The organism is Delftia sp. WY8 (assembly GCF_018437695.1).
GTDB lineage: Bacteria > Pseudomonadota > Gammaproteobacteria > Burkholderiales > Burkholderiaceae_C > Comamonas > Comamonas tsuruhatensis.
Window position 1 is genome coordinate 5487662 of the sequence record NZ_CP049795.1, and the last position, 229427, is coordinate 5717088.

Consider the following 229427-nt stretch of genomic DNA (forward strand, 5'->3'; position numbering starts at 1 on the left):
GAGGCCCGCCTGGCCCAGGCCGACCAACTGCCCCCGTCTGCCCAAGAGCAACGGGTGGAGATCTACCTGGAATCCGCCGGGGAACTGCAACTCATGGACGACCATCCTCTGGCCGAGGCGCGCGCCAAAGCACTTTACCAATCGGCCTGGGCGATGACGCAGTCCCGGGCACAGAGTGATCTGCAGCGTGCCCTTGCATTGAAAGGCATGGCCGACACGGCGGATACCGCCGAGCAGGCAACGAATTTGCGCCAGCAACTGGTGGCCGACCTGCAGGACGTGCCAGGCCCTGCACGCCGGGTGCTGGCCAGCGTGCAGGAAGTTCTTGCGTTCTGGGGACCGCCTGATCAGACCGTGGCGCAAAGGCTTGATCGGATGGTGCAAGCCGTGGAGATCCGCCGCGCCGACGCCGATGCGCCGGACGATTTCCTGCTGCTGCACGCGCGCATCAAGCTCGCCCGGTTGCTGGATGCCAGCGGCCACCCCGAAGCGGCGCAAGCCCAGTTGCAGGCCAATGTGATCGCGCTCCAGGCCGCGCTTCAGGCAGCGCCGCAAGCTGCACATGCCGTGACTGCGGATTCGGCTCAGCGCCGTGAATGGAAAATCTTCTCATTGATGCAGGCCGAAACCCTGCATGCCCGGTTCATGGCCGAGCACGGCCAGACTGGCGCTGCCGTGGCACTGGCCCGCCAAAGCGTGGAGCGCACCCCGCCGAAGAAGGCCGGCCACTACGCCTCCCAGGACAGCTGGATCGCCTGGCTCTGGATTGCCATAGGCATGGGTGATGCCGCTGAAGTGCGCCAGGCCCTGGCGCAACAGCTGCCTGCACCCCGTGCATATGCCGAAATCGGAATCGCCCAGGCCCGGCTGGCCGCCGCGCAACTGCTGAACGACGATGCCCTGCGCCTGCAGGCACTGGCCGCGCTGCAACCGCTGTCCCAGGCGCGCCACGTTGCGCTTTGCAGGCGCCCGCGCGTGGCGCGCGACCTTCATAGCGACTGGCAAAACCTGGAGCGCAGGCTCCAGCACGAGTCTGCGCAGGCCGCAGGACTGTGCCCCTGATAGGTATCGTCGGGGAGGGCGCGCGCATGCCGGCAGCGCAGGGCCAGCTATCCGCAGGCCCTGATGAAACCCTACCGAAAGAGAGAGCGCCGGGCCCTGCCCGCAGCATACGCAAATGCTTGATCTACTCGTCATTCACGCCACGCTGCCCGATGGCCGCCAGGACATGTCCATCGCCTGCCTCGCCACGACCTTCATGGCACCGGGCAGACCTTGAATCAGATTGATCTGATTTCATCTCGGATGAAAGGTGCCTATGATTGAAAATTTACCAAGGAAATGCGGCCTTGGAATTTTTTATTATCCGGAGGTATTCAAAATGAATATATTCGCAGGTGCTTTTTGCAGAATAAACAAGGCTGTCATGATATTTATTTTGGCAATGATGGCCACCTCCGCATGGTCCCAATGCGAAATTAAAGATACAAGTGATGGGGCAGGCTATTACAAGTATGTGTTCAGTAATTTCAATCCCCCAGAGTTCAATCCCACTGTGGCCAAGAACACGGTGATTTACTCAAAAGCCGCTGTGGCGGTACTGAGTAATGGGGTTGGCGATAGATTGATGAATTGTAAGCAACGGGTCATGGGCTATAGCGTAGGTAAATCTACACCAGTCAATAATATATACCCGACGACAGTCGAGGGTATTGGAATGAGGGTTTCGACTATACATGGTGCTGCGCCTGTAAGTACTTCGGAGCATTCCGATCACCCCGGATCTTTTGCATATCAACTTTCCGATGTCAAAGTTGAGTTGATCAAGACCGCAGATGGCGATATCACTGCAGGTGGCGTGCTGGACAGCGATTTCCTGTACGAACGCGCGACTGATGCATTTGGCCAGATTCTCGCTCAATACAGCTTTTCCTCGCCCGTCGTCCTCCGGCCCAGGGTGCCCACTTGTACCCCACAGGCGCCGGAGCCCGTGCGCATGGCCCAGACTGTCGCTCCAAAACTCACCTCAATCGGCTCAACCGGTGCTCCCCGCTCCTTCCTCATCTCGTTGTTGTGCAAGGGCGGCATCCCAGGTTCGTTGACCAACGCCTATGTCACGCTGACGGACGTGGAAAATCCTGCAAATATCGGGAATGTTTTGACCCTGTCCAAAACCTCGGTGGCAAAAGGTGTGGGTGTGCAGATCCGCAAGGATGACCAGATACTGGGCTTTGGCCCGGACTCCAATGCCGCCGGCAACAGGAATCAATGGTTTGCAGGGTCTGTTGCCTACGGGCAGGAGCGGTTGGATATCCCGCTGACGGCGCGCTATGTCAAGACCGAAGAGAACGTGACCATAGGCAGTGCCAATGCGGCGGCGACCTTCACCATCAGCTACCAGTAGTTCCCCCTGATCCCTTGCGCTTTCGGTCTGACCGCTGGCAGGCCATTCAGCGTGGTCAGGCAAGTCTGCGGGTGCGTGGCCATGCCCGCAGAATACGCAGATGCTTGATCTACTCGTCATTCACGCCACGCTGCCCGACGGCCGCCAGGACATGTCCATCGCCGTGCAGGGCGGGCGCATCGTCGAGGTCGCGGCCGGTCTTTCAGCGCCAGCCCACCAAGTGGTCGATGCGCAGCACCAGCTGGTCTCGCCGCCCTTCGTCGATCCGCATTTCCATATGGATGCCACGCTGAGCCACGGTCTGCCGCGCGTCAACCGCAGCGGCACGCTGCTGGAGGGCATAGCGCTGTGGGGCGAGCTCAAGCCGCTGCTCACGGCCGAGGCGCTGATCTCGCGCGCGCTGGAGTATTGCGACTGGGCGGCGGCCAAGGGGCTGCAGGCCATCCGCAGCCATGTGGATACCAGCGATGTCCGCCTGCTGGCCGTCGATGCGTTGCTGGAGGTCAAGCGCCAGGTGGCTCCCTATATCGACCTGCAGCTGGTGGCGTTTCCGCAGGACGGCGTGCTGCGCTCGCCTGGCGGCGTCGCCAACCTGCGGCGGGCGCTGGACAAGGGCGTGGACGTGGTGGGCGGCATTCCCCACTTCGAGCGCACCATGGCCGAGGGTGCCGACAGCGTCAGGCTGCTGTGCGAGCTGGCGGCCGAGCGCGGCCTGCTGGTGGACATGCACTGCGACGAGTCCGACGACCCGCTGTCGCGCCACATCGAAACCCTGGCCTTCGAGGCGCAGCGCCTGGGCCTGCAGGGCCGCGTCACGGGCTCGCACTGCACCTCCATGCACAGCATGGACAACTACTACGTGAGCAAGCTGCTGCCGCTGATCGCCGAAAGCGGCGTGGCCGTGATTGCCAATCCGCTGATCAACATCACGCTGCAGGGCCGCCAGGACAGCTATCCCAAGCGCCGCGGCATGACGCGCGTGCCCGAGCTGCTGGCCGCAGGCGTCAACGTGGCCTTCGGCCATGACTGCGTGATGGACCCGTGGTACGGCATGGGCTCGGGCGACATGCTGGAGGTCGCCCACATGGGCCTGCATGTGGCGCAGATGACCAGCCAGGACGGCATGCGCGACTGCTTCGACGCCGTGACCACGCGCGCGGCGCGTGTGATGCACCTGGACGGCTATGGCATCGAGGCCGGCTGCGATGCCAGCTTCGTGCTGCTGCAGGCGCGCGATGCGGCCGAGGCGATACGGCTGCGCGCCACGCGCCTGAAGGTGTTCCGCAAGGGCCGGTTGCTGGCCGAGGCGCCTGCTGCAACGGCTGCGCTGCATCTGCCGGGCCGCCCGGCAAGAATCGACTGGCGGCGCTGAACCGGCGCCGGCCTCAGGCGCCGGCCAGGCTGGCCTCGCGCACGATGGTCTGCAGGGCCACCAGGTCCCTGACCACCAGGCCCTGGGCTTCCACGCGAATGCAGGCGTCGCGCTCCATGCGCTTGAGCTCCTGGTTCACGCGCTGGCGCGAGGCGCCCAGCAACTGGGCCAGCTCCTCCTGCACCAGTTGCAGGCCTATGCGCAGCTCGCGCGGGTCGTCCAGCACCTGTGTGCCGTAGCTGCGCGACAGGTGCAGCAGCTGCTTGGCCAGGCGTGCGCGCAGGGGCAGGGTGTTGAGGTCCTCCACCAGTCCGTAGGTCTGGCGTATGCGGTGGGCCTGCAGGCGCAGCAGGGCGTCGTAGAACTCCACATGCGTGGCCAGGATGGCGTGAAAGCTCTCCTTGTCCACGCACAGCAGCGTGGTGTCGCCATGGGCATAGGCATCGCGCGTGCGCGGCTCGTCAAGAAAGGTGGACATGGCACCGAACCAGGCGCCCGGCTCCACATAGGCCAGCGTGGTCTGCCGACCCGACAGGCTGGTCGAGCTCATGCGCACGGCGCCCTGCGCACAGGCATACCACCTGTGCGGCACATCGCCGCGTGCATAGATCAGTGCCCCGTCCTTGAGCCGCCGGACCGTGGTCTGGCGCAGGATGTCATGGCGCAGCGAGGGCGAGAGGCTGCAGAACCACTGGCCGGAATTGATGGCCTCGCGCTCGGCGGGGGTGAGCATGGGCTCGTGGGTACTCGTTTGCAAACCGCTTGTCTCCAATCGGCCGCAATTTTAGGGCGTGCGGGCCTGCGGATAGGCGTGCAATTGCTCGCGCAGCAACTGCACGAAGCAGTCAGCCCTTTCGGTGGGCGCGTATTGGGGCGGCAGGGCCAGCACCACCTCCACCGCGCAGGCTGGCAGCAGTGGCAGCACACGCAGGTCGCGCGCGAACACCGAGGCCACGTAGGGGTTGACCACGCCCAGCCCCAGCCCTTGGGCGGCCAGGGTGCAGATGGTGGAGGAGTAGGTGGTCTCCATGGTGGAGCCGGCTTCTATTCCGTGTTCCTGCATGGTGTGGCGCAGTTGCAGGCAGATATCGTCATCGGCGTTGAGGGTCAGCAGCAACTGGCCTTGCAGGTCGCGCACGTGCAGCCGTGTGCGCGTGGCCAATGCATGGTCCGGGTGCATGACGCAGACGGCGCGGCTGCGGTGCAGCACGGTGGCGTCCAGCTCGGGCGTGCTCAGCGCCATGGTGCTGACCACCAGGTCGAAGTGGCCATGCAGCAGGCCCTCGCGCAAGGGCGTGGAGCCCAGGGTCTGCAGGCTGATGTGGGTGCCCGGGTAGCGCTGTGCAAAGCTGCGCACCACGGCCGGGATCACGCTCAGGCCCAGGGCCGGCGTGCAGCCTATGCGCAGCGTGCCGGCGCCGGACTGGCGCAGTGCGGCCAGGTCGCGCTCTATGCGCTCGCGCCCCAGGAAATGCTGCTGCACGGTGGCGAACAGTTCCACGGCCTCGGCCGTGGGGCGCAGGCGGCCCTTGTGCATGTCGAACAGCTTGAGCCCTGCGGCCGCCTGCATCTGGGCCAGCAGCCGGCTGACCGAAGGCTGCGTGGTGTGCAGCAGCCGCGCGGCGGCCGTGGTGGTGCCGGTCTGCATGACGGCGCGGAAGGCTTCGATCTCTCGGGCGCTCAGGGGTCTGGACATGGCGATTCGGTCCTGCTCGGGGTGGCTGGCAATGTATATCTTTTCTGTATAGAGGCCACGGAAAAATGCATTTTTCCAAAGATGCCCCGCTTTCTACACTGGCCTCATTGCATCGTTTGCCCAGGCGCGGCAGCGCCATCGAAAGGATTCCATGATCAAGACAAGCGCAGGCAGCAAAGCCGCCATGCTCGCTGTGGCCATCTCCGCCTCGTTGGCTGGCACGGCACCAGTCGCCGCCATCGCGCAGGATGGCTTTCCCCAGCCGGGGCGCCAGCTGCGCATCATCGTGCCGTTCACTGCAGGCGGCAGCTCCGACGTGCAGGCACGCATGCTGGCCGACCGCCTGAGCCGGCTCTGGGGCCAGCCGGTGGTGGTGGAAAACAAACCCGGCGCGGGCGGTCATCTGGGAGGCCGATATGTGGCCGATCAACCGGCCGACGGCTACACGCTGATGGTGGGCTCCATCGGCCTGCATGCCGCCTATGGCGTATACAGCAAGCTGGCCTATGACCCCGCAAAGGATCTGCGCGTGGTGACCGTGCTGGCCGAGATGCCGCATGTGGTGGTGGCCACGCCCAGCCTTGCCGCCAGCAACCTGGCCGAGCTGACGGCGCTGGCCAAAAAGGCGCCTGGCACGGTCAACTTCGGCTCGGCCGGCGTGGGCTCGTCGGTGCACATGATGGGTGAGCTGTACAAGCTGCAGGCGGGCGCGCCCATCGTGCACGTGCCTTATCGCGGCAGCTCGGCCGCGATCAACGACCTGCTGGGCGGCCAGATCCAGCTCATGTTCGAGAACCCGCCCACGGTGCTGTCGCACATACGCGGCGGCAAGCTCAAGGCGCTGGCCGTCACGGGCAGCCAGCGACTGCCGGCCCTGCCGGACGTGCCCACGGCGGCCGAGTCCGGGCTCAAGGACTTTGTGGCCACCTCCTGGACCACTGTGGCCGTCTCCTCCAAGGTGCCCGAGGCCATCGTCAAAAAGCTCAATGACGACATCCGAAAGGTCGTGGCCACACCCGAGTTCCGCAAGGGCCTGCAAGAGCAGGGCATGAGCGCCGTCGCCAACAGCCTGCCTGAGGCGCAATCCTTCGTTGCCCGCGAAAAGCAGCGCTGGGACCGCGTGATCGCCGAAGGCCACATCTCCGCCCAATGAAACGCTCCATGACTTCGAACACCCCCGCATCCTTCGTCCCCTGCCACCGCCTGGGCGATGGCCGCCAGCACCACTTCTTCGGCTACTACAACAAGTCCAGCTGGGACCGCAGCAATCGCCTGGTGCTGGCGCAGCAAACGCCGTGGATGGACCAGTACCTCACGCCCCAGGCGCGGGCGTCCATCGGCTACTTCGATACCGAAAACGGTGACCGCTTCCACGCCGTGGGCGAGACCGGCGCCTGGAACTGGCAGATGGGCAGCCAGCTGCAGTGGCTGGACGGGCTGGCGGGCCGCCAGCTGATCCACAACGACAGGACGGCAGATTCCGGGGGACGCTATCCGGGGTTCGGCTCCGTGGTCATCGATGTGGACAGCGGCGCGCGGCGCACCCTGCCCATGCCTGTGTATGTGGTGGCGCCCATCAGTGCCTGGGCGCTGTGCGTGGACTACCGTCGTCTGTACGTCACGCACGAAACCATTGGCTACAGCGAAGAGGGTGGTCCCTTCGCCTTGCCCCTGGCGCCCGAGGACGACGGCATCTGGCGCATGGAGGTCGCGACGGGCGAGGCAAGGCTGCTGGCCAGCTATGCGCGCCTCAAGGCATTTCATCACCGCACATCGATGGACAAGGCCATCCACTGGGTCAGCCATATCGAGGTCAACCCGTCTTCCTCGCGCATTCTTTTCCTGCACCGCTGGACCGAACGCGTCAAGGACGAAACCTGCTTTCTGCACCGCCTCATCACCATGGCGCCTGATGGGTCCGACATGCGCCTGCTCGAATGCTCGGACCATCCGCTGCCCCAGCTGGCCGACGACTTCGACCCGATGGCCGTGGGCACGTTCGACTACGAAAAGTCCGAATACCAGATCTCGCATCCGCTATGGCAGGACGACAGCCACATCATTGTGTGGGGCCCGCATGCCGGGGAGATCCACTATCACCTCTATGACGATGTGGAGGGCGGTGACGTGCAGGTGGTGGGCGCAGGCGTGCTGGTGGAGAACGGCCACATGAGCTTCTCGCCCGTGGACACGCGCTGGCTGCTCAGCGACACCTATCCCGACGACCGAACGCACGAGCGCTTCCTGTTCCTGTACGACATGCACACGGGCGAGCGCCACGACCTGGGCAGCTTCTACGCCTCTCCCGATCTCAGCAAGGAAAACCGCTGCGACCTGCACCCGCGCTGGAGCCGTGACGGGCGCCAGGTCTGCATCGACTCCGTGCACGAGCACCAGCGGCAGATGTATGTGCTGGATGTGTCGGGGATCGTGCAGGCCCCGAGATAGCTATTTGCGGGGCCTTGGAACCTCAGTGCCCCCAGCGCAGCACCAGCGGATCGAGCCGCCGCGCAATGTCCAGCAACTGGCGGCGCACCTCGGGGTGCATGGGCGGCCAGGGCGCGCGCGGCGCGTCGCAGGCGATCACGCCGCCGGCCTTCATCAGCGCCTTGGCGGCCAGGAAGCCGGCCTGGCGGTTTTCGTGGTTGATCAGGGGCAGCCAGCGCTGGTAGAGGGCGAATGCGGTGTCGGGGTCGCCGTTTCTGTGCGCTTCGATGATGGGGCGTATGCCGTCGGCAAAGCCGCCGCCCGTCATGGAGCCCGTGGCACCGGCTTGCAGGTCGGCCAGCAGGGTGATGGCTTCCTCGCCGTCCCAGGGGCCTTCGATGGCCTCGCCGCCCAGGGCGATGAGTTCGCGCAGCTTGCCGGCGGCGCCTGCGGTTTCCATCTTGAAGTAGCAGACCTGCTCGATCTCGCGGGCCATGCGCGCGAGGAAGGCGGGGGACAGCGGCGTGCCTGCGGCCGGCGCGTCCTGGACCATGATGGGAATGGCGATGGTATCGGACACGGCCTGGAAGAAGCCGTGGACCTGGGGCTCGCCGAAGCGGAAGGTGGCGCCGTGGTAGGGCGGCATGACCATCACCATGGCCGCGCCCATGTCCTGCGCGCGGCGGCTTCGCTCGGCGCACACGCGCGACGAGGTGTGCGTGGTGGTGACGATCACGGGCACGCGGCCCGCCACATGCTCCAGCGCCGTGCGCGTGAGGACCTCGCGCTCGTGATCGGCCAGCAGGAACTGCTCGGAGAAGTTGGCCAGGATGCACAGGCCGTCCACGCCCGAGTCGATCATGAAGTCCAGGCAGCGCCTCTGGCTGGCCAGGTCCAGCGTGCCGTCCTCGTGGAAGGTGGTGGGGACCACGGGGAAGATGCCGCTGTAGCGCGGCCGAGAAATTCCGGGCATGGCGTGCTCCCTCATTCGACGATGCGGAACTGGTCCAGGTACTCGGTCTTGAGCGTGAGGCCCAGGCCCGGCACATCGTCCCTGAGCTGCAGGAAGCCGTTCTCGGCCACGGGCTCGCCGTCGAAGATGTACCAGAACAGCTCGTTGCCCACCTCCACGTCGAAGATGGGGAAGTACTCGGCCATGGGCGAGGCCAGCGTGCTCATGGTCAGGTGGTAGTTGTGCATCTGGCCCGCATGCGGGATGACGGGCACGCTGAACGCCTCGCACAGCGCATTGATCTTGTGCGCGGCCGTGATGCCGCCCACGCGGTTGGTGTCGTACTGCACGACGCTGACGGCCTTTTTGTCGAGCAGCTGCTTGAAGCCGTAGAGGCTGAACTCGTGCTCGCCGCCCGAGATCGGAATGCTGGTGAGGCGGCTGAGTTCGGCGTAGCCGTCGATGTCGTCGGCGATCACGGGCTCCTCCAGCCAGCGCGGCTCGAACTTCTCCAGCTTGGGCAGCATGCGCCTGGCGTACTCCAGGTTCCAGCCCATGTAGCACTCCAGCATCAGGTCGCAGTCGTAGCCTATGACTTCGCGCACGGCCTCGACCGAGCGCAGGTTCTCGCGCACGCCTTCCTGCAGATGGGCCGGGCCGTAGCCGAAGCGCATCTTGAAGGCCTTGAAGCCCTGGTCCAGGAATTTTTGCGCCTCTTGCTGCATGGCCTTGAGGTCGGTGCGGTAGAGCTTGCTGTAGTAGCAGGGAATCCTTTCCTTGGTGCGCCCGCCCAGCAGCTTGAACACGGGCTTGTTCACGCTCTTGCCCAGGATGTCCCAGATGGCCAGGTCCACGGCCGAGATGGCGGCCATGGTCACGCCCTTGCGGCCCCAGGCGTGCGTGGCGCGGTACATGCGCTGCCACAGGTATTCGTAGTCCCATGGGTCGTGGCCGATGACCAGGGGCGCCAGGTACTCGTCGATGATGGCCTTGGCGATGCGCGGCGCCAGCGCCACGTTGCCCAGGCCGACGATGCCGTCGTCGGTCTCGATCTCCACCACCGTCCAGGAATGGAAGCGGAAGGTGGACATGGTCTCCTGCGGCGCATAGAGCAGGTCCATGGCGTTGGAGCAGAAGTTGCCCTGGGGCGGCACGGTCTTGCCTTGCCATTCGTAGACGCGGGCGCGGACGGATTTGATTTTCATGATGGTGAGGGCGGGGGAGTGAAGTCAGTCAGGACAGGCGCGCGGCGCCCATGCGGCAGGCGATCAGGAAGGCCTGCCAGGTGGCCTCCACGCTGGCCCGGCCCTGGCCCGCGATGTCATAGGCCGTGCCGTGGGCCGGCGTGGTGATGGGGATCGGCAGGCCGCCCTGCACGGTCACGCCGCGCGAGAAGCCCAGCAGCTTGATGGCGATCTGGCCCTGGTCGTGGTACATGGTCACGATGGCCTGGTACTCGCCGGCCTGGGCCTTCAGGAAGATGGTGTCGGCCGGGAAGGGGCCGTGGAACGGGTCGGGCGTGGGCCAGTCGCGGGCCTGCAGCGCGCGCACGGCCGGCGCGATGATGTCGATCTCCTCGCGCCCGCAGGTGCCGCCGTCGCCGTTGTGCGGGTTGAAGCCCGCAATCGCCACCTTGGGGGCCGCCATGCCGCTGGCCAGCAGCGCGCGGTAGATCAGCTCGGCCGCCTGGGCGATGCGCTCCTGGCTCAGATAGCCGGCCACGTCCCTGAGCGGCACATGGGACGAAATGCGCGAGGTCCACAGATCGCCCAGCGTGTTGAATTCGCAGAAATAGCCGCTCACACCCAGGTACTCGGCAAAGTGGTGCAGCTCGTCCTCATGGCGCAGGCCGCCCAGCTTCATGGCCTGCTTGTTGAGCGGCGCAAAGCAGATGGCGTCGATCTGGCCGGCCTGGGCCGCGTCCATGCACCGGTCCAGCACCTGCAGCACCGAGCGCCCGCCTGCGGCTTCGGCACGACCCGGGTGCACGGCATCGGGGGCCACCGTGTCCAGGGCCAGGAAGGCGGGCAGGGCGGTGTCGGTGCGGCCACGTGCATGGGCCATGCCGGCGATGGGTGTGGTGGCCACCTGCAGGCCCGCGATGCGCTGGCCCTGCTGCCACAGCCAGGGGTCGCCGGCCAGCACGATGTTGGCCTTTTGCATGGCCTCGGGCCGCGCCAGCAGGCGTGCGATCAGTTCGGCGCCTATGCCGGCGGGATCGCCCAGGGTCAGGGCGACGACGGGAAGTTCGGATGCGGGCATGTGCGGCTCAGTCGATCTTGATGTGGTTCTTGCGGATGATTTCGCCAAAGCGCTGGTACTCGGCGTTGTGCAAGGCAATGAACTCCGCCTGGCCCATGGGCTGCAGCTCGGCGCCCACGGCCTCCAGTCGCGTGCGCGTCTCGGGCAGGGCCAGCACCTTGTTGACTTCGTCGTGCACCCGGGCCTGCACGGCGCGGGGTGTGGCCGCTGGCATGTAGATGCCGTACCAGGCGCCTATCTCCACGCCCGGCAGGCCGGCCTCGGCCAGCGTCGGCACCTGGGGCAGCTGGGCGTTGCGGCGCGGTGACGTCACGCCCAGCGGGCGCAGCTTGCCGGCCTTGATCTGGCCGATCACCGAAGGCATGGTGTCGAAGCTCATCTGCACCTGGCCGCTGACCAGGTCCACCAGGGCGGCGGCGCTGCCCTTGTAGGGCACGTGGGTCAGTTCAATGCCGGCCGCGTCCTTGAACATCTCGGCCGCGATGTGCTGGGTGCTGCCCGTGCCGCTGCTGGCGAAGTTGATCCTGCCGGGCTCCTTGCGGGCCAGGGCGACCAGTTCCTGCACCGAGTTGGCGGGCAGGTTGTTTCCCACCACCAGCACATTGGGCACTGCGCCTACATAGGCCACAGGCACCAGGTCGCGGTTGCTGTCGTAGCCCAGCTTGAGCAGGTGCGGGGCAATGGCATGGGCCGTGACCACGCCCATCACCATGGTGTGCCCGTCCGTGGACTTGGCCGTCATGTCCACGGCCAGGGTGTTGGAGACGCCGGGGCGGTTTTCCACGATCACCGGCTGGCGCAGCAGCGGCGCGAGCCGGTCGGCCACGGCGCGTGCCATGGCATCCGTGCCGCCGCCCGGGGCCGAGCCCACCAGCATGCGCACGGGCCGCGCGGGCCAGTCGGGCGGGGTTGGCGGGGTTTGAGCGGTGGCGAGCGAGGGCAGCAGGGCGGCTGCGGCCAGCAGGATGCGGCGTTGCATGTCTTGTCTCCGGTGCTTTTGTTGTGGGTCCATGCTAGGCAGGCAATTGATTGCCGTAAACTGAAAATTGCTGATGAATGGATAACTCCAGGCAATCAATTCAAAGGGACTTCCATGGGCTCCATCGACCGCAGGGACAGCACGCCGCAACTGCTCAACCGCCTGCGCATGCGGCAGGTGGCGCTGATGCTGGCCATAGAGGAGCAGGGCACGCTGCGCGGCGCTGCAGCCCGGCTGGGCCTGAGCCAGCCGGCCGCCACCAAGATGCTGCATGAGCTGGAAGGCGCGCTGGGCCTGCCCCTGTTCGACCGTGTGGGGCGCGGCCTGCAGCTGAACGCGGCGGGCGAGCGCGTAACGGGCTACTTCCGCCATCTGCGCGGCGGCATGGAGGCGCTGAACCGCGAGCTGCAGGAACTGCGCGAAGGCAGCGCGGGGCGGCTGGCCGTGGGCAGCATCATGGCGGCGTCGCCGGGCCGCCTCACGCAGGCGCTGCTGGCGCTCAAGCGCCAGTGGCCGCTGCTGTCCATCGAGGTGGCCGTGGACACCAGCGACCGGCTGCTGGCGCAGTTGCAGGACGGGGTGCTGGAGGTGGTGGTGGGCCGTCCGGCCGGGCCGTCCGACGCGGATCACCGGTTTTGCTCGCTCGATGATGAGGCCCTGTCCATCATCGCGGGCTGCGGCCATCCGCTGGCGCGTGCCCGCAGCGTGAGCTTTGCGCAGTTGCAGGCCCATGGCTGGGTGCTGCAGCCGCCGGGCAGTCCCATGCGCGCGCTGATCGACCAGGAGTTCCAGGCCCACGGCCTGCCGCTGCCGCGCGGCCTGATCGAGACGGGCTCCATCCTCACCACCATGAACCTGGTGCGCAACTCCGATCTGGTGGCCGTGATACCGCAGGCCGTGGCCCGCGACCATGCCGAGCACGGCATGGTCCGCATCCTGCCCTACCGCATGCGCCGCAACCTGCAGTCCTACGGCAGCCTGGTGCGCCGCGACCGGCCGCTGAGCCAGGCGGCCGCCAGCTTTCTGGCGCTGCTGCACGGGCAGGAGCCGCCGCCGGCATCCGCGCCCTAGCCGATGTACCGCGCCAGATGCGGGCTGACCCGCTTGCAGTAGCTCTTGCAGACGCGGCGCAGCACCTGGGCAGTGTCGGTGACGCCGGGCGGCGGGCTCTTGGGGTACCAGGTGGTGATGCGAAAGGAGGGCGGCGTGGGCAGCTCCAGCTCCACCAGCTCCCCGCTTGCCAGCTGCGGCGCCACCAGCATGCCGTGCATGATGGCGACGCCCAGGCCCTCGCGCACCAGCGAGACCAGGGCCGCCAGCGAGGGCGATCCCGAGATGCGCAGATCGCTGGAGACCATGCCGCTTTGCACGGCCAGCTGCTGTGCCATGGCCACGGCCTGCTCGTAGGGGCCGGTGCCGCGCATCTGTGTCAGCAATTGCTTGCCCAGCGCCTTGTGCAGACCATCCTTCCTGGGCACCAGGCCCCGCCTGGCAATCCAGTGCACGGGCACTTCCAGCAGGTTCTCGACCACGGCGAACTGGGGGTCCACGCCGCAGCCGGTGCGCACGATCAGGTCCAGGTCGCGCCGCATCATCTGCTCCGACAGGTGGGTGCTCAGATCGACGGTCAGGTCCAGCTCGATGTGCGGCAGGCTGGCGCCCATCGCCTTGACGAATTCGGGCAGGAAGGTGTGTACCGCCGTCTCCAGCACGCCGACCCGCAGGCGGCAGCCGATGGCGTCGTCGGACCTGGCGGCACGCTCCAGGGTGCGTGCGGCTTCGATGACGGCCTCCGCATGCCGCAGCAAGCGGGCGCCGGCGTCGGTGATCTGCAGCGTCTTGCGGTCCCAGTGGAACAGGGTCACGCCAAGGTCCGACTCCAGCCCGCGTATGCGCATGGAGACGGCACCGGGGCTGGCGTGGACCAGTTCGGCCACGCGGCGCACGCTGCCGATGCGTGCCAGCAGCACAAAGGTTTCCAGAAAGCGGATGTTCATGGGTGTCTGCGCGGGCTGCAGTGGCTGTTCAGTTTTTCTGGGAGAGGCTGCGCACAATTCCTGAGTGGACCGGTGGCCTGCTGCTTTTTACATTGGGAGGCATCTCCACTCAATAGAGGCTCACCCATGACGCACTGGACCCATCCGACCGAGTTCCGACAGGAGGTGCGCGCCGGCCGCTTTCGCGAGCAGACGGCAGGGCAGTGCCCCGGCTACACCCAGGGCAACCTGGCGATATTGCCGCGCGAGTGCAGCGAGGAGTTCCTGCGGTTTGCTCGCCTCAACCCCAAGTCCTGCCCGCTGATCGGCGTGACCGAGCCCGGCAGCAGCCGCGTGCCCGAACTGGGCGATATCGATCTGAAGACCGACCTGCCCTCGTACTGGGTGTTTCGCGATGGTCACAGGGCCGAGCAGGTGAATGACCTCACGGAGCTGTGGCGCGACGACCTGGTGGGCTTTGTCATCGGCTGCTCCTACTCCTTCGAGGACGCGCTGCGCGAGGCGGGCGTGCCCGTGCGCCACATCGATGAAGGCCGGGGCGCGCCCATGTTCATCACCGACATTGCCAACGGCCAGGCGGGCCGGTTCGGTGGCCGGATGGTGGTCAGCATGCGGCCCATGACGGCCGCCCAGGCCATCCGTGCGATCCAGGTGACTTCGCGCTTTCCCAGCGTGCATGGGGCGCCCGTGCACCTGGGCGATCCCGCGCAGATAGGCATTGCCGACATCGACAGGCCGGACTTCGGCGAGCCCATGGCGCTCAGGCCGGGAGAGATTCCCGTGTTCTGGGCCTGCGGCGTGACGCCCCAGCAGGCCATACGCTCGGCGGCCCTGCCATTCGCCATCACGCACGAGCCGGGCCACATGCTGGTGACGGAGTTGCGCAACAGCCATCTGGCCGCGTTCTGACGGCCTGCCTGCCTGGCTTGGGGCCCGCTTCGGCGGGCCTTTTTCTTTGCGTCGCTGGCCGGCAAGGGGCCGCTCCTGTTCAGTTTTCGTGAACAGAGGGGGCGAAAACTTCTCGATGGACGCGGTCCAGGGGCACTTTTAGATTGGACGCCAGTGGTGGGCACCGGCGGAGGGCCGTGCTCCAGGCCACGGTTTTCCTGACTTCAACTTCGAGACAAACGGGTTCCGACACCATGCAAGAACGCTCCACTCCCCATGACAGGCGCTGGCAATTCTGGATAGACCGTGGCGGTACATTCACCGACATCGTGGGCAAGCGGCCCGATGGCAGCCTGGCCACGCACAAGCTGCTGTCGGAAAACCCCGAGCAGTACCGGGACGCGGCCGTGGCCGGCATCCGCCACCTGCTGGGCCTCAAGCCAGGCGAGCCGGTCACGCCGGACCTTGTGGAGTGCGTGAAGATGGGCACCACGGTGGCCACCAATGCGCTGCTGGAGCGCAAGGGCGAGCCCACGCTGCTGGTGACCACGCGGGGCTTTCGCGATGCGCTGCGCATCGCCTACCAGAACCGTCCGCGCCTGTTCGACCGCCATATCCAGTTGCCCGAACTGCTCTACAGCGAGGTGGTCGAGGCCGTGGAACGTGTGGATGCCCATGGGAAGGTGCTGCGCGAGCTGGACGGGCTGCACCTGCACACGGCGTTGGCCGCAGCCCATGCGCGCGGCCTGCGCAGCGTGGCCATCGTCTTCATGCATGGCTACCGCCATACGCGGCATGAGCAGATGGCGGCGCGCATTGCGCGGCAGTTGGGTTTCACGCAGGTCAGCACTTCGCACGAGACCAGTCCGCTGATGAAGTTCGTGAGCCGGGGCGATACCACGGTGGTCGATGCCTACCTGTCTCCCATCCTGCGCCGCTATGTGCAGCAGGTGGCTGCAGAGATGCCGGGAGTGCGGCTGTTCTTCATGCAGTCTTGCGGAGGGCTGTCCGATGCGGGCAGTTTTCAGGGCAAGGACGCCATCCTGAGCGGGCCGGCCGGAGGCATCGTGGGCATGGCGCGCACGGCGGGCCTGGCCGGGCACGACAGGGTCATCGGTTTCGACATGGGTGGCACATCCACCGACGTCAGCCACTATGCAGGCGCCTTCGAGCGCGAGTTCGAGACCCAGGTGGCCGGCGTGCGCATGCGCGCGCCGATGATGAGCATCCACACCGTGGCCGCCGGCGGCGGCTCGGTGCTGGCCTACGACGGTTCGCGGTTCCGCGTGGGACCCGAGAGCGCGGGTGCCCATCCCGGCCCGGCGAGCTATCGCCGCGGCGGCCCCCTGGCCGTGACCGATGCGAACGTGATGGTCGGCAAGGTCCAGCCGCGCTACTTTCCCAGCGTGTTCGGGCCTGCCGCCAACGAGCGACTGGACGGCGAGGCCGTGCGTGTCCGCTTCGAGGAACTGGCGCGGCAGACGGGGCGCACTCCCGAGGACGTGGCCGAGGGCTTCATCCGCATCGCCGTGCAGCAGATGGCCAACGCCATCAAGAAGATCAGCGTGGCGCGCGGCTATGACGTCACGCGCTATACGCTGCAGTGCTTCGGCGGCGCGGGCGGCCAGCATGCCTGCCTGGTGGCCGATGCGCTGGGCATGTCCCGCGTGTTCGTGCATCCGCTGGCCGGCGTGCTCAGCGCCTACGGCATGGGCCTGGCGGACCAGACCGTGATCCGCGAGCAGGCCATGGAGCTGGCGCTGACTGCCGAGGCCCTGCCGCTGATCGCCGAATGCCTGGATGCGCTGGGCACGGGCGCGCAGGCGGAGCTGGAGCGCCGGCAGGTCGGCGCAGGCCCTGTGCAGGTGCGGCACAACGTGCATGTGCGCTACGAGGGCTCCGATTCCGCCTTGGTCGTGCCCTTTGGCTCCCTGCCGGGCATTCAGTCGGCTTTCGAGTCGGCCTACCGCCAGCGTTTCGCCTTTCTGATGGCGGGCAAGGGCCTGGTGGTGGAAGCCGTGTCGGTCGAAGCCGTGATTGCGGGCGATGCGCCCAGCGAGCCGGTGCTGCCGGAGCATCCGCCGCGCGAGCATCCGCGCCGCGAAACCGTGCGCATGTACTCCGGCGGCGCCTGGCATGGCGCGGCCCTGGTGGTGCGCGAGGACCTGCGGCCCGGCGACGTCATTGCCGGCCCGGCCATCATCGCCGAGCGCAACGCCACCACCGTGATCGAGCCTGGCTGGTCGGCCAGGCTCACCGGGCTGGATCACCTGGTGCTGGACCGGGTGGTGCCGCGCAAGGTCGAGTACGCGGCCGGCACGACGGTGGACCCTGTGCTGCTGGAGGTCTTCAACAACCTGTTCATGAACATTGCCGAGCAGATGGGCCTGCAGTTGCAGAACACCGCCTATTCGGTGAACATCAAGGAGCGGCTGGATTTCAGCTGCGCGCTGTTCGATGCCCGGGGCCATCTCATCGCCAACGCGCCGCACATGCCCGTCCATCTGGGCTCCATGGGCGAAAGCATCCAGACGGTGATCCGCAGGAACGCCGGGCGCATGGCCCAGGGCGATGTCTACGTACTCAACGACCCCTACCAGGGTGGCACCCATCTGCCGGACATCACCGTCATCACGCCGGTCCATATCGCCGGCGAGGCATCTCCGACCTTCTACGTCGGCAGCCGGGGCCACCATGCCGATGTGGGCGGCATCACGCCGGGCTCCATGCCGCCGTTTTCCACGCGCATCGAGGAAGAGGGCGTGCAGATCGACAACTTCAAGCTGGTCGATCGCGGCGTGCTGCGCGCCCAGGAGATGGTCGAGCTGCTGCAAAGCGGCGAGTACCCGAGCCGCAACCCGCAGCAGAACCTGGCCGACCTGAAGGCCCAGATCGCGGCCAATGAAAAAGGCGTGCAGGAGCTGCACAAGATGGTGGCGCAGTTCGGCCTGCCCGTGGTGCAGGCCTATATGGGCCATGTGCAGGACAACGCCGAGGAGTCGGTGCGCCGCGTCATCACGCGGCTCAGGGACGGGCAGTTCACGCTGGAACTGGACAACGGCGCGCAGATCCGCGTGGCCGTCACCGTCGATACGGCCGAGCGCAGTGCCGTCATCGATTTCTCGGGCACCAGCGTCCAGCAGACCAACAACTTCAATGCGCCGCGCGCCGTGTGCATGGCGGCCGTGCTCTATGTGTTCCGCACGCTGGTGGACGACGACATCCCGCTCAACGCGGGCTGCCTCAAGCCTTTGAAAGTCATCATCCCCCAAGGCTGCATGCTCAACCCCAACCCGCCCGCTTCGGTGGTCGCGGGCAATGTGGAGACCTCCACCTGCATCACCAACGCGCTGTTCGGCGCGCTGGGCGTGATGGCGGGCAGCCAGCCCACCATGAACAACTTCACCTTCGGCAATGCGCACCACCAGTACTACGAAACCATTGCCGGCGGCAGCGGCGCGGGCGCGGTGCTGGACGCCGAGGGCCGGGTGGAGCGCGGCTTCAACGGCACCAGCGTCGTCCAGACGCACATGACCAATTCGCGCCTGACCGATCCGGAGGTGCTGGAGTTCCGCTTCCCCGTGATGCTGGACAGCTATGAAATCCGCGACGGCTCGGGCGGCGGCGGGCGCTGGCACGGCGGCAACGGCGGCGTGCGGCGCGTGCGCTTCCTGGAGCCCATGACGGCCAGCATCCTGTCCAACGGGCGCCTGAATCCGGCCTTCGGCATGGCAGGTGGCCAGCCGGGGCAGCCGGGCATCAACCGTGTGCTGCGTGCCGATGGCCAGGTGGAGGAACTGGACCACATCGGCGCCGTGCACATGCAGCCGGGCGACATCTTCGAAGTCTGCACGCCAGGGGGCGGCGGCTACGGAACGGCGGCCTGACACGCCGCCAGCAGGGGGCATGGCGCGGGCGGGGGAGGGCCGCCCGGCCAGGCCCGGATCACAACCGATGGAGTGCCATTGAATGCAAGACGCTTCGCGCAGCCGAAGTGCAAGGAGACAACAAATGACAAGCCTTGACAACGCAAGGACCCTGGCCGCAGAGCAGCCCCGGGGCCACTGGCTGGGCCAGCTCGAGCCCAAGGAAAAGCGGGCGCTGACGGCCTCGTTCGGCGGCTATGCCGTGGACGCCTTCGACTACTACACGCTGCCCCTGGTCACCCCGATCCTGCTGTCGCTGTGGGGCATGAGCAAGACCGAGGTCGGCCTGATCGGCACCTCGACGCTGGTGGCCTCGGCCATCGGCGGCTGGATGGCCGGCATCCTGGCGGACCGCTACGGGCGCGTGCGTGTGCTGCAGTGGACCATCCTCGTATTCGCTCTTTTCACCTTCGCCTGCGGCCTGGCGCAGACACCGGGCCAACTGCTGCTGGCCCGCACGCTGCAGGGCCTGGGCTTTGGCGGCGAGTGGGCCGTGGGCTCGGTGCTGATCGCCGAGACCATACGGCCGGCCTTCAGGGGCAAGGCGGTGGGCCTGGTGCAAAGCAGCTGGTCCATAGGCTGGGGCGCGGCCGTGCTGGTGTCCATGGCGCTGTTCTCGTTTCTGCCGCCCGAGATCTCATGGCGGGCCATGTTCCTGCTGGGCCTGCTGCCGGCCCTGCTGATCCTGTACATACGCCGCACCGTCAAGGACCCCGAGGTCTACCTGAAGACCCGTGCCGCCGTGGGCCGGGGCGAGCGCAGCGGGCACTTCCTGGACATCTTCAAGGGCGGCATGCTCAAGACCACGGTGCTGGCCAGCCTGATGTTCACCGGCATGCAGGGCGGCTACTACGCCATTGCCGTGTGGCTGCCCACCTTCCTGAAGAACGAGCGCCACCTGACAGTGCTGGGCTCGGGCGGCTACCAGTTCATGTTCATCTTCGGCGCCTTTGCAGGCTACCTGTGCGGTGCCTACGCCTCCGACCGGCTGGGCCGGCGCCTGGCCTTCACGCTGTTCGCCATCGGCGCCGGCAGCCTGGCCTATGCCTATACGCTGCTGCCCATCACCGATGCCTGGATGCTGGTGCTGGGCTTTCCGCTGGGCTTTTTCATGTCGGGCATCTTCAGCGGCGCCGGAGCCTTCCTGGCCGAGCTGTTCCCCAACGAACTGCGCGGCTCCGGCCAGGGCTTTTGCTACAACTTCGGCCGCGGCATCGGGGCCACCTTCCCCGCGCTGGTGGGTGTGTTCAGCGACCGGCTGGGCCTGTCGCTGGGCATGGCCATCGGCATCTGCGCCACGGCGGGCTACGTGATGGTGGTGTTGTTCGCCATGTGCCTGCCGGAGACGCGAGGCCGGGATCTGGCCGCGCAGTGAAGCGCTGGCCAGACCGGCCACGGCACGCTCAGTAGCTGCCCATGTAGTCGCGCTTGCCGACCTCGACACCGTTGTGGCGCAGCAGGGCATAGGCGGTGGTCACATGGAAGAAGAACTGCGGCAGGCCGTAGTGCAGCAGGTAGGCGCTGGCGGTCAGCTTCTTTTCCTTGGGCGTGCCGGGGCGCAGCACGATCTCGCGGGACTCGCTTTGCGCGAACTGCTCGGGTGCGAACGAGCCCACATGGTCCAGCGCCTTGGCGATCAGCGCCTGCAGTTCGGCAAAGCTGGTCTGCGTGTCGGGCCACGAAGGTACCTCGGCGCCGGCCAGGCGCGAGGCGATGCCCTTGGCGAAGTCCGCAGCAATCTGCACCTGGCGCACCAGCGGGAACATGTCGGGGAACAGGCGGGCCTGCAGCAGGGCGTCGGGATCGATGTTCTTCTGCGCGGCGTGTTCCTCGGCCTTTTTGAGCACGTCGGACAGGGCCTTCAGCATCTGCTGCAGGACGGGAATGGAGGCGGTGTACAGGGGGCTGGTCATTGCGGGCTCGCTAAGGATTGTGAAGGGCTGGCAATCGCATGCACCTGCATCCGTCGCCAGCCGGCACAGGCTAACAGCAACTGCTTTCACTTGCCGCCTGCGCTAGCATGCGCGCCATGCAAATCCCTGAAGCCGCTCCCTCGTTCGCGGGCCTTGGCCAGGCCGGATTCGGCGCCGCCATCTTCGACATGGACGGCCTGCTCATAGACTCCGAGCCCTTCTGGAAGCGTGCCGAGCGCGAGTCCTTTGCCGAGGTCGGCATCGACATCACGGCCGAGATGTCCCGCGTGACGGCGCCTATGACCACGGCGCAGGTCGCCGCGCACTGGTATGCCCACCGGCCCTGGCAGGGGCCCAGCCAGCGCGAGCTGGAGAGCCGCGTGGTCGCGCGCGTGGCGGCCCTGGTCAGCGCGCATGGGCAGGCCCTGCCCGGCGTGCGCGAAACACTGGGCGCCTGCCGCGCCCTGGGCTGGCGCGTGGCGCTGGCTTCGAACTCTCCTTTGTCTTTGTGCCACCACACCCTGGATGCGCTGGGCCTGCGGCCGGCGTTCGACGCCATCGTCTCGGCCGAGCAGGTGGTGCGCGGCAAGCCCGCGCCCGACATCTATTACTTCGCGGCGCAACGCCTGGGTGTGCCGGCCGGGCGCTGCCTGGTGTTCGAGGACTCGGTCTCGGGAACACATGCGGCGCGGCAGGCCGGCATGACCGTCATCGCCGTGCCGTCCGAGGACCAGTGCTTCGACGGGGCGCAGCCTGCGCCGAACTGGGTGGTGCCCACGCTGGTGGCGCTGCATGGGGCAGCGGGCCGGTAAGGCATCCGCAGCACCCGCATCGCATGGCGCGTGCCGGCCGCAAGGGTGTTGATGAGAACCATTCTCAGTACAATCGCCGCCCGTGCCGTTCTTCTTCGTCCTGTCCGTTTCCCATGCTGGCGTGCCTGCCTGCGTCCTGACCGCTGTGCCGGGAGCCTGCCCGTGAGCGCGCGCGTGCCTGGCGCGGACGATGATGCCGCCCCCTCCCTGCTGGCCCGCGTGTATGCACGCTGGCACCAGCCTCTGCGCCGCCTGCTGGGCCGGCAGATGCGCAACCGCGAGGATGCCGAGGATGCGGTGCAGGAGGTCTTCGTGCGCTATGCGGCCTCGGGCAAGGCCCTGCCGCCCGAGGAGCAGGAGCCCTATCTGCGCGTGATCGCCCGCCATGTATCGCACGATGCCTGGCGCCGCTCGGCGGGCGCGCCGGGGCGCGAATCGGTCTCGCTGGATGAACACATGGAACTGGCGCAGCAATTGCCGGCCGGCGAAGGCTCGGACCCCCTGCAGGCGGCGCACCACCGCGAGCGCCTGGGCCGGCTGGAGCAGGCCATGGCCGAGCTGCCCGAGCGCCGCCGCGAGGCCTTCGTGCTGCACAGCATCGACGGGCTCACGCAGACCGAGGTGGCGCAGCGCATGGGCATTACGCGCCGCATGGTGCACAACCATGTGACGCTGGCCATGGCCTATTGCGAGCTGCGCGTGCAGTACGGCAGCGCCGAAGACATGCGCCTGATGCAGGGCCTGCTGGCGCAGGCCGCGACGGACGGGGAGGGCCGGGAATGACGCTGACCCCGCAACGCCTGCAATTGCATGCCCGCGCCGCCGACTACTTCGCCCGCCGCCGCGAAGCCGACTGGACCGGCGCCGACGAGCGCGAACTCGACGCCTGGCTGGCCGCCGACCCGCAGCACCGCAGCATCTTCGAGAGCCTGGGGCGCACGGTGCTGGACCTGCAGCAGTTGCCCAGGCCGGCGCTGGCCTGCGACGCGGCTGCTGCGCCGCAAGCCAGGGCGAGCGGGCCGCGTGCGCAGACACAGGCCCACTTGCCCGCGCCGGCACGTCAGCGCACACGCCGCGGCCTGATGCCTGCATTGCTGTCGGTGGCTCTGGTCACGACGCTGGCCGTGGGCGGGGGCTGGTATGCCTGGGACAACCACGCAAGCCATGTGATCGAGATGGCCACCGGCCCCGGCGAGGTGCGCGAGGCTGAACTGCCCGATGGCACGCGGGTCACGCTGAATTTTTCCTCCAGGCTGCAGGTGCGCTACTACCCGCGCCGCCGCGAGACGGTGCTGGATCAGGGCGAGGCCTTCTTCCAGGTCGCCGCCGACCGCTCGCGGCCCTTCACCGTGGACAGCGGCGCCAGCCAGGTCCGCGTGGTGGGCACGGCCTTCAATGTGCGCGCCGGGCCGCCCGCGCTGGTGGTCAAGGTGCTGGAGGGCAAGGTGGAGCTGCGCCCCGACCGCCATGCGGCGGACGACCGGCGCCTGCTGCTGGGCGCGGGTGCCGGCATGTCCGTCGATGCCCGCGACGGCACGCAGCATCCGCTGGCGGCCGGCGCGGACACGGTGGGCGACTGGCGCAGCGGCCAGATGGTGTTCCAGCAGGCAACGCTGGCCGAGGTCGCTGCCGATCTGTCGCGCTACCTGGGCCAGCCCGTACGGGTGGATGGCGATGCGCGGCTGGCCGCGCTGTCCGTGTCCGGCGTGGCGCTGACGGGCAAGCCCGAGGTGTTTCTGCGCTCGCTGCCGCACTTGTTGCCGGTGCGTGTGCAGGCCGAAGCGCAGGGCGGCTGGCGGATCTCGGCGCATTGAGTGCATTGTCTATTTGTAAATTAATGTAAATAACCCGCTTTCTCGGTTCGTCCACGTTCCCACTTTGGCGCGGTAGCGGGTTTTACCTTCATGGAGGCCGGGTTTTCTCGCGCCTCCATGGTTGCCAGCCAGGCCGCTGCCCAGTGCACAGCTCAGCCAACAACCGCGACGGCCGCGCACGCGCGTGGCGGGTGGACGCTCAACTGTCTGCCTGCCACCCACCGCGCACACCGCGACAGCGGGCAATGGACACAGTGCAGCAGGAGCAGGGATGCAAGCAGGAAAAGAACACGGCAGCGCCGCCATGGGCGCGGGCATTTGGGGAGGAGAGTTTCAGCACAGGGGCAGGCCATGGCGGCGGGCAAGGATGCCGTCGCTGGTGGCCGCAGCCCTGGTTGCGCTGGCGCAGCCGGCGGTGCAGGCGCAGCAGCCATCGTCCGTGCAGGCGGGGCAGGCAGGGGAGCTGGCCTTCAGCATCGCGCCCCAGCCGCTGGCCGGCGCGCTGCGCCAGTTCACGCAGCAGGCCCAGCACCAGGTGCTGTTCGATCCGCAGATCGTTGCAGGCCGCACTTCGCCGGCCTTGCAGGGCCGCTTCACGCCGCGCCAGGCGCTGGACCGGCTGCTGGCCGGCACGGGCGTGACCGTGATCGACGCCGTACCGGGCGCCTACACGCTGAAGGCACCCGCCAGGGAGCCGTCGCCGGCAGCCGATGCTGCGCTGGGCACGGTGCTGGTCACGGCCCAGGCACACGCTGGCGATACCACGGAGGGTTCGGGCTCCTATGCGGCCTCGCGCGTGTCGCTGGGCAAGGGGCAGAGCGTGCGCGAGACGCCGCAGTCCATCTCCGTGGTCACACGCCAGCGCATCGAGGACCAGGGCCTGGTCTCCGTGGGCGACGTGATGCAGCAGACCACGGGCGTGACGGTGGACTACGCGGGCTCGGGCGGCCTGGGCGGCACGGCCAACAGCTTCTACGCGCGGGGCTTCCAGATCAGCAATGTCCAGATCGACGGAGCGGCGGTGGACGCCTTCAGCCAGGGCACCTTCGACCCCAACATGGCCATGTACGACAGCGTGCAGGTGATCCGCGGCGCGGACGGCCTGTACAGCGGCAATGGCGAGCCCGGCGGCTCCATCAACCTGGTGAGAAAGCGCCCCACGGCACAGCCGCAGGTGCTGGCCTCGGCCTCGGTGGGCAGCTGGAACCAGCGCCGTGCAGAACTTGATGTGGCGGGCCCCCTGGCTGCCGATGGCCGGGTGCGCGGCCGCGCCGTGCTGGCGCACAGCGACCGCGAGTTCTTCTATGACTACGCCGATGCGCGCAACACCTTGCTCTACGGCATCGTGGAAGCCGATCTCACGCCTGCGACCAAGCTGACCCTGGGCGGCAGCTACGACAAGTCGGCCAGCCTGCCCTGGCGCAGCGGCCTGCCGCGCGCGGCCAATGGCGACGATCTGCACCTGCCGCGCAGCACGGCGCTGATGGCCGGCTGGGGCCACTACGACAGAACCAACAAGGAACTGTTTGCGCAGCTGGAGCAACGGCTGCAAGGCGACTGGCGCGTCCGTGCCCATGCCAACTACGTCAAGGTCGACAGCGACAGCCGTCTGGCGGACATGTCCGGGGCGGTGGACCCCTCGACCGGCCTGGGCGCGGCGCTCAGCGGGTTCTCCAACGATTTCTATTCCACCAAGAAGGCGCTGGATGCCAACGTCAGCGGAACGTTCTCCTTGCTGGGGCGCAGGCACCGGCTGCTTTTGGGCGCGGACTGGGTCAAGATCCGCGACACGCAGGACACCTTTCTGTCCGAGGTGGACATGCCGGGGGGCATCAACGTGTTCGGCTTCGACCCGGGCGCCATTCCCCTGCCCAGCTTCGTCTGGAAGACGCGCAGCTTCGCGGGCTATGGCGCCACGCAGAAAGGCCTGTACGGCCGGCTCAACCTGAGCCTGACGGACCGCCTGACCGCCATCGTCGGCGCGCGCCGCGCCAGCTACGACACGCAGACGCCCTGGCTGCGCTTCGATCGGGCCGGCAATCTCACCAGCCGCATCGTGTCGTCCTATGGCGAGAGCGGCATCTTCACGCCCTACGGTGGCCTGGTCTACGACATCGACGACCGCTGGACGGCCTACGGCAGCGTCGCCGAGATCCACAAGTCCCAGGCCGACAAGCTGGGCGGGCCCTTTCCCGGCACGCCGCTGGACCCCATCAAGGGCCGCAATTTCGAGCTGGGCGCCAAGGGCGAGTTCAACGAGGGCCGGCTGATGGCCTCCATGGCCCTGTACCGCATAGAGCGCAATGGCGAGGCCGTGGCCGATCCCTCCTACCCCAACACCGACATCGGCGACGCGGGCCTGAACTGCTGCTGGCTGAGCAAGGGCAAGGTGGTCAGCCAGGGCGTGGAAGGCGAGATCTCGGGCGAGCTGGCGCGCGGCTGGCAGCTGTTTGCCGGCTACACCTTCAACCGCAACCACAACAAGACGCCGGGCATCGAAGGCATCTACCACTCCGTCACGCCCAAGCATCTGTTCAAGCTGTGGAGCACCTACCGCCTGCCCGGCGAGCTGTCGCAATGGACGATTGGCGGTGGCGCCAATATCCAGAGCGCGCATTTCGTGAGCGGCTCGGCCAATGCCTTCAATCCTGACACGGGCAAGTTCGACGGCGCGGCCGTGCCCTTCAAGTTCAGCCAGGGCGGCTATGCCGTGTGGAATGCCAGCGTGCAGTACCGCATCAACCGCAACTGGCAGGCCGTGCTCAACCTGAACAACCTGTTCGACAAGGTCTACTACCGCACGGTGGGCACCAGCGGCGGCAACAACTGGTATGGCGAGCCTCGCAATGTGATGCTGACGCTGCGCGGAACGTTCTGAGGCACCCCTGAGCGGCTGCGCCGCTTCCCCCTCTCTTCGGAGGGGGCGGACACCCTCTGGGCGTGGCGCCCAACGCCAGCAACCTGCTGGACAGGCGCTGCTACGTGCCTTCGTTCAACACGGTGTCGGGCAACAACTGATACGGCGCACCGCGCTCGCTGCTGCTGACGCTAAGCGCCGCGTATCTGGCGCGTGCTATGCGGCAGCGGCCGCCGCAACGCCGAACTCCTCGCTGTCCGCCTGGGCACCGTCGTCGAACACCAGGCGGCGCTCGGGCCAGCGCATGGCGGCAAGCTTGAAGCGCTGCTGCGGGTCCTCGCCCGCCAGGCGGGCATTCCAGCGGCCGCCGACCGAGTAGTCCACGCAGAACACATTGCCGCGCCGGCCGTGCCAGGACAGCGGGCCCGTCTGGCCGAACAGGTTCTCGGCCTGGGCACCATGGAAGGACGGGCCGCCGCGATTCAGGCGCCGCCAGTAGTGGCCCACGACCACGGCCTGGGCATCCTCATATTCGTTCCACCAGGCCACGCGCTCGACGAAGCGCCACTTGCCGCCCGCGTAGAAGGGGTTGCGGCATTCGCGCTCCACGCCCGAGGTCAGCACCTTCAGCGGATTGACCATGGCCTTGGCCAGCTCGCTTTCGCTGTGCGCGGGCAGGAAGGGCGGCAGCCAGTTGCGGTCTTCCAGGTCGTGCGGCCATTGCCGGCGCTCGGCGCGCATGCGTTCGGCCACCTTGTTGACCTGGGCCTGCTGGGCGGCCACGGCCTCGAAGTGGTCATAGGCGCTGCGCGCGCTGCCTGGCGGCAGCTCGCGCGCCATGGCGATCTGCTGCGGGCGCCAGGCCGCGTGGACCACGCGCAGGTCCTCGCGCTCCATGGCGATGGGCAGCCGCTCCAGCAAGGCCAGGGTGTCGGGGATATCGCACAGCGGCATGCGTGCGAACGGGGCGTACTTGGGTGTGTCGGAGGCCACGCGGCTGTCGAAGAACCAGCCGGAGCCGTCCTTGGCATCCTCGCGCAGCAGGTTGATTTCGTGGTTGCCGAGCACGGCCAGCGCATGGCCCGACTCCAGCATGGGCACCACGCGGGCCAGCACGCCCGGGCTGTCTGGACCCCGGTCGCAGAAGTCGCCCACGAAGACCAGGCGCCTGCCCTGGGGGTGGCGGCCCAGCACGTCGTAGCCCAGGTGCCCCAGCAGATGCTCCAGCGCTTCGGCTTCGCCATGGATGTCGCCGACGATGTCGAGCGGACCGGGGGGCAGGGGCTGGACGAGGCTCATGGCGGAAAGATGCAAAAGACGGCGCAGGCTTGGAAAACCGACATTATTTGCACAGACCCGCCGTGCCCGCCAGCCCCGTTTGCGACAGGACCGTGTCAGCGCCGTTGCAGGCGCACAAAGCTGTAGGGCAGGCCATTGGCTGCCACATGGCCGCTGCGCGAGACTTCCTGCCACTCGGGGCCCGGCGTGGGCGCGAAGGCGTCGCCTTCGTAGTCGCGTTCGATTTCAGTCACCTCGATGCTGTCGGCCAGCGGCAGGGCCTGGGCGTAGATCTGGGCACCGCCCATGACCCACACGTCGGCGGATGCCTGGCGGCCCAGCGCCAGGGCCTGCTCCAGGCTGGTGGCATGCAGCACGCCGGGGGCGGCTGGCTCGGGTGCCCAGTCCGCCTGGCGCGTGACCACGATGTTGGTGCGCCCGGGCAGCGGCCTGAAGCGGGCCGGCAGCGAGTCCCAGGTCTTGCGGCCCATGACCACGGCCGAGCCCTGGGTCAATTGCTTGAAGTGCGCCAGGTCCTCGGGCAGGTGCCAGGGCATGGCATTGTCCTTGCCGATGACGCCGTTGGCGGCGCGTGCGTAGATGAGATGGATGGCCATCGGGCGGGTCTTTCTGCTGCCTCAGACGGCCACGGGGGCCTTGATGGGCTCGTGGTGCTGGTAGCCGACGACCTCGAAGTCCTCGTACTCGTAGCCGAAGATGGAGTCGGGCCGGCGCTTGATCTGAAGCGTCGGGTAGGCGAAGGGCTGGCGCGCCAGCTGGGTCTCGACCTGGGTGAAGTGGTTGTTGTAGATGTGGCAGTCGCCACCGGTCCAGACGAAGTCGCCCACCTCCAGGTCGCATTGCTGGGCCAGCATGTGGGTCAGCAGCGCGTAGCTGGCGATGTTGAAGGGAACGCCCAAAAATATGTCCGCGCTGCGCTGGTATAGCTGGCAGCTGAGCTTGCCGTCGGCCACGTAGAACTGGAAGAAGGCGTGGCAGGGCATGAGCGCCATCTGCGGCAGGTCGGCCACGTTCCAGGCGCTGACGATGATGCGGCGGCTGTCCGGGTTGCTCTTGAGCTGCTTGACCACTTCGGCGATCTGGTCGATGTGGCCGCCGTCCGGCGTCGGCCAGTTGCGCCATTGCACGCCATAGACCGGGCCCAGGTCGCCGTCCTCGCGGGCCCATTCGTCCCAGATGGTGCAGCCGCGCTCCTGCAGCCAGCGCACATTGCTGTCGCCGCGCAGGAACCACAGCAGTTCCAGGATGATGGACTTGAGGTGCACCTTCTTGGTGGTGACCAGCGGAAAGCCTTCGGACAGGTCGAAGCGCATCTGGTGGCCGAACACGCTGCGCGTGCCCGTGCCGGTACGGTCGGTCTTGGACACGCCGTGCTCGTACACATGGCGCATGAAATCTTCGTACTGGGAGCGGGCTGGGCGGGGCGCAGGAGTCGTGTTCATCTTCCGGATTATCCCTTGATGAATACGGCGCCTTGTCCGACGGTATCCATGCCCCTTGAAACAAGGTCTGGCGCCCCGGGTGCGAAAATGCCCGCAGACTGGTGCCGGTGCATTGCCCAGGCTTTCGCACCGGCGTCACCGCTTTTTTCGCATCCGCTTTGACAAGGAGCTTGCGCATGTCTTCCATGCTCTCCCCCTGGCAGGCCGCCGTTGCATTGGGTGTCGCCATGCTGGCGCTGACAGCCTGCGATCCGCGTTCTCCCTCCGTCCCGACTCCCAAGGCCGCGCAGTCCGTCGCACTCGATGTGGCTGCACCAGCCCCGGAATTGGTGCTGGCGTTTCCCGCGCGCACGCGCATGCCCTCCACCGCCAAGGCGGGGGAGCCCGGCCTGGACAGCCTGGCCGAGTACGTGGGCAAGTATCCCTACGACGGCACCAACTACCTGGAGCAGGGCGTGCTGGCCGACCGGCTCAAGGCGCTGCTGGGCACCAGCTACCCGACCCTGCTGAGCAATATGCGTACCGTGGGCCCGCTGACCAAGGAAGGAGATGTCTGGAGCATCGTCGGCCTGCGCCCGCACCAGGGCGGCGAGGAAATGGGCGCCATCGTGATCGATCCCGCCCGCAATGCCCTGCGCGTGTGGCTGCTCACCGGCGGCAAACAGTCCGACTTCTCCGATGCGGCCGGCGCCGACATCGCCTGGCCCGAACAGGTCAACAAGACGATGGCCAATATCGAGGCCAAACCGGTTTCCTGACAAGGCAGGCACGTGCCGCTCCTGGCTCAGGACGGCGCGTGCAAACCCGGCGCTGCCCCAGAAGGGGCGGCGTTGCGCTCAGGAGGCTTGCCTTGGCAGGATGCAGCCCGGGTTCATCAGTCCCTGCGGGTCCAGCGCCTGCTTGATGGCGCGCATCATGCCCAGCGCCACGGGGGACTGGTACTTCTGCAGCTTGTCCACCTTGAGCGCACCCACGCCGTGCTCGGCCGAGAACGAGCCGCCGAATTCGGCCACGGCTTCATAGACGAGGTGGTTGACCAGGTGCTCTCGCTCGTTGAGGAAGGCCTTGGCGTCACCGCCCTCGGGCGCCTGCACGTTGTAGTGCAGGTTGCCGTCGCCCAGGTGGCCGAAGTTGACCAGGCGCACGCCAGGGATCTCGCGCTGCAGCACGGCATCGGTGTGCTCGACGAAGGCGGGGATGCGCGATGCGGCGATGGAGATGTCGTGCTTGATGTTAAGGCCTTCCTCGGCCTGGGCCAGCGGAATGCTTTCGCGGATGTGCCACAGCTCATGGGCCTGCGACAGGCTTTCGGCCACCACGGCGTCGAGCACGCAGCCGTCCTCGAAGGCCAGCTCCAGCAGCGCCTCGAAACGCTCGCGCGCATGCTGCTCGGACTCGCTGTCCGAATTCTCGACCAGCACGTAGTAGGGCGGCGCGCCGATCAGCCCGGCAAAGGGCACGCGCAGCTGGGGCATGTGCTTGATCACCAGCGACAGAGCGAACTGGCCCATGACCTCGAAGCCCGTCAGGCCCGCGCCCAGGTACTGGTGCGCCATGCCCAGCAGGCGCACGGCCGCTTCCATGGAGGGCACGGCGGCGAAGGCCGTGAGCTGTGCCGCAGGCTGGGGGAACAGCTTCATGGTGGCGGCGGTGATGATGCCCAGCGTGCCTTCGCTGCCGATGAACAGGTCGCGCAGGTCGTAGCCGGTGTTGTCCTTGCGCAGGCCCTTGAGGCCGTCCCAGATCTCGCCCTGCGGGGTGACCACTTCCAGGCCCAGGCACAGCTCGCGCGTGTTGCCGTAGCGCACCACCTGGGTGCCGCCCGCGTTCGTGCCCAGGTTGCCGCCAATGGTGCAGCTGCCTTCGGCGGCCAGCGACAGCGGGAACAGCAGGCCCTCTTTCTCGGCAAGCTCCTGCAGGCTTTGCAGGATGCAGCCGGCCTCGACGGTGAAGCTCAGGTTGTCGCGGTCGATGTTGCGCACGGCATTCATGCGCGTGAGGCTGAGCACGACCTGCGTGCCGCTGTCGTCCGGCGTGGAGCCCACCGACAGGCCGGTGTTTCCGCCCTGCGGGATGATGCTGGTGCCTGCGGCCGCGCATTCGCGCACCACGGCGGCCACCTCGGCCGTGCTGGCCGGGCGTACCACGGCCAGGGACTTGCCGCGCACGCGGCGGCGCCAATCCTGTTCGTAGGCCACAAGGTCGCCCTCGGTGAGGACATGGGCTTCGCCGACGATCTGGCGCAGGCGTTCAAGCAGTGCAGTCATGTTGCAACTTCTTTCAAAGACGTGAAGGCATGAAAACGGGGGGCTCAGCCGCCGGCCGCCTGGGCCGCGCGGCGCGCGCTGCGCTGGCGCCAGCGCACATGCAGGGCGCAGGCGGTGAACAGCATCAGGCACAGGAAAACTTCGAGCAGCGCCAGCCAGCGCCCGGGCGCGGGGTCGCTCCAGGCGCGCACCACGCCCTCGGTGAAATAGATCCACACCAGCAGGCTGACCCAGCGGTAGGTATACATGCGGTGCTTGAGCAGGCCGATCAGCGGAATCGCCAGCGGCAGGGCCTTGAGCACAAGCCAGGAGCCCCCGGGCCGCATGGGCGCCAGCCACAGTTCCCAGGCCAGGCTCAGCACGATCAGGCCCATGAGGCTGGAGACCGCCAGCCAGCGGGTGGCGGCGACATCGGCGCCGGGGCGAGAAATGGAATCAGTCATCGGGGTGGCATCATATCGGCCATGGTCTTGACCTTTGAACATGTGATTGCTTGGATGGCCGCGCCCGCTGCAGACATGCGCCTTGCGGCGGAGATGTGGCGATGAGCGGCGGCCCCGAAAAGGAGCCCGTCGATGGCCTGGAGGGTGGCTCCCTGGCGCTGCCCGTTCCTGCCCGGGAGCGCAGCCTGTCCCTGGCCGAGCCGCCCGAGCCTGCGGTGCCGAGATCGTGGCGCGAACGCTGGCGCTGCTTTCCATGGCGCAATACCGCACACACGCTGCGCGAACGCTTTCGCGAGGACCGGCTGGGCGTGACCGCCAGCAGCCTGACCTTCACCACGGTGCTGGCCCTGGTGCCGTTCTTCACGGTGGCGCTGGCGCTGTTCACGGCCTTTCCCATCTTCTCCCGCGTGCAGATCGTGCTGGAGCGCTGGCTGATCGACAGCCTGATCCCCGAGACCATCGCGCGCCAGGTGCTGGGCTATCTGACGCAGTTCGCCTCCAAGGCCAGCCAGCTGGGCATGGCGGGGTTTTCCATTCTGGTGATCACGGCGGTGGCGCTGATCCTCACCATTGACCGCACGCTCAACAACATCTGGCGCGTGCGCCAGTTGCGGCCGCTGGGCCAGCGCGTGCTGATCTACTGGGCGGCGATCACGCTGGGCCCCCTGGTGCTGGGCCTGAGCCTGGTGCTGTCGTCCTATGTGATGTCGGCCTCGCGCGGGCTGGTCAATGCGCTGCCCGAAGGCTTGCGCTTCATCTTCGATTCCATCGAGTACCTGGCGCTGGCCGCTGGCATGGCGGGCCTGTACCACTACGTGCCCAACACGGCGGTGCGCTGGCGCCATGCCTGGGTGGGCGGCCTGTTCGTGGCCACCTGCATGGAGCTGGCGAAGAAGGCGCTGGGCCTGTACCTGGCCTCGGTGCCTACCTATTCGGTCATCTACGGCACCTTCGCCACGCTGCCCATCCTGCTGATCTGGATCTACATGGCCTGGGTCATCGTGCTGCTGGGCGCCGTGGTCACGGCCTACCTGCCCATCGTGATGGCGGGCGTGCAGCGCATGCCGGGCCAGCAGGGCTGGCAGTTCGAGATGGCCGTGGAGATCCTGCAGTACCTCGCACAGGAGCGCGAGTCGCCCGCCAAGGGCTTGTACGCCAGCGATCTGGCGCGGCGCCTGCGTGTGGACTGGCAGCAGATCGATCCGGTGCTGCAGGCGCTGTCGGTGCTGGACTGGGTGGGCACGGTGCAGGCCCCCGGCACTGTGGCGGCCAGCGAAGGCCCCGAGCCCCGCTACATGCTGCTGGTGGAGCCCCATCGCACGCCGCTGCAGCCGCTGGTGCAGCGTCTGCTGCTGGCGCCGTCGCCGGCCGTGCAGCCGCTGTGGGATCGCACGGGGCTGGCAGGCATGACGCTGGCCGATCTGCTGGAGCAAAGGCCGCAGGCTCCGGTCTAGAGCGGGATGCGGCCCGTCAGGATGTCGCGCCACATCACCCAGTCGCCGCGAAAGCTGTAGAGCGGGCGCTTGAAGCTGGCGGGCCGGTTCTTCTCGAAGCCGAAATGCCCTATCCAGGCAAAGCCGTAGCCAAACAGCAGGCCGCCCAGCAGGAACCAGAAATTGCCGGTCAGGAACAGCGCGAACAGGCACAGCAGCGCCAGCGTGGAGCCCACGAAGTGCAGGCGCCGGCAGGTGCGGTTGCTGTGCTCCTGCAGGTAGAACGGATAGAACTCGGCAAAGCTCTTGAACTGGCGCGGGTCCACGGCAGCCTGTGCGGCGCCGGGCAGGGGAGCGGAAGCGTGTGACATGGCAGGCCTTCGCAAGCATGGGGTAGGGTCAACTTATACGCTGCTGCCTTGCCGCTCACCATCGGAGGAACCCGCGCGCCCAGGTTCGCAAAAGCTGCCCCGAGAGAGACAAAAGCTGCCGCATTCCGCCCTGCGCGTCGCCACGGTGTCGCCCTCTGGCGGCATGCGGGCGCATGATGTCTGCCGGGCCGGCGCTGACCGGCATGGAGTTTTTCGATGCCTTCCTCCTGCATGACCGACATCCCCGCATCCCTGAGCGAAACCCGCATTTCCACGCCCCAGGGCAGCATCTACGTCAGGCGCTGGCAGGCGCCGGCGGCCGGCGAAGAGTCCCTGGCCCGCGCGCCCATCGTGCTGCTGCACGACTCGCTGGGTTCGGTGGCGCTGTGGCGTGATTTCCCGCAGCAACTGGCCGAGGCCACGCGCCGCGATGTGCTGGCCTACGACCGGCTGGGCTTTGGCCAGTCCGACCCCTATCCGGGCACGCTGGGGCCGGGCTTTGTGGCCCGGGAGGCAGAGACCGTGTTTCCGGCAGTGCACCAGGGGCTGGGCCTTGGGGATTTCATCGTGCTGGGCCACAGCGTGGGCGGCGGCATGGCCGCCATGGTGGCGGCCCGATACGGCGCGCAGTGCAAGGCGGTGGTCACGGAGTCCGCCCAGGCCTTCGTGGAAGATCGCACCTTGCAGGGCATTCGTGCGGCCCAACAGGATTTCGCCCGGCCCGGCCAGCTGGCGCGCCTGGAGAAATACCACGGCGACAAGGCCGCCTGGGTGCTGTCTGCCTGGGTCGATACCTGGCTGTCGCAGCCATTTGCCGACTACCGGCTGGACGAGGCGCTGGAGCGCGTGCGCTGCCCGGTGCTGGCCATCCACGGCGAGCATGACGAGTTCGGCTCCCTGGTCCACCCCGAGCGCATCCGCGACCGGGCGCGCGGCCCTGTGGAGGTGGAGATCGTGGCCGGTGGCGGCCACGTCCCCCACCGCGAGCAGCCCGAGCGCATCGCCCAGCGCATCGCCCGCTTCCTGGCACGGGTCTGATCCCGGGTGGGCTTCAGTGGCCCGCCTGGGCGGACGCCGAGAGCTCCGGCGGAAACAGCTTCTTCTTGATCACGGCGTGCACGCCCCAGTTGCCGTCCACCACCTGCGTCACGGCGAAGTCCACGGCCACGGAGATCAGTGATACGGCCTCGTCCTCGTCCAGCCCGTGGGCCAGCATCAGATAGCGCCTTGCCTTGTGGAAGGCGTCACGCATGGCGCCTTCCAGCGATGACTTGCGATAGACCTGGGACTGCGCCTGGCTGCCCAGTTCGGCCAGGTGGTCGGTGAAGCTGAAGCCCTGTATCACCCACTCGGAGCCGGTCTCCAGGAAAGGGTGGTCCAGCTCTGCAAGGAAGCGGTTGTCCAGCGCGGCGCGCTTGTGCACCCGCAGCTCGAAGCTGCCGGTCAGCGAGCATTCGATGGCCGTGCCGCACAGTTCCGAGTCGCCTTGGGATGCATGCGGGTCTCCCACCGAAAACAGCGCGCCGGGCACCGATACGGGCAGGAAGAGCGTCGCGCCCTTGCCCGCGCGCCAATTGTCCAGGTTGCCGCCGAAGTAGCTCGGCGGTATGGAGTCGATCAGGCCGGCCTCTCGCGGTGCCACGGCCAGCATGCCGAAATGCGGACGCAGCGGCACGCGTGCCTTGTCCAGCACACCAAAGCGCCGGGTGATGCTGGCGGGGTCCACGGGCACGCCCGGGTAGTCGATGGTCGGATGGACCACGCCGAAGGGGTCGGTCTGCGGCGTCCAGCGGTAGTTGTAGACGGCGCGGGCCGTGGGCTCCTCGGGCAGTGCGTGGTCGATTTCGTAGATGGTGACCACTTCGCGCTGGCGGGGCTCCGTGATCTGGTCGCGGTAGTGAAAGCCCCACCAGGCGGCGGCGTTGCTGCCGAAGACACGGCCGTGGTGGGCGGGGCTGCAGCTGGGGCGTGGCTGCACGTCGAGGATGCGTATCTCCAGCAGGTCGCCAGGTTCGGCCTCATGCACATAGACGGGGCCGGTGCAGATGTGCACGCCGAAGCCCTCGCCCGCGCCGCGGCCGTAGATCGAGGCATCCATCGGGCCCGCGCCGCGCCGGTCCACGGCCTTCTGGGCTGCGGTCCAGTGGAACACGCTTTCGGCGCCCGGATCGCCTTCGATCATGCGTTCCCAGTCGTCCGAGGCATGCTGGGTCAGCGTCTCCATGGTCACCACGTCACCCGAGCGCACCGAAAGCACGGGCTTGAGTGAACGGCTCAGGTAGCCCCAGTGCACGGTCTTGTCGGAGACCGGAAGGTAGTAGTGCTGGGGCGACGCACCACCATTGTCTGCGTGCGCCGAGCGCTTGGGCACAAGGGCCAGCGCCTGGGCGTAGCGTGCATGGTCGCGCAGCAGGGCCTGGAACGGGCTGTGTGCCAGGCGCGCTGCGGCCGGTTCTGCACCCTGTGCAGCGCTCTCGGCGGGCGAGGGGCGTCCGCGCTGGCCGGGCGGCGCATCCTGCACGCGCGCCGGACTGGCGCGATAGGCCTTGGGGGACAGTCCATAGCGGGCCGTGAAGGCACGGCTGAAGTTGGCGGCATCGCCAAAGCCCCAGCGAAAGCACAGCTCGGCAATGGAGCAATGCTGCAGCGAGCGGTTGCTCAGATCCATGCGGCAGCGCTCCAGCCGGCGTTCGCGCAGGTAGGTGCTGAAGCTGGTGGCCGCTCCCTTGAACAGCTTTTGCAGATAGCGCGTGGACAGCCCCTCGGCTTCGGCGATGGCATCGATGGACAGCTCGGCATCGCCCAGCCGGGTTTCGATGGCGCGGCAGATGCGGCGCAGATGGCCAAGCTGCACGGCGCTGGGCGGCTCGGTCGCCTCGGCCTGCTCCTGGTCGGGATTGCCGGCGCGCGGTGTCAGGCAGGTGACCAGCATGTCGGTGAGCGTGGCCTCCACGGACAGCAGATCGTCCTGTGCCAGTGTGTCGATCTGCTCTGCCAGTGAGGCCGCCATTGCCATGCACATGGCCCCCACACCGCCTGTCCCGCCGATGTGCCTGGCCTCGGGCGGGCACGAGCGCAGCAGGCGCAGCAGAAAGCTCGAGGACTCCAGCCGCGCAAGCAGCAGGCGGCCGTCGCCGGGCAACTGCAGCTGCCAGTCCCGGTCTGACTCCAGCAGCAGCGCGGAGCCGGCCTTGAGCGGGAACGCGGCGTCCTCGACCACCGCATCGGCGCTGCCTTGCAGCAAGGCGCACAGCAGCAGGCCCGGGCCGCGCAGCCGCTTGGCCACGGCCCGCAGCGTCAGTGGCGAGGTGGCCAGCGTAATGAATACCGATCCCAGTGGCGAGCTGCGCAGCGCCAGGTGGGTGGCCGGTGGCGTGGGCGCTTCGCCATGGATGTCTGCCCTGGACAGCGCCTCATTGAGCGCAGCCTGCCGCAAGGCATCGGGAAATGCGTGGGTGGAAAAGCGTCTTGGATCGTCGTGCATCAGGGGCGAACTATGAACTGCCGCGTACTGCCTGTCCAAGCCCGGCGCACCGGATGGCAGCCGCGACAAGTTTTTGTGCGCGCAGGAACAACCGGCCTGGACATGCTCGCCTGGACACTGGCGCTGCCGGCACCGATCCACAACAGCAGGAGTATTTTCGATGACCATCCCCCACCAAGAACATATCTGCGGCCCGGGCTGCCAGCACGGTGCTTCGCCAGCCGATGAGACGCTGATCCGCGAGGAATTCCAGGTTGCACGCCGTTCCTTCCTGCGCGACGCCATGGTGGTCGGTGGCGGCGCGGTCTCGGCCGGCGCCATCAGCGGTGCGATGGCACCGTCCCGGGCCTTTGCCCAGGGTGCGCCTGGCGCCCGGGCCGGCCAGGGCATGGCCAGCCACTACTACATTCCCGCCTCTGCCAGCACCGTGCTCTGGGGTTACTTCAGCAGATCGGCCAAGCCGGTGGTCGAAGTCGAATCGGGCGACTACGTGACCATGGAGACGCTGACCCACCATGCCAATGACGATGCCGAACGCATGGTCCGGGGCGACCCTGGCGCCGAGAGCGTGTTCCACTGGGACAGCCAGCGCAAGAACGTCGATCGCCGGGGCGCCGGTCCCATGGATGCCAAGAACGGCGCAGGTGGAGGCCAGGGCGTGCACATCTGCACGGGGCCGGTACGCATCAAGGGCGCCCAGCCCGGCGATGTGCTGGAAGTACGCATCATTGATGTGGTGCCGCGCCCCTCGGGCAACCCGCAGTTCAAGGGCCGGACCTTCGGCAGCAATGCGGCGGCGAACTGGGGCTTTCACTATGGCGACACGCTCACCGAGCCCCGAAAGCGCGAGGTGGTCACCATCTACGAGGTGGATGCGACCGGCGAGCGCAACTGGGCCCGCGCCGTCTACAACTACCGCTGGACGCCGCAGACCGACCCCTTCGGCGTGGTCCACCCGACCATCGACTATCCGGGCGTGCCCGTGGACCACCGCACGATCAGCAAGAACGAAAACGTGCTGCGCAATATCCGCGTTCCCGTGCGCCCGCATTTCGGCACCATCGGCGTGGCGCCGGCCGAGGTGGAGATGGCCAGCTCCATTCCGCCCAACCACACGGGCGGCAACATCGACAACTGGCGCATCGGCAAGGGGGCGACCATGTATTTCCCCGTGGCCGTGCCAGGGGCCAACTTCACCGTGGGCGATCCGCATGCCTCGCAGGGGGACTCCGAGCTGTGCGGCACGGCCATCGAGTGCTCGCTGACCGGCACCTTCCAGTTGATCCTGCACAAGAAGGCGGACCTGCCTGGAACGCCGCTGGCCGAGCTGGCCTATCCGCTGCTCGAAACCCAGGACGAATGGCTGCTGCACGGCTTCAGCTACGCCAACTACCTGGCGGAGCTGGGGCCGGATGCGCAAAACCAGATCTTCAAGAAGTCTTCCGTGGACCTGGCTCTGCGCGACGCCTATCACAAGATGCGCCACTTCCTCATGACCACCCAGGGGCTGGGAGAGGACGAGGCCATCTCGCTGATGTCGATTGCCGTGGACTTCGGCATCACCCAGGTGGTGGATGGCAACTGGGGCGTGCACGCGCTCGTGAAAAAGAGCATCTTCCCCGCGCGCGGCGCGTGAGTGAGTGCGTGAGTGCGTGAGTGCGTGCCTGCCTGCCCTGCGGGCAGGACCCGGCCGGTCTCAGCGCGCCAGGAAATCCCGGATGGCGAACAGCGTCTGGTCGGGCGCCTCGGTCATCTGGTTGTGGCCGCTGGGCAGGTGCACGATGCTGACCTGGCGCTGCGCGGCCCGGGCCGCCTCGATCAGGCCCTTGGCGGCCTTGGGCGGCGTCATCTGGTCCTGCTCGCCCAGGGCGAACAGGACCGGACATTGCAGCGCCGCCATGGCCGCCTCGCCGCCCGCATAGCTGTCGCAGGCCTTGAAGCCGGCGTGCAGCAGGTTGGTGCGGTCATTGCTGGCCAGCACGCGCCGGCCCAGCGCCATGCCGGCGCCGAACACCCAGCTGCCTGCGCCGCTGGGTGGCGCCAGCGTGGCGCGCGAGAACACATTGACCATGCGGATGGCCTGCTCTGGCGCGCTCAGTGCGGAGTCCAGCAGGGCGGGCGAGACCTTCATCGGGTAGGCCGTGCCCACCAGCACCAGGTGGCTGACGCGCGCGCCCAGCCGCGCGGCCGCTTCCATGGCGATCAGGCTGCCCCAGCTGTGGCCTACCAGCGCAGCCTTCTCGATGCCTGCCGCATCCATGAGCTGGCCGATGAAATCCGCCGCCGCCTCCACGCTGGCCGGCGCATCGCCTGCGCTGCGGCAGTGGCCCGGCAGGTCTATGGCCAGCACGTTCCAGCCGTGGTTGGCCAGGTAACGGCTTTGCAGTGCCCAGACGCTGTGGTCGCACAGCACGCCGTGGATGAGGATGGCCGTCGGCTGTGCGGGATTGAAGGCCTTGCCGCCGGTATAGGCGTAGATGGCGTGGCCGTGAACATCGATCTTCATTGTTGGTGTCTCCCTTGCCGATTCACGCGGCCTTCTCGGCCGCCTTGAGGGCGCGCTTGAGGTCGTCGATCAGGTCGTCTGCGTCTTCCAGCCCGATGGACAGGCGTATCGTGCCCTGGCCGATGCCGGCCTGGGCCAGCGCCTCGTCGCTCATGCGGAAGTGCGTGGTGCTGGCAGGGTGGATGACCAGGCTGCGGCAGTCGCCCACGTTGGCCAGGTGGCTGAAGACCTTGAGCGTCTCGATGAACTTGCGGCCCTGGTTGCGGTTGCCCTTGATGTCGAAGCTGAACACCGAGCCTGCGCCGCGCGGCAGCAGCTTCTTGGCGAGCTGGTGCGAGGGATGGGTATCGAGCAGCGGGTGGCCCACGCGGCCCACCAGCGGATGGCTGGCCAGGAATTGCACCACCTTCTCGGTGTTGCGGATATGGCGCTCCATGCGCAGCGGCAGCGTCTCTATGCCCTGCAGGATCAGCCAGGCCGTGTGCGGGCTCATGCAGGCGCCGAAGTCGCGCAGGCCTTCGCGGCGTGCGCGCAGAAGGAAGGCGCCAGTGCTGCTTTCCTCGCTGAACACCATGTTGTGGAAGCCGTCGTAGGGCTCGGTCAGCTCCGGGAAGCGTCCCGACTTTTCCCAGTCGAAGCTGCCGCCATCCACCACGATGCCCCCGACCACGGTGCCGTGGCCCGACAGGAACTTGGTGGCCGAGTGGTAGACGATGTCCGCGCCATGCTCCAGAGGCTTCATCAGCCAGGGCGAGGTCAGCGTGGAGTCCACCAGCAGCGGCACGCCGGCCTCATGCGCGATGGCGCTGATGGTGGGAATGTCGAGCACGTCCAGGCCCGGGTTGCCCACGGTCTCGCCGAAGAACAGCTTGGTATTGGGCCGCACGGCGGCGCGCCAGCCGTCGATGTCGCCGGGCTTGACGAAGGTGGTCTCTATGCCGAAGCGCGCCAGCGTGTAGTGCAGCAGGTTCTGCGAGCCGCCGTACAGCGCCGTGCTGGCCACGATGTGGCTGCCCGCGCCCATGAGCGTGGCCACCGACAGGTGCAGCGCCGCCTGGCCGCTGGCCACGGCGACGGCGCCCACGCCCCCTTCCAGGGCCGAGACGCGCTGCTCCAGTACGGCGTTCGTGGGATTGGAGATGCGGCTGTAGACGTGGCCGGGGCGCTCCAGATTGAACAAAGAGGCCGCATGGTCGCTGGACTCGAAGACGAACGAGGTCGTGAGGTGGATGGGCGTCGCGCGCGCACCGGTGGCGGGGTCGGGCTGTGCGCCCGCGTGCAGCGCCAGAGTGTCAAAGCCGGGATCCGAGTAGCCGGGCATTCCTGTCTCCATGGTTGTCAAGGCAAGCGGGCATTGTGGGCTATATTTCCCGGCAGACATGGGCTTGCCGCAACCACGGCGACACAGACAATCTTGGAGATACGGCATGAAAGTAAGTGACATCCTGCGCGTCAAGGGCAACACCCTCTACACGGTGTCGCCGGACGAAAGCCTGGCCAGCGCGGTGCAGGTGATGTCCGAGCGCGATATAGGCTCCCTCGTGGTCATGGAGCACGGCGACGTGGTCGGCATGCTGACCTTCCGCGAAGTGATCCAGGGCTTCGTCAAACACGGCGGCGTGGGCGAGACGCTGGTGCGCTCGGCCATGGACGACGCTCCCATGACCTGCACCATGGAAACCGACATGGACGAGGTGCGCCGCATGATGCTGGACCGCCATGCGCGCTACATGCCGGTGATGGACAAGCGCATGCTGATGGGCGTGATCAGCCTGTACGACGTGGCCAAGGCCGTGGTGGACAGCCAGAACTTCGAGAACCGCATGCTCAAGGCCTATATCCGCGACTGGCCCGAAGGCGAGCGCCAGGGCGCGGACTGATCATCCGGTCGCGGCAAGACCGCCCCTGCCCATGCAGCAAGGCCTGCGACCGCAGAACGCGGCGCAGGCCTTGGTTTTTTTACGGCCGGGCGCAAGCCCGTTCAATGCACGCTGCTGCGCCGGGGCTTGAGCAAGGCGCTGGGCGGCACGGCATAGGTCTGCCTGAAGACGCGGCTGAAGTGCGAGAAGCTGGTGAAGCCGCAGGCCATCGCCACATCGGTCACGCGCCGCGCATTGTCGGCCTGCAGCAGCAGGTGGGCCTGGGCCAGGCGCTCGTTCCAGAGCCAGCGGCTGGGAGTCAGTCCCTCGGTGGCGAACAGGCGCGCCAGGCTGCGCAGCGACATGCCCAGGCCCTGGGCCACCTGCAGGGGCTTGAGCTCGGGGTCATCCAGCCGGGCCCGCATGTACTGCTTGGCCTGGGCAAGCCGGTTGCGGGTTCTGAAATCATCGGGCCTGGCTGAGACCAGCAGCATGGTCATCAGGGTGGGGTGAAGATTCTGGTCACCGGCATCCTGTTGAAGGATGGGTGAGGGCGGTGGAGTGCTGCTCGCAGGATCGCTGCGATCCTGGCGTTGCGTTGAGCCGGAAGAGGTCTGCATTTCACGAATCTCCCGCAAGTTGCGGCTGGTGCCTGAGGGATGGTCCGCAGGCGGTTGAAGAACAATGTTCTGCAATTCTAGCTATCAATATTTGTAATTTGATAGTTTTATTGTTTCTTTGCAGGAGATGGCAGCCTGCGCAATGCACCGCTGCAGCGGGAGCGGCGCCTGGGGGCGACCCGGGCATAATCATCGGCCTATGAGCGGCAACACCTTCGGAACCCTATTCACTGTCACCAACTTCGGCGAATCGCATGGCCCGGCCATCGGCTGCGTCATCGACGGTTGCCCGCCTGGCATGGCACTGAGCGAGGCGGACATCCAGCACGACCTGGACCGCCGCCGCCCCGGCACCAGCAAGTTCGTGACGCAGCGCAACGAGCCGGACGCGGTGGAAATCCTCTCGGGTGTCTACGAAGGCCGTACCACGGGCACGCCGATCGCTTTGCTGATCCGCAATACCGACCAGCGCAGCAAGGACTACTCCAACATTGCGCAAAGCTTTCGTCCCGGCCATGCCGACTACGCCTACTTCCAGAAGTACGGCATCCGTGATCCGCGCGGCGGCGGCCGCTCCTCCGCACGGCTGACGGCGCCTACGGTGGCGGCCGGCGCCGTGGCCAAGAAGTGGCTCAAGGAAAAATTCGGCACCGAGTTCCGCGCCTGCATGACCCAGGTGGGCGAGCTGTCGCTGCCCTTCGAGAGCTGGGAGCATGTGCGCAACAATCCCTTCTTTGCGCCGGTGGCCGATGTGTCCCGCTACGAGGAATACATGGATGCGCTGCGCAAGTCGGGCGACTCCTGCGGCGCCGCGCTGCGCGTGCAGGCCAGTGGCATGCCGGTGGGCCTGGGCCAGCCGCTGTATGACCGCCTCGATGCCGACGTCGCCTACGCCATGATGGGCCTGAACGCCGTCAAGGCCGTGGAGATCGGCGCGGGCTTCGACAGCGTGGTCCAGCGCGGCACCACGCACGGCGACTCGCTGAGCCCCGAAGGCTTTCGCAGCAACAACGCCGGTGGTATCGTGGGCGGCATCAGCACGGGCCAGGATCTGGAGGTGCGCATCGCCATCAAGCCCACCAGCTCCATCATCACGCCGCGCGAGTCCATCGACACCCAGGGCCAGAGCACCGAAGTCATCACCAAGGGTCGCCATGACCCCTGCGTGGGCATCCGCGCCGCGCCCATCGCCGAAGCGTTGCTGGCCCTGGTGGTGATGGACCACGCCCTGCGCCACCGCGCCCAGTGCGGCGACGTCGATTCAGGCCTGGCGCCGATTCCTGCCGCGGCGCCCTGAAAGCGCTGCCAGGACGCCAAAAAGAAAGCCGCCCAAGGGCGGCTTTCTTGTGTCCTGCCGGCCTGATCAGCCGGGATTGCGGACTTCATCCATGACGTTCTTGAAGTCGTCCACGTCCTCGAAGCTGCGGTAGACGCTGGCGTAGCGGATGTAGCCGACCTTGTCGAGCAGCTTGAGCTCGCGCATCACCATCTCGCCCAGGCGGCTGGAGAGCACTTCGCGCTCGCCCAGGTTGCGCAGCCGTTCCTCGATGCGCTCGATGGCGGCATCGATCTGCTCCGTGCTCACGGGACGCTTGCGCAGCGCAATCTTGAACGAACCCAGCAGCTTGGCGCGCTCGTACTCGATGCGCCGCCCGTCCTTCTTGACGATGGCGGGGAAGCTGACCTCGGGCCGCTCATAGGTGGTGAAGCGCTTGTCGCAGCCGCCGCATTGGCGGCGGCGGCGGATGAAGCCCCCATCCTCGGCCTCACGGGTCTCCACGACCTGGGTGTCCGGGTGGCTGCAGAACGGGCACTTCATGGCAGGCCTCTATGCGCTCAAATCAGGCGCCGTAGACCGGGAAGCGGGCCGTCAGCTCGGCCACCTGGGCGCGCACGCGGGCCAGGTTGGCTTCGTCGCTGGGGTTCTCCAGCACGTCGGCCAGCAGGTTGGCCGTCAGGCGGGCTTCCTCTTCCTTGAAGCCGCGCGTGGTCATGGCGGGCGTGCCCACGCGGATGCCGCTGGTGACCATCGGCTTTTCGGGGTCGTTGGGGATGGAGTTCTTGTTGATCGTCATGTGGGCGGCACCCAGTGCGGCTTCTGCCGCCTTGCCGGTGATGCCCTTGGCGCGCAGGTCCACCAGCATGACGTGGCTTTCCGTGCGGCCGGAGACGATGCGCAGGCCGCGGGCCGTCAGCGTTTCGGCGACGACCTTGGCATTCTTCACGACCTGCTCCTGGTAGGCCTTGAACTCGGGAGACAGTGCTTCCTTGAAGGCCACGGCCTTGCCGGCGATGACGTGCATCAGCGGGCCGCCTTGCAGGCCGGGGAAGATGGCGCTGTTGATGGCCTTCTCATGCTCGGCCTTCATCAGGATCACGCCGCCGCGCGGGCCGCGCAGGCTCTTGTGCGTGGTGGTGGTGACCACGTCGGCGTGAGGCACGGGGTTGGGGTACACGCCCGCGGCGATCAGGCCGGCGTAGTGGGCCATGTCCACCCAGAAGATGGCGCCGACTTCCTTTGCGATCTTGGCGAAGCGCTCGAAGTCGATGGCCAGGGCGTAGGCCGATGCGCCGGCCACGATGATGCGGGGCTTGTGCTCGCGCGCCAGCGCTTCCATCTTGTCGTAGTCGATGGCTTCTTCGGCGTTCAGGCCGTAGGAGACCACGTTGAACCACTTGCCCGACATGTTCAGCGGCATGCCGTGCGTCAGGTGGCCGCCTTCGGCCAGGCTCATGCCCATGATGGTGTCGCCGGGCTTGGCAAAGGCCATGAGCACGGCCTGGTTGGCCTGGGAGCCGGAGTTGGGCTGAACGTTGGCGGCCTCGGCGCCGAACAGCTTCTTGACGCGGTCGATGGCAAGCTGCTCGACCACATCGACGTTCTCGCAGCCGCCGTAGTAGCGCTTGCCTGGATAGCCTTCTGCGTACTTGTTGGTGAGCTGGGAGCCCTGGGCTTCCATCACGGCGGGCGAGCAGTAGTTCTCGCTGGCGATCAGCTCGATATGTTCTTGTTGACGCAGGTTCTCGGCCTGGATGGCGGCAAAGACTTCGGCGTCGACCTTCTCGACGGTATTGGTGCGTTGAAACATGGCAGTCCTGTGAACTTGAAATTCCCTTGAGGCCAAGGGCTGCCCAGGCGAACGGCGGAACACTCCAGATCCCGCGTGCGCATGGAGGCTGGGCGGTACGCTCCCCGGTGGTTCACAGAAGGTGGTTCTTTTCAGGCCTTCTGCTGGTTTCCACGTCAGCGGCAGCGGTGCGTGAAGCGGCTGCGCCTATCGCCAGTTGCGTACCCCGCTAGTGTAGCTGAGCTGATGGAGCCGAAGACAGGCGAGGGGCGTTGGCAAAGCCGCCTGCCTGGCAGATCAGCGGGTACAGGCAGGAATGAAAAAAGCTGGCCTTAGCCAGCTTCGTGCGCCATGTCGGTGGTTCCGGTTACAGCGCCGGCTCCTGTGTCTGCAGGGCCACCTGTTCGGTGCGCGCGGACATGCTGCTCGAGCTGACCGGCACTGCCGGGGTGCCAGCGGACGCTGCCGAGGCCGCAGGTCCGGCTGCCTCGGCCGTGGATGTGGCCGGCTTGGTGGCTGCGATCTGGACGGCCTGCTTGGGCTGCTCGATCTTGGCGGTCATCAGCGGCACGGCACGCAGGCCGGCGGCCATGCGCAGGCGCTGGTGCTCGGCCAGCACCTTGGCGGCATAGCCGCCGTCGGTGGGCAGGTTGGCCGCGCCCACGTAGTAGCGCAGGCCACCTTCGATGGAGCCGGCGCGCTCAATGCACTCCTTGAGCACGCGCACGCCCACGCGCAGATTGCTGACGGGGTCGAACGCGGCGTTCTGGCCGCCGAAGTTCTCGTACTTGTCGGTATGCACCGTGGTCATCACCTGCATCAGGCCCTGCGCGCCGACTGCGCTTTGCGCGAACGGATTGAAGCTGGACTCGATGGCCATGATGGCCAGGATCAGCGTCGGGTCCAGGCGGTTGACCTTGCCCAGGTCGTAGGCCTCGCTGACCAGTGCCGCGATGGGCTCGGGCGCCACGCGGTACTTCTTGCTGAGCCAGAAGGCCACGGCCGCCTGATCCTTGGGCAGGTTCTTCGGGTTGGTCGCCGTCGCGCGGTCGCTGGCCGCGAGTTCGACGGGCGCACCCAGCTCGGCCATCTGGCGAGCGGTCAGCCAGGAGCGCAGCTGGCTCTCTCCGGCATCGCGCAGGTCGGGACGGGCGAACAAGGTAATGGCCAGGAAGGCCACAGCCAAGCCCAGAAGGGCGAAGCTGTTGTGGATGATGGCAAGAAAACCGTTGGCCACATCGATGGCGAACGTTCGCGCGGCGGCGAAAAATTTTCCTGACGCTGGCATAGCTTTTTCCTTTCTAGGGGCACCAACCCGAAACGGCCTTCGCCGAAGCGAAGGCCGGTGAGGCTGACACCCTGGATTGGGTGCTGCGGATCCGGGAGGCTGGCGCTTGGTGCACCGTTGCGTTGTAGGCCTGCGGGATCTGCTCAGTCGTGAGGCAGCAGAAACAAAAAACGCTCTATTCGAGCGCTGGCGGATTCTAGGAGTTCACCAAATACACGGTCAACACTATGAAGTGCGTTTGTTAGATCGATGAATAATAACAAACCATGGATGCAAACACAGTTTCTGAGTGTTTGAGAGCAGGTTGCGTGCTACCGATGTGGGGCGCTTGCGGCGGTTGTACAGGGCTTCATGAAATTGCAATGAAATGCAAAAGCACTGGCAGGCCTGGCCTGCGTCCTTCTATATTGGAGGCGACTGCTCCTGCAGTCGTCTCGCCAAGGTGGAAGACGGGTAAAAGTGGTGTTCGATGGTTCGGGCACAGTCGTTCAAGTCTTCTTCCGCGGCCTTCCTGGAAGCAATCTCTTGCTTCCGAGCAGCAAGGACCATCCTCTCCTTGACTGCGGAAAACGGCCAGGACTTGTGCCTGCCGTAAAGCCCGGAAGCCGGTTCAAGGCTTCCGGGCTTTGTCGTTCCAGGGTGACTGCAACGTCAAGAAATGTGCGGTGATGCGGGTTGAGGTCTTGCTGCCAGCCCAATTTCTGATGCAATGCAGCCACCGCTGCGTCCTCTGTCCAGGATGGCGCCGTACTAGTTATTAGAGCCCCATGCAATTTCTCTTCAAGCACCGCTGGCTGCGCAGGCTGGCCATCGCCTTTGCAGCGTTTCTTTTGCTGTGGCTGCTGCTGTGGGCGCTGGTGCCCGTTGTCGCCAAAAGCCAGCTGGAAAAGCAGGCATCGGCCAAGCTGGGTCGCCAGGTCCATGTGGGGGCAGTGGAGTTCCGGCCCTGGTCGCTGGAGCTGACCCTGCGTGATCTGCGCATTGCCAAAAGCCAGACGGCGGGCGCAGGGCAGGCAGAACCCGCGCCGTCGTCGCCACAGCTGCAGGTCGACCGCATCTATGTGAATGCCAGTATCCAGTCCCTCTTCAGGCTGGCGCCTGTCCTGGATGCCATCGAGGTCGATGCGCCGGTGCTGCGCCTCACGCAGCAGAGCCTGGGGCACTTCGATGTGGATGATGTGCTGGCCCGGCTGGCCGAGCCCAGCGATACGCCGCCGGCCAAGCCCTTGGGCTTTGCGCTGTACAACATTGCGCTGCGCGACGGCCGCGTGCAATTGCAGGACGATGTCCAGCAGCGTGAGCACATGCTGGATCAGCTGCAGCTGAAGCTGCCGTTCATCAGCAATCTGGAGTCCAAGCGCGAGATCAAGGTGCTGCCGCACCTGTCCTTCGCACTCAACGGCAGCCGCTTTGAATCCAGTGCCCAGAGCACGCCTTTCACCGACCAGCGCCAGACGGCCGTCGATCTGAGCTGGCAGGGCGTGGACCTGACGCCTTACCTGGGTTATGTGCCCGCCAATGCCCCCGTCAAGCCGCGCTCCGGCGTGCTGGATACCAATCTGCACATCTCCTTTGAGCAGGCCGAGCAGGCCGTGGTGCGGATCACCGGCGAGGTCAGCCTGTCCGGTGCCGAGTTGCTTGACCGCGATGAGGCGCCCCTGCTGCGTTTCGAGCGCCTGGCGGCCGTGCTCAAGAACGTGCAGCCCCTGCAGTCGGTGGTGGAGCTGGAGTCCGTGCAGTGGAGCGCTCCAGAGATTTTCGCGGCCCGTGATGCGCAAGGCCGCATCAACTGGATGGCGATGGGCAGTCGCTCTGCCTCCGATTCCAGGCCGGCAGTGGAAAAGCCTGCCTCCGATGCGCCCCAGCCCTGGAGGGTGAGCCTGGACAGGCTGGCCATTTCCGATGCCACGGTGCATTGGCGCGATGCGTCGCCCGGCGCAGGCCAGTCGGGTGCGGCGCTGCAGGCGCGCCAGCTGTCATTGGAAGTGCGCGATGTCCGCTGGCCGCTGGAGCAGCCTTTGCAATTTGATGCCGGCATGCAGGTGCAGTCTGCAGCGGCAGGAGAGGGTGCAAAACCCGCCGAACTGAGGCTGAGCGGCGCCATGACCGACAGGCAGGGGCAACTGGCCGTCTCCGCGCGCCAGTTGCCTCTGCAACTGGCGGCGCCGTATCTGTCTGCCCATCTCAAGCCGGAGCTGACCGGCCTGCTGAGCACCGACGCCGGCCTGGGCTGGAGCGGCTCCGCCATGGTGGTGCAGGTGGCCGAACTGGGCGTGGAGCAGTTGAGCCTCAAGGACAAGGCCGCGCCGGTCGACATCGCGCGCCTGCAGCTGGAGCAGGTACAGGTCAATCTGGCCAGCCAGCAGGTTTCCGTGGGGCGCCTGGCGCTGCAAAAGCCGCAGCTGGGCGTGTCGCGCGACGCCCAGGGCCGGTGGATGTATGAGCAATGGCTGCCACCCGCATCCTCGGCTCCTGCGACGCCGGACCCCGCCAAGGACAAGCCCAGGCCCTGGGGTCTGAGGCTGCAGGCCGTGGAAGTGGACGGTGGCGCCGTTGCGCTGCGTGACGAAGCGCCCGTGCGCAACGCCGATTCGGCGCGCACCGTGTCCCTGGATCTGAGTTCACTGCGCCTGCGCTTGGGCGCCATCGAGCCGCTGGCGGCCAAGTCCGCCCCCACGCCGCTGGAGCTGTCCGCCCAGGTCGGCTCGGGCCGGCGTGTCCAGGCAGGATCGCTGAGCCTGCGCGGCGATCTGGGACTGGCGCCACTGTCGCTTCAGGGCAGGCTGCAGGCGCGCAGCCTGCCGCTGCACGCGCTGGAGCCCTACTTTGCCGACATGCTCAATGTGGAGCTGGTGCGCGCCGATGGCAATTTCCTGGGTCAGCTGCGCTTTGCCAGCCAGCCTGCCGGCCCCGAGCTGATGGTGCAGGGCGATGTCGAACTGGTGGATCTGCGCATGCGCTCCGCGCTGGCCTCGCCCGTGCAAGCCGGGGGTGAGGCTGCGGTGCAGGGCGTACCCAGCACGGCCGCAGGCGCCGTGGCAGCCGTGCTCAGCGAATCCACGGCCGACCGGGCCAAGGCTCGATCGGCTGCCTTGGGCCTGGGCCTGCGCGATGAACTCGTCGCCTGGAAAACCTTGGCCGTGCGTGGCCTGGACCTGCAGATGCAGCCCGCCCAGCCACTGCGCCTGAGCGTGCGCGAGACGGCGCTCAGCGACTTCTTTGCACGCGTGATCGTGCAGCGCAATGGCCGCATCAATCTGCAGGACATCGTCAAGTCGGCCCAGTCTCAGCAGTCCCTGGAGCAAAACACCGCGCCGGCTGCGGATGGCGCGGCGGCTCCTGCCGAGCCCGTCCCGCCGAAGGCCGCTTCCGGGCCTGCACCGGTCATCAAGATCGGCCCCATCGTGCTGACGGGCGGCAAGGTGCAGTTCTCCGACTACTTCATCCAGCCCAACTACTCGGCTGACCTCAGCGAGCTGGCCGGCCGCCTGAGCGCCTTCTCGTCCGAACAGCCGGCCGGGGAGCAGGGGCCGCAACTGGCGGATGTGGAGCTGCGCGGCCGCGCCCAGGGCACGGCTTCGCTGGAGATCACCGGCCAGGTCAATCCGCTGGCCAAGCCGCTGGCCCTGGACATACGCGCCCAGATGCGCGATCTGGAGCTGCCGCCGCTGTCGCCGTACTCCATCAAGTACGCGGGCCATGGCATCGAGCGCGGCAAGCTCAGCATGGATGTCAGCTACAAGATCGAGCCCGATGGCCAGCTCACGGCGCGCAACAAGCTGGTGCTGCACCAGCTCACCTTCGGCGAAGCCGTCGAAGGTGCGCCGGCCTCGCTGCCCGTGCGCCTGGCCGTGGCATTGCTGGCCGACCGCAACGGCGTCATCGACCTGGACCTGCCGGTCAGCGGCTCGCTCAACGACCCGCAATTCAGGTTGGCGCCAGTCATCTTCAAGATCATCGGCAACCTGATCATGAAGGCCGTCACCTCGCCGTTCTCGCTGCTGTCGGGCGCATTTGGCGGCAGCGGCGAGTCGGGCGTGGTGGCCTTTGCGCCGGGCCGATCCCAGATCGATGCCAAGGCCCGCGAAAGCCTGGACAAGGTGGTCGCCTCCCTCAAGGAGCGCCCGGCCCTCAGGCTCACCGTGATCGGCGAGGCGCGCGAGGCCCAGGACAAGGAAGCCTGGAAGCAGGCCGAACTCGACCGCCTGTTGCTGGCCCAGAAACGCCGCCAGGTGCTGCGCGAGGGCAAATCGGCAGAATCGGTGACCGAGTTGCCTGCTGCCGAAGTGCCGGCTTTGACCAAGGCGCTTTACAGCCGTGCCGACTTTGCCAAGCCGCGCAATGTCATCGGCATGGCCAAGGACTTGCCCACCGACCAGATGCGCAGCCTGCTGCTGGAGCAGATCACCGTGCCCGACGATGCCATGCGCGAGCTGGCGCTGGCGCGCGGCGTGGCCGTTCGCGACTATCTGGCGCAGCAGCAGTTGCCGCTCGAGCGCTTGTTTCTCGGGGCTCCGAAACTGGATTCCGACGACCAGGAATGGAGCCCGCGCGCCCAGCTCAGCCTGTCCGCACAGTAGCCCGGTTTTGGCTCCGCTTCAAATAACGGCGAGAATATGGTTTTCCCGGCCCGGCTAGCATGCCCGCATGCAGCCCGGCCGGCCGCGTCTGGCGGCCCGCGGCAGCCAGGCATTCAACGATTGATTCATGTCTTCTCTTTCCCCCCGCAGCACCATGTCCGATGCACCTGAAGTGAGCCCTGCTTCTGCCAAGAATCCTGAACAACACCCCTTGGATGTGCTCACGGGCGGTGCCTTCTCCGCCGAAACCTCGGGTGATCGCGCCTCGCGCATCCGCGACTGGCTGGCAACCCAGCCTTCGGTCGAGCAATTGCAGGACGTCCTCAAGGAGCTGAGCGCGCGCGACAAGAGCGCGGCCCGCGCCGTGCGTGAGCGTCTGGATGAAATCCGCCGCACCAAGGACCAGGAAAAGATCGCAGTGGAATGGGCTGAAAAGGCCCAGGCACTGCTGGTCGCATCGCCCTTCAATGCCGCCGACGCCATCGCCTGGCAGCGCGACGCCGCCAAGGCAGGCGCCCCGCTGTCGCGTGAGCCGCTGTCGCAGTACAAGGCCCAACTGGCCGAGCGCGTCAAGGCCATCGAGGAACTGCAGCATCGCGTGCAGGTCCAGCGCGAAGTGGCTGTCTTGCTGGCCCAGCGCATCGAAGTCCTGTCCACCAAGCCATGGCGCGACGCCCAGGCTGTGCTCGACAACCTGCGCGCCGACGTGGCCCGCTGGCAGGAGCAGGCCGGCGAGCTCACCGGCGATGCCAACTGGGCCAGCGTGGATGGACGCTTCCCGCCCCAGCTGGAAGCCGCCAGCGCACAGCTGATCCTTGTCTGGGATGCGTTCCAGTCTGCCCTTGCGCTGACCGAGGCCGCCGCAGCGGACGAAGCAGCCCCGCTGCCCACCGTGCCCGTGTGGGCCGATGAACTGCGTGTGGCGCGTGGCCTGCCTCCCGAGGCAGCGGCCGCCGAGCCGTCCAAGCCAGCGCCTGCCGGCCGCAGCGCAGCGCAGCCCAAGGCCAAGACGTCGCCTGAGCAGGTGGCTGCCGCCAGCGCTGCCCTGACCCAGGCGCTGGAACAGCTCCAGGCCGAGACGGCTGCTGGCGAAAGCAAGGCTGGCTCCGCTGCCGTGCAAGCCGTGCGTGCCGCCATCAAGGCTCATGGTCGTCTGGTGGACGACGCGCTGGTCACCAAGGTGCACGAGGCCCTCTTGGCAGCAGGCGAAGCCGAAGGCTGGCCGCGCCAGAACGCAGACAAGCTGCGTGAGGAGCTGGTTGCCAAGGCGGAAGCTCTGCTGAACCGTCCTGAAGGCCAGGCGCTGGGCGGTCGCAAGATCCAGGAATCCCTGCGCAGCCTGCGTGAGCAGTGGAAGCTGGCCGACCAGGGCAGCGCGGCCAACCACGCTCTCTGGAAGAAGTTTGACGAAGCCTGCAACGCGGCCCACAAGGTGGTCGAGTCCTGGCACGACAAGCTGCGCACGGAAACCACCCAGTCCAAGGCACAGCGCCTGGCGCTGATCGAAGAGATCAAGGCCTGGGCAGCGCAGCAGGCCGCCAGCGAAGATCTCAAGGGTGCGGCCCGCGCATTGCGCCAGTTCGCTGAACGCTGGCGCGAGAGCGGTCATATCGGTGAAAAACTGTTTGCCGAGCTGCAGCCCCAGTTCAAGCAGGCCATGGCCCTGGCCGAGGCTCCGCTGCATGCTGCGCAAAAGGCCAGCCTGCAGCGCCGCCACGCCATGATCGACGAGGCCACGGCGCTGGGCGCCGCACCCAGCCTGCGCATCGATGCCGTCAAGGCACTGCAGCAGCGCTGGCAGGCCGAGGCGCAGGCCGTGCCGCTGGATCGCAAGCACGAGCAAAAGCTGTGGGACGCCTTCCGCAAGCCCCTGGACGAGGCTTTCAACCGCAAGGGCAGCGAGCGTGGTTCCCGGGCCGCAGCCGTGCAGCTCAGCGACCATGACCGCCGCGTACTGGAGGCTTCGCAGGCCGTGGAAGCTGCCAACACATCGGGTGACGTGCAGCAAATCCGCGCTGCGGTGGAGGCTCTGGAGCAGGCGCTGCGCGGCCGTGCCGATGCCTCCGTCAACGCTGCCCAGCCGGAACAGGCGCCAGTGGCTGCGGCCGGCTCGGAAGAATCGCAAGCGAAGCCGGCGCCGGTGCGCCCCGTGGTTGCCGTGCGCGGGGATGATCGTCCCGGCATGAAGAAGGAAGAGGGTGGTGCGCGCGCTGCCCGTCCTGGCGACCGCCGCGACGGTGGCCGTGGCCGCGATGGAAGGGACGGACGCGACAACCGTGACAATGGCCGCTTTGGCCGCGAACCGCGTGAAGAGCGCGGTCCGCGCCTGGCCGATCCGGCCTTCCGTGCCCAGCGTGAAGCCATGGAGCATGCGCAGGACGCTCTGCGCAAGCTCGCGGCCCAGGCCCATGGCGAAGCGCTGACCCAGCTGATGGCAGCCTGGGAATCGCGTGACGCTACGCAGATTCCGGCGGCCCAGCAGCTCGGCGGTCGCGTGTCTGCGCAAGTGCGCAGCGCCTGGTCGCAGGCACTGGCCCAGGCGCCCAAGGGTGATGCGGGTGAAGCCCTGCTGCGCCTTGAAATGGCTGCCGACGTGCCCACGCCTGCAGAGCATCTGAGCGCCCGCCGTGCCCTGCAGCTGCAACTGCTGACGCGCCGCAACGATCCGGCCCCGCAGGAAACCTGGGGTAGCGATGCCGCGCGGGTGCTGGCATCGGCACGCGATGACGCCACCGCACGCCGCCTGCAGAACGTGCTCAAGCAACTGCTGCGCAAGTGACGGGGTGGGGTTGAGACCCTCATCGTCAAGAAAGGGAGCCGTCGGCTCCCTTTTTTTTGACCCTGCCGATACCTGATGGTGCTTGGGATGGAGGCATCCGTGTACGCACCCAAGCAAAAAGGCCGTTGCATGTGCAACGGCCTTTTCATGTTTGGTGCCCAGGAGAGGACTCGAACCTCCACGGAGTTACCCGCTAGTACCTGAAACTAGTGCGTCTACCAATTCCGCCACCTGGGCATTTCAGAGTACGCAAATTATATAGCGCGAAAGCGACGTGCCGGGCCGGCTTGCAAAGATTTTCGTGAACTTTTTGCGGTGTGAAGCGCGGGCCCGTCGACTATCGGGATCGGCAAAGAAAAAGGCCGTTGCATGTGCAACGGCCTTTTCATGTTTGGTGCCCAGGAGAGGACTCGAACCTCCACGGAGTTACCCGCTAGTACCTGAAACTAGTGCGTCTACCAATTCCGCCACCTGGGCATTTCAGAGTATGCAAATTATATAGCGCGAAAGCGATGTGCCGGGCAGGTTTGCAAAGATTTTCGTGAAATTTTTCTGGCGAGAGGCGCGTGACGTCGCTTTTCGGAAACGGCAAAGAAAAAGGCCGTTGCATGTGCAACGGCCTTTTCATGTTTGGTGCCCAGGAGAGGACTCGAACCTCCACGGAGTTACCCGCTAGTACCTGAAACTAGTGCGTCTACCAATTCCGCCACCTGGGCTTGCTGAAGCTGAAATTCTACTGCATTTTTTGCAGCGAAGTCCTGATCTTCGATTTTTTTCTTGAGACTGTGATCGGCCAAGTCATGAAGCCAGGGAGCCACCTTCTTGTGAAGATAGTTCCTCAGTTCACCGCAACCTCTGCAGGTTGTCGTTAAACTTGGTGCCCAGGAGAGGACTCGAACCTCCACGGAGTTACCCGCTAGTACCTGAAACTAGTGCGTCTACCAATTCCGCCACCTGGGCATCTCAGGAAAGATTTAGATTGTATACCAAGAAAATGAACCCTCACGCAAAAAGTGCCGACGCGAACGACGAAATCGGGGGCAGTGTGCAGGGGCACCGCGACGGACATGGCTTCGTCATCCGTGATGACGGCGAAGGCGACATCTTCCTTCCTCCCAATGAAATGCGTGCGGTGCTGCACAAGGACCGTGTCAAGGTTCGCATCGTGCGGCAGGACCGCCGCGGCAGGCCTGAAGGCCGCGTGGTCGAGATCATCGAGCGGCCTGCGCACAACATCATTGGCCGCTTCTTGCAGGAAAGCGGCGTGTATCTGGTCGCTCCCGAAGACAAGCGCTATGGCCAGGACATCCTGATCCCTGCCAACGCGACGGGTTCGGCCAAGATCGGACAGGTGGTCGTGGTGGAGTTGACCGAGGCGCCTGCACTGTTCGGCCAGCCCGTGGGGCGCATCATTGAAGTGCTCGGTGAGGTCGACGATCCCGGCATGGAGATCGAGATTGCGGTGCGCAAGTACGGCGTGCCCCATGTGTTTTCCGATGCCTGCCTGGCACAGGCCAAGGCCCTGCCGGACAGGGTGCGGCCTGCCGATCGCAAGAATCGCATCGATCTGACCGATGTGCCCCTGGTCACCATCGATGGCGAGGATGCGCGCGACTTCGATGACGCAGTCTACTGCGAGCCTGCCAAGGTCGGGCGCGGCAAGGGCTGGCGCCTGCTGGTGGCGATTGCCGATGTGAGTCACTACGTGACCACGGGCAGTGCCATCGATATCGATGCCTATGACCGTGCCACCAGCGTCTATTTCCCGCGCCGTGTGATCCCCATGCTGCCCGAGAAGCTCAGCAATGGCCTGTGCTCGCTCAATCCCGATGTGGATCGCCTGTGCATGGTCTGCGACATGCTGATCACTGCAAAGGGCGATATCCATGCCTATCAGTTCTATCCCGCGGTGATGCACAGCCATGCGCGCTTCACCTATAACGAGGTGGCTGCCATCCTGGCCAATACGCGTGGCCCGGAGGCTGCCAAGCGCTCCGATCGCGTGGGCGACTTGCTGAATCTGCATGGGGTGTACCAGGCGCTGCTCAAGTCGCGCGAAGCACGCGGCGCCGTGGACTTCGAGACCACGGAGACGCAGATCGTCTGTGACGAGAACGGCCGTATCGAGAAGATCGTGCCGCGCACGCGCAACGAGGCGCACAAGCTGATCGAGGAGGCCATGCTGGCCGCCAACGTCTGCAGCGCGGACTTCATCGAGCACAGCGGCCGCGTTGGCCTGTTCCGCGTGCACGACAAGCCCTCGCTGGAGAAGCAGGACATCCTGCGCAACTACCTCAAGGCCATGGGAGTGGGTATGGCGCTTGGCGAGAATCCGGCCACGTCCGAATTCCAGGCCATTGCCAATGCCACCAAGGACCGGCCTGATGCCCAGCAGATCCACACCATGCTGCTGCGCTCGATGATGCAGGCCTTCTACACGCCTGAAAATTCGGGCCACTTCGGGCTGGCCTTCGATGCCTATACGCACTTCACCAGTCCGATTCGCCGCTATCCCGACTTGCTCGTGCACCGCGTGATCAAGGCCGAGCTTGAAGGCACTCACTATCGCCTGCCCGAACTGCCCACGCCTGGAGAGGCCGAAGCCAAGTTGGCCAAGCGTCTGGCCTCGCGTGTCAGTGCACCCGGCCAGAAGCCGCGCAAGCGCGCGCCCGCCGCCGAGGTCCAGGCCTGGGAGGCTGCAGGCCTGCACTGCAGCGCGAACGAGCGCCGCGCCGATGAGGCCAGCCGAGATGTCGAGGCCTGGCTCAAGTGCAAGTACATGCGTGAGCATCTGGGGGAGGAGTTCGCAGGCGTGGTCTCTGCGGTCACCACCTTCGGCATCTTCGTCACGCTCGATGCCATGTATGTGGAGGGTCTGGTCCACATCACCGAGCTGGGGGGGGACTACTTCCGCTTTGATGAGGCGCGCCAGGAACTGCGGGGCGAGCGCTCGGGCATCCGCTACGGCATAGGTACGCGGCTGCGCGTTCAGGTCAGCCGTGTGGACCTGGATGGCCGGCGCATCGATTTCCGCCTGGTGCGCGACGGCGAAGAGCAGCCGGCTTCGGGTCGTTCCGGCAGGGCGCCGGCGCGCACGGAAGCCCATCATGGCGAAAAATGGGGGCGCCGCGACGCCAAGGAAAAGCGTGCGCAGCGTAACTCCGGCGGTGCCGGCGGAGCCCGGTCTGAATCCGACGGCGCGGTGTCTTCCGGCAAGCAGGGGCGCAAGGCGTCCAAGAAGGCCATGGTCAAGGGCGTGAACCTGGCCGCGCTGGAGGCTGAATATGCGAGTGCCCAGTCCCGCCCGGCCGCGCCAGTGCGTCAAAGCGACGTGAGTGAGCCGGCCGTGGTGCCAGGTTCGTCCGTACCTGCGGCACGCGCCTCCCGCAAGGGCAGGGCGGCTGAAGCGCGCAAGTCTGTCGCCATCGATGCTGACCACGGTCTGCCGCAGTTGCCGCCGCCATCGCCGGTGCAGGCGCTGCGCGCCTTGGGTAAGAAGGCCTTGGGGGCCGTCAAGTCCAAGGTGGCAGGCAAGACATCCAAGCCCCGGCGCAAGCCCTGAGGGCGTCTATTGGCCCAGCCGCTGGGCCAGCGCGCTGGCGCTGAACGGCATTTGCGCGGGCCATTGGTCTGCCGCATGGCCGTGGCGCCAGGCCGCCAGTGTTGCGGCCTGCGCGGGGTCCAGCCCTTGCGCCCATAGCGCGGCAATCAGCCCGGCGAGAACATCTCCGGTTCCTCCGGTGGACAGCCGGGCGTTGCCTGTGGGGTTGATCCAGCAGGGCGGCGATGCATTGCCGTCGCCCTGCGGTCCGGCGATCACGGTGCCCGAGCCCTTCAGCAACGCCGTGCAGTTGAATTGGAGCGCCAGTTGCCTGGCTGCTGAAAGTCGCTGGGCCTGGACCTGGGCAGTGCTCATTTTCAGCAGGCGGGCGGCCTCCAGCGGGTGCGGTGTCAGCACCGTGTGCTGGCTGCGTCGTCTGCGTTCTTTCAGAAGCAGGGCCAGCGACTCATCTTCGGCAACCGCGTTCAGTGCGTCTGCGTCCAGTACCAGCCTGGGCGCCTGATCCAGAATTTGGGGCAGCCAGGCGCGCACCGCCATGCCGCCGCCACATCCGCACACGACGGTGGCGCCGCGCCAGTCTTGTGCTTCGGGGCTGCGCAACATGATTTCGGGCCAGGGGGAGATGGCCTGGCCTGACCCGTGCGAGGCATCGAGCAGTGCCAGCATCACGCGTCCCGCCCCGCCGTGCAAGGCTGCCAGTGCGGCCAGCCAGGCGGCGCCGGTCATGGACAGGCCGCGGTGTTCCAGCCCCTCTCCGCCCAGAATGGCCACGTCGCCAAAGCTCCCCTTATGGCTGGCATGCGGACGCGGGGCGCGGGCTTCCGGGGAGAAAAGTTGTGCGCACGGTGAGATGGCGAAGGGTGGCGCGCTGCTTGCCAGTCCTGTGTCCAGATCGTCCCACCATATCTGGCCGCAGGCGTCGCGGCCGCTTCCTGTGAACAGGCCGGGTTGCAGTGTCAGCAGAGCCAGCGTATGCCGTGCGCTGACCGGGAGGTTCATGGGCTCGAATCCAGGCAGGTATTGCCCGGTGTCGGCATCCAGGCCGGATGCGATGTCCACGCAAAGGACGGGGCTGATGCCGGACTGCAGGCTGCGCAGCAGCGGCAGCAATCGGTCATCTTTTCGGGTGGGTGGGCTTGCCGTGTCGGGTCGGCGCAGGCCGATGCCGAGCAAGGCATCAATGCACAGATCCTGAGGCCCCATGTCAGGGGGCATGTGGGCGATCCATTGCACGCCGGCCTTGTGGGCTGCATCCCATGCGGCACGCGCGTCGGCGGGCATGCGGTCGCGTTCGCGCACGCAGCTGACCAGGATGCGGCAATTGCGGGATCGTGCCGGCATCGTGTTCAGGTGCTGTTGAAGCCAGGCGGCTGCCTGCAAGCCGTCTCCGCCGTTGTTCCCAGGGCCGCAGGCGATCCAGATGCGGTTGGCGTGAGGGGCGATGGCGCGTGCCAGGCGTGCCAGCCCCATGCCTGCGCGCTGCATGAGGCAGTGTTCGGGCAGTCGGGCCGCGGCCTGCTGTTCCAGGGTGCGTGTGGCCACTGTATCGAACATTGGCAATGCGGTGGATGTGGGAATGCGCAGCATGGCCTGAGCATAGCCGCCAGCCGCAGGGCGGGGTGTCCGCAGCGGTCAGCCGAAGCGGCGCGGATCCAGCAATGCGCTGTCCAGGAAACTGGTGCGGTTGTCCATCAGGTCGCTCAGCATGCTGGCGCAGCCTTGGGCAATGGCGGCACCACAGCTGCCATGGCCCAGGTTGAGCCAGATGCCGGGCAAACCGCTGGCGCCCAGCAACGGCAGTCCATCGGCTGTGCACATGCGTGTGCCATGCCAGATCTGAACGCCCGAGGTCAGCACGGCGCTGCCGGGAAAGACCATGTTGAGTCGGTGGTACATGCGCTGCAGCGTGGCCTCGTGCATGGGGCCGTGGCTGCCCAGTTCAGCGCCGGCCACGACCCGCATGCGCTGGCCAAGGCGCACCAGGGTCATCTGCTCGCTCCAGTCGACGATGGCGTGGCGGGGCGCGTAGCCTTGTTCGCGCAGCGGAGCACTGATGCCATAGCCGCGCAGGGCGATCATGGGCAGGCGCAGGCTCAGCGGCGCGAGCAGGTTTGCGGCCTCGGCGCCAGCGCAGACGACGATGGCATCGTGCGACCGGGGCGTGTCTTCGCCTTGCAGCTGCAGGCGAGCGGTGCGCCCGGCGCCGCCGGGCTGCAGTCGCTGCACAAGGCGTTGCGTCTCGAATCGTGCTCCTGCGGACTGTGCGGCCTGCCTTTGCATCAGCGTGGCCAGGCGGCCGTTGGCGGCGCCAGCCTGCGGGAAATACAAGGAGCCTGCGAGTGCGGTCTCCTCGCCCAGCGCGGGCTCACGCAGGCGGGTCTGGGCGGCATCCAGTGCCTCGCAGCGCGTGCCGGCCTCGGCCAGCGCTGCCAGTGCAGGTTTCAGTTGCTCATGGTCGGCCTCGCTGCCCAGCAGCACCAGGCTGCCGGAGACATATTCCGGGTCCAGCTCCCACTGCCGCCACAGCGATTGCTGGAACTGCTGGCTGCGCTGGGTGAGCGTCTCCAGTGCCGCCATCGTGGCTGTGGGTTCGCCGGCTTTGCGCAGGCGCCGCCCAGCCTGGCGCCATTGCCATAGCCAGCGCAGCTGGGCTGCGAGGTTTCCGGAGCCGAGGCGTGGCAAAGCCTGCCGGCCGGGAAGCGTGGGTGAGCGTTCTGTGGTGGAGAGACCGGGGACGCTCCACGGTTGGAGCAGGCTGGGGCCCAGCCAGCCGGCATGTCCGAAGCTGGCTTCCTCGGCCACCGTGCCATGGCGCTCGTAGACGGTGACCTCGTGCCCGACCTGGGCCAGTGCGTGGGCTGTCGCAACGCCAATGCTGCCGGCGCCCACAATCGCGATGTTCATTTTGGGGTGGAATCTGCTGAAGTGCCTGAATTATCAAGCGGATGTAGCTATCACTACAGGAGTGTGTGGCCGATGCGGCAACCGTGGCTATGCGGGGTGTGAGCGCGCGTTGGGTGCGAAGCCTCAGTCTTGGGATGGCGTATGCTAGAATCTTGCGGCTTTGCTAGGGGTTCACCCTGATTTTCTTCGGAATTGCCGGAGATCAGGTGATGGCTTTGGGGTGCGAGGTGTTCGTCATGAATGCCTGCCCATGCTTGCAACCCCCGTTGCAAAGTCAATCGCAAACCAGTCCCTTCAAGGTGTTGCTTCCTGTATCCAGGGGCAATTGTCGGGCTGGATTTTAGACCTAACCTTTGAGGTATTCATATGTCCGTCACTATGCGCGATATGCTGGAAGCAGGCGTCCACTTCGGTCACCAGACCCGTTTCTGGAACCCCAAGATGGCCCCCTTCATCTTCGGCCACCGCAACAAGATCCACATCATCAACCTGGAAAAGTCGCTGCCGATGTTCCAGGACGCCCAGAAGTTCGTGAAGCAGCTGGCTTCCAACGGCGGCACCATCCTGATGGTCGGCACCAAGCGCCAGGCCCGCGAGCTGGTGGCTGCCGAAGCCCAGCGCGCTGGCGTTCCTTTCGTTGACCAGCGCTGGCTGGGCGGCATGCTGACCAACTTCAAGACCGTCAAGACGTCCATCAAGCGTCTGAAGGAAATGAAGGCCCAGCAGGAAGCCGGTCTGGAAACCATGAGCAAGAAGGAACAGCTGATGTTCGTTCGCGAACTGGAAAAGCTGGAAAAGGACATCGGCGGCATTCAGGACATGAACAGCCTGCCCGACGCCATCTTCGTGATCGACGTGGGCTTCCACAAGATTGCCGTGGCCGAAGCCAAGAAGCTGGGCATCCCCCTGGTCGGCGTGGTTGACTCCAACCACAATCCCGAAGGCATCGACTATGTCATCCCCGGTAACGACGACTCTGCCAAGGCCGTGCAACTGTACGCCCAAGGCATCGCCGACGCGATCCTGGAAGGCCGCGCTGCTGCACTGACCGACGTGGTCAAGGCCGCATCCGGCGAGAGCGGTGACGAGTTCGTGGAAGTGGAAGAATCCGCTGCCTGATTGAGCTTGTCCGGCTGAGCGACCTCGTCGCCGAATAAAAAGCGGGGCTCAGGGTAGCCCCGTTTTTTTAAGCCGAAATCCTGTAACGAATCGAACTGACATTGGAGAAATACGATGGCTGCAATTACCGCAAGCATGGTGGCTGAACTGCGCGCAAAGACTGACGCGCCCATGATGGAGTGCAAGAAGGCCCTGACCGAAGCCGAAGGCGACCTGGTCAAGGCGGAAGAGCTGCTGCGCGTCAAGCTCGGCACCAAGGCTGGCAAGGCTGCCTCGCGCGTGACCGCCGAAGGCGTGATCGCCGCCTTCATCAATGGCAATCAGGGTGCCATGATCGAAGTCAACAGCGAAACCGACTTCGTGTCCAAGAACGACAGCTTCATCGCGATGGCCAACGCCGCCGCCAAGCTGGTCGCCGAGCAAAACCCCGCCGACGTGGCCGCGCTGAGCGCACTGGCCTATGAGCAGGACGGCTTCGGTCCCACGCTGGAAGACGTGCGCAAGGGCCTGATCGGCAAGATCGGCGAAAACATGTCCTTCCGCCGCTTCAAGCGCTTCGAAGGCTCCAGCCTGGCTTCCTACCTGCACGGCTCGCGCATCGGCGTGGTCGTCGAGTTCGATGGCGATGCCACGGCTGCCAAGGATGTCGCCATGCACGTGGCCGCCATGAAGCCCGTGTCCGTGACCAGCGCCGACGTGCCCGCCGAGCTGATCGAGAAGGAGCGTACCGTTGCTGCCGCCAAGGCTGCCGAGTCCGGCAAGCCTGCCGACATCGTCGCCAAGATGGTCGAAGGCTCGGTGCAGAAGTACCTGAAGGAAGTCTCGCTGGCCGACCAGGTCTTCGTGAAGGCTGCCGACGGCAAGCAGACCGTGGCCCAGATGCTCAAGGCCGCCAACACCAACGTCAAGGGCTTCACCCTGTACGTGGTCGGCGAAGGCATTGAAAAGAAGGTCGACGACTTCGCTGCCGAAGTGGCTGCCCAGGTGGCTGCCGCCAAGGCCGGCGCCTGATCCTTCCGGGCGACCGAACCGTTCCCTTCACCATCCATCATCATCCACCACTTCGGAGAAACACCATGACCCACGCCACACCGGCCCACAAGCGCATCCTGCTCAAGCTGTCCGGTGAGGCACTCATGGGGGATGACTCGTTCGGCATCAACCGTGCGACCATCGAGCGCATGGTTTCCGAAATTGCCGAGGTCACCAAGGTTGGTGTCCAGGTGGCGGTGGTGATCGGTGGGGGGAACATCTTTCGCGGCGTGGCTGGCGGCTCGGTCGGCATGGACCGTGCCACCGCCGACTACATGGGCATGCTGGCCACGGTCATGAATGCCCTGGCCCTGGCCGATGCCATGGACAAGCAGGGGCTGACAGCCCGCGTGATGTCGGCCATTGCCATCGAGCAGGTCGTGGAGCCCTATGTGCGCCCCAAGGCCTTGCAGTACCTCGAGGAGGGCAAGGTGGTGGTGTTCGCTGCCGGCACCGGCAACCCGTTCTTCACGACCGACACGGCCGCCGCGCTGCGTGGCGCTGAAATCGGCGCCGAGGTGGTGCTCAAGGCCACCAAGGTCGACGGTGTCTACACCGACGACCCGATGAAGAACCCCGACGCGACCCGCTACCACAAGCTGGCTTTCGACGAGGCCATCTCGCGCAACCTGGGCATCATGGACGCCACCGCCTTTGCGCTGTGCCGCGATCAGAAGCTGCCGATCCGGGTGTTCTCCATCGTCAAGCCCGGCGCGCTCAAGCGCGTGGTCATGGGCGAGGACGAGGGCACGCTGGTGTACGCTTGAGCGTTTTGATACCGCGTTACACAGCTCTTCAAGGAACAAGAACATGACGATTGCAGACATCAAGAAGACCACCGAGTCCAAGATGGGCCAGTCCATCGAAGCGCTCAAGAACAATCTTGCGCGCGTGCGCACCGGTCGTGCCAATCCATCGCTGCTGGACTCCATCCATGTGGAGTACTACGGCTCCATGGTGCCGCTGTCCCAGGTGGCCAACGTCACCCTGCTTGACGCGCGCACCATCAGCGTCCAGCCCTGGGAAAAGAGCATGTCGGCCAAGGTGGAGAAGGCCATCCGCGAAAGCGATCTGGGCCTGAACCCCGCCTCGCTGGGGGACCTGATCCGCGTGCCCATGCCTCCCATGAGCGAGGAGCGCCGCAAGGAAATGACCAAGCTGGCGCGCAATGAAGGCGAAGCTTCCAAGGTCGCCGTGCGCAACCTGCGCCGCGATGCCAACGAAGCCGTCAAGAAGCTGGTCAAGGACAAGGAAGCCTCGGAAGACGATCAAAAGCGTTGCGAAGCCGATGTCCAGAAGATGACCGACAAGCACATCGCCGAGATCGATACGCTGGTGGCGGCCAAGGAACAAGACATCATGGCGGTCTGAGGCGTCCTGCCTCATTTGCCTCAGGGTCCGTACCTTTGACCAAACAAGACTCCGGCGCGGTGCCGCGCCATATTGCCGTCATCATGGATGGCAATGGACGCTGGGCCAATCGCCGCTTTCTGCCGCGACTGGCCGGCCACAAGCAGGGCGTGGAATCGCTGCGCCGCTGCGCCCGCGCCTGCGTCCAGCGCGGCGTGCAGGTCCTGACCGTCTTCGCTTTCTCTTCCGAGAACTGGAACCGTCCCGAAGAGGAGGTTTCCGGTCTCATGGGCCTGCTGGCCAACGCACTTGCCAAGGAAGTGCAGCAACTGAGCCGCGACGGCGTGCGCCTGCATTTCATCGGTGACCGCAGCGGCCTGGGTGATAAGGTGTGCGCGGGCCTTGCGCAGGCCGAGACCGTCACTGCGCACAACAATCGCCTGGTTCTCAACGTCTGCTTCAACTACGGCGGACGCTGGGACATTGCACAGGCAGCTGCCCGGCTGGCAGAGAAGGGCGAGCCCATCACCCCGCAGAGCCTGGACCGCGCGCTCGCGCTGGCCCATGTGCCCGACCCGGATCTGCTGATCCGTACCGGCGGGGAAATGCGCATCAGCAACTTCCTGCTGTGGCAGGCTGCGTATTCCGAGCTTTTCTTCAGTGACAGCTTGTGGCCTGATTTCGATGAGGCCTGCCTGGACGAGGCCATCGCGGCTTTCGCTTCACGCGAGCGGCGCTTCGGCCAGACTTCCGCGCAAGTACAACAATCACAACCGACGTCGTCCCATCCGCAGACGTCCTGAACAAGGGGGAGCCATGCTCAAGCAGCGAGTCATCACCGCCCTGATCCTGCTGGCCATCCTGTTGCCTGCGCTGTTCTATCCCACGGGTATTCCGTTCGCCGTGGTCGTGCTCGTGCTCATGGCGGCAGGTGCCTGGGAATGGGGGCGTCTCAACGGCTTTGGCACCGCAGGCGCCATCGGCATAGGCGCCATCTGCACGGCGATGTGCCTGGGCGCCTGGGCTGCCGGCTGGCTGGAGCGTCCCCTGTCTGCGCTTTGGATTGTTGCCGGTGCTGCCTGGGTGCTGGGTGGCGGGGCGCTGCTGCGTGCCGGCGTGGCTGGCTGGCCGCGCATTGCTGCGCCTGTGCGCCTGGTCGGTGGAGTGCTTGCCTTGTGGCTGGCCTGGGTTGCCGTGGTGCAGGCGCGCATGATGGGCATCAACTTCCTGCTGTCGGTGCTGGTGCTGGTCTGGGTGGCCGACGTGTTCGCGTATTTCGCAGGACGGACCCTGGGCCTGAAATTCACCAAATCCAAGCTGGCTCCCACGATCAGCCCCGGCAAGAGCTGGGAAGGCGTATGGGGCGGCATGGCAGGCGTTGTGGTGCTGGCCTTGGTCTGGGTCTGGGCTGACCGCCACTACGCGGTGGCCGTGCCCAGTTTCTATTCATTGCTGCTGGCGCGCGGGGCCTGGTTCCTGCTGCTGGCGGTTGTTTTCATGGCCGCGATGAGCGTGGTCGGCGACCTGGTCGAATCCCTGGTCAAGCGCAGCGTCGGCGTCAAGGACAGCAGTGGCCTGCTGCCCGGTCATGGCGGCGTCCTCGACCGCGTCGATGCCCTGCTGCCGACCCTGCCGCTGGCCCTGATGCTTTCCTCTTTCGCGCATTCATGAAGCAGAAAATCACCGTCCTGGGCTCCACAGGCTCCATCGGTACCAATACGCTGGATGTGGTGGCGCGCCACCGCGATCACTACGAAGTCTTTGCGCTCAGCGCGGCCACGCAGGTGGACCTGATGCTGCGCCAGTGTGCCGAATTCAAGCCCCGCTACGCCGTCATGGCCAGCGCGCCGCATGCAAGGCTGCTGGCTGAGCAGCTGCGCAGCAATGGATTGGCCACCGAAGTGCTGCAGTCGCCTGACGCGCTGGAGCAGATCGCCTCGCATCCTGAAGCCGATGCCGTCATGGCGGCCATCGTCGGTGCGGCGGGCCTGGCGCCTTGCCTGGCCGCCGCACGCGCCGGCAAGCGCTTGCTGCTGGCCAACAAGGAGGCGCTGGTGGTTGGCGGCGCCCTGTTCATGGACACCGTCAAGCGCCACGGCGCAACGCTGCTGCCCATTGACAGTGAGCACTCGGCCATCTTCCAGTGCCTGCCCGAAGACCGCACCAGCTGGCCCGATCGCGTGGACAGTCTGCTGCTCACAGCCTCGGGCGGGCCTTTTCGCCTGCGCGATCCGTCCACCCTGTCCGAGATCACGCCGGAGCAGGCCTGCGCGCACCCGAATTTCTCCATGGGGCGCAAGATCTCCGTGGACTCGGCCACCATGATGAACAAGGCGCTGGAGGTGATCGAGGCCCGCTGGCTGTTCGACATGGCGCCTGACAAGATCAAGGTCGTCATCCATCCGCAGCAGATCGTACACTCCATGGTGCAGTTCAAGGATGCTTCGGTGCTCGCGCAACTGGGTACGCCCGACATGCGCGTGCCCATCGCCTGCGGCCTGGCCTGGCCCCGCCGCATCGCCAGCGGTGCGGCGCCCCTGGATTTCGCCAAGCTGTCGGCCCTGACCTTCGAGGAGGCGGATGCCGTGCGCTTTCCGGGCCTGCACCTTTCCTGGCAGGCGCTGCACGCCAGCGAGGGAACCACGGCGGTTCTCAACGCTTCCAACGAAGTCGCCGTTGCCGCCTTCCTGGAGCGGCGCCTGGCATTTGACCGTATCCACGCTGTGAATTTGCGCACGCTCGAGACCTTGCTGCCGCCTACACTGGGCAGCCTGGAAGACCTGCTGGCCCTGGACGCGCAGGCGCGCGAAATCGCGCAGACCGTGGCGCGGCAGTGGCAGCTGTGATGCCGGCTTCGCAGGTCAGGATGGTTTTCTTGATGGGCCTGCGGCGGAATCCAGAGGCGCATTGGATTCAAAGGAGTATCAATTGTTGCTGACCGTTGTCGCATTCGTGGTCGCACTGGGCTTGCTGATTGCCGTGCATGAGTGGGGCCACTACCGCGTCGCCGTGGCTTGCGGCGTGAAGGTGCTTCGCTTTTCCGTCGGATTCGGCCGCCCCATCCTGCGATGGAAGCGCAAGGGTTCGGACACGGAATTTGTCATCGGTGCACTGCCCCTTGGCGGCTATGTGCGCATGCTCGATGAGCGTGAGGGCGAGGTGCCTGCCGACCAGCGCCATCTGGCATTCAACACCCAGCCGCTGCGTGCGCGTGCAGCCATCGTGGCCGCAGGTCCCGTGGCCAATCTCGTGCTGGCCATTGCGCTGCTGGCCATCGTCAATTGGGTCGGCATGCAGGAGCCCGTTGCACGGCTGGCAACACCGCCAGCAGGCACGGTGCTGCAGATGGCGGGTGTTCAAGGCGGCGATCGCGTGCTGCGCATGGCTTTGGGTGACCAGGAATGGGAAGAGGTCCGCTCCATCAATGATCTGCGCTGGACGCTGACCCGTGCAGCGCTCGATGACGAGTCCGTGCGCATGGAGGTGGTCCAGGCCCGCCGCACCGCCCCGTCCGAACTGCGGCTCGCGCTGGCTGGTCAGGTTCAGGGCGAGCCCGATGCCGCCTTCTTCGAGCGCCTGGGCTTGCTTGGTCCCTGGACGCAGCCCGTGCTGGACAAGGTGATTGCCGGTGGTGCCGCCGAGAAGGCGGGCCTGCGCCAGGGCGATCTGGTTTTGCGCGTGGGTGGCACCTCGGTGGACGATGGCACGCAGCTGCGCAATCTCATCCGCAAGATGGGCGCATCGGGCCAGGTCCAGCAGCAGATCTGGCTGGTGGAGCGCGAGGGGCGGCAGTTGCAGATCCCGGTGCTGCCCGACCTGGGCCGATCGGAAGACGGCAAGGAAAGCATCGCCCGCATCGGCGCCTACATCGGCAGCGCCCCGGAAATGGCGCTGGTGCAGCGCGGTCCGCTGGAGGGCCTGTGGGCCGGCGTGCAGCGCACCTGGGAGCTGTCGTCGCTGACACTGCGCATGATGGGCCGCATGGTGATCGGCGAGGCCTCGCTCAAGAACATCAGCGGGCCCCTGACCATTGCCGACTACGCGGGGCGTTCGGCCAGCATGGGCCTGGTCCAATATCTCTCGTTCCTGGCGCTGATCAGCATCAGCCTGGGGGTTCTCAACTTGCTCCCCCTGCCGGTGCTCGATGGTGGGCACCTGATGTATTATCTTTGGGAGGGCGTGACTGGCCGAAGCGTGTCGGAAGTCTGGGCCGGACGCTTGCAGCGTGCAGGCGTGGCGGTTTTGATGATGATGATGTCCGTCGCCTTTTTCAACGATATCAACCGGCTTTGGGGCTAACTTTTCAGCCGTTTTCGGCAAGCCGCAGCGGCGGCAAATCCATTCATGACTAAACGTATCAATCGCCTGGGCGTGCGCGCTGCATCGACCCTGGCTGCCATGGTTTTGGCTGCCAATGCAGCCTGGGCACTGGAGCCCTTCCGCGTACAGGACATCCGCATCGAAGGTCTTCAGCGCGTGGAGCCGGGCACGGTCTTCGCTTCCATACCCCTGCGCGTGGGTGACCAGTATGACGACGACAAGGGTGCAGCCGCCATCCGCTCGCTGTTCGCATTGGGCCTGTTCAAGGACATCCGCCTGGAAGCCAACGGCAACGTGCTCGTCGTCGTGGTCGAAGAACGCCCGACCATCGCCGAAGTGAACTTCGCCGGCACCAAGGAATTCGACAAGGAAACCCTGCAAAAGGCCATGCGCGATGTGGGCCTGGCCGAGGGGCGTCCGTTCGACAAGGCACTTGCCGACCGCGCGGAGCAGGAGCTCAAGCGCCAGTACATCAACCGCAGCCTGTATGGCGCCGAAGTCGTCACGACGGTCACGCCCATCGAGCGCAACCGCGTCAACCTGACCTTCACGGTGACCGAAGGTGATCCCGCCCGTATCAACGAGATCCATATCGTCGGGAACAAGGCCTTCAGCGAATCCACGCTCAAGGACCTTTTTGACCAGGACACCGGCAACTGGATGAGCTGGTACACCAAGTCGGACCGCTATGCGCGCAACAAGCTCAACGCCGACCTGGAAACGCTGCGCTCCTACTACCTGCAGCGTGGCTACCTGGAATTCCGCGTGGACTCCACCCAGGTGGCGATCTCGCCCGACAAGCAGACCATCTCGCTGACCCTGAACATCCATGAAGGCGAGCGTTTCGTGGTCTCCGGCGTCAAGCTGGAAGGCAACTACCTGGACCGCGACGACGAATTCAAGTCCCTGGTCAAGATCAAGCCCGGCGAGCCCTACAACGCCGATCAGGTCACGGCAACGACCAAGGCCTTCACCGAGCACTTCGGCAACTTCGGCTTTGCCTTCGCGCGCGTCGAGGCCGTGCCGGACATCGACCGTGCGACCAACCGGGTGGCCCTGGTGCTGCACGCCGAGCCTTCTCGCCGCGCCTATGTGCGACGCATCAATCTCAGCGGCAACAACCGCACGCGCGACGAAGTGATCCGCCGCGAATTCCGCCAGTACGAGGCTTCCTGGTACGACGGCGACAAGATTCGCCTGTCGCGCGACCGGGTGGACCGTCTGGGCTTCTTCACCGAAGTCAACGTCGAAACCCAGGAAGTGCCGGGTTCGCCTGATCAGGTGGATCTGGTCATCTCGGTGGCTGAAAAGCCCACCGGCTCGCTGCAGCTGGGCGCTGGTTTTTCCAGCGCTGAAAAGGTTTCGCTGTCCTTCGGCATCAAGCAGGAAAACGTGTTCGGCTCAGGCAACTACCTGGGCGTGGACGTGAACACCAGCAAGTACCGCCGCACCATGGTGCTGTCGACCACGGACCCGTACTTCACGGACACCGGCATCTCGCGCACCTACGACCTGTACTACCGCACTGACCGTCCCTACTACGACGATGCGGCCTACAAGATCGTCACCTCGGGCGGCAGCGTCCGCTTTGGCGTTCCCTTCAGCGAGATCGACACCGTTTACTTCGGCGGCGGCGTTGAACGCTCCGAAATCAAGCCCGGCACCTACCTGCCCCAGGCGTACAAGGACTATGCCGACAAGTACGGCTACTCCAACACCGGCATACCGCTGACCCTGGGCTGGTCGCGCGACAGCCGTGACAGCGCGCTGGCGCCCAACTCCGGTCTCTACCAGCGCCTGAACACCGAGTGGTCGGTGGGTGGCGAGGCCCGCTATGTGCGAGCCAACTACCAGATCCAGCAGTACATCCCTCTGAGCAAGAAGTACACGCTGGCACTGAACGGTGAACTGGGCTACGGCAAGGGCCTCAATGGCCGTCCGTTCCCGCTGTTCAAGAACTTCTTCTCGGGCGGCCTGGGCTCGGTGCGTGGCTTCGAGCAGGGCTCGCTGGGTCCGCGCGACACCAAGGAAAACCTGGCGCTTGGCGGCTCCAAGAAGGTGACATTGAACGCCGAGTTCATGGTTCCGTTCCCTGGTGCCGGCAATGACAGGACTTTGCGTCTTTTTACATTCCTCGATGTGGGCAATGTCTACGGAGCCAACGAGAACTTCGATCTCGGGGAGCTGCGGGCATCCACGGGCCTGGGCATCAGCTGGATTTCCCCGCTGGGTCCCCTGCGCCTGGCCTTTGCTCAACCCATCCGCAAGCAGACCGGGGATAAAATCCAGCGACTGCAATTCCAAATCGGAACCTCTTTCTAATGAAATCTCTATCTAGCCATTTTTCCCTGGCTGTGCTGCTTGGCGCCATGGCCGTTTCCGCGCACGCCCAGGAGTTCAAGGCCGGCTTTGTGAATACGGATCGCATCTTCCGTGAAGCATCGACTGCCAAGGCTGCGCAGTCCAAGCTGGAGCAGGAATTCTCCAAGCGTGAGAAGGAGCTGATTGACCAGGGCAACTCGCTCAAGAGCGCTTCGGAGAAGTTCGAGCGTGAAGCTCCCACCATGGCCGAAAGCCAGCGCGTCTCGCGCCAGCGCCAGCTGGTGGATCAGGACCGCGAGTTCCAGCGCAAGCGCCGTGAGTTCCAGGAAGACCTGAACTCCCGCAAGAACGAAGAACTGGCCCAGGTGCTGGAACGCGCCAACAAGGTGGTCAAGCAAGTGGCCGAATCCGAGAAGTACGACGTCATCCTCCAGGAAGCCGTCTACATCAACCCCAAGTACGACATCACTGACAAGGTGATCAAGGCGCTGAACGGCGGCGGCAAGTAAGCCAGCTGTCCAGGGCTGCATGCCGTGAGCGTATTGTTGGGCCAGATCCTCGATGCACTCGGTGGCGAGTTGGTCGGTGGCGAAAGGGAGATGTCCATCTCCCGCATCGCACCGCTGGACTCTGCCGGGGCCGGGGATCTCAGTTTTCTGAGCAACCCCCGCTACCGCCAGCAACTGGCCGCCTCCGAGGCGGCCTGCGTTATTGTGGCGCCCGCCATGCGTGAGCTGGCGCAGCAGCGGGGTGCCTGCATCGTGGTCCCTGATCCGTATGCGTATTTCGCCAGGGCCACGCAGTGGTGGAAGCGAAACTGCAGGCCCGTGGCGCCGGCCGGTATCCATCCGAGCGCCGTGGTGCACGAGAGCGCCATCGTTGATGCATCGGCCACCATTGGCCCGCTGTGCGTGGTCGAGGAGGGTGCCACGATCGGTGCCCACACTGTGCTCAAGTCGCGCGTCACCATTGGCGAGAACTGCCATGTGGGCGCGCGCTGTCTGCTGCATTCCGGCGTGGTGCTGGGGGCGGACGGCTTTGGGTTCGCGCCCGAGAACGGCGCATGGGTGAAGATCGAGCAGCTCGGCGGCGTGCGGATCGGCGACGATGTGGAAATCGGCGCCAATACCTGCATAGACCGGGGTGCGCTGGACGACACGGTGATCGAGGATGGGGTCAAGCTCGACAACCTGATCCAGATCGGTCACAACGTGCATGTCGGCAGGCATACGGCCATGGCCGGCTGCGTGGGGGTGGCCGGCAGCGCGCGCATTGGCGCGCATTGCACCGTGGGAGGCGGGGCCATCGTGCTGGGCCATCTGCAGCTGGCTGACCGGGTGCATATTTCGGCAGCGACGGTAGTGACCCGTTCGCTGACACAATCAGGTGTTTACACGGGCATGTTTCCCGTGGATGAAAACGCCAAATGGGAAAAAAATGCTGCGACGCTGAAGCAGCTGCACTCCATGCGCGATCGCATCAAGGCCCTGGAGCGGCAACTGCAGCAATCGGCGGATCAAGGCCATAACGGAACGCAATGATGGATATTCACGCAATTCTCAAGCAACTGCCCCACCGCTACCCCTTCCTGCTGGTGGACAAGGTCACGGAGCTTGAGCGCAATACACGCATCAAGGCGATCAAGAACGTCACGTTCAACGAGCCCTATTTCATGGGCCATTTCCCGGGCCGCCCTGTCATGCCTGGCGTGCTCATCCTGGAGGCGCTGGCGCAGGCGGCCGGCCTTCTGGCCTTCGATGCGATGGGCCAGGTTCCGGATGAGAACAACATCTACTACTTCGTGGGCATCGACGGGGCGCGCTTCAAGCGTCCCGTGGAGCCGGGCGACCAGCTGGTGCTGGAGATCACCATCGACCGTGTGCGCGGCGGCATCTGGAAGTTCAAGGGCGTGGCCCGCGTCGAGGACGAAGTGGCCTGCGAAGCCGAGCTGATGTGCACCATGCGCAACGTGGGCTGACGGGCGCATGGCTGGCATTGAACGCATCCATCCCACGGCACTGATAGATTCCGCTGCGCAGCTGGATTCGTCGGTGTCGGTCGGCGCCTATGCCGTCATCGGACCGCATGTGGAAATCGGCGCCGGCACCACCATCGGCGCGCATTGCGTTGTTGAAGGCCATACCCGCATTGGCTGCGACAACCGGATTTTCCAGTTCGCGTCCCTGGGCGCGCAGCCCCAGGACAAGAAGTACGCAGGCGAGCCTACCCGGCTGGTTATCGGTGACCGCAACACGGTGCGGGAGTTCTGCACCTTCAACACCGGTACCGTGCAGGACCAGGGCGTCACGGCCATCGGCGACGACAACTGGATCATGGCCTATGTGCATGTGGCTCATGACTGCGTTGTCGGCAGCCACACCATCCTGGCCAACAACGCTACCCTGGCCGGCCACGTGCACGTGGGCGACCATGTCATCCTGGGCGGCCTGACGGGTGTGCACCAGTTCACCAAGGTGGGTGCCCATGCCATGGCCGGCTTTGCCAGCCATATCTCGCAGGATGTACCGCCCTTCATGATGGTGGATGGCAATCCGCTGGCCGTGCGCGGCTTCAATATCGAAGGCTTGCGCCGTCGCGGCTTCGGGTCGCAGCGCATTCAGGCCGTCAAGCAGATGCATCGTCTGCTGTACCGCCAGGGACTGACCCTTGAAGCTGCGCGAGAAGCCATTGCTTCGCTGGAGGGTGAACTGCCCGAGGCCGCGGCCGATGTATCGCTGATGCTGGATTTCCTGGCGGCTTCGACCCGGGGCATTGCGCGCTGATCTGGCGCGCGAAAGGACGGCATGACAGAGAACGCGGCGCCATCGGCGCGCCTGAGTCCATCGATTGCCATGGTCGCCGGAGAAACCTCTGGCGACCTGCTGGCGTCCTTGCTCCTGGGTGGGCTGCAGTCCCGCTGGCCAGAGGCCTCGGCCTTTGGCATCGGCGGGCTGCAGATGCAGCAGCGCGGCTTTGAAGCCTGGTGGTCCAGCGAGCGCTTGGCCGTGCATGGATACAGCTGGGAAGTGTTTCGCCGGCTGGCCGAGATTCTGAATATCCGACGCCAGCTGCGTCAGCGACTGCTCCAGCAGCGGCCGGCCGTCTTTGTCGGCATCGACGCGCCGGACTTCAACCTGGGGCTGGAAACCGATCTGCGTGCTGCGGGCATCAAGACCGTGCATTTCGTCTGTCCTTCGATCTGGGCCTGGCGTGCCGATCGCGTCGACAAGATCCGCCGCGCGGCCGATCATGTCCTGTGCATCTTCCCCTTTGAGCCCGAGTTGCTGGCCCGCCATGGCATAGACGCGACCTACGTGGGCCATCCCCTGGCCAGCGTGATTCCGCTGCAGCCCGACCGCGCAGCTGCACGCCGCCGGTTAGGGCTGCCCGAAGATGGTCTGGTGCTGGCCGTGCTGCCCGGCAGTCGGCGCTCTGAAATACGTTACCTGGCTGCCCGCTTCTTTCAGGCGGCAGCTTTGGTTCGGAAGGCGCTGCCAGCTATTAAAATAGTAGTGCCTGCTGTGCCTTCGCAATTCGACGAGCTGCAGCGCATTGCCGCGCAAGCCGGCATGGCTTCGTCGCTGCACATCGTGCGCGGCCAGTCCCATGACGCATTGGCAGCCTGTGACGTGACGCTGATAGCCAGCGGCACGGCCACGCTGGAAGCCGCCTTGTACAAGCGGCCCATGGTGATCGGCTACAACATGCACCCGTGGAGCTGGCGTCTGATGCGTGGCAAGCAACTGCAGCCCTGGGTGGGCCTGCCCAACATCCTGTGCGGCGATTTCGTCGTGCCCGAGCTGATCCAGGATGCGGCAACGCCCCAGGCGCTGAGCGCGGCCGTGCTGCAATGGCTGCAGGCCTGCGAGCATTCCCCTTCAACCGTCGAAGCGCTGGTACAGCGCTTCACAGCGCTGCACCATGAATTGCGGCGCGATACTGCCGAACTGGCCGCCCATGCGATCGAGAAAATCATTGCCCCCACTGCCGCCTGAACAGGCGTGCCTGCCCTGGCATCCGCCGGGGTTGGTTGCGGGCGTGGACGAAGCGGGCCGCGGCCCGTTGGCCGGCCCCGTGGTGGCCGCCGCTGTCATTCTTGACGATCTCCATCCCATCGAGGGTCTGAACGATTCCAAGAAGCTCACGGCTGCGCGCCGCGAGGCACTCTATGACGAGATCCGTGCCAAGGCGCTGTGCTGCAGCATTGCCGAGGCCTCGGTCGAAGAGATCGATCGCCTGAACATCCTGCAGGCCACGCTGCTGGCCATGCGCCGCGCGGTGCTGGGCCTGCGATTGAAGCCGGTACTGGTTCTGGTGGATGGCAACCAGTTGCCCGTGCTGGATGTGCAGGCCGAGGCCATCGTCAAGGGCGACGCCCTGGTGCAGTCCATCTCGGCGGCCTCCATTCTTGCCAAGGTCACGCGGGATCGGTGGTGCCAGCGCCTGCATGAGCAATACCCGGAATACGGCTTCGACGGCCACAAGGGCTATGGCACGGCGGCCCATCTTGCCGCGCTGCGCCTGCATGGCGCCTGCCAGGAGCACCGACGAACCTTCGCGCCCGTGGCCCATGTCGTGAGCATTGCCCGCAGGGCCGAGCCGCTGGCAGCCGCCCGCGTGGCCGCTGCGGCGCAGGGCGCGCAGGCCTTGCTGCTGTCGGCCTGAGCGCCTTCGCTTTCTGCGCCCGTGGCGCTGTTCTTCGCTGTTCTCTTTGCCCGGAAGCCTTGCCATGAGCCGACAACCTGCCGCTACATCGATCCAGTCCCGTGACAACGCCCTGGTCAAGGATTTGCGAAGGCTTGCCCAGGACAGCGGGGCCTACCGCAAACAAGGACGTGTCTGGCTGGAGGGGGACCATCTGTGCCGTGCTGCCCTGGCGCGCGGCATGCAGCCCGCCATGGCCGTGGTGGCAGAGTCCTTCTGGCCTCAGGTGCCGCGGGAGTGGGTGCAGGGCGCAGGCAAGTGCGTGGTGCTGTCCGATGCCGTGTTTGCCGAGGTCAGCGGACTAGAGTCTCCGGCGCGCATCGGCTTTCTGATGGACTGGCAGGCGTCGGCGGCCGTGCGTGCCGGCGTGGCCACCGTGGTGCTCGACCGTGTGCAGGACGCAGGCAACGTGGGCTCCATTCTTCGCAGTGCGGCCGCTTTCGGCTTCGGCCAGATCGTGGCCTTGAAGGGCACGGCTGCGCTGTGGAGCCAGAAGGTGCTGCGCGCCGGAATGGGCGCGCATTTCGGGCTGCACCTGGTGGAGTCGGCGTCACCCGAGGATCTGAGTGCGCTTGGCTTGCCCCTGATCGTGACCAGTTCCCATCAAGGTGAACTGATCCAGAGCGCGGCTCTGCCCTGGCCATGTGCTTGGGCCATGGGCCATGAAGGGCAGGGCGTTGGCGAGGCGCTGATGCAGCAGGCGGCGCAGCATGTGCGCATCGGCCAGCCGGGTGGTGAAGAGTCTCTGAACGTGGCTGCGGCAGCGGCGATATGCCTGCACGCAAGCAGCGTGAGTGCCGGCTCACGTCAAGGGTAATCCCGCCTCCTGTCAGGAGGCTGAAGCGCGACCAGCCTATAATGGGCGGCTTTCAAGCATTCCACAATACGCCTAGCGACGCTTCCTCGCCACCCCCTGCAGACAAGCTGTAAACCGCACGGACCCGTCCGTGCGGCACGCTGGGCGTAACCGTAATTAGAACCGGAGAACCCAGTGCTTTTGTCTCTCAAGGGAGCATTCCCATCCGCCATCCTGGCGCTCGCAGACGGCACGGTCTTTGTTGGCAACTCGATCGGTGCGCAAGGCACCACGGTTGGTGAAGTCGTTTTCAACACGGCAATCACCGGCTACCAGGAAATCCTCACCGACCCCAGCTACTGCCAGCAGATCGTGACGCTCACGTATCCGCACATCGGCAACTACGGCGTCAACGCAGAGGATGTCGAGGCTGGCAAGGTCCATGCGGCGGGCCTGATCATCAAGAACCTTCCGCTGCTGGCCAGCAACTTCCGCAAGTCCGAGACCCTGCCCGACTACCTCACGCGCAGCGGCACGGTGGCGATTGCCAACATCGACACGCGCAAGCTCACACGGCTGCTGCGCGACAAGGGCGCACAAAACGGCGCCATCGTCGGTTTGGCCGCTGGCGAAGAAGTGACCCAGGCGCGCATCGACGAGGCACTGGCTGCGGCCAAGGCGGCCCCCAGCATGAAGGGCCTGGATCTGGCCCAGGTGGTGAGCGCCGCCCAGCAATACGAATGGACGGAAACCGAGTGGAAGCTGGGCGAAGGCTACGGCCAGCAGCAGGCCCCGCGTTTCCATGTGGTGGCCTATGACTTCGGCGTGAAGTTCAACATCCTGCGCATGCTGGCCGAGCGCGGCTGCAAGCTGACCGTGGTGCCGGCCAAGACGCCCGCCAAGGATGTGCTGGCACTCAACCCCGACGGCGTTTTCCTGTCCAACGGCCCTGGCGACCCGGAGCCCTGCGACTACGCCATTGCCGCGACCAAGGAACTGGTGGAGTCCGGCAAGCCCGTCTTCGGCATCTGCCTGGGTCATCAGATCATGGCCCTGGCCGCTGGCGCCAAGACCTTCAAGATGGCCAACAGCCACCACGGCGCCAACCACCCCGTCAAGGACCTGGACAACGGCCGCGTGAGCATCACCAGCCAGAACCACGGTTTTGCCGTGGAGATGGAGTCCCTGCCCGACACGCTGCGCGCCACGCACATCAGCCTGTTCGACGGCACGCTGCAAGGCCTTGAGCACAAGGACAAGCCTGCGTTCTGCTTCCAGGGCCACCCCGAGGCTTCGCCCGGCCCGCACGATATCGCCTACCTGTTTGATCGCTTCACGGCGCTGATGGAGAAACACAAAAATGCCTAAGCGCACCGACCTCAAAAGCATTCTGATCATTGGCGCCGGTCCCATCGTCATCGGCCAAGCCTGCGAGTTTGACTACTCCGGCGTGCAGGCCTGCAAGGCGTTGCGCGAAGAGGGCTACAAGGTCATCCTGATCAACAGCAACCCTGCCACGATCATGACCGACCCGGCCACGGCCGACGTCACCTACATCGAGCCCATCACCTGGCAGACGGTCGAGAAGATCATCGCCAAGGAGCGTCCCGACGCCATCCTGCCGACCATGGGCGGCCAGACCGCGCTGAACTGCGCGCTGGACTTGTGGCGCAACGGCGTGCTGCACAAGTACAAGGTCGAGCTGATCGGCGCCACGCCCGAGGCCATCGACAAGGCCGAGGACCGCCTCAAGTTCAAGGATGCGATGACGCGCATCGGCCTGGGTTCGGCACGCTCGGGCATCGCCCATTCGATGGACGAAGCCTGGGCCGTGCAAAAGGAAATGGGCTTTCCCACCGTCATCCGCCCCAGCTTCACGCTGGGCGGCACGGGCGGCGGCATTGCCTACAACCCCGAAGAGTTCGAGACCATCTGCAAGCGCGGCCTGGAAGCGTCGCCGACCAATGAGCTGCTGATCGAGGAATCGCTGCTCGGCTGGAAGGAGTACGAGATGGAAGTCGTCCGCGACAAGGCGGACAACTGCATCATCATCTGCTCCATCGAGAACCTGGACCCCATGGGCGTGCACACCGGCGACTCGATCACCGTGGCGCCCGCGCAGACGCTGACCGACAAGGAATACCAGATCATGCGCAACGCCTCGCTGGCGGTGCTGCGCGAGATCGGTGTGGACACGGGGGGCTCCAACGTGCAGTTCTCGGTGAATCCGAAGGACGGTCGCATGATCGTCATCGAGATGAACCCGCGTGTGTCGCGCTCCTCGGCGCTGGCCTCCAAGGCCACGGGCTTCCCCATCGCCAAGGTCGCTGCCAAGCTGGCCGTGGGCTACACGCTGGACGAACTCAAGAACGACATCACGGGCGGCAAGACGCCTGCCTCGTTCGAGCCCTCGATCGACTACGTGGTCACCAAGATCCCGCGTTTCGCATTCGAGAAGTTCCCGGCTGCCGACAACCGCCTGACCACGCAGATGAAGTCCGTGGGCGAGGTCATGGCCATTGGCCGCACCTTCCAGGAATCCTTCCAGAAGGCGCTGCGCGGCCTGGAAGTCGGCGTGGACGGCATGAACGAAAAGACCCAGGACCGCGAGATCCTCGAAAAGGAACTCGGCGAACCAGGTCCGGACCGCATCTGGTATGTGGGTGACGCCTTTGCTGCCGGCTGGACGCTGGACGAAGTGCACAACATCACCAAGATCGACAAGTGGTTCCTCGTGCAGATCGAAGAGATCGTCAAGATCGAACTCGAACTGGACAAGGTCTACGAGGAAAAGGGCGATGCCGCGCTGGCTGCACTGGACGCCACCACGCTGCGCACGCTCAAGCAAAAGGGCTTCTCCGACCGCCGCCTTGCCAAGCTGCTGCACAGCACCGACAAGGCCGTGCGCGAGGCGCGCAAGGCACTGGGCGTGCGCCCCGTGTTCAAGCGCGTGGACACCTGCGCTGCCGAGTTCGCCACCGACACGGCCTACATGTACTCCACCTATGACGAGGAGTGCGAAGCCGAGCCGACGGACAAGAAAAAGATCATGGTGCTGGGCGGTGGCCCGAACCGCATCGGCCAGGGCATCGAGTTCGACTACTGCTGCGTGCATGCCGCGCTCGCCATGCGCGAGGACGGCTATGAAACCATCATGGTCAACTGCAACCCCGAAACCGTGTCCACCGACTACGACACCTCGGACCGCCTGTATTTCGAGCCGCTGACGCTGGAAGACGTGCTCGAAGTCGTGGCTGTCGAGAAGCCGGTCGGCGTCATCGTGCAGTACGGCGGCCAGACGCCCTTGAAGCTCGCCCTGGGCCTGGAAAAGGAAGGCGTGCCCATCATCGGCACCACGCCCGACATGATCGACGCGGCCGAAGACCGCGAGCGCTTCCAGAAGCTGCTGCATGAGCTGGGCCTGCGCCAGCCGCCCAATGCCACGGCCCGCACCGAGCCCGAAGCGCTGGAAAAGGCGGCCGGCCTGGGCTACCCCCTGGTCGTGCGTCCCAGCTATGTGCTGGGTGGCCGTGCCATGGAAATCGTGCATGAGCAGCGCGACCTGGAGCGCTACATGCGCGAAGCCGTCAAGGTCAGCAATGACTCGCCCGTGCTGCTGGACCACTTCCTGTCCAACGCCATCGAGTGCGATGTGGACTGCGTGCGTGACCGCGAAGGCGCCGTCTTCATCGGCGGCGTGATGGAGCACATCGAGCAGGCCGGCGTGCATTCGGGCGATTCCGCCTGCTCGCTGCCGCCTTACTACCTCAAGCCCGAGACCGTGGCCGAGATCAAGCGCCAGACGGCTGCCATGGCCAACGCGCTGAGCGTGGTCGGCCTGATGAACGTGCAGTTCGCCATCAAGGAAACGGCCGATGGCGACGTGATCTACGTGCTGGAAGTCAATCCGCGTGCCTCGCGCACCGTGCCCTTCGTCTCCAAGGCCACGGGCATCCAGCTGGCCAAGGTGGCTGCGCGCTGCATGGCCGGCGACACGCTGGCCCAGCAAGGCATCACCAAGGAAGTCACGCCGCCGTACTTCAGCGTCAAGGAAGCCGTCTTCCCGTTCGTGAAGTTCCCGGGCGTGGACACCATCCTCGGCCCCGAGATGAAGTCCACTGGCGAAGTCATGGGCGTGGGCAAGACCTTTGGCGAAGCCTTCGTCAAGAGCCAGCTGGGCGCCGGCGTGGCACTGCCCACCCAGGGCAAGGTCTTCCTGACCGTGAAGAACGCCGACAAGCCGCGCGCCGTGGCCGTGGCCAAGGAACTGGCTGCCATGGGCTTCGTGCTGTGCGCCACGCGCGGCACGGCAGCGGCCATCTCCGAGGCAGGTATCGAGGTGCAGCTCGTCAACAAGGTGACCGAGGGCCGTCCCCACATCGTGGACATGATCAAGAACGGCGAGATCGCCATGGTCATCAACACGGTGGAAGAGCGTCGCAACGCCATCGCCGACTCGCGAGCCATCCGCACCAGCGCCCTGCTGGCGCGCGTGACCACCTTCACCACCATCTTCGGTGCCGAAGCCGCCGTCGAAGGCATGAAGTCCATGGGCAACATGGATGTGCACTCCGTCCAGGAACTGCACGCCCAGCTGCAAACGGCCTGATCCTTCCGCGCTGCCGCCCCTCGTTTCTGACGAGGTGCAGCCGGCGGCACTGTCCGACAGTGCCGCCGGGTTTTCCCACCGAAGCTGGTGGTCAAACGCGGCATAATGGACCACATGACTTGATGAAACCGCCGCGCGGCAACGTGCGGCGGTTTGCTTTTGGGGCGCAGGCCCTGCCGCCATACTGCCGGCCCGCCTGTGCCAAAGAAGCCGCGCAACGCGCGGCGTTTGCTGCACATGGAGACTTTTCAATGGCCACCATTCCCATCACCAAGCGCGGAGCCGAGAAACTCAAGGACGAGCTGCACCGTCTGAAGACCGTGGAGCGTCCTTCCATCATCCAGGCCATCGCCGAGGCCCGTGCCCAGGGCGACCTGAGCGAAAACGCCGAGTACGAGGCCGCCAAGGACCGCCAAGGCTTCATCGAGGGCCGCATTGCCGAGGTAGAGAGCAAGCTGTCCGCAGCCCAGATCATTGATCCCTCCGCCGTGGATGCCGGCGGCCGCGTGGTCTTCGGTGCAACGGTTGAACTCGAAGACGAGGACAGCGGCGACACGGTCAAGTACCAGATCGTCGGCGAGGACGAGGCCGATCTCAAGCTGGGCCTGATCAACGTCTCCAGCCCCATCGCACGCGCGCTGATCGGCAAGGAAGAAGGCGATACCGCTGTCGTGCAGGCACCGGGCGGCGAGCGCCGCTATGAAGTGGTGTCGGTGCGCTACCTCTGATGCGTCGGTGCCTGTGCCTCGATCGTTGAGGAAGGCCTAAGCCCATGAGCAACCTGTACGAGCGCGTTCCCCTGCTGGCTGCTGCCCTGTGGTGGGGCAGCCTGTCGGCCATCGGCTTCATGGCCGTGCCCATGCTGTTCGCCCACTTGCCCACGCCGGCTGTCGCGGGCTTCATGGCTGCCAAGCTGTTTGCCGCGCAGACCTGGGTGTCCATCGCCTGCGCGGCCGTGCTGCTGGTCCTGTCCCGGCGCAGCAAGGAGTCGGTCCTGCAGCCCTGGGCCAAGGCCTGCCTGGGCTTTGTGATCGCAGGCATGCTGCTGGCATTTGTCGTCCAGTACGGCGTGTCGCCGCGCATCGTTGCACGCGACAACCTCAAGCTGTGGCACAGCGTGGGCACGGTGATGTATGCGCTGCAGTGGCTGTGTGCGCTCGTCGTGCTGTGGCGCATAGGCCGTTCGTCTCAAGCGAACACCCGGGCCACGGCCTGATCCCGGTCCTGCCGGTTCGGCACCATACCAAACGAAAACGCCCGCAAGCGCGGGCGTTTTTTGTGGGTCGAGCTGCTCACTCGTGCCAGTGCTCGGCCACCCAGGTGGCAGGCCGGATATAGCGAAAGCGCCGATTGCGCCGGCCGGCCAACGCGTCAGGCGGGTTGCATTCGCCGTGGAAGATCACCACGCGCGCACCATCCGGCACGAAGGGCGGCTTCCAGTAGTTCGTCGGCCATGCGGGAATGCAGTGGTACTTGAAGCTGGGGCACCAAGCCTGCGGCCAGTACTTGAGCTTGCCCTGCTTGTGCAGCATGTCGGACAGATAGGCCTGCTCATTGCGAAAGTTGCGGCGTATCTCTTCGAAATGCGTGCGGAAGTAGTCCAGCACCTCGGGGTGGGCACCCAGCTCGAAGCGGTACACCGAGGAATTGCCCGTGATGCGCCACGGACGCTTGTAGTCGTGGATGATCAGGAACTCGCCGGGCTCGGTGAAAAAATCGTCCAGCGGCCCGGTGATGACCACGTCCACGTCAAGAAACAGCGCCGTGCCGCGCAGGCCGTGCAGGTCGGCACTGAAGGTGGCGAGCTTGTTCCAGCCGCGCTCCGGAATGCCCGCGGGCAGGTTCAGCGGAGGAATCGGCAGGCATTCGACCTCGTCGCGAATCCCCACGCCGTCATCGGTCAGGCAGACAAGGCGAAAATCGCCCTTCAGATGCCGACGCACCATGGCGTAGAGCCTGTTGACATACTCCGGACCGTACTTCTTGCCCCACTTCATGCAGATCACGAAGCGCTGCTGCGCAGAGGGGGAGGCGGAGGGCGGTTGCGCGGCCTGGGCCACGCTGGCGGCATGGGATGCTACGGTCATGGATGCGGCGGACTCAGTCTGCCTGACGCTTCTTGACCGACTTCTGCTTGGGCTTGGCGCGCTTGACCTGGCCACCTGCCGTCAGGCGCTGGTTGCCCAGCACGCGGATCTGCTTGACCTCGGGCTTCTGGCCCGAGCGCTTGCTGAACTTGAGCAGCTTGACATCGCGAGGGCCGGGCATGCGGTTCTCGTCGATGGCTTTTTCCTTTTCCGGCATGGGGCGCCAGAGCACGAGCAGCTTGCCGATGTGCTGAATGGGTGCAGCGCCAAGCTCGTCGCACAGCTGCAGATACATCTGCTCGCGTGCGGCGCGGTCGTCGTTGAAGACACGGACCTTGATCAGGCCATGTGCGTTAAGGCCGGCGTTGACCTCCTTTTGCACGGCAGCCGTCAGGCCGTCACCCCCGATGAGGACCACGGGGTCCAGGTGGTGTGCGTTGGCGCGGTGTTCCCGGCGCTCGGCGGGAGTCAATTGAATTTGGGGCATGGCCGTATTATCGAGGCTGAAAGAATCCAGCATGAAAGTCCAAACAAAAAGCAAGAAGGTCAACAAGGCTTGGCTCAACAGCCACGTCAACGATCCTTACGTCAAGGCCGCCCAGAAGGACGGCTACCGCGCGCGCGCGGCCTACAAACTCAAGGAGATCGACGAGCAGCTCAAGCTCATCCGGCCGGGTGCCACGGTGGTGGACCTGGGCTGCGCACCCGGGGCTTGGAGCCAGTATGTGCGCCGTTGCCTGTCGCCCAACGGGGCGGCCGTCGGCGCTCTCAACGGCCGCATCATCTCGCTGGATCTGCTGCCCATGGAGCCCATTGAGGGCGTGCAGTACATCCAGGGCGATTTCCGCGAGGAGCCGGTTCTGGCCCAGCTCCAGGAGGCCCTGGGCGGGGGCAAGGCCGACGTGGTGGTCTCCGACATGGCTCCGAACCTGTCGGGCAACGGTACGACAGATGCGGCGCGCATTGCGCTGCTGGTGGAGCTGGCGGTTGATTTCTCCATCCACCATATGAAACCTGAAGGGGCCTTGGTCGTGAAGCTCTTCCACGGCGGGGCCTACGACGACCTGGTGGCGCTGTTCCGGCAGACCTTCAAGGTGGTCAAGCCGATCAAGCCCAAGTCCTCGCGCGACAAGTCTTCGGAGACGTTTCTGGTGGGTATGGGGCTCAAGTAGCCCTGCGCAGCCGCCCGGCGCGGCCCTGACGCGGGTCAAGACCGCATTCAAGCTATGGCTGCTATAGAGGGATATAGGCGACCAGCCAGCTTGAAACACCTAAAATGAACCGCAAATACGCTTCGAGCACGCTGGAAGTCGTTTTATCTGTATCCCCATTGGAGCCCCGCTTGAACAATCAGTGGTTTTCAAAAATTGCCGTCTGGCTGGTCATCGCCATGGTGCTGTTTACGGTGTTCAAACAATTTGACACCCGTGGCGGCGCCGGCGCGTCCCATGTCGGTTACTCCGAGTTCCTGGAAGAGGTGCGCAGCAACCGCATCAAGAGCGCCACCATCCAGGAAAGCCCCGGCGGCACCGAGATCGTGGCCACGACCAACGATGACCGCAAGGTGCGCACCACCGCCACCTACCTGGATCGCGGGCTCGTGGGTGACCTGATCAACAACAACGTCAAGTTCGACGTCAAGCCCCGCGAAGAAGGCTCGGTCCTCATGACCCTGCTCGTCAGCTGGGGGCCCATGCTGCTGTTGATCGGCGTGTGGGTGTACTTCATGCGCCAGATGCAGGGCGGCGGCAAGGGCGGTGCTTTCAGCTTCGGCAAGAGCAAGGCGCGCATGCTGGACGAGAACAACAACACCGTTACCTTTGCCGACGTTGCAGGCTGCGACGAAGCCAAGGAAGAGGTCAAGGAAGTCGTGGACTTCCTCAAGGACCCCAACAAGTTCCAGAAGCTCGGCGGCCGCATTCCGCGTGGTCTGCTGCTGGTCGGGCCTCCGGGTACCGGCAAGACCTTGCTGGCCAAGTCCATTGCGGGCGAGGCCAAGGTCCCGTTCTTCAGCATCTCGGGCTCCGACTTCGTTGAAATGTTCGTCGGCGTGGGTGCGGCCCGCGTGCGCGACATGTTCGAGAACGCCAAGAAGAATGCACCCTGCATCATCTTCATCGATGAAATCGACGCCGTGGGCCGCCAGCGCGGCGCAGGCCTGGGCGGTGGCAACGATGAGCGTGAACAGACCCTGAACCAGATGCTGGTCGAGATGGACGGCTTCGAGACCAACCTCGGCGTGATCGTCGTGGCTGCGACCAACCGTCCGGACATCCTGGATGCGGCGCTGCTGCGCCCCGGCCGTTTCGACCGCCAGGTGTATGTGACGCTGCCCGATATCCGCGGCCGCGAGCAGATCCTCAATGTGCACATGCGCAAGATCCCTGTCGGCCAGGACGTGAATCCGGGCGTGATCGCGCGCGGCACGCCTGGCATGTCGGGTGCCGATCTGGCCAACCTCTGCAACGAAGCAGCCCTGATGGCCGCGCGCCGCAATGCGCGCACCGTCGAGATGCAGGACTTCGAGAAGGCCAAGGACAAGATCATCATGGGCCCCGAGCGCAAGAGCATGGTCATGCCCGAGGAAGAGCGCCGCAACACGGCCTACCACGAGGCAGGCCACGCACTGATCGGCAAGCTGCTGCCCAAGTGCGATCCCGTGCACAAGGTCACCATCATCCCGCGCGGCCGTGCGCTGGGCGTGACCATGAGCCTGCCCGAGAAGGACCGCTACTCCTACGACAAGGAGTTCATGCTCAACCAGATCGCCATGCTGTTCGGTGGACGCATTGCCGAAGAAGTGTTCATGAACCAGATGACCACGGGCGCGAGCAACGACTTCGAGCGGGCCACGCAGATCGCACGCGACATGGTCACCCGCTACGGCATGACCGACGCGCTGGGTCCCATGGTCTATGCGGAGCAGGAAGGCGAGCCTTTCCTGGGCCGCTCGATGAGCAAGACCAACAGCATGAGCGAGCAGACGATGCAGAAGGTGGACCAGGAGGTTCGCCGCATCATCGACGAGCAGTACGGACTGGCGCGCAAGCTGATCGAGGACAACTCCGACAAGATGCATGCCATGGCCAAGGCCATGCTCGACTGGGAAACCATCGACGCCGAGCAGCTCGATGACATCATGGCCGGCCGTGAGCCGCGTCCTCCCAAGGACTGGGTGCCGCGCAACCCTCCGTCGTCCGACGGTGGCAACTCGTCCGGCGGCACGCCGGCAGTGGATGCCGACCCTGCGCCCACCACGGCCTGAGCTGCTTGCCGCAGAATCGGTCAATCCCATGCAAAGGGCCCTGAGGGGCCCTTTTGCTTTGCTTGCAGGATGTGTTCAATTGCCCGCAACGGCCAGCGATGAACCCGGTCCGGCAGGCGCCTACCTTCAGGAAATCCCATGCCGCATCAATGGCAGACTTCGCGCTTTGTTCTAGACCTTCAGCGTCCACTGGTCATGGGCATCGTCAATGTGACGCCCGACTCGTTTTCCGACGGCGGGCGGCACAACACGGTGGAGCAGGCCTTGCGGCATGCAGAGCAACTGGTCAGTGAGGGCGCGCACATCCTCGATATTGGCGGCGAGTCCACCAGGCCCGGCTCACCGGCTGTTCCGCTGGATGAGGAGTTGCGGCGCGTGCTGCCTGTTGTGCAGGGCGCGGTGCAATTGGGCGTGCCTGTCTCCGTCGATACCTACAAGCCCGAGGTCATGCAGGCCGTGCTGGATCTGGGGGCCGACATCGTCAACGACATCTGGGCGCTGCGCCAGCCGGGCGCGCAGCAGGTGGTGGCCGCGCACCCGAGCTGCGGCATCTGTCTCATGCACATGCATGGCACGCCGCAGGACATGCAGACCACGCCCATGCAAGGCGATGCCGTGCCCGCCGTGCGCGATTTCCTGCAGTTGCACAGCGATGCCCTGCTGGCCCGGGGCGTGGCGCGGGAGCGCATCGTCTGGGACTATGGCATCGGCTTCGGCAAAAGCGTGGCACAGAATTTTTCCCTGCTTGCACGCCAGCATGAATTGCTGGGCCTAGACTTCCCGCTGCTGGCCGGCTGGTCGCGCAAGGGCTCGCTCGGGCAGGTCAGTGGCCGTCCGCAGGGCCAGCGCATGGTGCCCAGCGTGGCAGCGGCACTGCTGGCGGTGGAGCGTGGCGCGCGCGTGGTGCGCGTGCACGACGTGGCCGATACGGTGGCGGCATTGACGGTCTGGCAGACCATGCACGACAACGACTGAACAACAAAGGAGCACTATGGCACGCACATATTTTGGTACCGATGGAATTCGCGGCCTGGTGGGCCGCTCGCCCATCACCCCCGACTTCGCGCTGCGCCTGGCGCATGCCGTGGGCCGTGTGCTGCGGCGCAAGGAAGCCCGTCCCATGGTGCTGATCGGCAAGGACACGCGGATCTCGGGCTACATGCTGGAGAGCGCGCTGGAGTCCGGGTTCAACTCTGCCGGCGTGGACGTGATGCTGCTGGGCCCCCTGCCCACGCCGGGCGTGGCCTATCTGACGCGCGCCCAGCGCGCCAGCCTGGGCGTGGTCATCAGCGCCAGCCACAACCCTTATTACGACAACGGCATCAAGTTCTTCAGCGCACAGGGCACCAAGCTGCCCGATGCCTGGGAGGAAGAGGTCGAGCAGGCCTTGACCGAAGATCCCGTATGGGTCGATTCTGCCGCTCTGGGAAAGGCCCGGCGCCTTGAAGACGCGGCAGGGCGCTACATCGAGTTCTGCAAGAGCACCTTCGACCATGCGCTCACGCTCAAGGGTGTGAAGATCGTGGTCGATGCGGCCCATGGCGCGGCCTACCAGATCGCCCCCAAGGTCTTCCATGAACTGGGGGCCGATGTGGTGGCCATTGGCTGTGCACCCGATGGACTGAACATCAACGAAGGCGTGGGTGCCACCCATCCCGAGGCCCTGGTGCTGGCCGTGCGAGCGAACAAGGCCGACTTCGGCGTGGCGCTGGATGGTGATGCCGACCGGCTGCTGCTGGTCGATGCGGCAGGCCGGCTCTACAACGGCGACGAACTGCTGTACCTGATGGCGGCCGACCGGCTGGCGCGTGGCGAGGCCGTGCCGGGCGCCGTGGGCACACTGATGACCAATATGGCCGTGGAGGTGGCGCTGAAGTCCCAGGGTGTGGGCTTTGTGCGCGCCAAGGTCGGCGACCGCTATGTGCTGGAGGAGCTGCACCGGCAGGGCTGGACCCTGGGGGGCGAGGGCTCGGGCCATCTGCTGGCGCTGGACAAGCACACCACGGGCGATGGCCTGGTCAGCGCGCTGCAGGTGCTGCAGGCCTGCGTGCGTTCGGGCAAGAGCCTGTCGCAGTGGCTGTCTTCAGTCCAGCTGTTTCCCCAGGTATTGCTCAACGTGCGGCTGCAGCCGGGCCAGGACTGGAAGCGCAACACCCAGCTGGAGGAAGCCACCGAGGCCGTCAAGGCCGAATTGGGCGATACGGGGCGCGTGCTTATCCGCGCCAGCGGCACCGAGCCTTTGCTGCGCGTGATGGTGGAGGCACGCGATGGCGACCAGGCCAGCCGCTGCGCCGAGCGCCTGGCCAGCGTGGCGAAGAATTCACCCACGCCCTGAGCGGCGGGCGGCACGTTCCCGGCCATGGAAAGCCGAAGCTGCAGGCTTCGGCTTTTTCGTCTGCAGACCGTGGCGCGGTGAGCCGTTCAGCCCTGGCTGCGCAGAAAGGCCTCCAGCGCCTGGGGCGGCAGCGGGCGGCTGAAATGGTAGCCCTGGGCTTCATCGCAGCCTTGCTCGCGCAGGAACTCCAGCTGCGCCTCCGTTTCCACGCCTTCGGCCGTGGTCTGCATGCCCAGGGCCTGGGCCATGCGGATGATGGCGCTGACAATGGCGCGGTCATTGCTGTCGTGGTCCAGGTCCTGGATGAAGGACTGGTCGATCTTGAGTTTGTAGATCTGAAAGCGCTTGAGCTGGCTCAGGGATGAATAGCCGGTGCCGAAGTCATCCATGGCCAGACGCACGCCATGCTCGCGCAGCCGGTCCATGGTGGCCGTGGCCTGGCGCGGATCATGGATGGCCACGCCCTCGGTCAGCTCCAGCTCCAGAGAATCGGCCGGCAGGTCGCTGTCGAGCAGGATGCGGTTGATGATTTCGGGCAGTTGCTGCTGGTGGAACTGGATGGCCGACAGGTTCACGGCCACCTTCAGGTCCCGCAGCCCCGCATTGCGCCAGGCCTGCAGTTGCTGCATGGCGCTGCGCAGCACCCATTCGCCGATCTGCAGGATCTGGCCGCTATCCTCGGCGACGGGGATGAACTCCGCGGGCGAAACCGAGCCCAGCTCGGGATGCTCCCATCGCAGCAGTGCCTCCACGCTGCGCACGCGTCCGGTGCTCAGGGTGATCTGCGGCTGGTAATGCAGATACAGCTGATTGCGTTCCAGCGCCCGCCGCAAGGCGTTCTCCAGCTGCAGGGCGCGCAGGGACTGGGCCTGCATTTGCGGAGTGAAGAAGCGGTAGGTGTTGCGGCCGGCCTGCTTGGCGTGGTACATGGCCGCGTCGGCGGCCTGTGTCAGCGAGTCGATGTCGTGGCCGTCGCGCGGGTACAGCGCGATGCCCATGGACGGCGCAATGGTCAGTTCGTGGCGGTCGATCTGGTAGGCCTGGCGCGACGCCTCCTGCAGCTTGCCTGCCACGCGGGCCGCACCCTGGGCATTGGCGCCGGGCAGCAGCAGCACGAATTCGTCGCCGCCGATGCGGGCCACCGTATCGCGGTCACGCACCACGGCACGCAGGCGGCGGGCAATCTCCACCAGCAGGGCATCGCCCACGCGATGGCCCAGCGAATCATTGACATGCTTGAAATGGTCCAGGTCGAGGAACATCACGGCCAGTGGCGTGTCGTTGACCTTGGCCAGCTCGATGGCGCGGGCGCTGCGCTCGGCCAGCAGCGTGCGATTGGGCAGGCCGGTGAGCGCGTCGTAGTGCGCCATCCAGTAGATGCGTTCCTGGTCCAGCTTGCGGTCGGCGATCTCGCGGTGCAGGTTCTCCACCGTGGCGCTGAGTTCGCGTGTACGGTCGCGCACCTGCTGCTCCAGCAGTTCGTGGGCCTGGCTCAGGGCCTGCTGGGCGCGCAGACGGTCGTCGATGTCGCTGACGATCCAGATGGAGCCTTCGCGTGCATCGCCCGGATTGATGAGCCGGCCCGTCAGTTCACCCCAGAACAGGCTGCCATCCTTGCGGCGCAGGCGGCGCTGCGTGCGAAAGGACAGGCCCGCGCTCAGCGTGCGATAGGCCTCGCGCCCCAGGCTGCGCAGCTCGTCGCGGCTGGGGTGCAGGTGCTCGCTGTTGATGCCGACCAGCGCATGTTCGCCCGCGTAGCCGAAGATGTCGGCATAGCACTGGTTGCATCGGACGATGACGCGCTGGCGGATGAAGACGATGCCCACGCCGGCATTGTCGAGCAGTGCCTGCTGCTCGCGCAGGCTGCGCTGCAGCGACGCCGCCATCATCGAAGACGGACGTTCGAGTACAGGGTCGTACGCAATCGTCGGCGCGGACATGGCGAAGCGGTAGGGCGGTGGTAAAGGGATGAGGGGGAAATTACAAAGTGTAGCACTTGCGCGCAAAACAGCATTTTGTCGTTCCCTGGCGAGGGCAGGGCCTTGGTTTTCAGGTGCCGGCGGACTGTCGTTGCCGGCCCTTGGCCTGCGCATCGAGCTTGTGTGCCAATTCATAGAGCACGCCATGGCGCAGGGCGCCGTGCGTGACGCGCATGCGCTCGATGCCCAGGCTGGAGAAGATGCCCCGCATCACGCTCATGCCGCCGCCGATCATGGGGCGCAACTCTTCCTTGAGTCCGTCCATGTTCACACGGTCGACATGGCCTGCGCGCAGCAACTGCGCATGCAGCCAGTCCAGTCCCTGCCGCGTGATCCAGCCGGCCGTGCCGCCGGGCGCATGGGCCAGGACCTTGACAATGGCACCGGCCGTGCCCGAGGAGCCATAGGCATGGCTCCATTGCCCGGCAGCAAAAAGTCCTGCTTCGGGCGCAATGATGTCGGCCACGGCTGCTTCGGCCTGGGACAGGGCCTGGGCCGACAGCTCGCCATCGGGGAAGTGGCGCAGGGCCCAGGTCACGCTGCCGAAGGCGAAGGAGCGTGCCTGCAGTACTTGCCGCTGCTGACCCAGGCACAGCTCGGTCGAGCGGCCGCCGATGTCCACCACCAGCCTCCGCTGGGCGCCGGGCGGCAGCAACTGGGCGACGCCGCGATAGATCAGGCGTGCTTCCTCCTCGCCGTCAATGACCTCGATGGGGCAGCCCAGGATGCGCTGGCCTTCGTCCAGGAAGATCTGGCGATTCGATGCCTCTCTCAGCGTCTGCGTGGCCACTGCACGTACGCGGTGGCGGGGCAAATCACCCAGCACCTGCGCATAGCGCTCCAGGCAGGCCCAGCCGCGCTGCATGGCCTCCAGGCTCAAGGCGCCCTGGGCGTCGAGGGCGCTGCCCAGGCGTATGGCTTCCTTGCGATGGCTGAGCAGCTGCACCTTTGCGCCGTCGCTGCGGGCCATGGCCAGCAGGCAGCTGTTGGAGCCAATGTCGATGGCGGCCAGGCGGCTTTCGGGGGGATTGGAAGAGGACATGCGCGAAAGGCGGACGACGGCACGGCTGCGGCAGGTTTGCAGCAGCCAACGGCATCCAGGGGAAGGCAGCTAGCTTAGCACCCCGGCGATGTCGCGTCGCTCTCGTGCCGGTGTGACTGGGTCATGACCTTTGCGTGACGGTTTCTGCGCCGTTGCTTGCGCCTGGCTTGGCTTGTATGACAGATGTCATGAACAGAGGAATGTATGTCATGAACATGTCACAAATCCGGGGCAGACTGCCCGAATCCCCGGCTAGCGGGGTGACTACCGGGTCCTGCCCAGGCCGGGCCCCTGCATCCATGCCCCAGACATTCACGCCGATTCCCGGTGGCGCCTCTGCCGCACCTGCCGAACCAGAACATGAACAGGGAGCGCGTGCCGTGCCCGCAGGGCCGGCTTCGCTGGGCATGGCCCGCCAGACAGCTCCCATACCCGTCTCTGCACCCCTGAATGTCCCGATGATGCCTCTGGCGAAAAGCCTCTCCACCGCCTTGTCGGAGCTGCAGGGCCAGGCCATTGCGGCTTCTGCCTCTGCTTCTTCTGCAAGGCTTCCCGCCCCCGAATACACTGGACTGCACGCCACAGCCGAAAGCGGTGAAGTGCAAGAGCAGCAGCAACAGTTTCTTGACCGTGACCATTGCATCCTGGCCTTCAATGAGCGCGTGCTGGACTGGGCCGTGCGTGAAGATGTGCCGCTGCTGGAGCGTTTGCGCTATCTGTGCATCGTCTCCTCGAATCTCGACGAATGGTTCGAGGTGCGTTGCGCCCCGCATGTGACGGCCGCCAAGGCCGGCGACGCCAAGGGCCTGTACACCCTGCAGAGCTTCCGCTCGCTGATGGACAAGGCGCATGAGCTGGTATTGCGCCAGTACACGCTGTACAACCAGTCGCTGATTCCAGCCTTTGCGGGGCAGGGCATACGCGTGGTATCCCATGGCGAGCGCAGCAGCGCCCAGCGCAAATGGGTGCGCGAGTACTTCCTGCGCGAAGTCCAGCCGCTGCTCATGCCCGTGGGCCTGGACCCATCCCATCCATTCCCCCAGGTGGCCAACAAGGCGCTGAACTTCATCGTGCGCCTCAAAGGTGTCGATGCCTTTGGCCGTGCCAACGAGGTGGCCATCGTCAAGGTGCCGCGTGTCTTGCCGCGCCTGGTGCGCCTGCCCGAGAAGATCGCGGGCAAGCAGCGCCTGTTCGTGAGCATCTCCAGCATCGTGCGCGCCCATCTCGTCGAGCTGTTCCCGGGGCGTGAGGTGGCGGAGTTTGCGCAATTCCGTGTCACGCGCCATTCGGACCTGGCAGTGGATGAGGAAGACGTCAGCGACCTGCGCACGGCCCTGCGCCAGGGTCTGCACCATCGCCACTACGGCCAGGCGGTGAGGCTGGAGGTGTCCTTTGCCTGCTCGCCCATGCTGTCCGACCTGCTGCTGGGCCAGTTCGGCCTGCCGACCGAGGCACTGTTCCGCGTCAAGGGGCCCGTGAACCTGGTGCGCCAGTCGCAGCTGGTGGATCTGGTCGATGACCCCGCGCTGCTGTTTCCGCCTTGGCGTCCGGCATGGCCGCGCCAGCTGCAGCCGGGCCGCTCGGTGATGGCCCAGATCCGCAAGCGTGATGTGCTGATCCACCAGCCCTTCGAGAGCTTCGACGGCGTGCTGGAGCTGCTGCGCGAAGCCGTCAATGACCCTGAGGTGCTGGCCATCAAGCAGACCATCTACCGCACGGGATCGGACTCCGAGATCATGCAGTTGCTGGCCGAGGCGGTTCGCCGTGGCAAGGAAGTGCTGGCCGTGCTGGAACTCAAGGCCCGCTTTGACGAAGAGGCCAACATCAACTCCGCCGAGAAGCTGGAGGCCTTGGGCGCCCAGGTGGTCTACGGCGTGCTGGGCCTGAAGACGCACGCCAAGATGCTGCTGATTACCCGGCGCGAAAAGCGCAGCGGCCAGCTCAAGCGCTACGGCCACCTGTCCACCGGCAATTACAACGTGCGCACGGCGCGCCTGTACACGGACATCAGCCAGCTGACCTGCGATGCGCAGATCACGGCCGACATGGATGCCGTGTTCAGCCACCTGTCCAGCCACAACCGCTTGCCCAAGCTGCACCAGCTTGTGATTGCACCGTTCCAGCTGCACGATCGCATGCTGGCGCTGATTGCCCAGGTGGGCGAGGCCGCACAGCGCGGCGAAGAGGCGCGGATTGTGCTGAAGATGAATGCGCTGACTGACGAACTGCTCATGCAGGCCCTGGTGCGTGCCGGTCAGCAGGGCGCACGCATCGATCTCATCGTGCGCAGCGCCTGCATGCTGCCGCCGCAGCGCAAGGGCTGGACGGACAACATCCGCGTGCGCTCCATCATCGGCCGCTTCCTGGAGCATTCGCGCGTCTTCTACTTCGCCTGGGGCAATCAGCAGGAACTGCTGCTGTCCAGTGCGGACTGGATGAACCGCAACATGATGCGCCGGGTGGAGCTGGCCTGGCCTGTGCGCGATCCGGCGTTGCGCCAGCAGGTGATAGACGAATGTCTTGTCGCCAGCCTGCATGACAACCGCGACGCCTGGACGCTGGAAGCCAATGGCGCCTACCAGCGCGCACCCTATCCGACCACGGGCCTGGGGGCGCAGAACGCCTTGATGGAGCGTTACGGCCCTCGGGCCTGAGCCGCATATCCTGTCAGGGCGCCGCGTGCCTGCCCTGTGCAATCGAAAAGCCCCGCCAACGCATTGCGCTGGCAGGGCTTTTAGCTTGTCGCTGCGGCAGCCGGAGACGTTCGGCGTTCAGTGCAGATGCAACTGCAGCGTCCAGGGCGTCTTCTGCCAGGCCACGGCTTCGGTGCGCAGCAACTGGGCGGACTGGGGGTAGCTCCTGGTCCAGCCTTCCGGCACGGTCAGGTGAAAGACGCTGTCCGAGCGGTGCAGGCGCATGCCCTGCAGATCGGGATCGCGCCGGGCGTGGCACAGCTGCACGGCCAGGCGCAGCGCCAGCAATGGCCAGGCCACGGCCCGGTCCTCGATGGCAGCCTCGAGCTTGCGCAGCTTGCCCTGGTGGCCAAGCACCAGCTGGGTGATGCGTTCGCGCAGCTCCACGGGCCAGGTGGCGGCACTGCAGTGTTCGGTGATGTAGGCGCCGTGGCGGTGGTAGGCGCTCAGAGAGATGCGCATGCCGATCTCATGCAGGCTGGCAGCCGTGTCCAGTGCGTGCGTGGCCAGTGCATCGGGCGGCTGCTGCGCCTGCAGCGACTGCCAGGCCCAGCGTGCCACCTTGCGAACACGCAGTGCGTGGGATGCGTCAATGCCGAAGTCCTGTTGCAGCGCCGCGATCTCGGCGGCTTCGCGATCGGCAGGCGGCTCGTGTTCCAGCAGATCGTGCAGCACGCCCTGGCGCAGCGCGCCCTGTGCAACCTCCAGTTCGTCGATGCCCAGCAGGCCCAGGGCGGCCATCAGAATGCTCAGGCCGCCGGCGATGACGGCTCGCCGGTCTTCCTTGAGTCCAGCCAGGCGGATGCGGTCCACGTGACCGGCGTCCATCAACTGCTCATGCAGCCAGCGCAGGCTGTCGGGCGTGATCAGCCGCCCGGAGTAGCCGTTGGCCGCCAGGATGTCTCCCACGGCGTTGGCCGTGCCTGACGATGCATAGGCGCAGTCCCATGCGGTGGCTGGATAGGCCGATACGGTCTGGGTGAGTGCCGCCTGCGCCGCCTTGATGGCGGCCGAGAAGTGCGCGCGCGACAGCGTGCCCTCGCCAAAGAACTGCGTGCTCCAGGCCACGCTGCCTATGGGGTAGGAGGCCACCTGGCGCGCTTCGCCATGCTGGCCGATGATGACTTCGGTAGAGCGCCCGCCAATGTCCACCACCAGACGCCGTTGAGACGATGGCGGCAGCAGGCTGGAGACGCCGCGATAGATCAGCCGGGCCTCTTCCTCGCCCGAGATGACTTCGATGGGAAAGCCCAGCAGGGTGCTGCCTCGCGCGATGAAGACATCGCGGTTGCGGGCCTCGCGCAGGGTCTGTGTGGCCACGGCGCGGACCTGGTCGGCCGCAAAGCCGGCCAGCCGTTCACCAAAGCGTGCCAGGCAGTCCCAGCCGCGTTGCATGGCTTCGTCAGTCAGTTCATGGCGCTCGTTGAGCCCATTGCCCTGGCGCACGGTTTCCTTGAGGTATTCCACGCGCTCTATGCGCTGGTGGCTGCCGACGCGGCCTATTTCGAGGCGAAAGCTGTTGGACCCGAGGTCAACGGCAGCGAGCAGGGATTCTGGTGCCATGAAAGAAACGCCAATCAAGATTCGTCGAGCACGATTGCACAGCGATGTCCGAGGGGGCAGGGCTGCACCTGTCTGGTGCCTGCTCGTGCGACACACAAGACTAAGACGGAATTGTGACATCGCGATGACCGGGTTCTTACATGGGAAGGCCTGCTGTTTGTGACGCCTTTTTTCCATGTCACATCAATGTCACAAAGCCTTCTTACAGTCCAGCCATCGCATCTTTCAACCCCTAAGAGGTCTGTACATGAAGTTGTCTGTGATTCACATTCTGGTGGCTGGTGCTCTGTCGGCGGGCGGCGTGGGCCAGGCCCTGGCTCAGCAGGAAGCCACCGGCGCAGGCGCCAGCTTCCCGGCTCCGCTGTACTCCAAGTGGGCTGCGGACTACAACAAGGCCACCGGCGTGAAGATCAACTACCAGTCCGTGGGCTCCAGCGCCGGCATCAAGCAGATCGAAGCCAAGACCGTGGACTTCGGCGCCTCCGACGAGCCGCTCAAGGATGAAGAACTGGCCAAGAAGGGTCTGGTGCAATTTCCCACCGTGATCGGCGGCATCGTGCCCGTGGTCAACATCAAGGGCATCCAGCCCGGCCAGCTCAAGCTGACCGGCCAGGTGCTGGGCGACATCTACCTGGGCAAGATCAGCAAGTGGAATGACGAGGCCATCAAGGCCCTGAACCCGGGCGTGAACCTGCCTGACGCCACCATCGCTCCCGTGCGCCGCGCTGACGGCTCGGGCACCACCTTCGGCTTCACCAACTACCTGTCCAAGGTCAATGCCGAGTGGAAGGAAAAGGTTGGCGAAGGCAAGGCCGTGAACTGGCCCACGGGCGCAGGCGGCAAGGGCAACGAAGGCGTGGCCGCCTTCGTGGGTCGCCTGCCCAACTCCATCGGCTACGTCGAGTACGCCTACGTCAAGCAAAACAAGCTGACCTACACCCAGCTGCAGACCGCAGGCGGCACCTTCGTGTCCCCTGATGACGCCACCTTCAAGGCCGCTGCTGCCGGTGCCGATTGGGCCAAGAGCTTCTACCAGATCCTGACCAACCAGCCTGGCAAGGAGGCATGGCCCATCACCTCGGCCACCTTCATCATCATGCACAAGGCCCAGGACAAGCCTGCACAGGCCGCTGCCTCGCTGAAGTTCTTCGAGTGGGCCTACAAGTCCGGCGACAAGACCGCCACCGACCTGGACTACGTGCCCATGCCTGACGCCGTCAAGAACGTGATCTTCCAATCCTGGGGCCAGATCAAGGACACCTCCGGCACTGCCATTTCCCTGAAGTAAACCCTGAAAAGGGGGCCATGGCGCACCGCCGGCAGGTGCATCATGGCTCCCCTGATCCCTTCACAAACCGCGAATAAAGGCGCCTCACGTGTCCACAACGTCGCCCTCGAACTCGCTGGCCGCCTCTGCACAGGCTTCCCAGCGACGCACACCTTCTCCGCTACGCCCCCCGATGCTGTCGGGGCGCGTGGCGGATCGCTTGTTTGGCGCTCTCGCGCGTCTGGCCGCGCTGCTGACGCTGGGCCTGCTGCTGGCCATCCTGGCCTCGCTGCTGGTCGGTGCCTGGCCCGCCATCTATGAATACGGCCTGAGTTTCCTCGGCCGCAGTGTCTGGGACCCCGTTCGCAACGAATTCGGCGGCCTGGTCATGATCTACGGCACGCTGGCCACCTCGGCCATCGCATTGCTGATTGCGGTGCCCGTGAGCTTCGGCATCGCGCTGTTCCTCACCGAGCTGTCGCCGGCCTGGCTCAAGCGCCCGCTGGGCACGGCCGTGGAGCTGCTGGCCGCCGTGCCTTCCATCGTCTACGGCATGTGGGGCCTGATGGTGTTCGGCCCCGTGCTGTCCACCTATGTGCAGCAGCCCCTGCAAAAGCTGTTCCAGGGCGTTCCCTATCTGGAGGCCTTCGTGTCCGGCCCGCCGGTGGGCATCGGCATCCTGTCGGCCGGCATCATCCTGGCCATCATGATCATTCCCTTCATCGCCTCCGTGATGCGCGATGTGTTCGAGGTCACTCCGGCCCTGCTCAAGGAGTCCGCCTATGGCCTGGGTTCCACGACCTGGGAAGTGGTCTGGAAGGTAGTTCTGCCCTACACCAAGACCGGCGTGCTCGGCGGCGTGATGCTGGGCCTGGGCCGTGCATTGGGCGAGACCATGGCCGTGACCTTCGTGATCGGCAACATGAACCAGCTCAACTCGCTGTCGGTCTTCGAGGCTGCCAACAGCATCACCTCGGCCCTGGCCAACGAGTTCGCCGAAGCGGGCGAGGGCTTGCACCAGGCTTCGCTGATCTATCTGGGTCTGGTGCTGTTCTTCATCACCTTCGTGGTGCTGGCTTGCTCCAAGGTCCTGCTCAACCGCCTGCAAAAGAATGAAGGAGCACGCTCGTGAGCAGCACCTCCACCAAGATGATCAATGCCGCCGAGCTGTCGCGCGTGCGCCAGGCCAAGTATGCCCAGCGCAAGCGTGTGAACCAGGTGGCGCTGACCCTGTCCCTGGCTGCCATGACCTTCGGCGTGTTCTGGCTGATCTGGATTCTGTGGGAGACCATCACCCTGGGCATCGGCGGCCTGAGCCTGGCACTGTTCAGCGAGATGACGCCTCCGCCCAATGAGGCCGGTGGCATTGCCAACGCCATCTTCGGCTCGCTGATCATGGTGGCCCTGGCCACGTTCGTGGGCACGCCCATCGGCGTGATGGCCGGTGTCTACCTGGCCGAATACGATGCGCGTGGCTGGCTGGCCAATACCACACGCTTCGTCAACGACATCCTGCTGTCGGCGCCGTCCATCGTGATCGGCCTGTTCGTCTACACCGTGGTCGTGGCGCGCTTCAAGAGCTTTTCCGGCTATGCGGGCGTGGTGGCGCTGGCGCTGATCGTGATTCCCGTGGTCATCCGCACCACCGAGAACATGCTGGTGCTGGTGCCTGCCAGCCTGCGCGAAGCCGCCTACGCGCTGGGCACGCCCAAGTGGAAGGTCATCATCATGGTGACGCTGCGTGCAGCGCGCGCCGGCGTGATCACCGGCGTGCTGCTGGCCGTGGCCCGCATTGCCGGCGAGACCGCCCCGCTGCTGTTCACGGCGCTGAACAACCAGTTCTGGAATGCCGACCTGTCCAAGCCCATGGCCAGCCTGCCGGTGACCATCTTCAAGTTCGCGATGAGCCCTTACGAGAATTGGCAGCAACTGGCCTGGGCCGGTGTGTTCCTGATCACCGTGGCGGTGCTCGGTCTCAATATCCTGGCGCGTTTCCTGACACGCCAGAAGTAATGCAGCAACAAGCAATCAACCAGGACAAGGATTCCGCAATGACTGCGACCTCTTCCAGCGCGCTGACCTCTTCCAAGCTGACGGTGCGCGACCTGAACTTCTACTACGGCAAGTTCCACGCCTTGAAGGGCATCAACCTGGACATTCCCGAAAAGAAGGTCACGGCTTTCATCGGCCCGTCGGGCTGCGGCAAGTCCACGCTGCTGCGCACCTTCAACCGCATGTTCGAGCTGTATCCCGAGCAGCGCGCCGAAGGCCAGATCTTGCTGGACGGCGAGAACCTGCTGACCAGCAAGCAGGACGTGGCGCTGATCCGTGCCAAGGTCGGCATGGTGTTCCAGAAGCCCACGCCGTTTCCCATGTCCATCTACGACAACATCGCCTTCGGCGTGAAGCTGTTTGAAAACCTCAGCTCCTCCGACATGGACGACCGTGTGGAATGGGCACTGCGCAAGGCGGCCCTGTGGGGCGAGGTCAAGGACAAGCTGCAGCAAAGTGGCTCGGGCCTGTCCGGCGGCCAGCAGCAGCGCCTGTGCATTGCACGCGGCATTGCCATCAAGCCCGAAGTGCTGCTGCTCGACGAGCCCTGCTCGGCCCTGGACCCGATCTCCACGGCCAAGATCGAGGAGCTGATTGCCGAACTGAAGAACGACTACACCGTCGTCATCGTCACGCACAACATGCAGCAGGCGGCCCGCTGCAGCGACTACACGGCCTACATGTACCTGGGCGACCTGGTGGAATTCGGAGACACCGAGCAGATGTTCTTCAAGCCCCAGCGCAAGGAAACGGAAGACTACATCACCGGCCGCTTCGGCTGAGCAGGAGCCATCGATGACCGAAAAACACCTTTCCAGCCAGTTCGACAGCGAACTCAACCGCGTCTCGGCGCGCGTCATGGAACTCGGCGGCCTGGTCGAGTCCCAGATCCGCCAGGCCGTCTATGCGCTGTCGCGCTTCAGCATCGAGGCCGTGGAGCAGGTCGATGCCGCAGAAAAGCGCGTCAATGCCATGGAAGTGGAGATCGACCACGAACTGTCGTCCATCATTGCCCGACGCCAGCCCACGGCGCGCGATCTGCGCCTGCTGATCGCCTTCTCCAAGGCCACGGCCAACCTGGAGCGCATGGGCGACGAAGCGCACAAGATGGCGCGCATGGTCAAGTCCATCATCGAAAGCGGCGCCGCACGCTCCCTGCCCACGGGCGACCTGCGCACTGCGGCCGAGATGGCCTCGGGCCTGCTGCGCAAGACGCTGGACGCCTTTGCGCGGCTGGACACCAAGGCGGCCGTGGCCATCCTCAAGGAAGATGACCTGATCGACCAGGAGTTCGACGGCTTTGTGCGAAAGCTCATCACCTACATGATGGAAGACCCGCGCACCATCTCGGCCAGCCTGGACCTGCTGTTCCTGGCCAAGGCCATTGAGCGCATCGGTGACCACTCCAAGAATGTGGCCGAGCTGATCATCTATCTGGTGGAGGGCAAGGATGTCCGCCACCAGACCATGGATGCCATCGAGTCGGCAGTGCTGTAAGTGCCGGAGGCGAACAACGGATGAAGAAGATGCCCATGGTCCTTATCGTCGAGGACGAGCCCGCCATCGCGGAGCTGATCGCTGTCAACCTGCGGCACAACGGCTTCCAGCCGGTCTGGGCCGAGGACGGCGTGACCGCGCAGCGCGAGCTCGATGCCGTGCTGCCCGACGTGATCCTGCTCGACTGGATGCTGCCCGGTGCCAGCGGTCTGGCCCTGGCGCGCAAGTGGCGCGCCGACAGCCGCACCAAGGCCGTGCCCATCCTGATGCTCACGGCGCGCGGCGATGAGCCGGACAAGGTGGCGGGGCTCGATGCGGGTGCCGATGACTACATCACCAAGCCTTTCTCGACCCAGGAGCTGCTGGCGCGCATCCGTGCCGTGCTGCGGCGCCGCGCGCCCGAGCAGATCCAGGACAAGGTCAGCATCGGCGAGCTGGTGCTCGACGCCGCCGCGCACCGCGTGAGCTGGCAGGGCGACATGATCAAGGTGGGCCCCACCGAGTTCAAGCTGCTGCACTATCTGATGAAGCACCCCGAGCGTGTGCACAGCCGTGCCCAGTTGCTGGACAAGGTCTGGGGCGATCATGTCTTCATCGAGGAGCGCACGGTGGACGTCCACGTCAAGCGGCTGCGCGAGGCGCTGGGCATGGCCGGTGCATTGATCGAAACGGTGCGGGGCGCCGGCTACCGGCTCAGCGCGCAGGCGCTGGCCTGAGGCGGTCCTGCGTTCCAATGAATCCACGCATGGCCCCCGCAGGCCATGCCCGGGCGCCGCTGCCCCAGGCAGCGAATACAACGCAAAGAAGGCGCAAGTATGGGTTGGCGAGGTTTTCGCTTGTTGGCGTCCCAGATCGCGGGCGCATTGCTGGGATGGTGGCTGTGGGGCGCCATGGCGGCCTCCAGCCCTGGCATGGCGTCACAGGCCGTGGCGGCCCTGGCGGGTGCGTTGTGCGCGGGCTGGATCTGGTGGCTGGTGGACAGCTGGAACGCCATGCGCCTGCTGTCCTGGCTGCGCCAGTCGGAGCTGCGGGAGGCGCCTGAACTCAGCGGCATCTGGGGAGAAGCCAGCGTGCGCATGCGCCGCTGGCTGCGCCAGAGCGTGCAGCAGGTGCAGCAGGGCGACCAGCGGCTCAATGACATTCTTTCTGCCCTGCAGGCCAGTCCCAACGGCGTGGTCCTGCTGGATGCCGACGGCCGCATCGAATGGTGCAACCAGATCGCGGCGCGCCAGTTCGGCTTCGATGCCGAACGGGACCTGCTGCAAAGCATTGGCAACCTGGTGCGCGACCCCGAGTTCAGCGCCTATTTCGCCACCCAGGATTTCTCGCGCGATCTGGTCATGCAGGGCCGCGAAAGCACGGCCTCGCGCCCCGTCAAGCTGTCGGTGCAACTGTACGGCTATGGCGAAGGGCGCAAGCTGCTGCTGGCGCGCGATGTGACCGCGGTGGAGCAGGCCGAGGCCATGCGCCGTGACTTCGTGGCCAACGTCTCGCATGAAATCCGCACGCCGCTGACCGTGCTCGTGGGCTTTGTCGAGACGCTGCAGAACCTGCCGCTGGAGCCCGAGGAACGCAACCGCTACCTGGGCCTGATGGCCCAGCAGGCCGAGCGAATGCAGCATCTGGTGGAAGACCTGCTGGCGCTGTCGCGCCTGGAGGGCAGTCCGCTGCCCAGCAGCAACGAATGGGTGCCCGTGGCCCAGCTCATGCAGCGCTGCGAAAACGAGGCGCGCGGCCTGTCGTCCATGCTGACGCGCAAGCAATCCCTGCCGCATGCGCTGAGCTTTCCGTCGGCCGAGATGCTGGCGCAGGCCGGCGAGGTGGCTGGCGCCAGCGCCGAGCTGCAAAGCGCCTTCTCCAACCTGCTGGCCAACGCTATGCGCTACACACCGGCAGGCGGGCGCATCGACGTCACCTGGGAGACCTTGCCCGATGGATCGGCACGCTTTGCCGTGCAGGACTCCGGGCCAGGGATCGAGCCCAAGCACCTGGCACGCCTGACGGAACGCTTTTACCGCGTGGACCGCAGCCGTTCGCGCGATACCGGCGGCACGGGCCTGGGCCTGGCCATCGTCAAGCATGTGCTGCAGCGCCATGGTGCCAAGCTGGGCATCACCAGCGCGCCGGGCCAGGGATCGGAGTTTTCGGTGACCTTTCCGGCCAGCCGGGTGCGCATTCCTGCGCCCGAGGCCCGTGACAGCAGCGACAGCCGGGGCAGCCGCGCCGCATAGCGCGCTCTGACGGATGGCCGCTACCCGCTCAGCGGTTTGTGGCCTTGCGTACGACCGCGCTGAACACCACTGCGGTCACCAGCAGCGCACAGGCGCTGCCGGCCCAGAAGGGGGCGGGCGTGCCCGGGTGCAGCCAGGCGGGCAGGACGCTGTCCGTGCCATAGGCCAGCCAGTATCCGCCGGCCAGACCGCCACCCCATAGCAGCAGGCAATAGATGACCAGCGGCGCCACGGTGATGCGGTAGCAGCGCAGCACGAAGATGCAGAAAGTCTGGATGGCGTCCGCCACATGGTAGGCAGCCACCCAGGCCAGCAGGCTGGCGGTGATGGCCACCACCTCGGGGTTGCCGCTGTAGATGCGGGCCAGGCCCTCGCGGGAAAGCAACAGTGCACAGGCCAGCACCAACCCGCCCATTGCCGCCAATCGCCAGCCCATGGCGACCAGGCGCCGCGCCGTGACCTCGTCGCCGGCGCCGCGCCAGTAGCTGACCCGTGCGCTGGTGGCAATGGCCAGTGACAGAGGCACCATGTAGCACAGCGCCGCAAGGTTGGCGGCGATCTGGTGGCTGGCCGAGGCCAGCGTGCCCTGGCGCGCCACGAACAAGGCCATCAGCGTGAACGATGTCACCTCCACCAGAATCGCCAGTCCCGCAGGAATGCCCAGGCGCGCGAACTGCGCCAGCTGGGGCCAGTCCGGCGGCTCCATGCGCTGCCACAGCGCCAGCGGTGCGTACAGGCGTTGGCTGCGCATCAAAGACAAGGCCAGCGCGACCATGGCGTAGTTCACGATCAGCGTGGCCCAGGCGCAGCCTTCGGCGCCCAAGGCCGGCAGGCCGGCTCCGCCAAAGGCCAGCCAGATGGACAAAGGGATCTTGATCAGCAGCGACACCAGCTGCAGCCAGGTCACCAGCAAGGGGTGGCCCAGCGCCTGGTTGAGCGTGCTGTAGATGCGAAACAGCAGGGCGGCCGGCAGGCTCCAGGCCAGCACCGAGAGATAGGCCCGCACCTGCACCTGCAGCGGCAGCGGAACATCGGCCCAGCGCAGCAGTGCATCGGGAAACAGCAGCACGCCCATGCCCACGGCGCAGGCCGCCAGCAGCATGTACATGGCCTGCCGCAGCGTGCGGCCTATGACCTGGGGCTGTCCGGCGCCGCGGTGCTCGGCCCACAGCGGCAGCAGGGCCTGGAAAATGCCCATCAGCGAGACGTAGACGCTCACGAAGATGGCCGATCCCACGGACAGCGCCGCCAGCGCCTCTTCTGAATAGCGGCCCGCCACGATGGTGTCGGTCACGCCGAAGGCCATCACGGCCAGCTGCCCGGCCAGCACGGTCAAGGCATGCTGGGCAATGGTGCGTCGCTCAGCGCTCAGGGGGGCGTGCGCTGGCAGGTTCATGGCTTGACCTGGACGGGCCTCGCCTCAGGCCTGCGTTTCAAGACCAGAAGGAAGTCCTTGCGGTCGGTGGGGCGTACCACGCGGGCCACGGTCTCCCAGGTGGCCTGCAGACGTGCGCTGTGAGGATCCAGCCAGGTTTCTTCCTCGGCCACCATCCAGTCGCAGCGCGCGGCACCGGCCATGCTCAGGCGCTGGGTATCGATGTCACCGTAGTAGCGCAGCGCGGCAATGTGGGCGCGCGGCAGGCCATAGGTTTGAACGCAGCTGCCGTCCCTGGGCAGTTCGGCCAGTACCAGGCGCATCTGTGGCTCGAAGCTGCGCGCATGGTCCATCAGCGGCAGCCACAGCGTCATCAGCAGCAGCCAGGCCAGCGTGGCGCCACTGGCGGGCAGCACCAGGCTCTTCCAGATGGCCGCACGGTTGCGCGAGGTGCGCCAGGCCACGAGCACACACCAGGCCAGGGTGGCGGCCACCGCCACGGCGAAGGACAGCACCGAGAATTCCGGCGTGAACTGCGGGGCCAGCCTTGCCACATTGGCGGCGGGCTTGGCGGGAATGCCGGTCTGCAGCGAAAGCCAGATCACCCAGATGGCAATGGCCGCGGCGCTGAAGAACAGCAGGGTGAACCAGTCGATCAGGGCGCTGATGCTGCGGCGCAGCGTGGGCAGGGCAAAGGCCGCCAGCGTGGCGATGGCGGGCAGGCCCAGCAGCAGGGCGCGGTCTGCTGGCAGCGTGCTCAACGAAGCGATCACCGGAATGATGGCAAACCACAGCGGCAGCGCCAGATGGGGATAGCGCCGGGGCGTGGCGATCTGGCGACGCCAGACCCACAGCGTCCACAGTGCCAGCGGCCAGGCGGGCCAGCTGAACCACAGCAGCAGCCTGACCAGGCTTTGCCATTCCTTGGCAGTGCCGCTGTCCACCACGCGCCAGGCCCACTGGTCCAGCCACCAGGACAGTGCGGCCGCCAAGATCGTCACCGCCAGCCACAGCACGGTCCACAGGCGTGATGCGCGTGGGGCGGGCGTGGCTTCGTCGCCCCAGGTGCGCGAGAAGAAAGCCATGGAGGTACCGCCCAGGCCGAACAGCGTGGCCACGGTCGGCGCACCGCTCAGTGCCAGGCCGGGCAGGCCCAGCAGCAATGCCAGCGTGGCCGTGCGGCCGTGGTAGGGCATGGCGGCGGCGGCAAAGAACAGCAGGGCCGCGCAGCCCAGCTGGGTCATGTAGCTGGTGGTTTCGTGGGAGAGCTGGGCCAGGCCCAGGCAGGCCACCAGGGCCAGCAACCCTCCGTCGGCCATGGCGCGCGCATAGTCGGTAGGCTGGGCCTCACCGCCAAAGGCAAAGGCCACGGGGCGTGCGCCCGGTGTGCGCGCCAGGTAGTACACGCCCCACCAGGTGGCCGCCAGCGTGATCACCAGCATGGCGATGAAGGGCAGGCGTGCCGCCATCTCCGGGTGCAGCCAGGAAGGTGCTCCCTGCATGGCCAGCGCACCGAGCCAGTACGAGAGCAGGCCTTCGGATTCGGGCAGCAGCCCCGCCATGCGCGGTGCCAGCCAGGAGGTATGGCCCAGGGCCAGCTCCCGCATGTAGCCGAAGGCCTCCATGTCGGCCATGCGCCAGGGGCTGCGCCCCACATATCCGGGCACGACATAGGCCAGGCACAGCAGCAGCAGCGACCAGCGCGGCAGGCGGCGCACGGCGCTTTGGGCAACGATGGCAGGGGTGGGCTGGTTCACTCACAGGACTTTCTGCAACGGAGGGCGCAAGGATACGCGAAGCAAAGGCCTCGAAAAGAATGGGGCATGCCTGGCCGGCATGGATTGGCCGGACTGCGAAAAACAAAAGGGCAGCGCGGTTGCCCGTGCTGCCCTTCTGGCCGGAGAAGCAGGATTTACTTCTTGCCGAAACGGTTGCGGAAGCGCTCCACACGGCCGCCCATGTTGTCCACCGACTTTTGCGTGCCGGTGTAGAAGGGGTGCGACTCGGACGAGGTGTCCAGCTTGAACAGGGGGTAGTCCTTGCCTTCGAAGGTTTCGGTTTCCTTCGTGTTCACGCAGGAGCGGGTCACGAACTTGAAGCCGTTGGACAGGTCCACGAACAGCACTTCGCGGTAGTTGGGGTGGATGCCTTCTTTCATGATCTTTCCTTCTGATGCAAGTGCGGTAGCCGTGCCTGACCCGCTGCAACCTTTGTAGCGGTTCAAATCAAGCGTACTTTCCGCAAGAAAAAGCCCTGCATTATCGCATAGTGCTCAGTTCCGTGCCAAACCCGCAGGCCTGGGGCCCGTGTACGCCGCGCGCGGACGGATGATTTGCCGGGTGGCGCGCTGCTCCAGCGCCTGCGCCAGCCAGCCGGCGCAGCGGCCCAGCGCGAACAGGCCGAAGGCGCTGCCCGGCGGCAGCTGCAGATGCCGCCGCAGGGCCACCAGCGCGAAATCGACCGAAGGCGCCTGCCCCGTCAGCGCCATCACCTCCTTGGCCAGCATCGTTGCCGGGCCATGCGCCGGCAGCATGTCAAGCAGCAGGGCGGCACGCACGTCGCCATCTGGGTAGAGGTGGTGGCCGAAGCCGGGCAGGGATTCGCCGCGCGCCAGACGCTGGCGCAGGCGGGTGGCGATCTGCTGCTCGCCCACCTCGTCCCACAGCGCTTCCACGCGCGCGGTCGTGCCACCGTGGCGCCCGCCTGTCAAGGCGGCAAGGCCTCCCACCACGGCAGCGCGCAGGCTTGCGCCCGTGGAGGCCACGCAGCGCGCCGTAAAGCCTGATGCGTTGAGTTCATGGTCGGCGCACAGCACCAGGGCCACGCGCACGAGGTCCGCGCCTGGCGCATCCAGCTTCCAGGCCCGTGCGCACTGCAGATGGATGGCGGCCTTGTCCGGCACGGTGCCCAGCAGGCAGGCAGCCAGCAGGCGCAACAGCGCACCGCAGCCTGCCGCCAGCCGTTCGGGCGATTGCTGCCAGGCAGCGGTGGCCGTGTCATCGCTGGCGACGGTGAACAGGGGCAGCAATGTGTTTTCGCACGGTTGGCCTGCCATGCGCTGCTGCAGGTTGGACAGCAAAGGCGCGGCCTCCACGGCGTTTGCAGCGAAGGCTGCCTGGGTCGGGTATTGCCACAGGAGGGCGGCTGTCTCCTCCAGCGTGCGGGTTCGCGCCCAGTGAACGGCGTCCTCGCCCCGGTAGTACAGGCGGCCCTTTTCTATCAATGTGATCGTGGACTCCAGCACCGGCAGGCCCCAGCTGAGCGCGGCCTGCGCCACTTCGCGCGGCTTGCGGCCCAGGCCGCGCTGGCGTGCGAGCTGCTCGACCTCTTCGCGCAGGTAGCGGCTTTGGCGCGGCGTGTCTGCGGCGTGGGCCTGCAGCAGGCCTCGGCTGACATAGGCGTACAGCGTGGCACGGCTCACGCCCAGCAGCGCGGTGGCCTCGGTGGAGTTCAGGTAGTCGGGCATGGGTCGATCATATGTTGATTAATTGAATCAATATTGACAATATTTACCAGCAACCTATGGTACGAGCTCCAAGCCTTGTTTCAGCTGCCAGGAGTGCTCCATGTCCCGTCTCCCTTTTCCCTGCGCTTTCGACCATTGCACCGGCCAGATCTGGGAGGCGCTGGATGGTGATCCGGTGGCGCTCCAACGTCTGGAGCAGCGAGGTCGTGGGTCCTTGGCCTCCGTGTTCCCGGTCTCCGATCTGGCGGCCGCCAGCCTGGGCGTGGCAGGCCTTTGCCTATCCGAGTTGATCGCGCAGCTCGACGCTGCAGCGCCGCGTGTGGTGGTGGATCGCAGGCTTGCCTCCTTGTGGTTTGGCCATAGCCTGCATCCGCAGGGCTGGGAGATGCCCGCGCTGTGGGATTCCGTGGCCGGCGACTACCGCACGGCGGACGGCTGGATTCGCCTGCATACCAATGCGCCCCATCACCGTGCAGCGGCACTGGCCGTTCTGGATGCGCCCGCCGAACGCGAGGCCGTGGCTGCCGCGGTCGAGCGCTGGGCAGCACAAGAACTGGAGTCGGCCGTTGTGGCGCAAGGCGGCTGTGCCGCAGCCATGCGCGGGCTGTCTGAATGGGCCGCGCACCCGCAGGGTCGCGCAGTGCAGCGGGAGCCCTTGCTGGCGTGGCAGATGCATCCACATCCGCATCCGCATCCGCAATCGAGCCGGCATGCGGGTGCCTGGCAGCCATCGGCCAGACGGCCGCTGCAGGGGCTGCGCGTGCTGGACCTGACGCGCATTCTGGCCGGCCCCGCTGCCACGCGATGGCTGGCGGGTCACGGCGCCGAGGTGTTGCGCATCGATCCGCCGGGCTGGGAGGAGCCCGGCACGGTGCCCGAGGTCACGCTGGGCAAGCGCTGTGCCCGGCTGGATCTGCGGGCGCCACAGCATCGTGCCGTGTTCGAGCAACTGCTGGCCGGGGCCGATGTGCTGGTCCATGGCTACCGGGACGGCGCGCTGGAAGGCCTGGGATTCGGTGCCGCGTGGCGTCGGCAGGTGAATCCTTCGCTCATCGACGTGTCGCTCAATGCCTATGGCTGGAGCGGGCCCTGGCAGCAGCGGCGCGGTTTCGACAGTCTGGTGCAGATGAGCGCCGGCATTGCCGATGCGGGCATGCGTCAGCTGGGCCGCGACCGGCCCACGCCGTTGCCGCTGCAGGCGTTGGATCATGCAACGGGTTATCTGATGGCGGCCGCCGTGGTGATGGCGCTGGTGCGGCGCAGCCAGGGGCTGGGTGGCAGCACGGTGCAAGCCTCGCTGGCGCGCACGGCCCATCTCCTGGCGGGGCAGGGCGTCGGTGATCCGGACTCCTGCACGCTGGCGCCGGTGGACGGTTGTGCGGATTTCGGCGCGGCCGTCGAGGCCACTTCCTGGGGGCCCGCGCGGCGCCTGCGGGCGCCGGTGGAGGTGGCGGGCGCCCCCATGCACTGGGAGCGTGCGGCTTGCGCCCTGGGTACGGCTGCCGCTGCATGGTGAGTTGAATGCAAAACGCCCCGCGTGAGCGAGGCGTTCGCAGGTGCCGTGGGCTGGATCTCTGAGATCAGCCGCCGCGGCGCATCATGTCGAAGAAGTCCACGTTGGTCTTGGTGGCCCGCATGTTCTTGATCATCAGCTCCATGGCCTCGATCTCGTCCATGTTGTACATGAACTGGCGCAGGATGCGGGTCTTCTGCAGGATCTCGGGAGCCAGCAGCAGTTCTTCGCGGCGCGTGCCGCTCTTGTTGAGTTCGATGGCGGGGAACACGCGCTTTTCGTAGAGGCGGCGGTTCAGGGCCAGTTCGCTGTTGCCCGTGCCCTTGAACTCTTCGAAGATCACTTCGTCCATGCGGCTGCCGGTATCGACCAGGGCCGTGGCGATGATGGTCAGCGAGCCGCCTTCTTCCACATTGCGCGCCGCGCCGAAAAAGCGCTTGGGGCGCTGCAGCGCGTTGGAGTCCACGCCGCCCGACAGCACCTTGCCCGACGAGGGCACGACGTTGTTGTAGGCGCGGGCCAGGCGGGTGATGGAGTCCAGCAGGATGACCACGTCCTTCTTGAGTTCGACCAGGCGCTTGGCGCGCTCGATCACCATCTCGGCCACGTGCACGTGGCGCGTGGCGGGCTCGTCGAAGGTGGAGGCGATGATCTCGCCCTTGACCGAACGCTGCATCTCGGTCACTTCCTCGGGGCGCTCATCGACCAGCAGCACCATCAGGTGAACGTCGGGATGGTTGGCCGTGATGGCGTGGGCGATGCTCTGCATCATCATGGTCTTGCCGCTCTTGGGCGGCGCGACGATCAGCGCGCGCTGGCCGCGGCCGATGGGGGCGATGATGTCGATGATGCGGCCGGTGATGTTCTCCTCGCCCTTGATCTCGCGCTCCAGGCGCAGCTGCTGGGTGGGGAACAGGGGGGTCAGATTCTCGAACAGCACCTTGTGCTTGTTCTGCTCGGGCGAGCCGCCATTGACGGAGTCGAGCTTGGTCAGGGCAAAGTAGCGCTCGCCATCCTTGGGTGTGCGCACTTCGCCTTCGATCATGTCGCCGGTGTGCAGGTTGAAGCGGCGGACCTGGCTGGGCGAGATGTAGATGTCGTCGGTGCTGGCCGTGTAGCTGGTGTCGGGGCTGCGCAGGAAGCCGAAACCATCCGGCAGGATTTCCAGCACGCCGTCGGCGAACACTTGTTCCCCGGCCTTGGCGCGCTTTTTGATGATGGCGAACATCAACTCTTGCTTGCGCATGCGACCGACGTTTTCGATCTCAAGCGCTTCGGCCTGCTTCAGGACTTCAGACACGTGCAGTGCCTTGAGTTCATTAAGGTGCATGGAGAGACTCCAGAACGGAGTGGAAAGAAACCAGGGGGAGGCGTTGAGCCAAGCGAAACACTGTGGAAGTGGGCTGGCTTGCCTGAGGGTCTCAGCGCGGCCTTCGATGCATAAGGCCGGTGATGAAGGGCATTATGACAGGAAAAAATCCGCAGGTCATAGGGAAATTTGCGCTGGCGCAGGGTTTGTGCGCCAGTGCGATGCGGTGCAGCGGTCAGCGCCGGGCCGCATGTTTGGCTGCCCCGGTGTAGGGGCAGTCAGAAGAATCAGGCCAGGTGCTGGTCCAGGAAAGCAGACAGCTGTGCCTTGTTGAGGGCGCCGACCTTGGTGGCAGCCAGCTGGCCGTCCTTGAACAGCATCAGCGTGGGGATGCCGCGGATTCCGAACTTGGCCGGGATCTCGCGGTTCTCGTCCACATTCATCTTGGCGATGGACAGCTTGTCCTTGTAGGTCTGGGCTGCTTCGTCGAGGATGGGGGCGATCATCTTGCAGGGACCGCACCATTCGGCCCAGTAATCGACCAGCACCGTGGAGCCGGGTTGCAAGACGTCAGCTTCAAAGCTTGCGTCGGAGATGTGTTTGATCAGTTCGCTGGCCATGGGTGATGTCCTTGATTTTTCGCAATGAGGAAGGCGCAGGAAAATCCGCACCGCGAAATGATTGTGACAGAAACCTATCACCTGCTGCACCGTATGGGCGGTAGCTGGATGCTATGACTGTCATAGCTGTTTACGGGGCGGCAGCAGGGTTGCGGGGTCATCGGGAATTAGTGGCGCCTGCGCGCAGGCCGGCCTGCGGCAGGGTATTCTGCGCGCCCGCGCTGCAGGCATATGAGTCTGCCGGCAGCGCAAAGTTGAATGCGAGCTTGGAATGGGAACTGATGTGATGGATGCTTTTGAACACAGCGCGGCGGCGCGCACGATGTACTGCGATGTGGCGGTGATCGGCGCCGGGCCTGCGGGCCTGATGGCGGCCGAAGGGCTGGCCGGCAAGGGGCTGACTGTCCATGTGTTCGAGGCCAAGTCCTCCGCAGGACGCAAGTTCCTCATGGCCGGCAAGGGCGGGCTCAACCTGACCCATTCCGAAAACCTGCCCGCCTTTGTCTCCCGCTATGGCGAGCGCAGTGCCGAGGTCTCGCGCTGGCTGGAGCTGCTGCCCCCGGATCAGCTGCGTGCCTGGGCCGGCGAGCTGGGCGTGGAAACCTTTGTGGGCAGTTCGGGCCGCGTATTCCCCAAGGACATGAAGGCTGCGCCCTTGCTGCGTGCCTGGCTGGTGCGTCTGCAGACCCAGGGCGTGGTCCTGCACACGCGCCACCGCTGGCTGGGTTGGCGGGATGGCGATGCGCTGGGCTTTGATACCCCCGAAGGGCGGCTGCAGGTGCACGCGAAGGCCGTGGTGCTGGCGCTGGGCGGCGGCAGCTGGGCGCGGCTGGGCTCGGATGGCGCCTGGATGCCCTGGCTGGAGCAGCGCGGCGTGGAAGTCGCTGCGTTGAAGCCCTCCAACTGCGGGTTCGATGTGGGCCTGGGCGGTGCGGCGCCGGGCGGGCAGATCGATCGCCGGGAATTCATGGCCGAGCTGCTGGGGGCCAGCCCCCAGCCTGCGCGCGGCTGGAGCCCCTATTTCACCGAGCGCTTTGCCGGCCAGCCTTTCAAGTCGGTGGCGCTGTCCTTTGATGATGGCCAGGGCAACGTTTTCTCGCGCAAGGGCGAATTCGTGGCCACGACCACGGGCGTGGAGGGCAGCCTGGTCTATGCCGTCTCTGCCGCGCTGCGCGAAGTCATTGCGCGCGACGGGCATGCCACCGTCCATCTCGACCTGCTGCCCCAGTTGACACCCGAGCGCGTGCTGGCGGAGGTGCGCCATCCGCGTGGCTCACGCAGCCTGGCCAGCCATCTGAAGGGGCGCCTGGGCCTGGACGGCATCAAGGCCGCCGTGCTGCATGAGGTGCTGGGCAAGGACGGCGTGGCCGATCCCGCGCGGCTGGCCCAGGCCATCAAGGCCCTGCCCATCACCGTGGTGGCGGCCCGGCCCATCGATGAGGCCATCAGCACCGCAGGTGGCGTGCGGCTGCAGGCGCTGGATGCCAATGGCATGTGCGTGGCTGCGCCCGGCGTTTTCTGTGCCGGCGAAATGCTGGACTGGGAGGCTCCCACGGGTGGCTACCTGCTGACGGCATGCATGGCCAGCGGCGTGCACGCGGCACAGGGCGTTGCCCGCTATCTGAAGGTGGATGGCGAGACGCGTTGAGGAGAGAAGGGCCGCTGCGGGCGTGGACGGGGCAGGCGCCCGCAGGGCCTGCTGTTCAATGGAAGGTGACGAGCCTTGCCCTCGGCACTGGTTTCACGGTTAGGGCTGCTTGGTTCCCCACCTGACCCGGTTGGCCGCTTCCCCATGCGAGGAGGCCCGTCACTCCCGATTATAGGGGCAAACACCGGGCTGCCCGGGCGACAAGGCCGGCCAAACCCGGGGCGCACCGGGCGAGGGTGCTCAGCCCCGTAGAATCGCGGGATGTCTTATCTTGTGCTGGCCCGCAAATACCGCCCCCGCAATTTCTCCGAAATGGTGGGGCAGGAGCATGTCGTTCAGGCGCTCACCAATGCCCTGACGCAGCAGCGCCTGCACCATGCCTATCTGTTCACCGGCACGCGCGGCGTGGGCAAGACCACGGTCTCGCGCATTCTGGCCAAGTCGCTCAACTGCCAGGGCGCCGATGGCCAGGGCGGCATCACGGCAACGCCCTGCGGCGTCTGTGCGGCCTGTACCGAAATCGACAGCGGCCGCTTTCCCGATTACACCGAGCTGGACGCCGCCTCCAACCGCGGGGTGGACGAGGTGCAAAGCCTGCTGGAGCAGGCCGTCTACAAGCCGGTGCAGGGACGCTTCAAGGTCTTCATGATCGACGAAGTGCACATGCTCACGAACACGGCCTTCAACGCCATGCTCAAGACGCTGGAAGAGCCACCCGAGTACCTGAAGTTCGTGCTGGCCACCACCGATCCGCAGAAGGTGCCCGTGACCGTGCTCAGCCGCTGCCTGCAGTTCAACCTGCGGCCCATGGCGCCCGAGACCGTGCTGGAGCATCTGGGCCAGGTGCTTGGCCAGGAAGGCGTGGCTTCCGAACCCCAGGCCCTGCGCCTGCTGTCTCGCGCCGCGCGCGGCTCCATGCGCGATGCGCTGTCGCTGACCGACCAGGCCATTGCCTTTGGCAGCGGCCAGCTGCAGGAGTCCATGGTGCGCCAGATGCTGGGCAGCGTGGACCGCAGCCATGTGTTCCGCCTGATCGAGGCACTCGCCCAGGCCGATGGCCAGGTGGTGGTGGAAACCTCCGAGGCGCTGCGCCGCAATGGCCTGTCTGCAGCCTCCACGCTGGAGGAGATGTGCGCCGTGCTGCAGCGCATGGCCGTGGCGCAGGCTGTGCCGCAGATGGCCGCCGACGCCAGCGATCCGGAGGCCGCAGAGATCGCCCGCCTTGCGGTGCTGATGCCGCGCGACGAAACCCAGCTGCTCTACAGCATCTGCCTGCATGGTCGGGCCGAACTGGGCCTGGCACCCGACGAGTACGCGGCGCTGACCATGGCGCTGCTGCGGCTGCTGGCGTTCAAGCCGCAATCTGCAGAGCCCGCCCCGGGCGCGGCTGAAAAAAAAACTCCAGCGCTGACCCCCTCCACGGCGAAGCCTGAATCTCCCGCGCCCGTTGCGCAGACGCGGCCCGCACAGCCCGCTGTGCCCGAGGCCCCCGCTGTCCCAGTCAAGGCGGCCATGCCCGTCCCGGTCGCGCCTCCTGCTCCTGTCGCGCCTGTCGTATCTCCCGTGACCGCTGCGCCCGCCGTGGTCGCTCCCGTGGTGCAAGCCGTTGCGGCTCCAGCGCCTGTTCAGGCGCCCGTGGCCGTGGCCGCAGTTGCCAGGCCGGAACCTGTGCTTGCGCCTGTCCAGGAGGCCAGGCCTTCCGCTGCTCCAGAGCTGAAGCCGGCCGCCGGTGTCGCCCAAGAGCCCCTGGACGAGCCTGTGGATGAGCCTGTGGATGAGCCCGTGGACGATGTGCAGGAAGACGCAGACTCTTCTGCCGATGAGGCGCCGCAGGTGCAGGATGCCGATGCGCCGGACGAGGGTGCCTGGGCCGGGATGCCCGATGAGGGCTGGGCCGACGAAGGCCGCTGGAGCGATGACGGAGATCTGGCCCTGGAGCCGCCTGCCGCTGCCGTGGCACGGCAGTCCGAACCGCAGATCGACACTCAGATCGATGTGCAGGATTTCGCTCCCGAACGTGGCCGCCAGTCCCCGGATGCGCCTCCCGCGCCGACCGTGGAGCGCACGGCCGAGGGCGATGTCTGGCACGCTGCCGTCCAGCAACTGGTGCAGGCCGAGGCCGTCACTGCGCTGGCGCGCCAGCTGGCGCTGCAGTCGCAGCTGGTGGCGCGCGAGGGCGATACTTGGACGCTGCGTGTGGAAAGCAGCTCGCTGGCCCAGCCCGCCACGCGCGAGCGCCTGCGTGCGGCGCTGGAGGCTGCCGGCCTGGCCCGGCAACTGCATGTCGAGCAGGGCGCCGTGGTGGATAGCCCCGCGCGGCGCAATGCGGTGGCCAGCCATGAGCGCCAGCGCATTGCCGAAGACATCGTGATGAATCATTCTTTGGTGCAGACCCTGATCCGCAGCCATGGCGCGAAAATCGTGCCTGGCAGTATCAAGCCCGTATCCATTCAGCCCTGACACGCTCTAGAGCGTTTCGTTTTTACCCTACAGAAGAAGGAACTCACATGTTCAACAAAGGACAACTGGCCGGCCTGATGAAGCAAGCCCAGGCCATGCAGGACAACCTCAAGAAGGCCCAGGATGAACTGGGCAACATCGAGGTGGAAGGCGAGTCCGGCGCGGGCCTGGTGAAGGTGGTCATGACCTGCAAGCACGACGTCAAGCGCATCACCATCGACCCCAGCCTGCTGGCCGAAGACAAGGACATGCTGGAAGACCTGGTGGCTGCCGCCTTCAACGCTGCCGTGCGCAAGGCAGAAGAAACCTCCAACGAAAAGATGGGCAAGCTCACGGCCGGCATGCCCGGCCTGCCGGGCGGCATGAAGTTCCCTTTCTGAGGCTGGCCCCGAGAGGTTGTGCCGAACAGCCGGGAGAGGCCGTGACGGTTTCCCCAGCCACTCAATTGCGTTGAGCGGCCATCGAGCGATCTGCCCTTGCAGGTCGCTTTTTTTCTGAGAATCTTCTTCATTGAAAGGAAGCCGCCATGTCGGATGTGCAATCGCTCGATGGTCTGATCGAAGCCCTGCGCAGGCTCCCGGGCGTGGGCATCAAGTCTGCGCAGCGCATGGCCTTTCACCTGCTGCAGCGCGACCAGGACGGCGCGCGGCAGCTGGCCCGTGCCCTGACCACGGCCGTGGAGTCGGTAAGCCATTGCGAGCGCTGCCATACCTTCACCGAAGGCCGCATCTGCTCCATCTGCCAGGACGAAGGGCGCGACGCGGCCCGGCTGTGCGTGGTGGAGGCGCCTGCCGACATGGGGGCCATGGAACGCACGGGGGCCTACAACGGCTACTACTACGTGCTGATGGGGCGGCTGTCTCCGCTCGACGGCATAGGTCCGCGCGACCTGAATCTGTCATCCCTGCTGGAGCGCGCCGGCGACGGCAAGGTGCAGGAGGTGATCCTGGCCACCAGTTTCACGGCCGAGGGCGAGGCAACGGCCCATGCGATCAGCGAGGCGCTGAAAGCGCGCGGCATCCATGTGACGCGGCTGGCGCGCGGCGTGCCCATCGGCAGCGAACTCGAGTACGTGGACCTGGGTACGATCGCCCATGCGCTGGTGGATCGCCGGTAGTGGTGGAGGCGGCCAGCATTCCTTGTCTTTTCATCAGGAGCCCGTATGCCGACCTCTGTCGTCCTGCCGCCCGGCGGTTTTTCCCTTGCCCATTGGTGCCTGCTGGTGGTGGCCCTGCTGCCGCTGGCCTGCGCCTACATCGCCAAGGCGCCCGGAATGAAGCACCGGCCGGGGCAGCGCGGCTTCGACAACCACGACCCCCGCGCCTGGCTCGCCCAGCAGACCGGCTACCAGGCGCGGGCGAATGCGGCGCAGGCCAACAGTTTCGAGTGCCTGCCGTTCTTCATTGGCGCCTTGCTGGTTGCCTGGCAACTGGGCGCGCCAGCGGCGCGGGTCGATGGCCTTGCCGTGGCCTTCGTGGTGTTGCGCATCGCCTACATAGCCTTCTATGTGATGGACCGCGCCACGCTGCGCAGTCTGGCCTGGGCCCTGGCCCTGGTGGTGAATCTGCTGCTGTTTTTCGCAGGCTACCGCTGAGGCCTGCGGCCGCATCCGGCGCCCTCGTCCCGCGCAGGGCCTGCACCACAGGCCCTGCGGTGTTTCACGTACGGGCAAGCACCGATGCTGCGTATGCGGGCTCTGGGCATGATCGTGTTGCACTGCAGCAAAATAACCATCATGTCTTCCCACGTGCTTGATCGCCGAACCTTGTTGAGCCTTCTGGGGCTGGCTCCTCTTTGGTCGCTCCCTGTGCTCGGCTCGGCCGAGCTGCTGACGATTGCCGTGGGCGGCCAGGGCCTGCTGTACTACCTGCCGCTGGTGATTGCGCAGCAGCTGGGTTATTTCGAGGCCGAAGGCCTGGCCGTGCGCATTGAGGACTATCCAGGCGGATCGCAGTCGCTGCAGGCCCTGGAGTCGGGCGCCGCCGATGTCTGCGCGGGCGCCTATGAACACACGCTTCTTGCCCAGCAGCGCGGCAGCCAGCTGCGGGCCTTCGTCGTGCAGGGGCGTGCACCCCAGATCGCGCTGGGCGTGGCTGCGCGCTGGATGCCGCGCTACCAGACGCTGGCCGATCTGCGCGGGCGGCGCGTGGGTGTTTCCTCGCTGGGCGCATCCACGGCCCGGGCCATGCAGCTGATGCTGCTGGGCGATGGCCTGGATCCCGCTGCGGTGCAACTGGTGGGCGTGGGCTCGGGGCCCGATGCCATGGAGGCGCTGCGCACCGGGCGTGTGCATGCGCTGTGCCATGCGGACCCGCTGATGAGCGTGCTGGAGGACAAGGGCGCCGTGCGCATCGTGCGGGACCTGCGTGATCTGCGCAGCAGCGCGCAGTTGTACGGCGGCTCCATGCCCTCGGGCACGCTGTATGCGACACAGGCCTTCTTGCGCAGGAACCCGGCCAAGGCCCAGGCGCTCAGCAACGCCATGGTGCGCTCGCTCAAGTGGCTGCAGACTGCCGCGCCCATGGATGTGCTGCGGGCCGTGCCTGCGCCCTATCTGCTGGGCTCCCGGCGCGCCTATCTGTCGGCCTTCGAGCACATGCGCACCACGATTTCGCCCGATGGGATGATGCCCGATGACGGGCCCGCCACGGCCCTGCGTGCGCTGGTCCGGCTCGACCCTGCGCTGGCGCGCGGCGGCATTGACCTGGAGCGCTCGTACACCAACGAATTCGTGCGCCAGTCCCGCCAGCGCTTTCACACCTGAGCCCGGCGGCCGCACGCAAAAAAGCCCGCGAAAGCGGGCTCCGTGAAGCGGGTGCCAGAGGGATTCCTCAGCGCTTTTTCACCTTGGATGGCTTGCCTCCGCGCTGTGCCGTGGTGACGGCCGTCTTGGCGTTGCGGTTTTGCGGCTGAACGGCCACCTTGCGTGCGGTTCCCGTGGACTTGGCTGCGCGGGCGTTGCCGCCGCTGCTGGCGCGTACCGGCAGATAGGCCACCAGCGACTGGCCTGCATGCAGCGTGGCCGAGGACTTCAGGTCATTCCAGTCCGCCAGGTTGGACACGCTGACGCCGTAGCGGTTGGCCACGCTGATCAGCGTGTCGCGCTTGCGTGCCTTGATGGTGGTGCGGCGCGTGATGATCTCGGGGGCAAAGCTGATCTGGCCGTTGTCGGCCACGTGGCCGGCCACGTCGGCACGCACGTTGGCGCCGCGCGGCACCATGAGCGCGGAGCCGGCCTTGATCAGCATGCGCGGCGGAATGTTGTTGAGGGCGCGCAGGTCGGACTCGCCCAGGCCCACGCGCTGGGCTGCCTCGGCCACGCTGATGGTGGAGGGCACGGTCCAGACGGTCCAGCTCGCGTACTGGCCTTCGTCGAAGGCCTGCATGTTGCGGCGAAACACCTTGGCGTTGTCCCAGGGCAGCAGGATCTCCGGCGTGCCGGCCGCAAAGATCACCGGCTTGCGAAAGCTGGGATTCAGCGCCTTGAAGTCCTCGGTCGATACGTCGGCCAGCTTGGCCACCAGTTCCACGTCGATGTCGCGGGTGATGGTGACGGTCTGGAAGTAGGGGTGGTTTTCGATCACCGGCAGCTCGGTGTTGAACGCATCGGGGTTGGCCACGATGTTCTTGACGGCCTGCAGCTTGGGCACGTACATGCGGGTCTCGGCCGGCATCTGCAGGTCGGTGTAGCCCGTGGGCAGCCCCAGCTTCTCGTTGCGCTTGATGGCGCGGCCCACGCTGCCTTCGCCCCAGTTGTACGCGGCCAGGGCCAGGTGCCAGTCGCCGAACATGTCATAGAGCTTTTGCAGGTAGTCCAGCGCGGCGCGCGTGGAGGCCAGCACGTCGCGGCGGTCGTCGCGGAAGGCGTTCTGCTTGAGGTCGAAATAGGTGCCGGTGGCCGGCATGAACTGCCACATGCCGGCCGCCTTGGCGGTGGAGACGGCCTGCGGGTTGAAGGCGCTCTCGATATAGGGCAGCAGCGCCAGCTCGGTGGGCATGTTGCGCCGCTCCAGTTCCTCGACGATGTGGAACAGGTATTTGCTGGAGCGCTCGGTCATGCGCTGTATGTAGTCGGGACGGCTGGCGTACCACTGCTCGCGGTCCTTGACCAGATCCTGGTCCAGGTCGGGCATGGCAAAGCCCTGGCGTATGCGTACCCACAGATCGCCCGTGGTCTCCAGCGAGGCCACGTCGCCGTTGCTGGCACTGCCTGTGCCCAGCGGGCTCAGCGGCCCTTTGGGATACATGGGGGAGTGGGGTGCGGGGCTGGGGGAGGTATCCGTCGTGCCGGCCAAGTCCGGGCCGCTGGTGGTGGCGCAGCCGGCAAGAACCAGCAGGCTGCCCAGCAGCAGGGTGTGTAGCAGTTTCATCAGAAGACGTTTTTCCATTGGCGCAGGCCGGCCAGCACGCTGGCAGGGTCCTGCTGTCTCACCTGTGCGTCGAAGCCTGCGGCGGCCGCGGCCACCGCGGATTCGCGCGTTCTCAGAAAGGGATTGATGGAGCGCTCGGTCTCCATCAGGGATGGCAGCGTGGGCCGACCGGCCTCGCGCAACGCCTGACAATGCCGCTGGTAGTGAGCCAGGGTTTCGTTGTTTGGTTCCACGGCCTGGGCAAAGCGCAGGTTGGACATTGTGTACTCATGTGCGCAGCACACCAGTGTATTGCCCGGCAGCGAGGCCAGATCGTCCAGCGATTGCTGCATCTGCTGCGCAGTGCCCTCGAACAGGCGGCCGCATCCCCCGGAAAACAGCGTGTCGCCGCAAAACAGCACGGGCTGTGCCTGTGCCGCCGTGCTGTAGAAGGCAATGTGGCCGCTGGTATGGCCTGGCACATCGATGACCTGCCAGGGGCCGCCCAGCGCCTGCACGGCATCGCCTCCCTGCACGCGCTGAACGGGTTCGGGCAACTGCTCGTAGGCAGGACCCCAGACCTGGGCGCCCGTGGCCTGGTGCAGCTGGGCCACGCCACCGACATGATCGGCATGGTGGTGGGTGACTAAAATGCCCTGCAGCTGCAGGCCCAGCCGGTGCAACGTGGCGAGCACGGGCGCTGCATCGCCGGGATCGACGACCAGGGCCTGCCCGGCGTCATGCAGCAGCCAGATGTAGTTGTCGGAAAAAGCAGGAATGGGCAACAGGTTCATGAGCAGCAAAATTATAGGGATGCATCACTGGACGCAATCTGCCCTCGGCCACTACCTGCTGGAATGGGAGCAGCAGCGCTGCGACGAGGCGGTGGCCGATATTTTCGGCTATCACAGCCTGCAGCTGGGCATGCCCATGCTCCAGGGGCTGCGTGCCAACCGCATGCCGCACCGCTGGCTGGCGCTGGATTCCACGCAGGATGCGGCGCCAGCGGACGGCGCCGCCCCGCTGGAGGTTCCCGTGGCGCTGCTGGCCGATCCCGCCGCGCTGCCATTTCCCGAGGCCAGCCTCGACCTGGTCGTGATGCCCCATACGCTGGAGACCTCGCCGGACCCGCATGCCGTGCTGCGCGAGGCGGCCAGGGTGCTGATGCCTGAAGGCCGCATCGTGGTGTGCGGACTCAATCCTGCCAGTTTGCTGGGCGTGCAGCGGCGTGCCGAGCGTGGCGTGTACCTGCCCGATGTGGGCTGGGGCGTGGGTTACTGGCGGCTGCGCGACTGGCTGCGATTGCTGGCCTTCGAGATCGAGGCCGTGCAATTCGGCTGTTATCGTCCCGCCGTGCAGACGGATCGCTGGCTGCGCCGTTGGCAGTTCATGGACCGCGTGGGACGGCTGGGCTGGCCCATGCTGGGCGGTGTGTACTGCGTGGTGGCCGTCAAGCGTGTGCCGGGTGCGCGCATGCTGGAGCCTGCCTGGCGCGGCCGCGCGGTCGTGTCGGGCGCCACGGTGCCGGTCGCCCGTCGCATGCCGGCACAGGCCGCGCCGGACGGTGATCTGCATTCCAACCGGCCTGACGGCCGGGCCATTCATATCAAGGATTTTTTTTGAATCAAGTTGTTATCTATACGGACGGTGCCTGCAAGGGCAATCCGGGTCCTGGCGGCTGGGGCGTGGTGCTGGAGGCTGGCAGCGCCAGGAAGGAGCTGTTCGGCGGCGAGCTGAACACCACCAACAATCGCATGGAGATGATGGCCGTGATCGAGGCGCTGTCTGCGCTCAGGCGGCCCTGCGACGTGGTGCTCTACATCGACAGCCAGTACGTGCTCAAGGGCATCACCGAGTGGATCCACGGCTGGAAGGCCAAGGGCTGGAAGACGGCCTCCAAGGAGCCCGTCAAGAACGTGGAGCTGTGGCAGCGGCTGGACGCCCTGGTGCAGGGGGGCGGGCACCGCATCGACTGGCGCTGGGTCAAGGGCCATGCGGGCGATCCCGGCAACGAGCGCGCCGACGCGCTGGCCAACATGGGCGTGGATCAGGCGCTGGGACGCTGAACGCCTTGTGCGGGACAGGTGCAATGCCTGTCCCTTGCTCCTCTTCCCGAGGACTACCTCAAACGTGGTAGATGAAAACCCCAGACACAGGACTCGATGGGTGCGGCTAATATTTCCATAAGTGGAAATTAATGTGCGCCCTGCCAGGCATCTTCCGTGGCGTGGTGTTTGAAATTGCCACTTGTGGAATTTTTAAACCATCTCACGATGAAAGAGCCTTGCGATGAAATACAAAGCAATTGCCGCATTGGCGATGCTGGGCGGCGCGGGAGCGGCGCTTGCCCAGAGTTCGGTGACGCTGTACGGCAGCATGGACCTGACCATGCCCTGGATCAGCGATGTGCGCGGGAGCCGGCTGACGCGCATGGATTCGGCCATCTCCCAGCCTGACCTCTGGGGCCTGCGCGGTTCCGAGGACCTGGGGGGCGGCCTGAAGGCCTCGTTCCAGCTGGAAAACGGATTCCTCACGGACATCGGCTCGCCGATCTCGCCCACCAGCTACTTCAACCGGGCTTCCTGGGTGGGCCTGGACAGCGCTTCGCTGGGCACGCTGCGGCTGGGGCGCCAGGTCGATTTCACGGCCGGCACGCTGAGCCAATGGGGCAATGGCTACCAGCTCTACAACTTCTATCTGTACCACCCGGGCAACCTGGACGGCCTGTCCAGCCAGTTCCCCGTGGACAACTCCGTGGTCTACCTGACGCCGCGCATGGGCGGTATGCAGTTCGGCGCGCAGTATGGATTTGGCGAGGTGCCGGGCCGCTCGCAGGCCAACCGTACCTACAGCGTCATGGGCAGCTATTCCAGTGCCAAGCTCAATCTGGCCGTGGCCTACACCGATGCGCGTGGCCGTGCCTTCGATATCGCCGGGCGCACGGGCCTGGCGAACGCGCTGGGCCAGGACCTGGTGGCGGGCCGGCCGCTGGTGCTCGATACCTTCCAGGTGCTGGGCATCGGCGGCGGCTACCAGCTCGATGCGCTTCCGGTCCGGCTCAACGCGCTGCTCACGCGCTCCACGCTCAAGTACGGCGCAGCCTCCAGCCACATGAGCGCGCTCGACCTGGGCCTTGCTTGGCAGACCAGCCAGGCGGTGACCATCAACACCGGCTACTCCTTCAGCCGTTTCGAGCAGACGAAGTGGAACCAGGTCCACCTGGGCGCGCGCTACGCCTTCTCCAAGCGCACGCAGTTGCATGCCTCGGTCACGCACCAGCGCGCCTCCGATGGCGTGGCGGCGATGAATTCCGTGGGCGTTGCCAGCGGGCGCACGCAGACCGTGATTGCGGCAGGCATACACCACTCGTTCTGAGAGGCATGAGACATGCAGCCCGGTCGATGCGGGCGCATTGGAGACCCCACGATGAAATTCACCCTCAATTCCCGAAGCGTGGCCTTTGACGGCGACGGGCAGACCCCCTTGCTGTGGGTGCTGCGTGACCACTTCAAGCTGCCGGGCACCAAGTTCGGCTGCGGCATCAGCATGTGCGGGGCCTGCACGGTCCATGTCGATGGCGAGCCCGTGCGTTCCTGCGTGCTGCCCGTCTCGACGGTGGGCGGCAAGGCGGTCACGACCATCGAAGGACTGTCCAGCAACCGCTCCCACCCCATCCAGAAGGCCTGGATGGACAAGGACGTGCCGCAGTGCGGCTACTGCCAGTCCGGCATGGTCATGGCCGCTGCCGCACTGCTCAAGGCCCATCCGCAGCCCACCGATGCGCAGATCGACGAGGCCATGACCAATCTGTGCCGCTGCGCCACCTACCACCGCATCCGGGAGGCCATCCATGCCGCAGCGTCCAAGCAATGAACGGGGCCGCGTGGCCGATTCGGCCATCTCGCTGCGGCGCAGGCACCTGCTCCAGAGCGCCGCTGCGCTGCTGGTGGCGCCTGCTGCAGGCAGCCTGCTGATTCCGCTGGCGCAGGCCGCGCCGCCGGCAGCCGGTGCGGCGGCGGCAGCAGCCATCGGCGACTGGGTCTGGATCGAGCCTTCGGGCCAGGTGGTGATCGGCGTTTCGCAGTGCGAGGTCGGCCAGGGTATCTACACAGGCCTGCCCCAGGTGCTGGCCGATGAACTGGATGCCGACTGGGCCAGCGTGACCGTGCGCTTCGTCACGGGGCGCGACGCCTACCGCAACGATGCGGGCGAGATGCCGTTCCAGCAGTTCGTGGGTGCGTCGATGTCGATGAACTATTTCTATGAACGCATGCGCCTGGCCGGCGCCCAGGCGCGCGATGTGCTGCTGCGCGCCGGCGCAAGCCGCCTGGGTGTGCGTGCCTCCCAGTGCATGACGCGTGCCGGCCGCGTGCTGCACCCCGCGACGGGCCGCAGCGTGGGCTATGGCGAGATCGTGGCCGATGCCTCCAGGCTGCCCCTGGCCGCGCGGCCGCGCATGAAGTCGGCTTCCGAGCAGGGCCTGATCGGCCGCAACCTGCGCCGTGTAGATACGCCTTCCAAGGTCGACGGCAGCGCGGTGTTCGGCATCGATGTCGAGGTGCCCGGCATGCTGATCGGCGCCGTGCGCATGGCGCCCAGCGTGACGGGGCGCATCGTGCGCATCCGCAACGAGGCAGAGGTGCGCGCGCGCCCCGGCGTGCATGCCGTCGTGCGCACCACGCAGTGGCCCGACCCCGAGCCCAGCACCGTGGTCGTGGTGGCCGATTCGTACTGGATTGCCAAGCAGGCTGCCGATGCGCTGGACATCGAATTCGACGCCGGCGCGGCGGCCGGTGTGGACAGCGAGCGCATCCATGCGCAGTTCGTCGCAGGCTTGTCGAACGACAAGGCCGTCGTTGCCCGCAGCCTGGGCAAGCCGCGTGAAGTGCTGGCGGCCGGCAAGACCATCACGGCCGACTACCACTCGCCCTACATCACGCACGCCACCATGGAGCCGCTGGCCGCCACCGTGCATGTGCGCGACGGCGAGGTCGAGACCTGGGGGCCCTACCAGGGCCAGGACTTCCTGCGTGGCGAACTCGGCAAGGCCTGCGGCGTGCCTGCAGACAAGGTGATCGTGCACACCACGTTCCTGGGCGGCAGCTTCGGGCGCAAGTACATGCCCGACTTCGCCCTGCATGCGGCGGCGGCATCCAAGGCCGTGGGCCGGCCCGTCAAGGTCATCCGCTCGCGCGAGGACGACATACGGCATTCCTACTACCGGCCCGGCGCATCGGGGCGCTTGAGCGCCGTGCTCGGCGCCGACGGCATGCCGGCCGCGCTGCATGCGCGCATCTCGGGACAGTCGCTGTACGGGGCCATCAACCCCAAGAAGATGGCCGATGCCGGCGGCTGGGACGAGACTATGGTCGAGTCCATCTACGACCTGATCTACGGCGTGCCCAACCTGCTGGTGGATGCCGTGGACGTGCAGCAGCCCATACCGCTGAGCTACCTGCGCAGCGTGGGCACCACGTCCAGCGTGTTCTTCCTGGAAAGCTTCATCAGCGAGCTGGCCCACACCGCAGGCGTGGACGACTACCAGTACCGGCGCCGCCTGCTGGCCGGCCAGCCGCTGGCGCTGGGCGTGCTGGATGCGGCGGCGCGCGCCGCGCGCTGGGAGCAGCCCGCGCCGGCAGGCCTGCACCGCGCCATGACCTTCAACGTCTACACGGGGCGGGGCGAGAGCTTCCAGACCTTCGTCGCACTGGTCATGGAATTGCGTGTTGTGCAAGGCCGCGTGCGGCTGGAGCGTGCCATCTGCGCCATTGATGCAGGCCGCGTGGTCAATCCGGGCCTGGTCAAGGCCAATGTGGAAGGCGGCATCGGCTTTGCGCTGACCAACACCTTCAAGAGCCGGCTGGACTTCGACAAGGGCGCGGTACAGCAAAGCAACTTCCACGACTACCCGCTGCTGCAACTGTCCGAAATGCCCCGCGTGGAGGTGGTCCTGGTCGAAAGCGACCGGCCGCCCCAGGGCTGCGGCGAAGTGGCCCTGGGCCCCACGGCGCCTGCCGTGGCCACGGCCATGTTCCATGCCACGGGCCGCCGGTTCCGCTCCATGCCGCTGCCGCAGGACATCGCGTCCACCTGATCACCCCCCAACCCGCTTTTCTTGAGAAAAGGAATTTCATGCAAGTCGAACACATCACCCCGTGCATAGGATCGGAGATATACGGCATCGATCTCTCGGACCCGGCGCAGGTGCATGACCATGCGGACGCGCTGCGCAAGCTGCTGGCCGAGCGCCAGGTCATCTTCTTCCGCGACCAGACGCTGGACCCTGCGCAGCAGGTGCGCGTGGCCCAGGTGTTCGGCAAGGTCGAGCCCGTGTCCTCCACCTTTCCCTCGCACCCGGACGATCCCCATGTCGAGCTGCTGATCAGCCAGGGCACGCGCACCGGCACCGACATCTGGCATGCCGACCTGACCTGGCAGACCAAGCCGCCCGCCGGTGCCTGCCTCTACGCCGTGGACGTGCCGCCCACGGGCGGCGACACCATGTGGGCCAGCATGACCACGGCCTTCGCCTCGCTGGCGCCCGAGCTGCAGGCCTATCTGCGCACGCTGCGCGCCACCCACAACTGGGAGGCGCCGGCCCTGAGGCAAAGCCTGATGCGCCGCGATCCCTCGGGCGAGGCCTATCGGGCCACGCGCCTCAAGCATCCGCCGCTGGAGCAGCCCGTGGTCCTGGTGCACCCGGTGACCTGCCTGCCCGTGGCCTTTGTGAACTCGCTCTACACCACGCACATCGAGGGCGTCACCAGCGACGAGAGCGCGGCGCTGATCGCCATGCTCAGCGGCCTGGCCAAGGTGCCTGAGTGGCAGGTGCGCTTTCGCTGGCGCAAGGGCTCGGTGGCCATCTGGGACAACCTGGCCACGCAGCATTACGCGGTCAACGACTACCACCCCGCAGCGCGGCGGATGCACCGTGTGGCGATACGCCAGGCGTGAGCCCGGCCCCGGCCTTTGCTGAAAATGACAAAACCCACGATGAAAGCCCACCCCATGAAAGCGAAACGCAAAACGCTTGCCCTAGGCATGGCCCTGGCCATGGCCCTGCTGGCCGGTCCTGCCCAGGCGCAGGCCTATCCCCACAAGCCCGTCACCATCGTCGTGGCCTATCCCGCAGGCGGTGACACCGATGCGCTGGCGCGCCTGCTGGGCGAGAAGCTGTCGGCCCGCATCGGACAGTCGGTGCTTGTGGACAACCGCGCAGGCGCCAGCGGCACCATCGGCAGCAGCTATGTGGCCAAGGCGCCGGCCGATGGCTATACGCTGCTGCTGGCGCCCAATACCTTTGCCATGGCCCAGCTGGTGCTCAAGCTGGGCGCAGGCCACGGATATGACGTGCTCAACGGATTCACGCCCGTGATCGAGGTCGGCTCCACATCGCTGTTCCTTGTCGCCGGACCCGGCGCGGGCGTGCGCACGCTCAAGGAGGCCGTATCCGCGAGCCAGGGCCGTTCGCTGGGCTACGCCACCCCGGGCAATGGCTCGCCCATGCACTTTCTGGGCGAGATGGTCCGGCGCGCCACGGGCGCCCGCTTCGAGTCCATCCCCTACAAGGGGGTGGCGCCTGCGGTCACGGACGTGGTGGGCGGCCATGTGCCCTTCACCTACAGCACGCTGGGCTCCATCGCGCCCTACCTGCCCGGCGGCAAGCTCGTGGCGCTGGCCGTGGCCGACGCCCAGCGCTCGCCGCTGGCGCCCGACGTGCCCACGCTGGCCGAGCTGGGCTACAAGGACGTGGAGCTGACGGCCTGGTATGGCCTGTTCGGCCCCAGGAACATGCCTGCCGACGTGGTCAGGCTGCTGAATACGCACCTGAACGAGGTCCTCAAGATGCCCGACGTGGTGGCACGCATGGCCACGCTGGGAACCGTCCCTGTGGGCGGCCCGCCGCAGCGCCTGGGCAAGACCAATGCCAGCGACTTCGAGCGCTTCGGGCGGCTGGTCAAGGAGCTGGGCATACAGTCCGACTGAGGGCAGCGCACCGGACGAAAGGAGGGAGCAGCGGGCGCCGGCGCAAGTCAATCCGGGTGGTGGCCCGGGTGTGGTGGGTGGTCTTGCGCCGGCGCATCCTGCCTGATGCGCTCGGCCAGCAGGTGGGACATGAAGCGCAGATAGTGCTCGACCTGCTGGTCTGCCTGCGGCCCTTCCCCGAACAGTTCGGCCAGCAGCGGCCGTGCCGTGGGCAGGAAGGCCGAAATGCTGAGGATGGCCAGGTGGATGAAGCGCGGGTCCACCTGTGCCGGGTGGCTGGCCTGCGCTCCGTCCATCAGCATGGTCGAGGTCAGCTCCAGCCCGCGCCGCGTGATGCGCTGCAGCGGCGTGCCCGAGGGCGGAGGCTCTTCTTCGCTTTCATAGTGGTAGATCTCGGACAGCGCCAGCCGCTCGAACTGCGGGTGCTCGCGCATGAAATCCAGCCGCAGCAGCAGGCGCTGGTAGACGCGCTCTTCCACCGTGCCCTGCGTCCTGAGCGCCACTTCCATGCGGTTTTGCAACTCGCGCATCAGGGACTCCGTCACTTCCTGCAGCAGTCCCTTGAGGCTGCTGAAGTAGTAGCGCACCAGCGCTCGCGTGACGCCGGCCGCCGCCGCGATTTCCAGAATGCTCAGTTGCTCCGGCGTGCGGGTCTTGAGCAGGTTGACCGTGGTCTGCAGGATGATGTCCCGGCCGACGGCATCGTCAGCCAGCGGGCGGCCGCTGTTGCGGCGGGGCTTCTTGGGCGCGGAATCGGCAGGCTTCTTTTGGGACGGCATGCGGGCCATTGTCGGCGATACACAGGCAGCGGCTGCGCCGCAAGTGTCAGGGTTGGGCGGTGATGCGGGCCAGCGCGTCCTCGATCTCGCGGGCCTGCTGGGGCCGCACCAGCCTTTGCACCTCCTGCCCGTCACGCAGAAAGACCAGGGTGGGCCAGAGCTTGACGCGGTAGCTGCGTCCCAGGGCCCTGCCGGGGCCGTCTTCCACCTTGATGTGGGCCACCTGCGGGGCGGCATCCAGCGCCTGGGCAATCAGCGGTTGCGCGCGCTGGCAGTGGCCGCACCAGGCGGTGCCGAACTCCAGCAAGGTAGCGCCGGGCAGCGTATCGACGGTGCTGCGATCGGGGGCGTCGGTCAGGTGCTTGGACTGGAAGGGCATGGGGCAATCTCCTGTCAGGGAAAGGCCTGCAGCGGCAGGATGGACACGGTTTCGCCGGCTTGCACGGCAGCGCGCTCATGTTCGAGCACGATGAGGCAGTCGGCCTCGGCCATGGAACTGAGTACGCCCGAGCCCTGCGGCCCCGTGGTGCGCACCATGCAGCGGCCATCGGCGCCCTTGGACAGAATGCCGCGCTGGTACTCGGTGCGGCCGGGCCGCTTGGACAGGGCCTGCGCAGCCACAGCCTGGGGCAGGGCGGCCGATTCACCGTCCACGGCGGCGGCGCCCATGAGCTGCAGCAGCGCCGGCCGTACAAAGACCAGAAAGCTCACCATGGCAGCCACGGGATTGCCGGGCAGGCCGATCAGTACCGTGGTGCGTGCCGGTGGCCGGCTGGCGGCAAATGGCGTGCCCGCATCGGGTTGCAACAGGCCCACGGCCAGCGGCCGGCCGGGCCGCATGGCCAGTCGCCAGAAATGAACGCTGCCCATGCGTTGCAGCATGGCGCGCGTATGGTCGGCCTCGCCCGCACTGATGCCGCCGCTGGTCAGCACCACGTCGGCCAGGGAGGCGGCTTCGCGCAGGCGCTCCTGCAAGGCTTCGGGCTGGTCGGCCACCACGCCCAGGTCCAGCACCTTGACGCCCATGCGCTGCAGCAGGCCGATGAGGCTGAAGCGGTTGCTGTCGTAGACCGCCCCTTCGCGCAGCGCCGTGCCGGGGTGCAGGATTTCATCGCCCGTGGAGAAATAGGCCACGCGCAGCCGCCTGCGAACATGCACCTGAGACTGGCCCAGGCTGGCGATCAGGCCCAGGGCCGCCGGATGCAGGCGCTGGCCCGCCGCCAGCGCCACGCAGCCCTGGCTCAGATCCTCGCCGCGCCTGCGGCGGTTGTCTCCGGTGCGCACGCTGCCGGCGGGGATGCGTACATGGTCGGGCGAGGCCGCATCGGCGGGCTCGGTGCGTTCGTGCGCGATCACCGTGTCCAGACCGGGCGGCAGCACGGCGCCCGTCATGATCTTGATGCACTCGCCCGCCCGCACCGTGCCATGCCAGGGCTTGCCGGCCAGGGCCTGGCCGACCACGCGCAGCACCAGCGGGGCGCCGGCCTGCAGCTGGCTGCCGTCGAAGGCATAGCCATCCATGGCGGCGTTGTCATGTGCGGGCACGTCGATGGGGGAGACGATGTCTTCGGCCAGCATGCGGTCCAGCGCGTCGGCCAGCGCCAGTGTTTCCACATCCGCCACCGGGCCCAGGGGCTGCAGCAGGCTGGCCAGCTGGGACAGTGCCTGATCAACGCTCAGGTCCTGGGCGGAGGCGATGGGGGCGGAGGCGGGCTGGAAGGTGGCGGTCATCAGAACGGAATCCGGTGGGGCAAGGCCGGTCACGGCGGCGTCACGGGCACACAGGCCAGGGCCTGCGCCAGGGCCTGCAGCTCCTGCTGCGTGTTGGCGTTGGCAAAGGCCAGCGGGCTGTCGTCCGCGCGATCGAAGAGGGCGGTGGCGCAGCGGTGCTGGCCCGTCCAGGCATCGATCTTGCGGCCGCCCGAACGTATGAAGGACTGCAGGCTATCACGCAGCGATGACCGCATCAGGCAGAACACGGGCTGGGCCCGCAGCCTGGATTGATCTGTATCAAGCGAGCGTTCCCAGCCATGGGCGACGACGATGTCGGCCGCAGGCTGCTGCGCCAGCGCAGCCTGCGCGAGCCGCTGTACAAGGTCCTGGGGGAACAGCGGCGTGTCGCAGGGCACGCAGACCAGCCAGGGTGTCTGGCAATGGGTGAGGCCGCTCAGAAAGCCGGCCAGCGGGCCGGGGTAGTCGGGTTCGGCATCGGGCCAGACCGGGGCGCCATAGGGGGCGCCCAGTTGCGCATAGGCCTCGGCATGGCGATTGGCGTTGAGCATCAGATGCCCGACCTGGGGCGCAAGGCGGTCCAGCGCATGGGCTGCCAGCGGCTGGCCCAGAAAGGGCTGCAGGCCCTTGTCGATGCCGCCCATGCGCATGCCGCGCCCGCCTGCCAGCACGCAGCCCGTGATGTCGCTCAAGGGCAGGGTGTCGGGCAGGGAGGAAACGGGCATGTGTGGCTTGTGATGGAGAAACCGAGGGGAAGGGGAAAGGGAGCCCCGCGCGACGCGCGGGCTCAGCCGCCGATGTAGCTCATCTCTATGCGCCTGCGCTGCGTGTCCGTGCTGGACGGCAGGCTGGCGCGCAGTTCGGAATAGCGGTCGGTGCGCTGCTGCCAGATGGGGGCCAGCGCGGCTGCCACTTCCTCGTCGCTGGCGCCGCTGCGCAGCAGGCTGCGCAGGTCCCAGCCTTCGGAGGCGAACAGGCACAGGTACAGCCGGCCCTCGGTGGACAGGCGCGCACGGTTGCAGTCGCCGCAAAAGGCGTGGGTGACGCTGCTGATCACGCCGACCTCGCCCAGCGAGGGATCGTACAGGCCCTGCGCATCGGCATATCCCCAGCGCACGGCGGTCTCGCCCAGGCTGCTGGCCTGCAGCGGCACCAGGGGCAGCTCGGCGCGCAGCCGGGCGATGACTTCGTCGGAGGGCAGGACCTCGTTCATGCGCCAGCCGTTGGTCGCGCCCACGTCCATGTATTCGATGAAGCGCAAGGTCACGCCCGTGCCCTGGAAGTGGCGCGCCATGGGCAGGATCTGGTCCTCGTTGGTGCCGCGCTTGACCACCATGTTGACCTTGATGTTGCCCAGGCCTGCCGCCTGGGCCGCCTCGATGCCGGCCAGCACGTCGGAGACCGGGAAGTCCACGTCGTTCATGCTGCGGAACACCGCGTCGTCCAGCCCGTCCAGGCTGACGGTGACGCGGTTCAGGCCGGCCGCCTTGAGCGCCCGGGCCTTGCGCGCCAGCAGCGAGCCGTTGGTGGTCAGCGTCAGGTCCAGCGGATGGCCATCGGGCGTGCGCAGTGCAGACAGCTGCTCCACCAGCGTTTCCACGTTCTTGCGCAGCAGCGGCTCGCCGCCGGTCAGGCGGATCTTGCGCACGCCATGCTGCACGAACAGGCGGGCCGTGCGCGTGATCTCCTCGAAGCTCAGCAGCGAGCCGTGCGGCAGGTAGCGGTAGTTCTTGTCGAAGACTTCCTTGGGCATGCAGTAGCTGCAGCGGAAGTTGCAGCGGTCGGTGATGCTGATGCGCAGGTCGCGCAGCGGCCGGCCAAGCCTGTCACGCAGATCGCCGGTGGGCGCCTGCAGCAGTCTTGGCACGGTGGCCGGGCGCGTGGGGGCGCGCTCGTCGACCAGGGGGATCACTCGTTCTGCCATGCCCGCGATTTTGCCCGAATGCCTATGTCCAGGCTCTGCGCAAGCCTGCAGATCTTGATCTGCGTCTAGACGCAGCGCGCTCCGTCCACCTCGATGCAGGTGCCGCTGATGAAGGCCGCCTCGTCGCTGGCCAGATACAGCGCGGCATTGGCCACGTCCAGCGCCGTGGAAAAGCGGCCCAGCGGAATCGTCGCCCGAAAGCGCGCGCGGCGCTCCTCGTCCACGGGGCCGCCGGCAAACTCGGCGGCCAGGCCGGTGTCGGGGTTGAAGACGGGGTTGATGCAGTTGACGCGGATGTTCTCCGGGCCCAGTTCCGCGGCCATGGACTTGCTGGTCACGATGACGGCGCCCTTGGAGCCGTTGTACCAGGTCAGCCCCGGGCGCGGGCGCAGGCCTGCCGTGGAGGCGATGTTGATGAAGCTGCCGCCGCCGGGGCGGCCATCGGCCATCGGCGGATTGGCGCGCATGGCCGGCACGCCGTGGATGGCCGAGAGATAAATGCTCTTGACGTTGATGGCATAGACCCGGTCGAACTCGGCCTCGCTGACTTCGAGCATGGGACGGTTGCGGTGCGTCCAGCCCGCGTTGTTGACGAAGACATCGAGCCGGCCGTGGGCCTGCAGCGTGGCGGCCACCAGGGCCTTGACCTGTTCGCCCTGCGTCATGTCCGCCTGCACATAGAGCGCGCAGCCGCCCACGGCGTTGATGGCCTGTGCCACGCGCGTGCCGGCCTCGCGGTCGATGTCGTTGACGACGATATGCGCGCCTTCGGCGGCCAGCCGCATGGCGATGCCGGCTCCTATGCCGCTGCCGGCGCCTGTGACGATGATGGATTTGTCCTGGACACGCATCGGGCTTTGCTCCTCGGTCGGGGGTCAGGCCCCCTGGGTTTCGGTGGTGGCTGTGGTCGCCGGGGTCGGGGCCACGCCGCCTGTGCCGGGCTGCCAGCCCACGAACTGCGGGTAGTAGCGCGCCACGCCGGGGCCATTGAAGTCCCAGCCCAGGCACTGGCCCAGGTGGCGTGGCGGCTGGCTGGGGTCGGCATCGCCAAAGACGCCGGGCACGGACTGGAAGGCGGCCGTGGCCATGTTGAACAGCAGCTCGCGCAGATGCGTGCAGCTGGCCACGCCGCCCAGGTTCTCGTTGATGGCCTTGCGCCATCCGCGCGCCATGCTGCAGCCGACCATTTTCTGCAGGGCCCGCGTGGCCTCGGGGCAGTGGCCCAGCGGATGGGAGTCCATGACGACCTCGATGGCCTGCACCGCCAGGCGGGCATCGACCGTGGTGCGTATCCACATGTGGTGTATGGCCGTGCCGGCCGGCATGTGGCGGCCGCCGCTCAGTTCGATGTCATGGGTCTTGCTGTCGCGCAGCTCGCCTTCGATGTCCCAGAGGCCATCGGCGCGGGCGTAGCTGCGGTAGCGCACGTCGCGTTCATGCTGGGGCGTGCGGTCGGGAACGGGAGACAAGGGCATGGGGAATTCTTCTTTCTGTCGCGTGCGGCCGGCTGGCGCCGGGCACCTTGCGATTTTCCGTCATGCGCCAGGATCAGCCATGCCGTATGGCGACGGTCTTCAGCGTGGTGAAGCCATAGAGCGCCTCGAAGCCCTTTTCGCGGCCATGGCCGCTGGACTTGACGCCGCCGAAGGGCAGCTCCACGCCGCCACCCGCCCCGTAGTTGTTGACGAAGACCTGGCCGCAGCGCAGGCGCCGCGCCAGGCGCAGCTGGCGCGCGCCGTCACGGGTCCACAGGCCGGCCACCAGGCCGTAGGCCGTGCCGTTGGCCAGTTGCACGGCATGGTCCTCGTCATGGAAGGGCATGGCGCAGAGCACGGGGCCGAAGATCTCTTCCTGCGCCAGCCGGTGCTCGGGTGGCACGTCGCGCAGCAGGGTGGGCGCCTGGTAGAAGCCGCTGTCGGGCGCATGCTCCACGATCTGGCCCTGCGCCACCACGGCAATGCCTGCCACCTGGGCGTCGGACAGGAAATCCCAGACACGCTGCTGCTGGCTGGCGCGGATCAGCGGACCCAGGTCCAGGTCCATGGCGGCCGGACCCACGCGCAGCGCCTCGAAGGCCTGGCCCAGGCGTTCGAGCAGCGGCTCGTAGATCAGCGAGTCGATCAGCACGCGCGAGCCTGCCGAGCAGGTCTGGCCGGCGTTCTGCACGATGGCGTTGACGATGGCCGGCACGGCGGCGTCCAGGTCCGCATCCGCGAACACGATCTGCGGACTCTTGCCGCCCAGCTCCAGCGTGACGGGGCAGTGCCGTTCGGCCGCAGCCTGCTGGATCAGCGTGCCCACGCCGGGGCTGCCCGTGAAGCTCAGGTGGTCCACTCCTGGATGGCGCGCCAGGGCCTCGCCCACCTCGTGCCCCAGGCCGGTGACCACGTTGAAGGCGCCTGCCGGAAAGCCGACCTCGGTGGCCAGCCGCGCCACGCGCAGCACGGACAGGCAGGCGTCTTCCGAGGGCTTGACCACGCAGGTATTGCCCGCGGCCAGCGCCGCGCCCACGCTGCGGCCCAGGATTTGCATGGGGTAGTTCCAGGGGACGATATGGCCGGTCACTCCGTGGGGTTCGCGCCAGGTCAGGGCGCTGTAGCCTTGCTGGTAGGGCAGGGTCTCGCCGTGCAGCTTGTCGCAGGCGCCTGCATAGAACTCGAAGTAGCGTGCCAGCGCCAGCGCATCGGCGCGGGCCTGGCGCGTGGGCTTGCCGCAGTCGCGCTGCTCGATGGCCGTGAGTTCATCGGCATGCTGCAGCACGCTGCCCGACAGGCGCATCAGCAGGCGCCCGCGTTCGGCGGCCGAGAGCTTGCTCCAGACGCTGTCCTGGCATTCGCGCGCAGAGCGCACGGCCAGGTCGATGTCCTGGGGCGAGCCGCGTTGGAGCTCGTCGAAAGCCTGCCCGTCCGACGGGTCCAGCACGGGGATCGTGCGTCCCGATTCCGTAGGCACGGACGCATTGCCGATGTGGTGGTATTGCATGGAGCCCGATTGTGGGGCGCCCGGGACGCTTGTCCAGTCCCGGGCGTTGCAGCGCGCCTGCCTACTGCGCAGGCCAGCCCGCGTCGCGCAGGCCTTGGCGGTCCAGCACCTCCATCTTGCCGCGCCGCAACTGCAGGCAGCCGGCCAGTTGCAGCTCCTGCAGGATCTGGTTGGTGGTCTGGCGTGACAGGCCCAGCATGCGCGCCAGCTGCTCCTGGGATACATCCAGCTCGCGCCGCCAACGCTGGCGGCCCTGGCCGTCGGGCTGCCACTGGTCAAAGCCTTCGGCCATGCGCACCAGGCGCCGCGCCAGGCGCTGGGGGGCCGGCAGCAGCGTGTGCTCTTCCAGCGCCACCAGGCACACGCGCAGCTTGTCCGTCAGCAGCAACGCCAGCGCTTGCCAGTGTCCGGGGTGGGCGGCCAGCCACTCCATCAGCGGTGCCTGGGGCACGTGAAGCACGATGCAGGCCGTGGCGGCCTGGGCATCGTGCGTGCGTTGTGCGCCATCGAACAGGGCAATCTCTCCCAGCCACATCGGCGGCTCCACCAGGGCCAGCAGCGCCGTGCGGGCCTGCTCGCCGCAGGCGGCCGTGCCCGAGATGCTGAGGGCGCCACGCGCCACCGCGTACAGGCCGCAGGGCGGGTCGCCCCGGCGAAACAGCCAGTCGCCTGCGGCCAGCGTGCGGGGCTGGGCCAGTGCCTTGAGCTGCGCGGCCAGCTCTGGCGGCAGGGCGTGGAACCAGCGGCCTGCCTCGACGGTGGCCCAGAGATCGGCCATGCCCGGCGGACCGGCCACTGCGCGGCGCCGTGCGCCGCGCGTGGCGGCGGCAGTTGCCGTGGCTGCCGGAGCTGCCGGTGCGGGTAAGCCCGAGGTGTGCGATGAGGCTTGTGTCGGATCCATGACAGACGCCAATCCTTGATGACACCACCATGGTTGCGCAACATCCACTGCCGGTGCAGCCTATGAAAACCCTCATCGACCAACTGTCCCAGTACGCGGACTATCACCGTGATCCACGCAACATCCTCACGCACTTCTTTGGCGTGCCGCTGATCATGTGGGCCGTGGTGATCCTGCTGGCACGTCTGCAATGGGCGATGCCATTGGGCGACGGCCTGCCTGCCCTGCCGCTGAGCCTGGCCTTGCTGGCGGCGCTGGCGGCAGGCATCTATTACTGTTTGCTGGACCTGCGCTACGGCATTGCCATGGCTGTGGTGCTTGCCCTGATGCTGGCCTTGGCACAGCCCATCGCCATGCTGCCGTTGGGGGCTTGGCTGGGATGGGGGCTGGGCATCTTTGCCGTGGGCTGGGTGATCCAGTTCGTGGGCCACTACTACGAGGGCCGCAAGCCAGCCTTCCTGGACGACATCCTGGGCCTGGTCATCGGACCCCTGTTCGTGCTGGCCGAGCTGGGCTTTGCACTGGGCCTGCGCCGCGAAGTGCAGCATGCGGTGGAGCAGCGCAGCGGCCCCGTGCGCCGGCGCGCGGGCGGGGCACACGCCTGAGACCGGGCGCTGCAAGCTTGGCGCAGGCTTGCGCCCTTAGCATGGCGGGCGTTCCTGCGGAGCCATCCGTGGGGGCGTGTGCCTGCGCCTAAAATCACGCTGCTATCCCCTGCGGGGGCTCTTTCGTTTCAACTCTGCTTATCCATCATGTCTTTCGACAAAGTCACACCGGGCAAGAACGCTCCTGAATCCTTCAACGTCGTGATCGAGATCTCGGCCAACTCCGATCCCATCAAGTACGAAGTGGACAAGGAAAGCGGCGCCGTCTTCGTGGACCGCTTCATGGGCACGGCCATGCACTACCCGGCCAACTACGGCTATGTGCCCCAGACGCTGTCCGGCGACGGCGATCCGGTGGACGTGCTGGTGATGACGCCCTTCCCGCTGCCCCCGGGCGTGGTCGTGGCCTGCCGCCCCATCGGCATCCTGCTCATGGAAGACGAGTCCGGCGTGGATGGCAAGGTCCTGGCCGTGCCCACGCAAAAGCTGCTGCCCGCCTACGACAAGATCAACACGCTGGAAGACATCCACGAGATCACCCTCAAGCAGATCCAGCATTTCTTCGAGCACTACAAGGACCTGGAAAAGGGCAAGTGGGTCAAGGTTCTGGGCTGGAAGGGCGTGGACGAGGCCAAGAAGGAAGTCGTGGACGGCATCGCCAACTACAAGGGCTGATCCCTTTCACTCCCGTCGAGGGAGTCTCAACTGCGCTGAGGTAAATGCCCGCTTCGCAGTTGATACAATTTGAAACGCACCCGGTGCCTAGGCGCCGGGTGCGTTTTTTGTTTTGTCATGGATCAGGGTTTGGACAGATCAATCAGGCGCTGATGGGGACATCGGCCCGGGAGCGAGCAAATGAAGGTGGCAGATTGGCGCATGGGCACGAAGCTGGGCATGGGATTCCTCGTCATGGTCCTGTTCTCGGCGGTTCTGGGGGCGGTAGCCTGGTTGCAACTGGCGCAGATGCACCGCAACGCATTGCATTTGTCGGATGTGGCCCTGCCCAGCATGTTCCATGCGGGCGCCATGCGATCCGAATACAACCGCCTGCGCCGCCACGAGGCCGGCATTGCCTCCGCGCGCAGCCTGGCCGAGGTCGATGGCTTTGCCAAGCAGGTGCAGGACCGGCTGCAGACCATTGGCGAGCATGAGACGGCCCTGCGTTCGCTGATCGACCAGCAGGCCCTGCGCGCGGCCTTCGACGACTACCTCGGCTTCAAGCAACAGTTCCTGGCCATGCATGCGCGATTGCTGGAGCGTGCGCGCGCCGGCAACTATTCCACCACCGAGGAGCAGGCCTTCATGGCCGACGAGATGGGGTTGATGTTCGCCGGCGAGTCCGAGGCGCAGTTCGGCAAGCTGGCCGAAAGCGCCGGCCGCCTGCTGACCCTGCAGCGCGAGGCGGGCGAGCAGGCGCGGCAGCAGGCGCAGGCAGGCTTTGACCTGGCCCGCATCTGGGTGCTGGGCACGCTGACCGCGGTGGTGGCGATTGCGGCCCTGGTGGGCTGGGCCATCACGCGTGCTGTCACCGGCCCGGTGGCCCAGGCCGTGGCCGTGGCGCGCAATGTGGCGGCCGGCCATCTGGAAAAGCCGGTCACCAGCCGGCGCCGGGATGAAATGGGCCAGCTCATCAACGCACAGGAGGACATGCGCCGCAAGCTCGCCGAGCTGGTGGGCGATGTGCGCGGCAATGCGCACGGCGTGGCGCTGGCCGCTGGCGAGATCGCCCAGGGCAATGCGGACCTGTCGGCGCGCACCGAAAGCCAGGCCAGTGCTCTGGAAGAAACCGCAGCCTCCATGGAGCAGTTGGGCGCCACCGTGCGCCAGAACGCGGACAACGCGCGCCAGGCCAACCAGATGGCTGCCTCCGCCTCGGGCATTGCCGCGCGTGGCGGCGAGGTTGTGGCCCAGGTGGTGGACACCATGAAGGGCATCAACGACAGCAGCCGCCAGATCGCCGACATCATCGGCGTGATCGACGGCATTGCCTTCCAGACCAATATCCTGGCGCTGAACGCCGCCGTGGAGGCGGCCCGCGCTGGCGAGCAGGGCCGGGGCTTTGCCGTGGTGGCCGGCGAGGTGCGCACGCTGGCCCAGCGCAGTGCCGAGGCGGCCAAGGAGATCAAGGCCTTGATCCAGGCCAGCGAGCAGCGTGTGGAGCAGGGCACGCAGCTGGTGGACAAGGCCGGCGAGACCATGTCCGAAATCGTCGCCGCCATCCGGCGCGTGACCGACATCATGGGCGAGATCAGCGCCGCCAGCAGCGAGCAGAGCGCGGGCGTGGCCCAGGTGGGCGATGCCATCACGCAAATGGACCAGGCCACCCAGCAGAACGCCGCCCTGGTCGAGCAAAGTGCGGCCGCTGCCCAGTCGCTGCAGCAGCAGGCGCGGGCCATGGTGGCATCGGTATCGGTGTTTCGCACGGCGCCGGGAGACTCGACAGCGGTCCCCGAGGTGGCTGAGACCGCCAAGGCGGCCGTGGCGGTGCCGCGCGCAACGGCGGCCGCCCCTTTGGCATCACCGCCGGTCCTGGCGCCCATCGCAGCCCGGCCAGCGAAAACTGCCACGCCAGCCCAGGTCAGCAGGACCGCGACCGCCGACGACGAGGAGTGGGCCGCGTTCTGAGGCCTTGCCCGCAGCTGTGCCCCATCCTCTGGCGGCCCCATGCCCTGCATGGGGCCGCTTTCTTTTTGCGTGCTGCGTTGAGCTTGCGCACGCCGGGTGGCAGGAGGCTGTGGCGCAAATCCTCCAGTGAAGGTTTCTGCCTACTGCAAGTACCTGAACTTGTCCTGAACAATGCTTGGATACTGGCAGAATGTAAATAGATGTAGTCCTATTCTTACAGATTGAGGAACGGCCGCTCCTGGCCTCGTTCGCTCGGAACGAAGGGATATCCCATGATTACCTTGTTCTCATGGCCGCCTGGCCTGGCGGCCATCGGCCATCCAGCAGACCGCGCTCCCGCGGGGTCCCGTCCTCCCCCTCTCCAAGCCTTGCCTGCCAGCTGCCATCGGCCGGTGCGGCTGGCCTGTTTCTGCAAGGTTCGCGCCGGGCCTGGCTGATAGCCTGCCCATGGCGCGAGACAGAGCAAGACGCAACAAGATGACGGGACCTCTACAAGAGAGATGAATGTGAAAAACCTCAAGATTTCAACGCGCATGCTGGGCACCTTCGGCCTGCTGGTGCTGCTGCTGCTGGCCGTGGTGGCCGCGGCCCTGGTGCAACTGCGCTCCATGCGCACCAGCATGGAAGTCATCACCGGCAATGCCATGCCCAGCGTGGAAGTGATCAACCAGATAGGCACCGATGTCGTGCGTACCCGCTTGCTGGAGGTGCGGCACGTCAACAATGATGATGTCGCCTACAAGACCGATTCGGAAAAGCAGCTGGAGCAACTGCAGCGCCGCCTGGCCGAGCGCAAGAAGGCCTACGAGCCGCTGCTGTCTTCCGACGAAGAGCGAAGGCTCTACGCCCAACTGCTCCAGGAACGCGAGCGCTACCAGCAACTGAGCCAGCAGGTGCTGGCGCTGTCACGCCAGGGCGAAAAGGAAAAGGCCCAGGCCGTGCTGGGCGGCGAGTCGCTGAAGCTCTACAACGATTCGTCGAACACGCTGGATCTGCTGGTCAAGCTCAACAGCGATGCGGCCGTGCAGGAAAGCCGCAATGCCGAGGCTGTCTATGGGCGCTCGGTCGTCGTCCTCAGCGTGGCGGCGCTGGCCGCCGTGCTGCTGGCCGTGCTGGCCGGGCTGTGGCTGACGCGCTCCATCCGCACGCCGCTGGCCCATGCGGTCGATGCCGCAGACCGCGTGGCCAATGGCGATCTGGGCGGGACCATTCACATCGACCGCCATGACGAAACCGGCCTGCTGCTGGGCGCGCTGCAGCGCATGCAATCGAGCCTGGTGCAGACCGTGCGCAGCGTGCGCCAGAACGCCGAAGGCGTGGCCTCGGCCAGTGCGCAGATTGCCTCCGGCAATGCCGACCTGTCCAGTCGCACGGAAGAGCAGGCCAGCGCGCTGGAGCAGACGGCGGCATCCATGGAAGAGCTGGGCTCCACCGTGCGCCAGAACGCCGACAACGCACGCCAGGCCAATCAGCTGGCGCTCAATGCATCGAGCGTTGCGCGCCGCGGCGGCGACGTGGTGGCCGAGGCCGTGGAAACCATGAAGGGCATCAATGACAGCAGCCGGCGCATCGGCGACATCATCGGCGTGATCGACGGCATTGCCTTTCAGACCAACATCCTCGCGCTCAATGCCGCGGTGGAGGCTGCGCGTGCCGGTGAGCAGGGCCGGGGCTTTGCCGTGGTTGCGGGCGAGGTGCGCTCGCTGGCGCAGCGCAGCGCCGAGGCGGCCAAGGAAATCAAGGCGCTGATCACGGCCAGCGTGGAGCGTGTGGAGCAGGGCTCGCAACTGGTGGACCGCGCAGGCACGACCATGACCGAAGTGGTGGCTGCCATCGGCCAGGTCACCGACATCATGGGCGAGATTAGCGCGGCCAGTACCGAGCAGAGCTCCGGCGTCGCCCAGGTCAGCGAAGCCGTCACGCAAATGGACCAGACCACGCAGCAAAACGCTGCCCTGGTCGAGGAAAGCGCGGCCGCCGCTGCCTCGCTGCGCAAGCAGGCGCAGGACCTGGTCGAGGCCGTGGCCGTGTTCCAGCTGCCGCGCGGTGCCATGGACAGCCATGCGCATGTGCCCAACAGGATGGTGGCGCAGGCCAGCGCCGCGCCACGCGCCGCAGCGCAGCCTGTCCGGCCGAACCCGCCGGCCAGCCCCGCACGGCCTGCGGCCTTGGGGGGCGGCGGTGCTGCAGCGGGTGGCGAGACACTGGCCCGCCGGCTTGAGCGCGATGCCACGCCTCCCATCCAGCCACGCCCTGGGCCCGCAGCAACAGGCAAGCCGGCTCCGCGCCAGCCCGGTCAGGGCGATGACGACTGGGAAACCTTCTGAGCCTCAGTCCTGGCGCAGCGGGCTGTGCGCCTGCAGCTCCTGCAGGTAGCCGGCCATGCCTTCGCCCTCGCGGTCCAGAAAGCGCGAGATGGCGTCGGCGAAGGACGGGTGGGCAATCCAGTGGGCGCTGGGCGTCACCACGGGCAGCAGCGCCCGCGCCATCTTGTGTTCGCCCTGGGCGCCTCCCTCGAAGTGCGCAATCCCGCGTTCTATGCACCAGGCGATAGGCTGGTAGTAGCAGGCCTCGAAATGCAGGCAGTCCACGCGCTCCAGCGCGCCCCAGTAGCGGCCGTAGGCCGTGCCCTGCGGGATGTGCGGGATCTGCGGCGTGTCGCGGTCGCAACTGCCGGCCGAAAGCCGTGCGGCTGCCGCATCGAGTGCGATCAGGCTGCAGGCCATGGGTTGGCCGTCGCGCTCGGCGACGAACATCAGCCAGTTCTCGGGCATCTGGTGCGCCATGGCCTCGAAGAAGGCCGGCTGGAGGTACGGGGCGTTGCCGTGTTCCAGATAGGTGCGTTCGTGGCAGCGGTAGAAGAAGGCCCAGTCCTGGGCGCTCATGTCGGGGCCGTGCACTGCTCGAAAGCGCACGCCGGCCTCGTGCACCTTGCGCCGTTCCTGGCGAATCTTCTTGCGCTTTTCCTGGTTCAGCGTGGAAAGAAAGTGGTCGAAGTCCCGGTGGCCCGCACCCCCGGCGTTCTGGTTGCTCCAGTGGAACTGCACGGTGCTGCGCTGCATCCAGCCGTCGGCGTCGCAGGCTGCCAGATCCTCGGCATCGCTGAACAGCAAATGCAGGGAAGACAGCTTCTGCGCCTGGGCCCATTCGCGCACGGCGCGCACCAGGGCCGCACGCAGCAGCGGCGTGCGTGCCAGCAGCCGGCTGCCCGGCACAGGCGTGAAAGGCACGGCGAGCACGCCCTTGGGGTAGTAATCCAGCCCATGCTGGGCGTAGGCACGCGCCCAGGCAAAGTCGAACACGTACTCGCCATAGGAATGCGCCTTGGCGTAGACCGGGCAGGCGGCGACCAGCTCGCCGCCCTGCCAGAGCGTGACCACGCGGGCGGCCCAGCCGGTTTGCGGCACGGCGCTGCCGCTGGATTCCAGCGCGCTCAGGTACTCGTGGCGCATGAAGGGGGTGGGCGCAGCCTGCGATGCCAGCAGCGCATTCCAGGCCTGGGCATCGAGCTGCTGCACGCTGTCCAGCACGCGGGTGATAATTGCGGTTTCAGCCATGCCATTCCTTGCAGGCCCGTGTGACGCGCGCTGCCGCCTTGCGCTGTGGGGTGGCCTTGTCGGCCCTGTTGGCTCCATTGCATTCCATGACGCTCTCCATCTGCACTGCCCAGCTCAACTTTGTCGTGGGCGATCTGCCCGGCAATGTCCAGAAAATCATTGCCGCAGCCCGTGAAGCTTATGCCACGGGAGCGCGCTTGCTGCTGACTCCCGAGCTTGCCCTGTGCGGCTATGCGGCCGAAGACCTCTATCTGCGTCCCGCCTTTCTGGACGCCTGCGATCAGGCCGTGCAGCAGCTGGCGCTGGAGACCGCGCAATGGCCGGGCCTGGCGCTGGTGCTGGGCCATCCCTGGCGCGACCCCGGCGCTGGTGGCGCGTTGCGCAATGCAGCCAGCGTGCTGCGCGACGGGCGCGTGGAATGCAGCTACGCCAAGCAATGCCTGCCCAACTACGGCGTGTTCGACGAGCAGCGCTACTTTGTGGCCGGCCAGTCGCCTTGCGTGGTCGAGGTCCAGGCAGTTCGCGTGGGCTTGCTGATCTGCGAGGACGCCTGGCATCCCGGGCCGGCAAGCGCGGCTGCCGCGGCGGGTGCGCAATTGCTGGCCGTGATCAATGCTTCGCCCTTTCATGAGGGCAAGCAGGCCGAACGTGAAGCCACGCTGGCTGCACGTGCGCGTGAGACCGGCCTGCCCCTGGTCTACGCACATCTGGTCGGTGGCCAGGATGAAATTGTCTTCGATGGCAGCTCTTTTGCCGTGCACGCCGACGGCAGCATTGCCGCACGCGCGGCGGCCTTTGCCGAGGCGCTGCCGTTGGTGGAAGTGCGTGCCGGCGCGCAGGAATTGACGCTGGCCGCCGATGTGCAGCCACCGGTGGAGCACCTGCCGGCGCTGTGGTCCGCCCTGGTGCTGGCCGTGCGCGACTACGTGGGCAAGAACCGTTTCCCCGGCGCGCTGCTGGGCCTGTCGGGCGGGATCGACTCTGCCCTGGTGCTGGCGATTGCGGTCGATGCGCTGGGCGCGGACAAGGTGCACACGGTGATGATGCCTTCGCCCTATACGGCGGACATCAGCTGGATCGATGCGCGCGACATGGCCGAGCGTGTGGGCGTGCGCTATGACGAAATCTCCATCGCGCCCCAGTTCGAGGCCTTCAAGGCTGCCCTGGCCCCGGCATTCGCGGGCCGCGCCGAGGACACGACCGAAGAGAACCTGCAGGCCCGCATCCGCGGCACCTTGCTGATGGGCCTGTCCAACAAGTTCGGCTCCGTGGTGCTGACCACCGGCAACAAGAGCGAGATGTCCACCGGCTACTGCACGCTCTATGGCGACATGGCCGGCGGCTTTGCCGTGATCAAGGACGTGCTCAAGACCGAGGTTTTTGCGCTGGCGCGCTGGCGCAATGCCAACGATCCGTTCGGCACGGGGCTGGACCCCATTCCGGATCGCATCATCACGCGCCCGCCCAGCGCCGAACTGCGCCCGGACCAGAAAGACCAGGACAGCCTGCCCGCTTATGAGGTGCTCGACGCCATCGTGCGCCGATACATGGAAAATAACGAAAGCATCGCCTCCATCGTGGCCGACGGATATGCCGGCGCCGATGTGGAGCGAGTGACGCGCCTCATCCAGATCAACGAATACAAACGCCGCCAGGCGCCCGTGGGGCCGCGGCTGACGCGCCGCAGCTTCGGCAAGGACTGGCGCTACCCGATCACCAACCGCTTTCGCGCTTGAAGCACCTGAGGCGGCGGGGTTTCCTGGCCAGCCGTCTTGCCCCGTATTGCATGCACTGAGGAGTTCACCCCATGAAAATGATCACCGCCATCATCAAGCCGTTCAAGCTGGAAGAGGTCCGCGAGGCACTGGCCGACTGCGGCGTCAACGGCCTGACCGTCACCGAGGTCAAGGGCTTTGGTCGCCAGAAGGGCCATACCGAGCTCTACCGTGGCGCCGAGTACGTGGTGGACTTCCTGCCCAAGGTGAAGATCGAGGTGGTAGTCCGCACGGAAGACGTGGACCGCTGCGTGGATGCCATCGTCAACGTGGCCCGCACGGGCAAGATCGGTGACGGGAAGATTTTCGTCACCGCCGTGGAGCGCGTGGTGCGCATCCGTACCGGCGAACTCGACGACGGAGCCATCTGAACCCGGCAGCAGTGCAGGGCGCACGCGGCGCCCTGGGCTCGACATCCGGATTCCAGCGGCCACCCCTGAACGGGTGGCCGTTTCCGTTTCAGATCACGGCGCGCAAGGGGGCCGTTTCCAGGCCCGTGCCCGCGTTCTGCACCAGGGATTGCAGCAGTGCGGGGATGTCGCTGCCGCTTTCTATCAGTCCCATCTGCCACTCGCCCATGAAGCCATGGCCCACGCAGGTCTGCAGGAACTGCAGCATGCTGTCGTAGTAGCCGTCCACATTGAGCAGGCCGATGGGCTTGTCGTGGTAGCGCAGCTGGCGCCAAGTCCAGACCTCGAACAATTCCTCGAAGGTGCCTATGCCGCCGGGCAGGGCGACGAAGGCATCGCTGCGCTCGGCCATCATGGCCTTGCGCTCGTGCATGGTCTGGACGATGTGCAGTTCGTCGCAGGCATGGTTGGCCAGCTCCTTGTCCACCAGCGCCTGCGGGATCACTCCCACGACGCGGCCACCGGCCTGCCGCGTGGCCTCGGCCACCTCGCCCATCAGGCCGCTGCGCCCGCCGCCGTAGACCAACTGGCCGCCGTGCTCGCCAATCCAGCGGCCGGTGGCGCGGGCGGCCTCGATGAAACCGGGCTGGTCGCCGGGGCGCGAGCCGCAATACACACAAATGGAAAACGTGGGATTTGTCATGCAATGAACCGTTGATAGAGAGCCGCCAGCCAGACACCCGTGCACAGCAGCAGCGCCAGCAGCACGGCGGCGCTGCCCATGTCCTTGGCTTGCTTGGACAGGGCGTGCCATTCGGGGCCTATGCGATCGACCACGGCCTCGATGCCGCTGTTGAGCAATTCCACGATCAGCACCAGCAAGACCGTGCCCGCCAGCAGCGAGACCTCGATCCAGCTGCGTCCCAGCCAGAAAGCGGCAGGGACCAGCACGATGGCGGCCAGCGCTTCCTGGCGGAAGGCTTTCTCATTCCATCCGGCACGAAGGCCGGACAGCGAATAACCCGCAGCGTGCCAGACACGGTTCAGGCCCGTGCGGCTTTTCTGGGGATTGACAGGCGTGCTGTCGTTGGACTTGGGTGAAGCGGCGGGCATGCTGGGGAGTGTAGGAGATGCGATGCTGCCTTTGCCGCTCAGCGTTTTTTCCTGGGCGGCGGGGCCTGGTGGATCAGCTGTGTGCCGGCCCAGGCGTCATGCCAGAACTGGCGGCGCGGATGAAGGCGGCTGAGCAGGGCCCAAAGTGCCACCCACAGCACCAGCAGCACCAAGGTGGTCAAGGCCGGCACGCCGGTGGAGTAGGCCGCCAGCGGTGGCAGTAGCCAGATCCAGCTCAGCACATAGCGCCGCAGGGCGCGCAGCTGGCTGACGGGCTGGCCTGCAGCATCCACCAGGCGGATGTGCCAGGTCTTCATGGCCAATGTCTGCCCCTTGGACCAGAACCAGACGAAATAGATGCCCAGCACCACGAACATGAAGGCCTGCAGCGCATGGCGGTTGTCCATGGCGTTGCGCGTCTGAGACAAGGTGCCAAACAGATATCCGGCGATGAAGACCACGCCGAACAGCAGCATGCCCTCATATAGCCAGCAGGCCATGCGCCGGGCCAGGCGCGGGGCCATCCGTGGATCGGCGGCGGAGCCGGCTGCCGTGGAGGCGGGGGAGGTGGCGTTCGTCATGCGGGCGTGTCGGGGCGCTGCATCAATGCGAAGGGGCTGCTTCGCCGTGCGAGGGCTGTGGGGTGGCCTCGGCGCCGTCATGCAGTTCCATGGGCGGCAAGGGCATGGGTGTGGCCGAAGGCACTTCCACCGGGGCTGTCTCCACCAGCGCAGGCGGGCGCACGGGATGGGTTTCCACGGCCGAAGGCGGCGCGACCGGTGGAACCGGAGGCGGCGGATTGTAGATGGTGGCTGGTGGAATCTTGGGGGGATTCGGAATGGTGGCCGGTGCCACCGAGGCCGCAGGAATCCGCGCCAGACGCTTGGGCGCCACGGGCTGTATGGCGTTGGCGGCGCCCTTGACCTTGGGCGCGGCGCGTGCAGCCAGAAGGCGTTTTTCTTCGTCGCTGAGCGCCTGGTAGGCCTCCCACTGGGCTCGCTTGTCCGTGGCAAGGCGGTTGGTCAGGGCGAAATTCAGGCGGGCCTGGCTGCGCTGCTGGGCGCTGAGGCTGGACCAGGTCTGCATGCGGTCGCGCAGCTTTTCCTGCTCCTTTTCGCTGAGCTTGTCCCAGCCTTCGGCCAATGCCATCCAGCGGCGCTTTTGCAGCGCGTCCATCATGGACCAGCGCTCGGAAAGGGGCTCGAGTACCCTGCTTTGCGCAGGCGTCAGCTCGGCCCAGCGTGGGCCGGAGGCCAGGGCCGTGGCGCGCTGGCGCGTGGCTGCGTCGCCATGCAGGGTCTTGGAGGCCGCAATGGTGGCCGGCGACACCGTGCTGGGCGCCAGCCGCACCTGTTGCACGACGCGCCAGCCGGTCCAGGCCAGCGCCATCAACAGCACCGCCGCCAGGATGGCGGCGGGTGATCGGTGGAACGCAGCGCGTGAATCAGTGGGCATGCAGGCAGGCAAGGCGGGTATCAGCGTTCCGTGTTGGTGGCCGAAGTCTTCAGGTACTGGATGAAACCGGGGTCGGCATAGGCGGCAGGGGGCAGGTCATCGGTCAGTAGGGCCGTATCGACCTCGGCAACCTCGGTCAGGCCAATCTGATCGGTCTGCACGTTGACGACCACCAGGCCAATGATGAGGGCCAGCACCGGCACGGCCGAGATCAGCGCGCGCCACCAGGTGCCGCCTTCGTCGCCAGAGCCCAGCGTCATGGCGCCACCCTGAGCCTGGGTTGCGCTGGCAGCCTGCACGGGCGCAGCGCGCAGTTCGCGCCGGCGAACGGACAGGGCGCGCTCGCGCCCAGCGCGCAGCCGCTCGGTGATGTCGTATGGCAGCAACGCCTCGCCGTCACCCAGGCGCGCGGTGATCCGGCGTGCGATGCGGTCGGCCGCCATTTCGCTGTGGAGAGTGAGAGTGGGCGCAGTCTTCATAGCTCGATTCCTTTGGCCTTCAGTGCCTTGCTCAATGTCTGGATGGCGCGGAAACAATGTGTTTTTACACTTCCTTCGGAACACCCCATCGCGGCAGCGGTCTCCGCAACGTCCATCTCTTCCCAATAACGCATCAGGAATGCTTCGCGTTGACGCGCCGGCAGCTCCTGTATCTCTTTTTCAATGCTTTGCAAAATCTGCGCCCGCTCGGTCAGATCCTCGGCGCTGCGGGCGGTTTCGCCGTTCTGTGCGGAGTCGGCGTAGGTCTCGAGCCAGTCGAAGTCCGCATCGTCGCCGGCCGAGGCCTCCAGATCGCTCATGCGGGTGAAGAGGGCGTTCTGCGTCTTTTGCCTGCGAAACCAGTCCAGGGTGCTGTTGGACAGGATGCGCTGGAAGAGCATGGGCAGCTCGGTGATGGGCTTGTCGCCATAGTGCTGCGCCAGCTTGAGCATGCTGTCCTGCACGATGTCCAGCGCCGCCTCCTCGTCCCGGACGTGGAAAAAGCTGCGCTTGAAGGCACGCTTTTCTACGCTTTTGAGGAAGTCGGATAGTTCTTGCTCGGTTGCCAAAAGGAACGCAGGCCCGGATGAGGGGCTCGTTGAGGGGGCTGAACGGACGCGGGACCCGATTATCGCACCGCAGTGTCAATTTTTTTCGCACGATGGCGCACAGGCTTGTTGCAGTGCGATAATGTCTGCTGCAATTCAAAAAGGCAAACGGGTCACGGTCCGGCGTTTACTCACTCGCCCATGTCTGTTGGTCCTAAGTCCCGCACCGGCCTCACAAGGGCTTCAGGCAAGGGGCACCCAAGGTTTTTCGTTAGAGAAATTCACAAAGGTTGATTATGGAAATTTCCAAAGCCGAGTACTCCAGCGCGGCAGCAGCGGCGTCGCAGTCCCATGCATCCCAGGAGCTGATGGGCTCCGAGATCCTCGTCAAGTCCCTGCAGGCCGAAGGCGTCAAGCAGCTTTGGGGCTATCCGGGCGGTGCGGTCCTGTACATCTACGACGCCCTCTACAAGCAAGACACCATTCAGCATGTGCTGGTGCGCCACGAGCAGGCGGCTGTGCATGCGGCAGACGGTTTTGCCCGTGCCACGGGTGAAGTCGGCGTGGCCCTGGTGACCTCGGGTCCCGGCCTGACCAACGCCGTCACCGGCATTGCCACCGCCTACACCGATTCCATTCCCCTGGTCGTGATCAGCGGCCAGACCTCGACGGCCTACATCGGCACCGATGCATTCCAGGAGTGCGACACCGTCGGCATCACCCGCCCCATCGTCAAGCACAACTTCCTGGTCAAGGATGTGCGCGAGCTGGCGGACACCATGAAGAAGGCCTTCCACATCGCGCGCACCGGCCGCCCCGGCCCCGTGGTGGTGGACATCCCCAAGGATGTGTCCTTCAAGAAGGCTCTCTACACCGGTTACCCCGAAAAGGTGGAGATGCGCTCCTACAACCCGGTGCGCAAGGGCCATGCCGGCCAGATCCGCAAGGCGCTGCAGTTGCTGCTGGCTGCCAAGCGTCCCTATATCTACACGGGTGGCGGCGTGCTGCTGGGCAATGCCTGCAACGAGCTGCGCACCCTGGTCGACATGCTGGGCTACCCGGTCACGCATACGCTGCTGGGCCTGGGTGCCTATCCGGCCAGCGACCGCAAGTTCCTCGGCATGCTGGGCATGCACGGCACCATCGAAGCCAACAACGCCATGCAGAACTGCGATGTGCTGCTGGCCGTGGGTGCGCGCTTTGACGACCGGGTGATCGGCAACCCCAAGCATTTCATGTCGGTGGAGCGCAAGATCATCCATATCGACATCGATCCCTCCTCCATCTCCAAGCGCGTGAAGGTGGACGTGCCCATCGTCGGCGACGTCAAGGAAGTGCTGACCGAGCTGATCTCCATGATCCGCGAGGCCAGCGCCCGTCCCGACGCTGCGGCCCTGGGCCAGTGGTGGGAGACCATCGAAGGCTGGCGCAGCCGCGACTGCCTGCAGTACAGCCGTGGCGACGGCTCGGTCATCAAGCCCCAGTACGTGGTGGAGACGCTGTGGAACATGACCCGCGACGCCGATGCCTACATCACGTCCGACGTGGGCCAGCACCAGATGTGGGCTGCGCAGTACTACCGCTTCGACGAGCCGCGCCGCTGGATCAACTCCGGCGGCTTGGGCACCATGGGCGTGGGCCTGCCCTACGCCATGGGCATCAAGCTGGCCAAGCCTGAATCCGAGGTGTTCTGCATCACGGGCGAAGGCTCCATCCAGATGAACATCCAGGAGCTGGCCACCTGCCTGCAGTACAACACGCCGGTCAAGGTGGTGTCGCTGAACAACCGCTACCTGGGCATGGTGCGCCAGTGGCAGGAGATCGAGTACTCGGGCCGCTACAGCAGCAGCTACATGGACTCGCTGCCCAACTTCGTGAAGCTGGCCGAGGCCTATGGCCACGTGGGCATGCTGATCGAGCGCCCCGAGGACGTGGAGCCCGCCCTGCGCGAGGCCCGCAAGCTCAAGGATCGGACGGTGTTCATGGACTTCCGCACCGATCCCACCGAGAATGTGTTCCCCATGGTGCAGGCCGGCCGTGGGATCACCGAGATGCTGCTGGGAGCTGACGACCTCTGAGCGAGCCCTTGGCCGGGTTCGCCAGGGCCTGTTCCTGCCGCATCTTCTTCAGTAGCCGCCCTCAAGGCGGCAACCCCTTGACGAATCTATTGCCTGCCAAGCCCGACGTTTACCGGCGCCGGGGGAGGGCAGCGAAAAGAGGAATCTTTCTTTCATGAAACACATCATTGCCGTGCTGCTCGAAAACGAGCCGGGAGCCTTGTCGCGCGTGGTGGGCCTGTTCTCGGCCCGCGGCTACAACATCGAATCGCTGACCGTGGCTCCCACGGAAGACGCATCGCTGTCGCGCATGACCATTCAGACGAATGGCTCCGAAGACGTGATCGAGCAGATCACCAAGCACCTGAACCGCCTGATCGAGGTCGTCAAGGTCGTGGACCTGACGGAAGGCTCCTATACCGAGCGCGAGCTCATGATGGTCAAGGTCCGCGCCGTGGGCAAGGAACGCGAGGAGATGAAGCGCATGGCCGACATCTTCCGCGGCCGCATCATCGACGTGACCGAAAAGAGCTACACGGTCGAGCTGACCGGCGACCAATCCAAGAACGACGCCTTCCTGCAGGCGCTGGACCGCACGGCCATTCTGGAAACCGTGCGTACCGGCTCCTGCGGCATCGGCCGCGGCGAACGCATCCTGCGCGTTTGATGCGCTGCAACGCACCTGAAACCTGTCCCCTTCCCCTTTCAACCCCTACACACACACGAAGCCTGGAGCCAACATGAAAGTTTTCTACGACAAGGACTGTGACCTGAGCCTGATCAAGGGCAAGACCGTTGCCATCATCGGCTACGGCAGCCAGGGCCACGCACACGCTCAAAACCTGAACGAAAGCGGCGTGAAGGTCGTGGTCGGCCTGCGCAAGGGCGGCGCTTCCTGGGACAAGGTCGCCAAGGCAGGCCTGACCGTCGCTGAAGTCGACGACGCCGTGAAGGCCGCCGATCTGGTCATGATCCTGCTGCCGGATGAGAACATCCCCGAGGTCTACACCAACAACGTGGCCCCCAACATCAAGCAAGGCGCCACGCTGGCCTTTGCCCACGGCTTCAACATCCACTACAACCAGGTTGTGCCGCGCGCCGATCTGGACGTGATCATGGTCGCCCCCAAGGGCCCTGGCCACACCGTGCGCTCCGAGTACCTGAAGGGCGGCGGCGTGCCTTCGCTGATCGCCGTGTACCAGGACAAGTCCGGCAAGGCCCGTGACCTGGCCCTGTCCTATGCCATGGCCAACGGTGGCGGCAAGGGCGGCATCATCGAAACCAACTTCAAGGAAGAAACCGAGACCGACCTGTTCGGCGAGCAGGCCGTTCTGTGCGGCGGCGCGGTGGAACTGGTGAAGATGGGCTTCGAGACCCTGACCGAAGCCGGCTACGCTCCCGAAATGGCCTACTTCGAGTGCCTGCATGAGCTCAAGCTCATCGTGGACTTGATGTACGAAGGCGGCATCGCCAACATGAACTACTCGATCTCGAACAACGCCGAATACGGCGAGTACGTGACGGGTACAGAAGTCATCAACGACAAGTCGCGCGAAGCCATGCGTGCTGCCCTCAAGCGCATCCAGACCGGCGAATACGCCAAGATGTTCATCCAGGAAGGCCGCACCAACTACCCGAGCATGACGGCCCGCCGCCGCATGAACGCCGAACACGCCATCGAAAAGGTGGGCGGCCAGCTGCGCGCCATGATGCCCTGGATCTCCAAGAACAAGCTGGTTGACCAGAGCCGCAACTGAGATTGCTGCATTCCATCTTGCATGGGTCGCGCATGCGGCCTACGCAAGGTGCAGGACAAGGCCACCCCGACGGGTGGCCTTTTTCGTGCACAGAAGGGGGGCGGTGCGCAGGTACACTGACCCTTTCGGGGCGGCACTGTCCGCTCCCTTAGAATACTATTGTTTTAATAGCTGCTCACGCTTGCGTGCGCTGTGCTGGAGGCCGGATTGATGCAAAACCACAATGAGTCCAACGAAATCGAAGGCGTGGTGGTGCGCAAGCGCCGCAAGGGTATCTACATCCTGCCCAACCTGTTCACGCTGGCTGCGCTGTTCGGTGGCTTCTACGCCATCGTGATGGCCATGAATGGCCGCTTCGAACTGGCTGCTGCAGGCGTGTTCTGCGCCATGGTGCTCGACAGCCTTGACGGCCGTGTGGCACGCATGACCAATACGCAAAGCGCCTTTGGCGAACAGATGGACTCGCTGTCAGACATGGTGTCCTTCGGCGCCGCTCCCGCCTTGATCGCCTATGAGTGGGCGCTCAAGGGCATTGGCCGCTGGGGCTGGATTGCAGCCTTCGTCTATTGCGCCTGCGCTGCGCTGCGGCTGGCGCGCTTCAACGTCAACACAGGCACCGTGGACAAGCGCTGGTTCCAGGGCCTGCCTTCGCCCGCCGCTGCAGCGCTGGTCACCGGCTTCATCTGGCTGCTGGACGAGGCGGGCCTGCTGCGCGGCCAGGATGCCTGGCTGAGCTGGACGCAGATCACCTGGATCATGTTCTTCCTGACGCTGTACGCGGGCCTGACCATGGTCACCAACGTGCCTTTCTACAGCTTCAAGGACGTGCATTTCAAGAAGAGCGTGCCCTTTGCGGCCATCGTGCTGATCGCCCTGGGCATCGCCATCATCAATATCCATCCGCCCATCGTGCTGTTCGGCGTGTTCCTGCTCTACGGTTTCTCGGGCTACGGCGTCTATGCATGGCGCAAGGCCAAGGGCCAGCGCACCAGCGTCATCAGCACCTCGACCGATGAGCCTGAAGAGCGCGGCCTGCACAAATGATGCGCCGCAGCATCTTCACAGCGCCTGAGAACCTGTGCTAAAGTGACCCGCATGCAATACCTGTCGCTAGCTCTACTACTGATGTCCCACGGGCAGAGACAGTAGCGCGCGCGTACATTCCTACTTTCACGGCCCGTTTGCACCAGCGACGGGCCGTTTTGCGTTTGTGGGGTCGCTGGAGCAGGTGGGTCTTGTTTTTACCTAGACGATAGAAAGCACTTCAGCCATGTTGCAAAACCCTTCGACCAAGTACCGTCCGTTCGCTCCGGTCCGCCTGCAAGACCGCCGCTGGCCCGATGCGGTGATCACCCAGGCCCCGGTCTGGTGCAGCGTGGACCTGCGCGATGGCAACCAGGCGCTGATCGAGCCCATGGACATCGATCGCAAGATGCGCATGTTCGAGCAGCTGGTGAAGATCGGCTTCAAGGAAATCGAGGTCGGCTTTCCTTCCGCGTCCCAGGTCGAGTTCGACTTCATGCGCAAGCTCATCGAGGAAAACCGCATTCCCGATGACGTGACCGTCCAGGTGCTGACCCAGGCCCGTGAGCACCTCATCCGCCGTACCTTCGAGGCGCTCGAAGGCGTGCCCCGGGCCATCGTCCACCTCTACAACGCCACCGCGCCCGTGATGCGCCGCGTGGTATTGAACATGAGCGAGGACGAGATCGTCGAGCTGGCCACCACCAATGCCCGCATGTTCAACGAGATCGCTGCCGGCTATCCCCAGACGCAGTGGACCTTCCAGTACTCGCCCGAGATGTATTCGGACACCGAGCTGGAGTTTTCCAAGCGCGTCATCGATGCCGTCACCGATGTATGGCAGCCCACGCCCGAGCGCAAGTGCATCATCAACCTGCCCACCACCGTGGAGCACTCCACGCCCAACATCTTCGCCGACATGGTGGAGTGGACGCATCGCCACATCCAGCGCCGCGACTCCATCGTGCTGTCCGTGCATCCGCACAATGACCGCGGCACGGGCACGGCCACGGCCGAGCTGGCGTTGATGGCCGGTGCGGACCGCCTTGAAGGCTGCCTGTTCGGCAATGGCGAGCGCACGGGCAACCTCGATGTGGTCAACGTGGCGTTGAACATGTACATCCAGGGCGTGTCGCCTGGCCTGGATTTCTCCGATATCGACGGCATCCGCAGCACGGTCGAGCATTGCAACCAGCTGCCCGTGCATCCGCGCCATCCCTATGTGGGCGATCTGGTCTACACCTCGTTCTCGGGCTCGCACCAGGATGCCATCAAGAAGGCCTTCGCCGATCGCAAGGACGGCGACATCTGGGACATGCCCTATCTGCCCATCGACCCCAAGGACCTGGGCCGCAGCTACGAGGCCGTGATCCGCGTCAACAGCCAGTCCGGCAAGGGCGGCATCGCCTATCTGCTTGAAAGCGAGTATGGCCTCCAGTTGCCGCGCCGCCTGCAGATCGAGTTCAGCCAGGTGGTGCAGCGCGAGATGGACTCCAGCGGCAAGGAGCTGGCCGCGGCCGACCTGTGGGCGCTGTTCCAGCGCGAGTACGGCCTGCAATCCGTACAGGCCCCGCATTACCGCCTCAGCGAGAACGACGGCGTGGTCAGCCTGTCGGCCGATCTGTCCGTTGACGGCGGCAAGCGCACGGTCGAGGCGCAAGGCACGGGGCCCATCGATGCCTTCGTGCAGGCGCTGAGCGAGCACAGCGGCCGGGCCGTGCGCGTGCTGGACTACAACGAGCATGCCATCGGCGAGGGTGCCAATGCCAAGGCCATTGCCTACGTGGAACTGCGCGTGGACGAGTTGCACGTGTGCTACGGCGTCGGGGTTGATGCGAATATCGTCTCCGCTTCGTTCCGGGCCATCATGTCAGGCTTGCAGCGCGTGCCCTCTGCCGAGAAGGTGACGGTGCAGGAGGCGGTTGCCGCTTAAATTCCATTGCCTAGCCGGTGCAGCCACAAGCGCACCGGCTTTTTTCATCACCTGCCCGTGGGCAGGAGATTCGCATCCACAAGAAAGACGAGACTCCCATGACCGACCAATTGATCATTTTCGACACCACCTTGCGTGACGGCGAGCAGTCGCCCGGTGCCTCCATGACCCGCGACGAAAAGCTGCGCATTGCGCGCCAGCTCGAGCGGCTGAAGGTCGATGTGATCGAGGCCGGTTTTGCGGCGAGTTCCAATGGCGACTTCGAGTCGGTGCAGGCCATTGCGCGCGCCATCAAGGACTCCACCATCTGCTCGCTGGCCCGTGCCAATGACCGCGACATCGCCCGTGCGGCCGAGGCTCTGAAGGACGCCAGCCGCGCGCGCATCCACACCTTCATCGCCACCAGTGCGCTGCACATGGAGAAAAAGCTGCGCATGACGCCCGAGCAGGTGCTGGAGCAGGCGCGCCAGTCGGTGCGATTTGCGCGCAACCTGATCGCCGACATCGAGTTCAGCCCCGAAGACGGCTACCGCAGCGACCCGGACTTTCTGTGCCGCGTCATCGAGACAGTGATTGCCGAAGGTGCGACCACCATCAACGTGCCCGACACCGTGGGCTACGCCATTCCGGAGCTGTACGGCGCCTTCATCAAGAACCTGCGCGAGCGCGTGCCCAACAGCGACAAGGCCGTCTGGAGCGTGCATTGCCACAACGACCTGGGCATGGCCGTGGCCAACTCGCTGGCCGGCGTCAAGCTTGGCGGGGCGCGCCAGATCGAGTGCACCATCAACGGCCTGGGCGAACGCGCGGGCAACTGCTCGCTCGAGGAGGTGGTGATGGCCATCAAGACGCGCAAGGACTACTTCGGCCTTGACGTCAACATCGACGCCCAGCACATCGTGGCCGCCAGCCGCATGGTCAGCCAGACCACGGGCTTCGTGGTGCAGCCCAACAAGGCCGTCGTGGGCGCCAACGCCTTCGCCCACGCCTCGGGCATCCATCAGGATGGCGTGCTCAAGGCGCGCGACACCTACGAAATCATGCGTGCCGAGGATGTGGGCTGGAGCGCCAACAAGATCGTGCTGGGCAAGCTCAGCGGCCGCAATGCCTTCAAGCAGCGCCTGCAGGAGCTGGGCGTGGAACTCGACAGCGAGGCCGCGATCAACACTGCCTTTGCGGCCTTCAAGGAACTGGCCGACCGCAAGAGTGAAATCTTCGACGAGGACATCCTGGCCCTGGTGACCGAGCAGGATGCGCATCAGCAGGCCGATCCCTTCCAGTTCATCTCGCTGGCCCAGCAAAGCGAAACGGGTGAGCGCCCACACGCGTCGGTGGTGTTCAGCCGCGATGGCCGTGAGATCAAGGCCCAGTCCGACGGCAATGGCCCGGTCGATGCCTCGTTCAAGGCCATCGAGTCCGAGGTGAAGAGCGGTGCCGAGATGCTGCTGTACTCGGTCAACGCCATCAGCGGCTCCACCGAGAGCCAGGGCGAAGTGACCGTTCGCCTGCAGCGCAGCGGGCGCGTGGTCAACGGCGTGGGAGCGGACCCGGACATCGTCGTGGCCTCGGCCAAGGCCTATCTGAGCGCGTTGAACAAATTACACAGCAATGCAGAGGTCGTGGCTGCGCAGGGGTAAGCACTCGCCTTATAATTTCATTTAAATTATCGAAAAGTCGCACAAGTTATTGTCACAGTGCGACTTTTTCGATTAATGTAAGGTCTAGTCACAAATTCTTGCTGCTTGGAGCATTTCTCATGCCCACCCTACGCCGTGCCCGCCTCGGTCGATTTGCTCAGGTTCTCTCGTTGCTGGCCCTGAGTTGTGCTCTCACTGCCCCGGGCGCGCATGCCGCACCGGCCAAGAAAGTTGCCAAGAAACAGGTGGCCGTGGCCCCTGTCAAGAAGAAGGCCGTGAAGGAGCGCGCCACGGCGGCTCCCCAGGGCAAGCGCGTTGCCAAGAGCGCGCGCCAGCCCAGCCGCGTGGCCGCCCGCAGCGCTGCCAGCCCCATTCGTGCCGTTGCCTACGAGCCACGCCTGTCGTTCGGGCAGATGGCCGGGCTGCATGCAGTGGCCGATCCTCTTGATCTCAAGAGCAGCGTGGCCCTGGTCATGGACCAGGACACCCACGAAGTGCTGCTCAGCAAGAACGACCATGCCGTGTTGCCCATCGCCTCGCTGACCAAGCTGATGACGGGTCTGCTGATTTCCCAGGCCCATCTGCCCATGGATGAATCCATCACCATCACGCAGGATGATGTGGATACCGAAAAGGGCAGCAGTTCGCGCCTGGCCGTGGGCACCACGCTCACCCGTGCCGAAATGCTGCACCTGGCCCTGATGTCCAGCGAAAACCGTGCTGCCCATGCGCTGGGTCGCACCTTCCCAGGTGGCCTGGATGCCTTCGTCCAGCAGATGAATGCCAAGGCGCGCCTGCTGGGCATGACGGCTACCCGTTACGTGGAGCCCACCGGGCTGTCCAGCCGCAACCAGTCCAGCGCCCGTGATCTGGCCGTGCTCGTGAATGTGGCGCACAGTGATCCGCTGGTGCGCGAGTACACCACTTCGCCCGGCTATGAAGTGGCCGTGGGCCGCCGCACGCTGCAGTACAACAACACCAACCGCCTGGTGCTGAGCCCGACCTGGGATATCGGCCTGCAAAAGACCGGCTACATCTCCGAAGCGGGTCGCTGCCTGGTCATGCAGGCGCAGGTGGCTGGCCGCAAGATCATCATGGTCTTCCTGGACTCCGCCGGAAAGTTCAGCCGCCTGGGCGATGCCGAGCGCGTACGCCACTGGGTGGAATCCATGGGGCAGGTGGCCGGCGATTCCATGATCCACAAGGTCAAGGGCTGAGTTTCCTCCCCCTCAACAACAAAGGCGCCCTGGGCGCCTTTGTTGTTTTTGATGACCGGTCTTGCTGCTTGCGGATGGCTGCTTGCAGATCAGTGGCTGCTGCGCGCGTAGGGATTGGGGGGCGGGGCTGCAGGGCGGACCGCATTGAAGCCCAGGGCGCCCGAGATCTCCTGCGCGGTGGCCTGGAGCTTGGACAACCAGCTTTCGTCCAGCCGGTCGGCGGGAGCGGAGATGGACAGGCCGGCCACCAGCTTGCCCTGGTCGTCATAGATGCCGGCGGCCATGCAGCGCACGCCCAGCTCCAGCTCCTCATTGTCACGGGCGACGCCATGGTGGCGTACCTTGTCCAGCTCGTTTTCCATGTCGGCAAGCCGCGTGATGCTGAAGTGCGTCTTGCCGGGAAGGCCGGTTCGTGTGGCGTAGGCGCGCACCTGCTGCGCATCATCGGCCGCCAGAAACAGCTTGCCATTGGATGTGAGGTGCAGCGGCGCATGGCCGCCGATGGCGCGCACCACCTGCATGCCCGAGCGCTCGCTGTAGGCGCGTTCCACATAGACGATTTCATCGCCCTGGCGCACGCTGAGGCTGACCGGCTGCTGGATCTGCTTGTGCAGCTGGCGCATGGGAATCAGGGCCGCTTCGCGCACGCTCAGGCGGGCCTTGACCAGGTTGCCCAGCTCCAGGAAACGCATGCCCAGCCGGTAGCTGCCCGATTCGGGGCGGTCGACGAAGCGGCCGATGGCCAGGTCGTTGAGAATGCGGTGCGTGGTGGAGGGGTGCAGGCCGGTGCGCTCGCTGATCTCCTTGAGCGATACTGCTTCCTCACGCGAGGCCAACACGTCGATCAACGTGAACATGCGTTCCAGGACCTGGACGCTGGGCTTGGGCGAGGCCGCGTTATCGTCTTTTTTCATGAGGCGCAAGGGGATTTCGGGATTCGGTCATTCTAGCGGCGGGCATGGCTTGGCGGCATATGTGCCGCCTGCAAACAGCGGCCATGTGCATAAGAAATGTCGCTGAAAAGGGCGCGGTGGCGCCATATCAGCGTGGCAGCTGATCCACGCGCTGCCAGCGCTCGTCCACGCGCACTTCATGGGGAAGAAAGCGCGCCTTGTAATTCATCTTCTGGCTGTCGGCGATCCAGTAGCCCAGATAGACATAGGGCAGGCTCATGGAGCGTGCCTGATCGATCTGCCACAGCACGTTGAACGTGCCGTAGCTGGCCTGGTCATCGGGCTCGTAGAAGGTGTAGACGGCGGACAGCCCGTCTTCCAGCACATCGAGGATGGAGACCATCTTCAGCCTGCCGACTGCGCCGTCGGCCGCCGGTGCGCGGAACTCCACAAGCCGTGAGTTGACGCGGCTTTGCAGCAGGAACTGCGTGTACTGGTCCACGCTGTCGTGGTCCATGCCGCCGCCGCTGTGACGGCTTTGCTGGTAGCGCAGGTACAGCTGGTAATGCTCGTTCGAGTAATGCAGGCGCTGGATCGATGCCGTGAGATCGGCGTGGCGCACGGCGGCACGGCGCTGGCTGCGGTCCGGGCGGAAATCGTGGACCAGGATGCGCATGGGCACGCAGGCCCGGCAACCATCGCAATACGGCCGGTAGGTGAACATTCCGCTGCGGCGAAACCCCAGGGAGACCAGCTCCGAATAGGCGCTGTTCTGGATCAGGTGGCTGGGCGTGGCCACTTGCGAACGCGCCAGCCGGCCATCCAGGTAGCTGCAGGGATAGGCGGCTGTGGCGTAGAACTGCAGGGCCTGCAGCGGAAGATCGTTCGGGTGCGTCATGGTGTGCTGGCGGCAGCCGGTGATGTGCTGCCGGCGTCACCGGACGGCGGCAGCAACTCGTTCCAGTATACGTTTTCGAATTGCCAGTGCATGGGCGGCAGCTGGCTTTGCTCTGCCACGGTGCGCAGGAACTGGGAGCGGGGCATCTCGCGCGCGCCCAGCGAAGCCAGGTGCTGCGTGGCCTGCTGGCAATCGATTTGCGCGGCGCCTTGGTGCCGGCACAGCGCCACCAGTGCCGACAGTGCGATCTTGGATGCGTCTGTGGCATGCGCGAACATGGACTCGCCGAATACGGCGCGGCCCAGCGCCACGCAGTACAGGCCGCCCACCAGGCGCCCGTCGATCCAGGTTTCCACGCTGTGGGCTGCACCCTGGCGGTGCAGTTCGGTATAGGCGTCGAGAATTTCCTGCACGATCCAGGTGCCATCCTGATCACGGCGCACCGTTTGGGCGCAGTGCTGCATCACGGCCTCGAAAGCGCTGTCGATGCGGATCTCGCAGCCGGCGGTGGAGCGAAAGCGCTGCAATGTCTTGCGCAGGCTGCGGTGCAGCCGGAACTGCGATGTCTGCAGCACCATGCGTGGATCGGGCGACCACCATAGCGTGGGCTGGCCTTCGCTGAACCAGGGAAAAATGCCCTGGCTGTAGGCGATGCGCAGGTGCGCCGCATCCAGCGTGCCGCCTGCGGCCAGCAGGCCCGGAATCGGGTCGTTGGGGCCCCATGCCGTTTCCACAGGAGGGAAGGCCTGGTGGGGAATGAGCCATGGGAGGGGGTGGGACATGATCGGGTGCGGACTGAAAAATAATAGATTCGTGCTTCTCTGCAGCCGCAGTCTTGCACAAACCATGGTGAAGAGGGTTGCGTGGATGCGAGAGCATCGCCTGGCCGGGGTAAGTGAACCTCCTACGCGGCCTTGTCCCGCCAGGGGACAGCGCCGCCAGGCCGGGTTGGCTATCCTGGGCTTGTCTTCTTGCGGATGCATGGCTTTCGCTGCGAAGACATCGAAGGAGGATGAGCGATGTTTTTCAGCAAAATCTTTGGCGCAAGCCTTGCCGAGCCGCGCTATATCCGTCGCACCCGGGCCTACCTGCAGGAGGCACGCATGGCGATGCTGGAGCACACCATTGCTGCCGAATACTACAAGTCCTCTGCGGACATGTATGCGGAGCGGGCTGCGCGGCTGGAAGAAGAGCTGCGTGCATGGGAAGAGGGCGTGGAGCAAGCGCGCGCTGCGCACGGTGCGCGTCGCGCACATGCCAAGCACGGCAAGCCTGTCACCGTGGAGTCGGCCGCCCCTGCCGCAGCGCCGAGCACGCCGACTGTCGGCATGGTGCGCGCAGCCTGAGCAAACAAAAAAGCCCGCATGCGCTGGCATGCGGGCTTTTCATCTGGCTCCTCAACCTGGGCTCGAACCAGGGACCTACGGATTAACAGTCCGGCGCTCTACCAACTGAGCTATTGAGGAATATGTTGGTGCTGGGCCCTGTGCGATTGCAAGGCCGCTGAAATTTGGCTCCTCAACCTGGGCTCGAACCAGGGACCTACGGATTAACAGTCCGGCGCTCTACCAACTGAGCTATTGAGGAATACGTGTCTATCGACAAAGATCCTGTGCGATTGCAGGGTCTTGAAATTCTTTGGCTCCTCAACCTGGGCTCGAACCAGGGACCTACGGATTAACAGTCCGGCGCTCTACCAACTGAGCTATTGAGGAACAAGACCTAGATTATATGACGTAAAAAACACGTCACAGAAAACTCGGGGAATTTTTTTCAGCAGGCCTGCCGCAGGCCTTCATTCTCAGGGCTCTGGCCTGAACCACAGCCACACCAGCACGCAGCCCATGGACGTCAGCGCCACGGCCTGTACCCAGGCGGGCGGGCGTGTCCACAGCAGGAGGACGGCGCACAGGCTCATCATGGCGCTGGCGCTCCATTTGGCGCGCCGGCTCACGCAGCCACCTCGCGCCCAATTGCGCAGCATGGGCCCGAACAGGCGATGGCGCCACAGCCAGGTGTGCATGCGATGCGAGCTGCGCGCCGCGGCCCATCCGGCCATGAGCACGAACACCGTGGTGGGCAATCCTGGAATGAAGATGCCGGCAATGCCCGTCGCCAGGCTCAGGCAGGCAAACAGCTGCAGCGCCCAGCGCAACGGCGCGGCCGGCATGCGGTGCAGGGGAGGGGGATCATCATCATTGAAGGCCTGCGCCTGCGCCATGCCTGCCTGCGCAGTGGCATCCGGCTGCCGGGCCTGTGCCGCGGGTGTTTGCTGCGCGCCTGTGTCACGGTCCTCTGGGGACGCGGCGGCTGACTCTCTGGCGGTGCTGGGCATGCTGCGATTGTGCCAGCGCGGTGTGGCCATGGCGGCCAAGGGGGCCGAGAGGGGGTGATCGGGGGGCGAAGCAGGTGGGTGTGGTCACGGTGCGCGGTGCGCCCGCTATGCTTGGCGACCCGCATTTCCTGCATCACCGTGCACTGCCATGACTGTACGCACCATATTGAAAATGGGTGATCCGCGCCTGCTGCGCGTCGCCCAGCCCGTGACCGAATTCGACACCGACGAACTGCACCTGCTGCTCAGCGACCTGCTGGACACCATGCATGCCGCCAATGGCGCGGGGCTGGCCGCGCCGCAGATTGGCGTGGACCTGCAGATGGTGGTGTTCGGCTCCGGCCTGCCCAATCCGCGCTACCCCGATGCACCGGTGGTGCCGCGCACCGTGCTCATCAACCCGGTCATCACGCCCATGGGCGAGGACGAGCAACTGGATTGGGAAGGCTGCCTGTCCGTACCAGGCATGCGTGGCATGGTGCCGCGCTGGAGCCGTATCCGCTACACGGGCTTCGATGTCTTTGGCGATGCGATCGATCGCACGGTGGATGGCTTTCATGCGCGGGTGGTCCAGCATGAGTGCGACCACCTCTGGGGAAAGCTCTATCCCATGCGCATGCGCGACTTCCGCCAGTTCGGCTTCACCGATGTGCTGTTCCCCGGCATCAGCGCTGCCGAGGATGACTGAGCGGACTTGCTTGCCGCTGTAATTCCAGGATCTGCGGTCAGGTCTTTGTATACAAATCGGTAGACAATTTTTCCATGCTGGCGCCGTACAGTGGCACTTCCCGCGAAGGCGGGGATTGTGTGCGTGCGCCCGCCAAGAGCTGCCAAGCAGCCACCGGGCTTCGCGATGCAGGATGCAGGAGAGCGCGGCCTATCGGGTCGGCGGCAAAGGGTGCGCGGGGGCGTGCCTGCCGCCATCCGGCTGCCGCGTACTTGTCCGGCGTTCTGTGAACAAGAGGACAAGGAGACAGCGATGGAAAAAAGTTCTGGCAATGCGCCGGCCCTGGGCGCAGACATCCGCCCGGAGGACGAGCAACTCGGCCTCACGGCCAACACCCTCTATGGTTTGCAGCATGTGCTGACCATGTACGGCGGCATCGTGGCCGTGCCCCTGGTCATGGCCAATGCGGCGGGTATGTCGGCGGCCGACACGGGCCTGCTGATCACGGCCTGCCTTTTCATGGGCGGGCTGGCCACGCTGCTGCAGACGCTGGGCATTCCGTTCTTCGGCTCGCGCCTGCCGCTGGTGCAGGGCGTGTCCTTCTCGGGCGTGGCCACCATGGTCAGCATCCTGCATACGGGCGGCGGCATGCAGGGGGTGCTGGGCGCTGTGCTCTTTGCCTCGGTGTTCGGCCTGATCATTGCGCCCATCTTCTCCAAGCTCACGCGCTTTTTTCCTCCGCTGGTCAATGGCTGCGTGATCACCATCATCGGCCTGTCGCTGATGCCGGTGGCCGCCCACTGGGCCATGGGTGGCAATCCCCAGGCGGCCGACTACGGAAGCATGGGCAACATCGGCCTGGCCGGGCTGTCCCTGGTCATCGTGCTGGCGCTGAGCAAGCTGGGCAACGCCATGATCTCGCGCCTGTCCATCCTGCTGGCCATCGTCATCGGCACGGCGGTGGCGGCCATGATCGGCAAGTCCGACTTTTCCGAGGTGGGCAGCGGTGCGTGGTTCGCCGTGCCCATGCCGCTGCACTTCGGCTGGCCGACCTTCAGCCTGGCGGCGACGCTTTCCATGTCCATCGTGATCCTGGTGACCTTGGTGGAGACCTCGGCCGACATCCTGGCCGTGGGCGACATCGTGGGCACCCGCGTGGATTCGCGCCGCCTGGCCGACGGCCTGCGTGCCGACATGCTGTCCAGCGTGGTGGCCCCGTTCTTCGGTTCGTTCACGCAGAGCGCCTTTGCCCAGAACGTGGGCCTGGTCGCGGTCACGGGCATCAAGAGCCGCTATGTGGTGGCCTTCAGCGGGCTGATCCTGATCGCCTTCGGACTGCTGCCCATCATGGGGCGCATCGTGGCCTGCGTGCCGCCCTCGGTACTGGGCGGCGCGGGCCTGGTGCTCTTTGGCACGGTGGCAGCCAGCGGCATCCGCACGCTGGCCAAGGTGGACTATCACAACAACATGAACCTGATCATCGTGGCGGCGTCCATCGGCATGGGCGTGCTGCCCATGGTCAAGCCGGACTTCTATCACCACTTCCCGGACTGGTTCGCCACCATGTTCCATTCGGGCATCAGCTCCACTGCGGTGACCGTGCTGCTGCTGAACCTGGTCTTCAACCACTTCAAGCAGGGCAACCCCGAAGAGCCATCGGTGTTCGGCGCCGGATCGGAGCGCGTGCTCAGCGAGGCCGTGCTGTCTGCCCTGGCCGATGGCGACCGGGTGGTCGATGGCAAGCTCTATGACCGCGAGGGCAAGCAAGTGGCCACGGTGTCGGCGCCTGCGTCCGCCATGCACTGATGGCTGCATCCCCGCCTGCCAGCGCATGAACCCGACGAGCCCGCCCTGCACAACAGGGCGGGCTTTTTTTGCGCAATCGGCTCAGACTGCCAGGGCCTGCAAAAGCTCGGTCTCTATGAGCAGCTGGCGCTGGTTGTTCTGCAGCTCGGCACCCTCGATGAGGAAGCTGTCCTCCACGCGCTCGCCCAGCGTGCTGACCTTGGCCAACTGCACGCTCAGGTGGTGCTGGGCCAGGATGCGCGCCACGGTGTAGAGCAGGCCGGCGCGGTCCGTGGCCGAGATGGACAGCAGCCAGTGCTGGGCCTTGTCGTCGGGCCGCAGCGTGACGCGCGGCGCGAAGGGGAAGCTCTTGACGCGGCGCGACAGGCGCCGGGGCGAGGGCTCGCGCAGCGGTCCGCCCTCCATCAGGGCGGCGACCAGGTCGTTCTCGACCATGTGCATCAGTTCGCGGTACTGCTCCTGCATGGCGGGCGCCACCACCTGGAAGGTGTCCAGCGCATAGCTGTTGTGGGCCGTGTGCACGCGCGCATCCAGGATGGAAAACGCTGCGCGGTCGAAGTAGCCGCAGATGCGCGCGAACAGATCGGGCTGGTCGGGTGCGTAGACCAGCACCTGCAGTCCCTCGCCCGCCAGTGAGCGGCGCGCACGCACCACGGGGCGGGTGGTGCCCACGTGGCGCGACAGGTGGCGTGTGTGCCAGGCGATGTCGGCCGCCTCATGGCGCATGAAGTAGTCCACGCCCAGCGTGTCCCAGAGCTTCTTGTGGGACTCGAAGGGCTGGGCCGTCAGCGCCAGCTGCACCAGCGCCTCGCGCCGGCGCGCCTCGATCTCGGCGGCCGCGTCGGGCGCGCGGCCACCCATCACGCGCAGGGTCAGGCGATAGGTGTCCTCCAGCAGCTTGCCCTTCCAGGCGCTCCACACCTTGGGGCTGGTGCCACGGATGTCGGCCACGGTGAGCAGGTACAGCGCCGTAAGGTTGCGCTCGTTGCCCACGCGCTCGGCAAAGGCCTGGATCACCTCGGGGTCCGACAGATCCTGCTTTTGTGCGACCTGGCTCATGGTCAGGTGCTCGCGCACGAGGAACTCGATCAGCTCGGCGTCGGCGCGCGCAATGCCGTGGGCACGGCAAAAGCGCTTGGCCTCCACGGCGCCGATGATGGAGTGGTCGCCGCCGCGGCCCTTGCCGATGTCGTGGAACAGCGCGGCCACGTACAGCAGCCAGGGCTTGTCCCAGCCGCTGGCCAGCTGGGAGCAGAACGGATACTCATGCGCATGCTCGGCCATGAAAAAGCGCCGCACATTGCGCAGCACCATGAGAATGTGCTGGTCCACCGTGTAGACGTGGAACAGGTCGTGCTGCATCTGGCCCACGATGCGCCGGAAGGGCCACAGGTAGCGCCCCAGCACCGAGGTCTGGTTCATCAGCCGCATGGCATGCGTGATGCCGCTGGGCTGCTGCAGGATCTTCATGAACGTGGCGCGGTTGACCGGGTCGCGCCGGAAGGCCGCATCCATCAGGTCCCGCGCGCCGTACAGCGCGCGCAGCGTGCGTGCCGACAGGTCGGTGAGGCCCACATGGGTCTCGTACATCAGGAAGGTTTCGAGGATGGCATGCGGCTCGCGCTCGTACAGATCGTCGCTGGCCACTTCGATGGTGCCGGCCTTCTCGTAGAAGCGCGAGTTCAGCCGGATCCGCGGCGTGGGGCGCGGGTTCAGGCGCTCCTCGATGTTCAGCCGCAGGATCTGGCACAGCTGGGTCACGGCCTTGGCTGCCCAGTAGTAGTGGCGCATCAGCGTCTCGCTGGCGCGCATGGCCAGCTTGCGGCCCTCGGCCGAGGTGGAGCGGTAGCCAAAGGCCTCGGCCACGGCGGTCTGCTGGTCGAAAACCAGGCGGTCCTCGTGCCGGCCCGCCACGGCGTGCAGGCGCGCGCGTATCAGGCTGAGCATGGCCTCGTTGTCTTCGAGCTGCTGGCGCTCGAAATCGGTGATCAGTCCCTTTTCCGCCAGGGCCTGCCAGCTGTGGCCCAGGCCTGCGGCGCGGGCCAGCCAGATCATGGTGTGCAGATCGCGCAGGCCGCCGGGCGATTCCTTGCAGTTGGGCTCCAGCGAGTAGGGCGTGCTCTCGTACTTGTTGTGGCGCTGGCGCATTTCCAGCAGCTTGCCGGACAGAAAGGCGCGCGCATTCATCTGTGCCTGGTAGCGCTGCTGGAACTCGCCGAACAGCGGCTCGTTTCCGCAGATGCGGCGCGACTCCAGCAAGGCGGTCTGCACGGTGAGGTCGCGCCCGGACTCTTGCAGGCATTCGGCCAGCGTGCGCACGCTGGAGCCGATCTCCAGGCCCGCGTCCCAGCAGCTGCCGATGAACTTTTCTATGCGCGAGGTCAGCTCAGGGTCTGCCGTGCTGGTGGCCGGCAGCAGCACCAGCACGTCGATGTCGGAGTAGGGAAACAGCTGGGCGCGGCCATAGCCTCCCACGGCGGCCAGGCAGGCCTCGGCAGGCATGCCGGCGCGGTGCCACAGCGCGCGCAGCAGCGTGTCGGCCAGATCGCTCAGGTGCTGCAGCACCAGGCGCACGCCGCGCCGGCCCATGGTGGGCGCCAGCAGCGAGCCTATCCAGCGTCCGCGATCGAGGGCGTACTGCGCGCGCAACTGCTCCAGCGAATCCGGGGCTGCGGGCGCAGAGTTGGAAGGAGTGTGGTCAGTGATCTGTTTCATGCGCGGCCAGGGCAGGGGAGGCGCCTGGAGCGGGTGCCCCGGGCGCAGTGCCATTTTGCCTGCGCATCACGCAAGAAACATGCCGAGCCTCAGCAGCTCGTGGCGGTCACGAAGGGCGGGAGCGCGGGCGAGCCAGCCGACAGGGTCATGACTTCGTAGCCCGTCTTGGTGACCACCAGGGTGTGTTCCCACTGGGCCGAGAGGCTGTGGTCCTTGGTCACGATGGTCCAGCCGTCCTTGCCCAGTTCCTTGATCTCGCGCCTGCCCAGGTTGAGCATGGGCTCGACGGTGAAGACCATGCCCTCTTCGAGAACGGTGCCCGTGCCGGGGCGGCCATAGTGCAGGATCTGCGGCTCTTCGTGGAACTTCTGGCCGATGCCGTGGCCGCAGAACTCGCGCACCACCGACAGGCCGTGGCCTTCGGCAAAGGTCTGGATGGCGTTGCCGATGTCGCCCAGCGTGGCGCCGGGCCTGACCTGCTGGATGCCCAGCCACATGGCGTCGAAGGTCAGCGCCGACAGGCGCTTGGCCGCGATGGAGCACTCGCCGATCAGGAACATGCGGCTGTTGTCGCCGTACCAGCCGTCCTTGGTGATGACCGTGACATCCACATTGACGATGTCGCCCTTCTTGAGCGGCTTGTCATTGGGGATGCCGTGGCAGACCACATGGTTGACCGAGGTGCACAGGTGCCCGGGATAGGGCGGGTAGCCAGGCGGCTGGTAGCCGATGGTGGCGGAGACCGTGCCCTGCTGCGCCATGCATTCGGCGCCCAGCCGGTCGATCTCGGCCGTGGTGATGCCGGGCTTGATGTGGGGGGTGATGTAGTCCAGCACTTCCGAAGCCAGGCGGCATGCCACGCGCATGGCTGCGATGTCTTCGGCGCTCTTGATGGTGATGCTCATGCCCGCAATTATCCCATTGCGCCTTTGGACGTGCAGGGGTAAGGGGCGGCTGTCGCCACCGGGACGGCGCAGCCCGGTAAAATGGCGGCCTCACCGATTCAGCGCCTTGCGGCCTGCCCCCAGCCGGGCGGGGCCGCAGGGCGCTTTTCACAAGCCTCCTCACCCAACAGGCCGCCACGTGACCTTGCATCTGACACAGTTCGAGGGTGGAAACGCTCTCAGCTCGTTCCGCGCCCAGCAGCTTCTGACCGACCTGGTCGCCATCCATCCCAAAATCACCGGCATTGCCGCGCGCTTCGTGCACCTGGTGGCCACGGACGCCGCACCCACGCCCGCATTGCAAGAGCGCCTCCAGGCGCTCTTGACCTATGGAGATCCCTACGAAGGCCCGGCCGACGGTGCCGCCCTGGTGGTCACGCCGCGCCTGGGAACGATCTCCCCGTGGGCCTCCAAGGCCACGGACATTGCCCGCAACTGCGGCCTGGGCGTGTTCCGCGTGGAGCGCATCACCGAATACCGCATCGCCTTCAAGACGGGCCTGCTGAGCAATGTGCTGGGCAGCGCGCCTGAACTTTCGGCCGAGCAGACTGCACGGATCGCCGCCTTGCTGCACGACCGCATGACCGAATCGGTCTTCGCCACGCGCGCCGAGGCCGAGCAGCTGTTCTCCGCCCTGGAAGCCGCTCCCATGGAGTTCGTCGATGTGCTGGGCGGCGGCCGCGCGGCGCTGGAGACTGCCAACCGCCAATGGGGCCTGGCCCTGGCCGACGACGAGATCGACTACCTGGTCGACGCCTTCAAGGGCCTCAAGCGCAATCCCACGGACGTGGAACTGATGATGTTCGCGCAGGCCAACAGCGAGCACTGCCGCCACAAGATCTTCAACGCCCAGTTCACCATCGACGGCGTGGCCCAGGACAAGAGCCTGTTCGGCATGATCCGCCACACGCACCAGGTCTCGCCCCAGCACACGGTGGTGGCTTATTCGGACAACGCCTCCATCATGGAAGGCCATGAGGTCGAGCGCTTCGTCGCCACCTTCGAGGCAGCCCTGGACAAGATCAAGGCGCCCAGCTACCAGAAGAAGAAGGCCGTCAACCACGTCCTCATGAAGGTGGAGACGCACAACCACCCCACGGCCATCTCTCCCTTCCCCGGCGCATCGACCGGCGCGGGCGGCGAGATCCGCGACGAGGGCGCCACGGGCCGCGGCTCCAAGCCCAAGGCCGGCCTGTCGGGCTTCACGGTCTCCAAGCTGTGGGGCAGCGAAGTGGGCAAGCCCGAGCACATCGCCAGCCCGCTGCAGATCATGATCGAGGGCCCGCTCGGTGGCGCGGCCTTCAACAACGAGTTCGGCCGTCCCAACCTGACCGGCTATTTCCGCGAGTACGAGCAGCAGGTCGGCGTGGGTGCCGATGCCGTGATGCGCGGCTACCACAAGCCCATCATGATCGCGGGCGGCCTGGGCGTGATCGACTCCGAGCTGACGCGCAAGATCGAGTTCCCCGCCGGCACCCTGCTGATCCAGCTGGGCGGCCCCGGCATGCGCATCGGCATGGGCGGCGGCGCTGCCAGCTCCATGGCCAGCGGCACGAACGCGGCCGAGCTGGACTTCGACTCCGTGCAGCGCGGCAACCCCGAGATCGAGCGCCGCGCCCAGGAAGTCATCAACCACTGCTGGGCCCAGGGTGACAAGAACCCCATCCTGGCCATCCACGACGTGGGTGCCGGCGGCCTGTCCAATGCCTTCCCCGAGCTGACCAACGATGCGGGCCGTGGCGCGCGCTTCGACCTGCGCGCCGTCAACCTGGAGGAATCCGGCCTGGCGCCCAAGGAAATCTGGTCCAACGAAAGCCAGGAGCGCTATGTACTGGCCATCGCGCCCGAATCGCTGGCCGAATTCACGGCCTTCTGCGAGCGCGAGCGCTGCCCGTTTGCCGTGATCGGCACGGCCACCGAGGAGCGCCAGCTGGTGCTGGAGGACACGGCCGTGGCCTCGGGCGACCAGAAGTTCCCCGTGGACATGCCCATGAACGTGCTGCTGGGCAAGCCGCCCAAGATGCACCGCGACGTGGCCACCGTGCAGCGGGAGCTGCCCCCCATGGACCTGACCGGCGTGCCCCTGGAAAAGGCCGTGATCGACGTGCTGGCCCACCCCACCGTGGCCTCCAAGCGCTTCCTGATCACCATCGGCGACCGCGCCGTGGGCGGCCTGACCCACCGCGACCAGATGGTCGGCCCCTGGCAGGTGCCCGTGGCCGACGTGGCCGTCACGCTGGCCGATTTCCAGGGCTTCAAGGGCGAGGCCATGGCCATGGGCGAGCGCACGCCGTTGGCGGCCATCAACGCGCCGGCGTCGGGCCGCATGGCCGTGGCCGAGGCCATCACCAACATGCTGGCCGCGCCCATCGAACTGTCCAGGGTCAAGATGTCGGCCAACTGGATGGCGGCCTGCGGGGAGCCCGGCGAAGACGCGGCGCTCTACGCCACCGTCAAGGCCGTGGGCATGGAGCTGTGCCCGCAGCTGGACATCTCGATCCCCGTGGGCAAGGACAGCCTGTCCATGCGCACCCAGTGGAACGAGGGCGGCCAGGTCAAGAAGGTGACCTCGCCGGTCAGCCTGATCATCACGGGCTTTGCCTCCATCGACGATGTGCGCGGCACGCTCACGCCCCAGCTGGACGCCTCGGAAGACGACAGCACCCTGGTGCTGGTGGACCTGGGCCGCGGCAAGATGCGCATGGGCGGCTCCATCCTGGGCCAGGTGCTGGGCCAGACCGGCAACGAGACGCCCGACCTCGATGACGCCAAGGACCTGATTGCCCTGGTCGATGCCGTCAACGACCTGCGCGCCAAGGGCCAGATCCTGGCCTACCACGACAAGGGCGACGGCGGCCTGCTGGCCACCGTGGCCGAGATGGCCTTTGCCGGCCATGTGGGCGTGGCTATCAACGTGGACATGCTGGTCACCGAAGGCGACGGCATCAGCGACAGCCGCATGGACTCGGGCGAAGGCAAGAACTGGGCCTCCCAGATCAGCGGCCGCCGCGACGACATGACGCTGCGCGCGCTGTTCAACGAAGAACTGGGCGCCGTGCTGCAGATCCGCACGGCCGACCGCGCCGCCGTGCTGCAGACCCTGCGCGAGCATGGCCTGTCCACCTGCAGCCACATCATCGGCAAGACGCGCCCCGTCTCGTCCAAGGTCGATGCGGGCAAGGGCGAGCTGCAGGTCTGGCGCGATGCCAAATCCGTCTTCGGCGCCTCGCTCAGCGACCTGCACCAGGTCTGGGATGCCGTCAGCTGGAAGATCGCCCAGCAGCGCGACAACCCGGCCTGCGCCGACAGCGAGCACGCCGCAGCCGGCGAGCCTGCCGACCCGGGCATGCACCTGCACCTGACGTTCGACCCGGCCGAGAACCCGGCCGCACCCTTCCTGAACCTGGGCGCGCGGCCCCGCGTGGCTGTGCTGCGCGAGCAGGGCGTGAACTCCCATGTGGAAATGGCCTACGCCTTCACCGAGGCCGGCTTCGACGCGGTGGACGTGCACATGACCGACCTGCAAAGCGGCCGCGCGCAGCTGCAGGACTTCGCCGGCGTGGTGGCCTGCGGCGGCTTCAGCTACGGCGACACGCTGGGCGCCGGCATCGGCTGGGCGCGCTCCATCACCTTCAACGACAGCCTGTCCGCGCAGTTCCAGCAGTTCTTCGGCCGCAGCGACACCTTCGGCCTGGGCGTGTGCAACGGCTGCCAGATGTTTGCCGAACTGGCCGACATCATTCCCGGCGCCCAGGACTGGCCGCGTTTCACGCAGAACCAGAGCAACCGCTTCGAGGCGCGCCTGTCCATGGTGGAAGTGCTGGAGTCGCCCAGCCTGTTCCTGCAGGGCATGGCCGGCAGCCGCCTGCCCATCGCCGTGGCCCACGGCGAAGGCTTTGCCAACTTCCGCTTCCGCGGCAATGCGGACAAGGCCATCGCCTCCATGCGCTATGTGGACAACCACGGCAAGGCCACCGAGCAGTACCCGTTCAATCCCAACGGATCGGCCGGCGGCCTGACGGCAGTGACCACGGCCGATGGCCGCTTCACGGCCATGATGCCCCACCCCGAGCGCGTGTTCCGCAACGTGCAGATGAGCTGGACCAACGGCGACAAGTCGGAATTCAGCCCCTGGATGCGCGTGTGGCGCAACGCCCGCAAGTGGCTGGGCTGATGCACTGAGCGACGCTGCAAAGCAGACAAAGGCCCTTCGGGGCCTTTGTTTTTTGGTGCCTGTCCTTACTGCTCCAGCATCTGTCCCGTGCGCGCGCGGGCCTGCTGGACCAGGGTGGAGATCAGCACCGTCTCGGGCAGGTTGTGCCAGTAGCGGCGCGGCATCTCGCGCAGCATGGCCTGCTCCTTCAGGCGTGCCGGATTGAAGGTGCTGGCGTAGTAGGTCAGCCACAGGGCCTCGCCCGCGTCGGCTGGCGGGGCATCGCTGCGGCGCGCGCCGGGCGCCAGGCGCAGCGCATGGCCGTCCCAGTGCGCGCTGCATTGCGGCGTGAGGATGGCCCAGTGCATGTTGGCAAAGCGCTTGCAGAAGAAGGGCGCCGCCGCGCGCACGATGTGGTGCTCGGGCTCGAACCAGGCAATGTGCAGATCGGGCTGGTCCGGTCGCTGCGTCGTCCGAAAGCGCACAAAGGCGTGCATCTTGTGGATCTCGCGCGAGACGGGGCGGGCCAGGGCCTCGATGGCGCGCCAGTCCGCATCCAGCGCATCCAGCCGCAGTTCGGGCCGGGCCTGCATGCGCGCCAGCCAGCGGTGGCATAGCTCGAAGCGGCCCGCCGCGCGGTGCATGCAGGCATGGCGCAGGGCGGACATCTGGGTGTCCGACAGGGACAGCCCTGCCTCGCCGGGGCCGGCCAGCCCGGCAAGCGCCGAGGCGGGCATGGCCTGCTGCGGCGCGCTGGAAAACAGGTCCACCCCCGCGCCGAGTGGCTGCGCACCCCGCGTGTCGGGCCACCGCCAGCGCACCAGAGCGGGGTCGGCGCCGTGGGCCAGCAGCGCCCGGCAGGCTGCGCGAAAGCCGGGCCAGTCGTCGGGGCTGTCGAGTTCGATGGTGAGGGCCTGTCCGTGCATGGCGTGCTCCAGGTTCTAGAACAGGCTGGCCTGCAGTGCGCTTTGCACGCGCATGCCGCTGTGCCGCGCCTGGGCCTGGCTGGCCTGCGACTGCGCGATCAGCCGCGTGCGCAGCGCGGCCGAGTCGGTCTCGCCCAGCAGGGGGCGGTGGCCGTCGATCAGCACGAAGGGCAGGGCCTTTTGCACGGGGGCGCGCAGCCGCAGCAGGTCGTCCAGCCGCAGCCGGCGCACGCGGCGCGCCGCCAGCAGGCGCTCCACCGTCTGCGTGCCCAGGCCCGGCACGCGCAGCAGCAGGCTGCGCGGAGCACGGTTGAGGTCCACGGGGAACTGCTGGCGGTTGGCCAGTGCCCAGGCCAGCTTGGGGTCGATCTCCAGGTCCAGCATGCCGTGGCGGCTGGCCGCCGCGATCTCGCCCGCCCCGTAGCCGTAAAAGCGCATGAGCCAGTCGGCCTGGTAGAGCCGGTGCTCGCGCATGAGGGGCGGTGCCTGCGGCGGCAGGTCGCGCGAGGCATCGGGAATGGGGCTGAAGGCCGAGTAGTACACGCGGCGCAGGCCGTAGCCCGCATACAGCGTATGGCTGGACTCGAGGATGTCGGCATCGGTTGCGCGGTCGGCGCCCACGATCATCTGCGTGCTCTGCCCGCCCGGCGCAAAGCGCGGCACGGCGGCGCGCTGCGCGGGCGCGCCGGGCAGGGACTGCGCCTGGCGCTGCTCGCGCGTGGCCGCGCGCCAGGCCTGCACATGCCGGTCCACGCCCTGCATGGCCTGGCGTATGCGCCGGCCGTCCTTTTCAGGCGCGAACTGCGCCAGGCCGCTGGCCGTGGGCAGTTCCACATTGATGCTCAGGCGGTCGGCATGGCGGCCTGCCTGGGCCAGCAATTCGGGGGCGGCATCCGGGATGGTCTTGAGGTGGATGTAGCCGCGAAAGTCATGCTCCTCGCGCAGGCGGCGGGCCACTTCCACCAGCTGCTCCATGGTGTAGTCGCTGGAGCGGATGATGCCGCTGGACAGGAACAGCCCCTCGATGCAGTTGCGCCGGTAGAAGTCCAGCGTCAGCTGCACCACCTCGGCCACCGTGAAGCGGGCGCGCTGCACGTTGGAGCTCTTGCGGTTGATGCAGTAGCGGCAGTCGAAGATGCAGACATTGGTCAGCAGGATCTTGAGCAGCGAGATGCAGCGCCCGTCGGGCGCATAGCTGTGGCAGATGCCCATGCCGGTGACCGAGCCCATGCCCTTGCCGTCCAGCGAGTCGCGCCCCTGCGATCCGCTGGAGGCGCAGCTGGCGTCGTACTTGGCGGCGTCGGCGAGGATGAAAAGTTTGCGTTGCAGCTCCATGGCTGTATGAATATACAGTATATTTGCCTGGCACATCCGGTTTTTCGAGAGCCCATCCCCCAGCCAGGGTCTGGTCCGGCCTTGCCTGGCTCCGGTTTGAACGCACTGTCGGGCTATCGCAATGGCCAGCGGATTGCAATGGTTGCCAGTGCAATGGAATGAAACCGTTTTCAGTGCGGAATGAGTGCTTGCTTTCAATGGGTGGCGATGTGCATCGCAGGAAATGGTGAATGCGTGTTTCCTGCGTCTTTTTGCAATGCCTGAAGGCTGGTACGGCTTGGTGCCATCAATGCATGCGCTGATATAGCGCAGCTGGCTGCGCGCCATGGGGTTCCCGGTTCATGGGAGAGAGGTTTGACGTTGTTGTGATTTGTTTCAAATTGCCGATAACTATTGCTGATAGGCTTTCGGGCTTGCCGGGCGCGGTCGTTTCTTCATTCAATGCGCCTGGCGATGACAAACACTTGGAGAGGGAGCTTCGGTGTCGCGTGTATTAGGAACAGAGAGCGAAGTGCTGGCGCTATCGCCGGACGCTTCCTCCAGCAAGGCCGCCAAGGGGCTGCAATCGCCCGCCAAATGGCCCACCATGGGTGCCAACGATGTGGCGGTGTGGGGCGAGTGCCAGGGCAGCGGCAGCAAGCCCTACCAGACCCAGGTGGACCTGTCGGGCCCCTCCTTCAAATGCTCTTGCCCCAGCCGCAAGTTCCCCTGCAAGCATGGGCTGGCGCTGATGCTGATGCGTGCGGGCGGCCAGGTCACCGAGGGCGGCGATCCACCGGCCTGGGTGCAGACCTGGCTGGACAGCCGCCAGGAAAAGGCCGAGAAGAAGGAGGCCAAGGCAGCCGCCGCGGCGGCCGAGCCGCCACCCGATCCCGAGGTTGCGGCCAGGCAGCAGGCCAGGCGCGAAGACAAGCGCTGGGACAAGGTCGAGGCGGGCCTGCAGGAACTGTCGCTGTGGATGCAGGACATGGTGCGCGCGGGCCTGGCCAACCAGGCCGGCGACTCCCAGATGCGCCAGCGCTGGAACACCATGGCCGCGCGCATGGTCGATGCGCAGGCCACGGGCATGGCGGCACGCATCAAGGACTGCCGGGATCTGGTGGACAGCCACCGCGACTGGCCGCGCGACATGCTGGTGCAGCTGGGCCACTGGCAGCTGATCATCGACGCCGTGCGCCGCCGCGAATCGCTGAGCCCCGAGGTCAAGGCCGACGTGATGGCCGCGCTGGGCTGGCCCATGGACAAGGCCGAGGTGCAGGCCCGCGGCCAGCTGGTCGAGGACGAATGGCTGGTGGCCGGCCTGCGCATGATCGAGCGCGAAGGCCGGCTCATGGAGCGCCGCGTCTGGCTGCACGGGCAGCGCACGGGCCGCATGGCCCTGGTGCTGGACTATGCGCAGGGCGGGCGCGGCTTCGAATCGGCCTGGGTGCCTGGCCATCGCTACGGATGCGCGCTGAATTTCTACCCGGGCCATGCGCCGCTGCGCGCCATTGCCGCCAACGGCAACGGGCCTGCGCTGCCTGCCGAGGGCGCCAGCCCGCTGGACACCTCGGCCGTGGGCGACGTCCTGCAGCAGATGGGCCGGCGCATTGCCGCCAACCCGCTGCAGGCCACGCAGCCGCTGTGCCAGGACGGGTTGCGCCTGGTGCCTGCCCAGGGCCAATGGTTTGCGGCCTGGCCCGATGCGCCGGGCGCATCGGCGGCTGCGCCCGGCGTGTCTGCTGACGGCACTGCCGCGCCTGTGCAACCCGTTCCCGTGGCCATTGACGATGCCGAAGCCTGGCGCCTGCTGGCGCTCAGCGGCGGCGCGCCCATGCAGCTGTTTGGCGAATGGGAGCCCGGCCCGGCCGTGGGCCGCTGGCGCCTGCTGAGCGCCTGGCAGGCCCGCGAGGGCGAAAGCGCCCGGCAATGTATCTGGCAGAACCAGGGTGAACCGGTATGAGCAACACACAACTTTGGACTGCGCTGCAGCAATCGGCCATGGTCGGCTCGGACCGGCTGGCCGTGCCGCCTGCGCTGGCTTCGGGCGTTGATCCGTCTGCCCCGTGGTCGCAGCAGGCCGTGCAGGCCGCGCTGCTGCCCCGGGCGGACCTGCCCGGCGACTCGCCCGCCCAGCAACTGCTGCGCGCCAGCGCCGTGGCGGCCGTGTTCGAGCGCGCAGGCTGGCAGCCCGGCGCGCAGGTGCGCCTGCCGGCGCCGCTGGCCGTGCCGGCCGCGGCACCTGCAGAATCGCGCCCCGCGCCTGCCGATGCTCGCCTGCAGACCTTGATGGGCGACGTGCTCAAGGACGGGCCGTTCGAGCTGCAGGCCTCGATGCTGCGCACCCTGGACCAGGCGGGCCAGCGCCTGCCCCATGACCTGCTGGTGCCTGCGCTGGAGCAGGGCCGCCAGTCCGTGGAGCTGCGCCAGTGGCTGGCCCCGGTGCTGGGCGAGCGCGGGCGCTGGCTGGGCGCGCTCAATCCGCAATGGAGCTATGCCAGCGGCGTGGAGGAAACCGCCGACCCCGAACTGGTCTGGCAGGAGGGCTCGGTCGAGCAGCGCGTGGCCCTGCTGCGCAGCGAGCGCGCGGCCGATGCCGCCCAGGCCCGTGCGCGGCTGGAAGGCAGCCTGAAGGAGCTGGGCGCCAAGGAGCGCCTGCCCATGGTCCAGGCACTGACCGTGGGGCTGGGCATGGACGACGAGCCGCTGCTCGAAAAACTGCTGTCCGACCGCAGCAAGGAAATCCGCGAGAACGCCGCGCAAATGCTCTCGTGCCTGCCGGACAGCGCGCACAGCCAGCGCGTCATGGGCTGGATGCAGTCCATGCTGCAGCAGGACGACAAGGGCCAGTGGATCGTGGAGCCTCCCGAGGAAGGCCTCAAGGAATGGGAGCGCGACGGCATCACGCTCAAGCCCGATGCCTACTTCCGTGGCGGCAAGAAGGCCTGGCTGCTGGAGCAGATGGTGCAGCTCACCCCGGTGTCCTTCTGGACCCGGGCCCTGGGCCTGACGCCCCTGGAAGTGATGGAGTGGAGCCGGCGCAGCGACTGGAAATCCTCGCTGCGCCAGGGCTGGGTGCGGGCCCTGCAGTACCAGCTGGACGTGGAATGGATCGATGCCGCCCAGGCCCTGGGCCGCGACATGCGCCACGATGCGCTGCTGCCCGCCCTCATGGCCCGGCTGTCCCCCGAAGAACGCGAGTCCCGCTGGATTGCCCAGTTCGAGCGCGACAGGCACAAGCTCATCGACGCCATCGAGGGCATGTCCCAGTCGCTGGGCGGTGCCGAACTGCTCTCGCCCGCGCTGTCGGCGCGGCTGACCGAGGCACTGCATGTGGCCGTGGGCGGCAAGCAGATCACGGGCAACTGGCACAGCTACCGCGCCGACCAGGCCCTGCTGTCCTGCGCGCGAATGCTGGACGTGACTGCGCTGGAGCGCTTTGCCGAGCTGTGGCGCAAGCCCTCGGTGCTGGATGCACAGGTCGAGCCCGAGCCGGAGCCCCCGGCCGAGCCTGTTGCAGAGACCGCAGCCGCTTCGGCATCTGCAGCAACAGCCGCCCCGGCCATTGCCCTCACGCCCCAGCAGCAGGCGCGCCTCGAACGCAGCCGCGCGCGGCCCTGGGACGAGGAGCGCATGCGCGGCCACCTGGAGCGCATCGTCGAGCTGCGCCTGGGCCTGCACCAGGCCTTCATCGCACTGCGCGGCCAGGCCTGAGGCCGGGCCCGCTTTGCCACCCACCCCCTACCGAATCCCATTCCCATCCCTTTCCGGAAGCACACCATGAGCCAAGTCCTGCGCCAGCATGCCGAACAGCAATTCGCCGAAGAACTCGAAGCCCTGCGCAAGGTGGACGACCGTCCGCGTCCGCCCAACTGGAAGCTGTCGCCCTGGGCCGTGCTCCAGTACCTGATGGGCGGCAAGCTCGGCAACGGCTTCGAGGTCAGCCCCAAGTACATCGGCAATCCGCGCCTGATGGAAATCGCCGTCTCCACCCTGGCCACCGACCGCGCCCTGCTGCTGTACGGCGTGCCCGGCACGGCCAAGTCCTGGGTGTCCGAGCACCTGTCGGCCGCCGTCAGCGGCGACTCCACCATGCTGGTGCAGGGCACGGCCGGCACCAGCGAGGAGCAGCTGCGCTACGGCTGGAACTACGCGCAGCTGCTGGCCCATGGCCCGTCCGAGAAGGCGCTGATTCCCAGCCCCCTGGTCAACGCCATGAAGCTGGGCAAGATCGCCCGCATCGAAGAGCTGACCCGCATCCCGGCCGACGTGCAGGACACGCTGATCACCGTGCTGTCCGAAAAGACACTGCCCGTGCCCGAGCTGGGCACCGAGGTGCAGGCCGTGCAGGGCTTCTCGGTCATCGCCACGGCCAACAACCGCGACAAGGGCGTGAACGAGCTGTCCAGCGCGCTCAAGCGCCGCTTCAACACCGTGGTCCTGCCCGTGCCGGCATCGCAGGACGAGGAAGTGCAGATCGTCACCAAGCGCGTGGCCGAGCAGGGCCGCGCCCTGGCCCTGCCCGCCGAGCCGCCGGCCCTGCAGGAAGTGCGCCGGGTGGTGCAGATCTTCCGCGAGCTGCGCAACGGCCAGACCGAGGACGGCAAGACCGTGCGCGTGAAGTCGCCCAGCAGCACGCTGTCCACGGCCGAGGCCATCTCGGTCATCAACAGCGGCATGGCGCTGGCCGGGCATTTCGGCGACGGCGTGCTGCGCGCGGGCGATGTGGCCTCGGGCCTGCTGGGCGCCGTGATCAAGGACCCGGTGCAGGACAGCGTGGTCTGGAAGGAATACCTGGAGACCGTGGTCAAGGAGCGCAGCGACTGGAAGGACCTGTACCGCGCCTGCCGCGAGCAGCTCTGAAGCCCGCACTCCCGCTCCGCTGACCGACCGCATCTTCTGCGCATCTCCTGCGCACTTCCCGTATGGCCACCTCTGCCAATCCGCTTCATTTCTTCGGCATCCGCCACCATGGCCCGGGCTGCGCGCGCAGCCTGCTGCAGGCCCTGGAGCAGCTGCAGCCCGACTGCCTGCTGGTCGAAGGCCCGCCCGAGGGCGAGTCCCTGCTGCCCATGCTGCAGCATGCCGACCTGCAGCCGCCCGTGGCCATGCTGGTCTATGTGCAGGACAGCCCGGCCCATGCCGCCTTCTATCCCTACGCCGAGTTCTCGCCCGAATGGCAGGCCCTGCAATGGGCGGCGCGCCAGGGCGTGGCCACGCGCTTCATCGACCTGCCCCAGACCCACCGCATGGCGCTGGACATGGCCGAGCAGGAGCGGCGCCGGGCCGAGGCGGCGGCAGCAGATGCAGGTGATGCGGGCGAGGATGCGGGCGATGAAGGCCAGGATGCCGACACCGGCTCCGATTCCGGCGCCGCTGCGGCAGACGGCGGCCAGCTCCAGAGCAATGCCGCCGAGGCCCTGGACCGCGACGACACCACGCAGTCCGTGCCGGCTGCCGACCTCGCCGTCGATCCCTCGGACCCCGGCAGGCGGGACTGGCGCGATCCGCTGGACCTGCTGGCCGAGGCCGCAGGCTACCCCGACGGCGAAAGCTGGTGGAACCGCATGGTCGAGGAGCGCGGCGACGGCGCCACCCTGTTCGAGGGCATTGCCGAAGCCATGGCCGTGGTGCGCGCCGAGCTGCCCAACGAAGTGCGCGGAGAACGCCACGCCCGGCGCGAGGCGCTGCGCGAAGCCTGGATGCGCCAGTGCATGCGCGAGGCCGTCAAGGCCGGCCACCAGCGCATTGCCGTGGTCTGCGGCGCATGGCATGTGCCGGCCCTGCAGGCCCAGGTCACCGCCAAGGCCGATGCCGCCACGCTCAAGGGCCTGCCCAAGGCCAAGGTCCAGGCCACCTGGGCGCCCTGGACCTACCGCAACCTGTGCTCGTCCAGCGGCTATGGAGCGGGCGTGGATTCGCCGGGCTGGTATGAACACCTGTGGCGCTGCTCCGAGCCTGCGCCCGAGTCCTTGCTCCAGTCCGCACCTGCTGCCGACCCGGCACGCGCCAGCACCCGGCGCACCGTCGGCTGGCTGGCGCGCGTGGCCCATCTGCTGCGTTCCAAGGACCTGGACTGCTCCAGCGCCCACATCATCGAGGCCACGCGCCTGGCCGAAAGCCTGGCCGCCCTGCGCGGCCACGCCAGCCCGGGCCTGCCCGAGCTGGACGAGGCCATCGTCACCGTCATCAGCATGGGCGAGCGCGCTCCGCTGCGCCTGATCGAGCGCGAACTCAGCGTGGGCGACCGCATCGGCGGCGTGCCCGCCGACGTGCCCCAGGTGCCGCTGCAGCGCGACATCGAGCAGCAGCAAAAAAGCCTGCGCCTCAAGCCCGAGGCGGCCGCCAAGGTTCTGGCCCTGGACCTGCGCAAGGACACGGACCGCGACCGCAGCCACTTCCTGCATCGGCTGCGCCTGCTGGGCATAGAGTGGGGCAGCGTCACCACCGACCAGCAGCGCAACCGGGGCACCTTCCGCGAAAGCTGGCAGCTGCAGTGGGAGCCCGAGCTGGCCGTGCGCGTCATCGAGGCCAGCCGCTACGGCGGCACCCTGGTGCAGGCTGCAGCCGCCAAGGTGCGCCAGGCGCTGACGCCCGAGACACCGCTGCCCGAGCTGGCCAAGACCATCGACGACGCCCTGCTGGCCGACCTGCCGCACCTGGTCGATGCCCTCATGCACGACCTGGCCGACCGCTCTGCCAGCACCGGCGACGTTTCCCAGCTCATGCAGGCGCTGCCGCCGCTGGCCAATGTGCTGCGCTACGGCAGCGTGCGCCAGACCGACACCCAGGCGCTGGCCACGGTGATCGACAGCATGGCGCTGCGTGCCGCCATCGGCCTGCCCCTGGCCTGCATGGCGCTGGATGAAGACGCCGCAAGGCACATGCAGGCCACGGTGCTGCAGGCCCACGAGGCCCTGCGCCTGCGCGATGCCGAGGAGACGCGCGAGGTCTGGTTCGGCGCCCTGCGCAGCATTGCCCTGGGCGACGCCGGCGCGGCCCTGCTGCGCGGCACGTCCTGCCGCCTGCTGCTGGATGCCCACCGCCTGGACAGCGAGGCCGTGGCCACGCAACTGGGCCGCAATCTCTCGCTGGGCGTGCCGCCGCTGGACGCTGCCGCCTGGCTGGACGGCTTTCTCAACCGCCAGGCCCTGGTGCTGCTGCACGACGACGCCATCTGGGGCGCCGTCGATGCCTGGCTGGCCCAGCTGGGCGAGACCCAGTTCACCCAGATCCTGCCGCTGGTGCGCCGCAGCTTCTCGGCCTTCTCCAACCATGACCGCCAGAGCCTGGGCGAAAAGGCCCGGCGAGGGCAGGGCAGTGCGGCCGTCGTGGCGGCTGCATCCGCAGGTGCCGCAGGCGCGGCAGGCGGCGGTGACGACGGCGCCTGGAACGAGGCGCGCGCCGTGCTTGCCCTTCCCGTACTCGATCAACTGCTGGGCCTGAACCTGCCCGCGCAACTGCTGTCCAGCCCGCAGGAGGCCCAGCCATGAACACCGCTGCCACCGTGAACGATGCATCCCTTGCCGACGCCGATCCGCAGGACCCCGCTGTCCAGCCCACCAACCGGCTGCAGCGCTGGCGCCTGGTGCTGGGCCAGCCGGCCGAGGGCAGCTGCGGCGGGCTGGGCGCCAAGGGCGGCTCCCTCGAAGAGATGGACAAGGCTCTGGCCGCGCTCTACGAAGAAGACAACAAGGACGGCAGCCTCTCGCGCCGGGGCGGCCGGGGCAACTCCTCGCCCAGCGTGGCCCGCTGGCTGGGCGACATCCGCAAGTACTTTCCCAGCCAGGTCGTGCAGGTCATGCAGCGCGACGCCATGGAGCGCCTGAACCTGCGCGAACTCATGCTCCAGCCCGAAATGCTGGAGCATGTGCAGCCCGACGTGCACATGGTGGCCGACCTCATCTCCCTGGGCTCCGTCATCCCGCAGAACACCAAGGAGACCGCGCGCATCGTCGTGCGCAAGGTGGTGGATGACCTCATGCGCCGCCTGGAAGAGCCCATGCGCAGCGCCGTCTCGGGCGCGCTGGACCGCAGCCAGCGCAACCGCCGCCCGCGCCACTCCGAGATCGACTGGAACCGCACCATCCGCGCCAACCTGCGCCACTGGCAGCCCGACTACCGCACCATCGTGCCCGAGACCCTGGTCGGCTACGGCCGCAAGGTCCGCCGCCCGCAGCGCGAAGTCATCCTGTGCATAGACCAGAGCGGCTCCATGGCCAACTCCGTCGTCTACTCCAGCATCTTCGGAGCCGTCATGGCCAGCCTGCCGGCCGTCGCTACCCGTCTGGTGGTCTTCGACACGGCGGTGGTGGACCTGACCGACAAGCTCTCCGACCCGGTGGACGTGCTCTTTGGCGTGCAGCTGGGCGGCGGCACCGACATCAACCGTGCCGTGGGCTACTGCCAGGGCCTGATCAGCGAGCCGCGCAACGCCATCGTCGTGCTCATCTCCGACCTCTATGAAGGCGGTGTGGAAAGCGGCCTGCTGCGCCGCGCCTCCGAACTGGTGGAGTCGGGCGTGCAGTTCATCACCCTGCTGGCACTCAGCGACGAAGGCGCCCCCGCCTACGACGCGCAACTGGCCGCCAAGCTGGCCGCGCTGGGCGTGCCCTCGTTCGCCTGCACGCCGGACGCCTTCCCGCAGCTCATGGCCGCCGCCATCCGCCGCGACGACGTGGCGGCCTGGGCGGCAGGGCAGGGCTTCAAGACAAGCAAGTAGCGGATGGCCGCTCAGGCCGGTGGCCCGGCCGGCCGCCGGGCCTCTCCTACACGGGCAGGACATGCCCGTGCCCCATGATGGCGCCCAGGCCGCAAGGCCCCCCAACAATTCACTGGAGAAACGCGATGGCTGGTGCTGGTTTGCTGATGCTGCTTGACGATATTGCAGCGATCCTTGACGACGTGGCCCTCATGACCAAGGTCGCGGCCCGCAAGAGCGTGGCCATGGCCGACGATGTGTCCGTCATGACCAAGGTGGCTGCGCAGAAGACGGCCGGCGTGCTGGGCGATGACCTGGCCCTTAACGCCCAGCAGGTCACGGGCGTGCGCGCCGAGCGCGAGATTCCCGTTGTCTGGGCCGTGGCCAAGGGCTCGCTGGTCAACAAGGTCATCCTCGTGCCGACGGCGCTGCTCATCAGCGCCTTCATTCCCTGGGCTGTCACGCCGCTGCTCATGGTCGGCGGCGCCTTTCTGTGCTTTGAGGGTTGCGAGAAGCTGGCCCACAAATTCCTGCATTCGCCCGAGGAAGATGCCGTGGAGCGCGAGCGCCTCACCCAGGCCAATGCCGATGCGAGCGTCGATCTCGTCGCCATGGAAAAGGACAAGATCAAGGGTGCCGTGCGCACCGACTTCATCCTCTCGGCCGAGATCATCGCCATTACCCTGGGCACCGTGGCCTCGGCGCCGTTCGGGCAGCAGGTCGCCGTGCTGGCGGGCATTGCCCTCATCATGACCTTGGGCGTCTATGGCCTGGTGGCCGGCATCGTCAAGCTCGATGACCTGGGACTGTGGCTGGGCCAGCGTGCCAGCGCCGCGGCCCGCGCGCTGGGCCGGGGCATCGTCGCCGCCGCGCCCTGGCTCATGAAGGGGCTGTCCGTTGCGGGCACGGCCGCCATGTTCCTGGTGGGCGGCGGCATCCTCGTGCACGGCGTGCCTGCGCTGCACCACGCCGTGGAGGGCCTGGGCGATGCCGTGGCCCAGGGCGCGCTGGGCGGCCTGTGGCGCGTGCTGGCGGTGAATGTGCTCAACGCGGTGGCCGGCATCGTGGCCGGCGCCATCGTGCTGGCGGCTGTCGAAGGCATCAAGCGCCTGCGCCGCCGCTGAGTCGCCGCAAGCAAGGCCTGCCGGGGCTGCAGCCGGCAGAGCACACCAGGGGGGGCCGTCAGGCCCCCTTTTCGATGGAATCTGCATGGAATTTGCACCTCAGCGCATTGCATTTGACTGTGGGCGCAAGCACGTGCATTTCCCCTGGAACTCTGCAAGGCCTGGCGTCCTCCTGTCCCTTGGCGGCGGCGCAATGCAATTGCGCCTGCCGGCCTCCGAGGTTCCGTGAACGGCCCTTCGCCGCGCCAGAGCCATTGTCGGGACCGGGCGGCTGAAGCTGATTCCGCGCGGGTCCCTGGATTTTCATCAGGGGGATTCCATGATTTCCAATCTCACCAAGGCCAATGTGCTGCGCTCCGTCATCGCCGGCTGCTCGGTCGCGCAAGCGGGCAAGGCCGAGAAACTCGGCACCGAACGCGCACGCACCGCCCTCAATCGCATCTGCGAACTGCTGAATCTGCCCAACGACCTGGACGCCATACATGCGGAGCCGGACCTGTACCTCGAATCCCTGGCCCATTTCGAGAGCCTGCCCCAGTTCGAGCTGCGCACTCCCCTGGTGGCCAAGCTCAGGCAGGTCCTGGGCCTGCGCTCCTGCAGGCAACTGACGCCGGCCATGCTGGCGCAAGTCACCGCGTCACAGCTCATCAACCAGGGCATCTCCATCGTCGCGCTGGCCGATCTGCAGCAATGGCTGCTCAAGCACGATCTGTCGCTGCGGCACAGTCCGCCCGTCACGGAAGTGGACTTCAGGGAGGCCAGGAAAGCCATTGCCCTGCTGGATGCCTTCGACTTCGATACCGAATCGCTGGAGTGGCAAATGAATCACCTTGCCCGCCCGCGCGCCAGGGGCAGGGGAAGGCGTGCCGCCGCCACGGCCCCCTCAACTGGCAGGCCTGCAGGCGAATCCCCTTCTGCCGGCTCCGCTCCTGCGTCTGCGTCTGCGTCTGCGTCTGCGTCTGCTTCTGCGCCCTAATATCGGCTTTCCCGAACCAAGCTCAGCACACCATGAAGCTCCCCTTGCTTGCCGCCATGGCCCTGGCACTGCAGCTGCTGGCGCCAGCGCCCGCCATGGCAGCCGACGACATCGTCTTCAAGGACAGTGCCGGCCGCGTGCTCAAGCGCAGCGACCTGGACAAGGCCGATGGCCGTTTCAGCTGGGAACTGCCCCGCGCCACACCCGTCAGCCAGGCGGCGCGCGATGCCCATGCCCTGGGCCGCGCCGCAGGGCAGCGCGGTTACAACCGGGCTGCGCTGGCGCATTTCGAGACCGCCTCGAAGCTGGCGCCGGACTGGCCTTATCCCGTCTACGACGCCGCATTCACCTACCTGCTGCAAAAGGACTTTGATGCGGCCTATCGCCACTACCGGCGCGTGGATGCAATGGCTCCCAGGGGTTTCTTCATGGCCAAGACGGCCGTGCACAGCCTGCGCATGGAGCGCGATGGCAAGCTCCCGCAAGGCACCTATCTGCGCTACCTCGCCCTGGAGTGGGAGACCGACAGGAGCAAGGTGCGCCAGGCCGCCCTGGCCATGACCCGCGAAACCCCTGGCTTCGCCCCCGCCTGGAAGACAGCGGCCCTGATGGAGGACGACCCCGACCAATGCCTTGCCCTGCTGGACAGCGGCCTGAAGGCCGGCCCCGATGCCCAGACCCGCGGCTTTCTGCTGCTGAACAAGGCCCTGCTGCTGCGCGAGCGCAACCAGATTCCCGAGGCCATGGTGATGCTGGGAGAGCTGGCGGTGGACCCCCGGTCTCCGCTGGATGTCGAGGCGCTGGCGCGGCACACGCTGGCGCAGTGGGCGCGGCCTTGAGACCGGCACCCGCACCTTCGCTGGCCGGCCCACTCAGCGCATCGCCAGCTCCACGGCCTCCGCAGACAGCCCGTAGGCCTCGACAAAGACCTCGATGCGGTCCTGCGTCTGCGCGTTCACAAACGTCTCCATGCCCACGCTGTCCATCTCCCCTGACAGCATCTGGCCCGTATTCACGGGGCGGGTGTCGAGCTGCTGCGCCAGCACGCAGCTGTCCTCTCCCTCCGGCTGCAGGCCGATGAGCCCCGTCTGGTTGTTGATGGCAATCACCCTGGCTTGTCTTTGCATGCTCCACCCTGTCGTCTGAATCCGTCGTTTCTGGAATGGCGAAAAGGCGCCGCCTTGCGCAACGCCCCTGCCTGTCCTGGCGACTGTAGGCAAGGCTTGGGGACGGCGGTAGAGGTCTGGGGCTTGGTGGACTGCCAAGGGAAATTTACGAATGGCTGTCTGGTTTTTTGTTTTTGCAAGTGAATGCGTGTGGAAGGTTGCAGCAACAGTTGATTTGAGATTGCCTAGAATATGTCGGAAAGTGACCTCAAAGGAGCAAAAAATGACCATCGTCCGTACTACCGTGGATGACAAGATCTACGACAGCGCTGCCGACATACTTTCTACGCTGGGCATGGATGTGAACGCCGCCGTGCGCATGTTTCTGCAGGGCGTTGTGCTGCACAACGGGATTCCCTTTGACCTGCGGCTGACTGCGGAGCAGGTGCAGGCGATGCGGCTGCGTCGCGAGACAAACCGGCAGGCCACTTTGGAGGCGAGAGAAATCGCCAGAGGCGGTGAACCTGGACATGCCTCTGTTGAAGCCATGCTGCAGGCCATGGAAAGGGATGAAGCCTGATGGCCGGCAAGAAGGGCTACAGGCTGCGCACCATCGCGTACACCAAGACCTTCAAGAAGGACTACCAGCGCATGGCGGCATCAGGCCGCTACGACATGGCGCTGGTGAACCAGGTCGGCGGCCTGCTCATCGCCCACACGGCGCAGCAGGTGCTGTCGGCGCAGTGGAGCGATCACGCCTTGATCGCCGACGATGAATGGGACGCGGGCGATCGGGATATCCATCTGGGAGGGGACTTCCTGCTGATCTATCGCATTGATCCGCATCCCGAAGCCAAGGACATGGAGATCGTCATCTTCAAGCGCCTTGGAACCCACAGCGATCTGTTTGGCTGAGCGCGGCCATCGCAGGCCGCGGGCAGCCTCCCCCCTCAGCTCCCCAGCGCCCCGCGCACGGCAGCGCGCTCGCCCATGCGCTTGAAGTGCGCCTGCACCTTGGGGAAGCCGGCGATGTCCACGCCGTCGCCCTCCAGCCAGCCGGCAATGGTGAACAGATAGGCGTCGGCCACGGAATAGTCGGAGCCCAGCACCCAGGGCGCGTCGCCCAGGTAGTGGCGCTCTATCACGCCAAAGCATTCGGCCATGTTGGCTGCCACCTTGCGCTGCATGGAGGCAATGGCCGCTTCGTCATCGGCCCAGCGGCCTGCGCGCCGGCCGTGGGCGTGGGCCACGTGCACGGTGGAGGACAGGTAGCCGTGGAACTCCTGCATGTGGGCGAAGGCATAGGCATCGTCCAGCGGGGCAAGCCGGGCTTCGGGAAAGCGCCGGGCAATATAGGCGAGCAGGGCCGGCGTTTCGGTGAGCACGCCGCGCTCGGTCACCAGGGCGGGCACGCGGCCCTTGGGATTGATGGCCAGGTATTCGGGGCTGCGCTGCTCGCCCTTGGAGAAATCGAGCTTGACGACTTCATGGGGCGCATTGGCCTCGATCAGGGCGATGCGGGCGGCCAGGGCGCAGGTGCCGGGAGCGTAGTAGAGCTTGAGGGTGGTCATGAAAGAGACGGGTAGGGGTGGGATACGGGCAGATTCTGCCGTCGGCGCCGATGGCCGGACCGGCCCTCCAACTTAGTGCGGATTGCACGGTCGTGCAAGCGGCATCGTTGTCTTGTCCTATGCCTGCTCGGCATTCCAGCGCACGGTGCGTGCGGGCAGGTCAATGTGGATGGTGTGGCGGCCGCCGTCATGCAGTAGCAGGTCCAGCTTCCCGTCCTGGCCATCCACGAACGTGATGCCTTCAATCATGGGTGCGTCGATCAGGTCGTTGCAGTCGAGCGCGATCCAGGCATCGGTTTGCAGATCCAGCAGACGCAGATGGGGGAAGTCGGGGTCCTCGCCATATTCGATGCAGGCCACCATGGCCCAGGGCTTGGAGAAGGCCACGGCCGTGAGGGTGCTATCTGGGCTCTGCGCGCAGGCGCGCGCCTGCAGGGCATCGAGCAGCGTGGGCATGTCGTCCAGCATGTGTGCATAGGGAGACTCGGGCGGCACGGTGCGTACTGGCCGGGTGGCGGCCTTGGCGCTTTTGGCGCTTTCGGCGCGTTTGGCGCGTTTGGCAGGCTCTGCCGTTGGGGTGCTGCGCCTGCGGCCCGCTGGCGGAAGGTGCTGGATTTTGCCGCCCGCAATGCCTAGAAAGACACCGCATTCGCTCACGCTCAGATGCCTGTAGTTGCGGCTGCTGCACGGGGTTTCCCAAAGCGGGGCGCCGGTGTCCGGGTCCACGGCGACAAGATAGGCCCGCTCCATGCCGTCCTCGTGCCTGTCCTGTATTCCATAGAGGACGCCGGCATGGCATTGCGGCGCGCTGACATGGGTAGGCGACAGGCACGGTCCGAAACGGTTGCTGCGAATGTCATAGCCATACATGCCCTGGCGTGCAAAGCAGAAATAGACCACGCCGTCACGATGCGCTGCCCGCTGGGCATGCACATGCCGGCGCTCATCGTCAGGTTGAACGGGAGGTGTGATGGCCAGGACTTCGCCGCTGCAAGGATGGATGCGAAGCCAGGGTGCATCGATGTCCACGTGGTCTCTGCTGCCGGGGCCGAACACGGCCCACGCGCCTGCAATGGCGGGCGAGTACAGGTCGCGCGCACTGTCCACCCACAGCACATGCTCGGTGTGCCCGTCGGTTTCATGCCAGCGCCGCAGCTCCGAGCGCTCAGGGTGGACGATCCAGCCGTAGACCGCCCCCTCCAGCACAAACGCACCCTGCAGGCCCAGCGCCAGCGTGCTGCCCTGCCAGTTGCGACGGTCCAGCAGCAGATAGCGGCCCTCGGGACTGCTCTCCTCCATCGCGACGAGCCAGCGATGCGCGTCCAGCTCCACGGGAACGGGCCAATGCCTGGCCTGCATGCCCGGCACGGCATGGAAGTCGAACAGGCATTCGCCGGTGCGGGCATCAAGCACCTGGTCGCAGAGCATCAGATGCCGCTCGTCCACGAACCACGACATGCCCTCGCTCTCGCGCATGCGGTGGTCCCAGAGCACGTTGCCGGTGGCCACATCAACGGCGCGCAGAAAGGACGTTGTGCTGTCCCCCTTGTTGCAGTACTCGTAGTAGAGCCGGCCATCGACCACGCTCATGGCGGTGTCGATGATGAAGATGCTCTTGTCTCCAATGGCCTGGGATTTGCCGTAGTGCATGCGCGCCTTTCAAAGACCTGATTGTCGCCAGCAGAGCGCGGTGTGGACTGGGCGAAATGTCAAGTCGATGGCGTGGTGCGCGGCTGAACCAATGCAGCTGCGGCGGTGCAACGCCATCCGATCCAGACGAGCAGGTCCGCGATGCGCTGTGCTGGATGCAGGCTGCACCGAGCGTGCTGCGGATGCATGCCGAGTGGGCTGTCTGTTGCTCTCCGCCGGGCGTTGTTCCAAGAGCGGGGGCCTGCATTGCTCCCCCCTGGCGGGCAGCAATGGCGGCACTCAGAACCGATAGGCCGCCGCCACACGCACCTCGCGCCCGAAGCCCAGCGCGCAGAATTGCGCGCCGCCACGGAAGGTGTTGCATTGCGTGCGGTACTGCCTGTCGGTGAGGTTGCTGAGGTTGACCGAGAAGCGCCACGGGCCGGTGGTGTAGGCGGCCATGGCGTCCCACAGCGTGTAGGCGTCGTTCATGGGGGTCTTCACGCCGTCCATGGGCAGCTCGCCAGGCGTGGCGCTGATGTGGCGCAGGCCCAGGCCCAGCTCCAGGGCGCCGCGCTGGTACTTGCCCCACAGCGATGCGGCATGGCGCGGCGTGGCGCCGGGGCGCGCGCCGATCTCGATGGCGTTGTTGCTGCGCGTGACCCTGGAGTCGAGGTAGGTATAGGCCGCAATGGCCGAGAAGCCGCCGCCGATCTCGCCCTGGGCCTGCAGCTCCAGCCCCCGGTTGCGCACTTCGCCGGTCTGCACGTCGAAGCGAGGGTTGAGTGTGGATGGCGTGCGCACATTGCGCTTGCGCAGGTCGAACACGGCGGCGCTGAGCGTGTAGCCGGCCGATGGCGGCGCGTAGCGCAGGCCGGCCTCGAACTGGCGCGCAGTCTCGGGCTCGTAGGGCCTGCCGTTGGCGTCGGTGGCCGTGACCGTGGTCAGCGGCGGCTGGAAGGAGTTGTTGAAGGACACATAGGGAGCCAGGCCGCTGGGCGCCAGGTAGATCAGGCCCAGTCGCCCGGTGACGGCGCTGTCGGTGCGGCGCACGGTGGTGATGGCGAAGGGCGCGTTGGCTGCGGCGCGCGCTTCGTAGTCGGTGTCTATGCGTGCGCTGTCGCGGCGCAGGCCGGCGCTGAGCACCCAGCGCTCGCCGAACTTGATCTGGTCCTGCACGTACAGACCTGCCTGGTGCGTGCGGGCCAGCGCGCGGTCGCTGAGGTAGTTGTCATTCCAGTTCGGCGCGATGTGGATGGGGTTGACCAGGTCCAGCGGCGCCACGGCGCCGTTGAGCGAGTAGATGCGCCAGTCGAGCCTGGAGCGGTAGTAGTCGAAGCCCACGGCCCACTGGTGCGAGACGGCACCCGTCCGGTGGCGGCCTTCGATCTGCGTGTCCATGACCCAGGTCTGTTCGGCGTCGGGCCGCACCATGGCCAGGCGTGCCATGCCGCGCTGGTCGGCCGTCAGGCCCCGGTTGCGCATCTCGCGCCGGTCGTTGCGGCCGTCCAGGTAGCGCAGGTTGTTGCGCAGCGTGAGCTGGTCGTTCAGCCGGTGCTCCAGCAGCCAGCCCACGCTGGCGTTGCGCTTGTGGTGGCCAGATCCCGGTCCGCTGACGTTGATGTCCGTGGCCGACCAGCCCGCAGGCGTCTGGCGGTAGTAGGGGATGACGAAGCCGGTTTCGTCCTCCTGGTACTGCGCCAGCACGGTGAGGCTGGTGCGCTCGCCCAGCAGTGTGAAGGAGGGGGCGATGTAGCTGCGGTCGGCGCGCAGGCCGTTCCACTGCGTGCCCGATTCGCGCTTGAGCACGGTCAGCCGTGCCAGCGCCGTGCCCTGTTCATTGATGGCGCCACCGATGTCGGCCGTGAGCTGGCGCCGGTCGTGGCTGCCGAATTCCACGCCCACTTCGCGCTGCATGCCGGCGCGCGGGCGCTTGGTGACGGCATTGATCAGGCCGCCGGGCGCGGACTGGCCGTACAGCACCGAGGCCGGGCCGTGCACGACTTCCAGCCGCTCCAGTCCATACGGCTCCAGGTTGGTCATGAAGCCGTTGTGGACCATGCGCATGCCGTCCCGGTACAGGCCCGTGCCCGTCAGATAGAAACCGCGCACGGCCACGTCGTCATCGGTGATGCCGTAGTCCATGGGACGCACGCCCGCGCTGTAGCGCACGGCTTCGGCCACGCTGGAGATGGCCTGGTCGCGGATCTGGGCCTCGCCGATGATGCTGACCTGCTGCGGCGTCTCCAGCAGCGGCACATCCATCTTCATGGCCGAGGCGCTGCGGCGCGGCCCGTAGCCGGGCACGGCGCCCCAGGCGCTTTCATGCTCGGCATCGGCCAGCACGTTCACGGTGGGCAGCGCATGCTCGGCCGCGGCCCCGGGCCGCGCACGGTGCACGGCCCAGCCGCCTTCGGCCGTGCGCGTGGCCTGCAGCTGGTGCGGGGCGAGCAGGGCGGCAAGCCCTTCGTGCACGCCGCGCGTACCGCTCAGCGCCGCCGACTGTCGGCCCTGGACCAGGGCTGGATCGAACGAGAGGGTGATGCCTGCCTGGCGCGCGAGGCTGTGCAGGCTGGTCTCCAGTTCACCGGCCGGCAGGTCGAACCGGATGGATCTGGCATCCGGGGCGGAGCTCGGGCTCTGGGCCAGGGCGGTCATGGGCAGGCCCAGCGTGATCAACAGGCCCAGCATCAAGGCCTGTGCAGCCACCGCCGTGGGGCGTGTGCACGAGGGTGGATGGGCGGCGCGGCGGGTGCTGGGCAGGCTGGGCATGGAGGCAGTCCTTGAGAAGCGGCAAAGGAAAAAGCGATGTCTTTGCTCCTATGCCGAACGGGCGGTGTGAAACCCGTAATGGCTGCCTGAAAAAAATTCCGGATCAGGCTTTGACCAGGCGCCTGGCGCTGCGGGCACCGCTGGCCGCACCTTGTCCGCGCTCCACACGCACAGGCAGCGTGCGGGCAATGGCGGCCAGCGCACGACCCGCCGGATCCGGGCCGTCCAGCTGGAATACGCCTGAAACACGCAGGGCAGCCACGTCGTCGGCACATTCCATGGGCATGCCGGTCTGGCGTGACAGCTCGGTCACGAAGGCGTCCAGGCGCATGCGGCGGGCGACCAGTACGCCGTCGGTCCATGCGTCGGGCACCAGGCCTTCGTCGGGCAGGCGCACAGGGCGGTGCTGGCCGGCGTGCAGCACATGGGTTTCGCCGGAGGTGGCGACGATGGCGTCCAGGGTGCCTGGCGCAGTGCCGTCCAGCGCCCTGACATGGATGGCCACGCGGCCCTCGGTGACGTACAGGCGCGTGGCCGTGTCCGGGTGTTTTTCGTGGCGCACGCCGAAGCTGGTGCCCAGGGCCTCGAAGCGGGCCAGCGGCGTTTCCACCCAGAAGGAGCGTCGGCCCGCGAGGGAGCGCGGGTCGCTGCCGGTGTCGATGAAGATCTCGCCGCGTGCCAGGCGGACCACGCGGCGCAGCAAGGTGAAATCCACCTGCACCAGCGTGTCCGGTGCCAGGTGCAGGCGGCTGCCGTCGGCCAGCAGCGTGCTGCGGCGCTCACCGATGGCCGTGTCCAGCGCGATCTGCTCGCGCGGTGCAGCCCAGCGCCAAGCCATGGATCCCAGCAGCAGGGCAGCGGGGCCCAGGAACAGCAGCCGCTGCAGGCTTGCGCGCCGGCCTCGCGCCGGCCCTGGGCCGGCGGACCGCAGCACGCCGTGGGCCAGGCCCGCCTGGCCGGCGGGCAGGGCGAACTGGGCCTCCACAGCCTGGACCTGTTGCCAGGCCTGTTCGTGCGCGGCGTGGCTGCTGCGCCATGCCTGGCAGGCGGCGCGGTCGGCATCGGTGGCCGTGCCGGAGGCCAGCCGCACGGCCCAGGCAATGGCCTGTTCCAGCGCCTGGGGGGCCTGGTCTGTGCTCACGCCGTCAGTTCCCTGCGCAGGGCAAGGCAGTGGCGTATGGCGGTGGCCATGTATTTCTCGACGGAGCTCAGGCACACGCCCAGCTGCAGGGCGATTTCCGGGTAGCTCAGGCCTTCCAGGCGGGAGAGCAGAAAGGCGCTGCGGGCTTTGGGCGGCAGGCCGGCCAGCAGGTTGTCCATGCGCACCAGGGATTCGATCAGCAGATGGCGCTCCTCGGCCGAGGGTGCCAGCGGCTCGGGCAGGCTGGCGATGGCGTCCAGGCAGGCGCGCTCCAGCGCGGCGCGGCGTGTGTGGTCCACGACCAGGCCGTGGGCGATGGTGGTGAGCCAGGCGCGCGGCTCGCGCACGCCATGCAGGGACTGGGGCTTGCCCAGCACGCGAATGAAGGTGTCCTGGGCCAGGTCGGCCGCATCGCAGGGATTGCCCAGCCTGCGCCTGAGCCAGCCCACCAGCCAGCCGTGGTGGTCGCTGTAGAGCAGGGCGATATCGGGGTGCGAAGGCGCGGCGGCCATGGAGGGGGTTCCTGGGGAAGCGGATTTGATAATGATTCGCATTCTATTTGAGCAGCCGCAACTGGCCTGCCGCGCATGGCGTTGCATGCATCCAACGCGATCCGGCCATGCGACGGCGCCCACCTTCGGATTTGAGCTAGGACAAGACCGGCCTTGCCTGCCCCTGCTGCAATACAGCTACGGGATTTGCCCCGGGCTACTCCAAGACTCTCCATCATGAAAAGAACTCTGCTCGCCGTTGCTGCCGTTTGCGCCCTGTCGTCGGGTGCCGCCTTTGCGCAGCAGGCCGAAGGCCCCTGGATGGTGCGCGTGCGCGCCGTCCACCTGGACAGCGTCAACAAGGACAGCACGGGCCTGGGCCTGTCGATCAATGACAAGTGGATGCCCGAGCTGGACGTGTCCTACTTCTTCACGCCCAACATCGCGGCCGAGCTGGTGCTGACCTACCCGCAAAAGCATGACCTGCGTGCCAACGGCCTGGGTCAGATCGGCAGCCTCAAGCACCTGCCGCCCACGCTGCTGGCGCAATACCACTTCACCAATTTCGGCGCGTTCAAGCCCTACGTGGGCGCCGGTGTCAACTTCACGCGCTTTTCCAGCGTGAACTTCGATCCCGCCGTGCAGGCCGCGCTGAACCCCTCCATCAAGAAGAACAGTTTTGGCGGCGCGCTGCAGATCGGCTTCGACTATGCGCTGGACAAGAACTGGTCGCTGAATTTCGACGTGAAGAAGGTCTTCATCGAGACGGACGTGCGCGCTGGCGGCACCAAGGTGGGCACCTTCAAGGTGAACCCCGTGCTGGTTGGCGTGGGACTGGGCTATCGCTTCTGATCTTCGGATCATGAGCGAGGCACGCGCTGCTTCATCCGGCAGCGCGTAGTGAGGCAAGGATGGGTACTTGGTCCGGTATGCCGTTCGCGGCATACCGGATTTTTTTCGTCCGGCATGCTGCAGCGCACCAGATCTGCAGGTCATGAAAAAGACACGCTCGCTGGAAACTGTCCTACCCGCGTGCCTGGGGCGGGCGCCTAGGCTGGTGCCTCGGCCTGTCGGCGCGCGCCTTGCGAGGCGGGACGCCAGTTTGCAGGCTTCATTCTGGCTGCCCGCCCCCTTGGCGACCGCTCCCCGCTGCAAGGCGGGGGCGCGGCATTCACCATGCTGAGGCGGTCGGCGCACAACGCGAGGCCCCCACCATGCTGTATGCCCACGATCATTCCGTGTCTTCCTCTCCATTGGCGTCGCGCGCCCAGCGCGTGCCCCTGCCCCTGCCTTCGGCTCCGCGCCCACCGGCCGAAGGTGGCAGGAGAGAGGCTGCGCCGGAACTGGCAGACAGCGCCCTGCGAGCAACCCTGGCCGAATTGCAGCACGGGCTGATGCAGCCGCAGGCCCGGGTCTCGCCCAAGTTTCTCTATGACTCACGCGGCTGCGACCTGTTCGAGCAGATCACGCGGCTGCCCGAGTACTACCCCACGCGCACCGAGGCCGCCATCCTGGCCGACTCCGGTCCGGCCATGGCCGAGGCCCTGCGCGGCAGCGAGGTGCTGATCGAGCTGGGCGCCGGCAACTGCGAAAAGGTGCGCGGCCTGTGTCGCAGCCTGCGTCCACGGCACTTCGTGGGCGTGGACATTGCGGGCGCCTTCCTGCGCCAGTCCGTGCGGCGCCTGGCCGAGGAGTTTCCGCAGCTGCAGGCCCATGCCGTCACGGCCGACATCACCGAGCCGCTGGCCCTGCCGCCCTATATCCCGCAGGCCGGCCGGCTGCTGTTCTACCCGGGCTCGTCCATAGGCAACTTCGACCCTGAACAGGCCCAGCGCATGCTGGGCCAGATGCGGGCCCTGCTCAGCGACGACGGTGGGCTGCTGATCGGCATAGACCTGCCCAAACCCATACAGTGGCTGGAGCCTGCCTATGACGATGCCCAGGGCGTGACGGCGCGCTTCAACCTCAACCTGCTCAGCCATGTGAACCACCTGCTGGGCAGCGACTTCAACGAGGGCGACTGGGAACATGTGGCCTTCTTCAACACCGAGCACTCGCGCATCGAAATGCACCTGCGCGCGCGGCGCCCGCTGATCGTGGGCTGGCCCCAGGGGCTGCGGCACTTCGCGGCCGGCGAGACCATACACACCGAGAACAGCTACAAATACCCGCTGCCCGACTTCCTGGACATGCTGGCCTGTGCGGGCTTCGGTGCCTGCCAGGTCTGGACCGATGAGCGCCAGTGGTTTGCCGTGATCCATGCCCATGCGTGAAATGCCCGCCGTCTTCCGCTGGGTGCAGCGCTACGAGGCCGTGCGCCAGACCACCGTGCTGCTGGCCGCCCCCTTGTCCGCCGAGGATGCCTGCGTACAGTCCATGCCCGATGCCAGCCCTGCCAAATGGCATCTGGCGCATACCACCTGGTTCTTCGAGACCTTTGTCCTGGCCCAGCACGCGCCCGGCGTGCCGCCCTTCGATCCCGACTTCCGCGTGCTGTTCAACTCCTACTACCAGCAGGTGGGTGCGCGGCATCCGCGTGCCCAGCGCGGGCTGCTGACCCGGCCCTCGCTGGCGCGGGTGCTGGCCTATCGCGAGGCGGTGGACCAGCGCATGCTGCAGATGTTCGAGGACTGGGGCACGCAGCCGCCTGCGCGTCTGGCCGCGCTGCTGGAGCTGGGCCTGCAGCATGAACAGCAGCACCAGGAACTGCTGCTGACCGACATCAAGCACCTGCTGTCGTGCCACCCGCTGTGGCCTGCCTATCGAGAGCAGGAAGAGGGCATGCCTGCGCCTGGGCCGGCAGATGGAACGCCTGCCCCGCTGCAGTGGCAGACCGTGCCGCGTGGCATGCATGCCGTGGGCCATGGCGGCGAGGGCTTTGCGTTCGACAACGAGCGCCCGCGCCACGAGGTGTTTGTGCAAGGCTGCGAGATCGCGCAGCGGCCCGTGAGCAATGCCGAGTTCCTGCGCTTCGTCGAGGACGGCGGCTATGCCCAGCCGCAGTGGTGGCTGGCCGAAGGCTGGGACTGGCGCTGCGCGCAGCAACTGGAGCATCCCTGGTACTGGCGGCGCAATGCAGGCGGCGCGTTGGATGGCGCATCGGACGGCACGTGGCAGGAGTTCAGCCTGCATGGCGCGCTGGCGCTGGACGGGCGCCGCCCCGTCTGCCACATCTCGTATTTCGAGGCCGACGCCTATGCGCGCTGGGCCGGCGCGCGCTTGCCTACCGAGGCGGAATGGGAGGCGGCCTTTGCCGCGCCCATGGCGCAGCGCCCCGAGCACGACGAGCCGCCCGGCCCCGTGCACCCGCGCGCCATGCAGCCCGGCAGCCTTGCGCTGGGCGAGGTCTGGGAATGGACCCAGTCCGCCTACGGCGCCTACCCGGGCTTCCAGATCGCGGAGGGCGCCGTGGGTGAATACAACGGCAAGTTCATGGTCAACCAGTATGTGCTGCGGGGCGGCTCCTGCCTCACGCCGCCAGGCCATGCGCGCGCCAGCTACCGCAATTTCTTTCCCACGCAGGCGCGCTGGCAGATGACCGGCCTGCGGCTGGCGCGGGATCCGGCTTGAGCCTGCCCCTGCCGCATCCCCATGCATTGCGCCGCCCGCCGGTGCATGCAGTAGCATCGTCGGCCTCAATGATCCGAGGGAGTTCCATGTTGTTGCGTTCGCTTGTTCTTGCCATGCCGCTGTCCCTGGTCCTTGCCGGCTGCGCCACTGCGCCGCCCCAGGCTCCGGCGCCCAGCCAGCCACAGGAGCAGCCCCGGCCCCAGGTGCCTGCCCAGGCCCCGGCCGACACGCCGCGCGCCGAGCCCGAGGTGGCCAACCTCACGCCCCTGCCCAGCCTGCTGCTGATCGGCGAAGACACAGCCGGCCGCTACTACTCCATGGTGGCCAAGGCCACCTTCACCATCGAGGCCGATGGCCGCCTGACCCTGGCCGACCAGGGCGGCGGCCAGGGCGGCGAGCCCGTCGCCCCGCATGCCGACATGCAGGACCAGAGCATGTCCACCGAATGCAAGCCCTATGGCGCCGTGGCCAACCAGCGCACCACCTGGTTCCCGTATACGGGCGTGTTCGTGCGCGGCGGCACGCTGGTCGGCGCCCAGGCGGATGGCGCCGATGCGGCCATCAAGACGCTGACCGAGCATGAAGGCGCCCAGATGCTGTACACAGGCAAGGATGCCGACCCCACCGAGTACTACTACGCGCCCTGTGTGGGCGCGCAGCGCGTGGCCACTGGCTGGCGGCTGGACCGCTATCTGCCCGATGGCGGACAGCTGCGCGTGCGTGCCGATGCGCGTAACGGCAATGGAAACGGCAAGGGCCAGACGCTGGCGCTGAAGCTGCCCAAGCCCTTTGCGCCCTTCGTGCTGGTGCGCTACCAGTCGGGAGCGATGATTCCCGTGCCCATGCGTGCCGTGCTGGCCACGGTGGACCTGCCCGAGCGCCGCGTGGTGCTGCAGTTCCAGGGCACCTACGCCGTGGAGCCGGCCATCCGCAAGATGGAGCTGCGCCTGATCGTGCCCGGCAGCCGCCCCTCCGAAGGAGAGACCGCCGCGCGCCACGCCGAACGAACCCAGGCCCAGCTGCGTGACCTGGCCCGCTGCGCCCCGCCGCGCGGCCATGCCATCGAGCCCTGCGCCAATCCGCAGCGCACGCCGGACCCGCTGATCTTCTATTCCTCGCAGGAACTGCGCGAGCGCTCGCGCAGGCGCTGAGGGCGTCTCAGACCTTGTCCAGCGCCTGCTCCAGGTCGGCCAGCAGGTCGCTGATGTGCTCAATGCCCACGGACAGGCGCACCATGCCTTCGGTGACGCCGGCCTTGGCCAGTTCCTCGGCGTCGAGCTGGCGGTGCGTGGTCGATGCCGGGTGCGTGGCCAGGGACTTGGCGTCGCCGATGTTGACCAGGCGCGTGAACAGCTGCAGCGCATCCAGGAAGCGCGCACCGGCGGCGCGGGTGTCGCTGTCGCCGCTGCCGTTCCTGAGGCTGAACGACAGGATCCCCGAGGCGCGGCCGCCCAGCTGCTTCTTCACCAGGGCGTGGTCGGGATGGTCCTGCAGGCCGGCGTAGCGCACCCATTCGATCTTGGGATGCGTTTGCAGCGTCTCGGCGATCTTCTGGGTGTTCTCGCAGATGCGGTCCATGCGCAGGGCCAGCGTCTCTATGCCTTGCAGGATCAGGAAGGCGTTGTGCGGCGACAGTGCGGCGCCGGTATTGCGCAGCGGCACCACGCGCACGCGGCCGATGTAGGCTGCCTCGCCCAGGGCCTCGGTGTAGACCACGCCGTGGTAGCTGACATCGGGCTCGTTCAGGCGCTTGAAGCGGGCCTTGTGCTCGGCCCAGGGGAACTTGCCGCTGTCCACGACGGCGCCGCCCACGCTGTTGCCGTGGCCGCCCAGGTACTTGGTCAGCGAGTGCACGACGATGTCGGCGCCATGCTCGATGGGGCGCAGCAGGTAGGGGCTGGGCACGGTGTTGTCCACGATCAGCGGCACGCCGTGGGCGTGGGCCACGTCGGCCAGGGCGCGGATGTCGGTGACATTGCCCAGCGGGTTGCCGATGGACTCGATGAAGATGGCCTTGGTCTTTTCGTCGATGTGCTGGGCGAAGCTGGCCGGGTCGCGCGGATCGGCAAAGCGCACCGTGATGCCCTGCTGCGGGAAGGTGTGGGCGAACAGGTTGTAGGTGCCGCCGTAGAGCGTGCTGGCCGAGACGATGTTGTCGCCAGCCTCCGCGATGGCTTGGATGGCATAGGTGATGGCGGCCATGCCCGAGGCCACGGCCACGGCGGCAATGCCGCCTTCCAGCGCCGCGACGCGCTTTTCCAGCACGTCGGTGGTGGGGTTCATGATGCGCGTGTAGATGTTGCCGGCCACCTTGAGGTCGAACAGGTCGGCGCCATGCTGTGCACTGTCGAAGGCATAGGCCACGGTCTGGTAGATGGGCACGGCGGCCGACTTGGTGGTGGGGTCGGGCGAGTAGCCGGCGTGGACGGCCAGGGTTTCGATGCGCATGGAAGATTGCCTTTCTGGTGACGGCTTACGCAAGAAGGGCAGGGCGGGCCATTTGCCATGGGCAGCGGCGCGTCCCGCATCCTGTTTGCGTAAGTCCTGAGGTTTTACAAGCGGAGGACGGTTGGCATTGTGGCGTGCCGGCCTCCGGTGCCCAACGATGCGTTGGTTACGAACATATACGCCGCAGACCGGTTGCTCCTCTGCCGCGCGCAGATATGTCCGGCCTGGCTTTGCCAGGATCGTGAGTGAATGTGTATTTTTGTTAACAACGTGTTGTAACGTGACCTGATCGCTAGACTCCATTCGGGAGTTGATGGTGACGTTGACAGCAAGACATTTTCTGGCGCTGGCGGTGCCTTTGTGCACCTCGCTGCTGGCCGGCTGTTTCTATGTCTGCTGGCGGCATCTGCGTGCCCGGCGCGAATTGCGCAGCATGTCCCTCGCCTTCACCGGATTCAGCCTGGCGCTGCTGCTGCAGGTCCTGGAGCGGCCTGCGGCCGTGCCCGTCAATGCGCTGGCCACGGCCGCGCTGCAGCTGTGTGCGGCCTGGTTCATCACCGAGGCCATGGCCATGCGCCAGGGCGTGCGACCGGATGCGCCGCTGGCGGCTGTCTTTGGCAGCGCAGTGCTGGCGGTGCTGGGCTACTACGCCTGGGTCGTTCCCGATGCGCAGGCGCGCCAGCATGTGCTCAATTTCGGCCTGGGACTGCAACTGGCCCTGCCGCTGTGGCGTTTGCCGCGCAGGCATCCCGGTACGGACTGGGACCGGCTGCTGCTGGGGGTGTTCGTGGTCTTTGCGCTGAGCTTTTTCGTTCGTGCGCTGTGGCTGACACCGCCTGGCGCCTCGCCACCGGCCGACGCGGCCAGTGAATGGCTGGGCGTTTCTTCCGCGTGCCTGGCGAAGCAGCTGAGCCTGCTGGTGTTCGGCCTGCTGTTCGCCATTGTGTTCCTGGCGGCGGCGGTGCGCGACACCGTGCAGGAGCTGCATGAGGAGCGCGACCGCGATCCGCTGACAGGGCTTCTGAACCGGCGCGCCTTCAAGGAGGAGGTGCAGCGCCGGCGGGCCGAGCACCCTCAGCTTTCAGCCGCCGTGCTGGTCTGTGATCTGGACCATTTCAAGCGGGTCAACGACGGCTGGGGCCACGCGGCCGGGGACGAAGTGCTGCAGCGCTTTGCGCGACTGCTGCTGCGCAGCACGCGCCAGCAGGACCTGGTGGCCCGCTTTGGCGGGGAAGAGTTCGTGGCCTTGCTGCCGCGTGCGGACCCTCTGGCCGTGCAGTCGATCACCCGGCGCATACAGACCCAGCTGCGCCTGATGGGCTTCAGCGGACTGCCCGACGAGGTGCGCATCACCGCCAGCTTCGGCGTGGCCTGGATGGCGTCGGGCCAGACGCTGGAGCAGGCGCTCGCGCGTGCCGACGCCATGCTCTACGAGGCCAAGCGCGCAGGCCGGGACCGGGTGCGGCTGGTGAAGGAAGAGGAAACGCTCTAGGACTTGGCCGGCGCTACCGCAGCCTGCAGCAGGCGAGCGGTGCGGGGCGGACGCGTTGTCTGGGGCGTCTGCGGGGCGCTGGACTCGCGTGGCCCGCGCGGTTCAAGCGCAGGCCTGGAAGGCCGCTGGGCCGCTGCCGGCTGGCGCAGCTCCCAGCCCGGCAGCGCGGCATGCACCATGGCGGCGCCGTGGGCGTCGTTGGCCGCGTAGTGGCGCTGGGCCAGGCTCAGTTGCGGTGCAGCCCAGTTGGAGGTGGAGATCTTCTTGGACTTTTGGAAGTTCTGCCCCAGCACCAGGGCCACGGCCGCGCGCACGCCTACCGAGCTGGCGTAGCCATGGCGCTTGAACACGCGGTCCAGGTCGATCACGTTGTTCAGCGCCACGCCCAGGCGCGCGGGCAGCGCGCTGCGGTCATGGTCCAGCCCGAAGCCGGCCTTGCAGATGGCCTCGCTGGCCATCACGTCGGCCGCAAGCGCGCGTGCCTGCGCATGGTGCAACTGCAGCAGCCAGGCCTGGTCGCAGGTGGCCAACTGCACCACATGGGGGCCGGTGTCGGTCTGGCTGGCGTGGAAAAGAGGCTTGCTCTCGGTATCGAAGCCGAGCACGGGCGCGGCCATCAGCGCGGCGCGGGCGGCCGCGAATTCGGCGTCGGTGGCGGGCACGTGGATGCAGCGTTCCGGCAGGGCGGAAAAAGGCGGCAGCAGGCGGCTGTCTTCCTTGCTGGGGGCGTGCAGGCGGGGCATGGGAAAGGGGGGAGGCCGAGGCGAGCCGTCAAGTATGCCTGCTCCTGCATGTCCCTTCGGCCCCGGGTTTTTATCCCCGATGCATGTGGACGGAGTTGTGGAAAACTCCGGGTGTAACTTGCCGAATCCGCGCCCCGCAAGGCTTTCCACGGAATGCCTAAAAAATCAGCGCAGTGGCGAAAGGGCGTCGATTAAGGGTAATTACGGATGGCCGCGGCGGACCCGTGGGCAGGGTCCGGTGGTTGTTTCAAGAGGTGTCTAAAGGCCTTGGTCGCTGAACACCGGGGCCCGTTTTTCCAGGCCTGCGCGCACGGCTTCGGCCTGGTTGGCACTGCCCAGCAGGGCCTGCTGCTCGCGCGCCTCGGCCAGCAGGATGTCCTGGGGCGATGCCGTTTCGCTGAGCTGCATCAGGCGCTTGGACGCGCGCATGGCGTGCGGGCTGCTGGCCGCGATCTGGCGGGCCAGGTGGCGCGCTTCCTCCAGCGGCGCAGCGCTCACGCGCGTGGCCAGGCCCAGGGCCACGGCCTCGGGGCCGGGCACGATGCGGCCCGTGTAGACCAGCTCGCGCAGCACGTCGCCGCGCACCAGCGGCGCGGCCAGCGCGCAGCCGGCCATGTCGGGCACCAGTCCCCACTTGATTTCCATGATGGACAGCCGCGCATCCTCGGCCACCAGGCGGATGTCCGCGCCCAGCGCCAGCTGCAGGCCGCCGCCGTAGGCCACGCCGTGCACGGCGGCGATCACGGGCACGGGCAGTTCGCGCCAGCCCCAGCAGATCTGCTGGAAGCGGTTGGCAATGCCGTGCGTGCGCGCGGCCAGGTCCGCCATGTCCGCCGTCTGCTGGCCGTCGGCAATGCCGGCCATGCTGCCCATGTCCAGGCCCGCGCAGAAGGCGCGCCCCTCGCCATGCAGCACCACGGCGCGCAACCCGGACGTGTCCCGCAGCCGCGCCAATGCGTCGATCAGGGCGTCGAACATGGCGGGGTCCAGCGCATTCATCTTGTCGGGCCGGGCCAGGGTCACCTCGGCCACGCCGTGGTCCACCGATATGCGCACGCGTTCTTGGCTCATGGCTTGTCTCCTTGTGTCTATGCGGTTCTTTGCTGGCGGTCGGCCGCGTTGCGCGATTCGATGGCGCTGCGCGCATTCGCCCAGTCCTGGTCGCTCCAGCTGGCCAGCCCGGCGAAGTTGCCGCCCGTCGCCTGGTATTGTCCGCCGTCTATGGCGATGGTCTGTCCCGTCAGGTACTCGGCCTGGCGGCTCATGAGGAAGACGGCCAGGTTGGCCAGCTCGGGCATGCGGCCGTTGCGGCCCATGGGGTTGTCGGCGCGCACATGCTCGCCGCCCTGCGGGTTCAGCCGCGCGCTCATGCCTTCGGTGGGAAACAGGCCCGGCGCGATGGCGTTGAAGCGTATGCCCCGGTTGCCCCATTCCACGGCCAGCGACTGCGTCATGGCATGCACGCCCGACTTGGCCATGGCCGAGGGCACGGTGAAGGCCGAGCCGTTCCAGACCCAGGTGGTGAGGATGGACAGCACGCTGGCCTTGCGGCCCTCGGCCAGCCAGCGGCGGCCGCACTCCAGCGTGAGGTTGAAGCTGCCGCGCATGACGATGTTGGCCACGGCGTCGAAGGCGCGCATGGACAGGTCCTCGGTGCGGCTCACGAAGTTGCCGGCCGCGTTGTTGACCAGGCCCGTGAGCGCGCCGCCGTCGGCCCAGATGGCCTCGATCATCTGCTCCACGGCCTCGGGCTGGCGCACGTCGCAGGCATGGCCCGTGGCCCGGCCGCCGTGCTGCTGCACCAGCTCCTGCGCTGTCTGCTCGACCACGGCGCCGCGCCGGCCGCACAGGTGGATGTCGGCGCCCAGCATGAGAAACGCCTCGGCCATGACCCGGCCCAGGCCGGTGCCGCCGCCGGTGACGAGGATGCGTTCGCCCTGGAGCAGGCCGGGCTTGTAGATGAGGTCGTCGAGGGTCATGGCTGCTGTCTCCTGTGCTGCCGGGGAAGGGATAGGGGGACTGCGGCAGCGCTTGGCGCCGCCAGGGGATCGGAGCGTCAGAGCGCGCGCGAGATCACTTCCTTCATGATTTCGCTGGTGCCGCCGTAGATGCGCTGCACGCGCGCATCGGCGTACATGCGGGTGACCATGTATTCGTTCATGTAGCCGTAGCCGCCATGCAGTTGCACGAGTTCGTCGAGCACGCGGCCCTGCGCTTCCGAGCCCCACAGCTTGGCCATGGAGGCCGTGGCCGTGTCCAGCGTGCCGGCCACCAGCTGCTCCACGCAGCGGTCGATGAAGGCGCGGCCCACGGTCAGCGTGGTGGCCACCTCGGCGAGCTTGAACCGGGTGTTCTGCATGTCGGCAATGGCCTGGCCGAAGGCGCGGCGCTCGCGCACATAGGCCAGCGTGGCCTCATAGGCGCCTTCCATGCAGGCCAGGGCGGCCAGGCCGATGATCAGGCGTTCGTAGGGCAGGTCGCCCATGAGCTGGTAGAAGCCCTGGCCTTCGCGCCCGCCCAGCAGCGCGTCCTGCGGCACGGTCACGTCGTCGAAGAACAGCTCCGAGGTGTCCTGGGCCTTCATGCCCATCTTGTCGAGCACGCGGCCCACGCGAAAGCCCGCGCAGTCCCGGGTCTCCACGATGAGGATGGAGGTGCCGCGCGCGCCCTGGGCCGGGTCGGTCTTGCAGACCACGAGGATCAGGCCGGCCAGCAGTCCGTTGGTGATGAAGGTCTTGCTGCCGTTGATGCGGTAGCGGCCGTCCCTGAGTTCTGCGCGTGTGCGCACGCCCTGCAGGTCCGAGCCCGCGCCGGGCTCGGTCATGGCGATGGCGCCCACCAGTTCGCCGCGCGCCATGGCGGGCAGGTACTTGCGCTTTTGCGCCTCGGTGCCGTGGTTGAGCAGGTAGTGGGCCACGATGGAATGCACGGAGTTGCTCATGCCCGAGAGGGCGCGGCGCGCCATCTCCTCGTGGATCACGGCCTCGTGGCGGAAGTCGCCGCCGCCGCCGCCGTAGTCCTCGGGGATGTCGGTGCACAGCAGGCCCAGCTCGCCGGCGCGGCGCCAGATGGCATGGCCCATGTTGCCGCGCTGGCGTGCGGCCTCGTCCTGCGGCTGCATTTCGGTTTCCAGAAAGCGCACGGCGGTGGCGCGCAGGCTTTCCAGCTCGGGGGTGCTCCAGGAGCGTGTCAGTTGCAGTGGCATGGCTTGGACCGGTGGATTGAGGGGTTCAGTTGATGCGGCGTTCGCGGCCCTGCCAGTAGGGCTCGCGCAGCTGGAATTTCTGCAGCTTGCCCGCGGCCGACAGCGGCAGCTCGCTGCGGAACTCCACCGAGCGTGGGCACTTGTAGCCCGCGATGCGTTCGCGGCAGTGGGCGATGACCTCGGCCTCGCTCAGCGGCTGGCCCTCGCGCGCGACGATCACGGCGTGCACGCGCTCGCCCCAGCGTTCGTCGGGCACGCCGATGACGGCGCACATGGCGACCTGGGGCAGCTGGGCGATGGCGTTCTCGACCTCGGCCGAATACACGTTCTCGCCGCCGCTGACGATCATGTCCTTGAGCCGGTCCACGACGAAGAGGTAGCCGTCGGCATCCAGCCGGCCCATGTCGCCCGTGTGCATCCAGCCGTCCTTGAGCGCCGCGGCCGTCTCGGCGGGCCTGTTCCAGTAGCCCTGCATGACCATGGGGCCGCGTGCCGTGATCTCGCCCACCTCGCCGGCAGGCAGCTCGCGGCCCTCGCCATCGACGATGCGCACCTCGGCAATGGTCACGGGCCGGCCGGCCGCGCGCAGCAGGCGCTCGCGCTGCGGGCCGGGGCGGTGCTCGGCCGGGCCCATGGACACGATGGTGGGCGACAGCTCGGTCATGCCGTAGGCCTGGGCGAAGTCGGCGCCGGGCAGCGCCTGCATGGCGCGCTCCAGCAGGCTGGCGTCTATGGGGGCTGCGCCATAGAGCATGAGGCGCAGGCTGGACAGGTCGAATTCGGCCATGCGCGGATGCTCGATCAGCCGGCGGATCATGGTGGGCACCAGGAACAGCTCGTTCACGCCGTGCTGCTGCACTCCGTTCAGGATGGCCAGCTCGTCGAAGGCCGGCACGATGACCTGGGGCACCAGGCGCTGGGCCATGAGCAGGGCCAGGCCGCAGCCGGCCACATGGAACATGGGAGTGACCACCATGCCCACCTTCACATGCTGGCGCGGCACGTTGCTGGCATTGGACAGGGCGTTGATGAACAGGTTGTCGTGGCTGAGCATCACCCCCTTGGGCCGGCCCGTGGTGCCGCCCGTATACATCACGGCGGCCAGGTCGGTGCCGCTGCGCAGCGCGTCGGCGCAGGGCGTGGCGGCGGCCAGCAATTGCTCGTAGTGCAGCGCGCCTTCGGGCGCGGCGCCCGTGCCGCAGAACACCACGGTGCGCAGGCTGGAGGACAGCTCGCGCAGCCGGGGCACCAGGGGCGCGAAGGCATCGTCCACGAAGAGCACGCGCGTGTCGCAATCGTCCAGCGAGTAGGCCACCTCGTGCGCGCTCCAGCGGATGTTGACGGGGTTGACCGCGGCGCCTGCCCACCAGCAGCCATAGAAGTATTCAAGGTAGCGGATGGAGTTCAGGCCCATCATGCCGACGCGGTCGCCGGGCGCCACGTCCAGCGCCCGCAGCAGGCCGGCGCAGCGTTCGATGCGCTGCGCAAGCTGCGACCAGCTGGCCTGCTCTGCGCCGCAGATGGCTGCCGTGGCGCCGGCCCTTTCGCGGCGGCCCTTGTGGATGGCCTGGGTGAGATACATGGGCATGGGGTTTCCTCAGGAGCGGGCATTCCAGGCGGCCAGCGTGTCCTGCAGGCTGGCGGCGCGCGGGGGGCGGGGCTGCTCGGGCACGCTGCGCGAAAAGCGCGGCGCCGGCGCGGGCTGGAGCACGCCGCCGGCCTCGGTGAACGTGGCGCGCGCGCGGTTGTGGGCGTGCTGGGGCGCCTCGTCCCAGTCGAGCACGGGGGCGAAGCAGGCATCGCTGCCTTCCAGCAACTCGCACCACTGCTGGCGCGTGCGCGTGCGGAACACGTCGGCCAGGCGCAGCTTGAGCAGGGGCCAGCGCGCGGCGTCCAGCTGCGCGTCGAACAGCGGGTCCTGTATGCCGCAGCGCTGGCGCAGCTCGGCGTAGAACTGCGGCTCGATGGCGCCTATGGCGATGTATTTGCCGTCGGCGCAGGCATAGGTGTCATAGAAGTGCGCGCCGCCGTCCAGCAGGTTCTCTCCGCGCTGGTTGCTCCACTGGCCCTTGGCCTTGAAGCCGTACATGAAGGCCGACAGCAGGGCCGTGCCATCGGTCATGGCCGCGTCGATGACCTGGCCCCGGCCGCTGCGCCCGGCCTCGTGCAGGGCGGCCAGCAGGCCCACGGCCAGCAGCATGCCGCCGCCGCCGAAGTCGCCCACGTAGTTGAGCGGCGGCACGGGCGCCTCGCCCGCGCGGCCGATGGCGTGCAGGGCGCCGGAGATGGCGATGTAGTTGATGTCATGCCCCGCCGCATGCGCCAGCGGCCCGTGCTGGCCCCAGCCCGTCATGCGGCCGTAGACCAGGCGCGGGTTGCGCGCCAGGCAGGGCTCGGGGCCCAGGCCCAGGCGCTCCATCACGCCGGGCCGAAAGCCCTCGATCAGCAGATCGGCGCGTGCGATCAGCGCCAGGGCCGAGGCCTGGCCTTCCTCGCCGCGCAGGTCGATCTCGACCTGGCTGCGGCTGCGCGTGGTGATGTCCTGCGCATCGACCGGCGTGCCGGGCCGCGCGATGCGCAGCACCTCGGCACCCATGTCGGCCAGCAGCATGGCGCAGAACGGCCCCGGGCCCAGGCCCGCGAACTCGACCACGCGCACGCCTTCAAGCGGTCCTGGCATGGAGGTCTCCTTTCAGGCCGTGGGCAGTGGATGGTTCTTGTACTGCTCGCGCAGCTTGGTCTTTAGCAGTTTTCCCGTGGCCGTGTGCGGCAGCTCGGCCACCTGCAGCACATCGTCGGGCAGCCACCATTTGGCGATGCGCGTGGACAGGAAGTCGAGCATGGACTCGCGGCTGACGCTGTGGCCTGCGCGCGGCACCACCAGCAGCAGCGGCCGCTCCTGCCACTTGGGATGGGCCACGCCGATGATGGCGGCCTCGGCCACGCCGGGATGGCCCATGGCGGCGTTCTCCACGTCGATGGAGGAAATCCACTCGCCGCCCGACTTGATCACGTCCTTGGCGCGGTCCACCAACTGCAGGAAGCCGTCGGCATCGATGGTGGCCACGTCACCCGTGGTGAAGAAGCCTTCCTCATCGACGGGCGAGCCGCCTTCGCCCTTGAAGTAGCCGCTGGCGATCCAGGGGCCGCGCACGCGCAGGTGTCCCCGGGCCTGGCCGTCCCAGGGCTGGGGCCGGCCGTCGTCGTCCACGATCTTGAGGTCCACGCCCCAGACGCCGCGTCCCTGCTTGAGCTTGACCTTGACCAGTTCCTCGCCCGACAGCGCGTCGTGCCGGGGCAGCAGCTTGCTGACCACGCCGATGGGGCTGGTCTCGGTCATGCCCCAGCCCTGCACGACCTGGGCGCCGAACTGGTTCTCGAAGCGCTCCAGCATGGCGCGCGGCACGGCCGCGCCGCCGATGCCTATGCTCTTGACGCCCAGCGCGCGCGGGTCGATGTCGGGATGCGCATCCAGGTACTGGAACAGCATCAGCCACACGGTGGGCACGCCCTGCGAGAAGGTGACCTTCTCGTCGCGCATGAGCTCGTAGACGCTCTGGCCGTCCAGGTGCGGGCCGGGCAGCACCAGCCGTGCGCCGGCCATGGCCGCCGCATAGGGCGTGCCCCAGGCGTTGGCATGGAACATGGGCACGATGAGCATCACGGTCTCGCGCGCGTTCAGGCCGAAGGTGTCGGGCGCCAGCTCCATCAGCGTGTGCAGCACGGTGGAGCGGTGCGAGTACAGCACGCCCTTGGGGTGGCCCGTGGTGCCCGAGGTGTAGCACAGCGACGAGGCCGTGCGCTCGTCGAACTCGGGCCAGTCGAAGTCCTCGCTCTGGTTGCCCACCAGCTCGTCCCAGCAGCGCAGGCCGGGCAGGTCCAGCGCGGGCATGTGCTCGCGCGAACTCATGCAGACATAGGTGGTGACGGTCTTCAGATGCGGTGCGAGCTTTTCCACCAGCGGCGCGAAGGTCACGTCGAAGAACAGCACCCGGTCCTCGGCATGGTTGGCGATGTATTCGATCTGCTCGGGAAACAGGCGCGGGTTGATGGTGTGCAGCACCGCGCCGCTGCCCGAGACGCCGAAGTACAGCGCCAGGTGGCGCCAGCTGTTCCAGGCCAGCGTGCCCACGCGTTCGCCAGGCTGCACGCCCAGCGACTGCAGGGCGTTGGCCACCTGGCAGGAGGCGCGGCGCATGCCGGCCCAGTCGGTGCGGTGCAGGCCACCGTCCCGGGTTTCCGGCAGGCGCGAGACGATTTCGGTGTGCGGATGAAAGCGCGCCGCATGCTCGATCAGCGACGAGATCATGAGCGGGCGGTCCTGCATCAGTCCTTGCAAGGCGGGCATGGGGGTGTCTCCTGTCGTTGTCCTGAAGGCCGGGGTCATTGCACGGGCGCGTAGCGGCTGCCGTCGAAGCGCACGAGCTGCATCTTCTTGATGGGGAAGAAATCGTCCGCACCGGTCTGCAGGCTGATGCCCGGGTAGAGCATGGGCAGGTCCATCTTCAGGCTGGCGGCCTGCTTCATGATGTTGGCGCGCGTGAGCTCGTCGCCGGCCTGCCTGAGCACCTGCACCAGGGTCTGGGCCTGGGAGTAGCCGATGACGTTGAGCGAATCGTTGGGGTCGCCGGCTGGGTAGAACTGCTTCATGAAGGCCAGGTAGCCGGCCAGCTCGGGCGTGCCCTGGTTGGTGGGGTCCGAGGGCTCGCGCAGGTAGCTGGCCGTCATCACGCCGCGCGCGTTGTCCAGGCCCGCGGGCTTGAGCACCGAGCTGATGGACAGCGAGACGCTGACCAGGTAGTGCGCAGGCTTCCAGCCGATGTCGGCGGCCTTGCGTATGGACTGGGCCGCGAACTTGGGCGTGCTGATGTTGATGAAGGTGTCCGCCCCCGAGCCCTTGAGCGCCACCATCTGGCTGTCCACCGTGGGGTCGCCGACCTCGTAGGTCTGCTGCACGACGATGCGCTGCTTGGCCTGCTCGCCGAAGCCGTCGAGCACGCCCTTGAGGTAGTCCTTGCCGAAGTCGTCGTTCTGCATCAGGACGGCCACCTTGGCCTGGGGCCGCGTGGCCAGGATGTGCTGGGCGAAGGTGCGGCCTTCGAGCTGGTAGGTGGGCTGCCAGCCCATGGTCCAGGGGAAGTTCTTCGGATCGCCCCAGCGCGTGGCGCCCGTGGAGACGAACAGCTGGGGCACCTTGCGCTGGTTCATGTAGCGATGCACGGCCTGGTTGTGCGAGGTGCCCAGCGCGCCGAACATCAGCAGCACGCCGTCGCGCTCGACCAGCTTGCGCGTCTGCTCCACGCTCTGGGCGGGGTTGTAGGCGTCGTCGGCCGAGAGGTAGGTGATCTTGCGGCCGTTGATGCCGCCCTCGGCGTTGATCTTGGCGAAGTAGGCCGCATGGGCCTTGCCGATGGTTCCGTAGGCCGACACCGGGCCCGAGTAGGGCACGAAGTTGCCGATGCGGATCTCGGTGTCGCTGGCGCCGGTGTCGTACTTCTTCTGGGCCTGGGTTGGCACCGGGGTGATGGCCGGCAGGACCAGCGCCAGGCAGGCGATCAGGGCCCGGGGGCCGCGGGCGAAGGGGTTGCGCATGGTGGTCTCCTGGCTTGCGGGCGCCGTGCCCGCTTTTCTTGTGGTGGCCGGTCCATGGTAGGAACCGGCCCGGCGCGCGCCCATCGTCGATTCCGACGAATGCATGTGCGGGCGCAGCAAGGTGCGTCGGGAAGGTGTGGCGGGAAGGCGCGGCGGTCAGCCCGGCTGGCGGGGCGCGAACACGGGCTCGCGCTTTTGCATGAAGGCCTGCACGCCTTCCATGAAGGCCGGCGCGCCCACCAGCTCGCGCTGGCGTTCAGCCTCGTAGTGAAGCTGCTGCTCCAGCGTGGAAGCGGCTGCGTGGTCCAGCGCGCGGCGGGCTTCCAGCACGGCACCGGCCGGCAGCCGCGCCAGGCGGGCGGCCTTGGCCAGGGCCTGCTCGCGCAGGGCCTCGTCGTCCACGCAGGCCCAGACCAGGCCCCAGTCGGCAGCCTGCTGCGCGCCCAGCCTGTCGCCCAGCAGGGACAGGCCCAGGGCGCGCGCACGGCCCAGCCGGCGCTCGATGAACCAGGTGGTGCCCAGGTCAGGCACGATGCCTAGGCGCGGCAGGAAAGGCAGGTAGAAGTAGGCCGAGCGCGCCGCCAGCGCCACGTCGCCGGCCAGTGCCAGGCCCACGCCGGCCCCGGCTGCCGCGCCGTTGATGGCGCAGACCACGGGCACGGGCAACTGCTGCAGGTCCAGGATGAGGCGGTTGGACAGCTGCTGCATGTTGTCGGCCGTCTGCTCGCCCAGCGTGCGGCCATCGGCCTGGGCCCCGCCTTGTGCCCCACCTTGTGCCCCGCCTTGTGCGCCGCCCATGGACGACAGGTCCGCGCCCACGCAAAAGCCCCGGCCCTCGGCGGTGAGCACCAGGGCGCGGAGGGAGGTGTCCTCGCGCACCTCGGCCAGCAGTTCGCGCAGCCGCAGCTGCAAGGGCCTGCCCAGCGGATTCATGCGGGCGCTGTCCTGGAGGACGATGAGGGCGATCTCGCCGTTGTTGCCGCTGTCGCCGTTGTTGCCGTGGCGTTCCATGCGGACGGCCGGACTGGAATTCATGGGGGACTCCTGTGGGTGGGGATGGAAAGTCAGGCACGCGGCCGCTGCCGGGGCAGGTGCAGGCCCGGTCGGCCCAGTCGGTGCAGCAGGCCCATCACGCCGCCGGGCATGGCGAACATGAAGACGATGAGCACGGTGCCGTAGACGGCCCAGGGCGCGGCCTTGGACACCTGCTCGGCCAGCCCCGGGATGAACATGATGAACAGGGCGCCGAACAGCGCGCCCCACAGCGTTCCCACGCCACCCACCACCACGCCCACCAGCAGCGAAATGGACAGGAACATGGTGAAGGAGTCGGGCGCCACGAACTGCACGGCAATGGCCGACAGCGCGCCGCCCACGCCCGTGTAGCCGGCCGAAATCGCAAAGGCCATGGACTTGCAGTGCGCGTTGTCCACGCCCATGGCCTCGGCCGCCATGGCATGGTCGCGGATGGCGCGCAGCGCCAGGCCGCTGCCGCTGTCTATGAGGTTGCGCGCCATCCAGAACAGCAGCGCCGCCACGGCCAATGCATAGAGGTAGAACCACTGGTCGGCATCCAGCGGCAGGCCCCAGGGCGCCTCGGGCTTGGTCAGCACGATGCCGCCTACGCCGCCGGTCCATGCCTCCAGGTGGCGGTACTTGAGCAGCTGGGGCATGGCCACGCCCAGCGCAAAGGTGGCCAGCGCCAGGTACAGCCCTTCCAGCCTGAGCGCGGGCCGCCCGAACAGGTAGCCCGCCGCCAGGCTCACCAGGCCCGCTGCAGGCACGGCAAGCCAGTAGGCCAGGCCCGCGCGGTCCATCAGGATGCCGGCCGCATAGGCGCCTATGGCGAAGAAGGCGCCATGGCCCAGCGAGATCTGGCCGCTGTAGCCCGTGAGGATGTTCAGCCCCACCAGGGCCACGGCATAGGCCAGCACCATGGTGGCCTGGAACAACTGGTAGCCCTTGGCCACGAAGACCAGCGAGCAGGCCGCCAGCGCCAGCGCCGCGATCAGTACCGTGCCCAGGGGCAGGGGGCGGCGCGCGCTGATGGAGGCGACCAGCGCGTCAGACGAGGAGGCGGATCGTGTGGACATCATTGTTCTCCAGGGCGTTTGGCACAAAACTGGCGTGGCCCAAAAGCGAGGGTGTCGTCCCCCTCCCGCGTAGCGAGAGAGGGGGCGCCGTGCAACGGGAAGCGGCGTAGCCGCTCAGGGGGGACATTGTTCAAACCCTCCTGACGACCTTGCGGCCCATCAGCCCGGCCGGCCGCACGATGAGCACGCCCACGATCAGTACCAGGGCCACCGAGAGCTTGAGTTCGGTGCCAACGACGTAGCTGCCCACGAGGTTTTCAAGCACGCCCACGATGAAGCCGCCCAGCACGGCGCCCGCGGGGCTGTCGATGCCGCCCAGCAGCGCGCCCGCAAAGGCGTACAGCAGCACGCCGCTCATCATGTGCGGATCAAGGAAAACCACGGGCGCCACCATCATCCCGGCCACCGCGCCGATGGCGCCGGCCAGGCCCCAGCCCAGCATCAGCATGCGCCCCACGGAGATGCCCACCAGGCGCGAGGAGGCTGGGTTCTGCGCGGCCGCGCGCATGGCCAGCCCCAGCGGCGTGAGCCGGAAGAAGGCAAACAGCAGGGCCACGATGGACAGCGCCACGAAGATGGTGCCCACCTCATGGGCCGACATCAGGGCGCTGCCGTACCAGGCGTCGGCCGGGAACGGGCTGGGGAACTCCTTGATGGTGTAGCCGAAGATCCAGCCGGCCAGGCTGTGGAAGACGATCAGCAGGCCGATGAAGACCACCACCTGGGCCAGGTCCGCCGCCTTGTGCATGGGGCGGATGATGGCGAACTCCACGGCCGCGCCCAGCACGAAGGACAGCGCCACCGTGGCCAGGAAGGCCCACCAGTACGGCAGCCCCGCCTGCAGCAGCGCCCAGGCGATGAAGGTGGAGAACATGGCCATCTCGCCCTGCGCGAAATTGATGTGGTGCGTGGCCTGGTAGATCATGACCAGGGCCAGCGCCACGGTGGCGTAGATGCCGCCCGTGGCCAGGCCGGCCAGCAACTGGTGGATGAAGGCGTCCATGGCCGCTACTCCCCGAGATAGGCCTGGCGTACCGCATCGTTGCGGCGCATGGCTTCGCTGGGGCCGTGCAGCACGATGCGACCGGTCTCCAGCAGGTAGGCGCTGTGCGCCAGCTCCAGCGCCAGGCGCGCGTTCTGCTCCACCAGCAGGACGGTCGTGCCCTGCTCGGCGTTGATGCGCCGCAGGATGCCGAAGATGTCGCGCACCACCAGCGGCGCCAGGCCGAAGGAGGGCTCGTCCAGCAGCAGCAGGCGCGGGCGGCCCATGAGGGCGCGGGCAATGGCCAGCATCTGCTGCTCGCCGCCCGACAGCGTGCCGGCCTGCTGGGTGCGGCGCTCGCGCAGGCGGGGGAAGTAGCCGAACATGCGCTCCATATCGCTGCCCACGTCTGCACGGGCAGCGCGCGTGGGCCGGGCCTGCGCGCCCAGGCGCAGGTTCTCCTCGGCGCTGAGCTGGGCGAAGGTGCCGCGCCCGTCGGGCACATGGCCCACGCCCTGGCGCGCGATGCGCTCGGTGCTGTGCCGGTCTATGCGTTCGCCGGCCAGGCGCACCTCGCCGCGCGTGTCCACGAGGTGGCGGCAGATGGCGCGCAGCGTGGTGGTCTTGCCCGCGCCATTGGCGCCCAGCAGGGCCGTGACGCGGCCTTCGGCCAGGTCCATGTCGATGCCGTCCAGCACGCGCACCGACCCGTAGGCCGCATGCAGTCCGCGGATTTCAAGCAGTGCCGGCATGCGCCACCTCCCTGTCCTGATCCTGCGGCTGCATGTCCGAACCCAGGTAGGCGCGGATGACTTCGGCATCGGAGCGAACCTCGCCCGGTGTGCCCTCGGCGATCTTGCGGCCGAAGTTCAGCGCCACGACCTTGTCGCTCACGCGCATGACCAGGCCCATGTGGTGCTCCACCAGCAGCACGGTCAGCCCCAGCCGGTCGCGCAGCGACAGGATCAGGTCGCCCAGGCCGGCCAGCTCCTCATGGTTGAGGCCGCAGGCCGGCTCGTCCAGCAGCAGCAACTGCGGGCGGCAGGCCAGGGCGCGCGCCAGCTCCACGCGCTTTTGCGTGCCGAAGGGCAGGTCGGCCACGCGGCGCTCTGCCACGCCCGTCAGCTCCAGCAGGGCCATCAGCGATTGCGCCTGGGCGCGGGCTTCTTCCTCGCGCCGGCGCACGCCGGGCAGGCGCAGGGCGTCGCGCACAAAGCCGGCGTGCTGGTGGCTGTGCGTGCCCAGGCGCACGTTGTCGGCCACCGTCATGCTAGAAAACAGGGCCAGGTTCTGGAAGGTGCGGCCCATGCCCAGCGCGGCCATGCGGTGGCGCGCCAGCGTGGCCAGCGGCTGGCCGCGAAAGCGGATGTGGCCGGCCTGCCAGGCATACAGCCGCGACAGGCAGTTGAACAGGCTGCTCTTGCCCGCACCGTTGGGGCCGATGAGGCCGCAGATCTGGCCTGCCGCAACATCGAAACTCACGCCGTCCAGCGCGACGATGCCGCCGAAGCGCAGCGAAACGCCTTCAATGCGCAGCAGGGGCTGCGAGTCCTGGCTCATGGCTTTCCCTCCCCCCGATGGTGGGCGGCCTGCGCGGGCCGCGCCGGCCGCACGGTGGCATGGCGGCGCCTACAGGCGCTCGATGATGGTGACGTTGGCCATGCCGCCGCCCTCGCACATGGTCTGCAGGCCGTAGCGCCCGCCGCGCGCATGCAGGGCGTGGATCAGCGTGGCCATGAGCTTGGTGCCCGAGGCGCCCAGCGGATGGCCCAGCGCAATGGCGCCGCCGTTGACGTTGAGCCGCGCCGGATCGGCGCCCGTGGCCTGCAGCCAGGCCAGGGGCACGGGGGCAAAGGCCTCGTTGACTTCGTACAGGTCGATGTCGGAGATGCGCATGCCGGCCTTCTTCAGCGCGGCCTGGGTGGCGGGGATGGGGGCCTCCAGCATGATCACCGGGTCATGCCCCAGCAGGCTCATGTGGTGGATGCGCGCCAGCGGCTGCACGCCCAGGGCCTTGAGGCCGCGCTCGCTGACCACCATGACGCCGCTGGCACCATCGCAGATCTGGCTGGCCGTGGCGGCGGTCACGCAGCCGCCTTCGCGGATGGTCTTGACGCCGGCAATGCCCTCCAGCGTGGCGTTGAAGCGTATGCCTTCATCCACCGTGTGCGGCTGGCCTTCGCCCTCGGCACCGCCTTCGGCGCTGCGCGCCTGCACGGCCAGGATCTCGCGGTCGAAGCGGCCCTCGCGCGCGGCCTGCACGGCGCGCTCATGGCTTTGCAGCGCATAGGCGTCCAGCTGGTCCTTGGCCAGGCCGTACTTGCCGGCCATCATCTCGGCGCCCATGAACTGGCTGAACTCCACGCCCGGATAGCGCTGCTGCATGGCCGGGCTCATGTACACGCCCAGGCCGGCCTTGGCGGGCAGGGCGTTGGGCGTGCCCATGGGCACGCGCGACATGCTCTCCACGCCTGCGGCGATCACCATGTCCATGCTGCCCGACATCACGGCCTGGGCCGCGAAATGCAGGGCCTGCTGGGACGACCCGCACTGCCGGTCCACCGTGGTGCCCGGCACGGACTCGGGCAGGGACGAGGCCAGCACCGCGTTGCGCGCCACGTTCGTCGCCTGCTGGCCGACCTGGCTGACGCAGCCCATGATCACGTCCTCGACCTGGGCCGGGTCGGCCTGGCTGCGGCGCACCAGCTCGTCCAGCACCTGGGCCGCGAGATCGGCCGGATGCCAGCCCGAGAGCTTTCCGCCGCGCTTGCCGCCTGCCGTGCGCGTGGCGGCAACGATGTATGCCTGTGCCATGGATATGTCTCCTGTTCCTGTATTCCTGGGGGGATGGTGGCCCGGCCGGCGCGGGCCGGGCATCGTCGCAAGCGACGATTCCGGCCAGGGAAAACGCGGGGACGGTGCCTGCCGTGGTGCCTGGGCCTTGCGCCTAGCGCGGCGCCATGCGGATGGCGCCGTCCAGGCGCACGCACTCGCCGTTGAAGTAGCCGTTGGTGATCATGGTCTCGGCCAGGTGGGCGTATTCGTCGGGCTGGCCCAGCCGCTTGGGGAAGGGGACGGAGGCGGCCAGCGCCGCCTTCACGTTGTCGGGCGCGCCCTGCAGCAGCGGCGTGTCGAAGATGCCGGGCAGGATGGTGTTCACGCGGATGCCCTCGCCCATGAGGTCGCGCGCGATGGGCAGGGTCATGCCCGTGATGCCGGCCTTGCTGGCCGAGTAGCTGGCCTGGCCCATCTGCCCGTCCTGCGCCGCCACCGAGGCCGTGTTGACGATGGCGCCGCGCTCGCCGTCGGCCAGCGGCTCCAGCGTGAGCATGCCCGCCGCCGACTTGGCGATGCAGCGGAAGGTGCCCACCAGGTTGATCTGGATGATGCGGTCGAAATTGGCCACGGGCAGGTGCCGGATCTCGCCCGTGGCCTTGTCGCGGCTGGCCGTCTTGACGGCATTGCCCGTGCCCGCGCAGTTGACCAGGATGCGCTCCTGCCCGTGGGCCGCGCGGGCCTGGGCAAAGCCCGCGTCCACGCTGGCCTCGTCGGTCACGTCCACGCGGCAGAACAGGCCGCCTGTCTCGCGCGCCAGCGCCTGCCCGGCCGTCTCGTTGAGGTCGAACAGGGCGACGCGCACGCCCCTGGCGGCCAGGCGGCGCGCGGTGGCCGCGCCCAGGCCCGATGCCCCGCCCGTGACGACGGCGCTGATGCTTGCGTCAAGCTTCATGTGTGGGTCTCCTTTGTGAGAGTCTTTGCCGCGCGCCCTGTCGCCTTGGCTCGCGACAGGGCGCGCTGCGCTGCCTATGATCTGCAGGCCAGTCTAGGAATCACCCCGCATTGCCGCCATCGTCGAAACCGACGAAAGTGCCCGCTCCTTCACTCCTGCCATGTGCTCCTCGCCCGCATGCCGTCCCCAGTGCCCATTCCTGCTCCCGGTTCCGGCTATGTGCCCCAGGCCAAGCTGAGCCCGCCGCGCGCGGCCGCAGCCCAGGTGGCGCGCCTGGCGGTGGCCGCGCGCTGGCCCGAGGCGCTGCGCGCCCGCGTGGTGCTGGTGCGTGCGCCGGCCGGCTTCGGCAAGACCACGGCCATGCGCCAGATGCGCGAGCGCCTGCAGGCCGAAGGGCAGGCCACGGCCTGGCTCACGCTGGATGCCGCCGACAACGATGTCTCGCGCTTTCTGCAATGCCTGGGTGCGGCCGTGCGCGGCCTGGGCGGCATGGCCGAGCGCGAGGCGGACGGGCCGGGCGAGCTGTCCCGGGCGCTGCAGTCGCTGGCCGGCGAAGGCCGGTCGTTTGCGCTGTTCATCGACGATTTCGAGGTGCTGCACAACGATGCCGTGCTGGGCCTGGTGCGCCAGCTGATGGAGCAGTTGCCCGTGCACGGCCGGCTGGTCATAGGCTCGCGCGCGCTGCCGGCCCTGGGACTGGGGCGGCTGCGCACCAGCGGCCAGCTGCTGGAGATCGATGCGGCGCTGCTGCGCTTTTCAGCGGCCGAGGCCGAGGAGTTCTTTCGCCTGCGCGGCTGCGCGCTGCCGCGCGAGGCCGTGGCGCGCCTGGTGGACAAGACCGAAGGCTGGATAGGCGCGCTGTGGCTGGCCTCGCTGGCGCTGGAGCGGTATGGGGCGCACAGCGACTTCATCGAGCGCTTCTCGGGCTCGGAGCGTGCCGTGGCCGACTACCTGGCCGAGGACGTGCTGGCACAGCAGGCCGCGCCCGTGCGCGATTTTTTGCTGCGCACCAGCATCCTGCGCACGCTGGATGCCCAGGTCTGCCAGGCCCTGGTGCCGCGCACCGATGGCGCCGCCATGCTGCAGGCGCTGGAGCAGGCCCATCTGTTCTTGCTGCCGCTGGCCGACGAAGGGCAGGGCAGGCGCAGCTGGCGCTACCACAGCATGTTTGCCGACTTCCTTCGCGCCCAGCTGCAGCGCGAGCGCCCCGGCGAGGTGCAGCGCCTGCATCTGGCGGCCAGCGGCTGGTACGAATCCTGCGGCCGGCCCGTGCCCGCCATCGAGCATGCGCTGGAAGGCGGCGACCTGCCGCATGCCCTGTCCCTGCTGGCGCGCCATGCCGAGGCGCTGATGGAGCAGGGCCGCATGCGCCTGCTGTCGCGCTGGTTCACGGCCCTGCCGGCGCCGCTGCTGGCGCGCGAGCCGCTGCTGCAGGCCGTGGCCGCCTATGCCGACTGCTTCACCCGTGGTCCCGTGCAGGCACAGCTGTGGCTGGATGCGCTGGAGCCCGGCATGGCCGCCGACCCTGCCGCGCAGGCCCTGGTCATCGCCCTGCGGCCGCTGCTGCTGGCCATGATGGACCGCGTGGAAGAGGCTGCGCCACTGGGCCGCGAGGCGCTGGCGCGCCTGCCCAGCTGCCGGCCCTTTGCGGACAGCTCGCTGACCAATGCCATGGCCTACGTGGCATCGGTGCTGGGCGATACCGACGAGGCCCGCCGCCTGCTGGATGCGGCACGCAGCACCCAGGCCGGCAGCCTGTTCAGCCGCATGTACACCGAGGCCATGGAAGGCGTGCTGGACCTGTCCGCCGGCCGGCTGCGCCAGGCGGCAGCGCGTTTCAGGGTGGCGCTGGCTGCCACGCCGCGCAGCGCGGCCTACAACCCCACCAACGGCAATGCCTGGGCAGGCGTCCTGTACGCGGGGGTGCTCTACGAGGGCAATGACATCGACGGCGCCGATCACCTGCTGCAGGTCTACCTGCCGCTGGCACGCGATGTGGGCCTGCCCGACCACGTGATCGCCAGCTACCGCATGCGCGCGCGCATCGCCTTCCTGCGCGGCGACGTGGATGCCGCCGTGGGCCTGCTCACCGAACTGGAATACCTGGGGCACGAGCGCCAGCTGCCGCGCGTGACGGCCAGCGCGCGGCTGGAACATGCGCGCATCTTCGTGCTGCAGGGCAACCGGGCGGCCGCGTCCGAGGCGCTGGAGCGTGCCGACGACCCTGGCGTATGGCCGCGCGTGGAACGCCTGCGCCTGCCGCCGCACGAGGTGGAGGACATCGCCATCGCCCGGCTGCGCTGGGGTCTGCACTTTGGCGACTGCCGTGCCGTGCGCGATGCCATCGCCCCCTTGCTGGCCGATGCGCAACTGCGCGGGCGCCGCCACCGCAGCCTCAAGCTGCAGGTGCTGTGCGCGCTGGCCGAGGCGGGCTGCGGCGACCTGGACGCCGCCGCCGCCATGCTGGCCCAGCCGCTGCGCCACGGTGCCAGCGAAGGCTTTGTGCGCCTGATGCTCGATGAGGGGCCGCTGCTCGCGCCCGTGCTGCAGCGCGTGCTGTCGCCCTCACTGTCTCCTTCACTGTCGTCCTCACTGTCGCGCCGCACGGAAGCGGCGGAGCCGGAGGCTGCCGCCCATGCGCAGCGGCTGCTGTCTGCCCTGGGCGAGCCTGCCGAGCCCGCCGATCCCCCCGAGCTGCAGGCAGCGGATGCGCCCCAGGGCCCGGCGCCGGCCACGGCGCTTGCCGAGCCCCTGACCCGCAAGGAGCTGCGCGTGCTGGAATTGCTGGCCTCGGGCTACTCCAATGCGGCCATGGCCGAGAAGCTCTTCGTCTCCGACAGCACGGTGCGCACCCACCTGCGCAGCATCAACCTCAAGCTGGGCGCGCGCAGCCGCACCCAGGCCGTGGCGCTGGCGCGGGAGCTGCGGGTTCTGCGCTAGGCCGCTGGCGGCTCAAGCCTGCAGATGGCGCGCATAGGTCAGGAACACTTCGTCACGCACCCAGCCCAGCGACTCGTACAGCGCCTGGGCGCGCAGGTTGTTGCGTGCCGTGGTCAGGTCCATGCGTGCATGGCCCGTGGCGCGGGCATGGGCTTCGGCCGCCAGCAGCAGGGCGCGGCCCACGCCCAGGCGGCGCGCCTCGGGCACCACGAAGAGGTCGTAGAGCACGTAGATGGGCGCGGCCAGCACCGAGCAGAACGAGGGGTAGAGCTGGCAAAAGCCCAGGGCGCTGCCGTCCGGTCGGCGGGCCAGCAGGATCACGGATTCGCCGCGCTCCAGCCGCGCCGTGATGAAGGCCAGCGCCGCGTCGGCATCCGCAGGTTGCTCGTAGAACTGGCGGTAGGCGTCGAACAGCGGAGCGATCAGCGCGGCGTCTTCGGGGATGGCGGTGTGTATGGCTGTGGAGTTCATCGGCGGTTCAGGGCGGAGGTTGCCAGCATGGCGCAGGGCAAGGATGCCGTGCTCATATCTTTGCTGAATCTCTCCATTTGGAGATGTGATTTGACCTGGATCATGGACAGGCGGAACACTCCCGGCCCATGTCCGAACAAAAGATCGAGTTCTACAAGGGGGCCGCTGGCGGCTGGGGCGCATTGCGCAGCGTGAGCCAGGCCCTGATGCGCCAGGATATCGCCGTCAAGGGCGCCAAGACGCTGCTGTCGGCCAACCAGCCCGACGGCTTCGACTGCCCGGGCTGCGCCTGGCCCGACCGTAACCACCATTCCACCTTCGAGTTCTGCGAGAACGGTGCCAAGGCCGTGGCGGCCGAGGCCACGGCGCGCCGCGTGACGCCCGAATTCTTTGCCCGGCACATGGTGGCCGAGCTCATGGTGCAAAGCGATTTCTGGCTGGAAGACCAGGGCCGGCTCACCGAGCCCATGGTGTACGACGCGGCCAGCGACCGCTACCGGCCCATCGCCTGGGACGACGCCTTTGCGCTGATTGCCCGCCACCTGAACGCGCTGCCCGACCCGAACCAGGCCATCTTCTACACCTCGGGCCGCGCCAGCAACGAGGCGGCCTTCCTGTACCAGCTGTTCGTGCGCGCCTACGGCACGAACAATTTCCCCGACTGCTCCAACATGTGCCACGAGCCCAGCGGCAGCGGCATGAAGCCGCAGATCGGCGTGGGCAAGGGCACGGTGCAGCTGGCCGATTTCGAGCAGGCCGATGCCATCTTCATCTTCGGCCAGAACCCCGGCACCAACCACCCGCGCATGCTGGGCGAGCTGCGCGCAGCCCACAAACGCGGCGCGCGCATCCTGAGCTTCAACCCGCTGCGCGAGCGCGGGCTGGAGCGCTTCCAGGACCCGCAAAGCAAGCTGGAGATGGCCACCCTGGGCGCCACGCCCATCAGCACGCACTACTTTCAGCTGCGCGTGGGCGGCGACATCGCGGCCGTCAAGGGCATCATGAAGCATGTGATCGCGCAGGACGATGCACTGGGGCACGGGTGCGGCGGCGTGCTGGACCATGCCTTCATCGCCGAACACACGACCGGCTTCGAGGCCCTGGCCGAGGACCTGCGTGCCGAGGACTGGGGCCTGCTGGAGGCCGAGTCCGGCCTGAGCCGCGCGCAGATGCAGACGGCGGCCGAGGTCTACATCGCCGCCCGCAGCACCATCGTCTGCTGGGGCATGGGCATCACGCAGCACATGCATTCGGTGGCCGCCGTGCAGATGCTGGTCAACCTGCTGCTGCTGCGCGGCAACATCGGCCGCCCGGGTGCGGGCGCCTGCCCGGTGCGCGGCCACAGCAATGTGCAGGGCGACCGCAGCATGGGCATCTGGGAGAAGCCGCCGGCCGCGCTGCTGGACCGGCTGCAGCAGGTCTTCGGTTTCGAGCCGCCGCGCGCCCACGGCGTGGACGTGGTCGAGTCCATCCGCCTCATGCTCGAAGGCAGGGGCAAGGTCTTCTTCGCGCTGGGCGGCAACTTCGCGGCGGCCACGCCCGACACGCATGCCACCTGGCAGGCGCTGCGCCGCTGCGACCTGACCGTGCATGTGACCACCAAGCTCAACCGCAGCCACCTGGTGCACGGCCGCGAGGCGCTGATCCTGCCCTGCCTGGGCCGCACCGAGATCGACATGCAGGCCACCGGGCCGCAGGGCGTGACGGTGGAGGACTCCATGGGCATGGTCCATATCTCCAGCGGCATCAACCCGCCTGCGTCCGAGCACCTGCTCAGCGAGATCGCCATCGTCGCGCGCCTGGCTGCCGCCACGCTGGGCGCGCAGCGGCCCGTGCCCTGGCAGGAGCTGGCCGGCGACTATGCGCGCATACGCGAGCTGATCGAGCAGGTCTTCGACGACTTCCACGACTTCAACGCGCGCGTGGCCGTGCCGGGCGGCTTCAAGCTGCGCAATGCGGCAAGCGAGCGCATCTGGGAGACGCCCCGGGGCAAGGCCGGCTTCTTCGTGCACGCCGTGCCGCGCGACACGCCCGTGCACCGCGCGCGCGCCGCGCGCAGCCCCGGCGCATCGCCGGTGTTCACGCTGTTCACCACGCGTTCGCACGACCAGTACAACACCACCATCTACGGCATGGACGACCGCTACCGCGGCGTCTTCGGACAGCGCCGCGTGGTCTTCATCCATGCCGAGGACATCCGCGCCCTGGGCATGAAGGATGGCGACTGGGTGGACCTGCAGACGGTGTGGGATGACGGCCAGCAGCGCAGCGCCGAGCGCTTCAGGCTCGTGGCCTACGACATTCCGCGCGGCTGCATCGCTGCCTACTATCCCGAGACCAATCCGCTGGTGCCGCTGTCGGCCACGGCCATCGTGGCGGGCACGCCCAGCTCCAAGTCCATTCCCGTGCAGCTGGTGGCGCACAGGCTGCCTGCCGTGCCGTCTCTTGCGCTGGAAGAAATGGCGGCCTGAAGTGCAAGGCATGGAAGAACTGGCCGCCGCCATCCTGCGCGAATTGGCCACCGAGCCCGCACCCATGTCCCTGCCCAGGCTGGGCAAGCGCCTGGGGCAGGGCGCCAGCGTGCTCATGCGCTGCCTGGCGCTGATGGGCGATGCACCCATTGCCGGCACACCGGGGCCGGGCTGGGTCAGGCTGGAGCAGGAAGAGGGGCGGTGGCTGGCGGCCCTGACGGAGCGCGGGCGCTTGTGGGTGGAGGCCGAGGCCGGTCAGGCGCTGGCCGAGGGCACGGGACGCGTGCGGTAGAACTGCATCGGAAACTCCTGCATTTCCTTGGCGTGCTGGTTGATCACCGCGCGCTTCATTTTGCCGACCACGTGCATCTCGCAGGGCTTGCAGTCGAAGCGCAGCGTGAGTTTTTCCTTGCCGTTGATCAGCTGCAGCGGCTCGGCCTTGATCGTGCCCTTGACGCCGATGACGCCCTTGGCCTGCTTGGGGCACAGGCTCATGGAAAAGCGCACGCAATGCTTGGTGATCATCAGGCTGACTTCGCCTTCTTCTTCCTTGCTCTCGTAGGCCGCGTCGATGACCTTGACGCCGTGCTTGATGTAGAAATCGTGCGCCTTCTGGTTGTAGACGTTGGCCAGGTAGGTCAGCGTGTCCTCGGGGAAGGGCACGGGCGGCTCCACGGGCAGGGCGCGCGGCAGGCGCACGAAGCCGGCCTGGCGCGCGGCCTCCAGCGCGGCGACGGCGTCGCGGCGCAGCTGGTTCAGGGCCGAGGCCGGCACGAACCAGGGCTGGCTCAGCTGCAGGCCGATGTCATGCACGGAAAAAATGGTGGCGCCGAAGCGGCCCAGCTGCTCGCGCAGCGTGGCCTCGGCACGGGCTGCGTCGGTGGCGGCCTGGTGTTCCTGCACGATGGCGGCGGTGGCGGTGAAGCCGTCCTCGTCGGTCAGCGTGAGCGCAAAGCCGTCGGGCGTTTCCTTGAGTTCGGCCCACAGGCCGATGCGGCGGTCGCTGGACTTCTTGTCCAGCGTGCGCACCCAGGCCATGTCGCGGTTGCGGTTGACTTCCAGGCCCTTGCGCAGATCCTTGAAGCCGGCGATGGGGTCCTTGGGGAACAGGCGCCACAGCGACTTCTTCGCATCCACCGACTCGGCGCGGTTGATCTGCAGGCCCACCAGTTCCTTTTGCAGGTCGTAGTAGCACAGGCCGTCGCCGTTGTGCAGTTCGGTGTCGCGGCTCGAGGTCTCGATCTCCACGAAGTTCTCGCCCACCTTGGTGACCCAGCCGATGGCGCGGCCCGGTGTCTTGGGCGTGTCGAAGGCGCCGATGTCGTCCTTGCGGCCGTTGACGAAGTAGTCGGTGAACTCGCGGTTGAAGTTCTGGTCGGGGTCGGGCGTGAAGCTGAACGTGGTGCTTCCTGAAGACGAGCGCGCCAGCGGCGTGTCGGAGAATTCGCGCTCCTCGATGATTTCGTCCAGCAGCTTGCGGTAGTGGGCCGTGATGTTCTTCACGTAGCCCATGTCCTTGTAGCGGCCCTCGATCTTGAAGCTGCGCACGCCGGCGTCGATCAGGGCGCGCAGGTTGTCGCTCTGGTTGTTGTCCTTCATGGACAGCACGTGCTTTTCGTGGGCAATGATGCGGCCGCTGGCGTCCAGCACCTCGTAGGGCAGGCGGCAGGCCTGGTTGCAGTCGCCGCGGTTGGCGCTGCGGCCCGTGTGGGCGTGGGTGATGTAGCACTGGCCCGAGTAGGCCACGCACAGCGCGCCGTGCACGAAGAATTCGATGGTGGTGCGCGCCGGGTCGGTGGCCGCACGCACGGCGGCGATCTGCTGCAGGTCCAGCTCGCGCGCAACGACGATCTGCGACAGGCCGGCATCCTGCAGGAAGCGGGCCTTCTCGGGGGTGCGGATGTCGGTCTGGGTGCTGGCGTGCAGCTGGATGGGCGGCAGGTCCAGCTCCAGCAGGCCCATGTCCTGGATGATCAGCGCGTCGGCACCGGCCTCGTAGATCTGCCAGGCCATCTTGCGCGCGGCCTCCAGTTCATCGTCGCGCAGGATGGTGTTGAGCGTGATGAAGATGCGGCTGCCGAAGCGGTGCGCGTGGTTGATCAGGCGCTGCAGGTCGCGGATGTCGTTGCCCGCCGTGGCGCGCGCGCCGAAGGCCGGGCCGCCGATGTAGACGGCGTCGGCGCCATGGTTCACGGCCTCGATGCCGATGTCGGCATCGCGCGCGGGAGACAGGAGTTCGAGCTGGTGGGGCAGGAGGGACATGGGGCTTTGTGGTGTTCTGTGTTCGTACCCGCACCGGCGTGGGGGGGCCGGGCGTCGGGCGCAATGCGGGGGAAACTGGCCCCCACGCTACCCTTGCTGCGCAAGGTCCGCTGCCCCCCAAGGGGGCCGCTTTTTGTCTTGGGGCGGTCCGGCGACGAAAACCTCGCAGCCCGCTTGCGGTGAGGCGCAGCATTATCGCCGCAGCCCCGAAAAAACGCGCGCCAGGGGGTATGCGCCCGATGCCCGGACGCGCAGCGCCGGTTTTTGCCTATCCTTTAGGATGCGCACTGCACGGGCCGGGCCGCCATGCCGGACACCCTGGCCCGTGCCTGCTCCGCCCTCTGCCTGGTGCGCTTTCGCTGCGCCAGTCCTTGACCGGCCGGGCAGCGCCAGACTGGCCACGCCGCAGCGGATTTCGCTGGCCAAGGCGCCGTTTCACTGATTGACCGTTTTTTCCAGGAGTTGCCATGCACGCCTCGATTCGCCATTTCCCGTGGGCCGGCCCGGCCCTGCTGTGCGCCATGCTGGGCAGCGGCGGCCTGGCCTGGGCGCTGCCGGGAAGCGGCCCGGCCAACGGGCAGGCGGCAGGGGCTTCCGCTGCGGCGGCTGCACCCGGTACGGCCGCTGCACCCGCTGCGCCCGCTGCACCGGGTGCAGCCGATGCGCCCCTGGTGGTGCGCATTGCCCATGCCGGGCCGGTGTCCGGCCCCATTGCCAGCCTGGGCAAGGATGAGGAAAACGGCGTGCGCATGGCCCTGGACGATCTCAATGCCAAGGGCCTGGAGATCGGCGGGCGCAAGCTGCACTGGAAGCTGGAGGCCGGCGACGACGGCGGCGACCCCGGCCAGGCCGTGGCCCTGGCCCGGCGCCTGTGCGACAAGAAGGTGGCGGCCGTGGTCGGCCACCTGCAGTCGGGCACCACGCTGCCGGCCACGTCCATCTATCAGGACTGCGGCATCGTCATGGTCACGCCTGCGGCCAGCAACCCGGCCATCACCCAGTCGGGCTATGACACCACGTACCGCGTGATCGCCGACGACCGCGCCATGGTCGATGCGCTGGTGTCCCACGCCGTGGGCAAGCTGGGCGTCAAGCGCGTGGCCATCATCGATGACCGCTCGGCCTACGGCCAGGGCATCGTGGCGCTGTTCGAGGCCCAGGCGCGCGAGCAGGGCATCGAAATCGTGGACAAGCAGTACACCGGCGACAAGTCCACGGACTTCGTCCCCATCCTCACAGCCATCAAGGGCAAGAAGCCCGACGCCATCTTCTTCGGCGGTCTGGATGCCCAGGCCGGCCCCATGCTCAGGCAGATGGCCCAGCTGGCCATGGACAAGGTGCGCTTTCTGGGCGGCGACGGCCAGTGCACGCTGCGCCTGCCCGAGCTGGCCGGCAACGCGGCGCCGCTGCGCAACGTGACCTGCGCCGTCGGCGGCAGCCCGCTGGAGCGCATGCCGGGCGGCGCTGCCTGGAAGCAGCGCTATGACCAGCGCTTTGCCGACCAGTACCAGGTCTTCAGCCCCTACGCCTACGATGCCACCATGGTGCTGGCCCAAGCCATGGTGCGGGCCGACTCCATCCGGCCCGATGCCTATATCCCCTATCTGCGCCAGACCCGGTATGAGGGCGTGACGGCGCCGATTGCCTTCACGCCCCAGGGCGAGCTGCAGGCGCCGGTGGTCACGCTGTACCACTACGCGCAGGGCGTGCGCAAGGCGCTGCCCTGACGCGCTGACAACGTGGCTGCCGAACACCCTTTCTTGCCGCAGGCCGACGACGAGGCCTGGATGCGCGCCGCCCTGGAGCTGGCGCGTGCCGCCGCCCAGGCAGGCGAGGTGCCCGTGGGCGCCATCATCGTCAAGGACGGCGCCATCGTCGGCCGGGGCCGCAACGCGCCCGTGGCCCAGGGCGACCCCACGGCCCATGCCGAGGTGCTGGCGCTGCGCGATGCGGCCGCGCACCTGGGCAACTACCGGCTGGACGACTGCACGCTCTACGTGACCCTGGAGCCGTGCACCATGTGCAGCGGCGCCATGCTGCATGCGCGCCTGGGCCGCGTGGTCTATGGCGCGGCCGAGCCGCGCACGGGCGCGGCCGGATCGGTGCTGGACGTGTTTGCGCTGCCGCAGATCAACCACCACACGCAGGTGACGCGCGGCGTGCTGGCCGGCGAATGCGCGGCCCTGATGTCGGACTTCTTTCGCACGCGCCGCGCCGAGCAGCGCGCGGCCCAGCCGCATCCGCTCAAGGACACGGCACTGCGCCATGCGGATTCCACCTTCGGCGGCTTTGCCCAGCCGCAGTGGCGCAGCGATCTGCCGGCGCTGGCAGGCCTGCGCCTGGCCGTGGTCGATGAAGGACCGCACGATGCACCGCTGACCTGGCTGTGCCTGCACGGCAGCCCCTCATGGGGCCAGCTGTTCCAGCCCATGCTGCCCGGCTGGCTCCAGGCCGGCCATCGCGTGGTGGTCCCCGACCTGCCGGGCTTTGGCCGCAGCGACCAGCCCAAGAAGGACAAGGCGCACAGCGCGGCCTGGCATGTGCAAGTGCTGCGCGAGCTGGTGCTGGCGCTGGACCTGCGGAACATCGTGCTGGTCGGCCATGACGATGGCGTGCACCTGGGCCTGGCCGTGGCGCAGGCCGAGCCCGCCCGTTTTTGCGGCGCCTGGCTCATGAATTCCTGGCCCGCAGGCCTGGCGCCCCATGCCTGCATGCAATGGTTTGCGCAGGCGGCGCGCAAGCCGTCATGGCCCGTGGGCCGCGCCATGCGCGAGGCGGGCGAGGAGGCCGGCGCACAGCCGCAGGCCTGGAACCTGCCGTTTTCCCAACCCGGCCACCGCGCCGCGCTGCAGGCCTGGCCCCGCGTGCGGGCCGAAATGCCTGCGCTGCCGATGGCGTTGCTGGCGCAGTGGAGCCAGCAGCAGCGCCTGTGGGTGCAAGGCGGCGAGCACGATGTGCTGCTGCCCGCGCCCGCATGGCGCCAGGCCTGGCTGCAGGCGCTGCCACAGCTGCCGCCGGCGCAGCTGCGCCTATCCCCGTGCGGCCATTGGGTTCCCCTGTGCGCAGCCGGCATGGTGGCCGACGCTGTGGAATACTTCCGCCCATAGGCCAGCGCCGCCGGCCCCTTGCCGGGGCTGCGCGGCGGCAGGTCCCCGTCTTCACTCCCCTTGCAATATGGAGCATGCCGGCCAGGGCCGGCATGGAACCACCTTGGCCACTTCGCGCAGTTCCCGCTCTTCCAGCACGCCCGGCACACCCAGCACATCCGGCACGCCCCGCAAAAAGGCAGCCGCTGCCGCGCCTGCACCCGTTGATCATGCGCACGAACATGTGCATTCCGCCGACGGCACCTGCTGTGCCCACGGGCACGAACATCCACATGATCATGGCGCTGCCCACAGCCACGATCACGATCACGGCCATGTGCACGCCGCCGACGGCAGCTGCTGCGGCCACGCGCATGACCAGGGGCCGCGCCACATCTACATCTACTCGCCCGCCGGCGCCGTGCGCGACAAGGCCGGTTTCAAGCGGGCCGTGCGCCGCCTGGAGGCCATGGGCCACCAGGTGGAGATCGATGCCGATGCGCTGAGCAGCCACCAGCGCTTTGCCGGCGACGACGCCA

The 229427-nt window shown here is 66.9% G+C and carries 190 protein-coding genes, 7 tRNA genes, 1 other RNA gene and 1 riboswitch (2 of these 199 running past the window's edge); of the genes, 106 read left to right on the forward strand and 92 right to left on the reverse strand.

The genetic code is table 11. From position 1 onward, the window contains the following. The 3 genes from G4D77_RS25210 to G4D77_RS25220 form a co-directional block, all read left to right on the forward strand. Positions 1-1062, forward strand: partial view of a site-2 protease family protein gene (locus G4D77_RS25210; protein WP_227740946.1) — the 3' end only. Its footprint begins 1785 nt before the window's first position; the window shows 1062 of its 2847 coding nt (coding positions 1786-2847); its start codon lies off the left edge, out of view; its stop codon occupies positions 1060-1062. A gap of 256 nt (positions 1063-1318) precedes the next feature. After that, the gene (locus G4D77_RS25215; RefSeq protein ID WP_154833805.1) at positions 1319-2404 is read left to right on the forward strand and encodes a fimbrial protein; all 1086 of its coding nucleotides are present in this window, start codon (positions 1319-1321) and stop codon (positions 2402-2404) included. Between the two features lie 100 nt (positions 2405-2504). Then, positions 2505-3776 carry an amidohydrolase family protein gene (locus G4D77_RS25220; RefSeq protein ID WP_154833806.1) on the forward strand — a complete coding sequence of 424 codons (1272 nt, stop codon included), beginning with the start codon at positions 2505-2507 and terminating at the stop codon, positions 3774-3776. A 13-nt stretch (positions 3777-3789) separates the two neighbouring features. On the opposite strand, the gene G4D77_RS25225 is transcribed toward G4D77_RS25220, so the two are convergent. Both G4D77_RS25225 and G4D77_RS25230 read right to left on the reverse strand, forming a co-directional pair. Continuing rightward, a complete protein-coding gene (locus G4D77_RS25225; RefSeq protein WP_016451304.1) occupies positions 3790-4509 on the reverse strand; it encodes a Crp/Fnr family transcriptional regulator in 720 nt (239 codons plus the stop codon). Positions 4510-4560: 51 nt separating this feature from the next. Further along, positions 4561-5472 (reverse strand): LysR family transcriptional regulator, encoded by a 912-nt coding sequence (locus tag G4D77_RS25230; protein WP_123690813.1) that lies wholly within the window; start codon positions 5470-5472, stop codon positions 4561-4563. 151 nt (positions 5473-5623) lie between these two features. Between G4D77_RS25230 and G4D77_RS25235 the strand changes: the two genes are divergently transcribed. Then, the gene (locus tag G4D77_RS25235; protein WP_154833807.1) at positions 5624-6625 is read left to right on the forward strand and encodes a Bug family tripartite tricarboxylate transporter substrate binding protein; all 1002 of its coding nucleotides are present in this window, start codon (positions 5624-5626) and stop codon (positions 6623-6625) included. Continuing rightward, positions 6622-7920: a hypothetical protein gene (locus tag G4D77_RS25240; RefSeq protein ID WP_154833808.1), complete on the forward strand. Its 1299-nt coding sequence runs from the start codon at positions 6622-6624 to the stop codon at positions 7918-7920. The genes G4D77_RS25235 and G4D77_RS25240 overlap by 4 nt, the downstream gene beginning before the upstream one ends. A 22-nt stretch (positions 7921-7942) precedes the next feature. Here G4D77_RS25240 and G4D77_RS25245 read toward each other — a convergent pair whose 3' ends face one another. The 4 genes from G4D77_RS25245 to G4D77_RS25260 are packed head-to-tail and all read right to left on the reverse strand — an operon-like array spanning position 7943 to position 12092. After that, positions 7943-8872, reverse strand: coding sequence for a dihydrodipicolinate synthase family protein (locus G4D77_RS25245; RefSeq protein WP_154833809.1), 930 nt, complete (start codon positions 8870-8872; stop codon positions 7943-7945). Between the two features lie 11 nt (positions 8873-8883). Continuing rightward, the gene (locus tag G4D77_RS25250; protein ID WP_154833810.1) at positions 8884-10056 is read right to left on the reverse strand and encodes an L-rhamnonate dehydratase; all 1173 of its coding nucleotides are present in this window, start codon (positions 10054-10056) and stop codon (positions 8884-8886) included. A gap of 28 nt (positions 10057-10084) precedes the next feature. Further along, positions 10085-11113 (reverse strand): 4-hydroxythreonine-4-phosphate dehydrogenase PdxA, encoded by a 1029-nt coding sequence (locus G4D77_RS25255; RefSeq protein ID WP_154833811.1) that lies wholly within the window; start codon positions 11111-11113, stop codon positions 10085-10087. 7 nt (positions 11114-11120) lie between these two features. Next, complete coding sequence (locus tag G4D77_RS25260; RefSeq protein WP_047326713.1) at positions 11121-12092, reverse strand: Bug family tripartite tricarboxylate transporter substrate binding protein; 972 nt, start codon at positions 12090-12092, stop codon at positions 11121-11123. A gap of 114 nt (positions 12093-12206) precedes the next feature. Here G4D77_RS25260 and G4D77_RS25265 point away from each other — a divergent pair, with 114 nt between their 5' ends. Further along, positions 12207-13163 (forward strand): LysR family transcriptional regulator, encoded by a 957-nt coding sequence (locus G4D77_RS25265; protein WP_154833812.1) that lies wholly within the window; start codon positions 12207-12209, stop codon positions 13161-13163. Here G4D77_RS25265 and G4D77_RS25270 read toward each other — a convergent pair. After that, complete coding sequence (locus tag G4D77_RS25270) at positions 13160-14089, reverse strand: LysR family transcriptional regulator (protein ID WP_154833813.1); 930 nt, start codon at positions 14087-14089, stop codon at positions 13160-13162. The two genes, G4D77_RS25265 and G4D77_RS25270, sit on opposite strands and share 4 nt — an antisense overlap. Positions 14090-14215: 126 nt before the next feature. Here G4D77_RS25270 and G4D77_RS25275 point away from each other — a divergent pair, with 126 nt between their 5' ends. The 3 genes from G4D77_RS25275 to G4D77_RS25285 all read left to right on the forward strand — a co-directional run bounded on the left by G4D77_RS25275 (position 14216) and on the right by G4D77_RS25285 (position 20278). After that, a complete protein-coding gene (locus G4D77_RS25275; RefSeq protein ID WP_154833814.1) occupies positions 14216-14998 on the forward strand; it encodes a putative hydro-lyase in 783 nt (260 codons plus the stop codon). A 233-nt stretch (positions 14999-15231) separates the two neighbouring features. After that, positions 15232-18864, forward strand: a complete 3633-nt coding sequence (locus tag G4D77_RS25280; RefSeq protein WP_213757753.1) for a hydantoinase B/oxoprolinase family protein — start codon at positions 15232-15234, stop codon at positions 18862-18864. A gap of 124 nt (positions 18865-18988) precedes the next feature. Beyond that, a complete protein-coding gene (locus tag G4D77_RS25285) occupies positions 18989-20278 on the forward strand; it encodes an MFS transporter (protein WP_154833816.1) in 1290 nt (429 codons plus the stop codon). Positions 20279-20306: 28 nt separating this feature from the next. On the opposite strand, the gene G4D77_RS25290 is transcribed toward G4D77_RS25285, so the two are convergent. Beyond that, the gene (locus G4D77_RS25290; protein WP_047473888.1) at positions 20307-20816 is read right to left on the reverse strand and encodes a DUF1993 domain-containing protein; all 510 of its coding nucleotides are present in this window, start codon (positions 20814-20816) and stop codon (positions 20307-20309) included. A gap of 116 nt (positions 20817-20932) precedes the next feature. On the opposite strand from G4D77_RS25290, the gene hxpB reads away from it, so the two are divergent. The 4 genes from hxpB (at position 20933) to G4D77_RS25310 (ending at position 26320) form a co-directional block, all read left to right on the forward strand. Beyond that, positions 20933-21628 (forward strand): hexitol phosphatase HxpB, encoded by a 696-nt coding sequence (gene hxpB, locus G4D77_RS25295; protein ID WP_223275131.1) that lies wholly within the window; start codon positions 20933-20935, stop codon positions 21626-21628. A gap of 162 nt (positions 21629-21790) precedes the next feature. Beyond that, complete coding sequence (locus G4D77_RS25300) at positions 21791-22411, forward strand: RNA polymerase sigma factor (protein ID WP_126310652.1); 621 nt, start codon at positions 21791-21793, stop codon at positions 22409-22411. Continuing rightward, complete coding sequence (locus tag G4D77_RS25305; RefSeq protein WP_154833818.1) at positions 22408-23442, forward strand: FecR family protein; 1035 nt, start codon at positions 22408-22410, stop codon at positions 23440-23442. Before G4D77_RS25300 ends, G4D77_RS25305 begins: the two co-directional genes overlap by 4 nt. Before the next feature lie 271 nt (positions 23443-23713). Beyond that, positions 23714-26320: a TonB-dependent siderophore receptor gene (locus G4D77_RS25310; protein WP_154833819.1), complete on the forward strand. Its 2607-nt coding sequence runs from the start codon at positions 23714-23716 to the stop codon at positions 26318-26320. Positions 26321-26515: 195 nt separating this feature from the next. Here G4D77_RS25310 and G4D77_RS25315 read toward each other — a convergent pair whose 3' ends face one another. From G4D77_RS25315 to G4D77_RS25325, 3 genes are all read right to left on the reverse strand, one after another. Beyond that, the gene (locus G4D77_RS25315; protein ID WP_154833820.1) at positions 26516-27598 is read right to left on the reverse strand and encodes a metallophosphoesterase; all 1083 of its coding nucleotides are present in this window, start codon (positions 27596-27598) and stop codon (positions 26516-26518) included. 95 nt (positions 27599-27693) lie between these two features. Then, complete coding sequence (locus G4D77_RS25320; protein ID WP_016451327.1) at positions 27694-28194, reverse strand: dihydrofolate reductase; 501 nt, start codon at positions 28192-28194, stop codon at positions 27694-27696. Positions 28195-28215: 21 nt separating this feature from the next. Next, a complete protein-coding gene (locus G4D77_RS25325; RefSeq protein WP_034400291.1) occupies positions 28216-29040 on the reverse strand; it encodes a thymidylate synthase in 825 nt (274 codons plus the stop codon). A gap of 176 nt (positions 29041-29216) precedes the next feature. On the opposite strand from G4D77_RS25325, the gene G4D77_RS25330 reads away from it, so the two are divergent. After that, a complete protein-coding gene (locus G4D77_RS25330; protein WP_016447509.1) occupies positions 29217-29798 on the forward strand; it encodes an Ivy family c-type lysozyme inhibitor in 582 nt (193 codons plus the stop codon). A gap of 78 nt (positions 29799-29876) precedes the next feature. On the opposite strand, the gene G4D77_RS25335 is transcribed toward G4D77_RS25330, so the two are convergent. Continuing rightward, complete coding sequence (locus tag G4D77_RS25335; RefSeq protein WP_017406726.1) at positions 29877-31307, reverse strand: FAD-binding oxidoreductase; 1431 nt, start codon at positions 31305-31307, stop codon at positions 29877-29879. Between the two features lie 44 nt (positions 31308-31351). Beyond that, complete coding sequence (locus tag G4D77_RS25340; protein ID WP_016451330.1) at positions 31352-31750, reverse strand: DUF2069 domain-containing protein; 399 nt, start codon at positions 31748-31750, stop codon at positions 31352-31354. A 101-nt stretch (positions 31751-31851) separates the two neighbouring features. Here G4D77_RS25340 and G4D77_RS25345 point away from each other — a divergent pair, with 101 nt between their 5' ends. Continuing rightward, the gene (locus tag G4D77_RS25345) at positions 31852-33204 is read left to right on the forward strand and encodes a YihY family inner membrane protein (RefSeq protein ID WP_154833837.1); all 1353 of its coding nucleotides are present in this window, start codon (positions 31852-31854) and stop codon (positions 33202-33204) included. Here G4D77_RS25345 and G4D77_RS25350 read toward each other — a convergent pair. Continuing rightward, positions 33201-33554, reverse strand: coding sequence for an Mpo1-like protein (locus G4D77_RS25350; protein WP_016447505.1), 354 nt, complete (start codon positions 33552-33554; stop codon positions 33201-33203). The genes G4D77_RS25345 and G4D77_RS25350 overlap by 4 nt on opposite strands. A gap of 216 nt (positions 33555-33770) precedes the next feature. On the opposite strand from G4D77_RS25350, the gene G4D77_RS25355 reads away from it, so the two are divergent. Next, positions 33771-34592: an alpha/beta fold hydrolase gene (locus tag G4D77_RS25355; protein ID WP_016451331.1), complete on the forward strand. Its 822-nt coding sequence runs from the start codon at positions 33771-33773 to the stop codon at positions 34590-34592. A 13-nt stretch (positions 34593-34605) separates the two neighbouring features. Here the strand turns inward: G4D77_RS25355 and G4D77_RS25360 are convergent, their stop codons facing one another. Then, positions 34606-37038 carry an acetamidase/formamidase family protein gene (locus G4D77_RS25360; protein ID WP_046239075.1) on the reverse strand — a complete coding sequence of 811 codons (2433 nt, stop codon included), beginning with the start codon at positions 37036-37038 and terminating at the stop codon, positions 34606-34608. A gap of 160 nt (positions 37039-37198) precedes the next feature. Here G4D77_RS25360 and G4D77_RS25365 point away from each other — a divergent pair, with 160 nt between their 5' ends. Continuing rightward, positions 37199-38674: an acetamidase/formamidase family protein gene (locus G4D77_RS25365; protein WP_034367320.1), complete on the forward strand. Its 1476-nt coding sequence runs from the start codon at positions 37199-37201 to the stop codon at positions 38672-38674. Between the two features lie 60 nt (positions 38675-38734). On the opposite strand, the gene G4D77_RS25370 is transcribed toward G4D77_RS25365, so the two are convergent. Both G4D77_RS25370 and G4D77_RS25375 read right to left on the reverse strand, forming a co-directional pair. Continuing rightward, positions 38735-39544 (reverse strand): alpha/beta fold hydrolase, encoded by an 810-nt coding sequence (locus tag G4D77_RS25370; RefSeq protein WP_034367322.1) that lies wholly within the window; start codon positions 39542-39544, stop codon positions 38735-38737. Positions 39545-39566: 22 nt separating this feature from the next. Next, positions 39567-40865: an O-acetylhomoserine aminocarboxypropyltransferase gene (locus G4D77_RS25375; protein ID WP_154833838.1), complete on the reverse strand. Its 1299-nt coding sequence runs from the start codon at positions 40863-40865 to the stop codon at positions 39567-39569. Positions 40866-40971: 106 nt separating this feature from the next. Between G4D77_RS25375 and G4D77_RS25380 the strand changes: the two genes are divergently transcribed. Continuing rightward, positions 40972-41424 (forward strand): CBS domain-containing protein, encoded by a 453-nt coding sequence (locus G4D77_RS25380; protein ID WP_012206758.1) that lies wholly within the window; start codon positions 40972-40974, stop codon positions 41422-41424. A 101-nt stretch (positions 41425-41525) separates the two neighbouring features. Here G4D77_RS25380 and G4D77_RS25385 read toward each other — a convergent pair whose 3' ends face one another. After that, the gene (locus G4D77_RS25385; protein WP_017406116.1) at positions 41526-41903 is read right to left on the reverse strand and encodes a helix-turn-helix domain-containing protein; all 378 of its coding nucleotides are present in this window, start codon (positions 41901-41903) and stop codon (positions 41526-41528) included. A gap of 319 nt (positions 41904-42222) precedes the next feature. Between G4D77_RS25385 and aroC the strand changes: the two genes are divergently transcribed. Beyond that, positions 42223-43320, forward strand: a complete 1098-nt coding sequence (aroC, locus tag G4D77_RS25390; protein WP_016447498.1) for a chorismate synthase — start codon at positions 42223-42225, stop codon at positions 43318-43320. A gap of 66 nt (positions 43321-43386) precedes the next feature. Here aroC and nrdR read toward each other — a convergent pair whose 3' ends face one another. The 3 genes from nrdR to G4D77_RS25405 all read right to left on the reverse strand — a co-directional run bounded on the left by nrdR (position 43387) and on the right by G4D77_RS25405 (position 46379). Beyond that, positions 43387-43842 carry a transcriptional regulator NrdR gene (nrdR, locus tag G4D77_RS25395; protein ID WP_012206755.1) on the reverse strand — a complete coding sequence of 152 codons (456 nt, stop codon included), beginning with the start codon at positions 43840-43842 and terminating at the stop codon, positions 43387-43389. Between the two features lie 22 nt (positions 43843-43864). Next, positions 43865-45112: a serine hydroxymethyltransferase gene (gene glyA / locus G4D77_RS25400; RefSeq protein ID WP_016447497.1), complete on the reverse strand. Its 1248-nt coding sequence runs from the start codon at positions 45110-45112 to the stop codon at positions 43865-43867. A gap of 34 nt (positions 45113-45146) precedes the next feature. Further along, positions 45147-45322: riboswitch (ZMP/ZTP riboswitch) on the reverse strand. A 136-nt stretch (positions 45323-45458) separates the two neighbouring features. Next, entirely contained in the window at positions 45459-46379 is a 921-nt protein-coding gene (locus tag G4D77_RS25405; RefSeq protein ID WP_016447496.1) for a lytic transglycosylase domain-containing protein, read from the reverse strand. Between the two features lie 767 nt (positions 46380-47146). Here G4D77_RS25405 and G4D77_RS25410 point away from each other — a divergent pair. Both G4D77_RS25410 and G4D77_RS25415 read left to right on the forward strand, forming a co-directional pair. Continuing rightward, a complete protein-coding gene (locus G4D77_RS25410; RefSeq protein ID WP_154833839.1) occupies positions 47147-50959 on the forward strand; it encodes a DUF748 domain-containing protein in 3813 nt (1270 codons plus the stop codon). A gap of 154 nt (positions 50960-51113) precedes the next feature. After that, entirely contained in the window at positions 51114-53738 is a 2625-nt protein-coding gene (locus G4D77_RS25415; protein WP_026062569.1) for a DUF349 domain-containing protein, read from the forward strand. A gap of 152 nt (positions 53739-53890) precedes the next feature. On the opposite strand, the gene G4D77_RS25420 is transcribed toward G4D77_RS25415, so the two are convergent. The 4 genes from G4D77_RS25420 to G4D77_RS25435 form a co-directional block, all read right to left on the reverse strand. Next, positions 53891-53975 (reverse strand) — tRNA-Leu (locus tag G4D77_RS25420). 155 nt (positions 53976-54130) lie between these two features. Next, a tRNA-Leu gene (locus tag G4D77_RS25425) sits at positions 54131-54215 on the reverse strand. Between the two features lie 154 nt (positions 54216-54369). Next, positions 54370-54454, reverse strand: a tRNA-Leu gene (locus tag G4D77_RS25430). A gap of 159 nt (positions 54455-54613) precedes the next feature. Next, a tRNA-Leu gene (locus G4D77_RS25435) sits at positions 54614-54698 on the reverse strand. A 34-nt stretch (positions 54699-54732) separates the two neighbouring features. Between G4D77_RS25435 and rnr the strand changes: the two genes are divergently transcribed. Then, entirely contained in the window at positions 54733-57300 is a 2568-nt protein-coding gene (gene rnr / locus G4D77_RS25440; RefSeq protein ID WP_213757754.1) for a ribonuclease R, read from the forward strand. A gap of 6 nt (positions 57301-57306) precedes the next feature. On the opposite strand, the gene G4D77_RS25445 is transcribed toward rnr, so the two are convergent. Both G4D77_RS25445 and G4D77_RS25450 read right to left on the reverse strand, forming a co-directional pair. Continuing rightward, positions 57307-58887 carry an NAD(P)H-hydrate dehydratase gene (locus tag G4D77_RS25445; RefSeq protein ID WP_154833840.1) on the reverse strand — a complete coding sequence of 527 codons (1581 nt, stop codon included), beginning with the start codon at positions 58885-58887 and terminating at the stop codon, positions 57307-57309. Positions 58888-58932: 45 nt separating this feature from the next. Continuing rightward, the gene (locus tag G4D77_RS25450) at positions 58933-60204 is read right to left on the reverse strand and encodes an FAD-dependent oxidoreductase (protein WP_154833841.1); all 1272 of its coding nucleotides are present in this window, start codon (positions 60202-60204) and stop codon (positions 58933-58935) included. A 366-nt stretch (positions 60205-60570) separates the two neighbouring features. Between G4D77_RS25450 and rpsB the strand changes: the two genes are divergently transcribed. The 20 genes from rpsB (at position 60571) to G4D77_RS25550 (ending at position 81672) form a co-directional block, all read left to right on the forward strand. Beyond that, positions 60571-61323, forward strand: coding sequence for a 30S ribosomal protein S2 (gene rpsB, locus G4D77_RS25455; RefSeq protein WP_154833842.1), 753 nt, complete (start codon positions 60571-60573; stop codon positions 61321-61323). A 114-nt stretch (positions 61324-61437) separates the two neighbouring features. Continuing rightward, the gene (gene tsf, locus G4D77_RS25460; RefSeq protein ID WP_016447489.1) at positions 61438-62334 is read left to right on the forward strand and encodes a translation elongation factor Ts; all 897 of its coding nucleotides are present in this window, start codon (positions 61438-61440) and stop codon (positions 62332-62334) included. A gap of 65 nt (positions 62335-62399) precedes the next feature. Further along, complete coding sequence (gene pyrH / locus G4D77_RS25465; protein WP_016447488.1) at positions 62400-63122, forward strand: UMP kinase; 723 nt, start codon at positions 62400-62402, stop codon at positions 63120-63122. Positions 63123-63165: 43 nt separating this feature from the next. Next, a complete protein-coding gene (frr, locus tag G4D77_RS25470; RefSeq protein ID WP_016447487.1) occupies positions 63166-63726 on the forward strand; it encodes a ribosome recycling factor in 561 nt (186 codons plus the stop codon). A gap of 35 nt (positions 63727-63761) precedes the next feature. Next, the gene (gene uppS, locus G4D77_RS25475; RefSeq protein ID WP_016447486.1) at positions 63762-64508 is read left to right on the forward strand and encodes a polyprenyl diphosphate synthase; all 747 of its coding nucleotides are present in this window, start codon (positions 63762-63764) and stop codon (positions 64506-64508) included. Between the two features lie 13 nt (positions 64509-64521). Then, positions 64522-65376, forward strand: coding sequence for a phosphatidate cytidylyltransferase (locus G4D77_RS25480; protein WP_016447485.1), 855 nt, complete (start codon positions 64522-64524; stop codon positions 65374-65376). Then, positions 65373-66551 carry a 1-deoxy-D-xylulose-5-phosphate reductoisomerase gene (gene ispC / locus G4D77_RS25485; protein WP_047218936.1) on the forward strand — a complete coding sequence of 393 codons (1179 nt, stop codon included), beginning with the start codon at positions 65373-65375 and terminating at the stop codon, positions 66549-66551. Before G4D77_RS25480 ends, ispC begins: the two co-directional genes overlap by 4 nt. 82 nt (positions 66552-66633) lie before the next feature. Then, positions 66634-68004: an RIP metalloprotease RseP gene (rseP, locus tag G4D77_RS25490; protein WP_193726201.1), complete on the forward strand. Its 1371-nt coding sequence runs from the start codon at positions 66634-66636 to the stop codon at positions 68002-68004. Between the two features lie 45 nt (positions 68005-68049). Continuing rightward, positions 68050-70347 (forward strand): outer membrane protein assembly factor BamA, encoded by a 2298-nt coding sequence (bamA, locus tag G4D77_RS25495; protein WP_016447482.1) that lies wholly within the window; start codon positions 68050-68052, stop codon positions 70345-70347. Next, a complete protein-coding gene (locus tag G4D77_RS25500; RefSeq protein ID WP_016447481.1) occupies positions 70347-70856 on the forward strand; it encodes an OmpH/Skp family outer membrane protein in 510 nt (169 codons plus the stop codon). Before bamA ends, G4D77_RS25500 begins: the two co-directional genes overlap by 1 nt. Positions 70857-70880: 24 nt before the next feature. After that, positions 70881-71888, forward strand: a complete 1008-nt coding sequence (lpxD, locus tag G4D77_RS25505) for a UDP-3-O-(3-hydroxymyristoyl)glucosamine N-acyltransferase (protein ID WP_016451336.1) — start codon at positions 70881-70883, stop codon at positions 71886-71888. Beyond that, positions 71885-72325: a 3-hydroxyacyl-ACP dehydratase FabZ gene (gene fabZ, locus G4D77_RS25510; protein ID WP_012206736.1), complete on the forward strand. Its 441-nt coding sequence runs from the start codon at positions 71885-71887 to the stop codon at positions 72323-72325. The genes lpxD and fabZ overlap by 4 nt, the downstream gene beginning before the upstream one ends. A gap of 7 nt (positions 72326-72332) precedes the next feature. Beyond that, positions 72333-73130 (forward strand): acyl-ACP--UDP-N-acetylglucosamine O-acyltransferase, encoded by a 798-nt coding sequence (gene lpxA / locus G4D77_RS25515; RefSeq protein ID WP_016447479.1) that lies wholly within the window; start codon positions 72333-72335, stop codon positions 73128-73130. Positions 73131-73151: 21 nt separating this feature from the next. Next, positions 73152-74342, forward strand: a complete 1191-nt coding sequence (gene lpxB, locus G4D77_RS25520; protein ID WP_016447478.1) for a lipid-A-disaccharide synthase — start codon at positions 73152-73154, stop codon at positions 74340-74342. Then, positions 74305-75012 (forward strand): ribonuclease HII, encoded by a 708-nt coding sequence (gene rnhB, locus G4D77_RS25525; RefSeq protein ID WP_016447477.1) that lies wholly within the window; start codon positions 74305-74307, stop codon positions 75010-75012. The genes lpxB and rnhB overlap by 38 nt, the downstream gene beginning before the upstream one ends. A gap of 64 nt (positions 75013-75076) precedes the next feature. Continuing rightward, a complete protein-coding gene (locus G4D77_RS25530) occupies positions 75077-75868 on the forward strand; it encodes a TrmH family RNA methyltransferase (RefSeq protein ID WP_154833843.1) in 792 nt (263 codons plus the stop codon). A 174-nt stretch (positions 75869-76042) separates the two neighbouring features. After that, complete coding sequence (gene carA, locus G4D77_RS25535) at positions 76043-77215, forward strand: glutamine-hydrolyzing carbamoyl-phosphate synthase small subunit (RefSeq protein ID WP_016447475.1); 1173 nt, start codon at positions 76043-76045, stop codon at positions 77213-77215. Further along, the gene (gene carB, locus G4D77_RS25540) at positions 77208-80456 is read left to right on the forward strand and encodes a carbamoyl-phosphate synthase large subunit (protein ID WP_016447474.1); all 3249 of its coding nucleotides are present in this window, start codon (positions 77208-77210) and stop codon (positions 80454-80456) included. Before carA ends, carB begins: the two co-directional genes overlap by 8 nt. A gap of 251 nt (positions 80457-80707) precedes the next feature. Then, positions 80708-81184 carry a transcription elongation factor GreA gene (greA, locus tag G4D77_RS25545; RefSeq protein ID WP_016447473.1) on the forward strand — a complete coding sequence of 159 codons (477 nt, stop codon included), beginning with the start codon at positions 80708-80710 and terminating at the stop codon, positions 81182-81184. Positions 81185-81228: 44 nt separating this feature from the next. Then, positions 81229-81672 carry a DUF4149 domain-containing protein gene (locus G4D77_RS25550; RefSeq protein ID WP_016447472.1) on the forward strand — a complete coding sequence of 148 codons (444 nt, stop codon included), beginning with the start codon at positions 81229-81231 and terminating at the stop codon, positions 81670-81672. 76 nt (positions 81673-81748) lie between these two features. Here the strand turns inward: G4D77_RS25550 and G4D77_RS25555 are convergent, their stop codons facing one another. Beyond that, positions 81749-82543, reverse strand: coding sequence for a hypothetical protein (locus tag G4D77_RS25555; protein ID WP_016447471.1), 795 nt, complete (start codon positions 82541-82543; stop codon positions 81749-81751). Positions 82544-82556: 13 nt separating this feature from the next. Next, positions 82557-83030 carry a YhbY family RNA-binding protein gene (locus tag G4D77_RS25560; protein ID WP_012206726.1) on the reverse strand — a complete coding sequence of 158 codons (474 nt, stop codon included), beginning with the start codon at positions 83028-83030 and terminating at the stop codon, positions 82557-82559. A gap of 31 nt (positions 83031-83061) precedes the next feature. Between G4D77_RS25560 and G4D77_RS25565 the strand changes: the two genes are divergently transcribed. The 4 genes from G4D77_RS25565 to glmM all read left to right on the forward strand — a co-directional run bounded on the left by G4D77_RS25565 (position 83062) and on the right by glmM (position 88143). Beyond that, positions 83062-83715, forward strand: a complete 654-nt coding sequence (locus G4D77_RS25565; protein ID WP_026062160.1) for an RlmE family RNA methyltransferase — start codon at positions 83062-83064, stop codon at positions 83713-83715. A gap of 170 nt (positions 83716-83885) precedes the next feature. Then, the gene (gene ftsH / locus G4D77_RS25570) at positions 83886-85808 is read left to right on the forward strand and encodes an ATP-dependent zinc metalloprotease FtsH (RefSeq protein WP_016447469.1); all 1923 of its coding nucleotides are present in this window, start codon (positions 83886-83888) and stop codon (positions 85806-85808) included. A gap of 138 nt (positions 85809-85946) precedes the next feature. After that, positions 85947-86783: a dihydropteroate synthase gene (folP, locus tag G4D77_RS25575; RefSeq protein WP_016447468.1), complete on the forward strand. Its 837-nt coding sequence runs from the start codon at positions 85947-85949 to the stop codon at positions 86781-86783. Between the two features lie 16 nt (positions 86784-86799). Further along, positions 86800-88143 (forward strand): phosphoglucosamine mutase, encoded by a 1344-nt coding sequence (glmM, locus tag G4D77_RS25580; RefSeq protein WP_154833857.1) that lies wholly within the window; start codon positions 86800-86802, stop codon positions 88141-88143. Between the two features lie 86 nt (positions 88144-88229). On the opposite strand, the gene G4D77_RS25585 is transcribed toward glmM, so the two are convergent. Both G4D77_RS25585 and G4D77_RS25590 read right to left on the reverse strand, forming a co-directional pair. Continuing rightward, a complete protein-coding gene (locus G4D77_RS25585) occupies positions 88230-90083 on the reverse strand; it encodes an EAL domain-containing protein (RefSeq protein ID WP_016447466.1) in 1854 nt (617 codons plus the stop codon). A 109-nt stretch (positions 90084-90192) separates the two neighbouring features. Further along, a complete protein-coding gene (locus G4D77_RS25590) occupies positions 90193-91164 on the reverse strand; it encodes a Ppx/GppA family phosphatase (RefSeq protein WP_154833858.1) in 972 nt (323 codons plus the stop codon). Positions 91165-91373: 209 nt separating this feature from the next. Here G4D77_RS25590 and ppk1 point away from each other — a divergent pair, with 209 nt between their 5' ends. Beyond that, positions 91374-93818, forward strand: coding sequence for a polyphosphate kinase 1 (gene ppk1 / locus G4D77_RS25595; RefSeq protein ID WP_047473911.1), 2445 nt, complete (start codon positions 91374-91376; stop codon positions 93816-93818). Between the two features lie 117 nt (positions 93819-93935). Here ppk1 and G4D77_RS25600 read toward each other — a convergent pair whose 3' ends face one another. Then, entirely contained in the window at positions 93936-95420 is a 1485-nt protein-coding gene (locus G4D77_RS25600; protein ID WP_046238476.1) for a Ppx/GppA phosphatase family protein, read from the reverse strand. Positions 95421-95667: 247 nt separating this feature from the next. Between G4D77_RS25600 and pstS the strand changes: the two genes are divergently transcribed. The 7 genes from pstS (at position 95668) to phoR (ending at position 102467) form a co-directional block, all read left to right on the forward strand. Further along, complete coding sequence (gene pstS / locus G4D77_RS25605) at positions 95668-96708, forward strand: phosphate ABC transporter substrate-binding protein PstS (RefSeq protein ID WP_016447462.1); 1041 nt, start codon at positions 95668-95670, stop codon at positions 96706-96708. A gap of 172 nt (positions 96709-96880) precedes the next feature. Next, positions 96881-97819 carry a phosphate ABC transporter permease subunit PstC gene (gene pstC / locus G4D77_RS25610; protein ID WP_016447461.1) on the forward strand — a complete coding sequence of 313 codons (939 nt, stop codon included), beginning with the start codon at positions 96881-96883 and terminating at the stop codon, positions 97817-97819. Between the two features lie 17 nt (positions 97820-97836). Next, a complete protein-coding gene (pstA, locus tag G4D77_RS25615; RefSeq protein ID WP_046984528.1) occupies positions 97837-98700 on the forward strand; it encodes a phosphate ABC transporter permease PstA in 864 nt (287 codons plus the stop codon). A 38-nt stretch (positions 98701-98738) separates the two neighbouring features. Then, complete coding sequence (pstB, locus tag G4D77_RS25620) at positions 98739-99521, forward strand: phosphate ABC transporter ATP-binding protein PstB (RefSeq protein ID WP_016447459.1); 783 nt, start codon at positions 98739-98741, stop codon at positions 99519-99521. A gap of 13 nt (positions 99522-99534) precedes the next feature. Then, positions 99535-100236 carry a phosphate signaling complex protein PhoU gene (phoU, locus tag G4D77_RS25625; protein WP_016447458.1) on the forward strand — a complete coding sequence of 234 codons (702 nt, stop codon included), beginning with the start codon at positions 99535-99537 and terminating at the stop codon, positions 100234-100236. Between the two features lie 20 nt (positions 100237-100256). Then, a complete protein-coding gene (gene phoB, locus G4D77_RS25630) occupies positions 100257-100952 on the forward strand; it encodes a phosphate regulon transcriptional regulator PhoB (protein WP_016447457.1) in 696 nt (231 codons plus the stop codon). A gap of 120 nt (positions 100953-101072) precedes the next feature. Then, entirely contained in the window at positions 101073-102467 is a 1395-nt protein-coding gene (gene phoR / locus G4D77_RS25635; RefSeq protein WP_016447456.1) for a phosphate regulon sensor histidine kinase PhoR, read from the forward strand. A gap of 28 nt (positions 102468-102495) precedes the next feature. On the opposite strand, the gene G4D77_RS25640 is transcribed toward phoR, so the two are convergent. The 4 genes from G4D77_RS25640 to G4D77_RS25655 form a co-directional block, all read right to left on the reverse strand. After that, the gene (locus G4D77_RS25640; RefSeq protein ID WP_154833859.1) at positions 102496-103863 is read right to left on the reverse strand and encodes an MATE family efflux transporter; all 1368 of its coding nucleotides are present in this window, start codon (positions 103861-103863) and stop codon (positions 102496-102498) included. Then, entirely contained in the window at positions 103860-105599 is a 1740-nt protein-coding gene (locus tag G4D77_RS25645) for a glycosyltransferase family protein (protein WP_047326736.1), read from the reverse strand. The genes G4D77_RS25640 and G4D77_RS25645 overlap by 4 nt, the downstream gene beginning before the upstream one ends. Before the next feature lie 155 nt (positions 105600-105754). Then, entirely contained in the window at positions 105755-106000 is a 246-nt protein-coding gene (locus G4D77_RS25650; RefSeq protein WP_012206708.1) for a type B 50S ribosomal protein L31, read from the reverse strand. Positions 106001-106114: 114 nt separating this feature from the next. Next, a complete protein-coding gene (locus G4D77_RS25655; protein WP_154833860.1) occupies positions 106115-107308 on the reverse strand; it encodes a citrate synthase family protein in 1194 nt (397 codons plus the stop codon). A 100-nt stretch (positions 107309-107408) separates the two neighbouring features. Between G4D77_RS25655 and G4D77_RS25660 the strand changes: the two genes are divergently transcribed. After that, a complete protein-coding gene (locus tag G4D77_RS25660; RefSeq protein ID WP_154833861.1) occupies positions 107409-108824 on the forward strand; it encodes a CoA transferase in 1416 nt (471 codons plus the stop codon). A gap of 64 nt (positions 108825-108888) precedes the next feature. Here G4D77_RS25660 and rho read toward each other — a convergent pair whose 3' ends face one another. Then, entirely contained in the window at positions 108889-110151 is a 1263-nt protein-coding gene (rho, locus tag G4D77_RS25665) for a transcription termination factor Rho (RefSeq protein WP_016447451.1), read from the reverse strand. A 266-nt stretch (positions 110152-110417) separates the two neighbouring features. Next, positions 110418-110750, reverse strand: a complete 333-nt coding sequence (gene trxA / locus G4D77_RS25670; RefSeq protein ID WP_016447450.1) for a thioredoxin TrxA — start codon at positions 110748-110750, stop codon at positions 110418-110420. A 271-nt stretch (positions 110751-111021) separates the two neighbouring features. Here trxA and G4D77_RS25675 point away from each other — a divergent pair, with 271 nt between their 5' ends. Then, positions 111022-112398, forward strand: a complete 1377-nt coding sequence (locus G4D77_RS25675) for a TIGR03862 family flavoprotein (RefSeq protein ID WP_154833862.1) — start codon at positions 111022-111024, stop codon at positions 112396-112398. 64 nt (positions 112399-112462) lie between these two features. Here G4D77_RS25675 and ffs read toward each other — a convergent pair. After that, an RNA gene (gene ffs, locus G4D77_RS25680) (signal recognition particle sRNA small type) lies at positions 112463-112559 on the reverse strand. Between the two features lie 100 nt (positions 112560-112659). Between ffs and dnaX the strand changes: the two genes are divergently transcribed. From dnaX to G4D77_RS25705, 5 genes are all read left to right on the forward strand, one after another. Next, the gene (dnaX, locus tag G4D77_RS25685; RefSeq protein WP_154833863.1) at positions 112660-114858 is read left to right on the forward strand and encodes a DNA polymerase III subunit gamma/tau; all 2199 of its coding nucleotides are present in this window, start codon (positions 112660-112662) and stop codon (positions 114856-114858) included. A gap of 47 nt (positions 114859-114905) precedes the next feature. Further along, positions 114906-115238, forward strand: coding sequence for a YbaB/EbfC family nucleoid-associated protein (locus G4D77_RS25690; protein WP_012206701.1), 333 nt, complete (start codon positions 114906-114908; stop codon positions 115236-115238). A 146-nt stretch (positions 115239-115384) separates the two neighbouring features. Then, entirely contained in the window at positions 115385-115975 is a 591-nt protein-coding gene (recR, locus tag G4D77_RS25695) for a recombination mediator RecR (protein WP_017404532.1), read from the forward strand. A 45-nt stretch (positions 115976-116020) separates the two neighbouring features. Continuing rightward, complete coding sequence (locus G4D77_RS25700; protein WP_046239288.1) at positions 116021-116452, forward strand: MAPEG family protein; 432 nt, start codon at positions 116021-116023, stop codon at positions 116450-116452. A gap of 84 nt (positions 116453-116536) precedes the next feature. After that, on the forward strand, positions 116537-117622 hold the full coding sequence (locus G4D77_RS25705) for an ABC transporter substrate-binding protein (RefSeq protein ID WP_016447445.1): 1086 nt from the start codon (positions 116537-116539) through the stop codon (positions 117620-117622). 67 nt (positions 117623-117689) lie between these two features. Here G4D77_RS25705 and G4D77_RS25710 read toward each other — a convergent pair whose 3' ends face one another. Next, positions 117690-119228: a transglycosylase SLT domain-containing protein gene (locus tag G4D77_RS25710; protein ID WP_154833864.1), complete on the reverse strand. Its 1539-nt coding sequence runs from the start codon at positions 119226-119228 to the stop codon at positions 117690-117692. Continuing rightward, on the reverse strand, positions 119228-120001 hold the full coding sequence (gloB, locus tag G4D77_RS25715; protein WP_016447443.1) for a hydroxyacylglutathione hydrolase: 774 nt from the start codon (positions 119999-120001) through the stop codon (positions 119228-119230). The genes G4D77_RS25710 and gloB overlap by 1 nt, the downstream gene beginning before the upstream one ends. Before the next feature lie 19 nt (positions 120002-120020). Between gloB and G4D77_RS25720 the strand changes: the two genes are divergently transcribed. The 7 genes from G4D77_RS25720 (at position 120021) to G4D77_RS25750 (ending at position 127193) form a co-directional block, all read left to right on the forward strand. Beyond that, entirely contained in the window at positions 120021-120830 is an 810-nt protein-coding gene (locus tag G4D77_RS25720) for a class I SAM-dependent methyltransferase (RefSeq protein ID WP_017404536.1), read from the forward strand. Further along, the gene (gene rnhA, locus G4D77_RS25725; protein WP_016447441.1) at positions 120827-121273 is read left to right on the forward strand and encodes a ribonuclease HI; all 447 of its coding nucleotides are present in this window, start codon (positions 120827-120829) and stop codon (positions 121271-121273) included. Before G4D77_RS25720 ends, rnhA begins: the two co-directional genes overlap by 4 nt. 223 nt (positions 121274-121496) lie before the next feature. Further along, positions 121497-122582 (forward strand): porin, encoded by a 1086-nt coding sequence (locus G4D77_RS25730; protein ID WP_034365538.1) that lies wholly within the window; start codon positions 121497-121499, stop codon positions 122580-122582. A 51-nt stretch (positions 122583-122633) separates the two neighbouring features. Then, positions 122634-123080, forward strand: coding sequence for a (2Fe-2S)-binding protein (locus tag G4D77_RS25735; RefSeq protein ID WP_017404538.1), 447 nt, complete (start codon positions 122634-122636; stop codon positions 123078-123080). Then, on the forward strand, positions 123058-125301 hold the full coding sequence (locus G4D77_RS25740) for a xanthine dehydrogenase family protein molybdopterin-binding subunit (RefSeq protein WP_154833865.1): 2244 nt from the start codon (positions 123058-123060) through the stop codon (positions 125299-125301). The genes G4D77_RS25735 and G4D77_RS25740 overlap by 23 nt, the downstream gene beginning before the upstream one ends. A gap of 38 nt (positions 125302-125339) precedes the next feature. Next, on the forward strand, positions 125340-126161 hold the full coding sequence (locus G4D77_RS25745; protein ID WP_016451352.1) for a TauD/TfdA dioxygenase family protein: 822 nt from the start codon (positions 125340-125342) through the stop codon (positions 126159-126161). A gap of 54 nt (positions 126162-126215) precedes the next feature. Beyond that, a complete protein-coding gene (locus G4D77_RS25750) occupies positions 126216-127193 on the forward strand; it encodes a Bug family tripartite tricarboxylate transporter substrate binding protein (protein ID WP_026062757.1) in 978 nt (325 codons plus the stop codon). 47 nt (positions 127194-127240) lie between these two features. On the opposite strand, the gene G4D77_RS25755 is transcribed toward G4D77_RS25750, so the two are convergent. The 9 genes from G4D77_RS25755 to G4D77_RS25795 form a co-directional block, all read right to left on the reverse strand. Then, positions 127241-127972 (reverse strand): TetR/AcrR family transcriptional regulator, encoded by a 732-nt coding sequence (locus tag G4D77_RS25755; RefSeq protein ID WP_223275354.1) that lies wholly within the window; start codon positions 127970-127972, stop codon positions 127241-127243. 46 nt (positions 127973-128018) lie between these two features. Beyond that, positions 128019-128351: a thioredoxin family protein gene (locus tag G4D77_RS25760; RefSeq protein WP_034365530.1), complete on the reverse strand. Its 333-nt coding sequence runs from the start codon at positions 128349-128351 to the stop codon at positions 128019-128021. 14 nt (positions 128352-128365) lie between these two features. Beyond that, the gene (gene moeA, locus G4D77_RS25765) at positions 128366-129703 is read right to left on the reverse strand and encodes a molybdopterin molybdotransferase MoeA (RefSeq protein ID WP_047326770.1); all 1338 of its coding nucleotides are present in this window, start codon (positions 129701-129703) and stop codon (positions 128366-128368) included. A 29-nt stretch (positions 129704-129732) separates the two neighbouring features. Next, positions 129733-130428, reverse strand: coding sequence for a molybdenum cofactor guanylyltransferase MobA (gene mobA / locus G4D77_RS25770; protein ID WP_154833868.1), 696 nt, complete (start codon positions 130426-130428; stop codon positions 129733-129735). A gap of 62 nt (positions 130429-130490) precedes the next feature. After that, the gene (gene moaA, locus G4D77_RS25775; protein ID WP_213757755.1) at positions 130491-131627 is read right to left on the reverse strand and encodes a GTP 3',8-cyclase MoaA; all 1137 of its coding nucleotides are present in this window, start codon (positions 131625-131627) and stop codon (positions 130491-130493) included. A gap of 65 nt (positions 131628-131692) precedes the next feature. Then, positions 131693-132478 carry an SDR family oxidoreductase gene (locus G4D77_RS25780; RefSeq protein WP_154833870.1) on the reverse strand — a complete coding sequence of 262 codons (786 nt, stop codon included), beginning with the start codon at positions 132476-132478 and terminating at the stop codon, positions 131693-131695. Positions 132479-132502: 24 nt separating this feature from the next. Beyond that, a complete protein-coding gene (locus G4D77_RS25785) occupies positions 132503-133102 on the reverse strand; it encodes a DUF2889 domain-containing protein (protein WP_016447429.1) in 600 nt (199 codons plus the stop codon). A gap of 73 nt (positions 133103-133175) precedes the next feature. Continuing rightward, entirely contained in the window at positions 133176-134609 is a 1434-nt protein-coding gene (locus G4D77_RS25790) for an aldehyde dehydrogenase family protein (RefSeq protein ID WP_016447428.1), read from the reverse strand. A gap of 61 nt (positions 134610-134670) precedes the next feature. Next, positions 134671-135510, reverse strand: a complete 840-nt coding sequence (locus G4D77_RS25795; RefSeq protein WP_213757756.1) for a Crp/Fnr family transcriptional regulator — start codon at positions 135508-135510, stop codon at positions 134671-134673. A 62-nt stretch (positions 135511-135572) separates the two neighbouring features. Here G4D77_RS25795 and G4D77_RS25800 point away from each other — a divergent pair, with 62 nt between their 5' ends. From G4D77_RS25800 to G4D77_RS25815, 4 genes are all read left to right on the forward strand, one after another. After that, positions 135573-136115 (forward strand): Mpo1 family 2-hydroxy fatty acid dioxygenase, encoded by a 543-nt coding sequence (locus tag G4D77_RS25800; protein WP_016451358.1) that lies wholly within the window; start codon positions 135573-135575, stop codon positions 136113-136115. Between the two features lie 147 nt (positions 136116-136262). Then, positions 136263-136790, forward strand: a complete 528-nt coding sequence (gene ppa, locus G4D77_RS25805) for an inorganic diphosphatase (protein WP_013801496.1) — start codon at positions 136263-136265, stop codon at positions 136788-136790. 180 nt (positions 136791-136970) lie between these two features. Further along, the gene (locus G4D77_RS25810; RefSeq protein ID WP_154833872.1) at positions 136971-138740 is read left to right on the forward strand and encodes a methyl-accepting chemotaxis protein; all 1770 of its coding nucleotides are present in this window, start codon (positions 136971-136973) and stop codon (positions 138738-138740) included. A gap of 500 nt (positions 138741-139240) precedes the next feature. Further along, positions 139241-141067 (forward strand): methyl-accepting chemotaxis protein, encoded by a 1827-nt coding sequence (locus tag G4D77_RS25815; protein ID WP_016447424.1) that lies wholly within the window; start codon positions 139241-139243, stop codon positions 141065-141067. Positions 141068-141070: 3 nt separating this feature from the next. On the opposite strand, the gene G4D77_RS25820 is transcribed toward G4D77_RS25815, so the two are convergent. After that, entirely contained in the window at positions 141071-142297 is a 1227-nt protein-coding gene (locus G4D77_RS25820) for a GNAT family N-acetyltransferase (RefSeq protein ID WP_046988015.1), read from the reverse strand. An 86-nt stretch (positions 142298-142383) separates the two neighbouring features. Here G4D77_RS25820 and G4D77_RS25825 point away from each other — a divergent pair, with 86 nt between their 5' ends. Both G4D77_RS25825 and G4D77_RS25830 read left to right on the forward strand, forming a co-directional pair. After that, positions 142384-144033 carry an NAD+ synthase gene (locus G4D77_RS25825; RefSeq protein WP_016451363.1) on the forward strand — a complete coding sequence of 550 codons (1650 nt, stop codon included), beginning with the start codon at positions 142384-142386 and terminating at the stop codon, positions 144031-144033. 71 nt (positions 144034-144104) lie between these two features. Continuing rightward, positions 144105-144443 carry a P-II family nitrogen regulator gene (locus G4D77_RS25830; RefSeq protein ID WP_012206673.1) on the forward strand — a complete coding sequence of 113 codons (339 nt, stop codon included), beginning with the start codon at positions 144105-144107 and terminating at the stop codon, positions 144441-144443. An 88-nt stretch (positions 144444-144531) separates the two neighbouring features. On the opposite strand, the gene G4D77_RS25835 is transcribed toward G4D77_RS25830, so the two are convergent. From G4D77_RS25835 to G4D77_RS25860, 6 genes are read right to left on the reverse strand one after another with little or no spacing between them, the layout of a single operon-like run. Beyond that, a complete protein-coding gene (locus G4D77_RS25835) occupies positions 144532-145125 on the reverse strand; it encodes an LOG family protein (protein WP_016447421.1) in 594 nt (197 codons plus the stop codon). Then, entirely contained in the window at positions 145122-145535 is a 414-nt protein-coding gene (locus G4D77_RS25840; protein WP_017406875.1) for a diacylglycerol kinase, read from the reverse strand. The genes G4D77_RS25835 and G4D77_RS25840 overlap by 4 nt, the downstream gene beginning before the upstream one ends. A 38-nt stretch (positions 145536-145573) precedes the next feature. Beyond that, positions 145574-146116: an RDD family protein gene (locus G4D77_RS25845; protein ID WP_016447419.1), complete on the reverse strand. Its 543-nt coding sequence runs from the start codon at positions 146114-146116 to the stop codon at positions 145574-145576. Positions 146117-146138: 22 nt separating this feature from the next. After that, positions 146139-146990 (reverse strand): DUF3106 domain-containing protein, encoded by an 852-nt coding sequence (locus tag G4D77_RS25850; RefSeq protein ID WP_016451365.1) that lies wholly within the window; start codon positions 146988-146990, stop codon positions 146139-146141. Between the two features lie 20 nt (positions 146991-147010). Next, positions 147011-147469, reverse strand: coding sequence for a DUF3619 family protein (locus G4D77_RS25855; RefSeq protein ID WP_016447417.1), 459 nt, complete (start codon positions 147467-147469; stop codon positions 147011-147013). Further along, positions 147466-148038, reverse strand: coding sequence for an RNA polymerase sigma factor (locus G4D77_RS25860; RefSeq protein ID WP_016447416.1), 573 nt, complete (start codon positions 148036-148038; stop codon positions 147466-147468). Before G4D77_RS25860 ends, G4D77_RS25855 begins: the two co-directional genes overlap by 4 nt. Before the next feature lie 275 nt (positions 148039-148313). On the opposite strand from G4D77_RS25860, the gene G4D77_RS25865 reads away from it, so the two are divergent. The 7 genes from G4D77_RS25865 to G4D77_RS25895 all read left to right on the forward strand — a co-directional run bounded on the left by G4D77_RS25865 (position 148314) and on the right by G4D77_RS25895 (position 157641). Further along, entirely contained in the window at positions 148314-150095 is a 1782-nt protein-coding gene (locus tag G4D77_RS25865) for an acetolactate synthase 3 catalytic subunit (protein WP_016447415.1), read from the forward strand. A 154-nt stretch (positions 150096-150249) separates the two neighbouring features. Next, entirely contained in the window at positions 150250-150741 is a 492-nt protein-coding gene (gene ilvN, locus G4D77_RS25870) for an acetolactate synthase small subunit (protein WP_012206665.1), read from the forward strand. 73 nt (positions 150742-150814) lie between these two features. Next, complete coding sequence (gene ilvC / locus G4D77_RS25875) at positions 150815-151831, forward strand: ketol-acid reductoisomerase (protein WP_016447414.1); 1017 nt, start codon at positions 150815-150817, stop codon at positions 151829-151831. Between the two features lie 210 nt (positions 151832-152041). Beyond that, positions 152042-152875 (forward strand): CDP-diacylglycerol--serine O-phosphatidyltransferase, encoded by an 834-nt coding sequence (gene pssA / locus G4D77_RS25880; protein WP_012206663.1) that lies wholly within the window; start codon positions 152042-152044, stop codon positions 152873-152875. 226 nt (positions 152876-153101) lie between these two features. Beyond that, a complete protein-coding gene (leuA, locus tag G4D77_RS25885) occupies positions 153102-154787 on the forward strand; it encodes a 2-isopropylmalate synthase (RefSeq protein ID WP_154833873.1) in 1686 nt (561 codons plus the stop codon). Between the two features lie 98 nt (positions 154788-154885). Then, positions 154886-156424 carry a 2-isopropylmalate synthase gene (locus G4D77_RS25890; protein WP_016447412.1) on the forward strand — a complete coding sequence of 513 codons (1539 nt, stop codon included), beginning with the start codon at positions 154886-154888 and terminating at the stop codon, positions 156422-156424. 119 nt (positions 156425-156543) lie between these two features. Then, on the forward strand, positions 156544-157641 hold the full coding sequence (locus tag G4D77_RS25895) for a serine hydrolase (RefSeq protein ID WP_154833874.1): 1098 nt from the start codon (positions 156544-156546) through the stop codon (positions 157639-157641). Between the two features lie 89 nt (positions 157642-157730). Here G4D77_RS25895 and G4D77_RS25900 read toward each other — a convergent pair whose 3' ends face one another. From G4D77_RS25900 to aat, 3 genes are all read right to left on the reverse strand, one after another. Continuing rightward, positions 157731-158555, reverse strand: coding sequence for an IclR family transcriptional regulator (locus G4D77_RS25900; RefSeq protein ID WP_016447410.1), 825 nt, complete (start codon positions 158553-158555; stop codon positions 157731-157733). A 127-nt stretch (positions 158556-158682) separates the two neighbouring features. Further along, entirely contained in the window at positions 158683-159432 is a 750-nt protein-coding gene (locus G4D77_RS25905; protein WP_016451368.1) for an arginyltransferase, read from the reverse strand. Beyond that, a complete protein-coding gene (gene aat, locus G4D77_RS25910; protein ID WP_016451369.1) occupies positions 159429-160214 on the reverse strand; it encodes a leucyl/phenylalanyl-tRNA--protein transferase in 786 nt (261 codons plus the stop codon). The genes G4D77_RS25905 and aat overlap by 4 nt, the downstream gene beginning before the upstream one ends. Positions 160215-160451: 237 nt before the next feature. On the opposite strand from aat, the gene G4D77_RS25915 reads away from it, so the two are divergent. After that, positions 160452-160778: a hypothetical protein gene (locus G4D77_RS25915; protein WP_016447407.1), complete on the forward strand. Its 327-nt coding sequence runs from the start codon at positions 160452-160454 to the stop codon at positions 160776-160778. Between the two features lie 44 nt (positions 160779-160822). Here G4D77_RS25915 and G4D77_RS25920 read toward each other — a convergent pair. From G4D77_RS25920 to G4D77_RS25935, 4 genes are all read right to left on the reverse strand, one after another. Further along, positions 160823-160898 (reverse strand) — tRNA-Asn (locus G4D77_RS25920). A gap of 45 nt (positions 160899-160943) precedes the next feature. Then, positions 160944-161019, reverse strand: a tRNA-Asn gene (locus G4D77_RS25925). A gap of 52 nt (positions 161020-161071) precedes the next feature. Then, a tRNA-Asn gene (locus G4D77_RS25930) sits at positions 161072-161147 on the reverse strand. A gap of 86 nt (positions 161148-161233) precedes the next feature. Further along, the gene (locus G4D77_RS25935) at positions 161234-161653 is read right to left on the reverse strand and encodes a YbaN family protein (RefSeq protein WP_016451371.1); all 420 of its coding nucleotides are present in this window, start codon (positions 161651-161653) and stop codon (positions 161234-161236) included. 262 nt (positions 161654-161915) lie between these two features. Between G4D77_RS25935 and def the strand changes: the two genes are divergently transcribed. Both def and G4D77_RS25945 read left to right on the forward strand, forming a co-directional pair. Then, positions 161916-162455 (forward strand): peptide deformylase, encoded by a 540-nt coding sequence (gene def / locus G4D77_RS25940; RefSeq protein ID WP_034368832.1) that lies wholly within the window; start codon positions 161916-161918, stop codon positions 162453-162455. Between the two features lie 291 nt (positions 162456-162746). Then, positions 162747-164240, forward strand: coding sequence for a nucleobase:cation symporter-2 family protein (locus G4D77_RS25945; RefSeq protein ID WP_016450767.1), 1494 nt, complete (start codon positions 162747-162749; stop codon positions 164238-164240). 81 nt (positions 164241-164321) lie between these two features. Here the strand turns inward: G4D77_RS25945 and G4D77_RS25950 are convergent, their stop codons facing one another. Then, the gene (locus tag G4D77_RS25950) at positions 164322-166955 is read right to left on the reverse strand and encodes a [protein-PII] uridylyltransferase (protein ID WP_193726203.1); all 2634 of its coding nucleotides are present in this window, start codon (positions 166953-166955) and stop codon (positions 164322-164324) included. Between the two features lie 89 nt (positions 166956-167044). Further along, positions 167045-167860, reverse strand: a complete 816-nt coding sequence (gene map / locus G4D77_RS25955) for a type I methionyl aminopeptidase (protein WP_016450769.1) — start codon at positions 167858-167860, stop codon at positions 167045-167047. A 178-nt stretch (positions 167861-168038) separates the two neighbouring features. Here map and purL point away from each other — a divergent pair, with 178 nt between their 5' ends. Continuing rightward, the gene (gene purL, locus G4D77_RS25960; protein ID WP_154833877.1) at positions 168039-172073 is read left to right on the forward strand and encodes a phosphoribosylformylglycinamidine synthase; all 4035 of its coding nucleotides are present in this window, start codon (positions 168039-168041) and stop codon (positions 172071-172073) included. Between the two features lie 65 nt (positions 172074-172138). Here the strand turns inward: purL and G4D77_RS25965 are convergent, their stop codons facing one another. Beyond that, positions 172139-172978 carry a TIGR03915 family putative DNA repair protein gene (locus G4D77_RS25965; RefSeq protein ID WP_154833878.1) on the reverse strand — a complete coding sequence of 280 codons (840 nt, stop codon included), beginning with the start codon at positions 172976-172978 and terminating at the stop codon, positions 172139-172141. 15 nt (positions 172979-172993) lie between these two features. Next, positions 172994-174313: a putative DNA modification/repair radical SAM protein gene (locus G4D77_RS25970; protein ID WP_016450772.1), complete on the reverse strand. Its 1320-nt coding sequence runs from the start codon at positions 174311-174313 to the stop codon at positions 172994-172996. A gap of 511 nt (positions 174314-174824) precedes the next feature. Here G4D77_RS25970 and G4D77_RS25975 point away from each other — a divergent pair. From G4D77_RS25975 to G4D77_RS26010, 8 genes are all read left to right on the forward strand, one after another. After that, a complete protein-coding gene (locus G4D77_RS25975; protein ID WP_227740950.1) occupies positions 174825-176255 on the forward strand; it encodes an SWIM zinc finger family protein in 1431 nt (476 codons plus the stop codon). Continuing rightward, positions 176252-178006, forward strand: a complete 1755-nt coding sequence (locus G4D77_RS25980) for a DUF5691 domain-containing protein (RefSeq protein WP_154833879.1) — start codon at positions 176252-176254, stop codon at positions 178004-178006. The genes G4D77_RS25975 and G4D77_RS25980 overlap by 4 nt, the downstream gene beginning before the upstream one ends. Before the next feature lie 66 nt (positions 178007-178072). Then, on the forward strand, positions 178073-179155 hold the full coding sequence (locus G4D77_RS25985; RefSeq protein WP_016449186.1) for an AAA family ATPase: 1083 nt from the start codon (positions 178073-178075) through the stop codon (positions 179153-179155). Between the two features lie 62 nt (positions 179156-179217). Next, on the forward strand, positions 179218-181785 hold the full coding sequence (locus G4D77_RS25990; protein ID WP_154833880.1) for a DUF5682 family protein: 2568 nt from the start codon (positions 179218-179220) through the stop codon (positions 181783-181785). Continuing rightward, on the forward strand, positions 181782-183014 hold the full coding sequence (locus G4D77_RS25995; protein ID WP_016449188.1) for a VWA domain-containing protein: 1233 nt from the start codon (positions 181782-181784) through the stop codon (positions 183012-183014). The genes G4D77_RS25990 and G4D77_RS25995 overlap by 4 nt, the downstream gene beginning before the upstream one ends. Positions 183015-183139: 125 nt before the next feature. Continuing rightward, positions 183140-184117 (forward strand): DUF808 domain-containing protein, encoded by a 978-nt coding sequence (locus G4D77_RS26000; RefSeq protein ID WP_016449189.1) that lies wholly within the window; start codon positions 183140-183142, stop codon positions 184115-184117. Between the two features lie 319 nt (positions 184118-184436). Next, positions 184437-185093: a hypothetical protein gene (locus tag G4D77_RS26005; protein ID WP_154833881.1), complete on the forward strand. Its 657-nt coding sequence runs from the start codon at positions 184437-184439 to the stop codon at positions 185091-185093. 32 nt (positions 185094-185125) lie between these two features. Continuing rightward, positions 185126-185932 (forward strand): hypothetical protein, encoded by an 807-nt coding sequence (locus G4D77_RS26010; protein ID WP_154833882.1) that lies wholly within the window; start codon positions 185126-185128, stop codon positions 185930-185932. A gap of 33 nt (positions 185933-185965) precedes the next feature. Here G4D77_RS26010 and G4D77_RS26015 read toward each other — a convergent pair whose 3' ends face one another. Continuing rightward, entirely contained in the window at positions 185966-186220 is a 255-nt protein-coding gene (locus G4D77_RS26015; RefSeq protein WP_016451380.1) for a hypothetical protein, read from the reverse strand. Positions 186221-186482: 262 nt separating this feature from the next. On the opposite strand from G4D77_RS26015, the gene G4D77_RS26020 reads away from it, so the two are divergent. Both G4D77_RS26020 and G4D77_RS26025 read left to right on the forward strand, forming a co-directional pair. Next, on the forward strand, positions 186483-186779 hold the full coding sequence (locus G4D77_RS26020; protein ID WP_154833883.1) for a type II toxin-antitoxin system RelB/DinJ family antitoxin: 297 nt from the start codon (positions 186483-186485) through the stop codon (positions 186777-186779). Beyond that, on the forward strand, positions 186779-187114 hold the full coding sequence (locus tag G4D77_RS26025; protein ID WP_047326786.1) for a type II toxin-antitoxin system YafQ family toxin: 336 nt from the start codon (positions 186779-186781) through the stop codon (positions 187112-187114). Before G4D77_RS26020 ends, G4D77_RS26025 begins: the two co-directional genes overlap by 1 nt. 35 nt (positions 187115-187149) lie before the next feature. Here G4D77_RS26025 and G4D77_RS26030 read toward each other — a convergent pair whose 3' ends face one another. The 5 genes from G4D77_RS26030 to G4D77_RS26050 all read right to left on the reverse strand — a co-directional run bounded on the left by G4D77_RS26030 (position 187150) and on the right by G4D77_RS26050 (position 193824). Next, complete coding sequence (locus G4D77_RS26030; RefSeq protein ID WP_016449195.1) at positions 187150-187770, reverse strand: glutathione S-transferase family protein; 621 nt, start codon at positions 187768-187770, stop codon at positions 187150-187152. A 117-nt stretch (positions 187771-187887) separates the two neighbouring features. Then, on the reverse strand, positions 187888-189420 hold the full coding sequence (locus G4D77_RS26035) for a hypothetical protein (protein ID WP_154833885.1): 1533 nt from the start codon (positions 189418-189420) through the stop codon (positions 187888-187890). Between the two features lie 279 nt (positions 189421-189699). Then, positions 189700-192171, reverse strand: coding sequence for a TonB-dependent siderophore receptor (locus tag G4D77_RS26040; protein WP_154833886.1), 2472 nt, complete (start codon positions 192169-192171; stop codon positions 189700-189702). Between the two features lie 103 nt (positions 192172-192274). Then, complete coding sequence (locus tag G4D77_RS26045; RefSeq protein ID WP_209671474.1) at positions 192275-193312, reverse strand: FecR family protein; 1038 nt, start codon at positions 193310-193312, stop codon at positions 192275-192277. After that, entirely contained in the window at positions 193309-193824 is a 516-nt protein-coding gene (locus tag G4D77_RS26050; protein ID WP_016449199.1) for a sigma-70 family RNA polymerase sigma factor, read from the reverse strand. Before G4D77_RS26050 ends, G4D77_RS26045 begins: the two co-directional genes overlap by 4 nt. A 216-nt stretch (positions 193825-194040) precedes the next feature. On the opposite strand from G4D77_RS26050, the gene G4D77_RS26055 reads away from it, so the two are divergent. From G4D77_RS26055 to G4D77_RS26070, 4 genes are all read left to right on the forward strand, one after another. Beyond that, positions 194041-194655 (forward strand): OmpW/AlkL family protein, encoded by a 615-nt coding sequence (locus G4D77_RS26055; RefSeq protein WP_016449200.1) that lies wholly within the window; start codon positions 194041-194043, stop codon positions 194653-194655. 362 nt (positions 194656-195017) lie between these two features. Then, a complete protein-coding gene (egtD, locus tag G4D77_RS26060) occupies positions 195018-196076 on the forward strand; it encodes an L-histidine N(alpha)-methyltransferase (RefSeq protein ID WP_154833888.1) in 1059 nt (352 codons plus the stop codon). Beyond that, a complete protein-coding gene (gene egtB, locus G4D77_RS26065) occupies positions 196063-197373 on the forward strand; it encodes an ergothioneine biosynthesis protein EgtB (RefSeq protein ID WP_154833889.1) in 1311 nt (436 codons plus the stop codon). Before egtD ends, egtB begins: the two co-directional genes overlap by 14 nt. A gap of 86 nt (positions 197374-197459) precedes the next feature. Next, the gene (locus G4D77_RS26070) at positions 197460-198524 is read left to right on the forward strand and encodes a hypothetical protein (RefSeq protein WP_213757757.1); all 1065 of its coding nucleotides are present in this window, start codon (positions 197460-197462) and stop codon (positions 198522-198524) included. A 7-nt stretch (positions 198525-198531) separates the two neighbouring features. On the opposite strand, the gene G4D77_RS26075 is transcribed toward G4D77_RS26070, so the two are convergent. Then, a complete protein-coding gene (locus tag G4D77_RS26075; RefSeq protein ID WP_061287838.1) occupies positions 198532-199821 on the reverse strand; it encodes an O-acetylhomoserine aminocarboxypropyltransferase/cysteine synthase family protein in 1290 nt (429 codons plus the stop codon). A 433-nt stretch (positions 199822-200254) separates the two neighbouring features. Between G4D77_RS26075 and G4D77_RS26080 the strand changes: the two genes are divergently transcribed. Further along, positions 200255-201313, forward strand: coding sequence for a GGDEF domain-containing protein (locus tag G4D77_RS26080; RefSeq protein ID WP_227740952.1), 1059 nt, complete (start codon positions 200255-200257; stop codon positions 201311-201313). Here G4D77_RS26080 and G4D77_RS26085 read toward each other — a convergent pair. From G4D77_RS26085 to G4D77_RS26155, 15 genes are all read right to left on the reverse strand, one after another. After that, complete coding sequence (locus tag G4D77_RS26085; RefSeq protein ID WP_016449206.1) at positions 201310-202056, reverse strand: 3'-5' exonuclease; 747 nt, start codon at positions 202054-202056, stop codon at positions 201310-201312. The genes G4D77_RS26080 and G4D77_RS26085 overlap by 4 nt on opposite strands. 258 nt (positions 202057-202314) lie before the next feature. Beyond that, positions 202315-203127, reverse strand: coding sequence for a crotonase/enoyl-CoA hydratase family protein (locus tag G4D77_RS26090; protein ID WP_154833890.1), 813 nt, complete (start codon positions 203125-203127; stop codon positions 202315-202317). Between the two features lie 17 nt (positions 203128-203144). Continuing rightward, positions 203145-204035, reverse strand: a complete 891-nt coding sequence (locus G4D77_RS26095) for an SDR family oxidoreductase (protein ID WP_016449208.1) — start codon at positions 204033-204035, stop codon at positions 203145-203147. A gap of 77 nt (positions 204036-204112) precedes the next feature. Further along, positions 204113-205261, reverse strand: a complete 1149-nt coding sequence (locus G4D77_RS26100; protein ID WP_154833891.1) for an acyl-CoA dehydrogenase family protein — start codon at positions 205259-205261, stop codon at positions 204113-204115. Between the two features lie 25 nt (positions 205262-205286). Continuing rightward, the gene (locus G4D77_RS26105; protein ID WP_154833892.1) at positions 205287-206849 is read right to left on the reverse strand and encodes a long-chain-fatty-acid--CoA ligase; all 1563 of its coding nucleotides are present in this window, start codon (positions 206847-206849) and stop codon (positions 205287-205289) included. Positions 206850-206858: 9 nt separating this feature from the next. Next, positions 206859-207941, reverse strand: a complete 1083-nt coding sequence (locus G4D77_RS26110) for a CaiB/BaiF CoA transferase family protein (protein ID WP_012206624.1) — start codon at positions 207939-207941, stop codon at positions 206859-206861. A gap of 12 nt (positions 207942-207953) precedes the next feature. Beyond that, positions 207954-209609, reverse strand: a complete 1656-nt coding sequence (locus tag G4D77_RS26115) for a long-chain-fatty-acid--CoA ligase (RefSeq protein ID WP_154833893.1) — start codon at positions 209607-209609, stop codon at positions 207954-207956. A gap of 35 nt (positions 209610-209644) precedes the next feature. Beyond that, positions 209645-210853, reverse strand: a complete 1209-nt coding sequence (locus G4D77_RS26120; protein ID WP_154833894.1) for an ABC transporter substrate-binding protein — start codon at positions 210851-210853, stop codon at positions 209645-209647. Positions 210854-211009: 156 nt separating this feature from the next. Then, positions 211010-211888 (reverse strand): enoyl-CoA hydratase-related protein, encoded by an 879-nt coding sequence (locus G4D77_RS26125; protein ID WP_154833895.1) that lies wholly within the window; start codon positions 211886-211888, stop codon positions 211010-211012. 29 nt (positions 211889-211917) lie between these two features. After that, positions 211918-212946: a branched-chain amino acid ABC transporter permease gene (locus tag G4D77_RS26130; RefSeq protein WP_154833896.1), complete on the reverse strand. Its 1029-nt coding sequence runs from the start codon at positions 212944-212946 to the stop codon at positions 211918-211920. 130 nt (positions 212947-213076) lie between these two features. Then, positions 213077-213949, reverse strand: a complete 873-nt coding sequence (locus G4D77_RS26135) for a branched-chain amino acid ABC transporter permease (protein WP_034363620.1) — start codon at positions 213947-213949, stop codon at positions 213077-213079. 5 nt (positions 213950-213954) lie between these two features. Beyond that, a complete protein-coding gene (locus G4D77_RS26140; protein WP_154833897.1) occupies positions 213955-214680 on the reverse strand; it encodes an ABC transporter ATP-binding protein in 726 nt (241 codons plus the stop codon). Next, a complete protein-coding gene (locus G4D77_RS26145) occupies positions 214664-215488 on the reverse strand; it encodes an ABC transporter ATP-binding protein (protein ID WP_154833898.1) in 825 nt (274 codons plus the stop codon). The genes G4D77_RS26140 and G4D77_RS26145 overlap by 17 nt, the downstream gene beginning before the upstream one ends. Positions 215489-215557: 69 nt before the next feature. Next, positions 215558-216742: an acetyl-CoA C-acetyltransferase gene (locus G4D77_RS26150; protein WP_012206616.1), complete on the reverse strand. Its 1185-nt coding sequence runs from the start codon at positions 216740-216742 to the stop codon at positions 215558-215560. 133 nt (positions 216743-216875) lie between these two features. Further along, positions 216876-217658, reverse strand: coding sequence for an SDR family NAD(P)-dependent oxidoreductase (locus G4D77_RS26155; RefSeq protein WP_016451398.1), 783 nt, complete (start codon positions 217656-217658; stop codon positions 216876-216878). Between the two features lie 177 nt (positions 217659-217835). Between G4D77_RS26155 and G4D77_RS26160 the strand changes: the two genes are divergently transcribed. Beyond that, on the forward strand, positions 217836-220598 hold the full coding sequence (locus tag G4D77_RS26160; protein ID WP_154833899.1) for a winged helix-turn-helix domain-containing protein: 2763 nt from the start codon (positions 217836-217838) through the stop codon (positions 220596-220598). Positions 220599-220610: 12 nt separating this feature from the next. Here G4D77_RS26160 and G4D77_RS26165 read toward each other — a convergent pair whose 3' ends face one another. Next, entirely contained in the window at positions 220611-221069 is a 459-nt protein-coding gene (locus tag G4D77_RS26165) for a GNAT family N-acetyltransferase (RefSeq protein ID WP_047218404.1), read from the reverse strand. Positions 221070-221197: 128 nt separating this feature from the next. On the opposite strand from G4D77_RS26165, the gene G4D77_RS26170 reads away from it, so the two are divergent. Together G4D77_RS26170 and G4D77_RS26175 are read left to right on the forward strand one after the other, a co-directional pair. Next, positions 221198-223540, forward strand: a complete 2343-nt coding sequence (locus G4D77_RS26170) for an FdhF/YdeP family oxidoreductase (RefSeq protein WP_154833900.1) — start codon at positions 221198-221200, stop codon at positions 223538-223540. A gap of 10 nt (positions 223541-223550) precedes the next feature. Continuing rightward, on the forward strand, positions 223551-223832 hold the full coding sequence (locus tag G4D77_RS26175; protein WP_016451401.1) for a hypothetical protein: 282 nt from the start codon (positions 223551-223553) through the stop codon (positions 223830-223832). Here G4D77_RS26175 and G4D77_RS26180 read toward each other — a convergent pair. Next, on the reverse strand, positions 223796-225802 hold the full coding sequence (locus tag G4D77_RS26180; protein WP_016451402.1) for a peptidase U32 family protein: 2007 nt from the start codon (positions 225800-225802) through the stop codon (positions 223796-223798). The two genes, G4D77_RS26175 and G4D77_RS26180, sit on opposite strands and share 37 nt — an antisense overlap. 467 nt (positions 225803-226269) lie before the next feature. Here G4D77_RS26180 and G4D77_RS26185 point away from each other — a divergent pair, with 467 nt between their 5' ends. The 3 genes from G4D77_RS26185 to G4D77_RS26195 form a co-directional block, all read left to right on the forward strand. Then, positions 226270-227529: a branched-chain amino acid ABC transporter substrate-binding protein gene (locus G4D77_RS26185; protein ID WP_154833902.1), complete on the forward strand. Its 1260-nt coding sequence runs from the start codon at positions 226270-226272 to the stop codon at positions 227527-227529. A 60-nt stretch (positions 227530-227589) separates the two neighbouring features. Continuing rightward, the gene (gene tadA, locus G4D77_RS26190; protein WP_213757997.1) at positions 227590-228909 is read left to right on the forward strand and encodes a tRNA adenosine(34) deaminase TadA; all 1320 of its coding nucleotides are present in this window, start codon (positions 227590-227592) and stop codon (positions 228907-228909) included. 316 nt (positions 228910-229225) lie between these two features. Further along, on the forward strand, positions 229226-229427 hold the beginning of the coding sequence (locus G4D77_RS26195) for an LD-carboxypeptidase (RefSeq protein WP_034399682.1). 791 nt of this gene lie beyond the right edge of the window; 202 of the gene's 993 nt are visible here — the first part of the coding sequence; it begins with the start codon at positions 229226-229228; its stop codon lies off the right edge, out of view.

Bases quoted from the DNA above. Each gene is read 5' to 3' on its own strand.
- G4D77_RS25215 (WP_154833805.1), top strand. From the start codon at position 1,319: ATGATTGAAAATTTACCAAGGAAATGCGGCCTTGGAATTTTTTATTAT.
- G4D77_RS25220 (WP_154833806.1), top strand. From the start codon at position 2,505: ATGCTTGATCTACTCGTCATTCACGCCACGCTGCCCGACGGCCGCCAG.
- G4D77_RS25225 (WP_016451304.1), bottom strand. From the start codon at position 4,509: ATGCTCACCCCCGCCGAGCGCGAGGCCATCAATTCCGGCCAGTGGTTC.
- G4D77_RS25230 (WP_123690813.1), bottom strand. From the start codon at position 5,472: ATGTCCAGACCCCTGAGCGCCCGAGAGATCGAAGCCTTCCGCGCCGTC.
- G4D77_RS25235 (WP_154833807.1), top strand. From the start codon at position 5,624: ATGATCAAGACAAGCGCAGGCAGCAAAGCCGCCATGCTCGCTGTGGCC.
- G4D77_RS25240 (WP_154833808.1), top strand. From the start codon at position 6,622: ATGAAACGCTCCATGACTTCGAACACCCCCGCATCCTTCGTCCCCTGC.
- G4D77_RS25245 (WP_154833809.1), bottom strand. From the start codon at position 8,872: ATGCCCGGAATTTCTCGGCCGCGCTACAGCGGCATCTTCCCCGTGGTC.
- G4D77_RS25250 (WP_154833810.1), bottom strand. From the start codon at position 10,056: ATGAAAATCAAATCCGTCCGCGCCCGCGTCTACGAATGGCAAGGCAAG.
- G4D77_RS25255 (WP_154833811.1), bottom strand. From the start codon at position 11,113: ATGCCCGCATCCGAACTTCCCGTCGTCGCCCTGACCCTGGGCGATCCC.
- G4D77_RS25260 (WP_047326713.1), bottom strand. From the start codon at position 12,092: ATGCAACGCCGCATCCTGCTGGCCGCAGCCGCCCTGCTGCCCTCGCTC.
- G4D77_RS25265 (WP_154833812.1), top strand. From the start codon at position 12,207: ATGGGCTCCATCGACCGCAGGGACAGCACGCCGCAACTGCTCAACCGC.
- G4D77_RS25270 (WP_154833813.1), bottom strand. From the start codon at position 14,089: ATGAACATCCGCTTTCTGGAAACCTTTGTGCTGCTGGCACGCATCGGC.
- G4D77_RS25275 (WP_154833814.1), top strand. From the start codon at position 14,216: ATGACGCACTGGACCCATCCGACCGAGTTCCGACAGGAGGTGCGCGCC.
- G4D77_RS25280 (WP_213757753.1), top strand. From the start codon at position 15,232: ATGCAAGAACGCTCCACTCCCCATGACAGGCGCTGGCAATTCTGGATA.
- G4D77_RS25285 (WP_154833816.1), top strand. From the start codon at position 18,989: ATGACAAGCCTTGACAACGCAAGGACCCTGGCCGCAGAGCAGCCCCGG.
- G4D77_RS25290 (WP_047473888.1), bottom strand. From the start codon at position 20,816: ATGACCAGCCCCCTGTACACCGCCTCCATTCCCGTCCTGCAGCAGATG.
- hxpB (WP_223275131.1), top strand. From the start codon at position 20,933: ATGCAAATCCCTGAAGCCGCTCCCTCGTTCGCGGGCCTTGGCCAGGCC.
- G4D77_RS25305 (WP_154833818.1), top strand. From the start codon at position 22,408: ATGACGCTGACCCCGCAACGCCTGCAATTGCATGCCCGCGCCGCCGAC.
- G4D77_RS25310 (WP_154833819.1), top strand. From the start codon at position 23,714: ATGCAAGCAGGAAAAGAACACGGCAGCGCCGCCATGGGCGCGGGCATT.
- G4D77_RS25315 (WP_154833820.1), bottom strand. From the start codon at position 27,598: ATGAGCCTCGTCCAGCCCCTGCCCCCCGGTCCGCTCGACATCGTCGGC.
- G4D77_RS25320 (WP_016451327.1), bottom strand. From the start codon at position 28,194: ATGGCCATCCATCTCATCTACGCACGCGCCGCCAACGGCGTCATCGGC.
- G4D77_RS25325 (WP_034400291.1), bottom strand. From the start codon at position 29,040: ATGAACACGACTCCTGCGCCCCGCCCAGCCCGCTCCCAGTACGAAGAT.
- G4D77_RS25330 (WP_016447509.1), top strand. From the start codon at position 29,217: ATGTCTTCCATGCTCTCCCCCTGGCAGGCCGCCGTTGCATTGGGTGTC.
- G4D77_RS25335 (WP_017406726.1), bottom strand. From the start codon at position 31,307: ATGACTGCACTGCTTGAACGCCTGCGCCAGATCGTCGGCGAAGCCCAT.
- G4D77_RS25340 (WP_016451330.1), bottom strand. From the start codon at position 31,750: ATGACTGATTCCATTTCTCGCCCCGGCGCCGATGTCGCCGCCACCCGC.
- G4D77_RS25345 (WP_154833837.1), top strand. From the start codon at position 31,852: ATGAGCGGCGGCCCCGAAAAGGAGCCCGTCGATGGCCTGGAGGGTGGC.
- G4D77_RS25350 (WP_016447505.1), bottom strand. From the start codon at position 33,554: ATGTCACACGCTTCCGCTCCCCTGCCCGGCGCCGCACAGGCTGCCGTG.
- G4D77_RS25355 (WP_016451331.1), top strand. From the start codon at position 33,771: ATGCCTTCCTCCTGCATGACCGACATCCCCGCATCCCTGAGCGAAACC.
- G4D77_RS25360 (WP_046239075.1), bottom strand. From the start codon at position 37,038: ATGCACGACGATCCAAGACGCTTTTCCACCCACGCATTTCCCGATGCC.
- G4D77_RS25365 (WP_034367320.1), top strand. From the start codon at position 37,199: ATGACCATCCCCCACCAAGAACATATCTGCGGCCCGGGCTGCCAGCAC.
- G4D77_RS25370 (WP_034367322.1), bottom strand. From the start codon at position 39,544: ATGAAGATCGATGTTCACGGCCACGCCATCTACGCCTATACCGGCGGC.
- G4D77_RS25375 (WP_154833838.1), bottom strand. From the start codon at position 40,865: ATGCCCGGCTACTCGGATCCCGGCTTTGACACTCTGGCGCTGCACGCG.
- G4D77_RS25380 (WP_012206758.1), top strand. From the start codon at position 40,972: ATGAAAGTAAGTGACATCCTGCGCGTCAAGGGCAACACCCTCTACACG.
- G4D77_RS25385 (WP_017406116.1), bottom strand. From the start codon at position 41,903: ATGACCATGCTGCTGGTCTCAGCCAGGCCCGATGATTTCAGAACCCGC.
- aroC (WP_016447498.1), top strand. From the start codon at position 42,223: ATGAGCGGCAACACCTTCGGAACCCTATTCACTGTCACCAACTTCGGC.
- nrdR (WP_012206755.1), bottom strand. From the start codon at position 43,842: ATGAAGTGCCCGTTCTGCAGCCACCCGGACACCCAGGTCGTGGAGACC.
- glyA (WP_016447497.1), bottom strand. From the start codon at position 45,112: ATGTTTCAACGCACCAATACCGTCGAGAAGGTCGACGCCGAAGTCTTT.
- G4D77_RS25405 (WP_016447496.1), bottom strand. From the start codon at position 46,379: ATGCCAGCGTCAGGAAAATTTTTCGCCGCCGCGCGAACGTTCGCCATC.
- G4D77_RS25410 (WP_154833839.1), top strand. From the start codon at position 47,147: ATGCAATTTCTCTTCAAGCACCGCTGGCTGCGCAGGCTGGCCATCGCC.
- G4D77_RS25415 (WP_026062569.1), top strand. From the start codon at position 51,114: ATGTCCGATGCACCTGAAGTGAGCCCTGCTTCTGCCAAGAATCCTGAA.
- rnr (WP_213757754.1), top strand. From the start codon at position 54,733: ATGAACCCTCACGCAAAAAGTGCCGACGCGAACGACGAAATCGGGGGC.
- G4D77_RS25445 (WP_154833840.1), bottom strand. From the start codon at position 58,887: ATGCTGCGCATTCCCACATCCACCGCATTGCCAATGTTCGATACAGTG.
- G4D77_RS25450 (WP_154833841.1), bottom strand. From the start codon at position 60,204: ATGAACATCGCGATTGTGGGCGCCGGCAGCATTGGCGTTGCGACAGCC.
- rpsB (WP_154833842.1), top strand. From the start codon at position 60,571: ATGTCCGTCACTATGCGCGATATGCTGGAAGCAGGCGTCCACTTCGGT.
- tsf (WP_016447489.1), top strand. From the start codon at position 61,438: ATGGCTGCAATTACCGCAAGCATGGTGGCTGAACTGCGCGCAAAGACT.
- pyrH (WP_016447488.1), top strand. From the start codon at position 62,400: ATGACCCACGCCACACCGGCCCACAAGCGCATCCTGCTCAAGCTGTCC.
- frr (WP_016447487.1), top strand. From the start codon at position 63,166: ATGACGATTGCAGACATCAAGAAGACCACCGAGTCCAAGATGGGCCAG.
- G4D77_RS25480 (WP_016447485.1), top strand. From the start codon at position 64,522: ATGCTCAAGCAGCGAGTCATCACCGCCCTGATCCTGCTGGCCATCCTG.
- ispC (WP_047218936.1), top strand. From the start codon at position 65,373: ATGAAGCAGAAAATCACCGTCCTGGGCTCCACAGGCTCCATCGGTACC.
- bamA (WP_016447482.1), top strand. From the start codon at position 68,050: ATGACTAAACGTATCAATCGCCTGGGCGTGCGCGCTGCATCGACCCTG.
- G4D77_RS25500 (WP_016447481.1), top strand. From the start codon at position 70,347: ATGAAATCTCTATCTAGCCATTTTTCCCTGGCTGTGCTGCTTGGCGCC.
- fabZ (WP_012206736.1), top strand. From the start codon at position 71,885: ATGATGGATATTCACGCAATTCTCAAGCAACTGCCCCACCGCTACCCC.
- lpxA (WP_016447479.1), top strand. From the start codon at position 72,333: ATGGCTGGCATTGAACGCATCCATCCCACGGCACTGATAGATTCCGCT.
- lpxB (WP_016447478.1), top strand. From the start codon at position 73,152: ATGACAGAGAACGCGGCGCCATCGGCGCGCCTGAGTCCATCGATTGCC.
- rnhB (WP_016447477.1), top strand. From the start codon at position 74,305: ATGCGATCGAGAAAATCATTGCCCCCACTGCCGCCTGAACAGGCGTGC.
- G4D77_RS25530 (WP_154833843.1), top strand. From the start codon at position 75,077: ATGAGCCGACAACCTGCCGCTACATCGATCCAGTCCCGTGACAACGCC.
- carB (WP_016447474.1), top strand. From the start codon at position 77,208: ATGCCTAAGCGCACCGACCTCAAAAGCATTCTGATCATTGGCGCCGGT.
- greA (WP_016447473.1), top strand. From the start codon at position 80,708: ATGGCCACCATTCCCATCACCAAGCGCGGAGCCGAGAAACTCAAGGAC.
- G4D77_RS25550 (WP_016447472.1), top strand. From the start codon at position 81,229: ATGAGCAACCTGTACGAGCGCGTTCCCCTGCTGGCTGCTGCCCTGTGG.
- G4D77_RS25555 (WP_016447471.1), bottom strand. From the start codon at position 82,543: ATGACCGTAGCATCCCATGCCGCCAGCGTGGCCCAGGCCGCGCAACCG.
- G4D77_RS25560 (WP_012206726.1), bottom strand. From the start codon at position 83,030: ATGCCCCAAATTCAATTGACTCCCGCCGAGCGCCGGGAACACCGCGCC.
- G4D77_RS25565 (WP_026062160.1), top strand. From the start codon at position 83,062: ATGAAAGTCCAAACAAAAAGCAAGAAGGTCAACAAGGCTTGGCTCAAC.
- folP (WP_016447468.1), top strand. From the start codon at position 85,947: ATGCCGCATCAATGGCAGACTTCGCGCTTTGTTCTAGACCTTCAGCGT.
- glmM (WP_154833857.1), top strand. From the start codon at position 86,800: ATGGCACGCACATATTTTGGTACCGATGGAATTCGCGGCCTGGTGGGC.
- G4D77_RS25585 (WP_016447466.1), bottom strand. From the start codon at position 90,083: ATGTCCGCGCCGACGATTGCGTACGACCCTGTACTCGAACGTCCGTCT.
- G4D77_RS25590 (WP_154833858.1), bottom strand. From the start codon at position 91,164: ATGTCCTCTTCCAATCCCCCCGAAAGCCGCCTGGCCGCCATCGACATT.
- ppk1 (WP_047473911.1), top strand. From the start codon at position 91,374: ATGAACATGTCACAAATCCGGGGCAGACTGCCCGAATCCCCGGCTAGC.
- G4D77_RS25600 (WP_046238476.1), bottom strand. From the start codon at position 95,420: ATGGCACCAGAATCCCTGCTCGCTGCCGTTGACCTCGGGTCCAACAGC.
- pstS (WP_016447462.1), top strand. From the start codon at position 95,668: ATGAAGTTGTCTGTGATTCACATTCTGGTGGCTGGTGCTCTGTCGGCG.
- pstC (WP_016447461.1), top strand. From the start codon at position 96,881: ATGCTGTCGGGGCGCGTGGCGGATCGCTTGTTTGGCGCTCTCGCGCGT.
- pstA (WP_046984528.1), top strand. From the start codon at position 97,837: ATGATCAATGCCGCCGAGCTGTCGCGCGTGCGCCAGGCCAAGTATGCC.
- pstB (WP_016447459.1), top strand. From the start codon at position 98,739: ATGACTGCGACCTCTTCCAGCGCGCTGACCTCTTCCAAGCTGACGGTG.
- phoU (WP_016447458.1), top strand. From the start codon at position 99,535: ATGACCGAAAAACACCTTTCCAGCCAGTTCGACAGCGAACTCAACCGC.
- phoB (WP_016447457.1), top strand. From the start codon at position 100,257: ATGAAGAAGATGCCCATGGTCCTTATCGTCGAGGACGAGCCCGCCATC.
- G4D77_RS25640 (WP_154833859.1), bottom strand. From the start codon at position 103,863: ATGAACCTGCCAGCGCACGCCCCCCTGAGCGCTGAGCGACGCACCATT.
- G4D77_RS25650 (WP_012206708.1), bottom strand. From the start codon at position 106,000: ATGAAAGAAGGCATCCACCCCAACTACCGCGAAGTGCTGTTCGTGGAC.
- G4D77_RS25655 (WP_154833860.1), bottom strand. From the start codon at position 107,308: ATGCCCGACTACCTGAACTCCACCGAGGCCACCGCGCTGCTGGGCGTG.
- G4D77_RS25660 (WP_154833861.1), top strand. From the start codon at position 107,409: ATGTCCCGTCTCCCTTTTCCCTGCGCTTTCGACCATTGCACCGGCCAG.
- rho (WP_016447451.1), bottom strand. From the start codon at position 110,151: ATGCACCTTAATGAACTCAAGGCACTGCACGTGTCTGAAGTCCTGAAG.
- trxA (WP_016447450.1), bottom strand. From the start codon at position 110,750: ATGGCCAGCGAACTGATCAAACACATCTCCGACGCAAGCTTTGAAGCT.
- G4D77_RS25675 (WP_154833862.1), top strand. From the start codon at position 111,022: ATGGGAACTGATGTGATGGATGCTTTTGAACACAGCGCGGCGGCGCGC.
- dnaX (WP_154833863.1), top strand. From the start codon at position 112,660: ATGTCTTATCTTGTGCTGGCCCGCAAATACCGCCCCCGCAATTTCTCC.
- G4D77_RS25690 (WP_012206701.1), top strand. From the start codon at position 114,906: ATGTTCAACAAAGGACAACTGGCCGGCCTGATGAAGCAAGCCCAGGCC.
- recR (WP_017404532.1), top strand. From the start codon at position 115,385: ATGTCGGATGTGCAATCGCTCGATGGTCTGATCGAAGCCCTGCGCAGG.
- G4D77_RS25700 (WP_046239288.1), top strand. From the start codon at position 116,021: ATGCCGACCTCTGTCGTCCTGCCGCCCGGCGGTTTTTCCCTTGCCCAT.
- G4D77_RS25705 (WP_016447445.1), top strand. From the start codon at position 116,537: ATGCTGCGTATGCGGGCTCTGGGCATGATCGTGTTGCACTGCAGCAAA.
- G4D77_RS25710 (WP_154833864.1), bottom strand. From the start codon at position 119,228: ATGAAACTGCTACACACCCTGCTGCTGGGCAGCCTGCTGGTTCTTGCC.
- gloB (WP_016447443.1), bottom strand. From the start codon at position 120,001: ATGAACCTGTTGCCCATTCCTGCTTTTTCCGACAACTACATCTGGCTG.
- G4D77_RS25720 (WP_017404536.1), top strand. From the start codon at position 120,021: ATGCATCACTGGACGCAATCTGCCCTCGGCCACTACCTGCTGGAATGG.
- G4D77_RS25730 (WP_034365538.1), top strand. From the start codon at position 121,497: ATGAAATACAAAGCAATTGCCGCATTGGCGATGCTGGGCGGCGCGGGA.
- G4D77_RS25735 (WP_017404538.1), top strand. From the start codon at position 122,634: ATGAAATTCACCCTCAATTCCCGAAGCGTGGCCTTTGACGGCGACGGG.
- G4D77_RS25740 (WP_154833865.1), top strand. From the start codon at position 123,058: ATGCCGCAGCGTCCAAGCAATGAACGGGGCCGCGTGGCCGATTCGGCC.
- G4D77_RS25745 (WP_016451352.1), top strand. From the start codon at position 125,340: ATGCAAGTCGAACACATCACCCCGTGCATAGGATCGGAGATATACGGC.
- G4D77_RS25750 (WP_026062757.1), top strand. From the start codon at position 126,216: ATGAAAGCGAAACGCAAAACGCTTGCCCTAGGCATGGCCCTGGCCATG.
- G4D77_RS25755 (WP_223275354.1), bottom strand. From the start codon at position 127,972: ATGCCGTCCCAAAAGAAGCCTGCCGATTCCGCGCCCAAGAAGCCCCGC.
- G4D77_RS25760 (WP_034365530.1), bottom strand. From the start codon at position 128,351: ATGCCCTTCCAGTCCAAGCACCTGACCGACGCCCCCGATCGCAGCACC.
- moeA (WP_047326770.1), bottom strand. From the start codon at position 129,703: ATGACCGCCACCTTCCAGCCCGCCTCCGCCCCCATCGCCTCCGCCCAG.
- mobA (WP_154833868.1), bottom strand. From the start codon at position 130,428: ATGCCCGTTTCCTCCCTGCCCGACACCCTGCCCTTGAGCGACATCACG.
- moaA (WP_213757755.1), bottom strand. From the start codon at position 131,627: ATGGCAGAACGAGTGATCCCCCTGGTCGACGAGCGCGCCCCCACGCGC.
- G4D77_RS25780 (WP_154833870.1), bottom strand. From the start codon at position 132,478: ATGCGTGTCCAGGACAAATCCATCATCGTCACAGGCGCCGGCAGCGGC.
- G4D77_RS25785 (WP_016447429.1), bottom strand. From the start codon at position 133,102: ATGCCCTTGTCTCCCGTTCCCGACCGCACGCCCCAGCATGAACGCGAC.
- G4D77_RS25790 (WP_016447428.1), bottom strand. From the start codon at position 134,609: ATGCAATACCACCACATCGGCAATGCGTCCGTGCCTACGGAATCGGGA.
- G4D77_RS25795 (WP_213757756.1), bottom strand. From the start codon at position 135,510: ATGGATCCGACACAAGCCTCATCGCACACCTCGGGCTTACCCGCACCG.
- G4D77_RS25800 (WP_016451358.1), top strand. From the start codon at position 135,573: ATGAAAACCCTCATCGACCAACTGTCCCAGTACGCGGACTATCACCGT.
- ppa (WP_013801496.1), top strand. From the start codon at position 136,263: ATGTCTTTCGACAAAGTCACACCGGGCAAGAACGCTCCTGAATCCTTC.
- G4D77_RS25810 (WP_154833872.1), top strand. From the start codon at position 136,971: ATGAAGGTGGCAGATTGGCGCATGGGCACGAAGCTGGGCATGGGATTC.
- G4D77_RS25815 (WP_016447424.1), top strand. From the start codon at position 139,241: ATGAATGTGAAAAACCTCAAGATTTCAACGCGCATGCTGGGCACCTTC.
- G4D77_RS25820 (WP_046988015.1), bottom strand. From the start codon at position 142,297: ATGGCTGAAACCGCAATTATCACCCGCGTGCTGGACAGCGTGCAGCAG.
- G4D77_RS25825 (WP_016451363.1), top strand. From the start codon at position 142,384: ATGACGCTCTCCATCTGCACTGCCCAGCTCAACTTTGTCGTGGGCGAT.
- G4D77_RS25830 (WP_012206673.1), top strand. From the start codon at position 144,105: ATGAAAATGATCACCGCCATCATCAAGCCGTTCAAGCTGGAAGAGGTC.
- G4D77_RS25835 (WP_016447421.1), bottom strand. From the start codon at position 145,125: ATGACAAATCCCACGTTTTCCATTTGTGTGTATTGCGGCTCGCGCCCC.
- G4D77_RS25840 (WP_017406875.1), bottom strand. From the start codon at position 145,535: ATGCCCGCCGCTTCACCCAAGTCCAACGACAGCACGCCTGTCAATCCC.
- G4D77_RS25845 (WP_016447419.1), bottom strand. From the start codon at position 146,116: ATGACGAACGCCACCTCCCCCGCCTCCACGGCAGCCGGCTCCGCCGCC.
- G4D77_RS25850 (WP_016451365.1), bottom strand. From the start codon at position 146,990: ATGCCCACTGATTCACGCGCTGCGTTCCACCGATCACCCGCCGCCATC.
- G4D77_RS25855 (WP_016447417.1), bottom strand. From the start codon at position 147,469: ATGAAGACTGCGCCCACTCTCACTCTCCACAGCGAAATGGCGGCCGAC.
- G4D77_RS25865 (WP_016447415.1), top strand. From the start codon at position 148,314: ATGGAAATTTCCAAAGCCGAGTACTCCAGCGCGGCAGCAGCGGCGTCG.
- ilvN (WP_012206665.1), top strand. From the start codon at position 150,250: ATGAAACACATCATTGCCGTGCTGCTCGAAAACGAGCCGGGAGCCTTG.
- ilvC (WP_016447414.1), top strand. From the start codon at position 150,815: ATGAAAGTTTTCTACGACAAGGACTGTGACCTGAGCCTGATCAAGGGC.
- pssA (WP_012206663.1), top strand. From the start codon at position 152,042: ATGCAAAACCACAATGAGTCCAACGAAATCGAAGGCGTGGTGGTGCGC.
- leuA (WP_154833873.1), top strand. From the start codon at position 153,102: ATGTTGCAAAACCCTTCGACCAAGTACCGTCCGTTCGCTCCGGTCCGC.
- G4D77_RS25890 (WP_016447412.1), top strand. From the start codon at position 154,886: ATGACCGACCAATTGATCATTTTCGACACCACCTTGCGTGACGGCGAG.
- G4D77_RS25895 (WP_154833874.1), top strand. From the start codon at position 156,544: ATGCCCACCCTACGCCGTGCCCGCCTCGGTCGATTTGCTCAGGTTCTC.
- G4D77_RS25900 (WP_016447410.1), bottom strand. From the start codon at position 158,555: ATGAAAAAAGACGATAACGCGGCCTCGCCCAAGCCCAGCGTCCAGGTC.
- G4D77_RS25905 (WP_016451368.1), bottom strand. From the start codon at position 159,432: ATGACGCACCCGAACGATCTTCCGCTGCAGGCCCTGCAGTTCTACGCC.
- aat (WP_016451369.1), bottom strand. From the start codon at position 160,214: ATGTCCCACCCCCTCCCATGGCTCATTCCCCACCAGGCCTTCCCTCCT.
- G4D77_RS25915 (WP_016447407.1), top strand. From the start codon at position 160,452: ATGTTTTTCAGCAAAATCTTTGGCGCAAGCCTTGCCGAGCCGCGCTAT.
- G4D77_RS25935 (WP_016451371.1), bottom strand. From the start codon at position 161,653: ATGGCGCAGGCGCAGGCCTTCAATGATGATGATCCCCCTCCCCTGCAC.
- def (WP_034368832.1), top strand. From the start codon at position 161,916: ATGACTGTACGCACCATATTGAAAATGGGTGATCCGCGCCTGCTGCGC.
- G4D77_RS25945 (WP_016450767.1), top strand. From the start codon at position 162,747: ATGGAAAAAAGTTCTGGCAATGCGCCGGCCCTGGGCGCAGACATCCGC.
- G4D77_RS25950 (WP_193726203.1), bottom strand. From the start codon at position 166,955: ATGAAACAGATCACTGACCACACTCCTTCCAACTCTGCGCCCGCAGCC.
- map (WP_016450769.1), bottom strand. From the start codon at position 167,860: ATGAGCATCACCATCAAGAGCGCCGAAGACATCGCAGCCATGCGCGTG.
- G4D77_RS25965 (WP_154833878.1), bottom strand. From the start codon at position 172,978: ATGCACGGACAGGCCCTCACCATCGAACTCGACAGCCCCGACGACTGG.
- G4D77_RS25970 (WP_016450772.1), bottom strand. From the start codon at position 174,313: ATGGAGCTGCAACGCAAACTTTTCATCCTCGCCGACGCCGCCAAGTAC.
- G4D77_RS25980 (WP_154833879.1), top strand. From the start codon at position 176,252: ATGAGCAACACACAACTTTGGACTGCGCTGCAGCAATCGGCCATGGTC.
- G4D77_RS25985 (WP_016449186.1), top strand. From the start codon at position 178,073: ATGAGCCAAGTCCTGCGCCAGCATGCCGAACAGCAATTCGCCGAAGAA.
- G4D77_RS25990 (WP_154833880.1), top strand. From the start codon at position 179,218: ATGGCCACCTCTGCCAATCCGCTTCATTTCTTCGGCATCCGCCACCAT.
- G4D77_RS25995 (WP_016449188.1), top strand. From the start codon at position 181,782: ATGAACACCGCTGCCACCGTGAACGATGCATCCCTTGCCGACGCCGAT.
- G4D77_RS26000 (WP_016449189.1), top strand. From the start codon at position 183,140: ATGGCTGGTGCTGGTTTGCTGATGCTGCTTGACGATATTGCAGCGATC.
- G4D77_RS26005 (WP_154833881.1), top strand. From the start codon at position 184,437: ATGATTTCCAATCTCACCAAGGCCAATGTGCTGCGCTCCGTCATCGCC.
- G4D77_RS26010 (WP_154833882.1), top strand. From the start codon at position 185,126: ATGAAGCTCCCCTTGCTTGCCGCCATGGCCCTGGCACTGCAGCTGCTG.
- G4D77_RS26015 (WP_016451380.1), bottom strand. From the start codon at position 186,220: ATGCAAAGACAAGCCAGGGTGATTGCCATCAACAACCAGACGGGGCTC.
- G4D77_RS26020 (WP_154833883.1), top strand. From the start codon at position 186,483: ATGACCATCGTCCGTACTACCGTGGATGACAAGATCTACGACAGCGCT.
- G4D77_RS26025 (WP_047326786.1), top strand. From the start codon at position 186,779: ATGGCCGGCAAGAAGGGCTACAGGCTGCGCACCATCGCGTACACCAAG.
- G4D77_RS26030 (WP_016449195.1), bottom strand. From the start codon at position 187,770: ATGACCACCCTCAAGCTCTACTACGCTCCCGGCACCTGCGCCCTGGCC.
- G4D77_RS26035 (WP_154833885.1), bottom strand. From the start codon at position 189,420: ATGCACTACGGCAAATCCCAGGCCATTGGAGACAAGAGCATCTTCATC.
- G4D77_RS26040 (WP_154833886.1), bottom strand. From the start codon at position 192,171: ATGCCCAGCCTGCCCAGCACCCGCCGCGCCGCCCATCCACCCTCGTGC.
- G4D77_RS26050 (WP_016449199.1), bottom strand. From the start codon at position 193,824: ATGGCCGCCGCGCCTTCGCACCCCGATATCGCCCTGCTCTACAGCGAC.
- G4D77_RS26055 (WP_016449200.1), top strand. From the start codon at position 194,041: ATGAAAAGAACTCTGCTCGCCGTTGCTGCCGTTTGCGCCCTGTCGTCG.
- egtD (WP_154833888.1), top strand. From the start codon at position 195,018: ATGCTGTATGCCCACGATCATTCCGTGTCTTCCTCTCCATTGGCGTCG.
- egtB (WP_154833889.1), top strand. From the start codon at position 196,063: ATGCCCATGCGTGAAATGCCCGCCGTCTTCCGCTGGGTGCAGCGCTAC.
- G4D77_RS26070 (WP_213757757.1), top strand. From the start codon at position 197,460: ATGTTGTTGCGTTCGCTTGTTCTTGCCATGCCGCTGTCCCTGGTCCTT.
- G4D77_RS26075 (WP_061287838.1), bottom strand. From the start codon at position 199,821: ATGCGCATCGAAACCCTGGCCGTCCACGCCGGCTACTCGCCCGACCCC.
- G4D77_RS26080 (WP_227740952.1), top strand. From the start codon at position 200,255: ATGTCCCTCGCCTTCACCGGATTCAGCCTGGCGCTGCTGCTGCAGGTC.
- G4D77_RS26085 (WP_016449206.1), bottom strand. From the start codon at position 202,056: ATGCCCCGCCTGCACGCCCCCAGCAAGGAAGACAGCCGCCTGCTGCCG.
- G4D77_RS26090 (WP_154833890.1), bottom strand. From the start codon at position 203,127: ATGAGCCAAGAACGCGTGCGCATATCGGTGGACCACGGCGTGGCCGAG.
- G4D77_RS26095 (WP_016449208.1), bottom strand. From the start codon at position 204,035: ATGACCCTCGACGACCTCATCTACAAGCCCGGCCTGCTCCAGGGCGAA.
- G4D77_RS26100 (WP_154833891.1), bottom strand. From the start codon at position 205,261: ATGCCACTGCAACTGACACGCTCCTGGAGCACCCCCGAGCTGGAAAGC.
- G4D77_RS26105 (WP_154833892.1), bottom strand. From the start codon at position 206,849: ATGCCCATGTATCTCACCCAGGCCATCCACAAGGGCCGCCGCGAAAGG.
- G4D77_RS26110 (WP_012206624.1), bottom strand. From the start codon at position 207,941: ATGCCAGGACCGCTTGAAGGCGTGCGCGTGGTCGAGTTCGCGGGCCTG.
- G4D77_RS26115 (WP_154833893.1), bottom strand. From the start codon at position 209,609: ATGCCCGCCTTGCAAGGACTGATGCAGGACCGCCCGCTCATGATCTCG.
- G4D77_RS26120 (WP_154833894.1), bottom strand. From the start codon at position 210,853: ATGCGCAACCCCTTCGCCCGCGGCCCCCGGGCCCTGATCGCCTGCCTG.
- G4D77_RS26125 (WP_154833895.1), bottom strand. From the start codon at position 211,888: ATGAATTCCAGTCCGGCCGTCCGCATGGAACGCCACGGCAACAACGGC.
- G4D77_RS26130 (WP_154833896.1), bottom strand. From the start codon at position 212,946: ATGTCCACACGATCCGCCTCCTCGTCTGACGCGCTGGTCGCCTCCATC.
- G4D77_RS26135 (WP_034363620.1), bottom strand. From the start codon at position 213,949: ATGGACGCCTTCATCCACCAGTTGCTGGCCGGCCTGGCCACGGGCGGC.
- G4D77_RS26140 (WP_154833897.1), bottom strand. From the start codon at position 214,680: ATGCCGGCACTGCTTGAAATCCGCGGACTGCATGCGGCCTACGGGTCG.
- G4D77_RS26145 (WP_154833898.1), bottom strand. From the start codon at position 215,488: ATGAGCCAGGACTCGCAGCCCCTGCTGCGCATTGAAGGCGTTTCGCTG.
- G4D77_RS26150 (WP_012206616.1), bottom strand. From the start codon at position 216,742: ATGGCACAGGCATACATCGTTGCCGCCACGCGCACGGCAGGCGGCAAG.
- G4D77_RS26155 (WP_016451398.1), bottom strand. From the start codon at position 217,658: ATGAAGCTTGACGCAAGCATCAGCGCCGTCGTCACGGGCGGGGCATCG.
- G4D77_RS26160 (WP_154833899.1), top strand. From the start codon at position 217,836: ATGCCGTCCCCAGTGCCCATTCCTGCTCCCGGTTCCGGCTATGTGCCC.
- G4D77_RS26165 (WP_047218404.1), bottom strand. From the start codon at position 221,069: ATGAACTCCACAGCCATACACACCGCCATCCCCGAAGACGCCGCGCTG.
- G4D77_RS26170 (WP_154833900.1), top strand. From the start codon at position 221,198: ATGTCCGAACAAAAGATCGAGTTCTACAAGGGGGCCGCTGGCGGCTGG.
- G4D77_RS26175 (WP_016451401.1), top strand. From the start codon at position 223,551: ATGGAAGAACTGGCCGCCGCCATCCTGCGCGAATTGGCCACCGAGCCC.
- G4D77_RS26180 (WP_016451402.1), bottom strand. From the start codon at position 225,802: ATGTCCCTCCTGCCCCACCAGCTCGAACTCCTGTCTCCCGCGCGCGAT.
- G4D77_RS26185 (WP_154833902.1), top strand. From the start codon at position 226,270: ATGCACGCCTCGATTCGCCATTTCCCGTGGGCCGGCCCGGCCCTGCTG.
- tadA (WP_213757997.1), top strand. From the start codon at position 227,590: ATGCGCGCCGCCCTGGAGCTGGCGCGTGCCGCCGCCCAGGCAGGCGAG.